Raw genomic sequence first — 230,686 nt, 5'->3', positions numbered from 1 at the left:
TCGGTCGGTACCCCCAGCACCAGGCCCGCCGGCATCGGAAACAGCTTTCTCTGATGCAAAATATATGTTTTTTTCGCTCCCGGATTTGTTGTTGTAAGCTCGTCCGCTAGGCCAAGCTCCTCCGCAAGGTCAATAATAGCAAGCTTGCGCGCCAAAAATGAATCCGGTCCTTTCTCGATGACGAACCCGTCACGCTGCAGCGTATTAATTTTTCCGCCTAAGGCAGGAGCCCCATCTACAATGGTCATTTCAAGCTCTCTGCCTTGCCGCTCCGCTTCCCGCTGCAAATAAAAAGCGGAGCTCAGTCCGCTGATCCCTCCGCCAATAATGACAATTCGATCAGGTTTTCCGATTCTCCGCATCTCATTCATTCCTTCCCTTGACTGTCCAAAGCCTCGATGACCGATTCTGCCAATGTTTCCATATATAAAGGATCACGATTCAGCATCGCAATTCTATCCAAAGTCATATTCAGTTCTTTCGCAGCAGCTTGTGCTTCGATATCAAGATCGTACAACACTTCCAAATGATCCGAGACGAAGCCAACTGGTGCAACAAGCACAGCTTTAACGCCCTCTTCTGCTAGTACAGGCAATGTTTCCAAAATATCAGGTCCGAGCCAAGGATCTCTCGTCCGGCCTGCGCTTTGCCAAGTAAACTGCCAATCCTTCACATTTGCTGCTTTCGCAACCGCTGCGGAAGTTTCAAGCAGCTGCTGCTCATATGGATCACCTAGCTCACGAATTTTTTCAGGCAAGCTATGTGCGCTAAATAGTACTTTCACATTTTCTTCGCCATCCGTAGCAGTGGCCAAGCGTTCTAATCCAGCGACAACCCGATCAGTAAGCGCTTTTAGCAGCTTCGGATGCATATGATATTGCTTTACGAAAGTCATCGCGATACCTAGCTCTTTCGCCTTTTCCTCCGCACGCTTAATATAGCTGCCTACACTCATCGTCGAGAAATGTGGCGCAAGCACGATTCCTACCGCTTGGGTAATGCCGTCCTTCGCCATTTGCTCAACACCGTCTTCAATATACGGCTTTGCGTGCTTCAAGCCCTGATAACATGTGAACGAATGAGGTGCGAGCTGCTCTAGTTTATCCTGCAAACCGGCTACCTGACCGTTAGTATTTTCCCGCAGCGGGAAAACACCGCCTACGATCGCTTCATAACGACCCTTCAGCTCGGCAAGCAGCTCAGGTGTTGGCGCATTGCCGCGGCGTATATGCGTATAATAAGTTTCGACATCATCCATCGACTCCGGCGTTCCGTAGGACATTACAAGAACGCCTATTTGTTTCGCTTTATGCTCAGACATGACTAGTCTCCTTATGGCTGCGTGCAGCGATCGCCTTTTTGGAATACGATTGTACGAATGCAGTTAACTGAGCCAGCTTCTCGAGAGATGCTTCAGGGAACAAACCGTGGCCAAGGTTGAAAATAAAGCCTGGCTCTTCTATTCCACTATCAATGATTTCTTTCGCATAGGACTCAATCACGCTAATTGGCGCTGTGAGAATTGTAGGATCTAGATTACCTTGCACCGCAAAACCTTGTTCCAGTCTACGACGACCTTCTGCAATCGAAATCCGCCAATCCAAACCGATGACATCTGTTTTTACATTTAACAGTTCCGGAAGCAGCTCCCCTGAGCTTACGCCTGGGAAATATATTTTCGGCTGCGGCAAGTCCGACAGCTCTGAGAAAATACGTTCGATAGTCGGCAATACGAATTTCCGGAAATCTGCTGGTGTCAACGCTCCTACCCAGCTGTCAAACAATTGAAAAGCTTTACCGCCTGCAGCGATATGCGCGCGCAAATAAGTAATGACCATGTCGCCAAGCTTGCGCATCAATTCATGCCATAGCTCCGGCTCACTGTACATCATTTCTTTCGTACGCAAATAGTTTTTGGAAGGTCTTCCTTCAATTAAATAGCTCGCGATAGTGAATGGTGCACCAGCGAACGTAATAAGCGGTACTTCTAGCTCGCGGTCTAGTATACGGATCGTTTCAATGACATGGCCTAGATCGCCTTCCACATCGATCGGCTTCAAGCGCTCAACGTCAGCCGCCGAACGGATCGGATTCGCGATTACAGGGCCAATGTTAGCAACGATATCAAAATCAATTCCGATAGATGCTACTGGATTCATAATGTCTGAATACAAAATAGCTGCATCAACACCCAGCTTGCGAATCGGCATCATTGTTACTTCAGCTGCAAGCTCTGGCTGTTTGCATATTTCAAGCAACGAATACTTCTCTTTTATTTTGCGATAATCAGGATCATATCTTCCCGCCTGTCGCATGTACCATACAGGTATTTGGTCTACTTGTTCCTTCAGGCAAGCCCGTATGAAACGGTCGTTATAAGACATTCCCGTTCCCCATTTCTATGTATTTTCCTATGCTTCCATTATGCCCTTTTTCCGCAAACCTAACAACCGCTGGCACTCCACTTCCTATGACAATAGTATGACAATCAGCTGCAGCTTGCATGAAGGACCTATGAAAAAAGATGGCTTCATTAATAAGAGCTGTAACACTCTAACTAAAAAGCCATCTTGTACTTATGACATTCTCTAGAATTAGGTTGATTGCTCCTGAGTTTTCTTCGTATCACTGACTTTACGGAAAACGTCTGCATATTGAGGGAATATGTACGTTTGAATATTCATTCGCAAGGAAAGAATCGCTTTATCTTTCGTAATAAAAGGATGCGAATATAAATCAGGATAATCCTTATTAATGGATTCTTTAGTTAATTCCGTCAAATTCCATTTTTGTAATGTAAACAACCGTTCATGCTTCTGCATATTGTCGATATAGAGCAATAAACTAGGAAGATGGCCAATGACAACCACTTCGAGGTTATTAGTAATGATATTTAGATTGGGCACAGCAGTCTCAGAGGTTTGTGGATTATTTTCATCCTCATTCGATTGCTTTACATAAGCTAGAGGTGCCATAGAGAGCAACGCTAACTCATTGAAAAAAATAAGGTTATCGGAATCAGCTCTCTTTACAGGTACACGGCTCGTTAATTGTTCTATTTCTTTTTTTGATATTTTCTCATCAGAGAATTCGTTTCTTACACTTTGCAGCATCAGTTTTTTCTGTTCTGACACTTGTTTAGTCTGACTCAAGTTCTCTAGCTCAGGTAATAGATAAACAAATAAAGATACTGCGTTCACCATTATTAATATAGCTATCCCAATTATAATATAGATCTGAAATTTAGTAAGCGACGGCTTGGCAACTTTTAATTTGATCTCCATGTTTATTGAGCTCCTTTATCCTTGTTTAGCTCAATGACTAACGTTAGCTTATACACTTCTTTTCTTTTCGTTTCTATGACCGTTTCGCCATTTGTACCAGAAGAAACAGCTTCAGCAGACGTTTGCTCGTCCGCTTTCTTATAGAAAGAAGATAATACAACGCCTTGAAGCTTATCATTATCTTCTAAGTCCTTCATATATTGAATTACCTCAGAAGCCTTCTCGAAATCGAGTTCCATACTTATTTTCAGATCATCACTAGCGGAAATCGTCACTATTTTTGTTGTTAACGGCAAATTCCCAATTATTGCTGCCAAATAAGACTTCCATTCCGTACGATTAAGCTCTAATTGGGCAATCATTTGCTCAGCTTGTTTATATCCATCCACCTTCACCTTCAAATCGCCATTATTACGAATATTGTCGGCTTCCTGCTCCGATCGTAAGCTATCCTGTTGATGTCCTCTAGCTTCCGCTTGCCAAGTCTTCGTATAGAAAAATTGAGCGCCTAACAAAATAATCATTAATAACAGCATCAGCGGCAGCAGCTTGGGGTTTTTGGAGTTTGATTTTTGCTTAGCAGGCAGTAAGTTTATAGATTTCATGTTTCCTTCCCCCTCAAAGCTAAACCAAGCGGCACGGCATACATTGGAACGCTCCAGCTGTTATCGTTTCCTGCTTCAGATATTAGATCCAAATTTAGCAACTCTACAGGCGGGGTTAGACTATCTTCCATTAAAGAAGCTAGCTTATCTAGTTGTAAAATATCACCTGAGACTAGTACTCGGCTGAATGTACGTTCACTCTTATTGATATTGTAGTAATAAAAATTCATTAACCGCTCCAGCTCTGATATTAAATCCTGTGCAGCATTCATGAAAAATTGCTCAGGGTTTGAGTAGTTATCCAGCCAAATATTTTGTTCAACATTGTTTTCTGTAACTAGTGATTTGAAGGATACCTCAACATTACGAGTAATTTTGAAATGTCCATCTTCAATAATAGTTATCTCACTGTTTAGCTCATTTACATTAACGATGATATTAATCCCTTCAGCTTCGATATGTCCCCATTCTACTAGCCGCAGTAGAGAGAATGACTTAATCTCAATGCTGCAAGGAATTAATTTCAGTTGCTCAAAGACATCCACGTAGTCCTGTAGTATGCTCGTTGGAGCAGCAACCACCAATACCTCGCACAAATTCGCTTCATCCGATGGAAGCTCTGCCTGAGAGTTAACTGCCTTCGGCAGCTTGATGAAATCGTAATAAGGATCGTCAAATGCCATACTCAAGTTATTTTTCACTTCGAACTGTATAAGCTTCTTAAGCTCAACATTTACGATATCAGGCAGCTTGAGACTTCTTACCATCACTCGTTGACTAGGAATGGCGAAATGAACGTATCGACTTCCAAAGCGTCTTGAGTCCAACACTATTTTCAATACAGCTTGCAGCTTTTCCTTATCAACGACCATTCCATCGTCTACAACACCCACTGGCAGCTCTCTTGAGGAGTAGTTCATTAATTGAACAGCCTTCTTGCCCTTTTGTTGAATCTCACAAACCTTAACATGGCTGTCTGTAATTTCAATACCAAGGGTTTGATGACCATTAGCTAGTTTTCTAAGTACAGACTGATTCATCTCTCATCCCCCTCGCAGCAGTGTAAAATGTAGTTACTTAATGCAAATACGTTCTTGTGTATATCCTTTATCAAGACCCTCTAGATATGAGGGGGTTGCATACTCCGTATTAAAATTCGTAGTACCACCTACGTAAAAACCTTTGGTTTGATTGCTATTCCAGTCCTTCTTCAAATTCTGGAAGGTAGCATTCTCAAATACTAAAAGCATACCACCAACATCAAGGCTCCCATTCAGTGTCCAATTACCGAAGGTTAAATCAGTTTTTGAAATTAGATTTTCACCAATCTTTATTACCGCATCAGATTGTATAGTATTTTTAAAAACTATATTTCCCTTTGATACTAATGAGCCTTTAATATTGAATGCTTTCTCGATAGTGCTATTAACAGTAAAATCTCCTTCCACAACCACGTTGCCAAGAACATTAAAATCAAAAACTGTATTTTCTAGTAGCAGATTCCCTTTTATATGAAAAGAGCCGCCCACTTGAAAATTTTTCTTAATGACATCATTAAAGATTAAGTTTTGATTTACAATTACATCTCCTGCGACGACAAAGCCATAAACTGTATTTTTGATTTGAAGGAGTCCTTTCACTTTCAAGGATCCCCCAAATAAGAACAATCCTGCCACACCATCTCTTGACTCTGCAACAGGATTGGTGAAGAGCATCCCGCCTTGAACAACAACATCCTTTTTCACATCAAAGCTCGTAATTCCGTTCGTTGCTTTTATACTTCCCTTTACAACCATACCACCGTTGACATGCCATCTTAGCACGGTGTTATTATATTCGACGTCCCCATTCACAATAATGTCTCCTGTGACAATGAGGTTGTTCAGTGAATTTTTTACAACTAAATTCCCGCCCACGATCAAGTCGCCATCGATAATGATCGTGTCATTCGTTCCTCCTTCTCCTATGACTACATTCCCTTTAACAAGAACATTTTTCTTGAAAGTAATCGAACTCAATTTATTGATTTGTTTAAATGTCAAATTCCCTCCGACACGAACGTCTCCGTCAAATTGAACTTTTGCATCAACGATATCCTTGAAATACAAATTTCCAGTTGCCTCAATAGAATTTCCGTCACTATTGGAATTAATGACAATATCATTTGTAATTGTAGAGTTTTTCACTTCGCCGATATTAATAGTTCCCGCATTAACAATCGCTGGTCCTGATTGTTTTTTATAAAGTTCACTTGATGTGACGTTATTGTCCAATGCTGCGACGTCACTGAATCGATTATCCGTGAATACATTCTGGAATGCGTCAGAAATGACATTTGAAGAATGATTGATATAATAATCTGCTGTTGGAGCAAACCAAGCTTGAAACTGAGCATCCGTATATTCATTTAAAATATGCGACGTCGGCAGCGCTTGTCCCGTTGCAGGTAATATGTAGCATGCTGCAAAAATTTTATTGTTTTTATTATCCTTATTATCTGTTGTATTGTTACTATTTTTCATAATCACCTTATTGCCAGTTGAAGGGACCGGCGGGGTTGGTGATGGTGTAGGACCTGGAGTTGGAGTTGGTACAACGACGATCGGAGGAGCGGTAGGTACATGAAGCGGAACTAAATTATACTTTAGTTTGCTTGCACGAACCTGATTTCCGTTTCCGTAATTTGCTTTAAAGACTACAGCAATCGGCTTATTATGGCTGTCATTCACAATTTCCGCTTGAACGTTTAATTGGTCCATTCCATTGACAATCTTAACCAAACGATTGATGTTTAGCAAAGTATTGTTCGTTTCATCAATCTGTTTCATATCCTCATACATTCTAGCGAACACGGTCATACCTGAATGAGCATCCGTGAAAGACTTCTCTGAATTTGCGTTTGTTTTGGCTTGCAGCAATCCGATACTCGTACTCATAGCAAGCGAAGCTATTACAATGGAAATCATAACTATGAATCCAAAAACAAGCATTAACGTTCCGCCTTTTTCAGACTGAAAAGATTTAATCATTGCCTTTTCCCCCTTGAACATATTATTCTATGAGTAAATCGATCCGACTACTTAACTATAAGGGAGCTGCCCGATGCGCAATCAAAAAGGACTAACATTAATAGAAGTTTTGGGCTCCATCGTCTTATTAGGCATCGCAGTTCTAGGCATCACATTCATTTTGCAGCAAACCACATTAGATACCAAGTCAAATGAAAAATCAGATGAAGCTGTTGTTGTTGCTAGAAATGTTATGGAAGAAATCAAAAACAAACTAAGAACGAACGTTGTACAAACTTCTGTGTATGGACAAGCGATTTCACTAGAAAATCTGCGCAATCTTTCATCAACCACCATTTATTATCCGGATGCTGCTGATCGGCGGTATGAACTGCAGATTCAATCATATACAGCATCGTTAGGAACGGTATCTCTTACAGATACAGCAATATCCGATTTAGACTCCATTTTCCGCCGAGTTACTGTCAATTGTATTGAGGTCTCTTCTTCCAAAAAATTCGAATTAGAAGCGTATGTTGAATACCAATAATATCGATTGAGGTGAACAGAATGAGATATTTTCTAAAAAATGAAAAAGGATTGACGCTTGTTGAAGTAACTGCCGTTCTTGTTCTTTCGGTCATTATTTTAGGCTTCTTAATCTACCTGCTAAACTATTCAAATATGAGTCTAAATCAGGTATCAGCTAGAGAGAAAACACTCCAACAGCAAAGGGATATCATGAGCCAGGTTGTGAAAACAGTCCGTAAAGGCTATTCGCCAGCGCCGCTTGAGAGTAAATCTAGCAATTTGCGACTTGTTAGTTCAGATAACGATGAGGCAGTCGATTACACTTATGATAGCTCTTCAAAAACACTTCATGTCTCTTATAAACCGATTGTTGAGAACGTTGTATCCGCAACCCCAACTTCAAGCTTCACATTCTCTGATCATGTAGAAAATATTCTATTTGATGCCAAAGACGGTCGAATAGAGATTACTCTTGAGATGAAGCTGCCAAACGATTCGATCAAAAAAACATCAACCGTTGTCTATACCACTCAGCGAATCAGCTAAAACTGCAGCAAAGATAAATACCATCCAATCAAGCCGTTCCCCCAATAATAAGCTGCTAACGCACCTGCAGCGATATAGGGTCCGAACGGTATCGTTTTGCCTCTGGACTGAGCCCCTGTTGCAATTAAAGTAAGCCCTCCGATTAATCCAAATAAACTGGCGAGAAACAAACTGAGCAAGGTGAGCTTAACTCCTAAGATCAAACCTATGAACACATAAAGCTTGACGTCTCCGCCACCCATCGTTTCTTTCTTCAACACCTTATTTCCAATGATGCCTATGATTAACAATGCCCCGCTGCCAACAAAAGCAGCGATGCCATAATTCAATATCGGAAGCGAATGAACGAATAGTCGAATGCATACTGCTCCGACCACACCAACCGCCACCACTTTATTTGGAATAATCATATCGGTAATATCTGTTTGTACGATGATAACTAAAATACTTATGAAGAACAGAGCAGCGAGCAGTTCAAGCTTCCAGCCTATGTAATAAGCAGCATGAGCAAACAGAACGGTCGTTATAAGATCGCCGACGGGGTATCGCCACACAATTAGATTTTTACTTACTGTGCTCTTGAACGTCGAGATTAGTACTGATAGCAATGGCACTGTAGCATACCATTTCGGATTTACTTGATTGTTTAGTTCGTATGTAGGTGGATAAACAGGAAGAAGCCGTTCATCCCAGCGGATAGCAACAGCGTTAAGGACACCGCTAAGAAGCAACCCAAAAAGCGCGAATGCGATAATAGCTGGTGTGGTCATTTTTATTACCCTTCTTTGCTTGAAAAAATTTATAGAAAGGCAACCTTGAGAGGTTGCCTTTCTATTGTGTATTCAATTATGGTGTATTATCTATAACAGTAATGGTCCACGTTCCGTTTGTAGCATGTGGAACTGCCTTCGCAGAATCAAATGTAGTAGCAGTGTTTTGCCAAACGACAGTTGAATTTAAGTAACCCGCTGATACTAGTTCTGCAATGGTTACAATTTTTTCTCCAGTTGTTTCTTCATCAATTACATACCTCAACATTGCTTCTTTAATCAAGTCTACAGAAGCCTCATCAGCTCTAGTTTTCGATTTTGAAATCGTCCCACCAATAGCCGGAATAGCAATCGCAGCAATAATTCCCACAATAACTAGTACCGCAAGCAACTCGATAAGCGTAAGACCCTTTTGATTCCGTTTCAATGCCATCAACATAAACATTCTCCTCTCAATTTTTAATTCATATTTAAAAAAAGTAAAACCAAGGAAGTGGTACGACGTATAACAGCTCTGAGCAAGGGGTACATCTATGCTCAGAAAGGATACCTCTAATTCCCCATAATGTAGAAACATCAATCTATAAATAGCTTTGCATCATCTTAAATGTTGGCATCATTACCGCCATAACGATGACACCTACTACTGCGGTTAGCAAAACAATCATAAGCGGCTCTAACAGCGCCTTGAGACGATCCGCCATCTGATCGACGTCTGACTCATAGAAATCTGCAACCTTATCCAGCATGTCCTCAGTTGAACCTGAACGCTCCCCGATAGCCATCATTTGAACAACCATTGGGGGAAAAAGATTGGATTGTTTAAGCGTTTCTGACATCGTTTCCCCACTTAGAACCTTTTCCCTAGTATCCAAAATCACCTTCCCCATTGCCTCATTTCCTACAACATTCGAGACGATAGACAAGCCTTGCATAAGCGGAATAGCAGCAGCTATAAGCGAACTAAACGTTCTTGAGAACCGGGCAATTGCTTGCTTATGCCATAATGTGCCGAATACTGGTATTTTGAGCAGCAAGTAGTCCACTTTTTGTCTGCCGGAAGCTGTACGCCTAAAAAGTTTCCATAATAAGCTAGGCACAAACATTGCCGCAATTACGATATACCAGAAGCTCTGCATAAATTCACTAACTGACATGACGATGCGCGTTGGCAATGGCAGCTTGATTCCCATTCCCGCAAAGCTGGTCACATACTGAGGAATAACAAAAAGCATCATGAAAATAACGACGAGAACCATCATTACGAGCATCACCGTTGGATAGACCATTGCTGACTTTACCTTTTCTCTTGTATTGCGCTCTTTCTCGAAGAAAACGGCCAACCGATGCAGCATCGTATCCAGATTTCCTGCCACTTCACCCGCCTGAACCATGCTGATAAATATAGGCGAGAATACGGTAGGGTATGCGGACACTGATTCAGAGAACTGCTTGCCGCCTCTCATCTCTTCAGCAATGGCTGCGAGAAGTTTGGATAAGGTTTTGCTATCAGTCTGTTCACTCAAAATTTGAACAGCCTCTACTAAACTAACACCAGCTTGATACAGAGTAGCCAGTTGCCTGCAAAAGACGTTAAATTGATCCATCTTGACTCGCGGCCCGCCAAACGTTATATCCTTATATAGCGTAGATTCGTTCGTATCTAATATATCCGTAACCCACAAGCCCTTCTCACTCAGTGCCTCGTGTGCGCGCTGCATCGTATTCGCCTCAAGAATTCCAATTGACTTCTTGCCACTGGAAGTAATCGCTTTGTACCGATATTTCGGCATTATACCCACTCCAATGAAACTCGAATGTTAAACTTATAGCTCACCGAATCCGAATAACGCTTCTCGGGCATCTTCTATTCTGACCTGACCCTGTTGCACAAGCTCGCGCAGCGCATACTCCATCGTCTGCATGCCAAGCGCCTTGCCTGTCTGCATAACTGAACGTATTTGGTAGATCTTCTCCGTTCGTATCAGATTGGAAACAGCGGGCGTATTAACGAGCACTTCAAAGGCAGCCGTCCTTCCTTGACCGTCTGACTTCGGCAATAGACGTTGCGAGATGACACCTAGTAAAACGGCTGCCAATTGAATTCGAATTTGCGCCTGCATCGCAGGCGGGAAAACATCAATAATACGATCAATCGTTTGCGGTGCGTCCGCAGTATGTAAGGTGCCAAATACGAGATGTCCGGTTTCCGCTGCACTAATTGCTGTACTTATCGTTTCTAAATCTCGCATCTCACCTACGAGTACAATATCAGGATCCTGTCGGAGCGCTGCTCGCAGGCCATCAGAGAAGGACGGCGTATCCAGACCAACTTCACGCTGATTGACCATCGATTTCTTATGATCATATATAAACTCTATTGGGTCCTCTAGTGTTATAATATGAGCATTTTCCGTTCGGTTCAGATGGTCGATGATGGATGCTAACGTGGTAGACTTCCCGCTTCCCGTAGGCCCAGTTACTAGTAGTAAACCTTGTGGTTTCTTCGCAAATTCAGACGCCATCCGCGGCAGCCGTAGCTCCTCCATAGAAGGAATTCGGCTGGGTACTATTCGAATAGCAAGTCCGACGCTGCCTCGCTGCTTATAGGCGTTTATTCTAAATCTAGCGAGTCCCGCAACCCCGTAAGAAAAGTCAACGTCACCATTTTGCTGAAGCGCAGTATACTGTTCTTCATTCATGAATTGCTTAGCGAGCTCAAGCGTATTAATCGGCTTTAACAACTCATCATTTATAGGTATTAATTCTCCGTGAATTCGGAATATGATGGGAGAATTAACTGTAATGTGAATATCAGATGCTTGTTTGGAATGAGCTAAGCGAAGCATTTCCTCTGCCTGCATGATCAGCCCTCCCCTTCTGGCAATAACTAACTAGCCTTTATTCTCCATGTCCTAGTACACGAAAAACTTCAGTAACCGTTGTAAGCCCTTCTGCTGCTTTCCGTAATCCATCCACCATGATCGGGATCATTCCTTGCTTGAGCGCATGTTCATAATACTCATTGTCAGATCGCTTAGAAATAATGAAGGAGCGAAGTTCATTATCTACAAACAGCACTTCATGAATTGCTAATCTGCCTTTATAGCCGGTACGACCACATTCTCCGCAGCCCGCACCTTTGTATAGATGATCCGTTCGGACGCCATAGTTTGTTATAAGTTCTAATTCCTTATCAATCGGCGTATATCTCTGCTTGCAATGCTTACAAATCCGTCTAACAAGCCGCTGTGCCACGATACAATTGACAGAAGACGAAATAAGAAAGGGCTCTACTCCCATATCTATTAATCTTGTAATTGAATTCACTGCGTTATTCGTATGTAATGTACTCAGAACCAGATGTCCAGTCATTGCGGCACGCACTGAAATTTCTGCTGTCTCTGTGTCTCGAATTTCCCCTAGCATTACGATGTTCGGGTCCTGCCGCAAAATAGCCCGTAATCCTCTCGCGAACGTCAAACCACTTGTAGGGTTAACCTGAACCTGATTTACACCTTCAAGCTGATATTCTACTGGGTCCTCTACAGTAATGATGTTCACATCTTCTTTGTTTAAATGGGCAAGAGCAGAATATAGCGTTGTAGACTTACCGCTTCCTGTCGGACCAGTTATAAGCACTACACCATAAGCCATTTCTATACTTTTGCGAAATACCTGCTCATTACGCTCAGATAATGCTAGTTTTGAGATATCCGCCAATGAATTTCCAAGATCCAATACTCGAATTACTACCTTCTCGCCATGAATCGTCGGCAATGTCGAAACCCGAACATCCACTTTTCGAAAATCGATATCCAGCTCTACTCGTCCATCTTGCGGAAGACGACGCTCTGCAACGTTCAAATTAGCCATAATCTTAATGCGGGCTACAATAATGCTATGCATATTTGGCGGGAGCGTTCGCTCCGTTCTCATCACACCGTCAACGCGGTAACGTATACGGAAGCTTCCGTCCTGTGGATCAAGATGAATATCACTCGCACCCAATTGTACAGCTTGTACAATAACTTGATTGACGGTTTTCACGACAGGAGAATTTTCATCCGAAATCGCGTGATCCTCGTCTATATCTTTTTGCTGCAAATTCTGACTGATCTGCTCGATTGTATCTTGAAGCCCATAATAACGGTTAATGGCACGTATAAGCTCATCTTTAGAAGCTATTACTGGCTCAATTCGAAGCCCAGTAGCAATTCGTATTTCATCAATTGCGAAGTAATCTAGCGGATCCGCCATAGCTAGAATCAGCTTATTGCCTTCCATGCGAAGTGGCATGACACAATGCTGGTCTGCCAGCTTCTGAGAGATAATTTGTATAATCTTAGGATCTATCTTCTGGCGATAGATTTGTACATGCGGTATGCCTAGCTGAAATTCCAACGCTTCAATAAATTGCTGTTGTGTTATGTAACCTTTTGAAATCAATACATCGCCAAGCCTAGTTTTTAGTTCCCTCTGCTGAATTAGAGCCTGTTGAAGCTGTTCTTCGTTGATCACGCCAGAGTCGACTAGCAAATCTCCTATTCGCTTACGGGAAACTGACATAATCCATCACCAACTATCAATAAATTTGATAAACTATTAAATCAACTGTAAATAATATGAAACTCATTTTATTAAAGCAAGTTTCATTAAGTATGTCAATGACTTTTGGCCTATAAAAAACATAATATATGAGTATAAATTCCTAATAAAAAAAACATTCGACACATTCGAGTAGGCTTAAAGATCCAAGATTTTATATTCTTGGTATAATCAAAGCAATTTTTGTTGATATCACTTTTTTCCAATACAATTCAAATGAAAATGTTTTGGAATTTTTAATATTCGAAATTAAATTTCATTAATTATAAGTAAAGTAATAAACAATTTACTTACCAGTGCTTTTTTTCTTCATTTACCTATGTTTGAGGAAATGATCATTACGGTTATGTTATAATTTTCTTATGGAACAATGGAAAAAAAATCTGATCGTGTTGTGGTTCGGACAGTTTCTCGTTATGGCTGGGATGACGATGATCATTCCGTTCCTGTCCCTCTATTTGCAATTTGATTTAGGTTTAACGGATAAGCATGAGATCGGTGTTTGGGCTGGGTTTATTTTTGCGGGGAACTTTGTGACGTCATTTATTTTTCAACCGATATGGGGTAAGATGGCGGACAAATACGGTCGCAAAATGATGCTGCTCCGCTCTGGTTTCGGCATGTCAATCGTTATGGTATTGATGGGTTTTGCCACAACCCCATGGCACTTGTTGCTGCTTCGAATGGTGAATGGGACAATATCTGGCTTCAACCCTGCCTCCATCGCCTTAATTTCCGCAACAACGCCAAAAAACCGGATGGGCTTCGCAATGGGAACGATCCAATCCGGAGGCATTGCCGGTACGATACTTGGACCATTCATTGGCGGCTTGCTCGCAGATTCGATTGGCTTCCGACCGATTTTCTATCTGACAGGAGCTTTGCTATTCGCAGCTTCGTTGCTTGCTTTATTCGTTGTAAAAGAACCCTTTGACCGGATGAAAGCTGCTGCTCGGATTCAAGCATCCGTCATCGAAGGCTTTCGGAAGCTAAGTGGGATTCCTCAGCTTACAGCGCTATTCGCCGTCACCTTCCTCATCCAATTCGCGATGATGAGTCCAATGACGCTTATTCCGCTTTATGTTCAGGAGCTGCATGGAACAACGGCTAACCTTGCTTTCTTTGCAGGTTTCGTCGGGTCAGTCACAGGCTTATCCAATCTCGTGTCATCTCCGCTGCTCGGTAAGCTTAGTGACCGAATTGGCGCGGAACGCGTACTAGGTGTAGCGCTTGTTGGTGCCTCGCTCGCCTTTATACCGCAAGCTTTGGCAGGCACTGTATGGCAATTGCTCATTGCTCGCTTTGTGCTTGGCATATTTCTCGGGGGGCTTATCCCAGCCGTAAACTCCCTTATTCGAAAATACACACCTGACGGCATGGAGAGCCGTTCCTACAGCTTTAACACCAGCACAATGAGTCTAGGCAACATGATTGGCCCGATCACGGGCGGTGCTCTCTCCGGTTGGATCGGCATTAAAGGTTTGTTTCTTGTATCAGCGGTCATGCTTATGATTAACGCTGGATGGGTATGGCAGTCGCTGCTCCGTAAGCGACCGCTGCCGAAACAGCAGGGCAAGGACGGCTGATCATGTTGCATTGAGACAGCAAAGGGTCATGAAGGAGAATGAGAATTCCTTCATGACCCTTTTATATTTAGTACTTTACTTTCATTGTGAGCACACATTACCACATGCAACTTCTAACTCTGGCGCTGGCTATTGCTTCCCTATATGCACACATATGCGCTTACAGCCTACTCGGAGCACTCCAAACACTCCAAATTCGCTCTGTAAGAACACATAGGTTCTTACAGCGCACAAATCAACGTTACTCATACCCTGTAAGCACTCATTTGCGCTTACAGCAGCAATCGTTCGATCCACACACGCCGACTTTACGCTGTAAGAACACATAGGTTCTTACAGCTTACAATTCTACTTTACTCAATCCCCATAAGCACACATTTGCGCTAACAGCAGCAATCATTCCCTCCACACACGCCAAATCCATTCTGAAAGAACACATCGCTACTTACAGCACACAAATCAACGTTACTCTCACCCTATAAGCACACATATGCGCTTACAGCACTCCAAATTCACTCTATAAGAACACATAAGTTCTTACAGCGTACAAATCAACGTTACTCCCACCCCGTAAGCACACATATGCGCTTACAGCCTACTCTGAGCACTCCAAACACTCCAAATTCACTCTGTAAGAACACATAGGTTCTTACAGCGTACAAATCAACGTTACTCACACCCTGTAAGCACACATATGCGCTTACAGCCTACTCGGAGCACTCCAAACACTCCAAATTCACTCTGTAAGAACACATAGGTTCCTACAGCATACAAATCAAAGTTACTCCTACCCTGTAAGCACACATTTGCGCTTACAGCAGCAATCGTTCGATCCACACACGCCGACTTTACGCTGTAAGAACACATAGGTTCTTACAGCGTACAAATCAACGTTACTCACACCCCATAAGCACACATTTGCGCTTACAGCCCACTCCGAGCACTTCCCACACTCCAAATTCACTCTGTAAGAAGATATAGCCTCTTACAGCACACAAATCTACGTTACTCACATCCCATAAGCACACATATGCGCTTATAGCCTCTTCCGAGCACTCCCAACCATCCTACCACCACTAAAAAACCAAGCCCTGATCCAATTTAGCATAATGCTGAATAGGATCAGGGCTTGGTCATAAAAATCTTACTTCACAATCGCTATCGCTAATCCATCGTATCCCGGCAGTATGGTGCTCTGCAAACGCTCGTCCGATGCGATGATTTCATTAAAGGAACGCACGGCACGAACCGCTGGGCCTTCCTTGGCCGGATCGATCGTTCTCCCGCGCAGCAAAATATTATCGCCTACAATAATCGCTCCAGGATTAGCTAGCGCAATCGCATAGTCCAGGTAGACGGGGTACCCTTCTTTATCTGCATCGATGAAAAAGAAATCTAATTTCCTGCCGGCAGATTTCAGCTCCGCAAGGCTTTGCTTCGCATCACCAACCATATATTCTACCTTATCTCCGAGTCCAGCAGCTTCCATATGTGCTTTGGCTAGATCAGCATAGTTTTGCAGCAGTTCAAGCGACACTAATTTACCGCCCTCTTGCAGGCCGCGTGCCAAGCAAATGCCGCTATAACCGCCTAGCGCTCCAATTTCAACGATACTTTGTGCTTTCGACAACGATACAAGCATCGTGAGCAGTCTGCCATAACCATCAGCAACAGATATATCCGGCATTCCGTTAGCCGCTATTCCTGCTTTTGTACGCTCAAGATCGGCATCTGCCCCGTAAAGCGAATCCACATATTGTTCATTTTGCAACGTCATTCTACTCTCTCCAATTTTACAATTTGTAAAAACAAGCTAGTTTGTCCTATACTTGATTGTATGTTTTTGTTCACGGGGTTACAAGCTTATGCTTTAGATATGAATCTAAGGTTACCAAGAATTAATGAAAAGAGAGTGTAAAATGGAAAAGTTACAGCTAATCGCAACTGCGCCGATGGGGCTTGAAGCGGTTGTTGCACGCGAATTGAAAGATCTAGGTTATACCGACCTTCAGGTAGAGAACGGACGCGTTAACTTCACAGGCGGTCCTATCGATATTTGCCGCACCAATCTTTGGCTGCGCACCGCAGGCAGAATCCTTATTAAAATGGGAGAATTCCCTGCTACAACATTCGATGAACTGTTTGAAGGCACAAAAGCACTCGATTGGCCGACATGGATACCAAATGACGGTGAATTCCCTGTAAATGGCCGCTCACAAAAATCACAGCTGACAAGTGTTCCTGCCTGCCAAAGTATCGTAAAAAAAGCTGTCGTTGATAAAATGTCTGATCGTTACGGTACCGAATGGTTTCCGGAAGACGGCGGACGTTATGTAATAGAAGTAACACTTATGAATGACCGCGCCATGCTGACGCTAGACACAACTGGCGATGGGTTGCATAAACGTGGATATCGCAAAGTAGCTACCGAGGCCCCAATTAGGGAGACTCTTGCCGCTGCTCTCGTTCAACTTAGCCGCTGGCGTCCTGAACGACCGTTGTATGACCCGTTTTGCGGTTCCGGTACGATATTAATTGAAGCAGCAATGATTGGCTGGAACATCGCACCTGGACTGCGCAGAAGCTTTAACAGCGAGGGCTGGCCGCTTATTCCGAATGAGCTGTGGGATGAAGCGCGCGATGAGGCATTCGATTTGGTAAAAGACGATATTCCGCTTCAAATTGCAGGCTCTGATATTGATCCAGGCGCAATTGAAATTGCAGAAGCTGCAATTAAGAAAGCTGGTTTCGGCAAAGAAATTAAGCTTACCGTTCAGCCTGTTGCAAAAGTAAAGCTTGAGGGAGATTACGGTGTAATTATTACAAACCCGCCATACGGTGAACGTCTTGGTGACGATGTACAAGCCGAAGCTGCACTGCGTCAGTTCGGATTGACTGCTCTCCATTATCCGACTTGGTCGTATTTCTCGATTAGCCCGTCAACAACAATTGAGCATTATTTCGGCCGTCCTGCGGATAAGAAGCGGAAGCTATTTAATGGACGCATCGAGTGTAATTACTTGCAATTTTTTGGCCCGCTTCCCCCTCGCGGAAATCGCTAGTAACGAAAGAGGAAGGATATTTTACAAATGTTAACTAATGAACAAACGCCTTTACGCCGCTTCATGAGCAAGATTCTGATAGGGCTCGAGCGGCTGAAGGCTGTTGACTTGCTTTTGTTTGTTGTTGTGATGATGGCGAAGGTTTATTTTTTCAATGTCATTCTTGATATAGCCAAAATGAAAATGACCGATAAAGATGCTCTAATCGAGCTCGGAGCCATTCTGTTATTCAGCTTTTGGACGATTTGGCTGCCTGCCCGTGGGCGGATCGTCGCACTAATCGTGCTGAACTTAATCGCATCTTTTGTTTTGTATGCCGATATTATTTATTATCGTTACTTTCAAGACTTGATTTCCGTCCCGATACTGCTTCAGTTCAGTCAAGTAGACTCCTTAGGCGAGAGTATTGGCACACTGCTTCGAGCGACGGATTTTATTTTGTTCCTTGATTGGATTGTAATCATTCCCTTTGCGATCTATGCGCTATGGCGTGGCCGTAGTGACCTTCGTCAAGCGAATGAATATCGTCATAAGCCTTCTGGCTTGCAAAAAGCGATCGTCCGCATCGTTCTAAGCGCTGTTATTTTTGTCATCGGCACATCGCTTGTTTTCACAAACGTAAATGAAGCGAAGCGTACGTGGGGACAAGGTATTTTGGTCGGCAACTGGTGGAATCTATCCATTTACAATATGACGGGAGCACTTGGCTTTCATGGCTATGATGTGTATCGGTATGTTAAACAACACTTGCTGGATGTTGAGACCGTTACTGCTGAGCAATTTTCGGATGCAAAAAACTGGATTCAAGAACGAGGCGACCAGCGGAAAGCGCTGGAGCAGGATGCTTTATTTGGCGCATATAAGGGCAGCAACGTTATTATGCTTCAACTCGAAGCGTTCCAAAATTTTATGGTCAATAAATCAATTGGCGGTCAAGAGATTACACCGAATTTGAACGATTTAATTGAGAAGAGCGCTTATTTCAGCCAGTTTTATCATCAAACCGCTCAAGGTAGAACCTCGGATGCTGATTTCACTGCAAACTGCTCGATGCAGCCAGTCACGAACGGCTCCGTTTTCATCCAATATGCACCAAACGAGTTCGATTGTATGCCCAGCACCTTAAAAGCAAACGATTACGGGACATCCGTCTTCCACTCTTATGAGGGTGGTTTTTGGAACCGAAATACGATGTATAAAAATATGCAATATGATCAGTTTTACAGCTTGAAACATTTTCAGCTTGATGAGAAAATCGGTTGGGCGCTCGGAGACAAGTCTTTCTTCCGACAATCGTTTGACGTTATTGCCGATCAAAAACGACCTTTTTACTCCTTTCTGATCACACTGTCCAGTCATTATCCGTTCACAATGCCGGAAGAGGAACATAAGCTTAGTCTAGGCGATCTGGATGGCACAATAATGGGGGATTACTTGCAATCGATTCATTATGTAGATGCCGCGCTCGGTGAACTGGTCGATCGAATGAAAGCAGAAGGTCTCTGGGATAATACGATTCTTGTCATGTACGGGGATCATGACAACTCGATCAATGACTGGTCATTATTCGAGACATTCCTTGGCAAGTCACTTAATGATTTAGAGCGTCAAATGATTGTGAAGCAGGTTCCTTTGCTCATCCATTTGCCGAAGAACGAGCATGCTGGAACGTATACGAATGTAGGTGGACAGCTCGATGTAACGCCAACCGTTATGCATCTGCTAGGCATCTCAACAGCCGATCAATATTTAATTGGAATGCCTCTGCTAACTGAGAAACCTCTCGCTTACAAAAAAGTCGTACAAAGAAATGGCGCCTTCACCGACGGCACCATCTACTATATGCCTTCGGCGGACGGTATTGCTGAGAATGGAAGCTGTTGGAGCATTCCGGAGAATTCATCCAAGCCTGTAAGCTCCTGCATAAGTGCCTTTGAAGACTCACGCACCGAGCTGAACATGTCGGATCAGATCATCATGAACGATCTAATTGCCGACTTCAAAGAGCAAGCCGCTACGGAAGCACGCAGAAGCAATGAGGTCGAAACGGTTGGACGTTAGACTTGGAATTTTGCAAAGGTGGTTTAAGGTGTTCATATTGAAATTCGAACGCTGCTAAACCAGCACTACCTCTCTTCAAGGCGCTGTTCCAAAAGTTATTCTCGGTAATTCCAACTCTACTTTGCAAGTTATAATGGATCAAAAAGAAGAACCTGCACTTCCACAATTTATAGTGGATTTGGAGGTTCTTTTGCGTGTTTAGGGGTTTAATTTACTTAGGCTTATTCTCTCTATACCACTCCCGATATTAAATGGAGAGTTGTTTGTCCACATCACTCAGCACACCAATAAAGGTATCTGCTGTAGTTTCTACAACAGATACCTTACATGACGACCATATTAACAGCCTACGCTGCAGTTTTGCGACAAAATTTATCATTTTCCTAAAGGATTGCTCAGGATCTAGCCAGTCTATTGCACAAACTGCAATCTGGAACCTCAAACCGCCTTTCCTATCTCATTCTATTGTACAAACTGCAATCTAGTCTCTAACTTAGCCCATTCTATTGCTGAGCTGAGAAGAGAGAAAGGTCCCTCTCTCGTATCTACTTTTTGTGCTCAGCCAGCCAGCTCAGCACATCGTCAATCGTTTTCACTGGTACAATGTTCAGATCAGGCGCCCCGCTTCGAGCATCTTCTTCCAGCTCTGCCGGCACAAAAAACACATCCGCATCTGTACGGCTGATGGCATAAGCCTTCTGCTTTATGCCGCCAATTAGGCCAATCGAGCCATCTGCTTCAATTGTGCCTGTACCCGCAACCTGATTGCCATACGTGACGCCGCCTGGTGTCAGCTGATCAATAATGGCTAACGTCAGCATCGCTCCATGAGACGGTCCGCCGATATGCGCCATGAAGCGCTTGTAATCGATGCTCAGAGGGATGTCGAGAAGCAGCTCCGTTTGCACCGATATGCCAAACACTGCTCGCTCAGGCGAGTCCGCTGATGCTTTTGTTGCGACCTCTACCTGAGTCTTAACGCCCGCCCTCCTCAGTGTAATCTGTACGGACTCGCCGGGCTTAACCGACTTCTCCATATAGGAAGTCATCTCACCAATGGATATAACGGCTTGCCCATTCATCTCATCGATAATATCACCTGCTTGCAGCTTCTGTTCTGCTGGACTGTCCTTTACGATTGCAATTATTCTAATTCCATCTGGCTTTATTCCGTCGCCAACGCCTGCTTTCTCCATGGCGACAGCTGCTGCAACACGATTAGCATCTGTTTTCATCAGAACGACTTGCGTATACGATTCCGTAAGCGGTGGCTCATTAGCTGGTATTTTCTCGAAGCTGTACATCGGCAGCAGCTTGGCATACAGCCAATCAGCCGGCACGGCTGGTCTCTCGAATACGAGAATCCCATTTATCGTTCCACCGCTATTTTCACTATTCTCTACATGCGCATAACGATTCATATTCAGCGTCATGCCCGGGTATGTAACACGGTAACCGGTAGGACAGAGCAAAACCAATAGAAGCACTATCGTAACCGTTAGAACGATCACCCCGCGCTTCGGCAGCCACAGAAGGCTTAGAAGCCTCATGAGAGCGTTTGAATGATTGCCTCCTACACTTGATGCCTTCGCCGCACGCGAACGCTCTAGCCCTTCACTGAGAAGCATATCCACAAATACAAGAGGTACAGCAGCAACTATGATGAGCAGCAGGTCATACAGTTTCTCTGGCGCAAATAGCACATAACCTGCTCCGATTACGCCTAGCCCAGCGATAAGAAGCCTTACTAGCTGTAGAACAAGCGTCCAGCCTCTTCTCTTTCGCTGCTGCCATACACTGAGCAAAGCACCTAGCGCCCAGCTAATCGGTACAATCGCCAGTATATTGAACAACCAATCAATCATTTCTATCCATTGCATTCCGCCTGATGTCTTAAGCGGAGCCGGCAGCCAAATAAGCTCTGCTGCAGCCAAACAGGCAAGCGCTAAGGCTAGTCCAAATATGTAATAACGTGCTGGCTTCAGCATTCTTTTCCCCCTAAGCTTTCTCTGACTAAGCATATGCACTTTCTCTTAGGATAAACAAAGGACCCGGGCGATCCACATCGCGGGGTCCTATTTCATTTGCAAATATTGACGTTCTTCCGAGTCGATGCCCCTGTCTCTCATCTCGCCCTTCTCCAAGCTTTGGATACGTTCAAGCCACTGCGCTGGAGGATGGTTCATACGGCGCGCGCGATCGAGCAGCTGTGCATATTGAGCACAATTGTCATAACCGCTGAGCTTACGTATAACCTGAATATATTCCACGACAAGCTCTCTCGCATCTGCTGTGGTGTAACCATATTCTGCAGCTAACGCCTCTGCAATTCCGCGCTCATATAAGCTTAATCTGACCTGTGTTCTCGCGTTCATGATACATCCACCTGCTTCCCGTATAAATATGGTAGCCGACAAGTTTCAAATGAGACTCCCACCGTTCCGAGCAAAAAACGACCTGATTGCCGAGCCGCAGCGAATCGAGCTTCCTGCCTTTGCGTGAAACTGTAATTTGTTCATAAAACCATTGCTCATCTTTCTTTAATTGTACTGCTTTATGTACGATTTTTCCAGTGTCATTGTCCGCCATAGGGCCGATGATGATGTCCGGATGAGCTTCGCATGGATCAGTTCCCTTAATTGCTGCCTTGCGGTGCGCAAAGATAAAGGACGCCCATGCATGCGAATCCGATAAAAACAATAGAGGCTCAACCTTCTCCGGTACCGAGGTCAGTTCTACGACAAGCACGCATGGACGACCGCCGTCCCATGACTCCTTTGCTGCCTTATGCGACCATTTGCGTGCTTGCTCAGCCGATATCGTCGTATAGAACCCTTCTCCAAAATCTTTCCCCGGTCGCCAATATGGCGAATTCAACAGTTTTTGCCCAAATGATTGTACCGTATCGCTTGTGGTTCCATGATATAACAGCTGAGGCGTCGTAATGTCCACGCTCGCACTCCTTTCGCTTGGCGCTTCGTATGTACAAAGACCCTACGAAATAAAGCTGTCGTAGGGTCTTGTCATGTGTGTCATCTTCTAAATGAAAATTTATTTCTTGATGTAAGGAAGGATCTTCTCGATGACCTCATCCTCTGAAGGTGCCTTAATGTACCGTCCATTAACAAATATGAATGCATAGCGGGCGCATGGCCCACAGTAAGACTTGCAGCCGACACGAACCTCTGTGTCTGGCGCCAGTTTTTGCAGCTTAGGCACAATCGATTTGATCTTCGTGTGCTTGCATTTATCACAAACCATTATATCGTTAGCCATTATTCATCGTCCTGTCTCAACCAAATACGGAAAAATACTAGTGATCACCGTGGTTGCCCTTGGTTGGATTCGTAATAGCAAAACCTTCTTCAGGCACGTAGAAATAGTCGATGCGAACGCCATCTAGAAAAGCATTGTCTTTCTCCAAAATAACGTCGATTCCTTTGTCTGTCGATACGACAACATCCTTCTCTGTTGGCTCATCGATACCCATGCCGTAATGGGCATGATCACCGTGCGAATGAGTCACGTAAATACGCAGTTTTTTACCTTCGTTTTCAGGCTTGTCCAGTTCTATTTGTAGAACCTTAGCGGCATTTTTTGAAATTCTGCAGTTCATCAATTATCCAGCTCCTTTTATCGTTAGGCTATGCGCCAATCATTGTTATTTTATATTATACTTGCTCTCCATTCTACGGGCAAACCATTCGGCAAGCAGCATGGTAACTGCGATATCGTCAATGGGCATGAACGGCAGCACGTCTGGCAAAACCCAGTAGAGAAAAACAGGCACGGAAAAAATCAGCTTGTCCAGCAGCGAAACATCCTTCGATCGAAGCAGCTGAAAAATGCGGACAAACGTGCGCTGCCAATGACGCAGCGACAGCAACTTACGCATGAAATCCCACCTTTGCTGACCTTTTCCGAATAGTATAGCATAAGCACGCCATAATTAACTACTAAGGGCCAGCGGCCGCTAAAGACGAAGCGCCTCTAGCAGCAGCGGCTGCAGCTCCACGTAAATATTGTCAAAATTGCTCATCGGCAGTGGATTTTCCCCATATCCCGCTTCCACTGTAAAACCCGGTCTGCGGAACTGATGAATAAACCAATCCTTATAGCCCGCATCGCTGCCCGTCAGCTTCACCGCTTCATATCCGCTCGCCTTGGCGAGCCTTTTGGCTAGCTGCTCTGCATTTGCCGGCTCATAATCCCGATAATTCCAATAAATTTCTCGCCCCTGCGTATGAAGCGCCAGAACCGCATCAAAGCTCAGCGTACTTGTGAAACGAGCCATTGCGTTCGCCTCTGGCTCACTTAGCGGATATGGTCCTGGATAGTCTCGTGGTCCAGGTCCCTCTATCCCTCTTCGCTTACATTCCTCTTCCCAAAACGCAGGAAATTGGTCATTTAAGTCAACGCCTCTAATATTGGCCTTCCAGCTGCTGAACTGATTGGAGCCACCATTCCATTCCATAAGCTGTCTATAATAAGGATGCGATGGCAATGCTCCATACTGCGCGAGCTCTACGCCGTCAGGATTTACCATCGGAACAGCCCATAAAGTCACCTCTCTGCACAGATCCGCTACTTGTTGTCCGCCGACCCGCTCGCCGCTGCAATAAGCTGCCGACAAATCGGCAACGAAACGCATAAGCAAAGCAGAGGTTATCCACTCATTTGCATGAAAAGAGCCGTTCATATGAATAAGACGCGGGCCGCTGCCGCACCGAAGTGCTAATAACGGCTTGCCCATCACGCTCTCCCCAATAACATGTACCGACAAAAATGAATATCTGCCTGATAGCTGTCGAACACCTTCCACTAAATCGAGATAACCATAAGTTTGTAAGGAATATATGATCATCGCCTCCAGCTGCATGAATTTGCTCCTATCATGCTATGCTTCGCCTTACCTGTCCTATGAAGCAATCGACAAAAAGAAGCCAGGCTTTGTTAAAGCCCAGCTTCAATTTAAATACTCCCTATCAATTAACTAATATTGGGTATTTGCCATACAACAGGCGCCAATTCAATTTGCTCGCCAAGCCATCGCTTAGCAATCGATTGAAACATCCGCGGATCGCCGCTGCAAAAAAACTGATGCACCAGTTCCTTCTCTCCACTAGCAAGCCGGTCATTGTCATTTAAAATCTTTCGAATCTCACGTGTCGTCTCACCCGCCGAGCTGATGAGATTAACGCTCTGACCCATCACCTCGGATATCGTTTCCGCTAGAAAAGGATAATGCGTGCAGCCAAGTATAAGCGTATCCATCGGAAAAAAACGCAAATGTCCGATCGAGCTCTTTACCGTTTCGAACGTTTCAAAGGAGTGGAAATTCCCCTTCTCCACTAACGGTACAAACCTCGGACACGCTTCGCTTATCACTTGCACCTGCGGAGACAGGTTCCTTAAGGCTTGCTCATATGCACCACTTTTTATTGTTCCCACTGTACCGATGACGCCAACATAGCCCGTAACTGTAATGGCGATTGCTGCTCTTGCACCGGGATCAATGACACCGACAACCGGGATATCGACTCTTGAGCGAATGTCTTCAAGTCCGGCGGCCGTTGCCGTGTTACATGCTATAACAATCATTTTCGGATTAAACTGAATTAAGTAATCGACAATTTCCCTTGTAAAACGAATAATCTCTTCTGAAGAACGCGGACCATAAGGGGTTCGAGCCGTGTCTCCAAAATAAAGGATTTTTTCTCGCGGCAGTTGGCGCATAACTTCCTTGGCAACGGTGAGGCCGCCAACGCCTGAGTCAAGTATTGCAATCGGTTGCTGCACAAACACACCGCTTTCCTAAACAAAGTGTAATGAATAGAGACAAAATAGCATATGAATACAGGCACAAAAACGTACCTACATCTTATCGACATTTCGGACAAGTCATATCAACACATCATGCCGAAAATCGGCTGCAGAATGCTTTTATATGTTGATTCTTTCAGAGCTGCAAGTCATCTATATTTTTTTATTGACAGTTTAAATGTACATCACTTAATATTTAAATACTTTAACTATTAATTACTAAAGGGATAAAGAAGGTGAAACGATATGCCCCCGCCAGATCAGGCCCCTGAACTCATCATTGAACGATTCCATCGTGCCATGACGACCACTCATCGCAGGCTTGGAGCACTCATTACGCAAAAGCTGGACAATGACTTGACTGCTCCCCAATGCTTTATTTTGGGCATCATCTCGAAGGATCAGAACATTACCGTAACCCGCTTAGCTGAGAAAATGGAAGTGAAGCCAAGCGCCATCACAGTCATGCTTGATCGGCTTGTAAACAATGGTTACGCTGAGCGCATCCATGACGTGAAAGATCGACGTGTTGTGCTCGTGCGCTGTACGGAAAAGGGAATTTCTGCTTTGCAGCGCATTAAGGGTGATATTGAAGCTTTGCTGAAGCATCATCTGCAAGAGATGGATACAACTGAGATGCTTCGATTCGTAGAAACATTTGAGAAAATAGCAGGTGAACTTTCGAAGGACGGTTCATAGGCCTTGGGCCGAGTCACCGACTCACTAACAGAATGACAGGAGACAGATTCACATGGAAAACACGAAACAAGCAGCAGCTCCGCTCGCTGCATCAGATTCCGGCAATAAGCGAGGCTTATTGATTATCGGATTGCTTATTGCGATGCTGTTCGCAGCTCTCGATGGAACCATTGTCGGCACCGCAATGCCAACTATCATTAGAGAAATGGGCGGCTTAGAGCTGATGGCATGGCTGACTACCGCATATATGCTCACATCAACAACCATCGTCCCGATTGCCGGCAAGCTGGCCGATTTACTCGGAAGAAAGCTCGTTTATGTTAGTGGTATTATTATTTTTATCATAGGTTCCGCTTTATGCGGCATGGCAGGAAACATTGAGCAGCTTATTATTTTCCGCGCGATTCAAGGTCTAGGCGGCGGTATTATGATGCCTATGGCCATGATCATTATCGGTGACCTTTTTACAGGTAAAGAGCGTGCCAAATGGCAGGGCGTTTTTGCTGCCGTATTCGGTCTTTCCTCGGTGCTTGGACCGCAAGTTGGCGGCTGGATCGTCGACGCTTGGAACTGGCGCTGGGTATTTTACATCAACCTGCCTGTCGGCGTGCTTGCAGCTATCTTTATTGCGATTGCCCTTAGCGGCAAAAAAGCAGAAGGTCCCGTCAAATTTGACTGGCCGGGTATTTTCACTATGGTTGTCGGCGTAGTCAGCTTATTGCTTGGCTTATCGCTTGGCGGCAGCGAATTTGATTGGCTTTCATGGCAAATCATCGGTTTGTTCGTGCTAGCAATTATCTCTCTCACGTTGTTTGTCCGCATCGAAGCAACGGCAGAAGAGCCTATTTTGCCAGTTAAGCTATTTAAAGATAGAACGTTCACGATGATTAACGGAATTGGTTTCTTTATGAGCCTTGGTATGTTCGGTGCCATTATGTTCGTCCCTCTCTTCATGCAATGGATCGTTGGCATTTCGGCTTCTGAATCAGGTACCGTCATGATGCCAATGATGATAACGATGATGATTTTCAGTGTGATCGGCGGACAAATCGTTTATAAGATCGGTGTACGCTTGCAGCTAGCGATTGGAATGATCATCGTAGCTGTATCCTTCTTCTTGCTTACAACACTGGATGTGACATCAACCAAACTTTCTGCATCTTCGTTCATGGTTATTTTGGGTATCGGGATTGGTCTTGTTATGCCGCTGCTCACGCTCGTCCTGCAGGAATCGTACCCCAAATCACAGCTTGGCGTTGTAACGTCTTCAAGTACGTTTTTCCGGCAAATCGGGGGCACGTTCGGCATGACCTTACTAGGTGCCATTATGAATATGCAATCAAGCAGCCATTTGAAGGAACGGTTAGTCCCGCTTCTCGGACAGCTGCCTGAGGATGCGAAGACATTCGCAGAACAAACCTCTGCAACGATCGCAACGAATCCGCAAGCGATTTACTCCACGCTGCTTGATCCGAAGATGATTGCACAATTTCCGAAAGAGCTAACCGATAAAATGGTGCCTGTCGTGAAGTCTACACTTATCGATTCCCTTCATATGGTGTTTTGGGTAGGGCTTGTGTTTATTTTGATCGGTACGGTACTTACTCTTCTGCTTAAGAATGTGAAGCTTATTCAACAGCCGAAGGATCAAAAAAAAGCCGCAGGTTCAGAAGCACAAATGAACCACATCTAACCGTTCTAAGAAGTAAACTAGTTTAATTTAAGCGCAAAAGGACCGTGAATGACTACGTTACGTAGCATTTCGGTCCTTTTTTTGTTGCTTCATCAAAAATACAACGCAAAGCGTGTGCCGCAACATTTTGCAAACGGTTTAGATCGTCTCGGATCGGGTACATACGTGTAGAAACCTATGCATCATCGTAATTCGACTGACAACCAAAAGGAGGACATTCAAATGACAAAAGTAAAATATCCGATCGGCCGTTTACAAGAAAAAGTCGCACTCATTACAGGGGCAGGCTCTGGAATCGGTAAAGCTGCCGCTATAAAATTTGCCAAGGAAGGCGCAAGCTTGGTCCTTCTTGATATTAAAGAAGCAGCAATGGAGCAAGTATGCCGCAGTGTCCGAGAATATAATGTGGATTGCTTGCCTATTGAAACCGATATATCCGACGAAATTCAGCTTGCAGACGCCTATCAACAGGCACGCGAACATTATGGACGACTCGACATTGTATTTGCCAATGCAGGCATTAACGGTGTACTCACACCGATAGAGCTGATGGACCTCGAAGATTGGAATACGACTCTTCAAGTCAATCTTACAGGCACATTCCTGACTGTAAAGCATGCTATCCCTTTACTAAAGGAAAAAGGAGGAAGCATCATCATCACCAGCTCTATTAACGGCAATCGGGTCTTCTCGAATATCGGCTTCAGCGCATACAGCAGCACGAAGGCTGGACAGGTCGCATTTGCCAAAATGGCTGCTCTGGAGCTTGCTCAGTTTAAAATTCGCGTTAACGCTATCTGCCCTGGCGCTATTGAAACGAACATCGAGGAAAATACCGAGCGTACGCCAGAACTGGAGAGCGTAATGATACCCGTCGAATATCCTGAGGGCAGTCAGCCGCTGGAAGATGGACCCGGCAGCCCAGCTCAAGTGGCCAAGCTGGCTTTGTTCCTCGCTTCTGATGACGCGAGCCATGTCTCAGGTACAACGGTATACATAGACGGAGCAGAATCCTTGCTGCGCGGATAGTAATTATAGAAGACCATATGATAAGGGGCGAACGCCATTGTTTAAAGAATGTTTGCATCATTCGTCAGATCTGAAATGGGCATATGCTTACGATCGTGATACTTTCCATCTGCGGCTCCGCACCAAAAGAGATGACGTTGAAGAGGCTGTTGCGGTAACGGGAGACAAATACGATTGGGATCAGCATCATCTTGATGTTCAGATGGAAAAGATTGCAGCCGACTCCCTATTCGATTATTGGGAGGCTGTTATTAAGCCGGAGTATCAGCGTTTTTCTTACGGCTTTCGCGTACGCAGCGGTGAAGAAACGTTATGGCTCATCGAGAAGGGCATCTTTGAGGAGCAGCCCACTCCAGCTGGCGGATATTTTGAAATCCCTTTTATTCATTCGGTTGATTTGTTTGATGCTCCCGAGTGGGCGAAGGAAGCTGTTTTCTATCAGATTATGCCCGATCGCTTCGCAAATGGCGATACGACCAATGACCCCGACAACTTGCAGCCGTGGGGTGAACCGCCAAGCGGCGAAAGTCATTTTGGCGGCGATCTGCAAGGAATAATGGATAATCTCAAGCATCTGACAGATTTGGGTGTTACAGCGATTTATTTGACGCCATTATTTACAGCTCCGTCAAATCACAAATATGATACGGTCGATTATATGCAAATTGATCCACAATTTGGAGATGCCGAGCAGCTTAAGAAGTTGGTTAAAGCTTGCCATGACCTTGAAATTCGTGTCGTATTAGATGCCGTATTCAATCATACGAGCGAGCAGTTCCCTCCTTTCCAAGACGTGCTGGCGAATGGAGAAAGCTCGAAATACAAAGATTGGTTTCATTTGAAGGGTTTTCCCGTAGAAGTCAAGGATGGCGCTGCGAACTATGCGACATTTGGCTTCTATGGCAATATGCCCAAGCTGAATACGGCAAACCCGGAGGTAAAGCAATTTTTACTTGATATTGCCGTGCATTGGATCAAGGAAGCTGATATCGACGGATGGAGACTTGATGTTGCGGGTGAAATCGATCACGCCTTCTGGCGGGATTTCCGAAGAGCCGTCAAGTCCGCGAAGTCTGATGTTTTTATTATCGGCGAGGTATGGAGCAACTCGCTTAACTGGCTGCATGGAGATCAGTTTGACTCGTCCATGAATTATCCATTTACGGAACGCATCTTGGATTTCTTCGCTTCCTCTGAAGGGCAGGCATCGGACTTTGCCGACCAAATAAACCGTTTGCTCATGCGTTATCCTCAGCAAACCAATGAGGCGTTGTTCAACCTCCTCTCCAGCCATGACACACCGCGTGCGTCCACCCGCTTGAATGGAGATACGCAGCGTTTAAAACAAGCTGTTGTATTTATGATGACTTCAATGGGCATCCCGTGCATATATTATGGCGACGAGGTTGGAATGGACGGCGGCGATGATCCGGACTGCCGCAAATGCATGGAATGGGATGAGGAAAAGCAAGATCGTGAGCTGTTTGATTTCTATCAACTCTTAATTTCCATTCGCAAGCAGCATACCGTTCTTCGTGACGGGAGATTCCGCTTCTTATATGCAGATAACGAGAACGGCGCCTTTATTTATGAGCGTTTAAACGGCAATCAGCATTTCACTATTTGGATTAACAACACGGAAGAAACCGTTACGCTTACGCATCCGATGAAGGCTGACGACTGGAAAGATGCGCTTTCGAAAGATGAGGTTCCCACGTTCGAAGAGCAGCTTCAGCTCGAGCTCGGACCACTCGACTTCCGAATTTTATTCAGAAACATCTAATCATTTAAGGGCTCTTGCACCACCATTTTGGCGGAGTAAGGGCCCTTTTTTTTCACCGTACCGGTTTCATAGTCACGATAGATGGTTAATGAATCCATATAACTAACAGAGCCATCAACCACATTTAATGGACAGGGGGACATTGAATTGAAGATTCATACTGAATGTATTGCCATGCTGTTAGCCGGAGGAGAAGGGCGCCGCCTAGCCCCACTTACAAGTCAGTTCGCCAAACCTGTCATACCTTTTGGTGATCGCTTCCGAATGATTGATTTTCCACTCAATAACTGTGCAAACTCTAATATTAAGACGATTGGCGTGCTTACGCAGTACTGCGCAGAAAGCGTACATACATATGTAATGAAATCCAGAAACGGTTCTCAAGCGGATCATGTTCTTGGCGGAGTATCCTTCCTTCCCTCCTCACGAAATTGCTTAGAAGGTTATGCCGGAACTGCCGATGCTATTTATCAGAACATCGACTATATCGATGAAAAAGCTCCGGAGCATGTGCTTATCCTCTCAGGCGACCACATCTACGAAATGGACTACAAACCCATGCTCGAATTTCACAAAAATCGCGGCGCAGCCGTTACGATCGCCGTTAAAAAAGTACCTTGGCACGAGGCAAGCCGCTTCGGCATTCTTGAAACAGACGATCAATTGCGGGTGAATTCTTTTCATGAGAAGCCTTCGGAGCCGCGCAGCAACTTAGCTTCAATGGGTATTTATTTGTTCCGCTGGGCAGACTTGAAAAAAATGCTCATCCAAGACGCCGCTTCGGCAGAGTCAAATCATGATTTTGGCAAAGATATTATTCCTGCTCTTCTTACCTCTAAAACCAATATGATTGCTTATCCATATAGCGGCTACTGGAGGGATGTCGGCACAATCAACAGCTTGTGGGAGGCAAATATGGATCTGCTGGATGGCGAGCTTAAACTCGGAGCAAATCAGTGGCCAGTTCAATCCAGCGCAAGCCTGACAAGCGAAAAACCTTATTTAAGCCCCGAAGCAACGATTACTGACTCCATTCTCCATCCAGCATGCGCTGTGGAAGCCGAAGTAACACGCTCCATCGTCTGCTCAGGCGTTACCATTGGCATTAACAGCGAGATTTACGAGAGCATCATCATGCCGGGAGCCAAAATTGGAAGAAATGTCACTCTTCATCGAGCGATTATCGGAGAAGGAGCTATTATTCATGACGGCGCATTCGTCGGTCGATTAGATGATGAAATATCCGTTGTAGGCCCGGGTGAAGTCATAACCGCGACTTCTCCATCGATGAACGACTATGAGATGGAACCACTCGCAAGCTTACTTCGTCCGGCATCCAAATACGTTCACAGCCATGTTCACGGTTAATCCATTCACACGAAGAAAAAAAGCAAACGGCAGGAGACTTCGCTCCCTGCCGTTTGCCTTTTTTGCACTGTGCTCTCGAACTATTTTACGTATGTCACGTCGTTCGTTTATCTTCTATAGTTCCTTTGTTGCAGCAGCTTCCGTTTCTCCGGCTTCAATCGCACTTGCCGCTTGCTCGCTGCCCTCTTCTGTAAAGGCTGCATTAGCAATGTCGTCAGTAATTGCTTCTGTTTCTTCTGTGCCTTTGTTGCGGCTTCTTACACTGCTTACAACGCTGCTTGCCGCTTGTTTAGTGCGATCAGCGATTTGGATCGCTTGACCACTGATTTGTTTGGCAATACGACCCGTCGTATCGCCCACTTGGCCAGCAACTTTAACTGTTGTTTCTCCAACCCTCTGCGCGCCTACTGAAATATCCTGACGCAATTCCTTGCCCGGCTTCGGTGCTAGCAACAATGCAGTAATCGATCCTACAACACCTCCAGCTAATGCGCCGAGAAAAAATCCCTTTGTTTGTTTACGAGTTGTCATTGTTTTTGCTCCTTTCGTGTTTAGCGTGCTCTTCGTCGATAGCGCCTTGATTTAAGATTCCGATTCGAATACAGGCTTATGCTCATCTTCGGCAGACGTTGCTGCCTTTCGGTTAGTTTGCCACAGCTGCCATGCAGCCATCCCTAGCTCCGCCCATTCAAGCGCATCACCGACCTGCCGCTTCGTCTCGTGCCGCTTCGCATGCTGCTCAGCCGACTCCGACAATATGGACGTAACGCGCTCAACGGTCGATGTCGTATGTGCAATTGCCCCACCAACCTGCCCTGCCGCTTCAAATAGCTTGCTCATTGCCTGCAGCTGACGATGTAAGGCGCGAATCGCCTCCTCGGTCGGCTGCACAAGCCCGCTAAGTTCTAAAGACAACTTACTGAGGTCCTGCCTCATCGCTTCCGCTTCAGCCTGCACTTGCCCCAGCCTGCCGAGCGCCGATCGCAAGGCAATGAGTATGCCGCCAACTAAAATGACAAATGCTCCTGCAGCTACCGCTGCGCTCCACATCATGACCATGCCCGTATCCCTCCTCTTCAATCAATTGCAGGAACATACGTATATGCTCCTAGACGAATGCCCACTTGCGTAATGACAGTATAAGCAGCATGGGCTTGTCATGACACAACCGAAATAAAAATGATCATGAGCCTGCAGCTTTCCCGTATTGGCAACAAAAAAAGGCCGCCTCAGCAAATCTTCTCCGATTTGCTAAGACAACCTATACATTTGTATCACTTATTACATTAACCGATATGGTAGCTGCACTTGCCGCCGCCCTTCGCCAAACATTCCGTTCGTTCTACTGGCACGTCAAGCAACGATTTAAACAAGGAAAGCTCGCAGTTGCAAGCTTGCAGGTATTTGCCGGCAACCTGAGCAATCGGACAATTATACTCATACAACATATAGCTGCCATCGCTTTGTGGTTCCACTTCAGCCATATACCCTCCTGCGTTCTGAATCGCAGCGAGTTCGCTAACCTTCTGCTCCAAGCTCTTGCCCGTCATTCGTGGCTCATAACGTTCAAGCAGCTTATTCTTGCGTCCATCAAACATCCGGTCAATAAGCGCTGCGGTATCCGGGTCATCAGCGAGCTCATCAAGCAAGTCGAGTGCGAGCATATGATAATTTTTCGGAAAAAGCTCATCCGCCGCAGCGGTTAGCTCATAAGCATGGAGCGGTCTGCCCATTGCCTGTCGCACAGATACGATATTCACGCTGCCTTCGCTCTCTAGTGCATACATATGACGCCTGATCGCCATTTCCGTTAATCCGAGCTCGCTTGACAAGGAACCAGCATTCAATCTGCCGCCTGTTTTCAGCAGCATCAATATGCGCTCGCGCGTGGAATGATCTCCCCGCGAAGCTGCCGTTATGTCAACAGTACTTGCCGTTTTCATCCGCTTCAACCCTTCACCACCTTTGCAGGCTTGATAGCGTCATTGTAACGTATTTTTAGTTTTTCGTAAATCAAGCGTAAAGCAATCGTAAAGGCATAAGCTATCCTTGTTCGGCAACCGTATGTTTTGCTTACTAATAGCTAAGAAGCCTATAATTCGCGTTCCAAATAATCATTTATCGCTTGCTTAAAGGCAGGCAACAGAGTAGAAAGCGTCCCGGTAAGTGGGTGAAGCTCCGTCCTCGGCCAAACATAATAGTCCTGCACTAACGGCTTGCGAAGCTTCACAAGCTCGGTCAGCGTGGCCTGCATGTGAAGCGGAAACGCGCCTGCCTCGCCAGTAATATCGATGATATCCTCATAGCTGCTCGCATCCCGCAAAATAAACCCATCGATCAGGAAGCTTCCAACATCCGTTACGGTTTCAATAGCCAGATGCAGCGCTCTTTCCTGCGCCAACCCCTCCAGCACCGTTCCCTGCCAATTAGCGGCAAGTGAATCCAGTGCCGAAGCGACTTCAGTAATCGAATCCAACCTTACGGCTATTTGTTCACGATTCACATAATACATCAATCAGTCGCCCGCTTTCAGCCTTGTTTCTTTTTTTTCGCTTTGCGTTTAAGCCATGCCACCATAATAATGCTGCTAAAAATGATGACCAGCAAATATGTCAATATTTCGTATACATCTCTCATGTCACTCATAAATTGTCAACCTGCCTCTCAGCTTTCAAAATCAACGCTGACGGAAGCTTCGCGAACTTGCATCATATGCTCAATAACTTTTTTATGTACAGGATGCACTTGGTAAACCTCCAGCGCTTCCAAAGATTCGAATTTCGTAATGAGGGCGATGTCGTAAGAACGCTCCGAATGCACAACGTCAACGCCAACTTCAATTGACTTCAGCACTTCAATCTTGCCTTCCATATCTCTAAGCACCTGTGCAGTGCGCGCTACGCTCTCTTCGCTGCCATCTTTTAATTTAAAAAATACGATATGAGTAAGCATTTTTCAGTTCCTCCTCTGATTTTAACGCATAAACTTTGTCTATTTGTCACATAATAACCTATGCAGTCGCATTACGGCAATCTTTAACACGAAGGGGATCGGTACGTTATGCGCTATCCGGTTACAATTGTTGCTACAATTATTGGACTTGCTATCTGCTTGTTTAACTCCACGGGTTATGACCCGCACAATCTTGTTTTCTTCATGTTTAGCATTCCCGCATGGGTCGTTGATTTATTTGTCGACGTGCATGAAGTAAGCGTCTTGCTCATGTATGCACTTACGGTAATTACGTGGGCGCTGCTCGGCTTCCTAGCCGACGTGCTTATCGTACGCAGTCGTGAGAATGAGCATCATCGGCGTTCGGCACGATAGCTTTATTTTAGGCAAAAAGGAGCCTTTCGGCTCCTTTCTCATTTTTACAGCAAACGAATCGATCAAGCTCTAGGCTGCTTCAACCACTAAAGTAGATTCCATCGTTGTATGTCCTTGACCGCATGGAATGGAACAATAGATTCTGTAAGTTCCTGGCTCTTTAAATTCCAAGTCTGTTTCCGGGTGATCGTTATCCAAAGCTACTTTAAGCTCGTCAATATGCATCCCGTGGATACCGCTTTTGTTCGAAAGCTTAAGTCTTACCTTGTCTCCAACCTTAACTTTGTACTCTTTTTGATCAAATACAAAATCGTTAGATGCTACAACCTTCAATAATGTCATGCCCTCTGGCAATGAGGCAGACTCATCAACCGGCTTAGCTGGCAGTGCGAATGTGAGCAAATATAAGCCCAGCAATGACGCAGCTGCAAATACAGTAAACATAATCCACTTATGCATTGCTATGTGCTCCCCTTTGCGATCATAATGTCTACCTCTTATATTACATAAGATCGTCCGAAGTTCTCAACCTTAAACTACGGAAAGCTGAAAAGTTTTTTTGTTATTTTGACAAAACCATGAACAATTTCAAAATTAGCTGGACAAATACTGTTTTAATACACGTTCAGACTCTGCTTTTACAAAGCCCCACAGCATAAAAAAACGATGATGGTAACCTCTGCACACATATTCGGCATGCAAACCATCCGCTTCGCGCTTCTCCTCATACACCTTTATCCCTGTTTCACGGAATTTCCTTCTAATTCCAGCGAGATCAAGCAGCACCCGATCTTGCATGCCGCGCATCATCGATTCATAAAACCGCGGCAGCTTAATTGCTGAAGTACCGATCACACGTATATCATGATCCAAAATACGCATGACAATGCCAAGCAGTACGTACTGCTTCACCAGCACAAGCTCTTCCTCGGTCTGTATCGGTGGATTAGCAGCCGTTCTGACTTTTCCGCGGGCTTCTTCCTCTTTAGCGGCCATTGCCACCCCTCCAATAAGAACATTTGTTCTTATTATAGCGAGAAGCGAGGATTTGATGCAAGTTAATTTACTTTTACCCAAAAGTTAACTTTTATCCCTAATCACCTCGATTATTTGCGAACCGTTGTTTCTCTTCCGCTGAGATATACAAGCCTAAAACAATTATTCCCAAATGAACTGTGTTTCCATGTATAATACAAAATGCATAAAAAGTGCGGCTCACTTCTTTCTATTAAAAAGAATCTTACATTCACCCAATTTCGTATTGGGGAATGCTAGGAGTGTTAGTTTGCTATAAAGTCAAATTTCGATTGAGGGTGACAGGCATGCAGATTTTTTTGAAACTTACAAATAAGCTGCTTCGTTTAAACAATTACTTTGTTGTTTTTCTTACGTTATTGCTTGTTTTCATCAGCTCCACGATCGCTTTCCTGCTTGAGCCAAACACCTTTGGCCATTGGTTTAATTCGTTTTGGTGGGTGATGACGACCGTCGCAACGGTCGGCTATGGCGATTTTTTTCCTAAAACGGTGCCAGGAAAAGTGCTTGCCATGCTGCTGTACGTATTCGGAATCGGCCTGCTCAGCTTATTAATTGGAAAAATTATCGATTCAATAGCTGTACTTCAGCGAAGGAGAGAGGGTGGCAAATTGAAGTATCAAGGTCATGAACATATCATCGTTATTAATTGGAGTAAAAAAGCACAGCTGGCCGTTGAAGATTTGCTAGACTCTGATGCTAAGATGTCCATTGTTGTAATTGATAATAGTGATAAACATCCGTTCGATCATCCGCAGGTGCATTTTGTAAGCGGTGATCCTACTTCGGCGGAAGTACTTGAGCAGGCTAACATTCATACAGCTCGTTCAGCAATTATTTTTGCTGACCCTTCTATTGAAGACACGTCGCTCATCGATGGCAAATCGCTGCTAATCGCATCAAGCATTGAGCAAGCAGCTCCTTCCGTTCATACAACCGTTGAAATCGTGCTGGAGAAGCATATTCTCAATTTCCGACACGTACAAGTAAATGATTTTATTTTATCCCATGATGCGGTTTCCAGACTGGCTGTACGATCTGCTTTGAAGGAAGGAAATGTCGATATCTTCATGCAGCTGCTCAGCCGAAAATATGGCGAAGACGTATTTGAGATCGCCGTAGACCCCGGCTGGTCAACCTATGGTGATGCTTTCCATGCACTACTGCGCCAAGGAGCTACCCTTATTGCAGACCGCACAGACATGGGCATCAATCGCAGGCTCGAAGAAGCTATTCCAGCCGCAGCCCGTTTATTCGTTATTTCGAATGACGAGACCATCACTAAGATTAAATCCGAAAGGCGGTAGTTATAATGAATAGCTCGCTGATCTACATGGAATGGTCTGAGCGAGATCAACGTGTAGAGCGAACCATTACCGAAGCAGCTGTAACTCGTGAAGATATATTTGTACGCAAGCTCGTTAACGCAACTATTTTCCGCAACGGTCTGTATGAGCATACAGCGAACGAGTGCGAGGACGGACAGCATCATCATATTTATGCGAAGCCCTATAATGAACATGATGATACCGTATACGGGCAAGCCATTCGAGCTGCGCTTTATGAATACGTCACCGTCTCCCCTTATATGGAAGTTGAATATTTGCTTTGGAACGGCTATCGTTTTAATCCGTGCACACTCGCTCAGCGAGCACCGGCCAGTCCTCTCGAATTTGCAGCTCTTCTGCTCGATCATTATATAGTAAGCGAGCAGAAAACCTATGAGACGGTTTATACGATATATGATATGGATCGCAGCAAGATCGTCGTTTTTTTGAAAGGAGTGAATCTGTAAATGTCTCAAGAGAAAGCATTTGCAGCCAGAAGCGATTCGAATGCGGGCCCTTCGACAGCTAGCGCCAAATTAAAAGCAAAAGGTCAGAAAGCAATCGCCTTTGCATTGATGTTAACCGTACCCGTCGCTCTAAGCGGCTGCAACACAACAAGCTCAAGAGATTGCGTAGATTACGACAATGACGGTTATTGCGACGATAACGGCTCGAGAAGCGGCGGAACTTATATTACAAATGGAAAATCGAATAAAAAATCATCGAGCTATAAATCCAGTTCCAGCGCTTCGAAAGGCTTCGGCAGCTCCGGCATTAGCAGCGGCAGCAGCGGAGGTTAACCTATGGAGCGTCAACGGCGTGTTATCCCGCTCCAAATGACTCACGATGAGCTGTTTCAGGGCGAGCTCGCACAGCGTATTCCCTACCATCGCATATATGGCAAACAATACTGCCTGCCTTCCATAATGGGATACACCGCGGCCCAATTCGAGGAGCTTCAAGCGGCCTCCGAGCAAGTGGATCAGCTTTATTGGAAATCGCTTCGGTTTGCACAGCAGTATTTATCTGATGATTTTATGAATAAGCAGTTAGGCATTCATCCTTCTCTTATCCAAGCAGCGCGTATCGCAACACCCTCTCATGGGGTGTCAAGACAAGACTGGATCGTGACGGAACATGGGATGAAATGTATCGAAAATAATACGGATACGCCCACCGGCATACCCGAGACGGCTTTTTTAGGCAACGCGATCATCAATCGCTACACGACTCATCGCTCCGCATCCGAGAATATGGATGATGCGCTCATGAAAGCTTTAGAGAAACTTATCGTCCACTATCAGAGCCAAGGCTTAACGGGAACGATTGCATGTACTTGCTACGATTGGCACACGGAGGATAAAGGCAATACGGAATATGTATTAAACATTATTCGCAAGCTTGGTTATTCCGTCATCCTCGTTCCACTGGACCAGCTTACGATTGTTGCAGGAGATGGCTTATACGGCGGCGGAGAGCGCATCGATATTTTGTATCGTCTCTATCCGCTTGAATATTTGATCCAGGATACAGAAGCTGATACTGGGCTCCCAGTCGGCGAAGCGCTCATCGAGCTTGCCCTGATTGGACGGCTTGCACTCATCAATCCGCCGCAGAGCATCATTACGCAAAGCAAAGGCTTTTTAGCGCTGATTTGGGCGCTATATGAACGGAATGATCAATCGTCAGATGTGCTTGGCCATCCACTCTTTGATGAAGCAGAGCTTGAAACTATTCGCAAGTACCTTCTCCCCACCTATTTTGAGAATACCGTGTTCGTTCAGCAGCAGATACCTTATGTCGCCAAAAGCTACTGGGGTCGCGAAGGCAAGGGGACTTCTCTCTATGCAGGTGATGGCACGCTAGAGACTGAGGAATGGGGTGTTCAAGAGGATGGAGAAGAAGAAGCAGAGGAAACAAAGCTGTACTACAGCTCGCAGCCAAAAATTTATCAGCAGCGCTTTACGATGGAAGAGGTTGAAGTACATACCGAATCAGGGCCCTTTCATGGCAGCTTATTAACCGGCGCTTATGTCATCGGAGGCAGCTTCGCTGGCCTTCTCCCACGCGTAGGCGCGAAAATCACAGGGGATATGGCTTACTACTGCCCCGCTGCGATTGTAGATTAGCTATAGCGTTCGTATAACAAAATTTTGAGCGTATGCTTTCGAAGCGAGTTTTGCTTCACAAAACTTTGAGGAGGATCAATAATGAATGAATTTTTGGATAATGCCGCTAATGTTGGAATTGGCCTCGTTCTCCTGCTGATCATTTTAGGTGTAGGCGCATTCATTTTCAGTAAATTAACTCGTTATAATGACGGTGAGGAAATAAGTAAAGGCAATCAGGCAGCAGGTATGTATATGGGCAGTAAGCTGCTGGGATTGTGTATTATCGTTGCAATGGTATCCTATAGCTCGCAATCGTGGGTATCGATGTTGATTTGGTCGGCGATTGGCATCGGCATTCTTTGCTTGGTCTACGTTGTTTTCGATTTTCTTACACCACGCTTTAAAGTATGTGAGCAAATTGAGCAAGGAAATCTAGCCGTTGCTCAGCTTCTGCGCTCCGTCATCATCGGCGTATCCATTGTAATTGGTACGTTTCTGATGTAACAGATTCTATTGCAAAAAAGGTGACCATCCAGCCGTGATCTAGGCTGAAAGGTCACCTTTTTTTGTTATTAGGAAACATCCCTCAACGTTTCGTCTCCCTACCACCCTAAAACCTTAGCCCACAATAGTCACGCTGCAAATACCTGTTGGTGCTTATGGGCAGCTAATTTGGGCTACTCTATCACTGTAAGCACATATATGTGCTTACAAGCATTCAATTTGGTTACTTTTATCGCTGTAAGAGCATATACGTGCTTACAGCTGCTTTTCCACCTTACACATACGCCGATTCCCACTCTGTAAGCACATATATGTGCTTACAAGCGTTCATCTTGGTTACTTTTATCGCTGTAAGAGCGTATACGTGCTTACAGCTGCTTTTCCACCCATCTCACACGCCGAGTCGCACTCAGTAAGCACATATATGTGCTTACAGTCGTTTATCTTGGTTACTTTTATCGCTGTAAGAGCGTATACGTGCTTACAGCTGCTTTTCCACCTAAACCAACGACGAGTTCCACTCTGTAAGCACATATATGTGCTTACAGGCGTTCATCTTGGTTACTTTTATCGCTGTAAGAGCGTATACGTGCTTACAGCTGCTTTTCCACACCCAACCCATACGACAAATAACCCCAATAAGCGCTACTGTGTGCTTACAGGGGTTCAATTTAGTTACTTTTATCGCTGTAAGAGCATATACGTGCTTACAGCTGCTTTTCCACCTAACTCACACGCCGAGTCGCACTCAGTAAGCACATATATGTGCTTACTGATCAAAAACTCAAGCTACCGAACCCGCTTCAGTGGAAAACTGGCTGTTGTACAGATCAGCATAGAAGCCGCCTTTTGCTAGAAGCTCGTCATGGCTGCCCTTCTCGATCACATCACCATGGTTCATTACGAGAATCATGTCGGCATCTTTAATTGTAGATAGACGGTGTGCAATAACGAAGCTTGTTCTACCTTCCATCAGCCTACCCATAGCCTTCTGAATTTGAGCTTCTGTTCGTGTATCCACACTGCTAGTCGCTTCATCGAGAATGAGGATAGCGGGATCGGCGAGAATCGCTCTTGCAATAGTAAGCAGCTGCTTCTGGCCCTGTGATATGTTGGAGGCTTCTTCATTAAGCACGGTATCATAGCCTTCAGGCAGCGTCCGAATGAAATGATCGGCATGTGCCGCTTGGGCTGCATCGACAATCTCTGCCTCTGTTGCTCCCTCGCGCCCATAGGCGATATTGTCACGAATGGAGCCGTTAAACAGCCATGTATCCTGCAGCACCATCCCAAACAGCATGCGCAAATCTCCCCGTCGCAGCTGTGTAATGTTCACGCCATCAACGGTAATGCTGCCTTCGTTTATTTCATAAAAACGCATCAGCAAATTAACTAATGTTGTTTTACCGGCACCCGTTGGTCCGACGATGGCAACCATTTGCCCTTGCTTCACATCGATGTTCATATCTCCAATAAGGACAACATCTTCCTTATAACCAAACTTCACATGCTCAAAACGAACATTCCCTTGCGGTGCAGCGATGACAGCTGCGTCTTTGCCGCTTGGTTCCGCGCTTTCTTCTTGTTCATCAAGCAGCTCAAACACCCGCTCCGCCGACGCAATCGTAGACTGGATGATGTTCGCAATATTCGCGGTCTGTGTCAGCGGCTGTGAGAACTGCCGTGCGTATTGAATGAAGGCCTGAATATCGCCGATTTTGATCGCTTGACGCGTTACCAGAATACCGCCAACGACACTAATCAGGACATAGCCAATATTATTTATAAATGACATCAAAGGCATCATCACGCCCGAAATAAATTGCGCTTTCCGACCAGAATGATAAAGCCGGTCATTAATGGCGTCAAACTCGGCTACTGACTTTCGCTCATGTCCAAAAGCCTTGATGATTTTATGTCCGGTGTACATTTCTTCCACATGACCGTTCAGTTGTCCTAGCTCTGCTTGCTGGGATTTGAAATACCCCTGAGAGCGGGACGCTATTGCCTTTATAACAAAAAAACTTAGCGGCAATGTAAGAAGCAAAATAACTGTCAATAGTGGACTAATCGTCAGCATCATAATGATAACGCCGATCAAAGTCACAATTGAAGTAATGAGCTGAGTCAAGCTCTGTTGCAGCGTATTGCTAATGTTATCGACATCATTGACGGTCCGGCTCAAAATCTCTCCATGCGTTCTTGAGTCAAAAAACGAAAGCGGCAGCCGCGCCAGCTTTGTGTTTACTTCATTGCGCAGATCATAAACCGTTTTTTGGGCAACCCCTGCCATGACGTACTGCTGCACGTAAGCAAAAAATGAGCTTAACAGGTACAGGCCCAGCAGAACGAGTACAATACGCATAATCGCGTCAAAATTAACGCCCCCGCCCGTAATGCCTTCGAATATTTCGGTAGTCGCATTCCCCATCAGCTTTGGACTGACGATAGAGAAAATGGTGCTCAGAACAGCCATTATAATGACCACAATGAGCTTCATCCGTTGCGGTCTTAAGTAAGTGAGCAATCTGCGAAGTGTACCTTTAAAATCCTTCGCCTTCTGCACCTGCATCCCCAGCCCGCCCATCGGACCGCCGCCGCCAGGACCCATGGGGCCTCTGCCAGGAGGACCAAATCCAGGCCCGCCGCCAGTGCCAGACGGTTTCTTGTCATGCCGACGATCACTCATGCTATTTCCTCCTCTGACAGCTGCGACGACACGATTTCGCGATACACGCTGCTTGTTTCCATTAACTCCTGATGATTGCCAATGCCTGCAATCGCTCCTTCATCAAGTACGATGATTTTATCGGCTTGAATGACGGTGCTTACACGCTGTGCCACGATTAGAACAGCGGCATGTAGTGTTTCTTCCTTCAGCGCTGCCCGCAGCAGCGAGTCTGTTTTGAAATCGAGCGCAGAGAAGCTATCGTCAAAAATATAAATGTCCGGCTTTCTGACGAGTGCTCTCGCAATTGAAAGCCGCTGCTTCTGACCGCCCGATACGTTCGTACCGCCTTGTGCAATGATGGAATCATAACCTTCCGGCATTTCTGCTATAAAAGAAGCAGCCTGCGCAACTAATGCCGCGTGCTTAACCTCATCGTCAGTCGCCTCTTCTTTGCCATATCTAATATTGTCGCTGATTGTTCCGGTGAACAACACAGCCTGCTGGGGTACGTATCCGATCTTTGCCCGCAAGCTCTGCTGCGAAAGGAGCCGCACATCATCACCATCGATAAGCACGCTGCCCGCTTCGATATCATAGAAACGTGGAATAAGATTGACGAGCGTAGACTTTCCTGAACCTGTACCTCCGATAATCGCAGTAGTCTCGCCTGACTTTGCGATAAAAGATATTTCTGATAATGCAGGTTTCTCTGCCCCTGGATAACTGAATGTAACATTACGGAATTCGACTTCGCCGCCCGTTCCTGTTCGCACACCATTTCCAGCATCATGTGCGTCTTGGATGTCCGGCTGCATACCCAGCACTTCATTAATCCGAACAGCAGATACCGAAGCACGAGGCACCATAATAAACATCATCGCCACCATGATCAGTGAGAACAGAATTTGCATCGCATATTGTAGGAATGCCATTAAATCTCCAATTTGCATATCATTATTGCTAATCCGAATACTGCCAAACCACAAAATAGCGACACTGGACAAGTTAAGAATAAGCATCATAACCGGCATCATAAATGCCATCACTTTGTTTACCTTGATGGCGGTATCGGTCAAATCTTTATTTGCCCGCACGAAACGCTGCTGCTCGAATGTCGTCCGATTGAAGGAGCGAATGACGCGTATGCCCGTCAAACCTTCGCGCAGCACCAGATTCAGCTTATCGATTTTTATTTGCATCGCTTTGAAGAGAACGACACCTTTGGAGCCAATAAAAATAATCGTTCCAGCAAGTATCGGAACGACAACGACAAACACAAGTGACAACGTGGCATCCTTCGAGACAGCCATAATAATACCGCCGATACACATCATCGGCGCCATAACCATCATACGAAGCATCATAATAAGCACTTGCTGCACTTGCGTAACATCATTTGTAGTGCGCGTGATGAGCGAGGCGGTTCCGATTTTGTCAAACTCGTGCAAAGAAAAATTTTCTACATGAGCAAACAGCTTGCTGCGCGTACGTTTGCCGAAACCTGCGGCGATGGTTGAAGAATAATAGCTTGCGGCGATAGAGAACACAACGCCTGCAGCAGTAATAAGTAGCATTAGACCACCAAGCTTTACAATATAACCCGTATCGCCTTTTAGAATACCCAAATTTACGATATCCGCCATCAATGTAGGCAAATAAAGCTCTGATAGCGATTGCAAAAATACGAGCAAGAACACGAATGCGATCATTAACCAATACGTTTTCAATTCACGAAATAATTTTAACAGGCAACATCATCTCCGCTCAGTATTTCATTATGTACTTCTTCATTTTACCATAGTAAAATCACGAAATTCAAAGGCAGCTAACATGCAGAGCCCAAACCCTGCAACCCCCTATAAATACAAAAGGAACCATCGCTGTAATTCGCGTGATTCCTTCGATGTTTCTTATTCAGCTTCGCTTGCTTCTCCTGTAATGTAGGTGTACGTTTGATCGTTGGATTGACGCCCTGCCAGCTGCCTCGTAGTATATCCGGTGTCATGAGTCCTTGCTGTGCCAGCTTTTGTCTTGCCTTTCTTGCCTTGCTAATTGACATCCTAAATGCCTCCCAAAAAAATAATGTGAATCAAACATTGCTTCGCAAGCTTAGCATACGCTTTGTTTCGTGCGGCTCGCTTCCTTCAATTATACGATGAAAACGTCATTTGTGAAAGCCGCTACGTTACCGCGTCTGCGATATAATAAACTCCTTGCGCAGCATGGAAAATACAAGGAGCTCAATGAAGTTCCCCTTTTCAATCTCGAACTCCCTTAGCTGGCTGTCTTGTTTGAAACCGAGCTTAGAGAGCAGGCTGATCGATGCAGCGTTTGACGGATCTACCTTCGCCTCGATACAATGCAGTTTCATGCTATTAAAACCAAAAGCTACAATTGGTGCGGCTACTTCACTCATAATGCCTTTGCGCCAGTAGCTTGGAGCCAGATCATAACCTAGATCGGTACGCGCGTGCTCCTTCAAATAATGCAAAAAACCGCAGGTTCCAATTACTTTTCCTGAGCTCTTCTCTTCGATTAACCATCTAATGCCGATTTGTTGAGCAAAAATCTCCAAATGCCAATTCATTTCCTGCCATGCCTCGTCCTCAGCAGAAAACGGCAGTAACGGAGTATATTTGACAACATCATCATCCGAATAAAGCTCGAACAAATCAAGCACATCCCGTACCTCTGTCTTGCGCAAAATAAACCGATCCGTTTCCATGCTAGGAAACGTCTGAAATGAGAATGACGTGCCCATCGATTCACCCCCAACCGCTAATCCTCTTGCTCGTTTAATTGACTCTTTTCGTAAACCGTTGTTCGGTTTCTTCCCGCTGCTTTCGATCGATAAAGAGCTTGGTCCGCCATCTCAATAATTTCCTTAACATCAGTCGTCTTCCCATTCGACATCGAAATGCCGATGGACACGAAGATCGGACTGCCGGTTGGGCTTGCACCAGAAGTGATCCCTTCTCTAAGCCGCTCAGCTATTTGTGTTGCTGTAGGAATACTTCCTCGCTTAACCAGTATGCCAAATTCTTCTCCGCCATAGCGGAAGCTAAGATCATGGCTTCTAGAGAATGCTTTTATTTGCGATGCTGTATAGATTAATACCTCATCTCCGATAAGATGCCCGTGCTCATCATTGATTTTTTTGAAATGGTCAACATCCAGCATAATAAGCGCAAACGGAATTTCCTCGGTAATCCATTCCTGAATGGTCAAGTCAAACGTCTTCCTATTGGCAAGTCCTGTCAGCCCATCCAATCGAATTTCCTTATTCAGCAAATTAAAATGGTTGTTTATGCTCTGATTAAGCTGTCTCACTTCATATATATAAGAGTTCGTTTTCGGCATTTTGGAACGTATCGCCTTCGTTGATAATATGGCTTCCTCCGAGAAAGCAGCTAGTTCAAATAAAGGCTTGGAGATCACATAAGAAACATACCATGCGAGTAACAATATGACGATAAAGAGCGGGAAAAGTTTCAGCAATATACGCCATATCAATTCATTTAATGGCTTATCAATTATAGAAGTAGGCGTTTGCGCTACGATTGCCCACCCAGTTATAGATTCGTAAGCATAGCCGGCAAAATACCGCTCTTTTTGTGAATTGACGATCACCTGCGATCCACTGCGTCCAGCTAATGCTTTATTAATAACCTCATTAGTCGTAACTCTTTCGTTAATTCGTTCGTGATTTGGATGAAAAATAAGGCTGCCTTGCTTATCCGCTACATAGACGTAAGAGCCGTTCCCGTAAAAATGTTCGTTTAGCAATTTGTTTAACGCGTTGCTCTCGTCCAAATAAATAGTTCCGGCTACAAAACCTACGTATTCGTTATCTTCATTGAAAATGGGTGAAGAAATGAGCAAGAGGAGCTGATTCGTCGCAGACCCTATGTAGGGCTCTGAAATAAGCGGACGCTTCTGCTCAACCGCCTGCTGGGATGCATATGAGGTTAGTACAGTCCCTATCTTAACACCGCCGCTAGAAAAACTCGATGCTGTCACTTTACGATCTGAATCCACAATAAGAATCGAATTAAAATATTGTTCATTCGCATCGTACCAGCTATTCAATTCTTTTTGCGACAAATTCTGTTTACCTGCTCTTGCAGCAATCGTATCAATATTGTTGCTAATTATATGCAATAATTCATTCGTATTGGAAGACAGCTTCTTGGCGTATTGATAATTGCTTTCTAGATAACCAGAAGTTAGTGAGGTCTTATTTGTCGTCCATGCAAAATAACCGCCAATAATGGCGGTTAAGATAACAGAACCGATTACGAACAGCCCCAATACGAATCGAAGTTTTAAGCCTTTGCGTGTACCCACAGTTGTTCCTTCTCTCGTTGCCAAAGTACAGACTTATTTTAGCGTAAATGGACGAGAAAAGAAATAGTCTCTACATATGTCTATAAAGTTGCTGGTTGAATAATGGCCGCTAGCAGTCCCGGAAAGCGAAGATTCAGATCTTCATCTCGCAGCGTCAATAAATGCTGGGTGCCTTGCTTTCTCACATTCAATACGCCCGCTTCACGCAAGGTGCGAAAATGATGAGTCATTGTAGACTTCACGACGGGAAACTCAAAGTGGCCACAGGCTCGCTCGCCATGCTTAACGATAGCGACAACAATACTGAGCCGGATTGGATCACTTAATGCATATAACACAGAAGTAAGCTCAATATCCTCACGATTGGGATGGAATAAAATTTTCAAATGCATTCGCACCTCTCACATTAAGTACTTATTGCATTATACCATAGCTCATGCTATATTTTCATTGTACGATAATATTCGTACAATGAAAATATAAAGAGACAACTTGGAGGTTTTATGAGAAACAGTGCCGCTATTACTGCCACACCCATACTCAATGAGGAGCGGCCCGCCTTTAGAGACGGTCTCGTTATCCCGCTGCTAGGATTAACCGTTATTCTTGTTATTATGAATACGATGATGTTTAATCTGGCACTGCCGCAAGTGACGGCACAGTTTATGCTATCTCCATCAGCAGCTTCGTGGATCATCACGGGTTATTCCATCATCTTTGCCATTTCATCCATCACCTACAGCAGGCTATCTGACTTTGTACCTATACGTCTATTGCTGACGATTGGCCTAATTGCCATGGGCGGCGCATCTGTACTTGGTTTTTTTAGTCATCATTATATACTGCTGCTTGTCGCTCGCCTTATTCAAGCAACTGGAGCAGGTTCCGTGCTTAGTTTAACGATCGTACTCATTACAAGATTCATCCCACTTGCCCGCCGCGGCAAATCCATGGCACTCATTACATCAGCTGCATCGCTTGGCCTTGGTCTCGGCCCTGTAATCGGCGGCGCTATCACACAGTATTGGGGCTGGAACGATCTGTTTATCGTAACTGGCATCTCTCTTCTGCTTATTCCTGTGTTCTATCGACTGCTGCCAGTTGAAGAATCTAACAAAGGTTCCTTTGACGTTATAGGTGCAGCGCTTGTAGGAATAGGCTCAACAGGTGTTCTGCTGTATATCACCAATCATTTTCTGATTGCTCTTATTGGCGGAATCACTGCACTACTCTTATTCTGGATACGAATTAATCGTGCTGTGAATCCATTTGTCCAGCCTTCTCTGTTTCGCAACAAAAGATATATTCGTCTGATCACGCTTGGCGTGGTATCTTACATTAATAATTTTTCCACACTATTTTTGCTGCCACAGGTGCTTATTCACCTGTTCAAGCTTACGCCAGGTCAAGCCGGCCTCATTATTTTTCCAGGAGCCTTCGTTGCCATGCTTGCCTCCAATCGTATTGGAAAAATCATCGACAAATACGGCAACAGCGTGCTGCTTCGGTTAACTCCGTGGTTACTGCTCCTTGCCGCCATTTCATTCGCCTTATTCGCGGGTCTTTCCATCTACATGATCATGAGCATATATATCCTGATGAGCGTTGGATTCTCCGCTTTAAATTCCAGCGTTTCTAATGAGCTGTCCAGAATTTTGCCAAGTGAGCATGTAGGTGCTGGTATGGGCTTGTTCCAGCTATCGCAATTCATTAGCGGTGCTTTCAGCGTCGCGATTAGCGGTATTCTGCTAGCGGCGCAAAGCAATCTTCCCCTCAGCCGTGCATTCTCAAATATATTTTGGGGGATGGGCTTCATAGCCGCAATTGCGATTGCAGCCTCTTGGCTGTACTACTCATCGTCAAAACAGCAGCTCGGTGAGCTCAAGCGGCGTTAAGCTACACTATATGCTTTAATGCCTCCTTCTTGCTAAGTGGTGAGAGCGGCGTTTCTTCTACAAACCGATGCACACATGCTGCATCGGTTTTTGCATATTCTCTTAGCGCCCAGCCAATAGCTTTGCGTATAAAAAACTCGCTTTCATCCTTCGTGCGGCGTATGTAGTCAAATAACCGATCTGTATCCGTATCATGCTTGTACCTAAGCTGGAATAATAATGCGGTTCTACGGAGCCACATATGATCCGAAACGATCCAGCGCTCTGTATATTCTGCTGTTAATTCTGGATATTTCGAGAGCTGGCAGCCAACTAAGTGTGCCGCTACAAAATCTACTGTATCCCACCATGAATGAGTGGTTACCCACCGCTCCAGCCTATCGATATGCGAAGGCATTGCCTCCTTGCTGTATCTTTCCATCAAACCCATCGCCACATAATGGAATTCTCGCTCGTTCAGCTGCCACAGCTGTTCTGCTGTTTGCAGCAACTCCTCGCCTTTTGGCTTTTCGTTGTGCTTCCAAAACTCGCGCAACAGCTGTGTTCGTTCTGGTGTCTTAATGCCAAGAAATACAAATTGGCCGCGCATGTAAGCTTCCATAGGCCCAGCCGTCTCCGGATTTGCGTGCTCCCTGAACATTGCTTCTAACGCTTTTGCAATTACAGTCATAACATAAGCAGCTCCTTTTCTTTGAAAGATAACACAAAGCAGCCCCAGCCATCAATGATGGTCAGGGCTGCTATAGAAAACTATTTTGCTAAATCATTCACTTAAACCGCTTCGTCATGCAAATATCTGAAGAAAGGCTTATCCACCCAAAATTGAGTTGGTGTAACGATTACATTTGGATCTATCGCTTTAAAACCTGCAATAACCTTCGCGGAGTTTTCGTTTAGCGAAAACGGATTTACAGTATAAGGGCTATCTGGATCCGTAATAAAGTTGTTCGTAATGATTTCATAATCCTTCAGTTCTGTTTGTGAATAGTAAAGCGGCTGCCACCATGATTCAATGATAAGGCCTGCTTGACCATCTTCATTTTTCTTTGCATAAGCTAGGATAACATCTTGGAAAGCAGCTTTATCTGCTGCATTTGCAAATTCGAATTCAAGATCGTACTCTTTTGCATAATTAATATAGTTTCCATTTGCAATTTGAACAACATTTGGTCCTGGAGTCCCCCATTCAGCTAGAAAAATAAATGCTGATGTTTTAGGCTCGAATTGCACTTTCGCATTCAGACCTTCACTCCGAAGCAAGCCAATAAGCTGAATCGCATGATTAAAATCGGAATGACCGTAAATCAGAGACAATGAATCGATGAAATTTGCATTGAAACGGGAATCTTTGATGTTGTAGCCCGTGATCAATTTTTGCTCCAAAGCAGTATTTACCAGCTTTTGCAGTTTAGGCGCATCGATAATATCGGAAGTTTCGTAAGCGCTGCTTAGCTTCGCATAAATATCATTATCGTTAACATAACCGATATACTTTTTGTAAAGACCTTTTGTAATAAGCACTTTGCCAAGCAGCGTGTGAATCAGTTGATCGCTTGCTGCATTTTTTGGTTTGAAGTTGGCATAAAACTCAGCAGGAAGCAAACCTGTATCTACTGCAGCGGCTACTTCTTGAGCACCTTTTGTGCCAAGCGAGCTGCTTTTAACATTCAGCTTCGTCAATACCTTGTTTACTTTAACTTCCGGGTATGTATAAGCAAGCTCCTTCAAGTCTGCTGCTCTTACCGCAATGGAAATCGCTACGGAGCTTGTAAGCAATTGATCGCCTTGAATGGCAGGACCAGACAAAATTCCTTTCTCATACAAAGCAGCTGCTGAGGCATACAGCTCGCTCTCAGGCTTTACATCAGTGAAATTTACAGCTTTGCCTGATGGCTCGTAACCAAGAATATCTGCTACCGCTTCAATGAATTCACCTTTTGTTACTTTGCTCGAGAGGCTGACATCAAATTTTTCTTTCAAAAACTGCTTATACTGCGCTACGCCATCTTCCTTCGAAACCGCTGCTTCAGACGGAGCCGCAAAGGCTGCTGATTGTGTAAAAATGATTGAAAAGGATAATAGGAGTGCTACTAGCAATTTTGTGTATGATGCTTGAGTGTTTTTCATGAACATTGCCTCCATGTCTTTAATTCCGATGTTTTTAATCGGGAATGAGTAATGTTCCATAGTATACCAGTTGAAAATTGCAAGTGTCAATAAATATATTTTATTGATTAAGTATTTTTTTGCCCTGATGTAGGGATTAACTTGTCATTCGATACTTCACTAGGTCTTACCCACTGGCAGAGATAGCCTTGCACCATTCAAGAACCTCTTTATCGACTTCATCCATATAACCAATGTCATCGATTAAATCCCAAAGCAATATTTTTTCTGTCTCTTCGTTTGCTTCGAATGGGATTATTTCACCTACATTAGCATAATAAATCGGATTATATTTTATTTCTCCGTTTGGCCTCTTCACTTTTATCAACCCGATGAACTCTAAGTCATTAACGATTTGTGATGTTTCTTCGAATAACTCCCTCATTGCACATTCTTTCGGTGTTTCCCCTTCTTCTCTTCCCCCTGCCGGTACTTCCCATTGTTTCCTCCACTTGTTAAAACAAATAAGATATCTTTCTCCACATTTGATTACAGCATATGATCCAGCTAATGGCTCATCCATTCTGAGCTCATCCTCTTTCATAGCTATACATGCTAATAGCTCGAAACCATCTTTATTAGACGTAATACTCATGGTTATGCTCACCTTCCCCAATCGAGGCACTAATTCTTCTATTTATTCAGTAACATCTATTTTCTTATGTAAGATAAAGAACAAATGCACTATAAATCTTCAAATCCTGCTACTAGAAAAATCAGAGTACTAACGACTGCAATATGAAAAACACAAAATACAATATGTACTGAAACAACGTTCAAATCTTTCCTTGTCAGCTGGGGGCTGGTCCTTAATTTATATATGGAGAATCCAATTATGCCAGTAACGAGTAGTGACTGAGCCAACCATTTTGAAACGGTGAGAAACGCTGGAGTATTATTAACAATCGGGTTTAAAAACCAACTAAACGGGTCAAATATCCATGCCACAAGAATCATAACCCATGCCAACAAATGAATCGGCAAAGCACTTAAAATATGGTTGCGAATAGCTGCTCTCCTCCTATCTTGCTATCAGATATCATCCAGACGAGACTATTTGGAACAATGTTGCTTAGTTAACGGACACCAGAGACTCTATTTGCCTCATTTTTACACTCCTTTTCACATCAATAACGTATCCTATGTCCGTTAGAAACCTGTTTGCACGTTAACCTCATAAATAGCGTCCTCTATGTCCTTTACTGTCACTTCTGAAATTTTGAACTGCTCAACCATAACTCATGACGTAGAGCCTCTCATTCTCAAAAAAAACCACAAAAGGCTGCCTCACGGGCGAACTTTTGCGGCTTTAAGCTGTCGTGCCTCGTTAGTTAAAATGGCTTATTTCTTATTTTTGCTCCATAGACTCAAACTGTTTGATTAAGCTTTCGATATTAACACCATTTATAGTTAAACCAGAAATATCGCAGTTTTCCAATTTAACATTCGATAAATTGCAATTATTAAATACTCCTTGCTGAAGATTACAATCGGTGAATTTTACAGGGGTTCTATTGAATTCAACATCTGGCTGACTTGGATTGCCGAATCCAATGTGTTGAAAATGAGCTCCGCCCCACTGTGCACCATCAATGACGAGCTCGCTCAAATTTGCATCGGAAATATGCAGTCCTGTCAAATTCACATCATTCATATTCATTCCACTAAGGTTGCAACAGTTTAGCGTGAACTGCTCCGCCCGAACATTTTTGAAGCTGGAAGCTGTAACATCTGCATTAATGACTGTTAGGACATCTTTTTCATTTTCTAATTTCATTCTTTAATCACTCCAATTAGTAGATGATTGCATTCTATTCCAGTTTAAATTACTATAATACGGCGGATTCTTCAATCGAAAAAAGTACTCCCTGTTGCTCAGAGGCATGCAAGCAAGCTTTAACACCATTTGGAAGTACAATCATTGGGTCAGTATGACCAAAGTCCGCATCATAAACGATTGGGAAATCGTATCCTCTCGTTGCAATCTGCAGCAGCTCCTGCAATGAATCTTCTTGATTAAATCCTATACGCGAATGAAATCTTCCTATAATTAGCGCAGAAATGCGATCATAAATACCCATCTGACGAAACTGTGTAAGATATCTATCAATTGTGCTTAGCTGTTCACTCTCGTCGTCTTCTAGACACAAAATTCTACCATCAAAGTTCGGGAAATATGGTGTGCCAGCTAGCAGAAGAAGAGTGCCCATATTCGCAGCTAGGATAGGACCTTTCGCTTGTCCAGGTTTCAAAATCTTCATTCCAGTATTAGGGATGACGGCTCTTGGGCGCGAATCTTCAACCTCCCAGCTCAAATGCTCCTCCATCCATTGATCACTAGAATCAATAACACCTATTGGCTTATCATTCATTACGGTTCTTACAAAGGAATGGTATGTATAATCAATCAGTCCGCCAAATTCTCCAAACTGCGGCATAATAGCGGGTCCCATAAATGTAATGAGATTTGTTTTCGCATGTATGCCTGCTAGAAGTGCCGTTATATCACTATACCCCATTATAATTTTTGGATTATTGCTAATAAGCGAATAGTCTAATTCTTCAAGCAGTTGGTGTGAGTTGTATCCCCCTATTGTAGCGATAATTGCTTTTACCTCAGGGTCTCGAATCATATGATGAAAATCATCCAAACGATTATTTATGCTGCCAGCCGTGTGTCCCGTCTTCTTGCTAACATGCTGTCCTAAGATTACTTTAAACCCCATATTCTCTAAAGCTTTTATTCCACGCTTCAATCTGTTAGGGCAAAAAAAAGCAACAGGCGAGGAAGGTGAAACAATTCCAATCGTATCTCCCTTATTTAATTTATCGGGTTTCAATAGTGAGGGTGTCAATGATTAACCCTCCTTATAATTTTTACTTGAATATATACAAATATTAGTAAACTCTCAATCACTTATTATTGCTCAAACCTCTCCCTTACATAAAAAAAGACTACCATTATGGCAGCCAATATACATTCGAACTCAATATTTATTCACACTATGATTGAATTGTCCTCATGCGATTATTTCTTGGATTGTGTTCTACTTCAGCAAGTCCTAACTTCTCCATCAACGGCGGAATATACATTCCGAATCTACCGCGCAAGCCTTTTTTCATGCCATACCAACCACCAAACGGATTTTCAGGTGAACGGCCCCACGCTTCAACCGTACCCTCTTTTACAGGCTTCTGCTCATCGGCACTGCCAAGTTCGATCCAGTCACCATGTTCTTTGAGCATCGCGCTTAAGTCATAAATACAACGGTAATCATAATGCAAAACCGTTTTGCCTACCGTGCATACTAATATTGGTTTGCCATCCTTTTCGCCTTGATACATTTCATATTCCGATGTTTGAGGAGGCGTTTTTAGTTTCCATGGGTTTTCTTTGGTTCCTTCTACCATCGACATATATTATCTCTCCTTTTGTTTTCCAATCTTATTATGTACTTTGTTGATTTTCATAAAACAACTCAAGTGTAACCAATCTTCTCACGAACAGCATACTGAGTTCATACCTATATCGCAATCTCCATTTTAATGGATGGATGGTATACATAATTTTTCAATTCAAAATCATGAATCGTAAAATCATCGAAATTTTTGATTTCTGGATTTATCCACAGATCAGGAGCAGGATAAGGCTCACGTAACATTTGTTCTTTCAAAGGTTGCTCATGTCTTTCATAGATATGAGCATCATTAATATTAAACGTAAGTGTTCCTAATTTGTATCCTGTCACTTGAGCGATCATTCGTTGTAAGACGTAATATTGAAAAACATTGAATGGGTGTCCTAAGCCGATATCGTTTGATCTTGCATTAACGATTAAATGAAGAACACCTTGCTTGATGAGCCATTGGTTATTCCAAACACAAGGATATAGCTCCATTTGATCAAGGTCATCAATATTCCAAAGCGATATGACATGCCGTCTGGATGAAGGATTATGAATGAGCTGATCAATCAAATGATGCACTTGGTTTGTCATTTTGCCCTTCAGCATAATGGGTTTCCCAAGCTGATATCCGTATGCTTTGCCTATATTATGATTAGAATTGGTCCATTCTTTCCATATCCTCACATTATTTTCATCCAAATATGCGCAGTCACTTGTCCGTTTTACATAAAACCACAACATTTCATGTATGGCAGATTTCCATGGTACTCTTTTTGTTGTAAGTATAGGAACCTCAGTATTTTCAAATGTTAACTGCTTGGAAATTATGCTTTTTGTGTAGGCAGGCGTACCATCAGACCATGTTGTTCTAACCGCTTGGTCTTTGTCCCAATCACCGTGTTCAAAAATATCCGTTACCAATTGATTGTAAATCCCATCAGCCTTCCCCATCTTCCGAGCCCCCAAATCCTTCTTATGTCCATTGAGTATTATTTTTAAAATTCGATAGAAAAATTAGTTTTCCTTTATGGCTCAATGACAAAGTCACCGCTCGACAAGTTCAGGTTTAATTCTATAACGGACACAGAAGCCGCTATATAGCTGATATGGTGCTCAATCATTCATATTGGAGCTAAATAAGGGCCTCTATGTCCGCAACCACGACTAAATGAAGGGAAATGAAGCAAATAAGGTCTCTGATGTCCGCCTATTTAAAAGGAACAACTCTCGTTTACGAAAGTGTCTCCCACTTCGCCCACATTTCTTGCGGATTCAATTCGTAAATGTCATTTTCCCTAAACATCAATTGATGCATAATGAACTCTCTGCGAATGGTCGCGAAGTCATCATGATAACCTTTAATAAACGCGTTGATTTCCTTCTCTGTATACTTTTGTCCCCTCGTCAATTGAGAAACCATATGCTGAAGCACAATCAGTTTTTTCTTAAGCTGAGCCGGCATATGCGTGAGCTTACCCTCTTTTGTGAAAAAGTTACGGATGACTGAATCCTGCAGTTTCTTCTGGCTATCCTCCATGTTTTCCACTCCTTTCTCTGCACCAGCATTCCGATAAATGAGCTCCTCCGTTGCATTAGCATTGCTTTTAATAAAATAATGGTTCAGTGAAAAATAAATCGTGTTCTTCTCTCTGCGTTCATTAATTAAGCTAGCCTCTCTTAACTTCGTGGCATGATGCGTAATCGTAGCAGGCGTAACGCCTAATTTCTCTGCCAGCACCTGGCCATTAAGCTCACCTTCAGCCAGCATAATCAGTAGTTTAATCCTCGTTGCATCGGATAACGCTTTATGATAAGCCACAACCTTATCTAACTGCACAGTTCGCCACCTCTTCCACCACTAAACTAATTTAACGGGTATCTAATTAGAAGTTTGTCTAATCAGATAATAATACACCGCCTATTATTTGTCAAACATGACGCCTCTCGACAGGATACATAAATAGTTTTGTCCATAAAAAAATGCTGACAAGTCGTTACCTGCCAGCATGAATCATGGATGAACTGTCTTATATTCCTTATACGAATACAGTGCATTATTAATTTTCCGAATACAAATTGTCATCATCAGCAATGCTCTGAATGTCCTCCGAACTTATGCTGAAATAACCATAGCCCTCTGCCTGCTGCTTCTTTAACGCTTTTTCTTTAAAAAACTTTGGACTGCCCTCGCCCGCATCCTCATCGTACACGAGCAGAATGCCGTCTGTTTTGCGAAACAGCAGCTCGTCCCTCGCCGTAAATTGCCAAATCCCATTATACGGCTGGTTGCTGACCGATGCGTAATAATCGACCCCTTTTAAAACCTGCTGATAAAATTCCTTCTTATCATCCTTCCATTTCTCTTCCGGATTGCTGTAAGCCGAAATAATAGAAAGCCTCAAATGAGGATAAATATCCTTCAGCGCAATGACGACCTCGCATGCCCACAAATCCACGCCGTACTGACCTGGGGTAATTACCCACTCAAGCCCATCTTCTATAAGCGGAACCAGCTTGCCTGTCAGCGCTTTTTTAATATAAACAATGCCCTCATGCTTCTGGCTAAAAATATTAAGCTCATGAGCTCGATAGCCCGTTACGAGTAAATTTTTCATTTGTCCAACGCCTTTTCGGATAATTATGGTTTACATCTATCCAGTGTATGCTATAGTAGAAAAAATACAAATTGCATATAAACCTATTTATTTCACTAGGGGAGCCTTACGGCTGAGATGGAGCTTCTGCTCCGGACCCTTGGAACCTGATCTGGATCATTCCAGCGGAGGGAAGTGGAGCAGCAGCATTCATTCATGCGCGCAAGCCTTGTTTGATCGTTAGACCCGCTCATTTCCCCTCGGAAATGGGTGGGTCTTTATTTGTTTACGGAGGGATGCGTATTACAGCCATAATATCACTTCACCATGTAAGCTACACTTTCGACAGGCATGCTGAAACATCTATTTTGTCCAATCTTTCGCTGGAAGCCCATCCTGGAGAGTTCGTCTCGATCATCGGTGCTAGCGGCTCGGGCAAAAGCACACTCTTTAAGCTCATGGCCGGATTGCTTCAGCCGAGCCAAGGCGAAATCAGGCTGCATGGCAAGCCTGCACCGAATCGGCTTGGCAAGGTTGCTTATATGCCGCAAAAGGACCTTCTTCTCCCATGGAGAACCGTACTGGGTAATTGCCTGCTTCCGCTTGAGCTGACACGCAGCAATAATCATTATAACACTGTCCAAATAAAGGAGCTGCTTAAACGCTTCGGACTTGCAGGACATGAACAGGCCTACCCCGACGAGTTATCGGGAGGCATGCGGCAGCGAGTCGCTTTTCTGCGCACGCTCGTAACCGGTCAAGAGCTTCTGCTGCTGGACGAACCATTCGGCGCACTTGACGCAATGACCAAACGCGGCATGCATAAGTGGCTGCTTGAATTGTGGGGCGACCTTGAGAAAACGGTACTCTTCATCACACATGATCTTGAAGAAGCCATATTGCTAAGTGATCGCATTTATGTATTGCCAGCTAACGATGCGCAGGGGGTACAAGAAATTGTCGTCCACATGCCGAGGCCAAGACACTATGAGCAGAATTATGAACCCGCCTTTGTGAAGCTGCGACAAGATTTGGAGCGAAGACTGCATGCGCAAACCTCTAATTAAGCAGTGGCTGAGCCATTACGGCCTCTTTATCCTGCTGCTCATCAGTATGCTGCTTATTTGGCAATGGATCGTACATCTCGGCTTAGTTCCACCATACATACTGCCGTCCCCCAGTTCAATAGGTCGAGCATTACTTGAAGACAGCCAACTGCTGCTTGGCAAGCATCTGCTGGCTACGCTTAAAGAAGTCGCGGTCGGATTCCTATTGTCGATTACCTTTGGGATTGCTCTCGCAGCAGGCATGCACGCTTTCCGAATACTGGAGAAGGCGTTGTACCCGTTTGTCGTCATTAGTCAGACAATACCGCTTATTGCCTTGTCTCCAATTTTCATCATGTGGTTCGGCTATACGATTTGGAGCAAAGTCGCTGTCGTTTTTTTGACTTCCTTCTTCCCTATCGTTGTCAATACGTATGACGGGCTTAGAAAGAGTGATCACGAATATAACGAGCTGCTGCTTACGATGGGAGCGACACGCTGGGGTGTTTTTCGAAAAATACAAATACCGATCGCCCTGCCTGCCTTCTTCTCAGGTCTAAAGTTATCGATCGTTTATTGTGTCGTCGGCGCCACCATCGGCGAATGGCTTGGAGGCAGTGAAGGTCTCGGCTATTACAGCCGCCGAATGTCCAGCAATTTGAACGCAGATTCCATGTTTGCATCTGTTTTTCTGTTATCCCTAATCGGCATCTTGTTATTTGCTGCCATCGTGCTTTTGGAGAAAAAGATACTAAAGAAAAGAGGAAGAAAAAATGATCATTAACGCAAAAATCAAATGGATGATTCCGATGCTGGCAGCACTACTACTCGCAATAAGCGGATGCAGCAGCAACGCTGCTGTGAATGAAAAGAAACCCAAGGACTCTTCGCCCGAACAAAATCCTCAGTCGATTAGCATCATGCTCGACTGGTATCCGAATGCCGTGCATTCCTTCCTCTATGCGGCTCAAAAAAACGGTTATTTCGCGAAGCAAGGTTTGGAGGTTAACATTCAAATGCCTGCTGATACGAATGACGCGTTGAAGCTCGTGGCAGCAGGTAAAGTTGATTTAGCACTCAGCTACCAACCGCAGGTTCTGATGGCTCGCGGCGAGGATATTCCTGTTACATCAATTGCTGCTATCGTCAGACATCCGCTTAATCATCTGATGGTTCCAGAAGGCGGAAGCGCCAAGTCCCCCAAAGATCTCGTAGGCAAAAAGGTTGGTTATTCGTCCATTCCCCTTTATGAAGCTATGATGCGCACAATGATTAAGCACGACGGCGGTGACCCGCAAAATGTGGATATGATTGACGTTGGTTTTTCCTTTATTCCAGCCATTTCGACCAATAAGGTAGATGCAATCATCGGCGGATTTATTAACCATGAACAATTGCTGCTTGCCAAGGAAGGGCATCCAATGACAGCCATTAACCCTACTGATTTTGGCGTGCCGGATTATTACGAGCTTGTGCTCGTAGCAAGTGAACAAGGACTAACCGAGAAGCAAGCGTTACTCAAAAAATTCATCACAGCCATTACGGAAGGTCAACAATTTGTTGCTGAAAATAAACAAAACTCGCTGTCGATCTTATTCGAGCACGAGGATCAAACCTCCCCACTCGATAAAGAAATCGAAACGAAAAGCCTGGACATCCTACTGCCCCTTATGGATGCAGGAGAGCAAGTATTCGGTTACCAAGACCCCGCTTCATGGTCCAATGTAAGAGATTGGTTAGTCGATAACAATCTGCTGCCAGAGGATATAAAGGCTGAGGACGCTTTTTCAAACTTGTAAATAAATCCTACTCTTTCGAAGGAGATGCATTGATGAGAAGATATCAGGCACTAACGATTGCAGGCTCGGACTCCGGCGGTGGCGCAGGCATTCAAGCTGATCTCAAAACATTTCAAGAGCTCGGCACTTATGGCATGTCTGTTATCACCGCAGTTACTGCCCAGAATACACTTGGCGTTCAAGGCATCTACCCGCTGGATGCTGAAGCGATTAGAAACCAGCTGGATTCAATAGGTGAGGATCTGGAACCGTCTGCAATTAAGACAGGCATGTTATTTAGCGCAGAAATTATTAAGATCGTTGCAGAAAAAATAAAACAATATAACTGGCACAATCTCATCATTGATCCGGTCATGGTAGCTAAGGGAGGCTCGCCTCTGCTTCAGCAAGAAGCTATTCAGACACTTATCAAGCATCTGCTGCCGCTCGCGCTTATAACGACTCCAAACATTCCGGAAGCCGAGCTTATCGCAAGAATGCCGATTCGGACGCTAAGTGATCGTGAGGAAGCTGCCCGCATTTTGAATCAGATGGGCTCCCGCTTTGTTGTCATTAAGGGCGGCCACGAAACAGGCGAACGGCTTGTCGATCTCATATTTGATGGAGAGAAATTTGTCTACTTGGAAAGCAAACGTATCGATACATTGCATACTCATGGTACGGGATGCACTTTCTCCGCTGCCATTGCAGCGGAAATTGCCCAAGGGAAACCTGTACTTGATGCGATTAGTACAGCCAAAGCCTTCATTCAAGCCGCTATTGAAGACCAGCTAGGTTTCGGGAGCGGACATGGTCCAACCAATCATTTTGCGTATAGACAACGACAGCGCTTGAGTTGACAGCATCGTAATCCTATTAGAAATAGCAAACGCCGCTTCCGTATAGGCAGCGGCGTTTGCTATTTACTAAATCTATTCCTTGTCTTTCATTCCAGCTTAGGCATCAATTAGAACAGCCTTCAAGCTTTATCATCCTGCTTCATCTGCAGCAAGAATGGCCCAACCATATTATTCATACTGATATATTCAGCTTTTGACGCGCTTGGAGCTGCAATCGCTCGTACTGGAGATACTCCGAAGTTCGTTAACGCAGACGCTATCGTGCAAAGCAGTACAGACATACATATCGCATTTTTAATCATCGTTTGTCCACCTATTCTCTAGTAACTCTAACTTAAGTATAGACATTAATAGAATAATTGAAATGGACTTCAGGCATGATTTTTACCTAGACCTTAGACGGGCAACCTAGAAATATTTATCATAAATGTCCTCTATTACTAAACTCAGCTAGAAACATATACTAACGATTATCCACTTTCTCTGGATACAAATCATGATTCATGAGGCGATGCTCCGCCATTTGCTCGTATTTGGTGCCCGGCTGGCCCCAGTTGCAATAAGGATCGATGGAAATACCGCCTCGCGGTGTAAACTTGCCCCATACTTCAATATACCTCGGATCCATTAGCGCAATTAGATCGTTCATAATGATATTCATGCAATCTTCGTGGAAATCACCATGGTTGCGGAAGCTGAACAAGTACAGCTTAAGCGACTTGCTCTCTACCATTTTTTGCCCCGGAATATAAGAAATATAGATCGTTGCAAAATCCGGCTGTCCTGTCATTGGACAAAGACTTGTGAACTCCGGACAATTAAATTTCACAAAATAGTCCCGATTGGGATGCTTATTATCAAATGCCTCCAAAATTTCCGGTGAGTAGTTGAACAAATATTGTGTTCCTTGATTGCCAAGCAGCGTTACGCCGTTCAGCTCCTCCTTGCTTCTTCCATCCATACTCATTTCCGCCTTTCTAAGCTCATTTGAATCAGACGCCTTTCTTATTGCCCCATACCCATGTATGAAGCTGCGGGAGGACGTGCACCCGCTTTAAATCAGCATTTGGCATAACCTTCTCGATCAGCCACTCATAACGTTCCAACAAATAGGGAAGCATGAGCTGCGGCTCCGTTTCCTGCAAGTTGCCATTGCCCGCCTGCAAATAAAACGGTACCATTGGATACCGCATGTGGACATAGGTCGCATACTCCAGATCCTCATCATCAAAAACGACTGTTTTCAAGCAAAAGCTAGTTGAACGCATATTCAGATTAGATACGATTTCATCGAGCTTCGACCAGTCTGTCTTCATGCCAGAGCTCGGCGGCTTAGGCGATAAAGTGAGCTCATCAATCGACCAAAACCAGTCCTGCCAACGACTTCCTTGTGTCTCCAGAGCAACACTGATCCTTTGCTTATGCAGCTCATCAACAAATTCACCTAGCTGCGGAAGCAGTGCGGGATTTCCGCCAGAAATCGTCACATGCTCAAAGGTATTTCCACCAATTTCTTTTAATTGCTCTATCATTTCAAATGCTGTCAGCATACGAATATCTTCTTTGCCGCTGCCGTCCCAAGTAAATGCCGAATCGCACCAAGAGCAGCTATAATCGCAGCCAGCTGTACGAACGAACATCGTTTTCCGGCCAATAACCATGCCTTCTCCCTGAACGGTCGGGCCGAATATTTCCATGACGGGGATTCGTTTGTTAGATGGCATCGTTATACCACCTCCCGCTTAGGACGATAAATACAATAGCTCGTCGGTGTTTCACGCAGATATACTTGAACGCACTGCGGACGATTTACAGTACCATCCAAATGGCGCTGAACGATGTCGCTAATTGTTCGGGCTACCACTTCAGTCGTAGGAAAACGGTCTGGCAGCACATTACTGAAGCTCTCTTTGTCGTCATTAAGCAAAGAATGATCAAAACGATCATGAATCAACCGCTTAATGATTGCGAAATTGACAAGAAAACCTGCCTCGTCAAGTTCATCTCCTGCTACCGTCACATTCGCATAATACGTATGCCCATGAAGCTCTTGGCATTTTCCAGCTTTCTCCGTAGGTACGAAGTGAGCTGCCGCAAAGTGAAAATCCTTATTCAGCTCATAGCAATAGCTATGCTGTGCGGTCGGATACATCTGCTGCATCATCATCGCTTCACCTTATATGCGCTGGACCAAATAATCGTCCAGCCCCTTCCTCCGAAGCTGACAAGCCGGACAATGGCCACAGCCATCCGCCATGATGCCGTTATAACAGGTCAATGTGCGTTCACGGACAAAGTCGAATGCGCCAAGCTCATCCGCAAGTTTCCATGTCTCCGCTTTATTCAGCCACATGAGCGGCGTATCGATCACAAACGGATAGTCCATGGATAAGTTCAGCGTCACATTTAACGACTTTACGAATATATCTCGGCAATCCGGGTATCCGCTAAAGTCCGTTTCGCATACACCTGTTACGATATGCTTCGCGCCCAGCTGCTTTGCAAGCACCGCTGCGAAGGTAAGAAATAAGAGATTTCGTCCATCAACAAAAGTTGTAGGCAGCTCTCCTTCTTTTTGCTCGATCGCAATATCGTCTCTTGTGAGCGCATTGGGTGCCAATTGATTAAGAAGCGACATATCAAGAATATGATGCTTAATATTCAGCTCCTTGGCGATATCCGCCGCGCAATCCAGCTCAAGCTTATGCCGCTGCCCATAGTTGAACGTAACGGCCTCTACCTCCGCGAATCGTTCCATTGCCCAAAATAAACAGGTCGTGCTATCCTGACCACCGCTAAACACAACGACCGCTTTTTCTGTTTTCATGCTGTATCTCCCTCTCTGGTGTGAGAAGATCGAGATCGCTTGACTTCCTTCGTATGAAGATAAAAAACCAAAGAAACGGCGCGAAGCGTTAAAAAACCCGCTTCGCGCCGAACGCGAAAACGACGATGTCACCTGACGGGACAATCGTTTCGCATAGTTTTTTATAGAGGGAGTTCGCGAACCTCTCCCGATAGCTGTTAATGTCCTAAGACAATAGCTTCGGAGTTTCTTCTTCAGTTGTTCATTCTCAAGTACTATAGCATAGCTTCTTCATTAAAGAAACAGACAGTATTTCACTGTAAATATTAGGTGTTTTAACGTTTAGGTTGAAGAAATCGCCTATATCGCAACCTCTCTCAGCTTCGTTAACGTCTTAAGAACATGATCAATCAGCTCTGGTATATCATCCATTTGCTCTTCGCCAATTTTACGGCTAAAGCTTAGCGCAATGACATTCGAATAAATAGGAAATTCCGTACCAAAAAGGTAACTAATCGTTTGTATTGGCTCTATATCCGGCTCCCAAATTTGCTGCATCACTTTCTTAATTTGGTTGCATTGTTTCGCTACATCTGTGACCTCCATGAAGAAACGAATCTGAAGCGAGCATGCTGGTGTCTCGCCTGTCAGCTCCAGTATCTCCGCAGCTAAATCCTTCAGCGAGGCAGTGAGCTGAATTTCCGCTGATACTTCTGCGTATTCAGCCAGCTTAAATTCGAGCGTGAACTCTCGCGACATAACCGCAAGCTCCAAACGATCAACCCGATTGATAATATCAATCTTCCGATCCAGCGTATCCAAATCATAAAGCTGATTCTCAAAGGCTACTTTCAAGTTTTCATAAACAGTTGGATCAAACATCGATTTCCCTCACTTATACTACAATATCGTCTTAGCTATTGTAGTCGATCAGAGCAATAGAATCGAGCCATTGCACTATTTTTTTTAGCTTTTAATCTATACTGGAGTTTTTATTTGTAATATTATTACAATAAAGAAACGAGGTGCTGAATCGATGAAAATTGCTTTTATTTTATTTGATGGCGTTACCTTTTTAGATTTCATTGGATTCTATGATGTTATTACTCGCTTAAAGTATTACGAATCAACGAAAGACTTCTCCTGGGATATCTGTGCCATGCAGGAAGAGGTTACGGATGAGCTTGGCTTGACGATTAAAGTAAATCAAGTCAAACCTGATCTAACGCAATATGACCTAATTTTTGTTCCGGGAGGACTGGGTACAAGAGCGCTGAGGTTTGATGAATCATTCACTTCTTGGATTAAGGAAGCTGAGCATGCAGCGTTCATCGTCTCGGTTTGCACAGGCTCGCTGCTGCTTGGTGCCGCTGGCTATTTGGCAAATAAAAACGCGACCACCCATCCGTACGCCTATGATTTATTAGAGCCCTACTGCAAAGAGGTCATCCGCTCACGCATTGTGCGAGACGGCAATGTCATTACGGCTGGAGGAGTCGCCACTTCGATTGATTTGGGCCTATACATCATCGGGCTCTTCTTAGATGAGCACGAGGTGAAAAGCATAAAAAATCAAATGGACTACCCCTATGAAATGGAACACATAGCGATCTATTAAATCACGCCCAAGTTCGCTTCTGCGGCTTCGAGTTCGATTAGACGGAGATGAACAGTTGAGTAAAATTGATACGGTTATCTTTGACCTAGACCAGACATTGCTTGATAAAGAGCAATCATTAATTAACTTCGCAAAGTATCAGTATGAACGTTTTTCATTACATGCTTTCATTGTAGACAAACATGAATTTATAGAGAAGTTTACCCAGTTAAATAACATACTCATGCCCAAAGAAGATGTTTACAATGAATTAATCGATTTTTTTAAGATTGAGAATGCTCTATTTACTCCGCTGCTTGATGATTTAAACCATAACTTTCATAAATACAGCATCGGATTTCCTGGTCTTCATGAAATGCTTCTTTCCTTAAAGCAAAGTGGATATAAATTAGGCATGATTACGAATGGCAGGGAGTTTTATCAGAGGAACAAAGTGATTGCTCTCGGTATTATGGAGCTCTTTGATGATATTGTTATTTCAGGAGCCGTCAATTTGAGAAAGCCCGATCATGCTATTTTTCAATTGTCGCTTTGTAATTTGAGTTCCTCTGCTGCAAAGTCCGTTTTTGTGGGTGATAATCTCAAGGCTGATATTATTCCTGCTAATGAAATGGGAATGCGTACGATTTTGAAAAGCAATGACAGTACGTTCAGCTATCCCGATGCCATCTGCAATGATTTACTAGAAATACATGCTATAATCGATCGTTTCTCCGAATGGGAGTAGATTGACGAACGAAACGCTAAAAGTGGCTGTATCCAAGCAGGTTTCCCCACTTTTGATACAGCCACTAGTCTTCTCATTCCGCTTCTAAAGCCTCTTTAAATATAAAAACAGAGGCGATAACGCAAGCTCACGCACGCCTTCTGCGACTAATCCAGCGATTTGGATGCCGCCCAGCTCTTGAAAATGTGTATCATCCTGAGCGCCATCTGGAAAATGAATAAATTCTCCAGGGTAAGCCCACATGAACAGCGTCTTAGACGGCTCGTCACCCAAGCGCTCGTACAGGTCCTTACTCTTAGCTGCCAAATCGATCATTGGAACATCAAGCTCAGCAGCAAGCTGCTTCATACCGAGCAAATAATCACCATGCGTATCGATAATCCGACCTCGTTCGTCAAATTTACAGCGATGCATCGGTGTAATAAGTACGGGTATTGCACCGCGTGACCGCGCCTCCTCCACATAAACGGCCAACATTTCCTTAAAGCTGCCAAATGATTCTGTTGCCCGCTCTTCATCCGGCTTCTCGTCATTATGACCGAATTGAATCCATAAATAGTCGTTCGGTTTTATTTGCTCAATGATCGCTGCAAGTCGACCTTCATTAATGAAGCTTCTTGAGCTTCTTCTAGGCATCGCATGATTATCAATCGCCACATCCGTCTTAAAATACAGCGGCAGCATTTGCCCCCATCCGGCATATGGAATCGTATCCTGATCGGTTACTGTGGAGTCCCCCGCCAAATAAATCGTCGTCGCTTGCTTCGCCTCATCGATCTGAAGCGCATTAATGCGCGGTGCTACCCCTGAGAATGCGAGGCGCAGTCGTCCATCCGTTACTTTGACGGTGAAGCTATGTACAGCATATTGTCCTGCTGAGGTAATTGCCTTGTGCAGAACCAGGCGTCCTACGCCATATTTTAACGATGTTGAAGTCGGAGCAATCGCATCTCCTATCGTAACTGTTATCGTGTAACAGCCATTTGGCAGATCAACAAGAAACGCTGCTTCGAGTGGTATACAAAATGCACCGCGGAGTCGATCAGCCTCATCTCGGTTGCGCGAGCTTATCCGCTCATTTGATTCAAAACCGTAGCCTGTATCTCCGTTATAGATCGTATTCGGCAGTACTTGTATGTAAGGAGTAGCGGGAGCGCTTCCTATTCCAAAATCAAACTTAAACGAAATAGTCATGAAGACACCATCCTAATGGTTTATTTACCTAATCTTAGAATATCAAATTGCGGAAAGATAGGAAGTTAATAAGTCGTCTTTTTTGTTCAAAATTCAGTCCCTCTGAGTTTGGTTACCTTTAAGAATGAGTGCTGTACTTTATCTTTATCCGCTCGAGGGCTTCTACTATCCCTGCATGTAATAGAGCTTCCATACCATTAATTTCGTCAAAATTTGCGTTACCCGCGGAATTCCGTATACTAATAGATAGGAATCATATAGGAGCTATTTACTAATTGAGGTGACACAAGTGGACGAATTAAAACAAGCCTATGAAACGATGGGGCTGCCAGAACTTGCGGCCAAAGAGGAAGTGGAGAAGCGCTACACGATACTTATGCGTCAATCACGCTCCAGAACGCAGCAACAGAACGAAGGCGCAGAGGATTCGAACGAATCTTTTGCAACGATTACGCGAGCATATCGACTGATTCTAGAGTACGAGGATCGCAAGCTAACGGATGCCTTCAACGAGCAAGAGTACGGTAAATACAAGAAGATGGCTGGACAAGCTCAGAAAATGGATCATTTCTGGCGTTATTACAAGTTTCACACGCTCGGAGCAATCGCAGCGGTAGCACTCATTATTTATGGGATTGTCAGCTTTATGAACTATCGTGAAGAGCAAGAGCGGCTTGCTAATTTGCCACCCGTCGATTTGAACGTTTCATTTATGGGCAATTACCTGCTTAAGGATGATGCACCTAAGGAAGAGCCGCTTGAAACCGCTCTTTTGACAGCGTTTCCCGAATGGAAAAGATTTGTTTCTACCCTTACTTTTGTCCCTAAAGACCAGCAATCGCAATATGCCTATATGCAAAAAGCAGTGCTCGTCTTAGCAACCGAGCATCCGGATGTATATATTATGGACGAGAGCACCTTCGAATGGATCGGCGTACAGGGAATGCTTATGAAGCTCGACGACGATGTCAACGGTGTGTTTAAGCCGCTAATGCAGGACGGGCTTGCTAAGAAGCTGAAGACCGATGAAGATACACAAGAGCATGTATACGGAATTGACCTAAGCAAGAGTGCGCTAGTCGATCAGCTTCCGCTATACAAAGAAAACATGGTTATCGGCATCAGACTCGATAGCAAAAACCCAGACAAAGCCAAAGCTTTCATTAATAAATACTTAGCTACCATAAAGTAGTTAAATAACAAAAAAGCCCGATTCCGCCAGCCATTTTGATGGCATACGCGGAACTCGGGCTTTTCTGATATGGAAACGGCTTTGCATCTTAAGCCATAAGCTTTCCACAGCTCTTCCATTGAACTAACTCTCTCCCAGATGCTTCAGCACGATGCTCTCAATATGCTTCAAATGCTGCTTCATTCGCTCGGCTGCAAGCTCAGCATCCTTCTTCGCTATTGCCTCGACTATCGCAGAATGCTCCCTATAAAGTCGTTCCGCTACAGCCGTGCTCGAATAAAGCTCTACTCGTCTAATGTCGTGGATTGCCGTTTCGATATGATTCATAATCGATTCGAACAAACGTACCATAATCGAGTTATGTGTCGCATTCGCAAGCGTTAAATGGAATCGAAGATCCAGCCTTTCACCTTCGGCCTCATCGCCGGAGGCACGCTCCATCTCTTCGATGATTAGGCTTAGCTGTTTAAGATCCTCATCCGTATGCTTCACAGCTGCTATCGCGGCGTTGGAAACCTCAAGTGATTCACGAGCTTCCAATAATTCCAGCACCGTCTTGCGATTCATACGAAGAGACGCAAGCTCTGGAAGCTCCATCTCAATCGGTACGCTACGGATGACGCGACAGCCGCCGCCTTGCCGAATTTCAATCAAGCCCATTGCTTTAAGTGCGCTCAGTGCTTCGCGGGTAGTCGAACGTCCTACACCAAATTGCTCGGACATTTGCTTCGTAGAGGGAAGCTTATCTCCTACCTTTAATTTGCCATCTATAATGAGACGCTTCACTTGCTCGGTAATTTCCTCGTAATGATTGCGCTTCGAAAGCTTCTCTACCTCTAATGATGGAATAACCACTCACCTCCAAGCTTAAACGGCATGCACTGTCTTCTAACGGCGCAATACCGTTTTTATTACCTATATTTGCAGTTACCCGACTAACAGCGCATACACGATGCCTGGTCCGTGAACACCAATAGTCAGATCATTCTCAATATCGGATGAGCGGCTTGGACCCGTAATAAAATGAATACCGGCCGGCAGCTGCTCGCGTCCCGCTTCATCAAACGTCACAAGCACTTCACCTAGTCTTGTTTTCAAACGTTCGATCGGGATTATAATAATAAGCACGGTTGGCAGTAGACTAACGGACCTTCCTTTGTTCGGAGCTGATAGTACCGTAACCGAGCCCGTATATGCGACAGCATGATCCGCGATTACGATGCCAAAATCCGCTTCGGCCGCACGTGCACGCCAATGCTGCTCTGCATCCGTATTCCACACCGATACCTGCGAACACTGCAAAGAACCTTCAAGATCGAGCTCATCCAGCTCCGGCTGATTTTGACGAATGACATATTTCGCACTCATTTCCTCAGCTTTGCCAACGATAAAGGATTTTACATCATCCATTGATTGAAGTCGAGCCACGTGACCGCCAACCGAGAGGAAATTGTCTGTAAACTGTTTAATTCGTTCCTCTTCCGACCATTCAAATGCGTTCCAGAAATCAGGAGCTCCGCGAAAAGGATGCTGCGGCTTCTGTGTCATTCGTGGATGTCTCAGCTTGGCAGCAATATCATTCATAAAAAGCTCCTGTTTCGCCTTTGATTCTGCTTCTAGCTTTTCCAGCCACTGTTTATGAGTATTAGCCATGACCATGTCCTCCCTTACCCTGCTTCTCTTCAAGATTACGACTGCGCACAAGCTCCTCCATACGATTTTGCATCGATGGTTCCATTTGTTTTAAGCCCTGCTTAAGCTCCTGATCAAGCGTATCCCACCGATCACGGAATGACTCCTTCGGCAGGCTCGGCGTAACACGGTATGTGTTCCAGCCTTTTAACGGACCGAGCTTCGTCTTGATGACGCCGCTTCGTACGACGAGCTTCTGACCCAGCTTCCCGAGTCGCAATACGCCGCCAAGGCGTGAGGAATTCCCCATGATGGTTGCGAAGCCTTGCATGCCGATAGACTCCATTTTGCTGCCATTTCCACTTTCCACCTTGCGTCTGCGCAAATAGACAAGCATATCGTGAAGCGGTATTTTGACCGGACAAGCCTCATAACAAGCGCCGCATAAGCTGGAAGCATTGGCGACATCATCCCATTCAGCAATATTTTTGTTCAAAGAAGGCGTAAGCACAGCCCCAATTGGACCGCTATACGTGCTTCCATAAGCATGACCGCCAATGTGGCGATAGACCGGACAAGCGTTCAGACAAGCACCGCAGCGTATGCAATTCAGCAGCTCTTGGAACTCAGGATCGCCTAGCTGTAGGGAACGGCCATTATCTATAATAATGATATGCATTTCGTCTGGACCGTCCGCATCCTCGGAGCGGCGCGGGCCTGTAATGCCATTCATATACATCGTCAGCTTTTGTCCCGTTGCCGAGCGCGGCAGCAGCGTCGCCATAACCTCAAGGTCGGACCACGATGGAATGATTCGTTCCATACCCATCAACGTAATTTGCGTTTTAGGAACAGTACTCACCATTCGCGCATTGCCTTCATTTTCAAAAAGCACCATCGAACCTGTTTCTGCAATCGCGAAGTTACAGCCGGTCATACCGATTTCAGCTTCCAAAAACTTCTCTCGAAGCTTTTTGCGAACGAAACCTGCAAGCGCCGTCGTATCAGGCGGCAGCGTATAACCCGCCTCCTTGGAAAGCAATTCGGCGATCTGATAACGGTTTTTGTGAATGGCTGGGATGACAATGTGGGATGGCATTTCGCCTGCAAGCTGAATAATGTATTCGCCTAAATCGGTTTCTACCGCTTCTACTCCGATGGATTCAAGTGCATGATTAAGATGCAGCTCCTCTGAAACCATGGACTTGGATTTTACGACCGACTTCGCATTCGCGTGCTCTGCAATATCTAAAGTAAGCTTGACTGCTTCCTCAGCCGTACCCGCAAAATGCACATGAACGCCGTTTGCACGGGCATTGTTCACAAACAAGTTTAAATAATAATCCAAATGCGCGATCGTATGAAGACGAATTTGCCTGCCTCGCTCTCGCCATTCTTCCCAATTCCCATGCTCGTCAGTCGCTTTTTTCTTCCCATTGCGCAGTCTCTCCGTTGTGAATCGCACTGCTTTACGCAGAAATTCGTCGTTGAGAGCAAGATCCGCTCTTGCTTTTACAGTTGCTTCCTTTTTGACGCCAGCCATGCTTATTTCACCCCTTCATATAACAGCTCTGCCAAATGCATAACACGGACGGGTTCGTTACGATAGCGCAGATTTCCAGCAATGTTGAGCAAACAAGCCATATCAAGTCCGACTAACACTTCCGCTTCCGTCTCCAGTACATGATCGACCTTCTCCGTAACCATTGCCCCTGAAATATCAGCCATTTTGACAGCGAACGTACCGCCAAAGCCGCAGCAATCCTCAGCGAATGGGAGCGGAACCAACTCAAGTCCCTTTACATTCTGAATAAGCGCGAGCGGTTCGTCCTTAACACCAAGAATTCGGCTGCCATGACAGGAAGGATGATACGTCACCTTATGAGGAAATGCAGCACCAACATCTGTAACGCCGAGCACCTGCACGAGAAACTGCGTGAACTCGAAAGATTTGTTTTGAAGCTTTTGAGCACGTTTCAGCATCACCGGATCATCTTCGAACAGCTTCGGATAATGATGAATCATTCCCGTACAGGAGCCTGATGGCGAAATAACAAAGTCGCTGTCTTCAAAAGCATCCAATATCGTTTTCGCTGACTCTCTCGCTTCCTTCCAATAGCCACTGTTGTAAGCCGGCTGCCCGCAGCAGGTTTGTACCGTAGGAAACTCCAATGATACACCGTACTTCGCCAGCAAGCGCACCATCGCTTCTCCTACCCTTGGATATAACGCATCGCTTAAGCAAGTAATAAATAATGAGACTTTCATACCTGCACCCCTTTCGTTACTTATACTTCTATATTATCAGGTTGTCAGACAAGTTTGGTAAAAAATTTTCATGTAAAGCAGTTTAAATATAATCGATCGCTGTAAGAACACCTATGCGCTTACAGCATTCTTTCGCAGGTAACTAAGCTGCCACTGTGCTCTGTAAGCACCTATTGGTGCTTACAGGCGCCTAGAAACGTTACTTTTATCGCTGTAAGAACACCTATGCGCTTACAACACCCTTTCGCCGGTAACTAAGCCGTCACTGTGCTCTGTAAGCACGTATAGGTGCTTACAGCCGCCCACGAACGTTACTTCTAACGCTGTAAGAACACCTATGCGCTTACAGCACCCTTTCGCAGGTAACTAAGCTGCCACTGCGCTCTGTAAGCACGTATAAGTTCTTACAGGCACTCAGAAACGTTATTTCTATCGCTCTAGGAACACATATGCGCTTACAGCACCCTTTCGCAGGTAACTAACTGCCACTGCGCTCTGTAAGCACGTATAGGTGCTTACAGCCGCCCACGAACGTTACTTTTAACGCTGTAAGAACACCTATGCGCTTACAGCACTCTTTCGCAGGCAACTAAGCTGCCACTGTGCTCTGTAAGCACCTATTGGTGCTTACAGGCGCCCACGAAGGTTACTTTTAACGCTGTAAGAACACCTAAGCGCTTACAGCACTCTTTCGCAGGTAACTAAGCTGCCACTGTGCTCTGTAAGCACCTATTGGTGCTTACAGCCGCCCACGAACGTTACTTTTAACGCTGTAAGAACACCTATGCGCTTACAGCACTCTTTCGCAGGTAACTAAGCTGCCACTGTGCTCTGTAAGCACCTATAGGTGCTTACAGCCGCCCACGAACGTTACTTTTAACGCTGTAAGAACACATATGCGCTTACAGCACCCTTTCACAGGTAACTAAGCTGCCACTGTGCTCTGTAAGCACCTATTGGTGCTACCACAAAATCCAAGCAACTCACAACTACGAACAAAAACGGCGCTGCTCTTCTACTGAAGCCAGCGCCAACTATGCTCTATACCGTTGTTACGGATATCTGTTTCTCCTGAAGCTGCGATAAGATCGCAGCAGGCAAACGCTCATCGGTAATGATCGTATCAACTTCATTCAAATCCGCCACATGCGTAAAGGCTTGAACACCGAATTTACTGGAGTCGGCGACCAGAATAACTTGATCCGCCATACCTACCATTTTGTGCTTAATGCGTGCTTGCAGCTCATTCGACTCACTTACACCGCGCTCCAAATGGACGCCCTTGCACGAGAGAAATGCTTTATCAACATGATACGCATCAAGAGAACGCTCTGCTAACGGGCCAACATAAGACAATGAACGCGAGGCCAAAATGCCGCCCGTCGAGATCACCTCAATCTTCTCCTTGCTGCTCAGTTCCATCGCTACTTTAATAGAGTTGGTGAGCACCGTTAGAGGAATATCCGGCATGTTTGCAGCCATATACCAAGCAGTTGAGCTTGCATCAAGTAAAATACGATCGTTCGGCTGAATCAGCGTAATCGCCGCTTCCGCAATTCGTTTTTTCTCCTCCGCATGTGTAATCTCCCGCTCGAAATACGGAATTTCCGGCTGCTGATCCTTTACGCTAACCGCACCGCCATGGGAGCGGCGCAAACGTCCGGCTTGCTCTAAGCGGTCAAGGTCACGCCGAATCGTTTCTTCGGTCACCTGACATAGCTCGCTCAGTTCCGTTACCCGAATGCTGCCTCTCTCATTAACCAGCTGTACAATTTTATCGTATCGTTCATGGACCAGCATAATGTACCTCTTTCTTACTTATATTTGTGTTCGCTGCTTAAGCGATTCCTGTTATTTTTTTAAAAGTATCATATGCGCTCGACCAGGCTTCATGCTGCTCTGGCTCATACACATCAACCGGGAATGACTCGCGTATAACTTTGCGCGCTTCCCAGATGTCCGCAAGCTGACCGCTGGCAATCCACTGCACGATCATGTTGCCAATTGCGCTGCCTTCCACGGGTCCTGCCCATACCGGCTTGCCAATTGCATTCGCAGTCCATTTGCAGAGCAGCGTATTCTGTATGCCGCCGCCAACCATATGCAAACCGCTGAAAGATTGACCAGACAACTGTTCTGTTAGCTCTAGCACATTTCGGTACTTCAAGGCTAAGCTCTCCAAAATACAACGAACAATCGCTCCTGTATTTGTAGGTGCCGTCTGTTCCGTCCGCAAACAATATTCCGTTATTCTAGCTGGCATATCCCCTGGGTGTAAAAACAACACATCATCCGGATCAATGAATGCAGCGAATGGCGTCGCTTCATCGGCAAGCTTAACTAATTCGGGGAAAGTGTAGGAAATTCCTGCCCGTTCCCACGACCGTCTGCATTCCTGCAAAATCCACAGCCCCATAATGTTCTTCAGCAAACGATACGTGCCATATACGCCACCTTCGTTCGTAAAGTTCAACTGCTGCGCCAGCTCATTAATGACAGGTTCGTCGACCTCTGTTCCCATAAGCGACCAAGTGCCGCAGCTTAAGTAAGCAAAAGACCGTTCAAGTGCAGGCACCGCCGCAACCGCTGAGCCCGTATCATGCTCCGCTACTGCATAAACAGGAACGGTCTCTATACCGAGCTCCTCACAAAGGGAAGCACGCAAGCTGCCTACCTCCGTCCCTGGCTGAACAACCTCACCGAACAAATCTGGCGAAATACCGATCGAGCGAATCAGTTCCTCATCCCAGTTGCCTGTTACAGGATTATACAGCTGCGTTGTCGTTGCGTTAGAAAATTCATTATACATCTCGCCAGTTAAAAAATAACGGAGCAAATCCGGAATCATCAAAAAATGTTTGGCATCCCTAAGCAACGGAGAATCCGCCTTTTTTAAGGCAGCCAGCTGGTAAATGGTATTAAACGGCAAAAACTGAATACCCGTCTTCGCAAATATCCCCGATGCCGTCAATTGTTCCACAACCTGCTCCATCACGCCATCCGTATGATGATCGCGATAATGATACGGATTGCCTAACAACTCACCATTACTGCCGATCAACCCAAAGTCAACGGCCCAAGAATCAATCGCGATACTGTCCAACTTAATGTCCCGATGCTTAACCAAAAGCAACCCTTGCTTTAACTCATGAAGCAGCCGCAAAATATCCCATTGCAGCCGCTCGCCGATCTGCACCGGATCATTCGAGAACCGATGCAGCTCCTCAACCTCGATCTTGCCGTTATTCAATCTGCCAAGCAGCGCTCTTCCGCTGCTTGCCCCGAGATCGTAAGCAAGGATGGTCACCAGCTGGCACCGCCCTTGCCTCTCGCCAAAATGTCTTTGCTATAGCTGCTGCTAAGGTATGCTTTCATTGGATCATGCGGCAAGTCCTGCTCTTCGCGGATCGCGTGCAACAGAGGCGTAACATCGAATTCGAATGCGCGACGCACAGCATCTTCAGCGCCTAGAACATCATTGCGTTCAGCAGCTTCATTTACTTCATCATGGTTAATGAGCAGCGCCTTTGCTAGCTGTGTTTGTACGTTCAGTACGGAGCGCAGCATGGCTGGGATTTTTTGCTCGATATTGTGTGACTGGTCAATCATATAAGTAATACTCTCTGCATTGCCGCGAACAGCTGCATCCGAGTCACCTGCTGCGCTTAAGATTTGATAGAAAATCAAGAACAGCTCGTAAGGATTCACGGAGCCTACAATAAGATCATCATCCGCATATTTACGGCTGTTGAAGTGGAAGCCTCCAAGACGCTTCTCGTCTAGCAAATAAGCAACGATGTGCTCGATGTTTGCACCAGGCAGATGGTGACCCGTATCAACAAGCACTTCCGCTTGCGGTCCTAGCTTTTGCGCTAGATTGTAAGCCATTCCCCAATCGGCAAGATCCGTATGATAGAACGCCGGCTCGAAACATTTGTATTCAATCAGCATACGCATGTCAGGCGACATAGCACTGTACATTTCGGCCAATGATTCCTGCATCCAAGCTTTACGTTTGCGAATATGTCCTTGACCTGGATAATTTGTACCATCAGCGAACCATAAGCTGAATTCACGCGAGCCCGTTTCCTTGGCAATATCCACGCATTCGAGCAAATGATCGGTCGCTTTCCGGCGAACAGCAGCATCGGAATTTGTTACGCTTCCTAACATGTAATCCTCATCTTGGAATAGATTTGGATTGACCGCTCCGATTGAAAGTCCGAGCCCTTCCGCATGGCTTCTTAGCTTGCCGTAATCCTCAACCTTGTCCCAAGGGATGTGGATAGCTATTGCCGGCGCAATTCCTGTCAAACGATGCACCTGTGCTGCATCCTCGAATTTCTCGAATGGATTGCGAGGCACGCCTTCCTTCTGAAACACCTTAAAACGAGTACCGGAATCACCGTAGCCCCATGAAGGCGTTTCGATTTTTAGCGCTTTCAATTTAGCTTTTACCTCATCTATATTAATGCCTCTTGCTTTCTGCTGTTCCTCAAAAAACGTATAAGCGCGGTCGGACATATGAAACACCCTTTCTTATTAGAGGTTATTTTTTATTGGAAAAGCCATCGTAGACATCAGCGTGTTCTCTGCTTGTGTAGAGTCTAATCTGCTATATTGTACGATGATCGGAATATTGCTCTGCACCTCAATGGCGTAAGGAACGCCGATCGGAATCGACGCCCCTTCCTTCAATAAAGAGCTCGTGCGTATATGTTTTGTTCGTCTACCCTGGACGATTTCCATAATATCGTCCATAGGCTCGCGATCCTCAAAATAAATCGTAATATGAATAATTGCCTCTTCGGATGAGCAATTCAGCACGCATATCGATTCATGGCTGGTAAGCGCTCCCGTGCTATCTGGCGGTATAAAGCCGTCTGGAATATACCAATACTTCTCGCCTCTCGCTTGGAACATATCGCAAATACCTCCTATCGTGTGAATGCGGCAGGTACACCGCCATCAATCGTCAACATACAGCCAGTCGTTTTGTCTGCTTTGGATGATGCAAAAAATGCGATACCTTCAGCAATGTCGCGCGGATAAATGTTAACGAGCAGCGTCGTCCGTTTGCGGTAGTATTCTTCCAGCTGATCTGGCTCAATTCCATATGCCGCTGCGCGTTCATTACGCCAGCTGCCGTTCCAAATCGCCGATCCCTGCAAAATCGCATCTGGCAAAATCGTGTTCACACGGATGCCGAACTCGCCGCCTTCAGCTGCAATACAGCGTGCTAAGTGTGCTTCAAGAGCTTTAGCCGAGCTGTATGCGGAAGCGTTCTTACCTGCGTACACTGAGTTTTTCGAACCGATGAATACCATATTTCCGCCAATGCTTTGCTGTTTCATCAATTTGAATGCTTCGCGCGCTACTAAGAAATAACCTGTGCCTAGCACATTCATGTTGAGATTCCATTCCTTGAGCGATGTTTCATCGAATGGGCTTGAAGTCGCTAAACCCGCATTATTGACGATGATGTCCACGCCTCCGTAATTAATCGCCGTTTCAGCATAGGCAGCAACAACCTGCTCTTCGCTCGTCACATCCATTTTCACAGCTGTTGCGCGGTGTTCGCCGAATTTCTCGTTAATTTCAGCGGCAACCTTTTGCGCGCCTTCCAGATTAAGGTCAGCAAGCACCACATGCGCGCCCTCTGATACTAAGCGGCGTGCTGTTTCGCTTCCGATGCCGCCTGCGCCACCCGTAATAAAAGCAACCTTGCGTGAAAATTCTGTTTCAGCTGGAGCGAGCGATAATTTGTAAAGTTCGAGCGGCCAGTATTCCACGTTATATGATTCGTTCTCGCTAAGCGAAACGAAATCACCTAATGCCGTAGCCCCGCGCATAACTGCAATCGCACGGTGATAAAGCGCGCCGCTCACTTGTGCCATCGCCCAGCTCTTGCCTGTGTTGATCATCCCGATGCCCGGAATTAGAATAACGCGAGGAGCTGCTTCGAACATTACATCGCCTTCGTTTTTGTTACGTTCAAAGTAAGCTTTATATTGTTCCTTATAAGATGCGATTCCTTCTGATAGTTTCGCTTTCAAACCGTCGATATCCTCTGCATTAGGCGTCCAGTCAATAAACAAAGGAACAACCTTCGTATGCACCAAATGATCCGGACAAGCTGCACCGACCTGCGATAAAGTCGGAGAATTATTCCCGCTTACGAATGCAAGCACATCCGCTTCATCGTCAAATGTCAAAATCATTTTCTTCGCATCGCTTACTGCACCGCGAATCGTTGGCATAACTTGTGCAGCTACGCTTCTGCGAACATCAGCATCCAGCACCTCATACTTCACGCCGCCGAATAGCGAAGCCTCATCGAAACGGGATTCAATGAACGCCTCCGCCTCAGAAATGATTTTGATCGTTTGCGCGTAACATTCCTCGCTCGTCTCGCCCCAAGTAACAAGGCCGTGCTTCTCCATAAGCACAAGCTCTGCATTCGGATTGGCAAGGACACCTTCTGCAATCATTTTGGAAAGATTAAAGCCTGGACGAACATAAGGAACCCAGACGAAACGGTCGCCGAAAATTTCCTTCGCGAGCGCTTTGCCGTTATCCGCACAACACAGGCTAATAATAGAATCGGGATGCGTATGATCTACATGTTTAAAAGGAAGAAAAGCATGCAAAAGCGTTTCAATCGACGCACGCGGGTGCTTCGAATCGATCATGCAGTTGACGAGATAAGCAACCATCTTTTCGTCAGGCATTTCAGCACGTTCAAATAATGGACGGATATCATCCATGCGCAGTCCAGTAAAGTTGCCTGCTTTCATAGAAGCAAGGTCCGAACCGCTCCCCTTCACATACATCACTTCAACGTCACGACCGCGGAAGTCCTTTACAATGGTTTTGCTAGACGTATTGCCGCCGCCGAAATTGCAAACTCTGCGATCTGTACCAATGATGTTGGAGCGATAAACGAGTTCGGCTAGTCCGCCTTCCAACTGCGATGCTTTTTCGTTTTCCCACAAACTTTGTACCATGAATTTACCTCCGAATGATGTTTTGTATTTGTTTGAATCGATCATATCATATTTGTTTGTGTTTGAATACGATTATTTCAAACACAAACGGAAACAATCGCAAACGATTTTCTTTACATTCATTTGACTGCATCTATCTTTATGGTTTGAACAAAAAAATGCCCATTAAGGTCAAATTCGACCTTAACAGGCATCTTATCTATTGAAAAAAAGTCATTCCTTACTGGCAGCGCAGCGTCACTTCAATATCATGATTATAGTTCCCAAATCCTTTGCCAAACAGCGTTACGCCACCACAGTTTCTCGCTGTTGTGCAAGATGAGATACGGAACAATATTTCTTTGTCGTAGGCAAGCATGAGCTCGCTTATCGTAACATCAGATACTTGGATGCCGTCAATGAATGATCCTTGCTGATTAACACGGATCGTTTTCATAAATCCATACTGAATATTTTTGTGCCACCATTCAGGAGTATACAATCCTCTTGAGCTTCCAAAATCCCCTGGATACGTCCACGTACCAACACCAACGCCGTTAATCGCAAAAGCAATATCAGATGGCAGGTGGTTGACACTGCAAGGGGTGTCCGAACAAATCTCCATCGAAATTTCGAGCGATTCCGGTAATTCATTATTGACCATATAATTAGGAATCCGGTATTCAACGAATCCTGAGCCGAACCATAAAACTTTGGCATGGACATGCTCGGGATCGGCAAAATAACGCGGATCATCACACATCCCAATCATTTGAGAGTCAGATGCCAGTCCGCAAGTGGGCTTGATTTGGTACGATGAGTAGTGCCCTACTGGAATTGAGACCGAGTAACGCTTCGTTTCGTCCGTAACTGGTTCACTCTTGAAAACCAGCATCGCCTGCGACAGCTGGAGATGACAAATCTTTTGCATGCCGCGCTTGCCCGCCACGCTTTCGCTGCGCACAATGCCAGCTTCCTCCAGCATATGTATATGTCTCGTTACGATAGGAGACTTTATGTCTAGCGCCTCGGATAGGCTTTTTATATTCATAGGCTGTATGCCTAGCAATTCAATTATTTTGACCCGTGTATGTGATGAGAAGCATTCGAGAAACTTCATATTGCGGCTGCTTACTTCAATTTCCATTGCTGCTTCCCCTGTCTCTGTCTAATTTCAAATCATTATATAACTAAAAAGTTATCCTTTCAACACTCCACCCGTATCACCTTGACTTATTGATCGGAATTCACTAAAATAAACGGCGTATACATAACTCAAAAGATATTTAGTTACCTTTTTAGTTATCTAAATATACCTAGGAGGAATTTTGATGAACTCATTTCAATTCGTTAATCCAACTCATATTGTGTTTGGTGAAGGCACAGCTAAACAAGTTGGCCAACTAGCCTCAAAATACGGCAAAACCATCCTGCTCGTTTACGGATCAGGCAGCGTCAAAAAAACGGGCCTGTACGATCAAACCGTAAACCTTCTTCAAGAAGCTGGCATCAAGGTGTACGAGCTTCCTAATATTGAACCAAACCCGCGTTTATCTACTGTCAAAAAAGGGATCGACATTTGTCGTTCTGAAGGCGTTGATTTCATTCTAGCCGTTGGCGGAGGCAGCGTTATTGATGCAGCTAAAGCTATTGCCGCAGGTGTTCCTTATGAAGGCGATGTGTGGGATTTCTTCACGGGCAAAGCAGTCATTCAAAAAGCGCTTCCGCTCGGTACGATTTTGACACTTGCTGCAACGGGTTCGGAAATGAACGGCAATTCCGTCGTGACGAACTGGGAGGAAAACTTAAAGCGTGCTTTTGGCAGCCCGCATACTTATCCTGCCTTCTCTATTCTCGATCCGACGCTTACCTACACCGTGCCTCGCAACCATACGGTTAACGGCGCTGTCGACATCATGTCGCATGTGTTCGAGCAATATTTCAGCTTAACGGAAAATACGCCGCTGCAGGAACGCTTCTGCGAATCCATTTTGCAAACGGTTATTGAGAATGTTGAGCTTGCGCTTGAAAATCCGGAGGATGCAGCTGCTCGTGCAAACCTGATGTGGTGCGGAACGATGGCTTTGAACGGTGGTCTTATCAGCGTTGGTATGAGCAATGATTGGGCTTCGCATGGCATTGAGCATGAAGTGAGCGCGATCTACGATATCCCGCATGGCGCTGGCTTATCCGTTATTTTCCCAAATTGGATGAAATACGTTTATGAAGAGCGGGTCGATCGTTTCGTTCAGTATGCGACTCGTGTATGGAACGTGAATCCTGAGGGCAAAACTGACAAAGAAATCGCTCTTGAAGGCATCCAAGCAACACGTGATTTCTTCACTAAAATTGGCGCTGAGTCACGTCTAGCCGACTACGAGATCGGAAGTGACAAGCTGGATCGTATGGCTGAGGAAGCTGTTCGATATGGTGCGATCGGTTCATTCAAGCGTTTAGAAAAACAAGATGTTAAAGCTATTTTAGAATTATCACTTTAACTGGAGGTTAGGATAAATGACTCATGCACTTACTGCGCATACCACATTAAGCAACGGAGTAAAAATGCCTTGGCTTGGTCTTGGCGTATGGAAAGTTAAAGATGACGGCGAAGCGGAAAGAACGGTCGCCTCTGCCATTGAAGCAGGTTATAGAAGCATCGATACGGCAGCAGCTTATAATAATGAAGAAGGCGTCGGCGCTGGTATTCGAAACAGCGGGATCGCTCGCGACGAGATTTTTGTTACGACAAAAATTTGGAATGCTCATCAAGGCTACGATTCCACACTAACAGCTTTTGAGGATAGCAGACGGAAACTTGGCATTGAGTCTGTTGATCTATTGCTCATCCACTGGCCTGTCAAGGACAAGTACTTGGAAACCTGGCGCGCGCTTGAAAAGCTATACCGTGATGGTTATGTACGCTCCATCGGCGTCAGCAACTTCCAAATTCACCATCTACAGGATATCATTACTGCAGGCGAATTTGTTCCAATGGTCAATCAAGTGGAATATCACCCGCTTCTTACACAAACGGAGCTTCATGCTTTTTCCAAGAGCCGCAGCATTCAACTTATGGCTTGGAGCCCGCTTATGCAAGGAAACTTAGATCACAACGTGCTTACTGAGATTGCTGCCAAATACGGCAAGTCTCCTGCTCAAGTAGTGCTTCGTTGGGACCTTCAAAACGAGGTTGTTACCATTCCAAAATCAATTACTCCAGCTCGAATTGTGGAAAATGGGAATATTTTCGATTTCACATTAACGTCTGAGGAAATGTCTCAAATCAACGCACTCAACCAAGATCATCGTTTTGGTCCAGATCCAGATAATTTCAACTTCTAATCAAATCTCTCCAAAATAAAGACGGCTCCATCCTAGTATAATAGGATGGAGCCGTTTTTTTGCTTAAATGGCGTTATAAGCGCTTAGTAAAGTATATCTGTTCGGCCTAACCAGATGAGCTTCTTGCAAACTTATCATGAGCAGCTCCTCATCAACGCCAAGTTCCTCAGTCGTAGTCGGCCCGCCAACCTGCTTCAGCCACGTTCTAATCTGGACTTCATCCGGAAGTGCGGCAATCGCCGCTCTTACCTTCTCAGGATTAACAGTAAAGGCTAGTCCTGCTTCTTCAGCGGCAAGTCGATGATAAAGCTTAGAAATTTCCGCACAAGCTACACCGACCTTTGCACCATGCAGCAGTTGTCTTTTACCAAGACGAATATATTCCATTTCCCAGAAATGCGATAGATGATGCTCTGCGCCGGACGCCGAGTGCGACTGACCGAATAAGAGCATTGCGAGGCCGGATTCAATAAGTGCTTCTATAAGTATGCGTATACCTTGCTGGTCACGGCTAGCGATTAATGAGGCATTCTCTACGCATTTGTTAAGCGCGATACGCGTAATCTCTGCAACCTCTTCCGAATAAGGCTCACCGCCCTCCGATGCGCCAAAACTCCAATCAAACAGCGATGTATATTTGCCAATCATATCGCCAAAACCAGCCGCTACCATGGCAGCGGGTGCTTTTGCGAGTATTTCCAAATCAGCAAATATCGCATCGGGACCAATTGCAGCGATCGTCTTCTTCTCGCCACGAATAATAATCGGCGCTCCTTTGGAATTGAAGCCGTCAACGGATGGCGCAGTCGGTACAGATACAAAGGGAATACCCGCTGTATAAGCGGCATACCTAGATATATCATGTATCGTTCCCGAACCTGCCGCAATGACTACCTGTGCTTTACGCTGTTGAATATCTAGCAAGAGCTGTACGATCGATGCTTCATCGGCAATTACATCGCCTTGACGGTCTGCCTTTATGACCGTCACATGAACAGAAATACCTTGCGCAGCGATAGCTTCCTCTAGTGTTTTCCCAGCAATGTCATACGTAATTGCGTCCGCAGCGATAATAACCCGACTATACTGCTTTTCCTTCATGTAAGGAGCAACCTCTTGAAGGGCGCCCGCTTCAACAAGCAAAGGGTTTATTTCAATCGCTCGCAGCGTCTCTTCATCAAAACCTGCGGCCAGCTGTTTGACTCTATCGATAAGGGTTGACATGAGCCATGCCTCATTTCCTAGTGTATTGTCTTTATTCTGCTCTTGCATGGCATAACTTGTCAACTTTAACGACATGCACCAGCCCTCTTATTCAAACCAAATTCACTTGCTTGTCGCTGCTGCCATAAAGTCGGCAATCTGTACCTTTTGACCGGTTTTAGCACTCTCAAGCGAAGCTAGAACCATCGCCATACTATAAATATTGTCGCTGCAATCTGTTTCCGGCTTGTCGCCTTCCTCAAGCGAAGCAAACATATTATCCAAACAACCTTTATGATGCGTATTTTCCATTTCCGGAAGCTGGGTCTCTACTCGTTCATAGTCACGTATGAATTTACCAGTCTGATCGCCTGCAACTACGATCTCCGCGTACGGATTATTATCCCCTTCCCAAATCGCTGTACCATGCTCACCTGTTACTCTCCAAGAAGCCTCCCATGTGGTAGACGCACCCTCCGCGCACCATGATCCGCGATAATTAAATACGGAGCCGTCGGACATTTCAAAGATGCAGATCGCATTTGCATTCCCTGCATACCAAGAACCTGGAGGATTAAACTCATGACAATAGACGGAAACGGGATTAGCATTGATGATAAATCTCGCTTGATCGAATGTATGAATCGCCATATCCAGCAGCAGCGGACTGTCCATCGCATCACGAAAGCCGCCAAAATGCGCGCCCAAGAAAAAATCAGCTCCTACAAATCCTGGTTTGCCAATCGTGCCATCATCCAGCAACTGACGAAAAGCACGAATACGAGGGTCAAACCTGCGATTTTGCATAACAGCATGCGTTCTGTTCGACTCGCGAGCAATCCGGACGATTGCATTGCAATCACTCATCGATTCTGCAAGCGGCTTTTCTCCAAAGACGTGACAGCCCAGCTCTAAAGCTGCCGTACTGATTGTATAGTGGCTCGCAGGAATGGTCACATCAAAAACGATCGTAGCACCTGTCTCTGCAATGGCTTGTTTAATGTCAGTGAAGGTTGGACAATTCAGTCCCTTGCGTTCAGCCATCGCTTGTGCAAACTCTTCCTTAATGTCAACAAGTCCAACAATTTCTGTGTCTTCCCGTTCTTTGGCGTAATCTACCCAAGTATTCGCCATGCCTCCGCAGCCGGCGACCACTACACGATGCTTAATCGTCATTCTATTCTCTCCTTTTTTTGAGCTCTATTGTTCTACACTGGATTAGGGACAAAATCGCCGCCGCGGCAGTGTTTCAAATAATTTAATGCATGTACTTGTCCAGTCATTTCCAGCTCATCTTTATAAACAGGATCATGCCAGCCCTCAATATCAATCGTGCCTTTATAGCCGTTCTGTCTCAAAATCGTAATAATATCTTTCCAGTTGCTATCGCCGAAACCAGGTGTCCGATGCCATACATACTGCTGCTTGCTGTGTACACCGTGTTCCTTCACAATATCCCAAGCAATCGTAGCGTCTTTGCCGTGTACATGGAACACCTTATTTGCCCATTTGCGCAGCTGCGGAATCGGATCGATCAAGCTGACCATTTGGTGGCACGGCTCCCATTCCAATCCGATGTTGTCTAGTGGCACCGCGTCAAACATAAGCTCCCAAGCTGCTGGGTTATGGGCAATATTCCAATCGCCTGTTGCCCATGTTCCGCCCATATCACAGTTTTCAAAAGCAATCCGCACACCTTTATCCGCTGCTCTGCGCGTGAGCTCACCGAAAACTTCCTTGAATTTCGGAATGGATTCGTCAATCGGTTGATTCGTCAATCGACCTGTGAATCCGGATACGATATCTGCTCCAAACAGATGCGCATGATCAATCACACGCTCCCAGCTGGCAAGCGTATCTGCGTTGTTGCCTTCGCCAGTTAGTGGGTTTCCGAAAACGCTTACAGCAGGAACTACAAAATCATGTTCATCTGCGAGCGCTCTTACCCGTTTAGCCATTTCCACAAGATCCGTGTCGCCAGTCGTTTGCCAAAAAGTTAAGTTAAACGATTCAAATCCATGCTTTACGATTTGTGGAATGATCTGATCTGCATTCCCTCCGCCGACTAGCGTTCCAATTCTCAATTTATTATCCATCCTTGTATATCACTCCAATATTGGCTTATAGTATTCTCAACAACTCCATTATAGCTAGGAGTTTTGCATATTTCTCTATACAATCTTGCGCAATACTAGTCGAATCTTGTGTTGGAGGTGCTGCAAATGAGCTATCCGAAAGAGCTATGGGAAAATACGCGTCTAGAGCAAAAAGCATATCCATTTCAGCTATTTCAAAACCGAGCCTATGATGTAACACCAAATGAATGTTTCCTCTATTTGCATTGGCATGAGCATTTCGAGATCATCGTCATGAGAGAAGGCAGTGCTCTCTTCCATATCGATAGCCGTCCTTATATCGCCAATGCAGGTGAAGTACTTCTCATTCCAGGCGGCGGGCTTCATGTCGGCTATGCGCTTCGTTACGAGAATATTTATTATGATTGTATCGTCTTCAATGCATCCCTCTTCAATGATTGGGTACATGATCCCCTGCACGCACAGTTTGTTGCGCCTTACTTGGAAGGGCGGCTTCGCTATCCTGTCAAGCCAGCCGAGCAGGATGAATCTTGTATTCCATATTACTCTTTGCTGGAAGAGGCAATTACCGAGCTGGCTGCCAAGCCTCCAGCCTATCAACTAATCGTCAAGTCGAAGCTGTATGCTCTATTTACGCTTCTTTCCCGCACTTTCATCGAGCGGCAGCTGGTAGGCATGCCTGCGGAACCATACTTTGCCAATCGTGACCGGTTCAAGCTGCTCATTCAGCGTATCGAATCTGATTTTCGTGAAAAAATGTCGATTGAGCAGGCCGCCAAACAAGTCAGTCTTAATCCCTACCATTTTTGCAAGCTGTTCAAAAAGCTGACTGGACGCACCTTCGTGGAATATGTAAATGTCAACCGCATGAACGAAGCCGAGCGACTGCTGCGTGAAAGCAATGATACGATTACTGAAATCGCAGCGAAGGTCGGGTGTGAGAATCCGAACTATTTTACGAAGCTATACAAGCAGTACAAGGGGATGACCCCGTCACAGGCACGTAAGCCATAAATGAAGTAGTTGGGCTTGGGGCAACCTTTTGACCTTTGCCTGCGTCTTAATTATAACGATGATTTAAGGAGATAATGGGATGTTCATGCTTAAAACGAGATACTTCTCCGTCATAACCATAGTTATTCTCATAACGGTCATTTCAGCTGGCTGCAGCAATGCCGGCAAACAAACGAATAAAGGAGAGAGCAGCACTTCGGTATCAGGTGGAGTCAATGCAACGGACAAGCCTATCGAAACAACGCCTCCTGCTGAGGATATAACGACTGAAGAACCTACTGCCACCTCATCTCCAACGGATGCTGCGGCGACGGTCACACCTGCACCAACTAAAGTACCAGCAAAGAATGATGAAGCTGCTGCGACTGCGGAACCAACGAAGAAACCTGCAGCATCAGCTAAACCTTTGCCAACCGTACAACCGACCAAGAAACCAGTCACTGACACACCGACCGAGAAACCAATCATTAAACCGACAGCAACACCGAAGCCATCCTCCTTGCCGATTGCTACAGCGTCTCCTTCTCCGAAGCCGACGTCGAAGCCAAATCCAGGCAATCCGTCCACTGAGGTCACCGTCGCTGATATAGCAGCCAAATTAACAGCAGATGCGGGGTTAGGGCCGCTTACGGCTGTTGAAGGCGAACAAATTCAAGACAGCTATGGCATAGACCCGGAAACGATGCTGGTTGACGGCATTTTCTATCAGCCGACGATTATGATTCAAGCCGGAGAGTTTTCCGTCGTTCAACTCAAATCAGAGAAAGATTTTTCAGACATTGAAGCTCTTTTCAAGAAGCGTGCCGAGGCCATACAAAAAGCATTTGAAACCTATGTACAAGATCAATATGAGCAGGCTCTGAACTATCAGATTATACAAAATGGACCATTTGTTCTCTTCTCGATAACGCCGGACCAGCAAAAAACAGCAGAAATTTTTAATGCGTTTTTTAAGAAAAAATCGTGAAGCATGTCAATTGGTCTAGAAAATAGACTTCTTAGCATGAAAATGGCGGTGCAGGAATAACTCCTTGCACCGCCATTTTTTGTTTCATATCGAGTGATCTCTCTACGCTTATCTCCGTATAATCGGCTTCCGATTGCCGAGAAGAGGGAATTCTCCGATTCGCAGCTTAGCGCTTCCATACGGCACCAGCTCCAGTTCAGTTACCGGCTGACCCTCTGTACCCGGATTGAGAGGAGGAGTACCCGCATTATTGCCTTCCATCCTCCAATCTGCAACAAGTTTTCCTCTTGCTCTCAAACGGATGGGTGCAACAGCTGCATCAAACGGCTGATATGGAATCGCATCATCACTCACCAAAACCTCGAAGTTCGTGTCCGCAAGCAGGCCGTACTTCCAAGGAGAACCCGGGTATATTTCCCAGTCATGAAACAGCTCGCGTTTTCTGAGCAGCTGCCAATTCTCCACCAGCGGCAGTGCGTAGACGAGCGGTCCACGTTCTACGCTTACTGCGAACAGATTGCGAGAAACGGTGCGAACCTCCATAGGCAGCTTCAGCAGCAGCATATCACCGCTTTGCCATTCACGTTCGATTCGCGCATAACCTTTAACTGGCGTCAAACCAATCGTTTCACCGTTCACAAGCAAGCTTGGATTCACGGACCATTCCGGCACGCGCAGCGAAATGGCAAAAACAGCCGTGCGATCAAGCGTAAGCTCTATCGTCACTTCATCATGAAACGGATATTGTCCGCTTACTCGCACCTCAGCTGCTACTCCGTCTGCAACAGATGTTTGGACATGGCAAGGAGCATACGATACAGCTGCCAAGCCACCGCTTACATCGGTCATCCATAGATGAGAAGCAAACTTCGGCCATCCTTGATGCATATTTGACGTACAGCAGCCAAAATTAGGTTCTAAGCCAAACAAATTGGCATCCGGACCATTGCTCCAATTTCTAGGCGCTACATTACAAACAATTTGATTCACCTGCTGATCATATTGATGCGAGCTCCAATCCTTTGAGATCGTAGCCGGAAGCGCATTGAATGCCACCTTTTCCAAAATGTCGCCGAAGCGCCCTTCCCCAAATATACGAGTGAGCTGCTCCATAGAATACATATATTCTACGACTGCGCAGAGCTCGACACCTTGACTTGGATGCGTGCCCGACAGCCATTCGTCGCCGGAGAACATGCCGTGCGCCTGCCCATGATGGGTCATCAGACTGTCGATGCCGCGATGAACCGCATCGCGCTGAACAGCCTCACCGTACAGCTCATATAAAATACCTGGCATCTTAATGCCCATCGCCACATTTACGACATGTGTTCGAAAATCCCATTGCTCTACCTTTCGCCAAAACGGGAAGTCATGGAAAATATCCGTCCATTCCAACGTCTGGCTCGCAACGATGTCAGCTAGCTTGAGCAGATCGGTGTCTTCCGTCTTCTTATATAACCACAGGATGCATAACAGCATTTCGGAGCCGCGCGACTTCGCCCATCCTCGCAGCGGCTGCTCCTCTATCACAGAACTTACATACCCAAAAAACTTAGTTAAAAAAGGAACGATACGCTCGTCATTCGTTGCTTCCTCATATTGCATCATAACCTTCAGCATGATCATGAAATGCCACCAGTCCTGCTGCTTGTCTATGTCATTATTAACCGTTTCAATTCGTGCCGGGCCAAAGAAGCCGTTCTCCTGCTGGCTGGCGAGCGACCATTCTACCCACCGATTCGCTTTCGAGATTAGCTTCTCGTCACCCAGTATGTAAGCGAGCGGCAGCAGCCCGTCCAAATAATAAGGACCACGTTCCCAGCTCTCGCCTTCTCCGCCAATCCATCCATTGTTCGGGCCTACATCCGCCCAATGCTCCTCCAGATGTCCCGTAAGTCCGTCCGCTTGTATCCGAAGCTGATTGTATAGCCAGCCTTCAGCCTTAATGCTGCCAAGCGGCAGCGCTCCAAATGCTTCATTTAAATGTCCCATGCTGCAGTACCACTCCTTCATGCGATATTGAATGCATCCTGAATATACCATGCAAGGCAGGCTCGTTTGGATAGCTGATCTCAACTACTTTTTATCCAATCACAACCTATATGATTTTTAATATCTTTACTCAAACTGCAATAATCGCATATGATTATCCCGTAATGACATAGCAAGGAGTGAACCTTGAATGTTCCAATTCATTTGTCCCCCCATGCCTCATTTCATTCATGGCGGTGAAGACACTTATCCGATACTTGGCAGACATGCTGATCGTTCAAACATCGGAGTATTCGATCTGATATTCGTTACACGCGGCTGTTTATATATGGAAGAGGAAGGACATGCGTTCAATATTTCGGCAGGTCATTATGTTATTTTTCGACCTGACCGTTCTCATCGAACGACCATGCCTTGCAGCGAGGAAACCCATTTTTATTGGCTTCACTTTCAAACGGTCGGTGATTGGAGCGAATCACATGAACGGCTGCCTTTCTCTATTTCGCATGAGGGCCAGCCCTTTGCTCCGATCGAGTATTTTCCTTTTCACCTTCCAAAACAGAAGAAAGTGCTTTTACCTCAAGTGGTTGAAGACAAAATACACGAGCTGCTTCAGCTGCAGGAACAGCCCTCCGCTCATTCTCGCTGGGAGCAGCAGCAGCTTTTTCACGTTCTCCTGCAGCTTCTTCAAGATCAAAACCAATCAGCTGCTGAAAGTCCTTATTTGCAAATTGCCGAAACAACCGCACTCTTCCTCAGGCGAAACTATCAAGACCCGCTCAGCTATAAGAAAATGGCAGAGGAGCTGCATTTCCACCCCAATTATATTGCGATTTGTATGAAAAAAACGTTCGGGTGCACCCCGCTCGAATATGTCACTCGCCACCGCATTGATCAAGCGAAACGGCTGCTCATCCATACGAATGAAGCCATTGGCAAAATAGCCGAAGAAACGGGCTTCGGCTCCTTTCCGTATTTTGTTCGCTGCTTCACGAAACACACGAGTACGAAACCAAAGGCATTTCGAATGCTCTATCGGTCTAAATAATCGATAAAAAAACTTCTTGCAACTTCCATATTTTTCTTTATACTTAATTGAAATTCACTTGTGGAGGTGTTTGCAATGTTTGTATTTCATACAGAAAGACTGATTCTCAGACAACTGGAGCCAGGAGATGCCGAGGCGTTGGAACTATTGATTAACGATTATGACATTGCCAGCACCACCTTAAATATTCCTTACCCTTACCCAGAGGGCGGAGCTGAAGCTTTTATTATTCGAAAGGCTGAGGCTGCTAAGCGAGGGGATGATTACTCATTTGCCATTATTAACAAAGAAAACAATGTGTTTATGGGATGCATCGGCATACTAATTAACAATAATCATAAAAGAGCTGAGCTTGGTTATTGGATAGGCAAGCGTTACTGGAATCAGGGGTATGTTACGGAAGGCGTCAAGCGAATTACGCAGTTTGGTTTCGAGGAGCTCGCGCTTAATAAAATTCATGCAGCTGCAATGACAAAAAACCCTGCATCATCGAACGTTATGAAAAAAGTAGGTATGCAGTACGAAGGCACCTTCCGCCAGCATTTTCTAAAGTGGGATGCTTATGAGGACATTGCTTATTACAGCCTTTTGCGCGATGATTATTTCAAATGATAGACTAGCAGCCATATTAGATGGTTGACTCGCTGTCTAGCCGTAGGAATAGAAAGAGGCTGCCCCCGGTTTTTAACCGTGAAGGCAGCCTCCAAATATGAAGACGTAATTATAGCCAGCTATCCTTAAATGACGCCTTTCTTCAAAATCAGATTAGCGTAAAGCGCGCTTTCCCCTGTAGCGATTACCGCATAAGCCTGCTTCGCTCGCTCATAAAAAGCAAAACGCTCAACCTGCTCGAATGGCTCCGATAAACCCGTACGCTGTTCGATAATAAAGCGGTATTTTTCCCAAATTGGGGTTTCCACCGTATCACCCGGAACAACCTGCATAAGTGCCGCCGGCTTCTCAACGTATTGATCTAAAGGGAACAGCTGCAAAATCGCGTCAAGCAGGGCAGGCACATCATGCCCGTCAGCACGAATGAGCCGCTCAGCATGGCTTGCAGCTGGGAAGTTGCCATCGGCTATCACGATTTCGTCGCTATGCCCCATTTCACTGAGCACCTTAAGAAGCTCTGGGGAAATCAGTTTCGATATACCAATCAGCATGCTAGCCTCTTCCTCTCGCTATAGATGTATAAATACGAGTTACTTCATGATCACAAGACGCTCATAAGCCTCAAACGCAATATCCCACTCATTAGGCTGCTCAGGAGCAAATTCCTCAATTGGAAACGATGCAGCTACGAGCTGCCTCGCTTCTTGAAGATTTGCACATTCGCCTAGTGCGACAAGCTGCATGAGCATATTGCCAATCGCGCTTGCTTCTACGGGTCCCGTCCAAACCGGCCTAGCGATCGCATTAGCTGTTAAGCGGCACAGCAGCCTATTCTGAATGCCTCCGCCAACCATATGCAAGCCATTGAAACTTTGCTTCGTCAAATCTTCCATTTGAGCTAGCGCCTGCCGATACCTTAATGCCAAGCTCTCCAAAATGCAGCGTGTAATTTCACCTATTGACTGAGGAACCGGCTGCGACGTTTGCTCGCAATAAGCTTGAATGCGTCCGATCATGCCAGATGGCGCAAAAAACTTCGGATCGTCGGGATGGATGAAGCTGCGGAATGGCTGCGCCTCTTCGGCTTGTTCGACGATTTCAGCGAACGACCACGCATGCCCCTGTTCCTCCCATTCCCGCTTGCACTCTTGCAATATCCATAGTCCCATAATGTTTTTGAGCAATTGATAGGTCCCACCAACTCCACCTTCGTTGGAGAAATCAAGTGCTTGTGCCTCTGGTGAAACATTTGGACTTGCGAGCTCGGTACCAAGCAGCGACCAAGTCCCGCATACGAGATAAGCAAAGGTAGAGTTGCCGATCGCAGGAACTGCCGCAACCGCGGATTCCGTATCATGCGTTCCAACTGCAACGGCTATAATCGGTGGAACGTCAAGCTCGGCGCACACTTCGGCCGTTAACGGTCCAATCTTCGTTCCAGGATGAATGGGATCAATAAATAACTTACTCGGAATGCCCAGCTCATCCATTAGCTCCTGATTCCATTGCTGTTCCTTCGGTCGATAGAGCTGTGTTGTCGTCGCCATCGTAAACTCGCACACTTTCTCGCCTGTCAGGAAATAGGCTAGCAGATCCGGCGTAAGCAGCAGCGTGCTTGCTGCCGTAAGCTTAGGCGATGCTGCTTTCTTCATCGCATACAGCTGGTTTATCGTATTAAAAGGCATAAACTGCAAGCCGCCTTGCTCATACAAACGGTCTTTGCCGATCCGTTCATTCAGCTCTTCTATGATCCCATCTGTTTGCGAATCACGGTAATGATATGGATTTCCGAGCAGCTCGCCATTTGCATCGAGCAGCCCAAAATCCACGCCCCATGTATCAATGCCGAACGTCTGCGGAGCAAAGCCTTCTTGGAAGGCTTTGCGAATGGCAATCTTCAGCTCCTGCAGCAGGCGCAAAATATCCCAGTGCAAATGTCCGTTAGCGGCAATCGGCTGATTCGGAAAACGATGAATTTCCGTCACCTTCAGCGTATTTTGACCGCCAGCTTCATTAGGCAGCAGCTCTCCGATTAACGCCCTGCCGCTGCTTGCGCCTAGATCAAACGCTAGCATAGTCGCAAGCTTTGTCATGCTTAAAGCCTCCTTTCTCTAAAAGCTAGCGCCTCGCGAAATGGCCGCCGATCATTTCATCTTTTGCAGCAATTCGATGCGGTACGCTTCACTCTCTAGCGATGCGATCTCTTCAAACTCTTCTTTCGTCAGTACCTTCGGCTCGCGAATCGCCTTGGCAATCAAATAAATCTTCGTGCTCTCCTCCACAACCTCAGTACGGTAATAGGCCTCACGCAAATTGCGTCCAGATGTAACTAGTCCATGGTTGCCGAGCAGCACCGAGCTTGCTTCATTCACCTTCGCCACATAAGCATCGGCAAGCTTATCCGTCGTCGGAAGCACATAAGGAACGTACACCGTCTTGCCAACGAGTGCAGCTTGATCTGGAAACATGATCGGAAGCTCCTGCTCAACTAAAGTGAAAGCAATGCAATAAGGCGGATGCGTATGGACAATTGCCCCAATATCCGGATTAGCGCGATAAGCATATAAATGCATTAGCACCTCAGAGGAAGGACGAAGACCGATATCCGTTATTTCCCCGGACTCAATATCTACCTCGACCCATTGATGAGGCTCAACCTCATCAAGAGCGAAGCCGCTTGGAGAAAGATACATTTTTCCTTCAAACCTAGCGCTTATATTACCGCCTGGCCCTACAACCAGCTTGTTCGTTACTGTTTTGCGAGCATATTTGCATAGCTCGTTGCGAATGTCCGTGCTGCTCATTGTAAAACCTCCGATTTATTTGTAGATAGGTCCGAAATTTTGACAAGCTAAGTAATCAGCGTTCTCTGGACTCGCCGTACCGAACAGTCCCCATGCTCTTGGACGGAATACGCGCTCTTTCGAAACGTTGTGCATATTAACCGGAATCCGCAGCATCGATGCGAGCGTAATTAAATCAGCACCAATATGTCCGTAGCTTATAGAGCCGTGATTTGCCCCCCAATTATCCATAACCTCATAAACGGAGCTGAAAGCACCCTCGCCCGTCAGCGTTGGAGCAAACCAAGTTGTAGGCCATGTCGAATCCGTACGTTTATCGAGCGTGTCATGTACATCCTGCGGCAATTCAACCGAATACCCTTCCGCGATTTGGAGTACAGGACCAATTCCTTTCACCAAGTTAATGCGTGACATCGTCATTGGCATGCCTCCGCGCGTTAAGAAATCAGAGGAGTAACCGCCTCCGCGGAAATACTCGACAGAAGCTGGCCGCCATGAAGTAGCATCCAAACATTTTTGGGCTTCTTCCTCCGATATTTCCCAGAACGGCTTCATGACCGGCTCGCCATCCTTCGTCTGCTCTCCTGTTCCGTCCAGCGTAGCCGGACCGGAGTTAATCAAATGGAGCAAACCGTTCTCAGCTGCACCCTCCAGCTTATGTCCTGTAACTCGCTCAACTGATTCTGGGCTCCAATACGTGCGGACATCGGCAAAAATTTGAGCCGTATTCGTAAGCAAATATCCGAAGAGCATAACCACGCCATTCAAGCTGTCATTTTCTGTAGCTACCATATAAGGCGCCCTTATGCCGTTCCAATCAAACGATGAATTAAGTATGGATTCCATAAAATCTCCGTTTGGAAAATGATCCGTCCACTGCCGCTGCCCTTGGAAACCAGCTACGATCGCATTATGGCCGCCAGCTTCCTCGCCGAAACCAAGCTTAGCAAGCTCTGGATTGCCAATCATCAGATCACGGGCGATTTGCGTCATTTTTACAACCGTTTCCCAGTCTGCATCTTTACGCTCTCTTGAGGTTTGGATATCAACAGGATTATTATCCGGTCCTTCAACGCAGTTCTCCTTTACCCAAGAAAGCGCTTTCTCGAATTCCACAGTATCATAAATATTCTCTTCCATGCGGCGTACAAATTCAGACATATCGATATACTCCGTCCGCATGCCAAGATATTCTTGGAAGAATGCGTCATTTACGATTGAACCGGCGATACCCATGGATACAGAGCCCATCGACAAATACGATTTACCGCGCATATAAGCGACTGCAAGCCCTGCTTTCGCAAACCCGATCAGCTTGTCTTTCACATCAAACGGAATGGAAGTGTCACCTGCATCTTGAACATGCTCGCCATATATACCGAAGGCTGGAAGCCCTTTTTGCGCGTATCCCGATAATACAGCTGCTAGATACACTGCGCCCGGACGCTCTGTCCCATTAAAGCCCCATACCGCTTTCGGAATGCTTGCATCCATATCCATCGTTTCTGTACCATAGCACCAGCAAGGTGTTACCGTTATCGATACCCCTACCCCAGATGTTGCAAATTTTTGTGCGCATGCAGCCGCTTCAGCAACTCCGCCGATACAGCTGTCAGCGATAACACATTCAACGGGTTCGCCATTTGGATAACGCAAATTTTCCGATAACAGCTTAGCTGTAGCGATTGCCATGTTCATCGTTTGCTCTTCTAACGATTCACGAACGCCTTTCCGTCTGCCGTCAATGGTTGGACGAATACCGATCTTTGGAAACCCTGATTGAAAACGAAAACTTGTATCTACCATAATAAAACCTCCATTATTTTAAAATAATGTTACCGATAACATTAAAATAACAACAATAAGGCTTGCTGTCAATGACTACTTTTTTGTATGATAGAATCTACGATTTATCTATAAGGGGACTACGAAATGGTAACAATATATGATGTAGCGGCTAAGGCAGGCGTATCCGCTATGACCGTCTCCAGAGTTATCAATAACACTGGCAAAATAAGCGAAAAAACGAGAACGAAAGTAACTCGTGTCATGGAAGAGCTAGGTTATGTGCCGAATCAAACGGCACGAAGCCTCGTGCTCCAGCAAACGAAGCTGCTATTCCTGCTCATAACTGATATTATGAACCCCTTCTATACGACGCTTGCTCGCGGCGCAGAGGATGCTGCCAAACGTTCAGGCTATCGTCTGCTGTTTGGGAACAGCGATGAAAATTTGGACAAGGAAGCCGATTATGTGACGACCATCTTGACGACTCGCGTTGACGGAGTTCTTGTTGCACCTGCAGGAGATCCTTCGCTTCCTCATTTGAATTCTCTGCGCAAACATAATGTGCCATTCGTGCTGCTTGACCGTGAGGTGCCAGGCATTGATTGCGATATTGTGCTCGGCGACAGCAGGGACGGCGCAAGAAGACTCGTTGAGCATCTTGCATCACAAGGTCATCGCACGATTGCTATGGTGAATGGATCTTCATCCATATCAAGTGCGAGACTGCGGCTGCAAGGCTATCAAGACGGCATGAAGCTTAACGATTTGGCTTATAACGAGCATTATGTATTTGAGACCAGCTTTGGTCCTTTAAACGATTTGACAGAAATGGGTCAGTGGCTCGATCAGCTCTCCCCTCCTCCAACCGCCATAGTTGCGGGCAACAACGTGCTTGCTGTAGAAATTTTACGACTGTTTCGTGAACGGGGAATGAGTGTTCCTGAGAATATGTCCATCGTTTGCTTTGACGACCTGGGGCCTTATTCAGAAGTAGAGCCTTTTCTAACGGTTGCCGCTCAGCAAGCGTACCAATTCGGCTACATGGGCATGCAAATGCTCGTCGACCGTATTCATGAGCGTGAAACAGAGCTGCCATGGAAAAAAATCGTTTTGCCGGCAGAGCTGATTATCCGTAGATCGGTAAAGAAGATTCCTTCGCTTTAAATGATACTGCTTCTTATAAAAAATGCCTTGAGGAGACCCTCTAGGCACTATTTTTAATTCTCTAGCTTATTCTTGCTCCTTCAAAACGGGTAGCTATTCCACTCTGAATTTCGACGTTTTTATCAAAAACCGTCGCAAATACTTCAACTCTATCACGAGCTTGTAATTGTACAATACCACCGGCATCAATCAAGCCGCTTACATTCGTAAAATCTTCTTGGTCTGAAATTCTTGGCACACCATTTACTCTTATCTCTAAATCAAACGTAAATGTTGTTACTATAACCGTTTGAAAAAAGACACTTGCAAATAATTTGGAGAGAATGCCCCCTATCTAAGCATTTTGCTAGAATTTGCTCCTCGTTTTTTACAATCATGCATAAACTAATCGTTATCATTGCGTTGCACCCCCATAATATGTTCTCTATGCAGTATATCGAGCCAAAACTTGCAGTGTTTGGACAGATTAACAGCCAAAAAAGGCCGGAACTCCTCCTACAAGGAGAAATCCGGCCTTAGGGCTTGATTGCATTTGAGACTAGTCGCTAGTATTGTTTTGGCGGAATCTCGGGAGGGATGTCCGGCTTGATCTCAGGTACAACCTCTGGTTTAATCTCTGGGATAGTCTGAGGCTCGATTTCTGGAATGGGCTGATCAGGCTTGATCACCGGCGATTTCGGAGGTGTAATTTCTGGCTCATGTCCTGGATTCGTCTCAGGAACTTCCAGCGGCTTGTTTTCGTTATCTGACATGCTTTATCAGCTCCTTTTCGCGTATAAGTAGGTTTACCCCGAAATCGTCTAAAAATAACACGCTACCGCAAAAATCCAAATATTAACCGTTCCTTACCTTAACGTTTGATTGCAATGATTTCTTACACGAATGAGCTAACTATTCAAAAGTGCATGACGCAAAAAAAGCAGAGCAATGGAGATATTGACTCTCCATGCTCTGCTTTTAAAAATAAATCTACGGCTATGAACGTCACTCGCTCCAGCCGTTGACATAATCGCGCCATGCATGCCTCGGCATCCAGTTGAGAAGCCGTTTGGCCTTCTCATTGCTGAGGAGTGTTTCGTGCCCCTCCAACGGCTTGCGGAAATCATTGACCTCGGGAAAACGTGCTGCCATAAGCGCCCGGCTTGGCAGCGCCATGCTGGAATCATCCGCGGCAAGATTGATCGCCACGCTTCCTAGTCCCTCTGCTTCAATAGCTAGCTGACAAGCCTCAGCTGCATCTCTAGTATCGATGTAGCTCCATAAAATACGTTCGCGCTGCTCGGGATCATGAATAAATGACTCGAATCTCTCATACGCTTCAGGCGCAATGACATTGCCAAGACGGAATGACACCACCTGCATACCTGTTCGCCGATTGATCATATCCGCCGTTTGTTCGTTAACGATTTTGGACAATCCATAGCTGTCCTCCGGAAGCTGCGGATGTTCTTCATCGACAGGTACATATTGTGGGCCGAATTTCTCTTTGGCAAACACCAGACCGTAGGAAGATTCGCTTGAAGCGATGACTGCCTTGCGGATACCAAGACCCGCCGCAGCCTCCAATATATTGTAGGTAGACATCACATTGTTGTGAAACGTAACCTCATTCGGATGCGAGTAAGCAACTGGAATCGCTGCCAAATGTACGACTGCATCAGCACCAGCCAAGACGCCGTATACTTCGCCCAAATTGTTCAAATCAACGATTACGGTACGGCACAATGGCTCTGCCGGATGTTTTACGTCCGCATTTATGACCTCGTATCCCTGATCGACAAAATGCTTGACCACCCATTTGCCCAGCATACCGCTACCGCCTGTAACCACTACTTTCGGCACTTCATTCACTCCTTATTATGAGCCTACGATTTGTTCAATACGTTCTAAAACATCTGCACTTAGCACGATGCCTGCCGCCTTCACGTTCTCTTCCACCTGTACAGGGGAACTTGCTCCAACTAGTGCACTAGAAACATTCGGCTGCCGCAAAATCCAAGAAAGAGCGAGCTGCCCCACTGTTAGCTCCAGCTCACTTGCCACAACACTGAGCTCGCGCACTTTGTTGATTTTCTCCTCGGTAACACCCTTGCGCATGCCATCGAGCTTCGCAGCACGACTGTCCGCGGGTACTTCATTCACGGAACTGTACTTGCCAGTCAACAGTCCTTGAGCTAGCGGCGAAAACACGACTTGTCCAATTCCGCCGCGCTCTCCATAAGGGATGACTTCCTTCTCAATATAACGGTTGAACATATTATAAATCGGTTGGTTAACCACGATTCGATCTAATAAGTAACGATCGGCTATGGCATGCGCTTCCACCATTTGAGCTGTTGTCCATTCGCTGACGCCAACGTACAACACTTTCCCTTGACGAACCAAATCGTCGAGTGCACGCAGAGTCTCTTCCATCGGAGTACTCGGATCATGACGGTGACAGTAATACAAATCTACATAATCAGCTCCAAGCCGTTTCAGGCTGGCGTTACATTGCTCCATAATATGTTTGCGCGATAATCCCCGATCATTTGGACCGTCGCCCATCTGGCCAAATACTTTGGTTGCAAGCACATAGGATTCCCGAGGAAAAGCACGAAGCGACTCGCCCATCAACTTCTCTGCTTCTCCCCTCTCATAAACATTTGCTGTATCAAAAAAATTAATGCCAAGCCCATAGGCGGTTTGAATTGCATTCACCGCGTTCTCGCGTTCTACGTATCCTCCGTATGTCAACCAGCTTCCCAGGCTGATCTCGCTAACCTTTAATCCACTTTTCCCTAATTGACGAAATTGCATCTCTACTCATCTCCTCTTGAATTGTAAAATAGCAATCGAAATGTTTTCTTTAGCTTGCATCTCTATTCTAGTGAAGTTTGTTTCAAAATGTAAGTAGTGAAAAAAAGATCACTATATTATATGAAATATACATACTATACAAAAAGTAACTATTGTATTTTCCTTATATTTAATAAAATTATCCAGCAGGGCTAGTCGAATTACTTTCCACTTCTGCCAGCCATTGCAACACTTTGCCATCCATCTCTTTTTGCAAGTCCTCTATATTTCCACTATCTTGATGTAACCTATTTAAATATTTTTCTGGGAACATTTTTTTCAAAGAAGACTGATAGAGATTACCGTCTTTCGGTTCTGTATATTCGATTACAACATATCCTGTTGCTTTTTTCTTTAAACGAATAACTGCAGGCAATGAATGTCCCACTTGATTTTCTATGCCAGTAGATTTTTTAAACCCGCCAAAATAGGAATGCATATATGCAGTAATGATCCCAGATAATTCGCTCGTGCCATAAACGTGATGTACCTCAAATTGCTTCTCCGTTTGAGTAGATACCGTTGAGTATTTCTGTATAATGTGATTTGAAATGACCTCGTCCATTTCTTCGGTTAACTGATTCTCACTATTTGCAGATTGTATCTCTTCTGACTCACTTGACACCATTTTCCCACTGCTACTCTCTGCGCCATTATTCTCTTCCATCTCACAGGCACTAAGTAGGCAAACGACTGAAATCATGACAAACCATATTTTGAACTTCACTTAAAATCCTCCTATTAACGCTATTTTAATGGATAGGTTTCATTTCAAAGCGGATCATATGCTCACAATGAATTAGACTCCTACGTGGTCATTAAGGTTGCATTTATGGATATTTTATCCACAAACCTTTGTTCAGTTGATCCACTCTTCTGCCCGTGAACAGGTAAAAGGCAGTCGCAAGTATTGCGCTGCCTCCTCCAGATAATCGTGCTGTCATTTGTGAATCTATTCCTTAATCAAGTTTTTCCGGAATTCCGTAGGTGATTGTCCGCTCCATTTATGAAATTGCTTGGTGAAAAAGAGCGGATCATTGAAGCCGACAGAGGTCGCAATTTGGGCAATAGTAAGCTCCCCTTCTAACAGCTCCTCCGCCTTCTTCATTCGTACCTTTAGCAAATATTGCATAGGCGGCAAGCCAGTTGCATCCTTGAATAATCTCGTTAAATGCGCGCGATGATAGCCGAGTGTTCGTGCGATTTCCTCTATCGAGAGCTGTTGTCCATATTGCAAGGAGATTAGGCGGATAGCCTGATCGATTTGTCGATAAGAACGAGACTCTGGTACGATCTCGTCGGCTATTCTCGTAAGATTCATACGTCCAAGCTCATGCAATATTAATCTCAGCCAGCCAGAAGCCTCCATATTGCCAAGCGCCGGGGCATTCGTTTTCTCCATACCTTTGCGCATTTTCCTGAACATCCTATCGACCGCAGGCAGCGAGAATCCGCGAATAACAGCAAGATCTGGTGTAATACCAATGGAACTAAGAGAAGACTCTACAATATCTCCTGAGAAGCCCACCCAAGTATATTTCCAAGGATTATTCATGCTTGCCACGTATTTCACCAAAATGTCTGGGAAAATGACGAATGCATCACCCGCGCTGCAGTGATAAGTCTTACCCAGCGTTTCGAATACGCCCTCTCCATCCAGCACAATGTGAATCAAATAATAATCATGAACGGCCGGTCCAATAAAATGGCCTCCTACTGGTTCGCCGCTTCCGCTAAACAATACCGACATTTCGCCTTTAAGCGGGGCTGTATTAATACTCATGGAAAAACGATGATGCGTTGCCACCTTTACACCTCCAACAAGCTCATTCCTATAAGCATACTAAAAGATGCAACATTTCTCCATATAATGCTTCGTTCCTTCCATATTCATTTACAGTTGTTCTCCTTATACTAGAGGAGTCAGCAATCATCCAATAGGAGGCTATTGTCTAATGCCTAAAATTACTTTTATCGGCGCAGGAAGCAGCGTTTTTGCCAAAAATATTCTTGGAGATGTCATGCAAACGCCTGCACTGCAAGGTTTTGAAATTGCTTTATTTGACATTGATGCTGAGCGTCTTCTCGATTCCGAGCAAATGCTCCTTAACATTAAAAAAACAAGTGAAAGCACCTGTCAAATTAAGGCTTATACAGACCGAAAAGAAGCGCTCCGCGGAGCCAAATACATCGTAAACGCCATTCAAGTCGGCGGCTATGACCCTTGCACTATTACCGATTTTGAGATTCCAAAAAAATATGGCTTACGCCAAACCATTGCCGATACAGTAGGTATTGGCGGCATATTCCGTAATCTGCGCACCATTCCTGTTATGCTTGATTTCGCTCGCGATATTAACGAGGTTTGTCCAGATGCTTTGTTCCTTAACTACACGAATCCGATGGCAGTGCTAACTAATGTCATGAACACATACGGCGGCGTCAAAACAGTTGGCTTATGCCACAGTGTACAAGTATGCGTACCGCATCTATTTGATCATTTGGGTATGGACACAACGGGTGTTAAATACAAAATTGCAGGCATTAACCATATGGCGTGGCTGCTTGAAGCGAGCAAAGACGGTGTTGATCTCTACCCAGAAATCAAACGCCGTGCAGCCGAGAAGCAATTGGAGAAGCATAATGATATGGTTCGCTACGAGCTGATGTTGAAATTCGGCTACTACATTACCGAATCTTCTGAACATAATGCTGAATATCATCCATACTTCATCAAACGCAATTATCCAGAGTTAATCGAGCGTTTCAACATTCCTCTCGATGAGTATCCTCGCCGCTGTGTAAATCAAATTGAAGGCTGGAAATCGATGCGCGAATCGCTTATCAATGACAGCAACCTTGAGCACTGCCGCAGCCATGAATATGCTTCATACATTCTTGAAGCCATAGAATCCAACAATCCGTTCAAAATTGGCGGCAACGTGATGAACACTGGGCTAATTACAAATCTGCCTAAAGAAGCTTGCGTTGAAGTACCGTGTCTGGTTGATGCGAATGGCGTTACACCTACATACGTCGGTGATCTGCCGCCACAGCTTGCAGCGTTAAACCGCACGAACATCAACACGCAACTATTGACAATCGAAGCTGCGATTACTGGCAAGCGCGATCATATTTATCACGCTGCCATGCTTGATCCGCATACATCTGCAGAGCTGTCAATGGATGACATCGTTTCGCTATGTGATGAGCTTATCGAAGCGCATGGCAACTGGCTTCCAAGCTACAAATAAATATTACAAGCGCAAGCAAAATAAAAACAAGGCCGATGACTGCATCGTTATTCAAGCAGTCGTCAGCCTTGTTTTTTTGAAAAACTATCACAAGGGCATAGGCAAACACATATCCTAACCCAGTAAACATTCAACCAGTATATGGAAGAGGGGCAGGATTTTCAAATGACTTCGTATATGGATTATACGTCTCCACAGACGGAATTTGCCTATGATATGAACAACAATTCTTTTTTCAAAAAAGATCCTTATAACTACATCAATTTGCTGTCAGTCAAGCAATTGAATACGTTAACTAATCTATCTCTTCTAGATATCTACCTTAGCAAAAGCAACGTCGTTGAGCCTCATTACCATCAGAATGCCGCTGAGCTCGTTTATTGTATTTCGGGTGCAGCTGAAATCGCGCTAATGAATCCTTTTACGAATGAATTCCTTCATTACCTTGTGCATCCAGCCCAAGTCGTTAACATCCCTCAAGGGTGGTGGCACTATGAAATGGCGACTGTCGATAACACGCATCTGCTTGCAATCTTTGATGCGCCAACCCCTCAAGTCATTTTTGGCTCCGATATTTTAAGGTTAACTCCAACTAACATACTTGCGTATACCTACTGCTTGGATCAAGAAAAACTAGAAAACACGTTAGCTCCTTTAACAGATACCGTTATTCTTGGCCCTCCGAGCAATTGCAGCTATAATCCGGTAAAAGGTCAAAGCAAAAATATGCAAAAGCATAGCCAAGCTCCTATCCAGCAACAAGCCCAATTTCAACCTAATCAAACTTTGCCATCCAATCAAGCTTATCAACCTAATCAAGCCATTCAATCGACCCAAGCTAAACCAAACCAAGGTTACTACCATCAAATGTATGGTCAGCAGTATTATCAGCATCCATATTAATAAGTTTAACGCAAGCTTCGCAGCTTGAAATAGGCAGGTAAATAAAGAGCCGAATGGATCGTTCTCATCCACTCGGCTCTTAGTGTTATTTTACAATAATTTGTATAACATCACTTACCGTTACTCCACTACCATTCACAAACTCGCCGCGATATTGATAACTGCCAGGAGCTTTTCCTGAAATTTGTGTAATTGCCGATTGGGCACTTGGTGTGTGTGAAGATAAAGATTGCGTTTCAATAAGTTCGCCATTTTCATATAATCGATACTGTGCTGCGTTCGTGCCCCACCACATATTAGCAGTAATGATATAGTTCCCATCTTGATCCCAGTTGTCACTGGACAACACAGGTTTGCCGGGATTCGCCTCAGCCACGGTGACGGTGTGTGGATCACATGAAGTCGTTCCATACCCATTCGATAACTCACATGTATACACATAGGTTCCATTTGGCTTACCTTGAATAGGAATAATGGAAGTCTGGGCAGCTGGCGATACATCGGCCAGTGACTTCGTTTGGATCAATTGGCCATTCTCGTACAACTTATACAGTGAGCCATTATTTCCCCACCACATATTCATCGTAACCTCATAATTTCCATCATGTAAGCCTGTCGCAACACCGCTATTATTCGAAAGAGTCGGTTTACCTGGCACCCCATTTGCAAGCTGCTCCGGACTAACGGAATGCCGTTCGAACTTGACTGCATCAACCCTCGTATAGATCATATCGGCAGGTAGAGTTGGCGGATCTACCGTTGTCGGAGTAACCCTGGTTAAACGAACATACTCGCTGCCGTCTCCAGTGAAGTCGAACGTTCCAAGATTAACCCAACCCGACGAGCCGACTGTCGCATCGATATACGTGACCTCGGTAACGGACTTATGCTTCACTTCCACTTTGACATAATTATCGTTTGCCGTCGTATGGACGATCTTGTAGATGGAGACCGTATATTTCCCCTCTGGAAACTGGCCTTTCCACGTCGCTGATGATCCTTGAACTGTAGAGTATCGGGACTTAACACCAATTTTGTATCCTGCTAAATTGCTTTGGCTCCAAGACCCTGCTGTCGTGTATAACCCAGTCGTATTTGTGCTGTCGACAATAACCGTTAGGTCTCTGATCGTTATGGTCAAAGGAGGTGTTGTTAAGGTTACTCCGTCAATCGTTACAGTGGCCCATACCTCAATGTGATCCGTTTCCCCATCGAGACTTTGAAGGGTCAACAAACCGCTATTGTCCACTTCAGCCAGATCGGTTCGATCAACGAAATACTGCACATTTGCCTGTGTCAGATCACCAATCAGACCGTTTTCCAAATAGCCGGTTACGCTCAGTTGTGCGGTTTGAGTCATCTGCAGTTCGTCCCGATCCGATAGGATCACCGCAGACTCCAATTGCGGCATCCTGTTTGGGTCCACCCACATGATCGCATCGGCAACAACCCGTGACTTGTTGGCCTTATTGGTTAATTCCACATACCCACTATCGCCTGCTGCAAAAGGATAAGCTCCCAGGTGCACCCAAGTCCCATTGGCCGTTGTCTCATCAACGGTAACCGTTTCGGATCCCCCGCTATAATAAACGGTAAAAGAGGCATTCGTTGCCCAATTTTCACTGGCAGTGGTTATTTGCGGAAGCTTGTAATACACGCTGTAAGTAACACTTTCCGGCAGCTCAGGCCGCCATACTATTCTGCTTGTCGCTGTGCCGGCCGTCGATTTGGCATACACATAGTTATCATAGTAATAGTCGTTAGCCGTTGTATCCCGTATCCAGACGCCTTCTGTCTCCGCCTCCGTATTATCCACAATGATAGATGAACCATCCTGCCAATCCGGTTGAACTGGAGTTGTCGTTACCTGATCAGGCAGATAGAGTATCCGCTTGCGGGTCTGTTTCCCGTCCGATTCCACATAATAAGTGAAGGTTTGGGATAAATCGTTTACCCGTATCGACCATTCCATCGGATATATCGCATCTGGAATGGTGGTATACGTAGCCCCGCCATCTAAGGAATAATGGATTGTCGCTGGTTTCGTCGTTTTTGCCTGCACATAAGCATCATAAACCGTTTCGTCGGGCTTAACGATCAGCATGCCTTTAACCGCATCGATTGGACTGTGGATATCGAAGAAATAGCTTGCATCCGATGTATCAGCCGTTCTAACCTGATGCAGCGGCACGTCAATGTTGAGTCCTTCTACAATGATAGCAGTTATTCCCTTGCTTGATACCGTAGTTTGAATGCTTCCGCCGCTCATAACCGCTTGCTCTGGTGTGCCATTATCGCGGATGATGGTTACGGTATAATCCTGTGCCGGGTTGAACCCAATGATTTCCGCATTCAATTCAATCGAAGTCTGAACTTCATCGGACGATGAGTTGCTTAGCCCGATGTAGAATTTATCCCCGCTCTCTCCCGTTATCCAGTTCAATTGAGGATCGTTAGTCTGGATAATCCCCTTGGGCATCCAGAGCCAAACGTCGGAATTACCGTAGAATTGACCTGGTTTATTCCCATAAAGGTGATATTTGAACCATAAAAAATTCGTTTCGAATACGGAAGGAAATGTAATGCTCCCGTTCGATTTCAATGATTGTTCGCTGATCAAATAATCCATCGTTTGCCCGAGCTGCCCCGGAATATGGTGATAATAGATGGATGTAGCCCCGCTTGGGCCTTCTAGAGGAAATTCCGGTTCAAGTTGACTAACGGCGAAACCCTTATAGTAATAACCTGGATAGCTGGAATATCGTCCGATGACCGCATTATGAGCGATATCCTGCAGCAGTTTATCACCTGTATAGAGCGACAATCTCAGCATGAACGGCGCTTCCTGAGCGTTCATCCGATAATAGCCGGTTGTGCTTCCCGCCTCAAACGTCAATCCGCTCGGTGAAACCAGCCAACTATCCGCTTGTACGCCTCCGGCTACGTCCTCTGGGAGCTTGCCCCTCGGATATTGGTATTTCCCGCTTTCCGGCCAATGGAACGACTCCGCGTAATTATACGTCTCGGGCTGTGGAATCGTAACGGTACCTTCAGGAACTGGACGGGCAACGAACATGGTGGCGTACCTTTTGGCTTCCTTATATGCGGCATTCAAGTATTTAGGATCCTGAGTTTCCTCATAAAGCTCCAAAATCTCCATCCACAGCTTGCTATAATAATAAATGAACTCATTTTTGCTCACATCGACGGATTCAGGAGTATCGATATGCTGCAGGATATAGCTGTCGGCTGCATCCTTGGCAGCCTGTAAATACTGCGCATCTCCCGTCATACGATACATCATCAGCGGCTGAATGACAGGGCCCCGGTCTTTCTGGTCAGGATCACGCACGAGGTACTCTTCCTGAGCCAGCGCCCCAATTCCTGCCGAAGTGCCCATCATCTGATTAACAGCGGCTACGCTTGAGACATCGAACGGCAGGGTGGCCATTTTCCATAACGAAGGCACGCCGTATACTTTCTTCTGCGTCGGCGACCAGCCGATACCATTTCGCGATACGCCATACTGGACGGACGGCAATGCTCTCGTATCGTAAAGCTGGTCATCCCCGGTCAAATAGTAAGCCCCCAAAAGAACTGCATTCGAGCTTGTTCGTACGCTATCCTCGTTTTCGATATCAATAAAGCCCTTGGCACGGCTCCACCACCCGCTGGGTGACGGAACAAACTGAACAGAGTCGTCTCCTTGCGGCTCTATCTTGAGCAGATCGATCATATTGAACATCGCGTCAGTAAGCGACTGATCGGCAACATTTTCCCGGTATGCCGAATAACCGTATTCACTGCGGAGAATATCCTCGTAGGCCTCATACAAACTGCTGTTTTGAGCGATTAGCCCCATATGGAACTGATACGTGTTTTCTGCGGTCATTTGCGAATAAGTCCCCAGCTGAGGAGCATAAATGATCGGCTGCACGCTGCCTTCGTTGTTGACAAGACTCATCCCAAGCCGTTGTTTCGTAACGCCTCCCGTCATTTCAAATTCAACCGGAAGCTCTTCCGACGGTACAAATACGCCATACGTCAAAGCGTTCCCCACTCCGTCATTCTTCTCAACCAGACTCATCGGAGCGGTCAACTCTCTCAAGCTTGTTGATTCCACTGTACCTACCATTTTTGCATGTGACCTGAAACCATTTAACACTTCATTAACGCCAGAGATTAGCTCTGTTGTGAAAGACTGATAGCCGATCACATAATTGCCATCCCGGCGAGGTGTAAAGGCGACGGAAACATCAGGTTTGTCCCCTGACATGGACCAGTTCACTTGAAAATCGTAATCGCTTCCATGCATAGAATCGGTTAATACCGCCGTGTGGCTGTCGGGAAAACTAATCCCGTCGAATGTAATCCAGCGTTTGTTCATCGTATCGTAGTAATTGGTTCGGCTTCCCGCATTCCCATCCAATAAAACCCATTGCTCCTCAAGCCTTTCCGCCACATTGTTGATTGGCATCCAGTTCCCCGTGTCCGTGTTTTTGTAGAACATGTCACGAACGATGGATTTGCCTCCATCCCATGCTGCCTCATAGAAGGTCGCCTTATAGTTTGCATTTTCGATGCTGCCTTTTTCCGTGTAACTGAGATTCGTTAACGTGCGGCTCCGCAGCGGGGGCAACGGTGGTGCTTGCTGCCGAATATTTCCTTCGAACTTGACCGCATCGGCCCGGGTAATAATCGTGCCCGTCGTAGGTTGCGTCCGGGTGAGCCTTACAAATTCGGTATCGTCGCCACTAAAATAATACTCCCCCAAATCCACCCATCCGACCGATGGGCCCGACGAAGGTCTAAGATCCATAAACAAAACATCCGTAATCCCGTTGTGAACAATCTCAATCTTTACATTACTATCTGCTTTATCCGCCCAATCAAGCTTATAAAACGATATTCTCGCAGTCCCTGCTTCCAAGCGCGGGTTCCATGTGATACTTCTGCCTACGGCATCCGTATATTTGGAACTGGAATTATTGTATCCCTTCACTCCAGCGCTTGTGGTCCAATAAGGAGCGGAGAACCCGTTACTCGCGTTACCTGCATCAACGGTGACCACATTGTCAATCGTGAGGCTTCCATCATCAATGATGATCGTCTTATGCGGCTCTTTCTGCTGAATATTCCCTTCGAACTTGACCGCATCAGCACGCGTAAGGATCGTGCTCGTAGTGCTGGTTGACCGGGTCAATTTAACGAATTCTTCACCAACCCCGGAAAAATAGTACTCTCCCAAATCAACCCATCCCGCAGGTGCGCCAAATGAGGGTCTCAGATCCATAAAGAGTACATCCGTCGTTCCATTATGAACGATTTCAATTTTCACATTGCTATCTGCCTTATCCTCCCAGTTAAGCTTGTATAACGATATTTTCGCCGTTCCCGCTTCCAATCTTGGATTCCATGTTATCGATCTGCCTGCCGTACTCGTATATTGGGAGCTGGAATTATCATACCCCTTCACCCCTGTGCTTGTGGTCCAATTTGGATCCGAATATCCGTTGTTCTCGTTACCCACATCAGGTGTCACAACATCATTAATCGTGATGCTCCCGTCATCGATGATAATCGTCTGATACGGTAAGGTCTCCGCATAAGTGGTCCTTATTCCGACTAGGCTGAAAGGAACTACTATCGTCACGAGGAAAACGATTAAGAAAAACAGTTTCCTTTTGACCAAACCACTCACAGCCTCTCCTTCTAATGATAACGCTTCCAAAATAATAATGCCCCCTTTGCTCGAATGGTCGTAAAGAAGCAACTAGCCTTATCCTTCTGGCTAATCCCGCTCTGTCGTTTTTATCATAGCATGTCACATCACCGTGAAATTTCTTTCATTTCATGAATTTCTTATAAGATATTAAGCAAGAAGAAACGGCTTCGCCGTCCTCTGCAAGAGGAGGGGATCCGTTTCTCGTAGAAATAGAAGAATACTTTATCGCGTGAAACATATAAAGAGTCTTATATCAAGCAAAAACGCCTTTAGCGTCCTTTAGACGCTGAAGTAGCTTTGACGGTGAAATATAAGCCCTTTATAAGCTAACAAACTTATAAACTCTTATATTTAAAAAAAGAAACCTACATCCTAATTGACCGCTCAATTGCAGTCAGATAGGATGTAAGTCTCCCAAGTGGACAAAGCCTAATGATTAATTATAATGGCGGCTGTACCAATAACAACTTCCCAAGCTGAATTACCGTTTGATCATACCAAGCTGGATGCTGCCGAACATGCTCCGTACTTCGTTCATTGCCGCATGCCTCAAACACAGCCGCTTTGTCTGTTTTCTCGATATCGACTTCGAAGCGAACCGTATGTTTCCCATTCGGGAGCTCCGGTAAGAAAACATACTGATTTCGATTATGATCGTTGTGTGGTGTGAATCGATCGATAAGAAAGGGTTCCCCTCCATCCACCGACACCTTCAATCTGCCGGAATCTGGCCCCCCGATATCGAATAACCCGATATGGGTTCCCTCGAATTGCACCGTGGTAGCCTCTCCAGGATCGACTGCTCGCCATAGGCCGGGGAACAACCAATTGTACTCGCGCGCTAAAGCAAAATCATCGGGGGTCATGTAAGACCATCCTGCCGAAAAATGAGTAAGACTATCCAGTGGCAGCATGGCCGCATACTCCCAAGGATTAGCCGGGACCAACGGATTCTGAGGCAAGTGATGTTCCAACCTTCCCAGGTGATCTCGAAGTTCGCTAATTTTCTCAAATGACCGGGTGATCGTATCCGTGTAAATCTGATGCCCTTCGGGAATTGTCGGATGGATCGAATCATGTGTAAAAATAACGGCTCCGGGATTGGACTGCTCTGCCCTTGAGGTGAAAATGAGCTTTCCCTCGGACACCAATTGACTGACCGCTACGCCCAGATGAATCGAAGGTATACCGTAATAATCGGCCACTTCCTCCTGCATAAGGGCCCCCTTCTGGTATTCGCCAGATTGAAATAGGGCCACATCCCGCTCCTTCAGCGTATAAACGAACAAGATATCGGTAAACCGGCTCCGCTTGCGGATCTGACGGACAATTCCTTCGATCCGGGCCTTGGATTCGGGAACTCCGCCATCGTTACCAACAAATTCAACAAACACAAGATCAGGCTGATGAAGCAGCACATCCGTCTCCAAGCGGGCGCAGCCCAGGTCCGATCCTGTCCCATCAATGCCTGCGTTCACAGAGCGGATTTCCGCATTGGGATATTTACCTCGAAGCCAATCCGCCGTCATGACCCTGTATCCTTCAGAACGTGTATTACTGCCGCCAAAATAGACGATTGTTACTGTTTCCCCATTTTCCAACTTTGGAATGACATTAGGCAGCCCTCTTCGAGGGAATAATTCCTTCATCGCGACTTCACCTGTCCTCACTTATCGTTTTAGGAGCATACCATTTTACAGCAAACACTTCATAATAAGGAGAACCATAAGTTGCGCAGAAATTAATCCGGACTCGTGTTACACGTTTCGCATCCACCTTATGTTTATTCAACGTGAGATAATTTCCACGGATGATGATTTCACTCTCGGTTCCGTCTTCTAAGGTCAAGATCACATCATAATCTTGGACAAGGAGCTGGATAGGATCATCGAAATGCTCCAAATCCAACTGTGAATTGAAAACAAGATGGATTTCGTCCACATTTTTGGGGCTTGCAAAACAGAATTCCAACCATTCCTGTCCTTCCGTACGTTCAGAAATCCAGCCGTTCGGTAGACCATAAGGTCTGGAGAAGCCATTGACGACATTCTCGGGATTATACATATTTTGGGCTGGTAACAGGTCCTTGAAGCATATGCTCTTATTAAATTTCTTCAGCCTGGACGGCTCTTCCGGCCTATAATGGAAGCTGACCGCTCCTGTCAATTTCTCTTCATTAGCGTATACGGCAAGGCTCGCCGTACCTTCCAATACGATATAGATTTTGTCGTCAGCCGGCTTCTTGCAGCTGAGGTCCAGCGTAATCCAGTCGTCATGACCGGCTGCAATAACCAAGCGGTAGTCTTTCAACTCGCTGGAGGGGATGTAGTTTTCCTTCCGTTCCCCGCCAAACAGCTTCACGTGCAGAGTTTCCGAATGCTCGGACATATTTTTAATTTTGATCCGTACGCTTTCAGCCAAGGATGTCTGAATCGGTAAGACCAAACATAACGCTTTCTCCAAGGAAATCTCTTCGGTTGGATGAAGATTGTCATAGCTGCGCTGAGACGAGGCACGAATAGTTAATCCGTCAGCGAAGTAAGGATCCAATTCCTCTTGAAGCCCTACAATCGTTTGACCGTCTCTAAGCAGCAGCGCCTGCAGCTCCCCCATATGAGCTTCGACTATGGCCGCGGGGTCTGCCTCATATTTCAAGCATAACGAAGCAGCCGTTCCAACCGCCTGCCCCATACAACCGCAGGTTGCCATGACCCTTGTAGATCCGAAAGCCACATGGGTAGCACTTATATTGCGACCAGCGAACATGAGATTAGGAATATTTCGTGAAAATAAACTGCGGAAAGGGATATTGTACAATCCAGGCACGAAATTCCATGCTGTAGCCGGCCCCTCATCGTAGATGCCCTTATTCGCATGTAAATCCATATACCATCCTCCGACGGATACAGCATCTTCGAAATGCGGCTTTGCTGTAAGATCGTTCTGAGACAACATATGATCCCCTATAAACCGCCTCGACTCCCGCTTTCCCGGAATCGGGCATACGTAATCCAAGATGAGATTGTCGACATCATCAAATTCGCCGCTATTTTTGATATAATCCCATATCCCGTACACCAATTTCCGCAGTTCCAATGCGATGTCTTCATTATTCTTGATAATATCCATATGTCCGCCATATTCCAACCACCACAGCCCGCCAAGCCCGTTGATTTTTCTTGGAAAAGCCCGATGGTTTAAGCCTTTTCTGATACTATCGAAAAAGGCCAACTTCGTAATATCATACGCAAAGCCAGGCCTTTTGTATGGAACGGAATAGTCTACGTCACGGGCTTGAAACAGGATCGTATCACCCATGGTGTAATGGTCCGCCACTTCAGGAGCCAATTCTTCCTTGTATTCATGTTTCGCTTCTCTCCCCCATCGGAAGTGAGCACCTGCTTGATATCCGACAACTCCATCTCCGGAGCAATCGATGTAAGTTCGGCTTTCAAAACGAAATTTTCTTTCGGAAGCGAGTTGAAGGCCCTCCACCCATTTAATTCTGCCGTTCTCCATGCCCGTTTCATGCACGCAGGTATTCAGGAATAGAGAAATGTTAGGCTCATCATAAACCATGTCGAGCAAGACCGTATCCGAAAGCGAAAGCATAAGCTTCTTGTTGTATAACGGATTATAGTGAAAAATCTTCAACTTGAGTTCTTCCACGAGCCCGCCCTCGCGTGCATAATAGGATGGACTGTTTCCGAGATATGCCGACCCGTTGATATGAACCCTGACCTCGCTGCTCGCATTTCCCCCAAGAACCGGTCGATCATTAATAAGTGAAACTTGCAGCCCTTGGCGTGCGGCAGCAATGGCAGCACATATCCCAGCAATACCTCCGCCTACAACGGTTACATCTGCTTTAATAAGCTCCATTTTGATAACCTCCATGATTAGATCCTTCTATCATGGTAATCCTTTTGATCCCTTTTTTTTTACATGATTTCGCGAAAAAATCATACATTTTTTTGTAACCTTATTTGGATTCATACCGTGTCATTTTTATCCGATATTGCTTAGGCGTATCACCCGTATATTCTTTAAATAGTTTGCAAAAATAACCTTCATTGACGATTCCTACTTCCTCGCACAATTCCAATAAAGAATAATCCCGAACATTTAACAGCTCGAGAGCTAATTGGATTTTTTTACGGTTGATGTAGCTGATAACGCCTTCGTTCATTGTTTTTTTGAATAAGCTGCTAAAATACGATGGAGCTAAATTCACATCCTCGGCAATAGCCTCCAACGTTAAACGCTGTTTCAGGTTTTTCTCTATAAACTGCATAGCACTCATAATTTCTGCACGATGTAAAAGTTGACCAGCGTGTACATATTCGAATGTGAAGTCGCCAATATAGGCAAGCTGCTCCCGAAACGCCATAAATTCTATGGGGAACTCTGCTACTTCCGTGGCCAGCTTGTTCCCCGATTTAAACTTCACAGTAATGTCTCTATACAAGTCTCGCAGCATAGGCGCCATGATGGATTTATGGATTTTATGGTCCGTAACAAATTGGTTCAAATCAGCAAAAGCTTTCTCCAGCTCTTCCTTGGAAACCTTTCTTTTCACCCATGCAAGAAAATCAGCCAGTTTCTGCTGAAATTCCTCTTTTCTGTCATTATGGTAATGGAACCGATGCACGGGTGTTTTTACTACTTTCTCTGTATGATAATAGAAATCCTCACTCACATTTTTAGCTTCCGTGTATGCTTGTTTGATAGATTCCCAGCCTCGGTGCGGACCTCCAAAAGCAACGGATACCCTTTGATTCAAATATTGATGCAAATGAGAGACGATCTGCCCTCCCAATGACTGGCAAGCATATTCCGTTTCCATATCACTGCGATTATTTTCCCAGGAAAGAAAGCCAATGAAACGATTATCGGATAGATCCGCAGCTACACCTCTGCCACCATTCATCACCGTTTCTTCGATTATATTCGTAATCGCATATTTCAAGATGTTTTGGTCAGCGGCAGAGTACTCGTTTCGGAAACTTTCATACAGATTCATTTCAACAATGAAGCAGCAATAGTTGGCTTGAAAGAAATGGAACTGCATGCGATTGGCAAAATCTGATGCCCGATGAGAAGGAATTTCGCCTCTAATAAGCTCGTTAAAAAATTGCTTGCGGACTCTATATTTATTTTCAAGCACGGATACGTTTAACGATTGAAATTCCGCTTCTTTTTTCTTAACCTCATTTAAAATCCCGGCTGCCTTATCTAGAGCTCGATCCAAATCCGCTTCCCTGAGCGGAACCTTAACAATGTACTCCAGAACGTTGGCCTGAATAGCGCGCTGGGCGTATTCAAAGGATGAATAGGCGGTCAAAAGTATGTATTGAGTATGGGGGAGCTCCGGCTTTAGCTGCTCAATCATGGAAATTCCATCCATTCGCGGCATAACGATATCAGATATCACGATATCCGGTTTAAGCTTTAAAATCTCCTCTATCCCCTCCAGCCCATTATTCGCTTTTCCCACTAAATGAAATCTCCTATCCCTATGGGAGAGCTCGTTAAAAAACAATTCCAATCTTTGAATGATTAGATCTTCGTCGTCAACAATGAAGCAGGTGTAGTCTCTCACCATCATGCATCTCCTTTAAACAAGCCTGCTGGGAATAAAGCGCGAACACGGGTTATTTCCTTAGGTATGCTTATGATTTGGAGCCCGAACTGTTCTCCGTAATGAAGTCTTATTCGGCCATGAATATTATTTAATCCGATTCTTTTCCTTTTTACTTCCACATCACTCGGTTCTGAAATTAAAATATGCTTTATTTTATCAGCTGGAATTCCCTCGCCTTGATCAACTACTTCTATGATGACGATGCCGCCCTCCCTGTACGCATGAATCGTAATCGAACCCTCGATCCCCCCTCCGTTATAACCATGGAAGATACTATTCTCCACAAGGGGCTGCAGCAGCATTCGAAAAACCGAAAAATCTATTAACCCTGCTTCGATATTCTCAATCAATTGGAAATTCCTGTTATAACGGATGTTCTGGATCTCGATATAGTCCGATACATTTCGCAATTCCTGACGTAGTGAAACCTTCTCCGAAGCGTCATCTATCCCGTATTCCAACAATGAAATGAGAGACCCGATCACCACATCTACTTTCTCTATTTGTCCTAGGCGTATAACATTGCTGATAGAACCAAGCGTGTTATACAGAAAATGAGGATTTATTTGCGACTGCAGCACTTGGATTTCCAGCTTCCGCTCAAGTTCATTATGAAGCTCCGCTCGCCGAATCAGTTCCACAATTTGCCGCAGCATACGATCGAAGGCTCGGGAAAGATCTCCAAACTCATCGTTTCGGTTAATCGTTATTGTAGTTGTCAGGTCGCCTTGCTCCACCCGCTTCATTTTTGTTTTGAGCGCATAGAGCGGATTCCTTATATATTTGGCAATAAAAAAGGAAATGATCAAACTTAAGAGAAAACCCGCGGCTAGAAGCCCGATATAATAGGTTTCTAGTCTGGACAAAGCAGCTTTCAAGCGTGATTCATCGTTGATCGAGATGATTGTCCAATTGAATTTCTCCGTCGGTTTTTTCAGAAGGGAGACCGGCAAACCATCCTTGGTATGCAGTTGAAGGCTTGTTTCAGCAGTATCAAGAATTTGTTCCGCTGACGTTTCCCCGATTGTAAAAGTGTGATCTTGAATATTCAGTGGTCCTATATTTTCCGAAAATCCGGCAATGATTTTACCCGATGCGGTGATCAGAGCTAGATTCATTTGTTCTTTTTTATTAATCTTGAACAAGGTTTCTTCAATGGCATTTAGATCCAAATCTACTGCAATGGCCATAGGAAACGGAGCGCCGTTTAGATATCGAACCATCGTAACTGTCCAGCCTGAATACTTGGATTTGTAAGGAGCACTGACAAAGGTAGTCCTTCTGTTCTTGTCAGCCGCATCAAACAAAGGTTCTCTTTCAGCTAAAGGTTCATCGAATATTCGGGTAGGTGTACTTCCGCCTAGAATAGATAAATCGCTTTTAATTAGGTAAATATTACTGACGTAATTACTGTTGAGTTCATATAGCTCTCTTAATTGCTTTTTGATCACTTCCGTATTGTCAATGTTGGCTTTCACCGATGTTTCGACCGAGAACAGGATCGTCTGGAAGGAGGAAAAATTAACGGTGAAATACTGATCGACCTTATCAAGTATTTGGTTGGTGTAATAAATATCATTGGTTCTTATTTCCTTTTGGACATAGCGATAAGACAATTGGCTTATCAAGATTATGCAGCTTAATACAAACGCAAACACGATAAAAAATAGTTTTAAAGGCAAGCTGATTCTTCTTCGCATCGATCATCTTCCTTTTAATTCCGTATTAAACTAAGAATAGCACATGACAATAAAGAGAGGGGCTACTAATAGCCACTCTCTTCGTTTATTTTACTTGATTAATCCTGCTTCTTTAAATTGCTTGATTGCTGTTTCCTTATATTTCTGCATGTCAAACTTGGTATCCAACGTTTGGAGGAAATTGTCCCAGTTGGAAAGAGGGTCTTTGCCCGTCATAAATTTGACTAAGCTTTCATTAATGAAACGTGAGCGGTCAGTTGCCAAGGAATCGCTAGGGTCTGCAGTCAATAAATTTCCGGGCAACGTTGGCCCCACGTATTTCTGATTGTTCACGAAAGCTTCTGTCGTCTTAGGATTCTGGAAACTGAAATACTCAGCATCATCACCACGGCGCGGCATTCTATAATGATCGACCCATAGGTACTTTTCTTTCATTTCCTTCGATAATTCAGAGGTTTTATTTTTGATCTTGCCGTCCACCAAATCCCAATGAATCCCTTTAATTCCGTATGCAAAATTCGGATATGCTTCTTTGTCCGTAAAGAGATAATTCAGCATGGACAAGATACGAATGATTTTGTCCTTATCCGCTTTCTTGGATATGGCCCATGAATTGCCTTGGAACGATTTTCTCTCTACAATTTGATCACCGTAAGGACCTTTCATTGGAGGAATAACGATCCATTCCGGCACCTCACCGCTGATTTCTTTCATTTTCTGCTGATAATCCGGTTCCAGCCTGCGGGCATCTCTTATCATGAAGCCAACTTTACCCTTAAATAACTTTTGGTCCAACAAATCTGGCGAATTCATCGTCACCCAGTCTGGGTCTACTACATTGGCTGCCATCATTTTATTAATGTAAGCGAGCGCCTCTTTCATTTTGGGATCGATAAATAGGAATACCGGTTTATTATCTATCACTTCAATGGCCGAAGGAGGATTGACGCCAAACATCCACATCAGGCTATCGAAACCGTAGGTTTGCAGATTGCCTTCTTTATTCATACCGCCGATGAAACCGTACGTATCGTTTTTGCCATTACCGTCCGGGTCTTTCTCTGTAAAGGCTTTCATTACTTCAAACAGCTCGTCAGGTGTCGTTGGCACTTCCATATTCAGCTTTTTCAACCAATCGTTACGGATGAAGAAGCTTCGACTGATACCGTTTACATTATCATAACCTGGAACTCCAATCGTTTTTCCTTGATAGGACACCGCCTCCCAAGAGTCGTTGCTAAAACGTTTCTGCAATTCAGGAAATTGATCCAGATAAGGAGTCAAATCCGCAAGAACGCCTTGGTCATAATATTGCGCGAGATCAGACCGACTCTTCAAGAAAAGTAAATCTGGAATATCTCCGCCTGCAATAAGCGTATTTAATTTGGTTGTTGCTTGCCCAGCTTGAGGAATCGTCATATCCAAGTCGATGTTCATTGCCTTTTCCAGCATTTGCCGTTGAATATCTTCATCACGTGGAGGTATCGGAGCGGCAGCGTTGAAAGTACCTTGGTTAAACATCGTGATTTTCATTTTGTTCGCAAACTTGTTATCCGCGGATGGCGAGCTGCTCGAAGCTGTCGGCTTAACTTCTTCTTGTTCCCCGCATCCTGACAATAGCGTTCCCACCCCTACTATAGCAGCCAGAATGGTAAGTGAAATCTTTGTACGTTGCATATTGACCTCTCCTTTGCTTGTATATTATCACGGTTTCCCCGTAACAACCTAGATAAGAATTGCCTTTTAACCTTTTATCGATCCCATGAGCATACCCTTAGTAAAATGTTTTTGCATAAATGGATAAACGATCAGAATCGGGATCGTAGTCACGACCACAGCAGCCATTTGCACAGCGAACTGGCTAACCGTTCCGGAACTGGCAATGGACTCAGCGCTTTGATTTGCGATGTTAAGCAGAATGTTGCGCAAGACAACTTGAAGCGGCATTAAGTTCGAATCATTGATATAAACAATGGCATCGAAATAACTGTTCCAATGCCCCACTGCGTAAAATAAAGAAATCGTGGCAAGGACAGGCATGGACAGGGGTAAAATGATTTTCCATAACGATTGAAGTTCGCTTGCGCCGTCTACTCTCGCCGATTCCTCGATTTCAGCAGGCAATTGCTCGAAAAAGCCTTTAATAATCACCAGATTAAATGCACTAATGAGATGCGGAATAATCAATACCCATGGACTATTTAGCAACCCCAAAGAGCGGACTAACAAATAAGTCGGAATTAGCCCCCCGCTAAACATCATGGTAAACACAATGAATATTAAAAACGGACTGCGTCCCGGCAAATATTTTTTGGATAACGGGTACGCCGCGATTACCGTAAAAAACACATTTAACGCAGTGCCTACAATGGTTCGAAACAACGTAATTTTATACGCCTGACCTATACCATTAGAAATGAATACTTCTTTATAAGCTACAAAGGTAAAGGATTCTGGTATAATAACAATCCCTCTTCTTACCACTTCTGATTCTGGTGTTACCGAAACAGCAACCACATATAAAAAGGGAAGTAAGCAAAGTAGTGATAGCAAAATAAGAATAATATAAACGGTTGCTTGCCATGCCTTTTCCCCGATTGTCAGCTTAATCATATCCCATACCACCTCACCAAATTTGCCCATCGAATTTTTTGGCGAGCTTGTTCGCAGCCAAAACTAAAACAAATCCGATGACAGCTTTAAACAGTCCCACAGCAGTAGCCAAACCAATCTTAAGACGCTCCAGCCCTTCACGGTATACCCATGTGTCGATAATATCGATCTTCTCCTGGTTAAAACTGTTGGCAAACATGAAGATTTGGTCAAAACCAGCGTCCAGGATATGGCTTAATTTGAGGATTAGCATCAGAATAATGACTCCTCGAATGCCGGGTAATGTTACATGCCATAGCTGTCTCCATTTGGAAGCGCCATCCATTCGAGCCGCTTCATATAAGCTTGGATCAATACCTGCTAATGCGGCAAGGTACAGTATCGCTCCCCATCCAATGTCCTTCCATATTTCAGATGAAATGACCAGCAGTCTTCCCCATTCAGGTTCTGTTAGAAAGGAGATGGGTTGAACGCCATTTTCCTTCAAAATCATATTAAAAAGGCCATCTCCCGGGGCTAATAATGCTACCATCAAACCATAAACAATGACCCAAGACAGAAAATGGGGTAAATAAGTGATGGTTTGTACGATTTTCTTAAACCATTGGGTGTGAACTTCATTAAGAAGCAAAGCAAGTACGATGGGAGCCGAGAAACCGAACAAAAGCTTATACAGCGAAATAATAATCGTATTTCTCATGATGTCCCAGAAATAAACGCCGTTAATAAAATCTTTGAAATTTTTCAATCCCACCCATGGGCTATCCCATAGGCCCAAAGCCAGGTTGTAGTTTTTAAAAGCAATAATGATTCCCGCCAAAGGAATGTATTTGAATACGGCAAAATAAATCAATGCCGGGAATAAAAGAGCATACATCACCTTATACTTTTTTATTGACCTTATCCATGAATCCCGCTTTTTGGAGAGGGGAATGGCGTCCGCTGCCAATTTCGCTTGCATATCATCACCTCGTCTTTGTTTATATTTGTATAATAGCATCCTCCTATCTGATAAATTTCTGTGATTTCAAGAATTTCTTATAAGATATTAAGTAAGTGGGGTCTTGGAAAATTCCAATACAATAGGCATGAAAAAACGGACAGAGTGATCGTCGCCGTTTCTAGGCGCTTCACCTTGTCCGTAAATTCAGGTTATAGGAGGAAGAATTCCCGCAGTCCATGTAAAATAAATAGAGCCGCTCTCCATCTAGACAGAGAGCAGCTCTAACAACCCTATTCACATCTATTCAAGCATATTTCGTCCAGCGGCTATTCCCCGGATTCGGACAAGCACGATCTTTATATTTGGCAGCTATACGAACGAAGCAGCCGCAAACGACACATGTCGTGCCATACTGAAATTTCGGACAATCTCTGCATTGCTGCAAACGTTGTTCGTATACATCGTCTGGCACACTGATATCCGTTTGAAACATTGGAGCCGCCAAAATACGATCGATCTGCTCATCAGTAACCCGATAATCATCGCGGCAGCCTTTGCATTGATTTTTGCTGCTCATGGCTAAGGTATCCTATTCCGAAATCAGCTCAAGCATCGTTACAGACATCGGCGAAAGCTTCGCGCTAATCTTCGATCCGGCCACAGTGAATGCTTGATATGCGGTTGGCGCAACAGCTTCTGGGTTTTCGAAAGTGTTGTGAGCATCCTTAATGGCAGCCGTAAGCTCCGTACCAGATACCTTTAGCCCTTCACCTGCCAACCCGCGAAGATCAATCTCCACGTCCGCGCCGGACTGATTGTCCAAATTACACAAGCTTACATGTATGCGGCCATTCGCGTCCTTCGATGCCGATACGGATACTTGCGGGATCTTTTGATCGTTATGCGCATAATCCTGACTATCGATCGATGTTGTAAGAAGCGTTGCATCCTGATGCACCTTGTACATATCAAAAACGTGATACGTTGGTGTCAGCACCATTTTCTCTCCCTCAGTCAAAATGACAGATTGCAGCACATTGATCACCTGAGCAATATTAGCCATTTGTACCCGATCACAATGATCGTGGAAAATATGAAGGGTAATGCCTGCTACAAGAGCATCACGAATCGTGTTCTGCTGATACAGGAATCCTGGGTTTGTTCCAGGCTCTACATCGTACCAAGTACCCCATTCATCAACGATGAGACCAATGCGCTTGCTTGGATCATAACGATCCATAATAGCAGAATGACGTGTAATCAACTCGTCCATAAAGAACGTTTTCTTCAGCGTACTATACCATACATCCTCAGAGAAGCCCGTTGCCGCACCTTTTTCTGTCCAAAACTCACCTGGAATCGTGTAATAGTGCAAGGATATCGCATCCATCATTCTATGTGCTTCCCGCATGACAACGTCCATCCAGCGGTAATCATCTACGTTTGGTCCACAAGCGATTTTATGAATTTTATTCTCGCCATAATTGCGTACATAGGTTTGATATCTACGATATAGATCCGCATAATATTCAGGGCGCATGTTGCCGCCGCAGCCCCAGTTCTCGTTGCCGACGCCAAAATATTTCACGTTCCACGGCTTTTCTCTACCGTTTTCCGTGCGTAATTCTGCCATTGGCGATACACCGTCAAATGTCATGTATTCTACCCACTCAGACATTTCCTGCACGGTGCCGCTGCCCACGTTGCCTGAGATGTAAGGCTCGCATTCAAGCATTTCACACAGCATTAAAAACTCATGCGTGCCAAAATGATTGTTCTCCACAACGCCGCCCCAGTGTGTGTTGATCATTCGCTTGCGTGACTCGCGCGGACCAATGCCATCCTTCCAATGATATTCGTCAGCGAAACAACCGCCCGGCCAACGAAGAACAGGAATTTTCAGCTGTTTAAGCGCCGCGACTATATCATTGCGAATGCCGTTCGTGTTCGGAATAGGAGAATCCTCACCTACCCATATGCCTTCATAAATACAACGTCCCAAATGCTCAGAGAAATGTCCATAAATATTACGATTAATCGTGCCTGCCGCCAAATCGGCGTTAATGGTTATGCGGTTTGCCAAATGAATCGACCTCGCTTCAATATAATAGAATGAATAGACTTGACCGAAGAGTTGGATTAATATATTTATTCATCCATAAACTTATGTATTAATCCTAATCAAATCATAATGGCAGCGGATACATTTTGCAACCCTTCTTATAAAAAAAAAAGCTACCAGCCTTTCGGCTCGGTAGCTTCCTTCTTACTCATTCTCTTTTGGCAGCCATTCTAAAAAATGCTGTATATGCGTGTCCCAATAGCTCCATTCATGACTGCCTGGGCCTTCAACATAAGTTAAAGGATAACTCGCTTGCTCGCACGCATCACGGAAGGCGATATTATCATTGTATAGAAAATCCTCCGTGCCGCAGCATTGATAGAGTAATGGCTTTGCGGAACCCTGCTTAGCACGTTCAGCCACAAGATGCAGCAAATCTTCATTGGTGCCTTTAATATCTTTATCACCATAGATAAGATGGAAAAGCCGCTTCATTTCAGACATATCTGTCCTTTTCACCATATCAACCATATCTAACGCACCAGACAAGCTGCCAGCTGCTGCAAAGCGATCGGGATGCCTTAACGCCCATTTAAATGCGCCATAGCCGCCCATTGATAGACCAGCGACAAAATTATCCTCACGGGCATCCGATAGAGGGAAGAAGGAGCGTGCAACGGCCGGAAGTTCTTCGGTTAGAAACGTCCAATATTTATTACCATATTCCATATCCGTATAAAAGCTTTGATGCACATTTGGCATTACAACCGCAAAACCTTGTTCGGCTACATAACGTTCGATAGAAGTTCTGCGCATCCAAATCGTATCGTCATCGGACAATCCATGCAGTAAATATAACGTTTTATGCAGCTTCTGACTGCTGCGATTATTCATCCCGATTTGCGAGGAAGTCTGCTGCGGCAAAATAACGGTCATCGATGTGCTGAGGCCTAATGCCTCAGAAAAAAAGTTGCAAGTAATGAGTGCCAATCTGCATTCCTCCTATTAATAGCTATGTTTTTATATCGCTTATTCTAGTTATACCTGACATTAGTAATGTAGCATCAATATGAAGCGCTTGCAATCGAAGTTATTCAAATAAGTTATTCTAGCGACCTATACGTTCTAAGGTTAGTTAGTGAACTTTTTTTCAGTCCTTATATGTATAGCGATAGAAAGGTATAATAGAAATCGTCTCGGGATAAAAACAATTTATGGAGGTTGATTACGAATGAAAATGATGCCATTAGAACGTCGTGGAATATCAGACAGTCGTCTAGTGTTAGGCTGCATGGGTTTTGGCGGAAGCTGGGATCTAGCAGATCCGATAACAACCGATCACATCAAGCAGGCAGAAGAAGCGGTAGAAGCCGCACTGTCAATCGGTATAACGATGTATGATCATGCGGACATTTATTCAAGAGGCAAAGCAGAGTCCGTATTCGGACAAGTTCTTAAACAGCAGCCCAAGCTTCGTGAGCAGCTCGTCATTCAATCCAAAGTAGGCATTCAGCTCTCCGATGGGATTTTGCCGGGTCGCTTTAACTTTTCGAAAGAGCATATTTTATCGTCTGTGGATGGCATATTGGAACGGCTTGGCACAGAGTACTTAGATGTTTTGCTGCTTCATCGTCCTGATCCGCTCATGGAGCCTGATGAAATTGCAGAAGCCTTCACGAAGCTGAAGCTGTCTGGTAAAGTTCGCAACTTTGGCGTCTCCAATATGAGCCCTGGGCAAATTCGTTTCTTGCAAAGCGCCCTTCCTGACCCCATTGTCGTTAACCAGCTTGAGCTAAGTCTGCTTCGTCATGACTTTATCGACCAAGGCGTCCATGTCAACCAAAAAGCAGGCTTAAAGGATAATTTTGCTGAAGGTCTTATGGAATTTATGCAAATGGAAAATATTCAAATTCAAGCATGGGGACCGCTGGCGCAGGGGAAATTTTCTGGCAGAGTTTCCGATAACGCAACGGAATCTGAATTGAAAACAGCTGCTCTCGTTAAACAAATAGCTGATGAGAATGGCACCACGCCGGAAGCGATCGTGCTCGCTTGGTTAATGAAGCATCCTGCTCGTATTCAGCCTGTAATTGGCACCATTAATCCTAAGCGTATCGTAGCTTGCAAGGATGCGGCGAAGCAATCGGAACTTATGACCAGGGAGCAATGGTACACGCTTCTAGTAAGCGCAAGAGGCATAAATATGCCTTAATACGCGGGAATACGCGAATTATTAATATTTTTTCATTTAATTCTCATAATTGCCCATAAGCCTTATAAAGCCTAACTTTTCGTTCTCATGAGCGAAAATAGCCGTTTCGCGGATGTGTTATAGTCATAATACATAAAACGAAACGCGGAGGGACAACCTGACAGCATGAGAAAATTAAATCTAATGAAATCGATTGTTAAAGCAGGCATTTGCAGCGCGATCGTCATATCAGCATTCACAATCGGATCTTTTGCACAAAAGGCACATGCAGCGACACCTGAGACCATCGGTCTTATCTCTGTAGGAAAAGAATATATCGGCACTCCTTATAAATTCGGTGCACCTGCTGGCGTTACATACGCTTTTGACTGTTCATCTTTTACTCAATTTTTGTTTAAAGGACTGGACGTTTCCCTTCCTCGCACCTCTGTAGCACAAGCTTCGGTAGGTGAGAAAGTTCCGAAGGGCTCACTTAGCATGGGCGATCTTGTCTTCTTCAAGACAAATGGCAAATCGATTAGCCATGTCGCTATTTACGCAGGCAGTAACAAAATAATTCACAGCGCTACAAGTACAGGCGTTACCGTATCAAACATGAACTCCAGCTATTGGTCCAAGAGCTATGTTACGGCAAGACGCGTCACAAATTAATTTTTATAAATATAGGATTAAGCTGTTATCGCCTCTTGCGATAGCAGCTTTTTTTCTATTTATCGTGATACAATGGGTAGGTTCTAATATATTCTTACCCTTATAGACGGGGTATGAAACATTAAAGTTTCAGCTTGTTCCATCTCTTCCATTCCCCCTATAAGGGCAAGAATTTATTAATAATAGCTTCATTTAGCGAGGCAGGTGTCTTTTCCAGCAGCAGTCGATGGCAATGATCCATATTCCTCATTCATCACTTTCAGCCAGCTCTTCTGGCGGCCCTCTGAGTAAGTGCTATCCTTGCGCTTGCAGGCAATACCCTCCAAATCTGATCTTCTCACAAGATCAAAAATAGCAGCGCCCTCTTTCTCCACGTACAGCATCTTTTTGAAATACGCATTATCCTCCAAAACATATTCCAGCAGCCGCTTGCGCTCAAGCAGCGGTTTTTCCCTTAAATCAAGCCCATTATAATAAAGAATATCAAACACAAAAAATTGGACTGGCTTCGTCCTTTTAGCTTCACGAATACTCGGCTCCTTCTTCAGCCTGTATCGTTCCTGCAATGATTCGTATTCAATAGCCCCCGTATATGGATTTACGTAGGTTACCTCTCCATCTAATAGAATGTCCGCGGGCTCCCTCAACGGAACATTATGTAATTCGGGATATTGCCGCGTAACATCATTAAAATGTCGAGTATATAAAGTCGCCTTGCTTCCCACGAAAGAAAGCTGAAGCCTATGCCCATCTAAAAGAGGTTCAAAAATAAAATTTTCGTCATCAAAAGGTTTATCGTACTCTGTAAAAAGCATGGGTTTCACAAACATTACGGTGCCCCCTTTCCGTTTAACCATCTTAACATGAATTCACTCCAAAAATCGGCGGTAAATTTAGGTGATACTATGAATAAACAGTCACTCGTATTGACATAATAGGGTCAAGAAGGAGGCTGAGAAAAGATGGCAAATCGAACGAATCAACTTCTTATACCCCAAGCTCGTGCAGCACTAGAGCAGCTTAAATATGAAGTAGCACAAGAGCTAGGCATTCAACTTCCGCAAGACGGATATTATGGCAATATGACTACACGCGATATGGGCTCAATCGGCGGCTCAATTACTCGCAGGCTTGTACAAATGGCTGAACAGCAGCTAGCAGGTCGTCGTTAATTTCTACATAAATAAGCGCCAAGAATGCAGAAATGCTTTCTTGGCGCTTATTTATTTGAACGATTATACGATAATGTGTAAATAAATGCTTTTGTCACGAGTGAGAACTTCCCTTCTGCATCAAAAATCGGTAAAATGGGATAGAGGTCGTCCTGTACATAACGCATACAAACAAATTCCATTATGGAAAGGAATATTCTAATATGATTATTCAACCGAAAACACGTGGTTTCATTTGTACGACAGCACATCCAGAAGGCTGCGCACAGCAAGTGCAACGTCAGATTGATTACGTAAACGCACAACCAAGCATTGAAGGCCCACGCAATGTGCTCGTCATCGGCGCTTCAACAGGCTATGGTCTTGCTTCCCGGATCGTTTCTTCTTTTGCAGCAGGCGCTAATACCATTGGTGTTTACTTTGACAAAGCTGCCGAAGGCGCACGCACAGCATCCGCTGGCTGGTATAATTCCGCTGCTTTCGAAGAGGCCGCTGCTGCTGCTGGACGTAAATCCTTCAGCATCGTCGGAGATGCATTCTCCGATGAGATTAAAGCGAAAACAATCGACCTGATTCGTACAGAACTTGGTCAAATTGATCTTGTTGTATACAGCGTCGCATCGCCTCGTCGTACTCATCCAAAAACAGGCGAAACTTTTTCCTCCGTTATTAAGCCGCTTGGCGGCACGTATTCGAACAAAACCGTTAACTTTCATAATGGCGATGTAACGCAAGCTACAATCGATCCGGCAACAGAAGACGAGCTGCGTCAGACGATTGCAGTCATGGGTGGCGAGGACTGGCAGATGTGGATTGATGAGCTTAGTGAGGCAGGTGCACTCGCTGAAGGCGCAACAACCGTTGCTTACTCGTATATCGGACCTGAAATTACACATGCGGTCTATCGTGAAGGTACGATTGGTGCTGCAAAAAACGATCTGGAAGCTACAGCTCATCGTCTAAATGAGCAGCTCAGCACAAATGGCGGCCGTGCATTCGTATCCGTTAATAAAGCGCTGGTAACCCAATCAAGCTCCGCTATTCCCGTTGTGCCGCTATATATTTCCGCCCTATATAAAGTAATGAAGGAAAAAGGCATTCATGAGGGCTGCATTGAGCAAATGTATCGTCTATTCTCTGAGCGTCTATACGGCAAGAATGAAACGCTTGTTGATGAGAAGGGCCTTATCCGCGTCGATGATTGGGAGATGAGACCTGAAATTCAAGCAGAAGTTGCAGACGTATGGGCTAAGTTGTCTACAGAAAATGTATATGACCTTTCGGATCTTGAAGGTTATCGTCGAGAGTTTTTCCAACTGTTCGGCTTCGAGACTGACGGTATTGATTATGAAGCAGACGTTAATCCGGAAGTAAACATTCCTAATCTACGTTAATATTTCCACAAAAAAACCCAATTCGAGCGCTAATCCACTCGAATTGGGTTTTTCATGTTTTGCTGTCTGATGTAGCAATAAAAAAACCCCTTAACCGAGGTTAAGGGGTTTTGATTTAATACTACAGTTTTACAACGTTTTCTGCTTGTGGTCCACGGTTGCCTTGAGTTACGTTGAACTCAACGCGTTGACCTTCGTCAAGCGATTTGAAGCCGTCGCCTTGAATTGCGGAGAAATGTACGAATACGTCATTGCCGCCTTCTACTTCGATAAAGCCGAAGCCTTTCTCTGCGTTAAACCATTTTACTGTACCTTGTTCCATAATTGATTACCTCCAAAAGTATATTAACATGTTTTTTCCAGAAAAACTAAAAATCACACATTGAAAAAGATATCATCATACAAATGACAACCTTTTCAACAAGTGAATTCAAGGTTAAATTTGTTGTTTGTATTGATAATATACCATAGGCGTTTGTAATAAGCAAGTCCACTTTTAAAAAAGATCAAATTCCTTTATTACCCGGGATAACAACAGCTCGGACAGGAAATTATATATCGGGAAGCAACCACTAGCACTCTATTCTAACATTGAGGGGTATGTACATGAGAAGATTTTTCGTTTTAGCCTTACTAATTTTAGCTGTAGGCTGTTCTGCCAATCCAAGGATGGAAAGGATGGAAACCAATAAGCACTCTGCTCTTGGTTATACATCAACGAAAACACCTATTATTACGTCAACTCCACACACAACCCAGACGTCAACTCAACACACAACTCAGGCTTCTTCAATCTCTACACCGTCAGCGAAGTCGCCTACCCTTTCGATGAAGGGCTCACAGTATAATATCCCAGATTGGTTATTTGGCGATGGGGCTAATGGACAGGTTACTCAATATCCATTTCCGACACAGTTTCCTATTCAAAACCCGGCTCAAAGACCAATAACTCAGAATCCTAACACTCAGAATCCAACTAATCCGACTAATCAAAATCCGACTAATCAGAAACCGGTTCAGAATCCAGCTGAGAAAGCTCCATCTTCCTCTGGTCAATTTGAAGAGCAGGTGCTGAAAATCGTCAATTCTGAACGAGCAAAATCAGGTTTGCAGGCTCTCAGCATGAATGAACCTTTATCCAAAATGGCCTTGGTCAAAGCGCAGGATATGATTAACAACAACTACTTTGATCACAATTCACCAACCTATGGTTCTCCCTTCGACATGATGAAACAATACAATATCACTTATAGTTATGCTGGCGAAAACATTGCTAAAGGACAACCGACTCCTCAGCAGGTTATGAATGACTGGATGAACAGTCCAGGGCACCGGGCAAATATTATGAAAAGCAATTTCACTAAAATTGGTATTGGGTATTACAAAGGTGCATGGGTTCAAGAATTTACAGGATAACAGTTACTCCTTTCTAGATTGAAATTGTAACGCTCCTATATAATCAAAAACGAGCAGCCTAACGAAGTTTTCTCGTTGGCTGCTCGCTTTATTATCACCACATGATCCTTATATCATTAAACCGACTCCAGGATCTCGGCTAAAGCGGCAATAAACTGATCATTCTCTTCTGGCATGCCAATCGAAATACGTAAGTGTAGCGGCAAGCCCCATGTTTTACCATGGCGAACGATGATTCCTTTAGCCATCAAACGCATATAGATGGATTCTGATTCCGGCCCAAGCTCGGCTAGCACGAAGTTGGTCATACTCTTTGTGTATTTAATCCCTAGCTCCCGAAATGATGCATACAGCCGTTCTCGCTCTTTGGCGACAAGCGCTTGCGAGCTTGAAACATGCTCCTCATCCCCGATAGCAGCTGCCGCCGCTGTCTGAGCAAGAGCATTTACATTAAACGGCTCTTTCACTTGAAGAATGCTTTGAATAATTTGCTGCGGGGCAGCACCAAATCCTACCCGGATGCCGGCTAGCCCATAAATTTTCGAAAATGTTTTTAACACGATCAGCGGATAACCCGCTCTTACAAATTCCATACCATCTGAATATGGCTCCTCCGAAACGTAGTGGCTGTAAGCAGTATCAAGCATAACTAGAATACGTTTTGGAATCGAATCGATGATATACTTCAAATCTTTTCGAGATACATAAGTTCCTGTTGGATTATTGGGCGAACATAAATAGATGATTTTGGTACGATCAGTCACTGCTGCAACAATAGCTTCTGCATCATATTGAAACGCCTCATTGAGTGGTACAACGACTGTTTTCGCTCCCATCAATTGAGCCCCAAACTCATATTCGCTGAAGGTGGGTCCTGGCACAATAATTTCATCACCCACGTCCAGGAAAGCTTCCGCCACAAGAGTGATGAGCTCATCTCCGCCATTTGTAACGATCACCTGCTCGGTGGGCAGATTATAGTAACTGGCAATGGTTTTCTTCAAAAGTTGAGACTGGTTGTCAGGATATCGATGAAGATCTGCCAATCCCAGTTGAATAGCTTCTATCGCTTTTGGAGATGGTCCAAGCGGATTTTCATTAGAAGCCAGCTTAATTACATGCTGCAGGCCAAATTCACTTTGTACCTCCCATATCGGCTTACCAGGTGAATAGGGCTTCATTACTTCCAAAGCTTTTCGTGCTTGAACTTCAATTTTCTCACTCATAAATGAAATCCATCCTTAGTCTATTTAGTCGCAAACCTTTATTACGATAATACATTAATCCTTTGTCGCAGTAAAGAGTTAATGTGTGATAAGTTTGTGAAAATGCAGAGAGTGAATTCCCACTTCAGCATCGTCCCGAACAAAAAGAAAAGGAGGCACCAGAAATAGGCACCTCCCTCATTTTACATTATGCATAGCTTAATATGTTTGCTGGAATCTCGCTTTGTTCTACTTGTTCTCAGCTAAAAAATCAATCATCGAACGAGCTTGCACCTTGCCTGCTGCAACTGGTTTACTTATCGCTTCCCCGCTCTCGCGCAAGCGGAATTGTACGATCTTGGCGACACCTGGTATCAAATCAAAGAAGTTGTCATTGAACATGCCTTCTCGCTCCGCGGTAATCCATACTTGCTTAGCAAGCACATCCGTCTCCAGTGCGAATGCCGTACCGTTACTGCCTTCAACCTCAGTTATTTGAATAACTGCTGAAGATAGCTTCAGCTCTTTAGCTTTGACGAAATAATACTCCTTGCTGTCAATCAGTTGACCTTCTTGCATCAGCTCTGCATACAATACAACGCTGCTCGCCTCGTAACCAGCCAGCCATTCCTGCTCGTTTATTGAGCTAACAATAGCAGCACTATTTCCTGCTAAGGCAATATGGCTTGTTTCTTGCTTGATAAGAACACCGGCAAAATCATATAGTGAAACCCGAAGCTCACCCTTCAGCGATTCAAGCAAATCCGTTACCGCATGAATATTTACTACTCCATCATCCTTCTTGTCAAAGGACAGCATCGTATCAGCGAAACTTCTCTTCGCATAATACTGCATAGCTTTCCAATTTCCGTAATAATCCATGCCTGCCCAAGAAGCTACCGGCCAACAATCATTCATTTGCCAGTATAGCGTTCCCATGCAATATGGCATGCTGCGTCGATGTGCCTCAATAGCCATCTTCATCGCTTCTGCTTGCAGCACTTGGCTCATATAGAGAAAAGCGGGGAAGTCCTTAGGCTCGCTCATATAAATATCCATGTATTCCTTAATGAGACGATTGCCGTCGCCATTCTTCTGATGCGCACGCATCACTTTTGAATCCAGAGCCAAATCCTGCTCCGTAGCGAATTTCATTACCGTATCGTACTCAGGGAATGACTGGAAGCCGTATTCGCTCATAAAACGGCCGATTTTCAAGTTATAATTCTCGAATGGCTCGACCGCATGCCATACACCCCAGTAATGAACATCGCCCTCAGTAGATAGCGGATGCGCATGCTGGTTAATGTCTCCGGTCAACGAAATAAGCGGTGAGGATGGCCAATATTGTGTTCCTGGCGCATAAGCTGCAACCGCATCAGGTAAAATATCATGGAAAACAGCCTCATAGTCTGCCCAAATGACAGCGCGCTGTTCCGAAGTATATTCTTTTTTCCAGCCCCAGCCGCCCTTCTCGTCATATTGCGCCCAAGCTGAGTCAATCTCGTTATTTCCGCACCATAGGACGATGGAAGGGTGATTGCGCAGACGCTTCACGTTCTCTTCTGCTTCCAGACGTACATTTTCTAGAAATGCCTCATCGCCGGGATACATGCTGCACGCGAACATAAAGTCCTGCCATACCAAGATGCCATACTCATCGCACAGCTCATAAAACACCGACTGCTCGTATATGCCACCGCCCCATACACGAAGCATGTTCATGTTTGATTCAGCTGCCGCAACAATTTCATGTCTGTAGCGCTCATCCGTTACTTCTGTAATGAAGCTGTCATTTGGAATATGGTTCGCACCTTTCGCAAATACAGGAACGCCGTTAAGTTCAAAGTAAAACGATGCGCCTACCTCATCCTTGTCACGCACCAACCGAATGGAACGCAGGCCAGTACGAACAGATTTGGCAGCAATCAGCTCTTCATCCTTGCATAGCTCTGCTGTAAATGTATATAGATGAGCATCGCCGAGCCCTCTGCTCCACCAAAGCTTCGGATTCTCGATGGCAATAGGCACTTGAATCACATGGATGCCTTGCTTCAAGTGAGCAGCCTGCTCCCAAGTCTGGCCGCCTGCACTTAGCTTCACTAAGCCGCTCCATTCATGCTCGGACTCTATCTCAACATCTATGGTTAAGCTGGCTTTCGAAGCATTTACCTGATCCTGCTTCACATACACGTCGGTAATTTTACTGTCTGACCAGCCTTCTAGTCTAGCCTCGCGCCATATCCCGCTTGTAACGAATCGCGGACCCCAATCCCATCCATAATGATAAGGCGCTTTTCGTGCAAAAATACTAATCTTCTGAGCACCTAGTCCACCAAGCTCTGATTGATCATTGCTAGCAGGCAGATTATAGCCAAGCTTCTCGATCTTCGGCAAATCCTCTTGGACTGGAGAGCGGAATTTGATCAACAATACATTATCCTTAGCATTCACCATAGGCTTTACATTAGCTTTCCACGTTCTAAACATATTGTCAGCTGACAATACATGATTACCATTCACATAAACATCAGCGTACGTATCTAAGCCGTCAAATACCAGTTCTAAGGAAGATGTTTGGAACAATTGATCGTCTACGTCAAAATGCGTTTCATATTCCCAATCTATTTTGTCAATCCATTGCAAATCATGCTCATTCGTTTTGTAGAAAGGATCTTGAATGATGCCATTCCGCAGCAAATCCGTATGAACGCAGCCTGGAACGTTGGCTTCCATCCACTCTGTCTCCTGACAAGCTTTGAATTTCCAATTACTTAGCACTAGTTGTGTTTCTCTCATTTTGTCCTCCTAAGAATATGTGTCTTCCTTCAGCATAAGTACCTTTTGTTATTTATTATCCGTTATTTGTTATCCATTTTTGCATAACGAATATAACACCAAAAACAAATCGGGTCAATTATTTCTTATTTGTTATTTTATCGATCCAGTATCCGCATGTAGTTTAGTCTTTATTGCTTGTATCCCCTTGAAAAAACAGTTATATTTATCTACATAACAAAATAACAAATAGATATTACTTCTTTAAATATAGATGGCTTGGCAAACTAACTAATTAAGGTAGGATGAAATTTATGCGTCGTAAGGTAACTATTCAATCAATTGCCGATTATACAGGGCTGTCAAAATTCGCAGTATCACGGGGGTTGTCTGGTAAATCGGGAGTCAGTCCACAAACAAGAGAAGTGATATTAAGAGCTGCAGGGCAGCTTGGTTATTTCAAGGACTCTCAGATGGCTCCTGCTTCAACTGAACTGATCGATACTGAATCACGAAGCTGGTCTGGAACCGTTCTTGTGCTTTTCCCAAATGTTCGTTACCAAAATACTGATTCCTTATATTGGGGTCCAATATTTAACGGCATATCTACAAGGCTAAACCAAAAGGGCATCAACATCCTAACTTTAACGGAGCCTAACGATGACTCCATGTTTTCACTTTTAAACCCAGAGGCTATCATGGGCATTATTACAGTAGGCACGATTTCAACCTCTGTATTACTTGATATTAAACGGCTCGGCATTCCCGTTGTGATGGTCGATCATTACGATCAAAACTTCCACTGCGACTCTATTTTCACAGATAACTTATCCAGCATGAGAGAGATAATGAACTCACTCATTACAAAAGGGTACAAAAGCTATCAATTTTTAGGCAATATTAGAGATGCACATAGCTTCTACGAACGTTTCCTTGGCTTCCGCTCTGCCCTTGAGGACAACGATATCGAATTAAAACAAGTCCCTTCCTTAATAGGACCGGAAATAGAAAACTTTCATGAAACATTCAAAGCTGCGATTGAGGAGCATGGCTTACCTGAAGTATTTGTTTGCGCCAATGATATATTTGCCTATTTTGCTCTGGATACATTGAGGAAAATGGGCATGTATATTCCAGAAACCCTTGTTTTTACCGGCTTCGACAACACGCATCCACAAATTCCTTTTTTGGCTACCGTTAATGTGGATAAGGAGCTGCTAGGCAAACGTGCTGTTGATCAGATGCTTTGGAGAATTCTCAATGCAACGACGAGCTACGAAAAAACACTTATTCAAGCTGAGATTATTTTCAGTACTTAATGAATAACACAAAAAGGAGGATGGCCATAGCGGTCATCCTCCTTTTTGTATTACTTCGTATAAGAATCCGTTCGAAACGGCGATGTGGGAAACCCTGCTTTATTTTACAAACTAATCGTCGGAGAATCGCTCCATCCATTCGACTAAAGTCTAGGTAAACAATTAGACCAATGACTGATTTGATACAATGCGGATTCCATTAAAGTGAAGAGGAAATAAATTACATATTACTTGAAAGGATGGAAATCATTTATGTTGGTGCATCAACCAAGAATGAAAAGAAGAAAAGCATGGGCTCCTGCTCTGCTAGCAACTGTGGTCGCCCTTTCCTTGATCTCGTTTCCTGAACGAAGAGCTGAAGCAGCAGACACAACAGGACCAAAGGACGCCAAAGAAGTCGAGGCTTTTGTCGATGAGTTTTTTAAACGTCCGGATATAAAGAACTCGCTCGCTGGCAGCGCAGTTGTTGTAGTAGGCGGTGACAAGGTGCTGCTGAACAAAGGATATGGTTATGCCGATGTTGAGAGCAAGCAGCCCGTTGAACCTGACAAAACAATGTTTCGAATGGCATCGATCTCGAAAGTATTTACAGCAACTGCAGTCATGCAGCTCGTTGAAGAAGGCAAGATCGATTTGGACCAGGATGTAAGCAGCTATTTGGGAGGTCTGACGATACCCAATGAAATTGGCAGCAAACTGACGATGCGGCATTTGTTGACTCACACAACTGGTTTCGACAAAACAGATGTCCTGACTGCTCCAGATGCGACCCGAACAGACTATCCGCTTGAGCAATACTTAAAAGATAATTTGCCTACCATCGTGCGTAAGCCGGGAGCGGCTTACCGCTATGACAATTTAGCTTCCAATTTTCAAGGTTTAATCGTGCAAAATGTGACTGGTAAGCCTTTCGAGGAAGTGATAGATGAGCGGATATTACAACCGCTGCAGATGACAAATAGTGATTTCCGTATGACGGATAAAGTGTTGCAGCAGCTAGCGACCGGATATAAACAATTAAATGAGCCATACCCAGATTACCAGATCACGCCTACAATAGCGCCTGACGGAGGCATGTTCGCAACGAGCACAGATATGAGTAAATTTATGCTCGCTCAATTGAATGGCGGCAAGCTTGGCGAAAAACGTATTTTGCAGGCAGATACAGTCAAGGAGATGCAGCGGGTACAGGTTGGCATTCATCCGGAGCTGCCAAATATGACACTCGGTTTTGAAATGTTTTTTCAAGACAAATTCAATGGGGAGTTTGTCATTGGTAAAGGCGGCGATCTCGAGGGTTACCATTCTTGGATGTGGCTGCTGCCTGAGCATAAGGTAGGTGGATTTGTAGTAACCAACAGCGATGCTAGCAATATACGTGAACAATTATTTGCCGCATTTATGGATCATTATTACCCTAAACAAGCGAATGAACGACCTGCAATAACGCTTACTCAATCGCAATTGGCAAAATTTGAGGGCAGCTTCCGATATTTGCGTGCTCCGCTTGTTTATTTCAAAGTGAAGGCGGAAGATGGTTATTTGTCCATTGTCGGGCCCAATAGCACTCGAAAACTAAAGCCGGTTGGCGAGCTGCTCTTCCAAGATGAAGATGGAAAGCTTGGAGCATTCAAAGTGAATGACGCCGGTGTCATCTCTTACTTTTATTATTTGATGCCTGATGCTTGGACAGAACGGATACCCCCACTACCCGATTATTCAGATATACAACGTAATCATCCTTATGCAGATGACATCTATACTTTACGAGACTTAGGCGGCGTACTGGATCAGATATCTTCCCAGTTCTCGCCGGAGCGTACGACTACCCGTGCTGAATTCGCAGCGCAGCTTATACGTTTAGCTGGCATCTCAAAATCAAAACGTCCTTCAAATTTCATCGACGTCAAAGCTCATTCATACGAATCTGAGATTCAGACATTGGTAGAGATTCAAGTCCTTAACGGTACTTCAGCTCACAACTTCGAACCGGATCGGACCATTACAAGGGAAGAAGCTGCTGTCATTGTATACCGCTTATCACAATATCTTGGCTTCCCTCCAATTCCCGCGAAACTGAGCGGTCAAACCTCACCTTGGGCTGATGAGGCCGTTCAATTCATCGTTGGAGCAAGCCTGCATGGCCCTGAAGTGAAAACGACCGAAGCCGGGGCTGATTTCCGTTCAAGAGATCCGCTGCTTCATAAAGAAGCTGCCCCGATTTTAGTTAAATTCGCCAAGTTGTTTACGTTAGGATCAGGTATTTAATTGAGAAAGAGACTGTCCGAGCCGTCTTCATGAAGACGGCGAGACAGTCTCTTTTTTAAAAAACCTTATTATAGATGGATTCGTGAGTATGTTTTTATGGGGCAAGCTCGTCGCTGTTCATAAACGTTTGCAGATCTTGATCTGCCTTCGATTGGTTGCAGGCATTGCAAGCACAGACACAATTATCTGGCGTCGTATGCCCGCCCTTAGCACGTGGAAGCATATGATCGATCGTATCTCCAAATTCACCGCAAAAATAACAAATGTGATTGTCCCGCTCCAAAATGAAGCGCCGAAATTCCTTATTACTGAACAATCGGCGTATCGTATAACGATTGACGATAACCGCAGCATGCTCCTTCACCAGCGTTATCGCCAGCTCCGGCTCAATTTCTTGATACCAGCGCCGTCCCTTATCGGTCTTGCCCCTCATCCAAATCGTTCCTTGGCGAGTAGGTTTTAGAACTGCAGGATCATTTGGCAATGAAATCGAAGACATCGGTGGAACTGGTATCGGCTTAATGGGGTGAGCTTTTCTTCGTGTTGCTTTATAGTCATTAGCTGGAACAGCAGGCAGTGAATCTGAAGCCTCTTTCGTTAGCCTGCAAGCTCGGCAAGCACCCCGCCGCGCTCCAGCGCCAGCTCGTTTGCCTGTGCGTCGCAGAAATTGGGAGAGCGGTTTCGTTTCCTTGCAACTGGCGCATTGTTTGGTAGCAAGAGGTTCTGTATCATCCATCATTTTTTCCGGAGCATATCCTTATCCATGCAGCCGAATTCGTCCCCTCATTTTTTTATACTATTGTAGCATTAATATGTGTCCGAGGGGAAAATGGATCATAAGCCTATGATTCCAACAAGCCGTATTTCCTCTTGAAGCGTTGCAAAATAGCTATCCAGCTGCTGCCAAACACAGCGAGAAAAAACACATTGGACAGCGCATGCGCAAGATCAAAATAAAAGCTTTGTATATACGCAATAAAGATCAAATTCCAGCTCATCGCGTCCGGCAGTCCGATTAGAAACCAAATATTCATGATCCAGCCGAATAAGAATCCCCATACAAAACCAAATATTAGTAAGCCGGTCTTCGTTTTGATAAGCCATGTATGTCGCAGCCATCCAGCACTAGCCCCGATCATCCCCCAGCAAAACATTTGCCACGGCGTCCATGGGCCTTGCCCAAGAAAAATATTCGATACGACAGCAGCTATCGCTCCGATAATGAAACCCGATTCTGCTCCAAACACAATTGCAGCAATAATGATGACGAAGGATGTGGGCTGAACACTCGGTAGTGGCGCAAACGGCACGCGGCTAACCGCAGCAATTGCGGCAAGCACCGCAAGGATAACGATCTCGCGTGCTTCGATCTTCCGTCTCTCGAACCGGGCAAAAAAAGGAATCATCGTTACAAAGAGCAGCACGATGCTCAGCATCAAATAATGCTCATCGGTAATCGCAGAGGATAATGCCATAGCTGCGATAAAAAGTCCAATGCTGGCTATAAACCAGAGCTTTATTTTGCCCATTGTTCAATCACATCCTCTGTCGTCAACGCTTCTGGCAGCCATTCCCGCACCGTACGATTGATTGCTGTTGTGTAAAAATAATTGGTACCAAAAAATTGAGCCGGAGCCGCTTCAGCGGATATCGCTCCATCAAACAGCATGGCGCAGCGCGTTGCATGCTCAGCAGCAAATTCAATATCGTGTGTGACCATCACAATTGTTTTGCCTGCACGGCATAACTGCTGCAGCAGCTCCGCTGTTCGCTGCTTGGCTATGGGATCAAGCCCCTTTGTCGGCTCATCCAAGCATAGAACGTCCGGATCGCCGAGCAGTACTAACGCAAGCGCTGCTCTCTGCTGCTCGCCCCCACTCAAATCATAAGGGTGCTTCGGCAAAATAGAGGAAATCTGCAGTGAATCCACGACTTGGGCTATTTTCCGTTCCCGATCTTCGAGTTTGGCGTAATCTGCCATTCGCTGAAGCTCCTCTTCAACCGTATCATAGCTAAAATAAAGCAGTGGATTTTGCGCCAAGTAACCTACTTTAATATGTTTATCCCGCTTCAGCCTGCCGCGCTGCGGCTTTAATAATCCGGCCATCATTTGCAGCATCGTCGTTTTTCCAGCTCCGTTGCCGCCAAGCACAGCCAAAAATTCATGTTTATACACGTTAAGCGACAGCTTCTTCAACACTTCTGAACTCGCTTTTTCGTATTTGAACGTCAATTCATCACAGGCTAACAGCCATTCCTTCTTTTCAAGTTGACTGCTTTCGCTGCTGCCTGATTGATTTGAGCGTTTCGCATGTATGCCGAAGGTACCTGTGAGCCACTGTTTCCCTTCACGTACGGTAAGCGGAATTTGATTTGCTTCTGGCATAATCCCTGCCATCTGGGCAGATAGAAACAGCTTCGTAACGGAAGGCAGGTAAGGCAAGTCTTTTTGCGCTGCATCAGATCCAACCAATCGGCATAGCTCTCTCGGCGGCGCGTCGTATTTCACTTTGCCTTCCTCCAACATGACGATTCGGTCTGCAAGTGGAATAACATCCTCTAGCCGATGCTCGCTTATGATGACCGTCATAGACATCTCTTGATTCAGACGATAGATGAATTGCAAAAAATCCCGCGCCGCAACCGGATCGAGCTGAGAGGTCGGCTCATCGAGTAGGAGCAGCTTTGGCTGCAGCAGCAGCACTGACGCAAGATTAATCAGCTGTTTTTGGCCTCCCGATATTTCATGAACGGACTTGTTAATCAGCTCATCCAGCCCAAAAAAATGGCTCATCTCGGCTAGTCGTTTACGCATTACAGCTTGCCCATAACCGACATTTTCCATGGAAAAAGCCAGTTCATGCCATACCTGATCCATCACGATTTGATTTTCAGGGTTTTGAAATACCATGCCGATTTGCTCCGCAGCCTCAACTGCAGGCAATTCCTCGAGTGGTATGCCATTGTACTTAATGGTGCCTAAGCGTTTACCGGTTGGCTGCGTTTCTTTTTTTAAGTGCCGAAGAAGCGTCGTTTTCCCGCAGCCAGATGCTCCACATAGGACGACGAAATCTCCTTGCTTGACGTTTAATGTAATGTTATCGAGTGCTGCAACCGTTGATTCCGGATAATGGAACGTCAATTGATCAGCCTGAATTACTTCCATGACCTTCTCTCCATTTCTTCAAGTGCGACTGGTGTTAGTAGAAAGGCGCAATAACCGGCGAATGCAATGCCTTCTCCCGGGTGAAACTGCAACGTTTCCAGACGCGGATAAATAACAAGCACACCAAACCCCTGCATCCAGCCCCAGATGCAGACAAGCGCCATTGCTCCCAAGAACATAAGAACGTACCAATCTCTTCGATCCATGCGATAAATAACATAAGAGCTTCGTTTAGCTGCGCCATATCCTCTTGCCTTCATCGAATCTGCGGTCTGAAGTGCCTCCTCCAAGGACCAGGTCAACAGCACTCGAACGAGCAGCATGCCGTCCCTACTCCGCTTCCTCAAACTGCCCTCACGTATCGAAACCCCTTTTGTCCGTTGAATCGTAGTAATTTGATCCAGTCTCCGCAAAAAAAGCGGTACGAAGCGGATCGACATCGAGGTCAATAGTGCTGTCCGCGGCGCGACTCGTGAAAATAAATACATCCATTTCTCCGTTGTTACAATCTGCTGAAACGATACAAAGGCAAGTAAAATACACAATAAAGAGAGCATCATCGTAACACCATATAGAATCGCTTCCAGCGTTATCGGCTGGTCCATGAAATAAAATAAAATATGACGCCCACGGTGAGAAAATAGCGGATTAAGAATAGCGACTAAACCGCCCATTAGAATATAATAAGGAAGCAGCTTAAGCAGCCGCTTCCCTTCGCCATGAATGACAATAATAACCGTAATCGCAACAAGCGAAGTCACTAAGAAAGCAGGATGAAATAATAACATGCTGAATGAAATGACACCTGCATAATAGCTAAAGCTAGTCACGGGATGTACAGAACCGAACGCACTATTCATCGTATTTTGCCCCTATATCCTCGCCAAGATCAGTTGTATACAGCCATTCAATGACATCGCCTTCATTGACCTTGAAAGACCCGGCACCTTTGTTAGGAAACTCGCCGTTCACTCGGTACATCCAGCCGCTCTTCGCGCCAAAATCGAATTCATAAATATTATCGATGCCTTCGATATAAGCACCGCCTTTAACGCCTCTGTATTCCATTTGTATTTTGTTTTTTCTAGTAATTTTCTTCAATACTTCAAGAACGGTATCGTCCTTCTTGATCTCAACAGTTGTTGGAGCGAGAACCGTTCCCGTCTCTTCGTCTGCGACAATTGAAATAGTAACCGTCTGCGCAGGCTGCGGCGTAGCAACAGGCGTGACAGGCTTCGTATTGACCGTCTCGTCCGTTTTGTTAGGCTTTGCTGTAGGCTTCGTTTTCTGCTCATCCAATTTCGGCACATTTGTCTGCTTCGGCTTCGGAGAAGGGGTTGCTTGTTTATCACCAGCGTTGTCCGTTGGCTTGTCTTTATCCTGATCTTTATCTTTGCTTGGTGACTGCGTTGCCTCTGGCGTCTCCGATGGAGCTGCACTAGAGGGCTGCTCGTCACCGACATTATCCGTTTCTTGTCCCTCTTGTCCTTCGTTGCTGGCTTGCACTTGATTGCTGTCTTCCACATGATTTGCCTTAGAATTAACGCTTTGTTCCGAATTGGCACAGCCGGCTAATAAACCAATAACCAACAATAGGATTAAAAAGCTAGGTAACCATCTCTTGCAACTCTTTGCCATCGTCTCTTTTCTACTCCTTTTTTTCTCATTCACAAAAATCTTTACAATAAAAAAAGACCCCCTTCTATTAGGGGATCTGCATGTCGAATGAAAGAATAGCAACCGTATATAACTAAAATATATGATGCGTCCTGCAAAACGATTACGCCTCCACATTCTTACCCCCGAAGAATGAGAAACAAAACAAAAAAGGCAGGTTTCCTGGCTCGTGCGTCAACGCGTTTCTCAAACCTTCCCATCCTATGAACAGACAGTGGCATTTTGCAGAGAAACACTCTTCACATACAGTGGCGGGACCGCGCCGGCATTGTACCGGACTTCCCTATTAAGCAAACAAAAGCATGCTTTTGTTTGCACCTTCTTTATTCAATTATGCGATTATTTAATCAATCATATCGGGATTACAGGGGTTTGTCTATATGGGATTTGAATGATTCGATCACAAATAGCAGCTGCATCGTCTTGATCATGAGTGACAAACATGCAGGTAATTTGGGCTTTGTGGAGCAATCGCTTTAGCTCCTCCCTGATACTTTGCTTTAAGTGAGAATCCAAACTGCTAAATGGCTCATCCATCAGCAATAATAAGGGAGACGGGGCAAGTGCACGAGCAAAAGCAACACGCTGCTGCTGCCCGCCGCTTAGCTCATGGGGATAACGCTTGATGAAATCTTTTAACTGTATCAACTCCAGCATTTCATCTAAGCGCTTTAGTCTATCTTTTCTCGATAATCGATGCAAACCAAATAATATATTTTGACCGACTGTCAGATGTGGAAACAACGCATAATCCTGAAACACCATGCCAATGCCGCGCTGCTCAGGCTGAATAAATTGCTCGTCATCCACTAAGACTTTACCGCCCGCGACGATACGTCCCGAGGCAGGAATCTCGAGTCCGGCTATAATTCGCAGCAGCGTGCTTTTCCCACACCCGCTTTGACCTAGCACTCCTACAACTTCACCCTTTTGCATTTGCATGGAGTAGCCCTCTAGTACGCTCTTTTTCCCATTTGCATAGCTAAAAGAAACATTAGTAAGCTCAAAAAAATTCATCTTGATTTCTTCTCTCCCAACCAATGATAAAAAAAGACAGTTACCATACCAATCGCGATAATGAATAAAGACGGTACCGATGCTTGATGAATTTGTTCATCGCTTGCGTATTGATAAGCTTTTGTCGCGAGCGTCTCGAAATTAAACGGGCGCAGCAGCAGCGTCAGAGGAAGCTCCTTCATAATTTCCATAAACGTTAATAGAAAGCCTGCTAATATTGACCCTTTTATTAAAGGGAGATCTACTTTGAAGAAGGTAGCTGTCATTCCCATGCCTAACGTTCTGGATGCTTCTGTATAACGATTGCCTATTTTATCGAAACCCGCTTCCACTGCATTAAACCCTACGCCTAGAAAACGAACCACATAAGCAAAAACAAGCATGACGAGCGACATGCTTAGCACAAGCTTGCTCGATCCCCAGCCTAACCAAGCATATAGTCCACTCAGTCGATGGTCGAGAGAAATAAACAAAGCAAGCACGCCAATAGACAAAACAGCACCTGGGATCGAATATCCCATTAAGATCAGCTTTGTTGCTGCAAGCGAGAAAACCGAACGATTCAGGCTGCGGCTTACATTTGCAACGATAACGGCAAGCAGCATTAGCACTGAAATAGCTACAAAGGAAACCAATAATGTATTCCAAACGAGCTGAGCAAATTTACTATTAAATACATCTTGATACGTCCATGTCGCCCAAACGATGAGCTGAACAACTGGAATAGCGAACGAAAGAGCAAAAATGACCGTACTAATAAAAATAGCGGCAGATGCCCCTAAAAATGATAGTTTCCTACGCTTAAGTGGATTTATCTTACTAGTGGCCGAATGATATATTCTGCGCCTGCGCAGCAGCCTCTCAATAATAAATAAGCCAATTATACCGCTCATTAACAGCGCAGCTAGTCTCAGGGCGGAATCCACATCATACATGCCAAACCAAGTTTTAAAAATTGTAGCAGTAAACGATGAAATGCCATAATGCTTCGTTACTCCAAAATCATTCAATACCTCAAAGGCTACTAGACTAGCTCCGCCAATTATGGCTCCCTGCGACAATGGCAATACGATTCGAAAAAATATATGAAGCTGTCCTTTGCCGAGCAGCCTTGCATTTTCTATAAAAGCTGCGCTTTGCTTCTCCAAAAAGGTTTTGGTCATCAAATAAATGTAAGGATATAAAAACATCGTAAAAACAAAAATAGCACCCTTCATGGACAAAATATCAAAATAAGCTTGGTTTGGGTTTACACCAAGCGTATTTCGCATAAAGACTTGTATGCTTCCCGTATAGCTGAGCATAGCCCCATAAGTATAAGCTGCTATATAAGGAGGAATTGCCAGCGGAAGCAGAAATACAAAGTGAAAAAACTTCCGCATTGGGAAGTCATAGGCTGCAACAAGCCAGGCAAGGGTCACACCGACGATAACGGAGAAAAATACCGTGCCGAGCACTAGATACAACGATTGAACGACTGAATCAAATAACATATAATCTTTGATTTGCTGCCAGTTTTCATTTGGTTTGCCGAACAAACCAAATAAAATATAAAGAGACGGAATAAGGGCCGCAATGGCCCCTATTACGCTCAATAACACCCAGCCGTTCAGCTTTCTCTTTAAGTTTCGCAGAGATGCGGAAGGAATCATTTTTATTTCCAGCCTACCTTAGCCAGAAGCTCGACTGCTTTTTTGTTATGCTCGCCCAGCTTTGTGAAGTCAAGCTTTTGAGTTTTAAAGTCACCCCAGCCCTTCAGCAGCTCTGGTTTGTCTGCAGATGCATTCACCGGAAATTCAAAGCTTCCTTGCGTGAGCAGTGTTTGTCCATCCTTGCCCGTCATGTATTCAATTAATTTAACGGCGTTATCTTTGTTCTTAGCATGCTTGGTAAGACCAACGCCACTAATGTTAAGATGTGCGCCTGTTGTGTCTTGATTCGGGAAAAACACACCGATTTGTTCAGCAACCTTAACTTCTTCCGCATCCTTGGAATTTAACATTTGCCCAACGTAGTACGTATTCATAATTGCAACGTCCCCTAATCCTGCAACGATCGCTTTCGCTTGGTCGCGGTCTCCGCCTTCTGGATCACGAGCAAAGTTCGCAACAAGCCCCTTCGCCCACTCCTCAGCCTTTTGTTCTCCATTTAGTTCAATAAATGAAGCAAGCAGCGACTGATTGTAAAGACTGGAAGAAGAACGTACCAATACTTTACCTTTCCATTTATCACCTGCAAGATCTTCATATGTTGATAGCTGCTCCGGCTTCACGCGATCTTTGGCATAAACGATAACGCGTGCACGGGTTGCAATGCCGACCCAATTGTTATCGTTATCCCGCCACTCTGCGGGTACATTGCTATCAACCGTCGTAGATTGAATCGACTGAAGTACATCGTTTTGCTTCGCATAATTCAGAACGCCGCCATCTACCGTAATGAATAGATCAGCTTCAGAGCTCTCTCCTTCACGCTTCAAACGTTCAACAAGCTCCTCCGCTGTACCTTTAATTTCATTTACTTTAATTCCCGTTTCTTTAGTAAATGCATCGAACAATTGACTGTCTATATCGTAATGCCTTGCTGTAAATACATTTACAACCTGATCCTTGTTATTATCTTTAGCCGCATTATTACTTTCACCAGCTGCGTCCGTCGTTGCCGGGCTCGCCTCTGGCGATGGCGATGAACCATTGGTCTTATCGTTTCCTGCATTAGTCGCTCCGCAGCCTGCTAATACGAGCACTGTCAGCATCGTCAACAATACGACACTTACGATGTAATTCTTCTTCATCTTGGTCATACCTCTCATTCTCTCTTATGATTTGATAATGAATATCATTACCACCAACTCAACAGTTCCTATTGTAACCGACTAAAATGAGAAAATGCTGTGAAAATAAAAAAAAAGCTACCCGACATTCAATTTCGGGTAACCATCTTAAATACGGCTGATACGGATGTACCTTGATGCAGTTTACTTTCGATAAGCAAACTTCCGTCATATCGCTTCACCAAACGGTTCGCAATCGCAAGACCAAGCCCATGGCCGCCGCTTGCGCTGCTTCTCGAACGGTCTGCTCGGTAAAAGCGATTCATAACGAGCGGCAAATCATGATCAGATATGCCTACGCCAAAGTCTGTCACTTGAATGACAACATCTGTTTCCCCTAGCAAGCAGCAAAGCTCTATTTTGCGGCTTTCTCCCGAATAGTTAACTGCATTATCGAGTAAAATGAGAATGATTTGCTCCAGGTGCTGCTCGGATATAAAAATTTCTACACGCGACAAAAGGTTCAAATCAGCATGGAAATAAAAATCCGGGTGAAGCACCTCTATATTTTTAATAAGCTGTTCAATCGTTTGCTTCGCATACGGCCACTGATCATTTCCATAAGCAGGCTCTTTCTCCGCACGAGACAAAGCGAGCAATTCCTGTACGAGTCCCTTCAGACGAGCGAGCTCCTGCGAAGAAGCATGCAAGGACTCCTCCAAAACAGCAGGGTCATCCTTTCCCCAGCGCTGCAACAGCGCCAAATGTCCTTCAATGATAGCGATTGGCGTTCTTAACTCATGAGAAGCATCCTCTACAAATTGTTTCTGTTGTCCGAACGAGCGCTCAAGCTGATCCATCATTTCATTAAACAGCTTCATGAGCGTCGCAATTTCATCATTTTTATTTTCGTTTAGCTGAACCCGTTCTTGTATGCCCTTTTGCTTTACACCAATCATAGCATCATTCATTGTTTGAAGCGGTTTAAGCAGCTGCCTCGCCAGTAATCCCCCGCCGATAACGCTAATGATAATAGCTCCAACGCAGCAAATTAACATTATGCGAAAAAAAGCTGAACTAAGCTTCTCAAAATCCTCGATGTTTCTCACAATTTCTATCGTGCCGTTAAACGAGAAGATCGTTAACGGACTACGCATAAGCAGCAGATTTTGATCAAGAAACCATGACCCTGTTGCAGCCAAGCTCGAAGCCGGATAAGCATTTACCCACTCCTCTGATAGATCATCAGAAACGACAATGATAGGTGCTCCATCCTCATCAAGCACGCGTATGAGCTGGTTTTTTCCATTTACTTTTTCAAGAAAGCTTCTTATTGCGGTCAGTTCTGACTGATCGAAAGTGAACTCCTTTTCCAATAAATAATTCAATATTTCCCGCATGTCTTCCTGTGTGTTCGTCTCTGCTTGTTTATTCATCCATTTCTCTACGAACATATATTGGACTGCGTTATAAGCAGCAAATAGCAGAAATAGCAGCAGCGCTGACCATAACGTCAGCTTCCACTTGATCGGAATGCGGGAAAAGCCTAAACGTAGTTTGTTCATTTCTTCATCACATATCCAATACCGCGCAGCGTTTGGATGCAGCTTGTCCCACCGGGGGCATCAATCTTATTGCGCAAATACCTCACATATACATCAACAACATTAGTATCGACTGCCGCGTCATAACCCCATACCGTATCGAGCAGCGTTTCGCGTGAGAGCACCCGATTCGGATTTTGCATGAAAGCGAGCAGCAAGCCATACTCCCGCTTCGTCAACTCGATTATATGTTCGCCTTTGCTAACGATTCTAGCGTCTAAATCAACACTCAACTCGCCAAAAGATAAAATGGATCGATGTTCCACAGCCATCTTCTCCTGTCGCCTAAAAACAACACGAAGCCGCGCAAGCAGCTCTTCGATTGCAAACGGCTTCGGAATATAATCATCCGCCCCGCTATCAAGGCCTGATACACGATCCGTTATGCTGTCTCTAGCGGTAAGCATAAGGATAGGCGTTTCTTTTGATTCACGAATGCGGCGGCAAACCTCAATTCCGTCCATACCAGGAAGCATAAGATCCAATAAAATAACATCCCATTCTTCTCGCAAAGCAAGCTCCAGGCCACTATTGCCGTCAAATGCAACGACAGCCTCAAACGATTCATGTCGTAGTTCGAGCTCGATAAACCGTGCTAAATTTCTTTCATCCTCAATAAGTAAAACCTTTTTCATTGATTGACCCGCCTTTAGTATCGCTATGCTTGCCTACAGCATATTTTCAATCATTGTAATTGATAATTGTTCTCATCGTCAATCGTTATATTTAAGAGGGAAACGCTCCCTCCATGTATATTCATTTAAATAAATCTTGAATAATGGTTAGATTAAGCTCATTTGTAATTTTAAATGATTTTAACGCATTTTTAGTTGCATTGTTATTATATATCTCTAAATATTCGTCATCGTACAGTGTTAGTCCGAACCGTCTAGTCCCGTTATTCTTTATCGTTATCCAGTACGACTCCGTATGATTAATATTTAATATACGATCCTTTCTCAGTTTTGTCGTAGAAAAAGCATTCATTATTAATTCAATTTGCTTTGGATCTGTTACCGTTATTGTCTCCTCATTAGATGTAGATGTTTTAATAATTTCAATTGAGCTTACATCCTTCACGTTAAAATGGTTCGTTACTTCTTCTGAAAATGTTGAGTTTCTAGAATACATGTAAACAACTACTAAACCAATTACCATAATTAAAACAACAATCTTATTACGTTTTTTCATGGAAGCCTCCATTTAATCTTATTAGCACGTTTATCGTTATTTATATTTATTAGATCATGGACAGTGTTTGTCCTCTTTTTTTAATGACGTATGACTATATAGAACCCGAAGAAAACGAAAAAAAACGACCTAATCGCAATAGATGCGAAATGAGGTCGTTTTTTTGATCATCGTAAAAATATTATCAGTGCTGTTTGCTTACAATAACCCGTTTAATGAAGAAAGCAACGATCAGTCCGATAATGGCAACAACCATGGCGAAAATAAATGCGTTCTGAATGCCCGCCGTCAAGGCAAGCGGTGCATTAGCCGGATCTGTAGGATCTGCTACATCCTTCATAAAGCCGGTCATCCCTGCTGTCATGATGCTTACTGCAACAGCTGTTCCGATAGCGCCAGCAACCTGCTGCAGTGTATTCATAATTGCAGTGCCATCCGGGTACAGCTCGCGTGGCAATTGATTAAGACCATTGGTCTGTGCCGGCATCCATACCATCGAGATACCGATCATCAAGCACGAATGGAGTACAATAATTAACGTAATGGTCGATGCTGTTGTTATGCCTGAGAAGAACCATAACGTAGCTGCAACGATGACAAGCCCTGGAATAACGAGCCACTTCGGACCGAACTTATCAAACAGGCTTCCCATAATTGGAGACATGATACCGTTAATTAGTCCTCCTGGCAGCATAATGAGGCCTGCTGTGAGTGCGCTAAGACCAAGTCCGCTGATCAGATACATAGGCAATACGAGCATGGAGGATAAAATGACCATCATACAAATAAACACCATTAGCGTACCGACTACAAACATCGGATGCTTAAATGCCCGTAAATTCATCATTGGTTGTTTCATCGTCAATTGACGAACAGCGAAAATAGCAAGCGACAATACACCGACGATCATCGTCGCAATTACTTTCGTACTGCCCCAGCCGCCTTCGCCTTCACCTGCGCTGCTAAAGGCAAACACGATACCGCCAAAGCCAAGCGTTGAGAATAAAAGTGAAAAAATATCAATTTTCGGTTTTGTTATTGTTGAAACATTTTGCATATACATGATTCCAAACAATAGAGCGATCACAAGGAACGGAAGCGATAGCCAGAAAATCCAGTGCCAGCTCAAATTCTCAATCAAGAGACCGGCAATTGTTGGGCCTACCGCAGGTGCAACCATAATAACGAGACCAATAACACCCATTGCCGCTCCCCGTTTCTCAGCAGGGAAAATAATGAGAATCGTATTAAACATAAGCGGAAGCAAAAGCGCTGTTCCTACAGCTTGAATAACACGTGCGGTCATTAGCACTTCAAAGCTCGGTGCGAGCGCTGCTACCAATGTTCCTAATACAGAGAAGCTAAGCGCAGCTATGAATAGCTGCCTCGTCGAGAACCATTGGAGCAGCAGCCCCGAAACGGGAACCAATATGCCCAGCGTCAGCAAGTATCCTGTTGTCAACCACTGTACAGTTGGCGCCGTGATGTCAAAGACGCGAATTAAATCACTAAGCGCTACATTTAAAGCCGTTTCACTAAACATACCGATAAAGCCGCTTAATAATAATGAAATCATAATGGGGATTACTTTATATTTTTGCCCCGTATTTTGTTGCGATTCTGTCATTGTTGCTTGCAAGCATTCCACTCTCCTATTATCTATCTAGCATTTATTCATGACTTCTCATAGAGAAGGACATTTATTAATGATATACGGTATACATTTGGCTGCTGTTAACAACGGCTGCTTGTCCCGATTCGTTAGCGTTAGAATAAGCGCACCTTCCAATAAGGAAACGGTGACGACTCCAACCTCTACTGCTCTAGACTCATCCATTCCGAATTCAACCAGCCTCTTTGAAATAAGGCTCTGCCATGCTGCAAATACATCTTGACCTGCTGCTCTTAGCTTCTCACTAATCGAAGAGGTTTCGACAGCCATCCAGAAGCTAAACGGCATATAGCCCTCATAATCAAACTTCTCGGCATCCTCAGCCATATCTAGAACGAAAGCCTGAACGGCTTCAGAAGGCTCCTCATATTCAGAAAATTTCTTTCTCCACTTCTCAATAACAAGCTCCTTCGTGCAGTTAATGCATTCCAGTGCAAGCTCTTCCTTGCCGTTTGGGAAATAATAATAAAGTGATCCCTTCGGACAATTGCTTTCTTTAATAATTTGGCTTAATCCTGTCGCATGATACCCTTTTGTAAAAAAAAGTCTAGCTGCTGTTTCAAGTATGGCATGCCGTGTATTTTGTTTTTCCGACATTCATTCACTCCTCGATTATAACGATCGGTCTATATAATAAAAACATTGATTCGCCGATCAAGTCAACCTTTTTTTATATCCAGTAATCTTGTACCCACAAAAAAAGACAACCGAACGAATGTCCGGCTGCCTTCGCTTTTATACGGTTGGTTTAGAAACGAACAGCTGATGCTGTTGCTTCCTCAAGACCTTTTGCTACAATAGCTTCTGCTTGGTCAGGAAGTTGGTTGTGACCTTCAATAATGATGCTTTCTAGGTTGGTAACACCGTAGAAGCCCATTACCGTACGGATAAAGTTGTGTGCCATTTCAATTGAAGCTGCAGGTCCTTCGGAATAAATGCCGCCGCGTGCAGTAAGCAATACGACTTTTTTATCCGTGATAAGACCAACTGGGCCTTCAGCAGTATATTTGAACGTTTTGCCTGCTTGTGATAGGTAGTCGATATAAGTGTGCAATACAGCAGGAACCGTGAAGTTCCAAAGCGGGAATGCGAAAACCACTTTATCAGCCGCAAGAAATTGATCCATATATTTGCTTGATACGGTTACAGCTGCTTGCTCTTCTGGAGTAAGGTCATAGCCGCGAGCTGCTTTAAAGTTACCATTAATCATATCAGCGTTCATGTAAGGCAAGTTTTCATTGAACAAATCAAGTTCTACCACAGTGTCTTCTGGATGGCTAGCTGTGTAGCTGTCTAGAAAAGATTGATATAGCTTAACGCTAACTGCCTGTTCAATTCCGCGGTCATTTGCTTTAATAAATAATACTGTACTCATTGTATGTTTCCCTCCAAGGTGTTTGTTTACTTTTTGTAAGTACCTTAATTGTATATAGTTTTCAAGGAACATTCATCGGTAAATAGACCGAAAAATAGACATAAAAAAACCGCCAAAGGCGGAGAGCTAGTCTTACGACTATAGTCTTAAGTACGTAGGTCATTCAGGTTCTCTCATTAATTGCACGGCATACAGAGCAGCTTGCGTTCGGTCCGTTAAATCTAATTTACTTAAAATGCTGCTCACATGTGTTTTGACGGTTTTCTCAGCCACAGTAAGTGTATGAGCGATATCTTTGTTGCTCATTCCTTTGGTGAGCAGCTGCAGAACCTCAAGCTCCCTCGGAGTCAATATTTCACTTAATTCACGAATCGGAAGCCCTTTTAACGAATTCATCTCTGGCGATACTTGAGCAAGTAACGCATTGGAGATGTCCGGATGCAGTTGAATATTACCTTTATAGGCACTGCGGATTGCTTCTGCAAGCTGATCAGGTTCTACATCCTTCAGCATATAACCAGCAGCCCCCGATTGCAGAGCAGGAACGATATGACTGCGATCCGAGAAACTTGTGAGCACGAGTACTTTAATATCAGGATTTTGCCTAGCTATTAGATTGCTCGCCTCGATACCGTCCATAACCGGCATATTCAAATCCATCAGTATAATATCAGGCTTTAATTCAGCAGCTTTTTCTACCGCTTCCTTGCCATTATTTGCTTCACCTACCAGCTCAAAATCAGGCTGCATACTTAGAAAAAAAGAGATTCCCTTCAATACAATTTGATGATCATCCACCAGCAAAATTTTTATAGTCAAAACGTTTCCTCATTCCTCTTCCCACATTTCCATTTCAGTCGCGATCGGTATAACAGCTGTCACGATTGTTGGTTGTCCTTTACCGCTCTTTATCGTTAAGTCACCGCCAAGCGTTTCTGCTCGTTCCCTCATTGTTAGCATTCCCATGGTCAGTTTACCTTTACGTTTCTCTTGCGAAAAACCACGGCCCCTATCCATAATCTCCAAGCTAGCGCGGCACTCTGACTTGATGAGCCGAACATACACCGTGTTCGTATCCGCATGTTTCCTTACATTATTCAGTGCCTCCTGCCCTATTCTCCATAGGGCTTCTTCAATCGCACGCGGAAGCTCGCGAACGCCCTCTACCTTCTCATACACGGTCAAGTCCATACTTTTGCCGTATTGCTTTAGCGCCGTAAGCAAACCATGCTCGAGTCCTGCCGGACGCAGCTGCCAAATCAATGTTCTCATTTCCTTCAGAGCTTCCTGTGATAACTGTCTAATTTCTTGCAATGATCGTTCTACGACAGGCTCTTTGCCAGCTAGCACCGTCTCGGCTCCCTTCGCAAGAAAGGACATTGAGAACACCTTTTGAATGACCGAATCATGCAGATCTCTTGCCATTCGATTCCGCTCTTCCATGCGGGCCAGCTCGCGCCGCTGCTCATACACCCGCAAATTTTCTACGCATAATGTGAAATGATCACCAAGTGAATACATGAAGTCCTCTAGGTAATCATCAAATTGTTTGCCAAACTGGCTGCTTACAAACAGTACGCCAATCGGACGGCTGCGAATGCGGAGCGGTATCGCTACTGCCGACGAGAACGGAGGAATGCCGATAGACGACAATGACGAGCAAGACTCGCTATCGCAAGTGGATTGTTTGATTAGCCGATTTTCGTGAAATGCTTTACTAACCATCCCTCCTTTATCGATTGCTAGCGACAGCCACTCTTTTCGGACTTGATTGTCTGTATAATGTGCACGCAGCGATAATTGCTCCTGTTCGTACATAAATAATGAAACATGCTGCCAAGAGAATGTATCACCTATATGACTAACCGCTTGAAGCGGTAGACGGTTTATATCTTGTATGGCGTTTATTTTCTGAATAACATCACCAAGCTTTGCATAATGAATCGCATGCTGCTCCTGTACTTGATATAGGCGGATTCGTTTAATCGCCGTTCCAATCTGATAAGCAACAGCTTGAAGTAGCGCAAGCTCCTCCTCGGAGAACCGATTTTTTCCAGCCTCAGCAACATTTAATAATCCGAATAGATCCGTCCCTGCTTTTAGCGGTACCGTCGCATGATGAGTAACATCCTCAGTATCACCAAGATTATTCGTTATGGCATATGTAATTCTCGAGCATTCAATAATATTTACCGCATGATCCAGCTTGTTTTGCTTAAATCTTTCCACGCACCAGCAAGCTTCACCGCACATGACCGCTTGATTGTTCGCTGCTAATCCTTTAGGTAAATTATGGCTAGCCACGCATAGATTATCGGATTTATTGTCCATCATAAATATCCATCCCGTAGTAAATCCTGTTACATGAAGCAGCTTGGCAAGCACATCATTCAGCATTTGATCCATATCGTTTGTGCTATTAAGCGTCTCTGCAATTTCCTTCAACGCGACCAGCTCATAAGCTCTTTTTTCTCTGGACATGCTTCCACTTCCTTCTAAGCACACATTATACACCTACGCGTACAGCAAAAAAAAGAGCCGATCCAAAGTAGCTTACGCTACTTATTCAGGATGGCTACCTCTTCCGACTAGGACTTAAGGAACGGCTTTTTAATTAAAATAATATAACAAGCCACAGCACCAAGTTCTGCAACGGCTATCCAGATTCCCATAGGGAGCGCATTCGCGCTTCCGCCAAGACCAACAAGCGGTGATATAATGCCGCCAAAGGTAAAGGATAACAGACCAAGCAATGCAGACGCGCTGCCCGCTGCATGTCCATGCTTTTGCATCGCTAAGGAGAACCCAGTCGTCGTAATAACACCAACGCTAGATACAACAAAAAACAAGGGTACAAGAATCGCAATTAGCGGTGCTCCAATTAATATCATGATAAGCAATATTCCACCCGCCGTCACCGCCATAGCAAGACCAATTGAAAACAGTCTGCTCTCTCCGACTTTTACCGCCAAGCGTCCCGTGAGCTGTCCAAATAAAATGATGCCTAAACCATTAAGGGCAAATAACAGACTGAAGCCTTGCGGCGTTACGCCGTAAACATTTTGCAGCACGAAAGGCGAACCCGCAATGTATGCGAACATGGCCGCCATAACAAGTCCCTGTGCCAGCGCGTAGCCCATAAACGATCGATCGCGCAGCAGGATGCCAAAAGTCGAAATCGTCTGCCGATAGCCGCCCACCATACGTTTCTCAGGAGGATGTGTTTCCGGCATACCAAATAATACAGCAGCAAAAATCAGAACGCCCCAAACGCCAAGTACGATAAATACGCCTTCCCATGACGTTACTTTAAGCAGCTGCCCGCCTGCAATGGGTGCAAATATAGGCGCCGCGCCGTTGACTAACATTAACATGGCAAAAAAACGAGTAAGCTCTGGCCCTTCATACATATCTCGCACGATAGCGCGGGAGATTACGATTCCTGCCGAGCCGGAAAAACCTTGAATAAATCGGAGCACAATAAGGATGCCGATTGATGGGGCAAACGCGCACAAAACGGACGAGATCCCATATACAGCAAGAAAAATAAGCAGTGGGAATCTCCGCCCGCGGATGTCGCTCCATGTCCCAGAGAACAGCTGACCAACGGATAGTCCAATCATACATGCAGTTAAGCTCAACTGTACAAGGGACGAACTTGTTACAAAGTCATTCGTCAACTGGGGTAGTGCTGGCAAATACATATCTAAAGACAGCGGCCCGAATGCCGATAATGATCCGAGCAATAGGATAAGCCATATTCGTTTTACGCCCGTTGAATGATTTTTGAATTGCATTTTGTTCTGATCAAGCACGTAAGGCAACTCCTTCTTTGGTACTTTTTCCTTGATCTACTTTATCATCATTCATTATTTGTTCCAATAGTAAAGACGTTTCATCAAATATTTGTCCTCTTTTGTTTTGTTTGTTATGATTGAGCAAACAATGTCGTTTATCGTAGCATCATACTGCTTACGAAGATGGTTTGCTGCGCAAACCTAAGTTTATGCTTACGAAGATGGTTTGCTACGCAAACCTTTAGGAGGATCACATGCAAAAGGTTAAAATTTTTTCCGGCACTTCCAACCCAAAGCTTGCCGAGGAGTTATGTAAGGAACTTGAGCTTCCGCTAGGCAATGTCGCTATATCCAGGCATCAAAGTGGCGAGATTCATGTATCATACGGGGAACCGATTCGTACCTGTGACGTTTTCATCGTCCAATCGTTATCCCATCCCGTCAACGAGCATTTAATCGAGACGCTCGTCATGATTGACGCTGCCAAGCGCGCATCCGCCAAAACCATCAATATCGTTATGCCATACTATGGTTATGCACGTCAGGAAAGGAAATCGGCGCCGCGTGAGCCAATCTCTGCTAAGATGGTAGCAGATGTATTAACTACCGTTGGAGCTAATCGAATCATTACCGTCGATTTGCACGCAGATCCCATTCAAGGATTTTTCGATATTCCAGTCGATCATTTAACAGCGCTTGATTTAATCATTGAATACTTGCGAAGCAAAAAAATCAAAAACCCTGTCGTCGTATCACCTGATGCGGGACGAGCTACGACTGCTGAGAAGCTAGCCGGATTATTAGACTGTCCGTTTGCGATTATGATCAAGAATCGACCAGCTCATAATCAGTCTGAAATTACGCATATCATCGGTGATGTTGAAGGAATGACGCCGATTATTATTGAAGACTTGATCGATACGGGCAGCACAATCGTAAACGTCGTAGAGGCGCTTAAGAAAAAAGGTGCGCATGATTCTTACATATGTGCAACACATGGGCTTTTCTCAGCTAATGCACTTGAGAAGCTAGACCATCCGAACATCCGCGAGGTCGTCATAACGGATACGATCGACATCGGTGAAGCGCATTCGAATAAATTTGTCGTATTGCCGATGTCCCCGCTGCTTGCAACAGCAATCAAGATCATTACCGAAGGCGGCTCTATCGCCACGTTGTTTAAATCAGGCTCGTAGGACGTTAGCAAAAGCTGAAAAACCAAATAACATCTATTTTTACCCTCTTGCACTTCTGCAAGGGGGTATTTATTTTGCATGCGTATAGCTATGGTAAACCGTGGCAAAATAGGTGTATCAATCAAGATGGCAAAGAGGTTAGGAGGACGTAAACAATGGAACAATCTGAACCTATTAGCTCAGATCTGACCGTAAATATGGAACGCATAAAAGAAATATTTTGCGATACAAACGATTTAGTTATGCGACAACTAACTATCAGGCAAACAACTGAGCAAGCCGCCCTAATCTACATAGATGGGCTGACTGATGGAACGGCGATTAATAGTGACGTCCTCCGCCCCTTGCAGCTTGAACCTGGCGGGGGAAAACCCGGCGATGAGTTAATGATGACAGTTGGACAAATCATAGAAGAATCGGATTGGTACAAAATTGAAATTGCAATACTGCATGGTAAATCCATATTATTTGTTAACGGTAGAGACACGGCATATGTGCTGGGCACAAGCGGCTGGCCCCAGCGTGCAATCGAGGATCCACAAATGGAGACCTCCTTAAAGGGCGCCCATCAAGGCTTCCTCGAAACCAGCGGACAAAATATTGCTATGATTAGACGTTATATTCCTAATCGCGAATTGAAAATGAAAAGGCTGATTGTCGGTCAGCGCGGGCAGACCAGCGTAACGATCATGTACTTAGAGGACGTGATGAATCCACGTTTGTTAAACGCGCTTAAGGAGCGGATCGAGAAGATCGACGTGGATGTCATTTTAAATACGGGAGAGCTCGCTGAGCTGATTGAGGATAATCCGTACTCGCTTTTCCCGCAATTCGTCCTTACAGAGCGACCAGATTCCGCTGCATCGCAAATTTTACAAGGAAGATGCGTCGTTGTCGTAGACCGTTCGCCAAGCGTGCTTGTTGCTCCAGTCAGCTTCTTCTCTTATTTCCAAAGCATAGACGACTATAGCACACGTTGGTCCATTGCAACCTTCTTGAGACTGCTGCGAATGTTTGCATTCATTACAGCTGCGTTTCTGCCTGCCTTTTATATTGCAGTAGTTTCCTTTCACATTGAGATCATTCCGATGAAGCTGCTGCTCACCCTAGGGGAATCGCGCGGGCAAGTACCCTTTCCTCCATTTGTAGAGGCTATTCTGATGGAAATTACATTAGAAATGCTTCGTGAAGCAGGTGTCCGTCTTCCTGCTCCTGTTGGTCAGACCGTCGGCATCGTTGGTGGTATCGTACTCGGGCAGGCTGTCGTTCAAGCAGGCTTAATAAGCAACGTTATGGTCATCGTTGTGGCATTTACGGCCATTTCTTCTTTTATTTTGCCAAACTACGATATGGTTGCGGCCGTTCGCTTAATTCGTTTCTTGTTAATGATTCTATCCTCATTGTTCGGGTTTGTCGGGATCATTATTGGCTTGATGACGATGATCGCTCATTTATTGACGCTTAAATCACTTGGAATGCCTTACGGAAGTCCACTGGCACCGGTTCGGTTCTCGGATTGGAAGGATACCCTAATACGCGCACCGTTATGGCTGATGGAAAAGAGACCTAAGAACTCGCTCCCGCTTCAAGAAAAACGTCAAACAAACAACCGGAAGGAGGATTGATCCCCTTGACTAATACCGAAGGAAATACGATTACTTCGATGCAATTTATTTTTATTATTTCCGGTATTCAGATAAGTGTCGCCGTCCTGAATTTACCGAGAAATCTAGCAGAATTAGCTGGAACAGATGGCTGGATATCTATTCTGATCGGTTATGCCCTCAGTGTCTTATGCGGCTATATCATTATTATGGTTATGAGACACTGTTCTGGTAAGACTTTAGTTGATGCGCTGCCTACGATGATGGGTAAATGGATCGCCAAAGGAGTCGCCATATTGCTGGCCTTGTTTTTCCTTACCCTTATGTATGACGGTCTCGTACGCACCATTCTTATAATAAAAATTTGGCTGATGCCGAACACACAGTCTTACATATTGATGGTTTTGCTGTTAGTTCCCGCTTATAAAATTGCAATAAACGGCCCTCGCATCTTAGGTCGATATGCCGAACTAGTAGCTGTCATTTCATGTTGGTTGCCTTTTGTCTATCTATTTACCCTTAAATATGCCCATTGGCTCAATTTACTGCCGATATTAAAAGAAGGTTGGCTGCCCGTCCTAGCTGCGGTGAAAGCAACTATTTATCCGAACCTCGGCTTAGCTGCCGTATTTATTTTTTATCCCTATTTAGTAAAGAAAGAAAAAGCTGCTTCTTCCGTTTTTATATCCAGTACGATTACCCTTTCTGTACATCTATTTATTACAATTATATGCTTCATCTACTTCAGTCCCCATGAAATTACTCTTTATAATGAACCGATCATCAGTATTCTAAAAACGATCGAATTTCGTTTTATTGAACGGATTGAGGTGCCTTTCATCGCTTTTTATTTGTTCGTCTTCTCACTAGTTTGGATACCGTCTATGTATATAGTCACTTACTGCATAAGCAAGGTTTTTGGACTAAGCAACCATCATGCACCTTTGCGCATCCTGTGCATTATTCTAGCGATAGCCACTTTTATTTATATTCCCTCTTTCAAGCAAAGCGATGAAATTGAAGTATGGCTTACTTGGTTTGGTTTTGGGATGGAATATATACTACCTAGTCTATTGCTCGTTTATATGGTCATTTACAAACGAATACACCGGAGGGCTGGTCTATGAAGCAGCAGTTCTTTTTCGTTAGTTGCTTAATCATTACCATTTGCCTCACCACGTCTGGTTGCGGGGATCAGCTGTACTTAGAAAATGCGGCAACACCACTTGCACTTGGACTTGACTTGGATAAAAATGAAAAACTTCATTTTTACTCCTCCGCTCCTGTTTTCAGCAAAAATATTAAGAAAAAGAGTCAAGAAACATCGGGAAGAGTTGAATCGCTTCGACAATCCAAAGGGGTTCAAGATGCCCAGTCAAGCGGCTCCCTTCAAGGACGAAATTATCAGGTTATCCTCCTAGGCAGACATTTTTTGAGTTATGAGGATTGGATTCCTTTGCTCGATGTACTGTTTCGTGATGCAAGAAACACGGTTACCGACCGTGTTATTGCCGTTGACGGGTCTGTGGAGGATGTTTTTTTATTAAATCCGCCAGATCAGCCGCTGCTTCCTATTCTACTCCGGGGCATGGTCGACACCAAAGCCGTAAAATCGGAAACGTATGCGACGACCGCCCAAGAATTTCACAGGCAATTTTATGATATGGGCATAACCCCTTACATTGCTGAAGTGAAGATCGTCAACAAGCAGGTTAGGCTGAAAGGCTCTGCTTTGCTGAATCAGCGAGGCAAGTATGTCCTTTCCTTGGGCTCACAGGAAACGATTTTGCTGAGTATTTTGCAGGAGCAAGCTGCACCGGGCTTCAGTTTAACCTATCAAATTCCTGATGAGCCCGTTCATGGGCCATTCCAAACTAATATTCTGAGCCTGACTGGCGCCAAAGTAAAAACAAAAATCAAGACTGCATATAAAAACAATAAATTCAAGTTTGATATTCACATTAAAACAAGGGTTGGTCTCTCTGAGCATCTATTCCCATTCAACGTAGAGAAGAATGATAAAGAGCTTGAAAAACAAGTTGAGATCCTCATAAAGGATCAAATTTTGGCCATTATAGGGAAACTGCAAAAAAATAAAATCGATCCAATAGGGCTTGGTGTTTATGCAAGAGCACATGAATACGAGGAATTTTGCAAGGTTGAGGATCAATGGGGTGAAGCATTTTCGAATGCTGAAGTGAATGTTAAAGTGGATATAGAAATAAATTCGATGGGGCCCATTAAGTAAGTATGGGTATTGGAAAAAGGATACCGTCCATTGGACAGTATCCTAACTTCAAGCGATTCCTAATCCTTCGGCGCTTGTTGAAAGCGAATCTTATGCTTAAGCAGCTTAGCTCGCTGGTAAGCTTCGGCTATGCCGTAAACGGATATATCGTCCTTGCTTACCTCTTTATAGGACAACGTAGTCTCCACCTCATGATTGAAAGGGAACGGATTCAATTGAATGGTCGTTTCATCCTTCCACTCTGCTATCAATGAAGTTTGACCCGTACGATCGAACCAATAAGGGAACCCGTTAGAAAACCATTCATATTGGTGCCGCGGTGTGCCCGGCTGCTCCATGCATACAAACAGCGACAGTTCATCACAAAGCAGCAGTGCCTTCGCATGAAGCTGAAGCAGCTTTACGTCCAGCTGCAGCCGCTCAATGATGGCGCTTTGCCTAGCAAATTCACGTTCCACAAACGTAATCGTGTCATCATTTCGGAACCTTTCGGCAAGCGTCGTATAGAGGATGCTTCCAAGTAGAGCTGCATATTCACTCGTTTTCTGAACATGATCCAAACCTTTGGAGTAGAAGAAAAAGCGGATGTTGCCTGGAAAATCACGGAACGAAAAAGGCATATTCGCTGCGTCATTCCACAGTGGGATACGATCTAGATCAATCCAACTGCTGTCATGCTCGTAAGCAGCGTAAGCTAATTCATCTTTTCGCTCATCACTATGAAATAACTGGCTTTGCCAGGCAGAAACAAGATCTCCAGATATCCTCGCATGATCATGCTGTGCGATTAATATGAATGCGTCTTCCTTCTCATATAAAATCATCGTTTCCATCCCTTCCTTCGTTACAAAATGGTTTATTAATATTCTATATCAGCTAAATCCGATTGTTCTGAACATACCTTTGCTCGATTTCCTTATGTCGCGAGATAACTACGTCCATCAAGCATCTATATATAGAGGCTGCATATTCCGGGTTTAACTCTTGACTGCTTGCAAGCGTCTTTATTTTGTCAAATTGATTAGCTTCACGACTCGGATCTTGTGCGGATAGTTGATTTACTGCCTTGTACATACCCACTTCTTCTGTTAATTGAAACCGCTTCGCAAGCAAGGAAATCATTTCGCGATCGATTTGATCGATGGCTTGTCTTAATTCATCTAGTCTATGAACCTCCATATGTCTCTCCCTTAAATTAGCTTTTCCTATAATTGTACCATCTCCTTCACCCCATCGGCTATGAGCATTCATAATAATCGTATGGTAGTCCCATTGCGAAAAAAAGAAGAGTCCTCCCTATTTCTAAGAAGAAACTCCCCTTTATTCATCGCTTAGGTTTTTGCTCTCATTGCAATATTCCAGTTGTAAGAGAGATAATACATGTATAAACATTTTTGCTTACGAAGGAGCTATGATGAGCGGTCTTATCCCTGCGCTTAACCAATCGTTTCCCAATTATAAAGAACAGCTTTTCTTATACGGAATGCGTACGTTCCAATTCGGTCCTGGTCCCGTATGCGATTTACATCTGCATCATCGCATGCTCGAAATCAATATCGTTCTAAGCGGCGAACAAACAGCGCGTATTGGAAATGAAAGCTTCTCACAGCATGAAGGCGATATTATTCTAATTCCACCCATGAAGCTGCATGACTTTCATGTTCCACAGCAGCAGCCGATGAGCGGTTTTGTCATTCATTTACAAAATGTAGACAGCAAGCTGCTCTACGCGTTTCGATCAAGCGGTGAGTATTTATTTGCAAGAGAGCACCCGCTCAATCAACATCTTAACCCTTTGCTAAAAGCACTAATTTCTTGCTTGCAGCAGGATACATCTACTCACCGCGTCTTTATGCTTTGTAACGAAATGCTCGTGCATTTGGAGGAGTATGTGTACAAATCAGCCGTACGCTCCACCAAAAAACCAAATGAGCAGCCGATTTCTGATCAGATCGCCAGGGAAATAGAGGCACTGCTCAGCACATTTAATGAGTTAGGAACGGATTCAACAACGAGCAACTGGCTTGAAACCATCGCAGATAAGATAGGCATTAGCCGCAGACATGCCGGTCGCTTGTTTCAACAAGCTTACGGGATGTCGCCTCGTCAATATTTATCGATCATTAGACAGCAGGAAGCGATGCATATGCTTGTCATGCGAAACGTACCCCTTGAAGAGATCGCTTTCCGAATTGGATTCGAGAATGTGCAAAGCTTTATTAGGCAGTTCGCCAAGTGGACTGGACTAACGCCAGGCGCATATCGGAGACAGCATAAATCAACGATAAGCTATTTAACACCGCTTGAGGTGGAGCCTCATTCCGTTCATTTACCCAGCTCCGACCCTACTGCTCCCTTAGAATAACTTCAGGACGCTCATTCAGCTGTACGCCGCGCTCAGCATACCAATCGAAATGCCGTTCCTCTCCGGCTAGCTTCCATCGGGACGGACAGCGGTCATCAAGCCAGTCCAGCGGTTCAGCCGGCGGCAGCGGTTTAGATGCTCGCTCGAACGCTTTGCGAATGGCTGCTTCCTGCTCCGTGCCAACCGCCTTTGGATCTGCAGAAATGAACAGCGGTGTGCCGCTTTCGGACAATAGCTCCAGCCATTGCTTGTTCAAATTCCAAGGCACGTCGCTCGTCAAGCCAACACAATCGGCATCAGCCGCAAAGAAGGTGTCATGCTGCGGCATGCGGAACGCAAGCGTGTTGACGCCCATTTTGCGAGTACGCTCCCATTCTTTACCGCTCGTATCGTCACCAGTCCGCTGAATTTCAACCAAGCCCGCTGCCAAGTGTCCTACTGTGTTACATCCAATTATCAAGCTATCAGCGGATGCTTCTGCAATCTTCTTATACAAAGCGACAATAATTTCCGCTGTTGTCTTCGTACGATCAGCAAAGGCTAGACCATGATTACTCATGGATGTGCCCATTTCAAAGCCCCATTTGGAAAAAATATCAAAAGTGGAGAAATCATGCTTGATTAGATCGTAGCCCCAATCATGCAGCTTGCGAATTTCATTGCCTACATAATCAAGCACATCGGGCACACTTGGGTCCAAATAAATACCATCGGTTTGATGACCACCATACCTTCTCCAATGATAAGGCACACTGTTTGCGACTAATAGCGGTCTGCACCATATGCCAGGTCGAACCCCAATCCCTTTCATATCGCCAGCTAATTTCTGCATATCAGAAAACTGATAGTTAGGCTGCCAAGGTCCACCGTTACAGCTGCCCCCTCCGCTGCAAAGCTGCCAACCGTCATCAATGACCATAAACGGTCGGTTATCCATCGAAGAAGACCAATTCGATATGCGCTCTGAATCAGCAATTATCGCTGCCGTCGAGCTATTCCCATAGGCATAGTACCAGTTATTTCCACCATAAACCGGCTGTGCAGGAAGGATCGGCTGCTTGCACATCATTCGGCAAAAAGCTGTAGCTGCACTGAATGCCGATTCACCCTCTGCGCCTTCTCTCGTTACAATTACTGCAGCTTCGAGCGTTCTATCGCCCAGCAGTACTCCCGCTTCACCGCAGCGGACATCAAGCGTAAGGCTAATCCCACCTGCATCAGCTTGCCAATAACAAAAGGAACTTGTGCCGGTTTCTACGCCGTAGCCATGTGTCCGACCTCCTCCTGATAAAAGAAAATACCATGGCATTTCACGTTCAGCAACAAGACCTCTCCACTCCAAATCCCCGTAACCGCGTTCCCATTGATCACCCAGTAAGCGAATACCGCTATCGAGCTTGCGTTTCCATCTCAAATGAAGCCGCCTTACTGGTGTCTGACCTCCACTTAATCGAACCGCCATACGATTAGTCTTTGATTCAAATGAAATGACAGTTTCACCTGCATACCATTCCCTTGAACGAAACGAGGCGCGAACCCATCCCTCTTCCCATTCGATTTCAACATTGTCCGGATTGGTTAATAAATCTACAAATTCCAACATAATCGACCTCCCATTAATAAGCATCGCTCTAATAAACCGAGTATAGTATTCACAGGCGCCAATTTGAATAACGAAATGAGTCGTTCCGCGAATAAATAATGAACCATTTGGGACATATGATGGCAAAAAAATAGACTGCCGCCGCCATAAGATGGCATTGAACAGTCTTCTAGTTATTGTTGTTATCGCTACTATTAATCGGCTTTAATGACAGTTCCTTTGCTCAGCTCTCTGCGAACAACTGGCGCAACCTTCGTCGCAAGCAGCTCAATCGAAGCGGCTACCTTTGAGAATGGAATGCCCCCAATATCAAACTGAGCCATGAAGCGATGATGTCCAAAGAGCTCGTGCTGCGCTAATATTTTCTCAACAAGCATTTCCGGGCTGCCAACAGCCAGTGCATTTATCGGACTTGCTAATTGTTCGAATTGTTCGCGTGCCATCTTCTCGCCTCTCTGCTTGCCGCCCATGAACTGGCTCACATAATTCGCATAATAAGGATAATATTCATCTTTCGCTTGCGTAGTCGAGTCAGCAATATAACCATGGCTTGTTATAGCTACTTTAAGAGCTTCTTTCTTATGACCTGCACGAATGCCCGCAGCCCGGTATACTTCAACAAGCGATTTGAACCGAGCGGGGTCACCGCCCAGAATCGCAAGGGTCATTCCTAGACCAAGACTTCCTGCCAACTCAGCGCTTTGAGGCGTACCGCCGACACCGACCCAAACCGGTAGATGCGTCTGGTCTGGACGAGGAGCAATTTCAGCATTTTGCAGCGGGGTTCTATATTTCCCATTCCATGTTATATGTTCTGCTTTATTCAATTCTAGAAGCAGATTCAGCTTCTCATGGAAGAGTTCCTTATAGTTCTCAAGCTCAAAACCGAACAACGGAAAGGATTCTACGTAAGCCCCGCGTCCCGCAATAATTTCAGCACGTCCATCAGACAGCAAATCAAGCGTAGCGAAATCCTCGAATACTCTAACAGGATCAGAGGTTCCAAGCACCGTTGTTGCGCTCGTTAAGCGAATGCGCTTCGTAGCTTGAGCGATTGCTGCAAGTAGGACTGGCGGAGAAGTTACAGCGAAATCCAAACGATGATGCTCACCCACTCCAAACACATCAATGCCTGCCTCATCAGCAAGCTTTGCGGCTGCCACGATTTCCTTCAAACGATCTCTCGCATTAGGCGACTTTCCGCTAATAGGATCAGTACTGATGTCTCCTAATGTATAAATGCCAAATTCGAACACTTCTGCTCGTTCCTTCGAAGGCTGAGCATCTTGTTGTATTTTCTCGTTGATGTCAAACACCGCTTTCCTATAATTATATAAAAAAACATATTCTATTTTAGGTGAAACTCAGTTACTTTACGTAAGTAATGATACATAAGTTATTAAGTGACGTCAAGTTATTAGCTCGCTTGCAACTGTAGTATGCACATGCATACGTCTATTAAATTAATGGGTTGTCCCAAATGGATATAAACCTCAGAACAGCCTCGAATAGAATAGCTATTAAAATCACCCTGTTTAGCTATGCGAACATGCTATAGGATATGACGCAAATTGCATTTTTGATACCTGTCTGCTCCATATTAGGTTGATCAGCGCTACCACTAATGAAATTGAAGAAACATCATGAAGCCTCTTACTAATAACGTGGAACATTATTTTGATTTTCACCGTTATTAAGTGAGACCTTACTTTCCATGAGGAGGAGATCCGATTGATTAGAATGTCCCTATTATTGTTAATCCTCCTATTTGCTTCTGGCTGCGCGGAGACTAACAATGAATCCCAATCATTAAGTGATTTTTATTCAGGAGACATTTTGTTCGTAGATTATCTGGAAATTACGAATGGGTCTACAGAAGATAAACGAGCTTATCACGATGTGAAGCAAATCCAAGATTGGCTGACATCTATACAAGATATATCATTTATACCAGCTTCGGATCAAAGCAAAAGAGATGGTTTTCGTTATTCCGTCGCCTTGTTTGAAGGTGATCAACAAAAGCTATCCTTTACAACGAATTCCGTTGGTCATAAATATTTTGTAACTGATCCACGGCTCGTTGAAGCTATAAATGTTCTTTTTGAAAAATAGTAATCCCATCACAAAGTTGATAAATGAAATGCCATACGAAGAAACCCCGACTTGAACCATCTTGGTCCAAGTCGGGGTTTCCTTTATTCTATCTCTTTTTGCCAGAGCTGCCGCACAAGTTGCTTCAAGTAAAGCGACTGCGACCAGCGGTCACTAATCTCCGTTTGCCTAGAACCAGCCTCATCTGACGTAATCGCGTACGAAGCAGGCCCCAGCTCAATGACGACAGGGAATGTATCATTCTCCTGTCTCGGCCGTTTAACCCAATGCCTCATTGCATGGCTCCACCACCTCGAGAAATGAGGCAGCATCGGATGATTGCCCGCTTCTCCTGGGTCGATCTGTATTTGCTCGCCATTCGAAATTCGGGTGTGAATACTATGCGTGTTTGGCAGCAAGCTTTGCAGCATTTGCTCAGCCTCATCCGATATCGTATGAAGCTCGCCCGCTACGACATAATGAGAATAATCGATCGTAAGCTTAAGCTCCGGCAGTGACTGCAAATATTGCTGCGTTCGAATCAGATCCTGTGTAATCGTACCCCGATGTGTCTCAACATAAACGGGGATGCCCGCTTGTCTCGAGAGCGCGTCAATCCCAGAGAGCAGCTCTAACGCCGAGTCGCCAATTAGGAATGGCTTCATCACTTGCGCATTAATGTAGCGAATGTTATCAAAAGCAGCCGCTTTATCCAAAAACTCAGACATGTCGTTCAGAGAAGTAGGATAAGCATTTACGCTAAATGACAAATTGTATTGATGGAGCAGCTCCTTCCATAAACCACTTTCCTCAGGAGCTGGCACAAATGCGTTAATGCCATCGAATCCGCTCTCCGCTATGATCTTAAATTTCCCTTCAATATCAGGCGCATATCCCGCCGTTCCTTGCAATCCATTCATACCCCACCAAGACATCTCAACCTGCAATTTATCTGCTATTTTCATTATCGATTAGTGCGGATATGCCGTATCAAATTCAACTCCGCATGGGCCTCCGTCCGTGTTGATCTCCAAATCGACAACTGTACCGTCCTGTCTAAACAAAGGGCGATAGTGATCACTAATATGAGTTGCAGACGCATTCGCATAATGGCAAATGAAGGCTCTGCGGAATTGATCCTTTGTCTTGTTTCTATAAGACCCATGAATCAAATTTCCGTTGAAAAATAGAACGTCGCCTTTGTCCATAATAACCGGCATTGCTTTATGATCCTTCGGCGGCTTTACGTAATGGGAAGTGAATGATTCCGCTACGTCTGCCAGTTCAGGACAACTAATTTCATGCTCACTCGTCTTCGGAACAACAAGCAAGCTGCCGTTCTCCTCATTTGCCGCATCGATTGCAGTCCACGCCGCAATGCAATTGCCAGGCTCCACCTGCAAATAAAAATTGTCCTGATGCAGAGCCTGACCTCTTGAGCCAGGAGGCTTGTAATAAAACATGCTTTGAGCTGCAAGTGCCTCTTCACCATAAAGATCGGCTAATACTTCCATGACTGGCTGATGGAGCAGATATTTTTTGGATGTCTCGTTAAAGCGATGCGGATGCATTACCCGTGGATACCGCTTTAACGGATCATCTGTCGTCCCTGACAAATCTGGCTCGAAATAACCTGGCACCGCTTTATGACTCATTTCCTCAAAAGTGTCTTCGATCGTACGAATGTCTTCTTGTGAAAAAAGGTTTTTTATTATGATATAGCCCTCTGTACGAAATTGATTAACCTGCTCCTCCGTTAATGCCTGCAAAACTTTTGTCATCGCATAACGCTCCTTTACTGAAACAATCATTCTTCTTGACATAATCATAGAGCTTTCGTTATTTTTAAGGAAGAATGATTACTGCTGAAAACTACTGGTATTATGCTATTCCAACTATTCTGGAGGAGATAGATATGCTTCCACATCACAGGAAAGAAGCTGAAATCGAAACACACGGCGGCGTGTTTCTAAGCGGTCTTAATGATGAATCCGATTCCTATCGTTGTCGTAGGCCAAACGGAATAAGTGATTGGCTCATCTTTTACACCTTAGAGGGCGAAGGCTATTTGCGTACACCCGCTGGAGAGAAACGTTGCCGCAGTGGTCAAATCGGGTTGCTGCGCGCTGGCATTCCCCACGAGTATGGGACGGTGCCGGGAAACCGCTGGCATTTTTATTGGGCACATTTTCAAAAACTACCTGAAATCGACTATCTGCCCAAAGAGGATAGCATCGTCATCACGATTCCAGACGGCAATATGCGAAGCAGAGTGCATCTAACCTTCGATCATATTTTGAGTGACTCGAGAGAACGAGCAAGCTTTTGGCAAATGTTATGTGAGAACGCGCTGCGCCAAGTTATTTTGCTCACAGCTCAGCAGTTCGATAAACGACTCGATCCCCGTATCGAGCTAGCCCTGCAATATTTATCGCGGCATATGGATCAACCGATCCGTCTTGAACAATTGGCATCATCGGTTGGATTATCCCTCTCGCGACTATCCCATCTCTTTAAACAGGAAACAGGCACAAGCGTGGTGGAGCATCTGAATCATCTGCGGCTCCAGCAAGCGGCTCTCTTAATCGAGCATATGGGCCGATCGGCAACTGAAGCTGCGCTTGATGTTGGCTTTAATAATTACAATCATTTTGCCGCATTGTTCCGTAAAACGTATGGAATGAGTCCAAGAATGTACAAAAAGGACAAAGCAACTCACATCGAGTAGCTTTGTCCTCTAATCCTTACTATTCAATAGCTAATTTTCATTAAACCTTCTGCACAGCCAGATCAAGCCAGTCCATTTCTTCCTTGGTCAACGTAATGAGTGAGCCTGCATCACAGGAATGAAGCTCCTCTGCTGATTGCGCTCCGATCAAAGCACAGGTTGGGAACGGTTGGTTAAGCACGTATGCAAGCGCAATCTGGATAGCACTAACGTTTTTCTCAGCTGCCAGCTGCTTAGCGCGTGCAAGCCGCTCCCAATTCTCATCGCTATAGAATACGCGTACGAGATCCTCATTATCTCTAACCTCTGGAGAAAATCTTCCCGTAAAGAAACCTCTTGCCTGCGATGACCAAGATAGCAGCGGAAACTGCTCTTCTTCATGCCAAGCGCAAGTTTCCTCATCAGCGGAGACGCAGCCATACCAGAATGGTTCATTCGCTTTCGCAAGGCTAAGATTCGGACTGCTGAATGAAAAGCCAACAAGCCCATTTGCTGCGGCGTATTCGTTTGCTTCCTTAATTCGCTGCCACGTCCAGTTTGATACGCCAATTGCTCTAACGGTGCCTGCTTTCACATGTTCATTGAGAATATCGATAACATCTCCCGCTGGAACAGCAGGATCATCCCGATGCAGCGCATAAAGGTCGATATAGTCGGTTTGCAGACGCTTCAGGCTTTCCTCCAAATCTTGTGCAATGGCCTCCTTGTTCACACGCGGACCAGTATGATCATGATGAGCGCCTTTGGTCAAAATAACCATTTGCTCGCGATTGCCGCGTTCCTGCATATAACGGCCAATAACTTCCTCGCTTTGTCCGCCGCAATAAATATGTGCAGTATCGACTGAATTGCCTCCAATCGCTAGAAAAGCATCTAGGTTTGCTGCTGCTTTCTCGTAGGAATCGTGAAAAAAATAATCTGAGCCCTTCATTAAGCGTGATACCTGCTTGGGTGAACCTTCTATTTGAATAAATTCCATCGTTGTTTTCCTCCTAAATTGTGGTTTAGTTATATTTTAATACGTATACGCTCATGAGCAGAAAGCAGACAAGCATCGATGACTTTCATGTTATTTACAGCATCGGTACCGCCGAACTGCAGCTCTGATATGCCGTTAATGGCATTTGCCATATGATCGGCCTGTAGAGTGTAGGCGTTAAGATGCGGAACCTCCACTTCTCGGCGCTCTCCTTTTGCATTTACGAAGAAATTACCGCTTCCCGGTGTGCCAGTCACAAATGCAGATGGAACTTCGATAATGCCATCCGTACCTAGCACCTCAAGCGGGTTGCGGAATGCTGCCCACATGCCGCAATCAAACGTCAGTGAAACCGCGCCTTCAAACTCTATTAGTCCAGATGCCATCATATCGACATGATCATGCTCTGGTGAGAACAAAGCTTGAACCGTAACGGCCTCGGGTTCCTTCCCAAGCAGCAAGCGAGCGGCATTAATCGGATAACAGCCCACATCGTAAATCGAGCCGCCTCCCCATTCCTTGCGGTATCTCACGTTTTCTTTATGTCCTGCATTGTTGAAGGTAAACGCGCTGCGAATGCCGCGAACGTCTCCTATTTCTCCATCTTCAATCACTTTTTTGATCATGTCATATCTAGGGTGATATCGATACATAAAAGCTTCGGACAACAACACGCCTGCTTTCGCAGCGGCTTCTGCCATCTCAGCTGCTTCTTTTGCAGTCAAAGCAAGCGGCTTCTCGCACAAAATATGTTTGCCAGCCTCAGCAGCCCGGATTGTCCACTCTCTATGCAAATGATTTGGGAGCGGAATGTATATGACGTCAATAGAAGCATCCGCAAGCAGTTCTTCATAGCTGCCGTAAGCAACCGGTATATTTAGCTCTTCTGCCGTCTTCTTTGCCTTGTCTACGTCACGGCTTGCAATAGCCGCTACCTCATTTAATTCCGAAAGATGAAGGCCTGGTATGACCGCCCCTTTGGCGATTCCTGCGCAGCCCATAATGCCCCATTTTAGCTTTTTCGTTGTCACTCCATCGTCACCTCAACCATTATTTTATTATTATATTGTGATTACGAGCTGAAACAAGCTATTCGATAAGTTCTCATTGCAGCTCCATAATCGTCCGATACAAATTAGTATCAAACGATTACATTGTGCTTGCCTCTAGTTTAAAGTAGATAACTGAAAAATAAAATGATATTATTTTGTTGTAGATTAAAACAATATTGTCATTGAGGTGAGCATCATACAAAGGCAAATCCATCTGCTTACGCTGCCAAACAGCCCGTTTTTTTGTTTGCCTGAATCTGTCGGAAACTACTGGAATGAACCTGAGCATTACACGATGCGTCTGGCTGGAGCACTGAACAACTTCAATATTCATTACGTCGTATCCGGGAAAGGTTATGTGGAGTGGGATGGCGAGGTGCATACGCTTGAAGCTGGAGAAGCCGTTCTTTATTTCCCGTTGCAGCGGCAGCATTACTACAGCAGCAAGGATGATCCATGGGATATACGGTGGGTTCATTTCTATGGAAGCGGACTTCAGGATTATATGATTGAAAGAGGTTTTCACAAAAGCCAGCTTTGGACGATCCGGCAGCCGACCGCTTGGGAACAGGTACACGAGGAGCTGCTGGTCGAGGCTGAAACGTTTCGCATGCTGCACCCAACAAAACTTTCTGCACTAACCTATGCCATACTCGCAGTGTTTATCGAGCAGGCTGTGCCTATTTCCGGCAGCAAAGCAAGTACAGCAGGCAACCGCATCTTAAAGCTGCTCCCTCTGATGCAGCAGGAAGCGGCTGAGCCGTTCATACTTGAGCAATGGGCTGAGAAAGCTGGAGTGAGTCCTTACTACTTCTGCAAATTGTTCCGAAATGTCATGGAAATGACGCCAATGGACTTTATTACACGTTGCCGCCTACAGATGGCGAAGCAATGGCTTCTGGAACGCAAGGATGTTAATATCGGACAAATTGCCAGTGATGCCGGTTATCCGAGCGTCAGTTACTTCAACAAAAGATTTATGGCGCATGAGGGGATGACACCTACTTCATATCGACAACTTTACGGGGTCTAACTCGAATGTTACTTTTGGCGCTGTAAGAACACATTGCGCTTATTGCCCTCTTTCGCAGGTAATCAAACTACACTTGGGCTCTGAAAGAACCTATTGGTTCTTACAGCCACTTGAAATTGTTTCTTTTGGCACTGTAAGAACACATATGCGCTTAATGCCCTCTTTTGCGAGTAACCAGACTGCACTTTGGCCATGTAAGAACCTATGGGTTCTTACAGCCACTTGAGTATGGTACTTTTGGCGCTGTAAGAACAGATATGCGCTTAATGCCCTCTTGCGCGAATAACCACCCTGTACTTGGGCTTTGTAAGAACAAATATGCGCTTAATGCTCTCTTTCATGAGAAACCAGACTGCACTTTGGCCCTGTAAGAACCTATTGGTTCTTACAGCCACTTGAGTATGTTACTTTTGGCGCTGTAAAAACAGATATCCGCATAATGCTCTCTTTCGCGAGTAACCAAGCTGCACTTGGACCCTGTAAGAACCTATGGGTTCTTACAGCCACTTGTGTATGTTTCTTTTGACGCTGTAAGAACACATATGCGCCTAATCATCTCTTTCGCAAGTAACCAAACTGCACTTGGGCGCTGTAAGAACCTATGGGTTCTTACAGCCACTTGAGTATGTTACTTTTGCGCTGTAAGAACACATATGCGCCTAATCATCTCTTTCGCAAGTAACCAAGCTGCACTTGGGCCCTGTAAGAACCTATTGGTTCTTACAGCCACTTGGAAGTGTTCCTTTTCGTGTTGTAAGAACACATATGCGCTTAATGCACTCTTCCATAAGTAACCCGAATGCACAATGGCGCTGTAAGAACACATATGCGCTTAATGTCCTCTTCCGTAAGTAACCCGAATGCACAATGGCTCTATAAAAACCTATTGGTTCTTACAGCCACTTGAGAATGTTACTTTTGACTCTGTAAGAACACATATGCGCTTAATGCCCTCTTTCGTGAGTAACCAGACTGTTCTTGGGTTCTATAAGAACCTTACCGAAATTCTTCTATTAGATGAGCCGACTACCTTTTTGGACATGTGTCATCAGCTCGAAGTGCTGGAGACACTCGCAAAAATAAACCGAGAATACGGAACGACGATCGTAATGGTCCTGCATGATCTACAGCAGGCAGCTGCTTATTGCCATCATATGATTGCGATGAAAGACGGTGAGCTTGCTGACTCTGGAGAACCACGAACCATGATTACGCCACGTTTCATGCGCTCCATATTTGATTTGGATGCGAGAATCAGCTTTGCTGAGCGTTATCCGATTATCATTCCCATACCCAAAACCGACGAGGAGGAAGAAACGATGATTATTGTGACGAATGTATCGCAAATTACGAAGGGTGAAGGAGAAAAGCTTGTTGAGCGTTTTGATCGGGTTGGCAAGGTCGAGGAAATGGAAGGTTTTCTTGGTCTTGAGGTGCTTCTCACGCAAAACCTAAAGGACTATGATGAAGTTTCCATTGTAACAAGGTGGCAATCAAGAGATGATTTCAACAACTGGACCAAAAGCGAGGCATTCCGTGAATCTCATTCCCACCGTAAAACACCAGAATACATTTTGTCCAACAAAATTATGTTTCAGGAAGTCAAAGTAAAGCGCACCCCACTCCCTGCTGCCGAGCGCAGCGACGAACTGCTTGCCCAGTAGTAATGCCTCTTCCGTAAACAAACTTGCAAGACAGCAATCTCTACTTTACATTAGGCGATTGCTGTCTTGCATTCATTTATTCAAATAGACGAGCTGTTCGGCTGCTATATGAATGCTCAACCTTTTACAAAGACACCAGCGTTCCGCCTTCATTGGCAGAGCGCAGTTCCGCTTCGATGATTTCAAGCGTGCCAACAGCGCTCTCAGGTGCACAGATCGATACCGGCTTACCATTATGAATGGATTCAATGAAATATTTGAGTTCGCGATAATAACCCATATCATCAGACAATTCGGCGATAAAGCTTGGCGCATCATTTGGATTGACCTTCACTTGACCATTTTCAAAAACGAGATTTCCGCCTTCAAAATTAACGCGATACGTCATGGAGAAACCGTAGTCTCCCTCCAGCGTCCAGTCTGCCTGCGCATTCAGTACCTTCCCATCCGGATAAATATAATGTGTAGACACTACATCGTAGCCGCTGCCCGGAATGACATTGCGGGCAATCGTCGACACCTTCTCAGGTTTGCCAAACAGCCAGTGAACCATATCCGCATCATGAATGTGCATGTCCACTAAGCAGCCTCCGCTTTTGCTGCCATCGAGGAACCAACCCTTTGGCGCGCCTGACCCCCTGAAGAAATAACCGCCCGTAACTGCTCCATAACGCCCATCCTCAACACAAGCCTTCAAGTATTCATAAGCTGGCCAGAAGCGCAAGCATTGACCGATCATCAACGTTTTTCCGGTGCGCTCTGCTGTATTTGCCATGCGCCAGCCATCCTCTGAACTGCCAGCCACAGGTTTCTCGCACATTACATGTATTCCTCTCTCTAGCAGCATACACGTTAAGTCTGCATGCAGATTAGTAGGCAATGTAATATCAACGATATCTAGTTCTTCATTCTCCAGCATCGCCGCAATATTATCGTACAAACGGTAAGGCGCAAGATCATATACATCTTGTTCTGTCGCGATATTGCCAGACGCCTTGCCTTCCTTCAACTCCTCGATCAGCAGATCGCAGATCGCTACGAGCTGCACAGGAGCCCCTTCCGCAGCAAGACGTACATAATTGTCAAAATGCATCCGACCCATAAAACCAAAACCGATTAAACCAACCTTTAACATATTAAAAACCTCCTTGTCATTTTTAGAAAAATATGAATTCTAGCGGCCTAATATTGCATCCATCGCTTTTGAAGTGTTGAAAATGATTTGTTCGGAATGATGATTGTACGGCGGGATCATTTCTCCAGTTACATAATTGTCATAGCCAATCGCATTAAGCGCCTGCATGACAGCTGGGTAATCAACATCACCTGCTAACAGATCAACAAAGCCATGCAATCCACCTGCTTGGCGGCGATAATCCTTAAAGTGTACTTTCTTGATGCGATGACCCAAAATACGAATCCATTGCTCAGGATAACCGTTATGCAGCGCATTGCCGACGTCGAAATACGAGCCTACATAACTTGAGCCATGTGCATCAATAAAGGAACGCATCTCAAGCGGTGATAATAAAAACTTGTTCCAAACGTTCTCAATGCCAATGGAGACACCTGCACTCTCTGCAAATGGGACGAGTTTCCCGATCGCTTCCAGCGCTCGGTCATATGCATACTCGTAGTCAGCAACTTCACTGCCTGGTATAAAGTCAACACCTACAGCGCCTGGAATGACCAAAATAGTGTCTACGCCTAGAGCGGCCGCAAGCTCCAGCTGCTTCTTGCATACATCGATTGCTTTCTCACGCGTTGCCGCGTTTTCACTCGTCATTGGATATGACCAATACAAGCCAGTTGCTAAACCTGCTATTTCCAGTTCATTTTCTTGTAATCGATTTTTGATTTCTTGAATCTCTTTGTCAGACGCTGCAAGGCTAAGCTCGCCCGTCTCATTCAAAGACAGCTCGATTCCATCAAATCCTGCTTTCTTTGCTGTACGAATGTTGTCTGCAATCGTTGTATCACCTTTAAAAGACCAAATATTAATCCCTTTTTTCATAAAAAAGCCTCCTATATTTATGTTTTAAATAAACAATAACCTGCCAAATTTACGGGGAAGATGAAAGTTTACGGCTTTAGTAGCCTGCCAAGCCTGGTACTCACGGTTGCCAAGCCTGTCCTCATCAATTCGGTAAAAATTCACTCTCCAGCTTAATCCCTGTTCGAAGGGCCGCTTGAAATTTCCAACCGGAATATGCACGAAATAAACCCGTCTAGCTTCGCCATCCGCTAGAGCAGCAGTCTGAAGACCCTCAAACCTCCAAGCTAAGTCCGTCGCTGTTATCGTGGCCTCGCCGTCACTTGCAATCAGCGCATCAAAAACAATATTATTCGGGCTTACTTCAAGCTCTAGATAACGATTTCCAGTACCATCCTCATCGATAAACAGCTCAACGACATCCTGCTCATAAAGTGGCTCATCCCGCAAAGTAAAATCAGAAACAACATGTGAATCCTCGCATAAATATCGAATGTGCAAATATTTCGGACTCCAGCATGCTCGCACTTCCGTACGCTCCTTAGGTTGATTGCCAGTGACTGTGTCTACCAGTTCAATCGCATCAAAGCTATCCCAATGGATAGTACCAAAGTCGGCGTCTTCTAGACTGCTCGGCAGTTGTCTGCAAAGGTAGGTTTTACTCTCTTGAAACGCAGCAGCCTCCATTTGTTCAAACTCCTTTTTAGATTATTACGTTATATTGAATTTACAGCTGCAACATGTGATAATACCTTTATAATAAACGATTCATCCTTAAATTTATTTAGCTAGAAAAGCGATTTTTTGGACAATTCCGTTCTTTTTTATTCTTTCTATTGGAAGGAGCCTGCCGCTTGGAAAAGTCTGAATCCCTCTTTCCACGCATTCGTTCAACACCGTTCCGTGAATGGTCGCCCAGCGTACATTACGCGCAGTTTCAGCGCTTGCCAACCGGTGTTCTGCCAAGGCGTAGATTATATGATTACGAGCTGCTTTACGTGTGCCAAGGCGAAGCAGCTACAACGATGCATGGGCAACGCTACAAGCTTGAAGCTGGTCAGCTTATCTTTTTGTCTTCTGGCGTCTATCACCAAAATGAAGTCGTTTCGAGCCCTAACGCTCGATTTCTCGGCATTCATTTCGATTTTTTTGATGAGCTTGATATCCAGACAGAAGCTGACATGGTCGTGAACGAAGCAGCCGTTTTGCCACATAAATTCACTTATGAGCCTTATATGGAAGGTTTGGCTCCATTGTCCGATCATCCCGTCTATACTCCGCCGCTCGTATGCGTTCAATTGATGGAGCAGCTAGTCCATGAATTCACAATGCGCCCGCTCGGATATGAGCTAGTCTGCAAATCTCTAATGCTTCATATATTTGCTCATTTGCTACGATCACCAACGTCTCAATCCGCCGGACAAACCTCTCTTCATGGCGGCAAAATTGCCGAATTAATGGAGGAAATTGAGGCTTCACCGTCTACCAATTGGACAAACAAAGCGATTGCAGAGAAACTAAATTTAAGCATCGACCATACAGCGAAGCTGTTTAAGCAAATCGCCGGCATACCTCCTAGCGAATATGTTCAGTCTATACGTCACCGAGAAGCAAGAAGGCTGCTTCGGGAATCCGAACTGTCAATAGAGAACGTTGGGAGCGTCGTCGGCTATTCCGATATCCATTACTTCAGCCGTATATTCCGCCGTCATGAAGGAATATCCCCCCGCGAATACCGGAAATTATCAAATATTTTATAATGGGCTGGATAACAACAAAAGCCGGATACCTTCACTGGTATCCGGTTTTCGTTATTCATTCACGTCCTTACTGCTGCATTTGGACAAACTTAAAGACCTTTCTTAAATTTGTCCATTGAGTAAGGCTTATGTATTTATTATGATTATATTAACCGATAATGATTATCATTATCTTATACCATCATTTGGGGGAGAACTAACATGTATCGAGGAACAAAATCAGCCGCTCTTTTGGCTACGTTCGCACTAATGGGAAGCATATTGCTAGCCTGTGGCAGCAATTCAGCAAATTCGGGTAATACAGCAAGTCCAACTGCTGAAGCAACAAAAGCACCTGCAGCTACGGAACAAGCAGCAGAAACGACCCGCTCCTTCACCGACTGGTCGAAGCATGTGGTAGAGGTACCGGTTACTCCGCAGCGTGTTATCTTTCACGGAGAAACCACAGGAGATTTGCTTGCGCTTGGTGTCAAGCCGGTCGGCGTCATGCAGGATATCATTAAAGGCACGGTATTTGAGCAGCAGCTCACAGATGTCGAGGACGTAGGTTTTCCGTTAAGCGTTGAGAAATCATTGACACTGCAGCCTGATCTTATCATTTTTTCGAATTCGGACGAACAGCAATACGAGGTTATTTCTAAAGTTGCTCCAACCGTAACGTTTAACTCCTTCGCCACGCTGGAGGAGAGAATGCGTACATTAGGGGATTTGTTGAATAAGAAGCAAGAAGCTGAGGATTGGCTTGCGGAGCACGCGGTCAAAACAGCAGAAATGTGGAAACAAATTCATGATAGCGGCATTAAAGAAGGCGAGACCGCATCTGTTTTCACAATGTATCCAGGCAACCGGCTATTTATTATGGCAGGTACAGGGCTCCCGCAATTTCTATATGAGAAAGGCGGCTTCAAGCCAACGCCTATCATCCAAGATATCATCGATAAGGAGCAAGGTTTTGTAGAAATTTCCTCTGAGCTGCTGCCAGAATATGCAGCTGATCGCATCTTCATTTTAAATCCGGTTGCTCCTGATGCGCAGCAATCAACGAACGAGCTAATGAAAAGCGATATATGGCTCAAGCTCCCTGCCGTGAAAAATGGACAAGTGTACAATTTGGATTTACTCAAAGCGTCCAGTGACGCACTTTCTAGAGAATGGCTGATTGAAGAGCTGCCAAAAGCGCTTATAAAAAAATAAATGCTGCTTATCGTTTGTTAAACAAGAAGAAGCTCTTCAACTACTGTTGATTAGCTTCTTCTATTTGATTATAATGAAATCAATTGATAACGATTATCAGTATCGAAATGAGGTTACAGCCATGCCTGACTTTACACATCCGACTTTACCCCTACGATCGTTAAGCTTTCATTTTGTGGATATGAAGCTGCACAGCCATTCGGAGGTCGAAGTATTAGCGGAGGAAGTGACTTCCTGTTACACGATGCTTATTTCCAAGAGCGGCTGCGGTAGATTGTTTACTGATAATCGCAGCTTCCTTTTCTCGTCATACAGTTCTTTCCTTCTCTCACCGAATACCGTTTACCAATTCGAAAATATAGACGATAGCAAATTGGAATACTACCTTATCTCCTTCCATATCTTTCATTTAAAAAATAGTATTCCTGAGCACTATAGCGAGCAGCTATTCCCAAATCGTCAAGAGCTGCGTGTTTATCCGCTTGCACAATGGATTGATTTGCTGAGCCAGTTGTATACCGGAATCACGAGCTGCGATAACATTGAAGCGCATCGACAGCAAACGCATTTTCAGAAGCTCATCGGATTTGTTCTTGATCTCAACTTACAATTCGACCGCATGACCGGCTCCACGCAAACCGTTGAACAAACGATTCAATATATGCAAAATCATTTTCAGAACACGATAACCGTCAAACAGCTAGTCGATATGGCCAACGTTCCAGCTTGGCAGTTCACTTCCATTTTCAAAGAGCTCACCGGCAAGAAGCCGTTAGATTATTTGAATGAACTTCGGATCAATCGGTCCAAAGATTGGCTTATACATACCGATAACACACTACGCGATATAGCAGAACGTGTCGGTTTCACCGATGAGTATTATTTCAGCCGCCGCTTCCGGCTTATGACCGGTTTCTCGCCAAGGCAATATGCGATTTCGATGCGCCAAAACATACTCGTTAAGGATTGGGACGGGCACGAGGTCAGCATTCCTGCCAAGCCAAATCGAATCTTTTATTGTGGAGAAAGTACCGGAGATATGAAGACGCTTGGCATTCAGCTAGTAGGAAGCCATATGATCAGTAAAGGTGAGCCCTTCCGCTGGGAACAGGCTTCTGCTCTAACGCCTGACATCATTATTTTTGACCATTCCGATGAAAGACTATATGCGCAAGTGTCTGAGCTTGCCCCTACGCTCACCTATAATTCACGAGGCACTCTTGAAGAGAGGCTGCTCATGCTTGGAGAGTGGTTTGGCAAAAAAAAAGAAGCCCAGCAATGGCTTCTTCATTATAATAGCAATACATTGTTAATGTGGCAGCAGCTTCAAACACTCATTCGGCCTAATGAGACAGCTTCCGTATTTATCTATCATCGGGGGGAGCGTTTATTTGTAATGGGCAATATCGGTTTATCCTCAATACTGTACCATCCAGACGGATTCCTCCCTACAAGAAAGGTTCAGGACGTTTTAAAGTCAGGAAGACCGTATAAGGAAATCACAGAAAAAACCATTCAACAATATGCAGGCGATCGTGTGTTCATGATGCTGCCCGAAAGCCCCGAATCAAGAGCAGCCATGGAGAAATTGGTGCGCAGCCCAATATGGAGAAACCTTCCTGCCGTCAAAAATGGCTTCAGTTACGTGCTCGATGAACGCGACTGGAATCAGGAGGATGCTTCAACAAGGGACAAGCTGCTCTCGCTTCTCCCCGTGCTGCTGAGCCAATCCTCATAAATCCCATTATGCGCCGAATTGAGCTTGGTGAAGCCTGCTGTAAGCGCCGCGTGCATGCAGCAATTCATCATGCTTGCCTTGCTCGGCAATCCCTTGCTCCGCTACAACAACGATTCGGTCAGCATTTTTGATAGTGGCAAGACGATGTGCGATAACAAGCGTCGTTCGACCGCGGGACAGCTCGGCAAGAGCTAGCTGAATTGCCGCTTCCGTCTCGGTATCAAGCGCAGAGGTCGCCTCATCCAAAATGAGAATCGGCGGGTTCTTCAGAAACATTCGGGCAATGGAGAGCCGCTGCTTCTGCCCCCCAGAGAGCTTAACGCCTCTCTCGCCTATAAGTGTATCCAATCCTTCAGGCTGCGATAATACAAGCTCCTCCAGCTGTGCCTGACGAGCTGCGTGCATGATCTCTTCCTCCGAAGCTCCGAGTTTGCCGTAAGCAATATTTTCTCGAATGGATCCATCGAAGAGGAACACATCCTGCTGGACGATCCCAATGTTGGAGCGCAGCGATTCAAGGGTCATCTCGCGCAAATCAATGTTGTCGATCGTAATCGACCCTTCATCCACATCATAGAAGCGTGGGAGTAAGCTGCATAACGTTGTTTTCCCAGCTCCCGATGGCCCAACGAGTGCTACCGTCTCTCCTGCACGTATTGATAAGCTGAGTCCCTGTAGAACTTTCTCTTTATTCTCATAGCCAAACGTTACTTTATTAAACTGAATATTACCTTTGAGATTGCTGATAGCTTTCGCATTCGGCGCATCGTCGATATCAGGTGCTGTCTCAAGTAATTCCAAATATCGTTTAAACCCGGCTATTCCTTTTGGATACGTCTCAATGACAGAATTAATCTGTTTAATCGGACCTAAAAATACGTTCGAAAGCATGACGAACGCGATGAACTCGCCATAGCTCATGTCGCCTTGAATAACAAACCAAGTACCGCATACGAGTACGAATAAAGAAATTAGCTTCATTAGAATAAAGCTGATCGATGAATTCCATGCCATCACGCGATAGGCAATCAGCTTCGTCAAACGGAATCGGCCGTTATTTTCGGCAAAACGAGCCATTTCATGTTTTTCATTCGCAAACGCTTGAACGACACGAATGCCGCTTACATTATTTTCAACGCGTGCATTGTAGTCGGCAATATCAGAGAACATCCGATTAAAGGCGGCTGACATTTTGCGGCTGAAGTACAGCGACAAATAAATCATAAGCGGAATAATGACAAAGGTCATTAAAGCTAGTTGATAATTAATGCTCAGCATTATACCGAACGCTCCAGTGAGCGTCATTATGGCAATGAACAAATCTTCCGGCCCATGATGGGCGATCTCACCAATATCCATCAAATCATTTGTCATGCGTGACACCAGATGGCCCGTCTTGTTATTGTCGAAGAAACGGAAGCTCAGCTTCTGTACACGATCAAACAGCTGTTTGCGCATATCAGACTCGATGTTGATTCCCAGCTTGTGGCCCCAATATGTAACGACATAATGTAATGCAGAGCTGAACACATAGATGACTAAAAGCCCAACACACGCATACAAAATCCATTTCCAATTGCCGCTCGGCAGCAAATCATCCACAACCCGGTTAACGGCAAGCGGAAAAGCAAGTTCAAGCAACGCAGCCAGAATGGCACATGAAAAATCTAAAATAAACAGTTTCTTGTAAGGCTTGTAATAAGCAAAAAAACGACGCAGCATATCCAGCTTCCTTCCTAACCTATTCTTATTATGCAATAAATGATAACCATTATCATTTGTAGCTAGTTTATCGTAGAACAAAACCCTTATTATCGGCAATGGACAAATGCGAGCATTTTATTGTACAAAATGAAACTAGCATCAATTAAGGGCTAATGTCATGATTTTGTAGATGTCATGTCCTTTTCTCACCATTTCATGCCTAATAGAGCTGTGCTAAAGTAGAATCACTACGATGAAAAGAGGGGTACTAAAATGACTAGAACGATCCGAATCGGAATTATAGGAAGCGGCGGTATTGCAAGAGCGCATGCTTCAGCTTATAAAAAGATGCCTCTTCAAGTGGAGATTGTTGCTGTGGCAGACAGCATAGCAGGAAAAGCGCAAGCTTTTATCGAACAAGAGGGCCTTGTTAACGCCGTTGCTTTTGATGATCATAAGAAGTTGCTGGAGCTTGATCTCGACGGTGTCAGCATCTGCACACCAAACTTTGCTCATTCAGAGACTTCTATAAACGCTTTAAATGCCGGCAAGCATGTGCTCGTTGAAAAACCGATGTCCGTTACACTCCAGCAGTCCATCGATATGGTTGAAGCCGCTGAGCGTAGTGGAAAAATATTGACCGTAGGCTTTCAGCCAAGATACGACCCGAATATGACGTTGATTCAAGAGATTGTCCAATCGGGAAAACTTGGTAACGTTTACTTTGTCGAGACGGGCGGCGGCAGACGGCGCGGCATGCCTGGCGGCACGTTTATTTCCAAGGAGCTTGCAGGCGCAGGCGCGATGGCTGATATCGGCTGCTATTCACTCGATATGGCGCTTAATGCGCTCGGTTACCCTAAGCCTCTTACCGTATCAGCTTATACATCGAATCATTTTGGAACCAATCCGAAATACCACCGTGAAGCTGCGAATTTTGAAGTAGAGGATTTTGGCGTGGCGATGATTCGTCTTGAGGGCGATATTGTTCTTAATTACAAAATAAGCTGGGCTATGCATATGGATTCGCTAGGTGCAACGATGTTCCTTGGAACAGACGGCGGACTTAAAGTTACACCAGCGGGAACTGGGCCTTGGAGCGGCGTTTGGGATGGAAGCGTCGGCAGTATGACGCTTTATCACGATGTGGTAGATCAGCATATCCATTCTACGATTCCAGTGATCCAGCATGGACTGAACTTATTCGACGAGAAGGTTAGAGACTTTGTCGCAGCCATCGCGGAAGATCGCCCAGCTCCTATTCCTGGAGCGGAAATTTTGTACAACCAAGCAATTATCGACGGTGTTCTCCGTTCCGCAGCAAGCAAGCGCGAAGTTACAATAGAGCTGCCTTAAAGCTCGTCTAAAAAAATGGCGGTGCAAGATTTACTCTTGCCCGCCATTTTTGTATACTTTTTCAGGCAATCGTCCGCAAATAGAGAATCATAAGCAATCATTTCCGAGGTTATCCTTCCATACATTAATCTATACCCTGTAAGTTGGAAAGGAGCCCACGATGTACGGTAATCAAATCTATTATGCGGCTATCCCCATTCCCTGCAAAAGCGTGTCCACCATTGAAGTTTTAGGCGAAGGAACCGTTGCAGCTGCTCCAGATAGAGCGTTGGTCATCCTTGGAGCCATAACCGAAGGCAAGGAATTGCAATCGGTCCAGTCCGAAAATACACAAATCACAACGGACATCATTCAAGCTCTTCTCGATCTAGGCATCCCTCGCGAACATATCCAAACGAACGATTATCGAATCGAAATGGTGTATGATTACCCAGACGGCAAACAAGTTTTTCAAGGCTACAAATTGACCCACCTCTTACAAATCACCATCGATCAAGTTGATCAAACTGGATATGTAGTAGATACCGCTGTTTCTCACGGCGCCAACACCGTCTCTTCCATTCAGTTCTCGATTAAGGAAAGAAAACGATTTGAAATCGAGGCCTTGTCGCTTGCTGTCCAGAACGCCCGCCTGAAAGCTACAGCAATCTCGAATTCATTAGGAACATCCATCTCCAGAGTTCCCATCAAAGTCCAGGAACTTTCCCGCTCATCCGAACCTATCCCCGTCCAGAGAACCTTCCAATCGGATGCTTTAGTTACACCGATTGAGCCTGGACAACTGACGATCTATGCGGCAGTTCGTGTGTGGTACTCACAAATCACATAAAACAAATAAGCCGCTCCTTCAAGGAGCGGCTTCAACAGGTTTTGTTTACAATTAAACAGATGATATAATGCCGCGGTTACTGTTTTTTGCAAAGTTAATAATGGACTCATATTGCGTCTTAGCAATGCGACGGTCAGACATGGGAAGCTGAGGATTTTTGACTATCTCGGCTAACTTCTTGAGCTCATGCATTTCCTCAGTTGTCACTTTGACCGTTATTTTCCCCACACGCGCCACCCTCCTTTGATAGTTTGCGAAAAATCGATGCGTAAGCAAATTGTTTATCGGCTATGGTCATTATACGCAAAACTTAAGTAAACTTGCATATTATTTCGGAGGCGTTCGCGGATTTGGATCATCCATTTCTTCGGGAAACAAATCAGCAAACTCTTTATTCTGCTTACTCTTCAAGTAGGATAAGCCTGCATAGCCCGCAAGCAATGAACTGCTCACGACAGCAAAATTGTCCGATGTATTCGCCATAGCTAATGCTGTTTTTGCTAATATACCCGTTCCGATTGCAATCAACAAATCGCCTAGAAAGCCGAGATCAAAAAAAATCTTTTTCTTCGCATTGCTGTGATCTCTAAAACCAATCACAAATATAACAAAATAATAAATGCGTTGAATCCACTTTACTAACCAATTTGAAGAAAGGGATAATCCTTCTTCATCATATTCTATGACGAGTTTCGGTAATTCGATAATCCCATTTTTCACAAAATGTCCGATTAGGCCGCCTACTAAGCTCATGGAGATTGATAAGCCGAACACTTGAATAAAGGCTTGAAAGCTTGAAATAACCATCGCCGTATGACCACCTTTCAACAACACTCGTTTGGCAGCACTTTTTGGCACTACTTTCACTTTATGTTGCTGATACAGGGTTCACGACTATTATTTTTTTTGTCCATCCTCAAAAAGCTCTAACAACATGTTTGGAATTGAGCCACTCTGATTATTCATGATCAGTCGAAGCATCTCATCACCCAGGTCATCCTCTCGCTCTTCTTTAATGGCTGCTATCTCATTATGCAGTCGCTCCATCTTCTGATCCAGCGCGGACGCAGAATCCGCTGCCTCTTTTAGTTCATTCAGTAGATGAGGAGGTATCGCCTGCTTATATTTATAATAGATTTTGTGCTCCAGACTCGCCCAGAAATCCATCGCTATTGTCCTAATTTGAACCTCTACACAAACATTTTCAACTCGATCCGATATGAATACCGGCACTTCAATGAGAAGATGCAAACTTTGATAGCCGTTTGGCTTCGGGTTTTTTATATAGTCTTTAACCTCCAATAAGGTCAAATCACTCTGATTACTCAGCATATCGCTAATCCGGTAAATATCAGAAATAAAGGAACAGGTTATTCTCAAACCCGCAATATCTTTAATGTGATTCCGAATACCGTTAAAAGAAAGCTCGCTTTGCTTCCGAAATAACTTTTCTACAATGCTCTTTGGAGACTTTAAACGCGAGCTCGTATGCTCAATCGGATTATATTCATGCAATAAATGAAATTCTTCCTTTAATATTTCTACCTTTGTCTCCAGCTCTTGAATTGCAAATTTGTACATCATTAGAAAACGAGTAATTTGCTGCTTCATGTCTTTCATTTTTTGCATTTGATCCATAACCATACTTCCGTATTCCCCTTCCAATTCATGCTGCTAAAATGTTTCGATTAGATTAGTTTCAACTAATCATCAAGCAATGTAAATATTCGTCTCAAATGTTCCAAATCCTCTTGTGAGATCCGCTCACTCATATATCGGATAATTGCATCATCATTTTCATTAGCAGACTCAACAAATTGTTTGCCTTCTTCTGTGATTTCCAGATAAACGACACGTCTGTCTTCATCACTGCGATTTCTGCGAATAAGCCCTCTTTCCATGAGCTTGTCTCCTATGAGTGTAACTCCACCCGCTGTAATCAATAACAAGTCAGCTATATCTGTCGATTTCATAGGACTTTGTTTATCAAGATGCTGGAGCATTCTCGTTTGATTAATGGAGAAGCTGCAATCTATTCCTTTATACCATTCGGTTTTTAGTTTTTTATAAACAACCTTTAATAGCGGAAACAGTTCTTTCCATTCCTCATAGTTTTTCATGTTCAACCTCATTTCTACCGTATTGTTGACTTCTTGTCACTATAATAACTATAATTGCGTTGGTAACCTAATTAATTTATAAAATAAGTTCACCGAGGTGAATCCAATGTGCGCGGATAAATATGAAAATGTTACAGACCTAATCGATGTTTTCCAGAAATTCGCTAAAGCAGACTGGCGAAAAAAAACGATGTGGGGCGGTCTTAAAGCTAGCGAAGTTAGAATGCTCGTTTGTGTAAAAAAAAGCAATGATAAAGGTTCAACAGGGACGACTGTTACAGAAATAAGTAAAATGCTGCAAGTCACCTCACCAACCGTTACACAGATGCTTAATAGCTTAATTGCTGCCGGTTATGTCGTTCGTACGACCGATAATACAGATCGAAGAATAACCGAAATAAAATTAACGGATATCGGTGATGAGCTTGCCCAAAAAGCAATTGAGCGTTTTCGCGCTATGTTCAATGGATTGATTGATCACTTAGGCAAGGAAAAAAGTGATCAGCTTGTCGTCATGTTAAATCAAGTTTTCAAATATCTAGAGTCTGCCAAAAGAAATGAAGACCTTTAATAAACAAAGGGGATTTCACTTCCTGCAAAAGCTGCTGGAAGCGAAATCCCTCCTATAGGAGCCGCTCTTATTACCTTTGAAGAGCAGGCTCTTTTTTCAATAAATCTGATGTCTCTACGATAGCTTCTTCCTTCTTGTCAGATGAGCGAAGCGGAATTTCTTTCAAGAAAAACACGAGTACGAATGCGACGATCAATAAGGACATACCGAACAAGAATACAACCGTCAACGAGTCGCTGAGTACCGAACGAACCATCTCGATGATGTGTGTGAATAAAGGTTGAATTTGTTCCGGCAGTGTCGCATGAAGCTCCTTGAGCTTCGGTTGATCTAGCAGCATTTGCGGATTAAGGAAGCTGGACAATTTCTCAGCTGTAGCCGCATCTACTTTCGTTAAATCAGGTCCTTCGCCTGCTGCCACAGCAGCCTCCAGCTTGCTTGTCAATGTGGAGTTCATAACGGTACCCATGACTGCAATACCAATCGTACCGCCTAGGTTACGGAACAAGGTAGCTGTTGCTGTAGCCACGCCAAGCTGTGAAGGCGCCACTGCATTTTGAACCGTAAGTGTAAATACTGGCATTGAAATACCAAGACCAATACCGAATACGATCATCGCAGCAACCGCAACGCCAACATTATTCATGAATGCCATCATAAGCATTCCTGCGACCATAAAAGGCATACCTATAAGAGCAAATCGTTTGTATTTCCCGGATTTGGAAATCCAGCGACCAGACATTGCACTTAGGAAAATCATCGCAATCGACATCGGCATATTTACGAAACCCGAGTTCGTTGGTGAAATACCAAGCACACCCTGCACGAAGAAAGGAAGATACATCATAGCGCCCATCATGCCGGCATTCATGAGGAAACCGACAGAGTTTGAGATCGTTACAATGCTGTTCTTAAACATAGACAAAGGCAATACAGGGCTTTTTGCTTGACGTTCTACAAGAATCAATAGAACTAATAACACAGCTGCTGTTGAAAACATGCCAATAATTTGAGGCGAGCCCCAGTCATATTTCGTGCCTGCCCAAGAGAAGCCGAGCAGCAATGAAATAAGCATGAGTGAAAGCAATATAGAACCCAAGTAATCAATTGATTCCGTTGTTTTACGCGCTGTTTTGGGAAACATAGACCAGATCATCCCAAATGCGATAATTCCAAGCGGAAGGAAAATCCAGAAGATCCACTTCCATGCGATATGATCGACCATAAAGCCGCCTAATGTTGGTCCAATTACACTTGAAAAACCGAATATGGCCATCATTAAACCGGTCCATTTCGCCCGTTCCCTAGGTGCGAACAAATCTCCAACCGCCGTAACGGTTGCTGACATAAGAATACCGCCGCCTACACCTTGAATTCCTCGATAAGTAATGAGCTGGAATACCGTGGTTGAAGTACCGCATAAAAAAGCACCGATAATAAATAATACTATACCGACTAACAAAAACGGTTTCCTTCCGTAAATATCAGAAAGCTTACCTACAAGTACAGTAGCAATCGTTGATGTGAGCATATAGATGGTAATTACCCATGTGTAATACTCAATGCCACCCAAAATGGCAATAATGCGCGGCATTGCCGTACTTACGATCGTCTGATTGATAGCTGCGAAAAACATGGCTGCCATCAGAGCAATCATGATTGTTAACTTTTTTTTCTGACTCAATTGCTCCATATGCTCTGCACTCCTAAACATTTTTATTTATTATGGCCCATTGGCTGCCAAACTACTTCGCGAAATAGTTAGGTTGCCTACCTATTAGACAATGATACAATAACTTTAGTACTAAAACAACTGCCAATTCATTGTCATGCTGGATACACTTTAAAAACCTTAAATCGAATACTAACGCAAAAAAACAGGTCAGGGATATCCCTGACCTGTTTCTAAAATCATCTATATTAATCGCCTAGCGGAAACCAGCCTGGCGTATGGACAATAGCCTGCCAAAGCGGGGTTGGAACAACCAAACGATCTTGATCGTCCTTGCTTAGCGTTGTTTTAATTTCTGATTCGCGACCGTCTTGCACTTTCTCGACCCAATCGGGCTCGACAATGATTTCACGGCCAATAGCAACAAGCGGAATTCCGATATCTAGAGCCTTCACAGCATCTTCTGGCGTATGAATGGAGCCGACGCCGATAATCGGTATTAAATGACCTACACGATCATTTATCCACTGCATACGCGTTTTCGCTTCATCGGCGCCTCGTTTAGGCAATGACCAGAAATCCATCAGCGACACATGTAGATAATCGAGTTCTTTGCTTGTTAGTTCATCAAGAAGTTTAAATGTATCCGACATCGTAATTCCTGGTGTCGTTGCTTCCTCAGGAGAGAATCGGTATCCAACCAAAAAAGGCTTTTTCGCAAAGGCTGCAACAACTCGCTTCACTTCATCAACGACTGCTAATGGGAAGCGCAATCTGTTCTCAATACTTCCACCCCAGCGATCCTCACGTAAATTAGAATGAGCGGAGAAAAACTGCTGGACAAGGTAACCGTTCGCGCCATGAATTTCAACGCCATCAAATCCCGCTTCAATAGCTCTTCTAGTCGTTTCTCCAAAATCACGAATAATGGCTTCAATTTCCGCATCTAATAATGCTCTAGGCACAACCCCAGCGTTCTGCTCTGAAGGCACAGCACTCGCACTTACCACATCACCATTTGGAACGAGGTTAATTGGACATTCTCTGCCGCCATGGAAGATTTGAAGCACCGCTTTAGCGCCCTTTTCTTTAATCGTTGTTGCCAGGCGCTGCAGACTTGGAATCATGTCATCGCTATCGCTTGCAAACTCTCCGTGAAATCCTTTTCCGCTTGGTGAAACGTAAACACAAGCTGTAACGACTAGGCCAACGCCACCCGATCTTCGGCTATAATAGGCTAACTCAGAATCAGACACTGTTCCATCTTCATTCGATGAAAAATTCGTCATCGGCGCCATAACGATCCGATTTTTTAATTGAATACCATTTTTAAAGTTCATTTTTTCAAACATTGGCAAATAGGTTGATTTCATTTATTTCATCTCTCCCGTTGTCCTGTCTTTATCCCTCAAACTGTAACTTTTTTGTGTACTGTAATCTTATTTCATACAGTTCGCGTTGTCAAGCAGCAAAAAAGCACTCTGAACCCCAAGGCTCAAAATGCTTATTTATCCTTCCCTATTACGTTTGCTTATATAAATACTCTATTTCGCTTTTATTGTTATACAAGATCCAAAATTGATTCGCAATTGCATCCGGATCATAGAAGCTTCCTTTGGCCACAAATCCGGCAATCGTTACCGTGCCGACATATATGCCATGCGGCTGAAGCTCCTGTGAAAGTGTAAATGCGAGAGATCGAATGCCTGCTTTACCGATCGACAAGGAGGACAAAGCTGCCGCAGGTTCAAGCGCTAATCCACCTCCAGTAAACAATATTGCACCTTTCTTTTGCTCAATCATAGCAGGAATCACTTGGTTCGCACTTGTTAATGCGCCGACAACATTAACTTTAAACTCGTCAATAAGCTGCGTTTCCGTTAAAGCTGTTGGTTTAACCTGAGAAATGACTGCCGCATTATAAACGAGAACTTCCGGAGATCCATAATGCTGCTCAATATAAGCAAATGCCGACGTTAAGGATGAAGAATCAGCTGCATCAGCCACAATGCTATACGCTTCAATACCTAGATCATTAAGTTCCTTCGTATATGTATCCAGAGATTCCGTCTTCCTCGCGGCGAGCACGATCCGAAAACCTTCTTTACCGAATTTCCTTGCAACACCCGCGCTTACACCCGGTCCTGCGCCGACAATTACTACTAGCGGTTTGCTCATCTTGATCTCTCCTTTTTGTTCAATCAATAAAAATTACCAAGTAATTAACTTATGGATAGGTTCAAATTTTATCATTTTTAGCATCCATCTTCTAATTCAATTTTTCTATATCCTAATAGTGAAATTACGCTGCTCGAATAAAAATAGCCCCCTATAATCAAATACATAACAGCAGTTCCTGTATGTGCTTGATTATTGAGAGCCTAGTCCTTTTGGCTATTGGCTTTTACGCTGTTGTTGAGGATGATTGAGTTTTCTCCAGGTTTGCCTGCAAACCTGCTTTATCACGTGATGGTCTAAATAATAAATAATAAAGGCCAACAATAATTGCAGCCAGAATAGCTAAAGCAAAGAAAATATTACTATACAGGTACGCCCCGTTATGAATAGCAAATGGGTTAAAATGAACCTTTGTTTCCTTCAAATCCAACATCTTGCCGATTATGCTCGTTGTCATAGCTCCTGATATAAAATTAAGCAAGGACATGAGCCCCATCCCTACGCCAATTTGCTCCTTTGCAAGTGTTCTTGAGATCGTGTTGGACATCGCAATTTGCATAAAGGTTTGACCAATATTGCCGAATATCAACAAAAATACAATGAGGTAAGGTGATAATCCAACAAACACAGATAGCAAAATAAAACAAATAAAGCTAAGTGAAATAGCAAGATATACTAAAAATGAATTGCCTTTCTCATCTGCAAGTCTGCCCCCGCGACGGCCCATCATGGCAGAAGTAATCGCTGCTGGAAACATGACAAAGCCGATAATTGCAGGCGATAACTGATTTAGCCCCGCCAAAAACTGCGGCGTGACAAAGGGCATGCTGAAGCTTAACGCAGTTGCGAGAAAGGTCATTAATAAACCAAACGAATATTTCTTGTTTTTAAACAACTTTGGCTGAATAAACGGCTCGGAAGCTGTCCGGATACGAACAATAAATAAAACGAGCGTTACTACACCACCCAAAGCAATAAACCCATTTCCAAGTGAGATGGACATCAGCAATAATGCGACGGAACCACCGAGCAGTATACCGCCTAAATAGTCTATTTTCTGTGCTTTCCCTCTGTCGTTGTCTAAATACTTTCTAAAAAACGGAAGTGCAACAAGCGGAATCACCGAAATTAAGAAAAGAAATCTCCAGTTGATTACGCTTGTTACTAATCCAGCCACGATTGGTGCGAGTGCCGTACCTAACGCAAGCCCTGCAGCAACCGTACCTAATGCTCTGCCGCGCTTCTCTGGAGAGAAATAACGGACAGGAACGATCATGGCTGTAGCCGGAATGACTGCTGCCCCGCTAGCTTGCAACACTCTCCCGAGCACGATCATCCAATATTCAGAAGCAAGCAAGCCTACAATCGAACCAAGCGCGAAGAAGATTAAACCGAAGGTCAATAAATCCTTTAACCGATATTTGTCTGCCAGCTTTCCGTATGTAACGGAGCCTACTGCAAAAACGATCATATATCCAGTAATCAGCCAGCTCACCTGTGAGGCGGTAATGCCAAACTCCTTGCTAATGACCGGCATAACCACATTAAACATTGAAGCATTCATAATTGAGAAGACTAATGTAAAAGCTAATATAGGCATCAGCTTCTCGCCGATTTTTTGTTTATCCGCAACTTCCATTTTCTTTAGCACCCTTTCCTGTTTATGTTCTATATGGTTTGAATTCAAACTATATGTTCAAAAAAACAATTTCCTTGCTTACTCATAAGCTTTAATAATTTTCCTGAGTAAAACATGAAGATGTGCTGTTTCTTCCTTTGTTAACAAATGGTTCGATTTTTCCTTCGCCTGTTCAACGGCACTTGATGCTTTCTGGGCCATTTCTATCCCTTGTTCTGTTAAATAAATCCTTTTCATTCTGGCGTCAGTGTCATGAGCACGACGAACAACCCAGCCCCGTTTCACCATCCCATTAATTAAGCTGGTTACGCTCGATTTGTCTATAAAAAGCAGCTTCTCTAAATCCGCATTCATCACGCCGGGCTTCATGGCCAGCAGCTGAAGAGACTGTGACTGCTGCGGGGTCAAGCCGAGCGGACGAAGCGAGGTTTCAATCTCTCGGCGAATATTAGTAAACGCCAGCTTTATGAGCAATGTATTGCTATCCTCTTGCTCCCAAGGAAAACGAGTGATGTGATTGTCTTTTCCCATTCGGAGCACCGCCTTAACTAGTTTGAATTCAAACTAATAATAGGGTTGTATCCTTGTTTTGTCAATATGAAATGATAAACAGGAAAGCCTTGTCACTCTCACAAATTTGCTCTTACTAGTCTATGTCTTCAATCCTCTTGTTTCATTTCATATAAAAGAGGTTATAAACAATAGAATGATATGCATATAATCAAATAGCTTTGCTTTTCACTATAAGGAGGATTCAAACATGGAATATATAATTAACAAAACATTTAATAACGTGGATGTATACTTTGACGACTCACATTATATCGGCTGCTCGTTTACAAACTGCACGATTCATATATCATCACTACGATTTAATTATGATCGCTGCACGTTCTCAGGTTCAAAATTTAAGCTTAGTTCTAAAGTACTTATGCTGCAAAATGTTTATTCACTACTACCATCATCCATAACTGGATAATCGTTTGTACAAGCCTAAATCTATTGCCCAGCCTCAGGGAAACTAAAGTTTAAAAACTTTAAAGCCTCTGAGCTGGGCATTTTCTATTTACCCTCGAGAGACAAATTTCCATTTTAATATAATCAACAATTTAAGGAAACATTACTGAGTAAGTAGGCTATACTTTATGTGTCCCACATGGCAAAATATTGAATAGTAAGGGACAAGCCATACATAAGGGGAATATTGATGAATTGGATTCGCGAAATAGCTTATAAGCTGCATCTTATTAAGCTTTTATCCATCCTTTACCGTACAAGATTGCTGCGTTTTCTAATACCAGTTGCCATTATCGTCTTTGTTTACTTGGAAGGGCAGAAACAATTCCGTGAAATCAATTGGGGAAGCATGATACATGAATTTCACCATATGCGCCCCTTTACAATTATTCTTTTACTGAGCTTCTCCTTTCTCGCTGTATCCGTCATGAGTACATACGATTTGTTGATTCGCAGGCATTTCAACTTATCCATTGGTTTTTGGGATACGATCCGTTATGGTTGGATTGCAAACACCTCCAATAACTTGATTGGTTTTGCGGGTCTTACAGGCGCTGGATTACGAACTATCCTATATCGAAATCGTAATGTTCCGATTGGAAGCATTGCCGCTTCCGTCGCCTTTCTTTCGACGATTACCTTTACTGGATTATCGCTACTAGCATGGCTTTGTATTATTGGCATTTTCCCCGTTCAAGCATTATTGCAAGCTCATCCATGGCTGGCCTATGCAATGTGGGCGATCGCTCTGTATTTACCGCTATTCGTGCTGTTTCAGAGAACCTCACTCTTCTCCAAATGGTTCAATCGCAATCAAGGACAACTGAATTGGCGCATCATGACCGCTTCGGTTGGTGCTTCATTTCTGGAATGGTTTTTTGCAGGAATGACTTTTTGGCTTATTGGAGCAACCTTTCTTCCTGAAATTACGTTTGCGAATGCGCTTGGCATCTATACGATAGCAGCAATAGCCGGCATTATAAGCATGGCGCCAGGCGGTATCGGAGGTTTTGATTTAACCGCTATTTTAGGCTTGCAACTATTAGGCTTTCCTCCCGATAAATGTGCGGTTATTCTGGTGTTGTTCAGAATCTTGTATTATATTGTGCCTTGGTTGATTGGACTCATGATGGCAGCATTCGAGTTTCCAATTAACCGTAAACGAACTGAGCAATCCGATGGAAGTATTATGGAACGAGCGTTAAATTTCTGGCAAAGCGTTTGGGGTTGGCCGGGACAATTCGGGTTTATCGGTGAAGTTGGTGCGTGGTCACTCGGCAAACTTGTTTTTGCGAGCGGAGTTATTCTGCTGTTATCCGCAGCAACGCCTGGTTTGCTATATCGAATTCATTACACGGAACAATTATTATCGTTTCCTATTATGAGGCTGTCTCATCAATTAACTATCATTATAGGTATCATGCTTATCATGTTATCTCGCGGCATATCACTTCGAGTAAAACGAGCCTATTATTGGACACTCTTCCTGCTTTGCGCTGGCTCCTTCTTCACTCTTGCCAAAGCGTTTGATTACGAGGAAGCTATATTTCTACTCATTGTGGCCGTACTGTTATGGATATCAAGGCATAGATTTTATCGTTTGGCTATACCTGTTGGGCTATACAATGTCCTCGGTTGGGGGCTTATTACACTCTTAATCGTTTATGGCTATTATCTGATCGGCTCACAATCGCATCCGGCATTTCTCAATCACCTGCCAAAGAGAGCTCACAGCGCTTGGCTGTTAGATCCAAGCCAGCATATGATAGCTGCGATATTTGGTCTTTTGGTTGCTTGGCTCATTCTTTCACTGCTTTATCTGTTTCGTCCTAAGCCCTTGGCAATTGGCGAGACCGCAGCGGATGAACAATCGAAATTAAAGGGCTTTCTAGAAAAGGAACAAGGAAATCTATTGACCCATATGCTCTTTACCGGTGACAAAAGCTTTTTCTGGGCGATGGATGATCAAATATTAATCCCCTATGCCAAAATTAGAAATAAACTTGTTGTACTTGGTGATCCTTTAGGTCCCAAAAGTATGATTAATGCGGCAATTCAACAGTTTCAGCAATTTGCGGATCAGTTTGCGGTAGAGGTCGTATTTTATCAAACGACACCTGACTATTTACCGTTTTATCATGAAAACGGCTATCGCTTTTTTAAGCTGGGTGAGGAAGCATTGGTTCATCTGGATAACTTCACGCTTGTCGGGAAACAAAATGCTAGCCTCAGAGCAGTTAAAAACCGTTTTGAGCGCGAAGGCTTTCAATTTGAAATCGTACAGCCTCCTCATGACACCCTATTGCTAAAGAAACTATCAATTATCTCAGACCAATGGCTGGATGGAAAACATGAGAAGGGTTATTCACTCGGATGGTTTGATAAAGACTACTTGCAAATGGCGCCAATTGCGCTATTGAAGAGCTCAGGCGATCATATCGTTGCTTTCGCTTCATTGGCGCCTGGTTATGATGGTAGTACTACCCTATCCGTTGATCTAATGCGCTACTTAAAAGGCACCCCTAATGGAACGATGGATCAGCTCTTTATCTCTTTGTTGGAGTGGGCTAAATCACAAGGATATGCTCAATTTAATTTAGGGATGGCTCCTCTCTCTAGCGTTGGCCAAAGCCGAACCGCAATAAAAGAAGAAAAGCTCGCACGTATTTTATTCCAATATGGTGGAAGCTGGTATGGCTTTGTTGGGCTCCGCCGATATAAAGAAAAGTTCTCTCCGGCGTGGGAGCCGCGTTATTTGGCATATCCTTCATCAGTATCACTACCGTTATTGTTAGTTGAGTTGGTACGGTTAATTTCACGACATCCGAATAAAAACAAATAAAAGCAAAGCCCATGAGATTCCATGGGCTTTGCTTTTATTCATTGTACGGATTCATTAATTAATGCTGCCTACAAGCTTCATAACCGCATCTCGCGTCAACTTATTACCGCCAACAGCAATCAGGTTAATAGTAGCATGTGCCAGTGTAAGCGGAATTTTGCAAAACTCTAGAGCAGGACCACCCTTTAAATCAGATATATAAGAATCCGCCAACTTAAGATTGCGTCGTGTGTATTTAATCATTTCTTTCTGTCCCCATCCCTCAGGGAAAAAGTCTACGCCTCGTTCAAGATCTTCTTTACGATTGCGAAGAATGTTTACAGCTTGTAAACCTCTACCGAAAGCAACTGCTTTTATTCGGTCTGATTTCGTGCCATCATGCCAAAACCATATGTCAGACAACATTTCCCCTACCATACCGGCAACGCTATAAGTATAATTATCCAGATCCTCTTCCGTTCGAATACTCCAACCTTCATGAACCCAATCCGACATCTGTTTTGCCATTGTCGCCGTATGGTTGTAAACGACATTCGTGACGGTCGGTGGACAAAGACGAGCCCACTCATGAATCTTCAGTGTAACTTCTGGCAGTATATCTGTATAAGGAGAAAGAAGTTTTTGCGATTCGTTAATAACATCATTGGTTTGAAACGCATCATGAATTCCAAGCAATAACTCCACTTTCAATTCATCTGTTAGCGTTTCATGATCCTCAATTTCATCAATTGCTCTCATACACAAATAAGCGGAAGCGACTGCTTCTTTTAAACCTGACTTCAACCTACTGATAGGGATATAAAAAGTACGACTTGTTTGCTTTAACATGATCATCGCATCATTCAAAATAAAAACTCCTTCATTATGGCAGCTTTACTTTTAACTTGTTTTTATCGTTAATATTATAATACCATACATGGATTTAGATGTGCACCGCAACTGTGATTTACTGCATTTATCCTTCTCGATTTAGGCAGAACCTGTAATCTCAACCTTAATATCGGAGGCTTTTAGCATAATTATTCATTTATTATGATGAAGATCCCTTCCTTTTCATTTAAACGCAGCATCTCTCCCTGAAACGAAAGCGTCAAGATTTTCAAGAAATAATATACAAAGACCCGAAAAGCAAACAATCTAATCAGAGTGTTTATCTTTCGGGCCGCTAATTAAAATAACATTTTCAGCCGATAACCTGTTAGGAAGAACGTTTCTCTTATTAGGAAAGGCAGCTTAGTACCAAAACTTTTGTAAGCAGATGTCTGAGTAGGCGATGAAAAGGCATCCATCCCTAAGTGTCGAGCCATCGTAAGAGCACGCTTCATATGCAAGGGGTCGCTAACGATTGTAAACGTATCGATTTGTTGTTGTTGTGCTATTGCATAAGCATTTGCTAAATTTTGCTCCGTAATCTTTGATTTTTGTTCAAGAATAATATCGTCTTCAAGCACCTCTCGCTGCATAGCATAGCGTTTTGAGACCTCCGCCTCCGACAAGGAGTCTCCTTCCCCTAAGCCTCCGGTGACGATGATTTTCTCCACGTATCCATTGTCATAGAGCCATATGGCATGGTTCAACCTGTCCTTTAGAACGGTCGACGGTTTATCATCCCAGACGGCTGCACCAAGCACAATCGCGGTGTCAGTTCGAGTGAATTCGTTTACTTTTGCAAATGAAATAATGCTCCATGCAACATAGAATATATATATAAAACATAAGAGCACAGCAATCGCTGTGCCTTGTACAAGTCTTCTGCGCACTGCTATACCCTCCTGAAAATCGCAAACCTTTATGACCGAATATATTTTCTCCTAAACTCACGAGGCGACTTCTCGTACTTCTTCTTAAACGCTCGTTCAAAGTTAGGCAATGTATTAAAGCCTGCGGCATAACACACTTCCGTTATTGGCAATATTGAACTGCTGAGCAATGCAGAGGCGAACTGAAGCCTTTTTCCTTGAAGATGCTCTTGAAATGATGTACCCGTATGTTTTCTGAAGCATTCGCTAAAATAATTGGCTGAAATTCCAGCATATCCCGCTATTTCATCTAATGAAAGCGGTTCTCGAAAATGATGCTGGATATAGATGATCGATTTTCTAATGGAAGAAGGAATCGTACCAATCGTTGCATATTCGTCAAGTAATCGCTGATGACCCGTATTTCTATAAAGATGGATAAGTATTCTCTCAAAACTGCCCTGAACGAGCATGCTGCTGCCTAGCTGCCACATCTGTGATTCGTTCCAAATACGACTAAATTCTATTTCAATTTCACTAGCACTTTCACCATGGAAAGTATGCAAATGGAGCGATACATGTTCAAATAACATTTCTGTCAGCTCTGGACGGATGAATGATTCCTCGAAAATAAGATTAAACAAATGAATCGTTTGGCCTTCATCTGGAACGATCTCATGGAAATCTGCGGTTGTCAGCAGAAAAGTCATTCCTTTCTCTAAAGGAAAAGACTCTCCGTTTATAATATGGGTTCCTGTTCCGGATACAACAAAGCCCATTTCAAAAAAATCATGCCAATGGACAGTAATCTTGCTATCTATCACATGTTTGTAAATCTTATAGGGGGATGACAAGGCCAAATAGTTTTTGCCTAGCAACCTCTCAGGTGTTAATTCATATTTCAAGCCTGTTTCCCCCTATCCAAATTTTTATTGGTTAAACCAGTCTTTATATTTTGCAGCAATATAGTCGGTCATCCATTGATTCACTTCTATTAAATCAACAATAGGCTTATTGGTAAAGGGTACAGTCGGCATATAATTCGGTGGACCGAATTCCGCTGTGAATGTTGTCCAAGCCCTTTCATTCTCAGCTTGCTTCATAAAAATCCGCTGCCACCAACCTGTGAATAATGCGAGCTCAGCTGAATATTCGGGTGCGCCAGGATGTGGAACTTGAGGCCCCTGCGGAAATCCGACACGCCCATGAACATGTATGCTTCGATCTATTGCAAGAGCTAGCTCATCCACATGATTATCCAGATGCGACTCACATACGTTCACCCAATGGCTGAAATCTGCGGTAATACGCAGGTCAGGAAACCGCTTCAACAATCTTGCAGTCGTCCAAGGCGTAAACATCGCACGGCTGCGATGAGTTTCATGTCCGATCTGTTGACCTGACTTTTGTTCGATTGCAAGTGCACCCTCAAAAAAGCGGTCCTGCTCTGCTTCTGACATACTATCTCTAGCGCTTTGTGAGTTAATAAACAGCGGATTAAATTCCGTTGCTCGCATAACTTGTTTCTCGAAGCTAACGAGATGATCGTCATGGGTACTAACTTGCGCAATGAAAGCCAGTTTATTCGTTTCCAAAGCAGCTTTAAAGGACTTCTCTTCAGCTGCAGGCGGCAGCGGAGTCTCAATGCCAAAGTATCCCGCTTCTGCCGCATGCGATAAAAGCTCCTCATAGCTTCCTTGCATTCCCCATAAAGCTTTTATTCGTCTCAATTCCAAAACCTGCACCCCCTCATTATAAATCTATTATACATTGACGAAAGGATTGCCGGCTAAATCTTTCCCACGGGCTAGCCAAACTTTATGATTTTGATTCTTTTCAGTATTTACTTGTGCCTCCGTTGAGAAGTAACGCATCGTATACCCGCAGCGACGGAATTCGCTTTTGTTCGGAGCCGCACCATGAATAATACGAGAATCATGAACAGAGCTTTCACCTGGCTCAAGCTCGAAATAAACAGCCTGTGACTCATCCTTATTGCGAATTTCCGTATCAAAAATATTATCATTGCCATCTACCTGCTCATATTCTGAGAAACCATTGTTATGTGTTCCTGGAATGACGCGCATACAGCCATTTTCTTTAGAGCTGCGATCAATAGCCAGCCATACGGTAACAATGTTATCAAATCGGCTAAGTCGCCCTTTCCAATAGGCTGAGTCTTCATGCCATGGCGTCTGCTTGCCAACAAGCGGCTCTTTGCAGATGAAATGGCTGGACCATAGACCAATATTAGGACCAATTAAAGGTTCTACCAGATCAAGTACTTCATCGCTTAATAGAAACTTGAGTAGTCGCTCATCACGGAAATGCGGAGTATCCAGTTCGCTGTTCAGCTTCCTGCCGACAAGCTCCCATTGCTCCTCAAAAATATTAGTCAGTTCACTCATCTTCTCTGGGCTAAACAACTGTTTCTTATGAAGCGCGTAACCGTTTTTCTTATAAAATTGTACCTCTTGCTCCGACAATGTAGATACTGACATCTAAATCCCCTCCAATATAAGTGGTTTGTTGCTATGAAATGATCATAACGGAGCTGAGGCAAACTTACTTCTTATCCTATCGGAAAAAGTATGCATATCTTCAGATTCAACTGCTCCATATTAAAGAAAAGGCGTTCTCTGAGCCGATACTCTGAGAATGCCTTTTCTTTGTTTATCCTGCTATGTTTGGAACACACTCTTGATTGATAAGTTTCCTTTTCCTTGCAGGTATCCTTATGTGAACAGTTGTTCCGATACCGATACGGCTTAATATTGAAACCCCATACTCTGAACCATAATGAAGCTTAATTCGCTGATCAATATTCCGAATACCATAACCAATGTTACCTTTATCTAGCCCACTGAATATTTCATCAATTCGTTCCTGCGACATGCCGAATCCGTCATCGATTATGAAATAATGAACCGTGTTATCTTCCATATAGGTAACAATCCGAATATGAATGCGATCTCCGCTCCATGCATGCTTAAGCGTATTTTCAATAAAGGGCTGCAATATAAGCTTCACCGTCTCATACGGCCATATATTCGTATTCATCTCGAATAATACATCCAGACGCTTGCCGTACTTAACTTTCTGTATACTTACATATGCATTTGCTTGCTCCATCTCAGCCGCTATTGGAATCATCGTGCGGCCTGAATTAAGGGTAAGTCTATAAAACTTGGCCAGCTCCAATACCATTTTCTGCAGCTTTTCATTTTCACCGAATTTCGCCAGCTGATTGATAGAGGAAAGGGTATTATATAGAAAATGCGGATTGATCTGAAGCTGAAGCATTTCCAGCTCCGCCTCCTTTTTCTGAAGCTGCGTCAAATATACTTTGTTAATTAACGACTCTACATCCTCCCCCATTCCGTTTAGCGCCGTTGCGATTTGAGAGAATTCATCCTTCCCTTTATAGGCAATTCGCTTATGCAAATCCCCCTCACGGAAAGCATTCAACACCGATACAAATTTCAAGATTCGTTTGGAGAAATACCGTGAAATAAATACACCTGCAAACGTTAATAAAACAAAACTTATCACACAGATGAAAATGATAAATGCACGTACCTTTGCGGCTTCCTGCTCTATTATCGTAAGAGGAACTTGCGCCACCAATGTCCAATTTTGGTTAAGTAGTTTTTCTTCTATTGTCAAATATTCTTGCTTGTCGCTATTATCTTTCGTGGATACATTTTTATTTATCTTTGAAGCAGCTTTGCTTGAGCCTTCTGGAAGCTTCCCTGATAAAAAAATAACATTACCCGTTGAATCGATGACGGACAGCATGCTGCCGTCGCCAAGCTTCAAGTAATCAACACTATTAAACAGCTCATTCATGCGCACGCTAAACCTCATGATCGCCAATTCTTCTACCTCTAACGGATTATCTGTGTCGACGATTCGGCGAATCATCGAAATACGATGATCTCGTACATCCTCTTCAACCTGTTTCCACACCATGGTGACGCCATACTCTTCTTTGGGAATGGTTTTATACCATAATTGGTCCTGAATACGGCTCATATGATAAATGTCATAGGTTTGCTCTTTGGATTCATCGTTATCGTTCACGTTTTCTTTCTTCAACCAATTCTCAAAAATTTGGTTTACCGTCGTATTATGAAAGTAGACTGACAATCTTAAATTCATTCCTATGGATTTTGATGCGCTATCGAGCTTCGGTTTGATGATCTGATTCATTCGATTTAATTTTGGAATGCCTACCTCATTGACTCGAATGCTCTGTGCCAAATTATAGTCTTCATAGAGCGTAGATGATATTCGGACAATATCATCTAATTTATACTTCACGTTGTCGCGCATCTGCTCCATCGTTCCTTGAATATTCATGCGCGTCTGCTTGCGCATCGAAGAGTCATACATGGAATGTGATACGTAGAAATTGACAACAACCAAAATAATGATAAATATCATATAGGACAGCATAAGCTTATATCCGATCGGTATATATCCGAGTCTTTTTCCGTTCTCCCGGATTAATTTCATCTAAAGCTCCCCCATTAATGATCAATTCTCTCTCTTCCGATATTCCATAGGTGTCATTCCGAACTTCTCCTTAAATTGTCGGCTGAAATAGGGAAGATATCGATAACCAACCTGATCGGCAACTTCATAAATTTTTATCCCGGGTTGATTGAGCAGTTCACATGCTTTCTCCATACGCAAATGCACGAGCAGCTCATTAAAGGTGTGACCCGACTTTTCTTTTATTAAAAATCCCATATAGCTCGGCGAGAAAGAGAACTGCAGCGCCATATCTTTAAGCGTAATATTCTCACTCATTCTCTCCTTAATCGATTTCGTTACGCTGCGTATAAACTTGCTGTCCTTCATAATGTTTTTCTTCTGCAGGCGCTCAGATATTTCATAAAGGAGCTTAACGAGCCATGAACGTATATCACCAATCGTTTCAAATTGCATTAGAACCTCAAGATGGTGAATGTCGATGCCCAGCAGCTCAAATAAATCTTCGTTCATTTCACTCAAATATTGATCTAGCTTCCAAATAATATAGCTGGTCATATGATGGACAGTGAATCTGGAGCGAAGGCTTGAAACCGATTCAAATAGATTCTCGAACTCGTCATAAATCCGAACAAGCTCATACCCTTCCATCGCTTTCAAAAGTGCTTTCATCCGTGTATCAAGAATTCTAGCATCCAGCATGCCAGGTTCAGCTCTTACCTCTTCATAATTGATGATATTCCCTTTTCCAAGAAACATCTTGCCTTCAACCGCTTCTATTGCTTGACGGTAGGATACATGCAGCTGTTCAGTAGATTTAACCGCTTCACCCACTCCGGTAGTGATGGATACCGTCATATGCTGCTGCAGCGCAGCGCATAACACCTTTACCGTTTGACCAATATCTTTGTCTTCCAGCAATATGGCTATGCGTTGAGAGGATAACTTGCAATAAGGCAGCATACCCATCCCCTGAATCGTTTCATGCACAATTTGAAGTGAAGTACGCGACCATTCTCGCTGTGAAGACGAGTTTTCTGTTTGCCTTAAGGATTGATTATCCAGCTCCATAATAGCGACTCGAACAGGCCAGCTTAATTGATCGAATCCATAGTATAAAATGTGCTTGGGCATGGAGGCGCCTTCTGTCGTTTCTACGCCTTCCAGCAAATGAATCAGAAAGTCGCTTTTGGCAATCGGAATCATTTGTTGATAAGCCTCTTCCACCTCGCGGTGTTTGTTCTCCTCATCGAGATCCTGCTTGACCTTAAGCAAAGACGATATCAATTCGCTGTCATCCATTGGTTTTAATACATAATTATATGCCTTTAATGATAACGCCTGCTGTACATAACTGAACTCCTGATAGCCGCTGACGAATATGATTCGCATATTCGGCTTGCGTTCGAGAGCAATTCGGGCCAGCTCAAGTCCTGACATATAAGGCATATTAACATCGCTGACTAATATATCGATAGGCTGCTCATCTATAATCTCGCATGCTGATAATGCATTATTTACGCTGCCCTTCACTTCCATACCAAGCTCGGACCAAGGTATAAATCGCTTCATGCCTTCCAGATCAAGTTCTTCGTCATCGACTAACAATACCTTATACATATGGGCATCTCCTTCAAGTCAACAGATTGGCGTTATTCTTGATTTAAAACTTTTAAGTTTGCTTGCCACTTCGACGTAATAAAATCCAGATACTCTTGAAATCCAGATTCCATTGAGTCCTTATGCGCAATATCCAAAATCGCCAATACTTCCTCATCCGTCTGGGCAAACATCGCATAAGAGCGAGCATTTAACCAAATTTCTTTTATCCTTGTAAAGATCCTGCCTTCGTCAGAATTTGGAGTCGGCTGTAAATTAATAAACGGTGTTGCATCCCCTTGTGATTTCCAAGTTACTTTTTGCTGCCAATAAGTAGACCAGTTGCGTTTGTCCTCTGGCAATGTTTTTTCGTAATCACTTTTGGTTTGATCCAGATAGACTGTATTACCAACCCATATCAAATTCCCAGATACTGCTTGTATTTCACTCAACCCATCCGGGTCAGAAGTATATTTGCTCGTAAAATTCGGTGTAATTCCATCATCCTGGAAGCCATTCCAATATCCATCCGGACCTGGAGGACCCCACATCTGAACAGCAGAACCCTCTGGTCCTGTCATCCAATCCAGCATGGCGAATATGGCTTCCGGATTTTTTGAGCTTTTTGTTATCGCAGCCACATTCCAGCCAAGCAGATTGTATGTCCCTGGATAAATCTTTTTTGGATCCAATCCTTCTTTATATATAGGATCAATAAAGATATATCCGTCCTCCTTATTTTTCCTTCCGAGCTCTGCATTTGCGAGCATAACTTGAGGCATCGGATCAGCACTGGCGAAAACAGCCACTTTGCCGTTCATAAGCTTCTCGCTTACTTGATCACCCGTCTGTGTCCACGCATCGGAGCTAATGAGCCCTTCCCGCACCAGCTTAGCAACAAATAAGGCCGACTCGCGGAATCCTTCATCTTGGTAGATAGAGGTCATTTTATCTCCGCTCGTCACAGCGTAGTACCGAGTAAAGCTATAATTGTTTTCCTTGAATGCGGAAAATAACTGATCGATTCCGTGCCCCTCACTAGCAATTCCCGTTTCAAAGGGAACAACATCAGGGTACTTTGCTTTGACTTTATTAAGATAATCATAAAGTTCATCTGTAGTGGCTAGCTTAGGCGACCCTAACTCACGATATATTCGTTTATTTACGACATAACCCGCATTGCCATTCGGTTTATTAGTGTAATAATTTGGAAAATAATATATTTTCCCATCTGCTGCCCGAAGCAAATCTAACACATTCATGCCTGCCCATTTTTTTAGATTAGGATATTTATCTATATATTTATCAAGCGGCACAAGTAAGCCTGCTTCACGCAAACGTTCGAGATCATAACCGCGATCACCCCAAATTAAATCAGGCAGCTGCTTGCTGGCAATCATCTTCAGAAGCTTCTGCTTTCCGTTTCCTTCCACATCGATTCCTTTTACGTGAATGTTAAGATTATCCATAATCCATTTAGAAGAGGGATCGGCGCCCCACTGCGGCATTGAATAGGTACTGTAATGACCATAGAAGGATATATCTAGCCGTTCTTTGCCAAGCTCATAGAGCAGATCAGGAGGTAGCGTTATTTGAACATCTTCCGTAGCTGCAACTTCTTCTGTTGGAACCGGTTTATTGTTTACTCCACTGCAGGCGACAAGCATGCTTACAATAAAATAAACCAACGTAAACCGAAGGAACATTTCTCTTTTCGCGTACACTGATAAAGCACCCCTTACATGAGCAGCATTTTTGAAAAATCTCCCTTTAATAATATCAAAATAATTAAAAGTCATATATATAAAAGTTAAGTTTAACCAAAAATACAGAGATATCCCAAGTGATCCAAACGGATCCCTTGGGATGATCTCTTTCCTTATTTAAGCCTATTACTCTCCAAGAATGGCTTTGTTAGATTGCCATTTCTCAGTACGCCATGCAAGCAGCTCTTCGTATTTGTAGCTTTGAGCTTTCTTCTCAGCAGCATCTAAAATTTTGTCTACTTCCTCATCACTCTTAGCTGTAGTTGATGCAGCAAAGGTTTCAAGGCTAAGATCCAAAATTTGCTGTCTAGTGTCGCCTAGCGGAGAGTCTGGTGACATTGGCAGATTGTTAATTGCCGTAATGTCGTTGGAGGATGGCCAAGTAATATCTCTCTGCCAACGCGCTTGCCAGTTTTGTTTCTCAAGCGGCAAGGAATTTACGAATTTCAATTTTGCTGGATCGATATACGATGTATTGCCTACGATTTGAACAGGATCGTTATCCGCTTGAATTTTTGTTACTTCCGCTTCGTTGTACGTATCCGTGAAGATCGGTTGTTCATTTTCGTCGAATCCTTTCCAGTTGCCGCCCTCTGGTCCGAAGAATTGGATAGTCATACCTTCTGGTCCTGTCATCCAATCCAAGAATGCGAAGATTTTTTCTGGATCTTTTGCATGTTTAGTGATGGACGTAACGTTCCAACCCAGACGATCCCAACCACCTGCATAGATTTTGTTTTTATCAAGTCCTGCTTTGTGAACTGGCCAAATCATGAAGTAACCATCATTTGGATCTTTTTCCCTAAGTGCCATATCTGCACGAGATGCAAAGGTAGTAACACCCGAACCTGCATATACAGCCACACGGCCAGTCATTAATTTCTCCGAAACCACGTCTCTGACTTGCGTCCACCAATCTTGTGAGATTAGTTTCTCGCGGTACAGCTTCGCAAGATATTTTTGAGACTCACGGAAAGAAGGATCTGTAAAAATAGAAACGAGTTTATCGTCTTTAATTACGCCTTGCAGCTCGCTGCTTAAGGATTTGTAAAGATTTCCTTCTCCAAATCCTGTGTAAATAACGCCCATACCTTGAATCTCTGAACCTCGGTCTAGATCCATTGGAACAACTTTGTCACCGTATTTCTCTTTTACCGCTTTGAGATATGCGTACAAATCATCCGTTGTTTCTAGTGCAGGAGATCCTAGTTCTGCATAGATTTTTTTGTTGACGACGTAACCGCCAGTATTAGTCGGTTTCTCTGTGTACCAGTTAGGGAATTTGTAAAGCTTGCCGTCCGCTGAACGAAGAAGATCCATAAGCTTCGGATCAAGCCATTTCTTCAGGTTCGGATATTTGTCCAGGTAAGGATCAAGTGCTACCATCTGGCCGCCTTCAATAAGTCTTTCAAGCGCTGGATTGTAGCGATCGCCATAAAGAAGGTCTGGAAGCTGGCTTGTATCAGCCATCATCGTCTGCAAAAGAGCGTCATGATTGCCTTTTGCATGAATCGGTGTAATCGTAACTTGTTTATTTTCCTTCAGATATTTCCAAAATGGGTTTGCGTCCATGTTATCAGGGAAATCTTGCCAACCATAATGTGTATAAGCTGAGAACGCCAATGGGCTTGAACCAAATACCCAAGGTGCATCTGCTGGTGTTTCTGTAGCTTCACTGCCTTGTTCTTTGTTATTAGAGGCAGTTGTTGTTGGTTTGGGATCCTTCCCCCCCGAATTGCTGCAGCCTGCAAGTACAGTTACCAGTAGAAACACCGCAGAGACAACCATTAGCAGCGGCTTTTTCATCTTCTTCATGCTGATTTTACCCCTCTCATGATTAATATATATGTCCAAAGCGAGACTCGCCTCAAACCGAAGTGAAATAACTATTCCTTTAACGATCCAACCATAACTCCCTTAACGAAAAATCTTTGAACAAAGGGATATACCATCATAATCGGAAGTGTAACAACCATTATCATTGCAGCAATGAGTGATTTGGACGTAAGAGCCTTCTTGGACATTTTCTCTACGGAAATAGAGTCCATTCCCTGCGCATCTGTTAAGACGTTTGCGTTCAATAACTTCCGCAATATCGTTTGAACAGGCAGTAAATCGGGATTGGAAATGTAGATAGAAGGCGCGAACCAATCGTTCCAGTGAGCGATAGCCGTAAACAATCCAAGTGTTGCGATTACTGGCATCGAAAGCGGAATAACTATTTTGAAGAATACTCCCCAATTGCTGCAGCCATCGATTTGTGCTGACTCCTCCAGACCTGCAGGCAAGCTTTTGAAAAAGGTTCGGAAAACAATCATATTCCAAACGCTTATAAGGCCAGGAATGATGAAAACAAGGAAGTTATTTAATAAACCCAATGATTTAATCAATAGAAACGTCGGGATTAATCCTCCGCCAAAGTACATTGTAAAGATGAAGAAAAAGGAATAATAACCGCGACCCATTAAGTAATTTTTAGACATGCCATAAGCGAGCATTGCCGTCATAAAAGTTGCAGCAATGGTCCCTACTACGGTTCTACTTATGGAAATATAAAATCCATGCAGAAGACCTTTGTCTTGAAAAACGATTTCATAATTTGCCCATGAAAATTCCCTTGGCCAAAATGTGATGCCGCCCTTTGCCGTATCTGTACCTTCATTTAACGAAACGACGAGAGTATTCCAGAATGGATATAATGCCGAGAAAGATAAAAGTATAAGAAGCACATATATGCTAATAACCATCAATCGATCGTTAACGCCCAAACGCTTGAAACTCAATGGATTTCGACCCCCAGTCTGAAGTAATGTTCTACCATAATCCGTTACCGGACCTTCGGGCTAAGTAGTTAGCTCCCGTCAAGAGCAAAACGCTAATGACTGCCTTGAACAAGCCAACTGCAACACCGTAAGAAAATTTCCCATTCTGCAGGCCGACCCGATATACATAGGTATCAATAACATCCGATACCGGTCTTAGAATCGGATTCTGGGCAAGGATCAAAATATCTTCAAAACCAGCACTTAATAAATTACCCATTGCGAGAATCATAAAAATGATAATTACCGGTAGGATAGATGGAATAGTAATGAGATAAATTTGTTTGAATTTACTCGCTCCATCAATATCTGCCGCTTCATACATATGTGGATCGACACCCGCAATTGCGGCAAGGTATATGATTGATCCAAAACCAATATCCTTCCACACATTGGAGGAGACTAGTATGCCCCAGAAGTATTCTTTGAGAGAAAGGAAATTAATAGGCTCATTTATCGCCCCGACACCCCTCAGCAGCATGTTAACACTACCGTTCTCAGTCGAGAGCATCGCCATTACCATGCCCCCTACAATGACCCATGACATAAAGTACGGTAAATATGTGATGGTTTGTACTACACGTTTAAACATCATATGACGTATTTCATTTAGCATTAACGCCAGTATAATAGGTGCAGGAAAACCTATTACTAGCTTTAAAAGACTGATTACAAGCGTATTCCGTATGACCGTTGCGATATCCGGAGCAGTAAAGAACGCTTCGAAATGCTTAAAACCAACCCAAGGATTTTCGAATATTTTTGACCCCGTAAAAATGTTGTAGTCCATAAAACCTGTTAACACGCCGTACATCGGAATGTATGCGAATACAAAGATTAGCAAAATACCCGGCCATACCATTAATTGCACATCCAGCTGCTTGCCTAGACGGTTGAAAAAGGTTTTTTTTCTTACTTGGTTTTTCTCCGGCGGAATCGCTGCTAACTGTTTGTTGGTCGTTGCTTGCGACATGCTCATCCTCCCATAATTGTTGATATATATCTTGCAAATTATCTCTGAAGCTTCCTGCATCTTCAGCAGCAAATGCCGTTCATTAGGCTCATTTACATTCTAACTCTGTAAAAATGTTGAAACTATATAATAAAAACCCGATTTTTTATACTTTCACAGGCTTTTATGATAAATTCGATCATTTTATTGATTTTTACAAACAAAATCTACTCAAGCTCATTTCAAAACTGTGCTGAAAATGGCAAAAAAAAGACACGCCCTATTAGGCATGCCTTTTTGTGAGTTTCCTATATGTTCAATCCGCCCAAGCTGGCGCCTTTAACAAATAATCGTTCGATGTTCTTCAGGACCGAAGGATCAGGAATTAGAGGAGGTGCTTGATGCGGTTTAATACGAGCATCAATGATCAAGTTGTCACATGCCCAGTGCTTGTTCTCATAATGACTATTTACGCCATACATATCGTGTGATGGATTGCTGCGCGTAAAGGTAACCCATAGGAAGTTTTTGATCGTTTCACTAATGAACTGACTATCATCGCCAATAATAATCATTGGACATGATGGAATAGGTCCTTTTTCTTGTATAGCATCACGTAAGTCTTGTAGTTCCTGTTTGGCCCCTGCATAATCCTTGAATTTTGGCCCTTGGATGACCACAATTCCCGGCATGACCAAACGCGCATTTTCAAATCCGCGCAATGATTTCAAAACATCGGGTACTTCTGTACATAATTCTCTTTTCTTATCACCATATGCTGCAATAACTACTTTACTGCCCGTATTTAATCCCGTACCCGAATAATCAAGCGTATCAATTGTCGTATTTGTATAAAAATGTATGTCGCGATGAAGATCGATACGTTCAAGTATATAAGTTAAAAAATCCACTTCATCGTGTGTATCTAACGGTCGTTTATCTTCTGCTGTAATAAATAGATATTTGGCCAAGCTCAGTTGTCCTGTACCCAGAATACGATTAGCAATAGTAAGCAGCTCTGCCGGCTGTTTGACTTGTTGATAAGGCGTGTATCGTTCGCTGCCTATCGCAAAAAGCAGCGGATGCACACCCGCAGCATCTACAGCATGAACTTCCTTTACACCAGGAATTTCTTGTTTAATGGCATCACCTGTCAGCTCATGAATGAGCTCACCAAATGCAGTATCCTCTTGCGGCGGACGGCCTACAACGGTAAACGGCCATATCGCACCCGGCTTAGCATACACTTTATGAACTCTCATGACAGGAAAAGGATGGGTAAGGCTGTAATACCCCAAGTGATCACCAAAAGGTCCCTCTGGCTTGGTTTCTCCCTGATGAATTTCTCCAGTAATGACAAAATCAGCATCGTTGCTAATACAAAATCCGTCCAAGTAACTGTATTGGAAACGGCGTCCTGATAGAAGTCCCGCAACCGTCATCTCTGTCAATCCTTCAGGTAACGGCATAACTGCTGCCAAAGTATGTGCGGGAGGGCCGCCTACAAAACAGCTTACTTTTAATGGGATACCTTTTTTGTTCGTTTTGTCTTGATGTACGCCGATACCGCGATGAATCTGATAATGCACACCAATTTCTTTGTTCATCTCATAATCATTGCCGCTGAGCTGCACACGATACATGCCCAAATTGGAATTCATAATTCCCGGCTTGTCCGGATCTTCTGTATAGACTTGAGGAAGAGTGACAAAAGCACCGCCATCCATGGGCCAGCTTTGAATGAGCGGAAGATCCGAGATTTGAATTTCCTGCGCGGTAACCGGTAGACTGCCTGATTTCTTTTGCGGAAGAGCTTTATATGCCGCCAAGCCGTTTCCGATATTTTTGAATGGATTTTTCAATGCCTTCATGGGATCATTGCGCAGTTCCATTACGTTTTGCACCGATTCCCAAGTATTGCGAAAAATAAACTTGCTGCGCTCTACCGTGCCGAATAAATTAGAGGCTGCCCGAAATTTAGAGCCTTTCACATTCTCGAATAACAATGCAGGGCCGCCAGCCTCATAAACCTTCATATGGATCGCAGCCATCTCAAGATAGGGGTCAACTTCTTCTTTTATACGAACCAAATGTCCATTTCTCTCTAGATCAATAACACACTCTTCTAAATTGCGATACATTTGAATTTCTCCAATCTCAGCCTGATAGGGTGCACAAAACTCACGCTTTTATTATAATTAAATCACTTTACTACCTAATGTCAAACGCCAACCAAAACTTAAATTTATATACCGCTAAGCTTTCGTAAAAAATAAAAATACGCCAAAAATGGCGTATTTTGATCATCTCAATAACGAAGTTTATAGTATTGATTATATACTTACTCTACTCTAAAAGTATAGGCAGGCATCTGTTAATAAGCTCCTCCCTCACCTGTGCAAACAACCTTGTCAGCCCTCTTCACCAATACGTTACAATTCGCTTTTTGCAGTATACAGAACTGGCCAAGCTTCACCCTCGTATTTCTCTCCCTCTTTGCCGTTCATCATCTGTGCATTAAAATGATTATTGCCCTTTGCATCATATTTATATCGAGTATCGCCAGTCATAAGGTGAACCGCCATAGAGCGGCGTGCTTGATCTGACGTATTTGGCCCGCTTCCATGAATGGTCAGTGCGTGGTGGAAGCTTACTTGTCCGGCTTTCATAATAACAGGTACGGTTGAAAACTTTTCGTTTTCCGGGATGTCCATTGCTTGCTGCTGTTTTTCTAAATTCTGCTCGAAGAAATCATTCACATTCAACAAGCCCCATTGGTGACTGCGCGGCACCATCTGCATACAGCCATTCGATAGATCCACATCCGTAAAGGCAACCCAAGCCGTAATTAGCGTTGGTCCTGCGCAGCATTGCCAGTAGGCGTAATCTTGATGCCAACCCACATTTGCCGTTTCCTTGCCTGTACCTCTTCCCGGTTTATACAACAGCTGATCATGAAACAACTTAATTGTATCCGTCTCCATTAGAGTTGCGGCAATGCCTCCGATCGTAGCGTTTACGGCCACTTTACGCAGCGTCAGATCTGACCAATGGGAATTATCCGTTTTTCGCAGAGACCGCGGATTATCTTGTCCTTCCAACCAATTGCATACTGGTTCTTTACCTGTTTCATATTCACCTTGGTATAGACGATCCTGATGGGCGATTATTTGCGATAGCTCATCTTCAGAGAAGATAATAGGAGAAATCCAATAACCATTTTCAGAAAAAAATGTAACATCTTCTTGTGTTGGGAGACAGTGTTCTTGCGGTAGACCATTAATAGACATATTGAGCACCTCTTACATTTATATTTTAAACATATGATCATTATAGACCCGTTAAAATACGATGTATTTTTCATTTTCGTGCATAGATTTAAATATTTTGATCATCTTTGCCTGTTGAGATTTATAATTAGAAAGGTATAATCGAAAGTAATCGTATTAAAGATGAGAAGAGGTAAGCGAATGAAGGAAAATCAATCATTAAAGAATGAGGTACCCAAACAGCATCTTGTTATAGATAACGATGAGGAGTTTCGTATCGAACTGCCCTTCGATTCGGAAGCGAGCCATATTTATTATCTCGGCGTTAACTATTATGAAAACTGGAGTACGTCGATCCATTATCATGATCATTTTGAATTGTGCTACGTGGATGAAGGACACAGTCAATACAAAATCGATAAAACACTTTACGAAGTCCAGAAAGGCCAGCTCCTGCTTACAAAACCCGAAGAAATCCACTTTGGTTTAGCAGGAAAACAAATGCCATTCAAGCTGTATTACATCGGGTTCAGGCTGGAGAGGCTTCATCATCTGTATCCTGAATTTTATCGTATCGGGCTTCAACGAATCGCAATGGATCAAGATAGCAGAGTGAAAGCAATATTTGAGCATATGATAACGGAAATTAAAAATAAAGCTTATTTAAGCTTGCCCATGGTCGAAGGGTTGTTTCAACAGCTGCTGGTAACAACACTGCGAAATTTTCTTGATCCGACGTTATTAGCAGAAGCCCCTCCACGTCCGCTTAACAACGCGATTATCGAAGTAATGAATCAGCTGCATCGTGAAGTTCGCTATGACTATGATCCAGAACAGCTTGCGAAGTCTATTCACATTAGCCGCTCACATCTTGCTAGAGAATTCAAAAATTCCGTCGGCATTCCGCTCGGAGAGTATGTGCGTCACTTGTGTTTGGATAAAGCGAAATCCGAGCTTCGAAATACTTCGAAAACAATCTCTCAAATCGCCGAAGAACTGCAATTCTCATCCATTCATACGTTTAGTATTTTTTTCAAACGATTTACAGGGCAAACGCCAAGCCTCTATCGTCAATCAACAACATCTCATCTGTAAAATAAATGCATGACTTATGATCTGATGGTCAGCATGCAAGCCTATTTCAGCCTTACACTATAGAACCTCATCGCACGAGGCACTCCCTTGATCTCTAATTTGCCCGTGTAGACAAGGATGCGCAGTCTATATTCGAAATAGCTGTCTCCAATACATTGCTCGTAATAGCCCATTGCTTGTCCAACTACTCTGGCTGCCTTTATAAATTCATCTTTGGGTTTATGCTGAAGCAGCTTCTCTACCGTTTCAAATAAATAAGCATCCAAATAATCCTCAGCTGCATGGACAATTTTATTCTCCTTCCAAATGCGCAGCACCTCATCATGCTCTGCAAGCGATAACCATTCTTTCTCCAGCTGCTGCCTTATGTCGCCAGCTGTATGCCCATTTTCCTCGGCTTCACCAATAACAGCCTTCAGCTTTTCTACCGGAACCTCTCCTAATTGCAAATAGGTAATAAATGTATCTGATGTATTGTACCTTCTGCTGCAGGTCTCTTCTGCATTAAACACGTAAATACTATTTAAATGATTTCTAAGCAAATAAAGTGCATAGCGCAAACCAACCTGCTCATGAGCATTGTTGCCACACCAGATGACAATCGAGGCTTGCTCCGGCATTTGTGCTAATAAGCTTTGATGAGAGGAGGCTTCCTCTTCCATATCAAAATATGATTCGTCATAACCCACATTAATATTATTTCTAAACCACTCCTTCCTTTTAAGCCATCCCTCTTCCGTATGTAGCTGCCATATTGGGCCTATTGAGAAGCTTTCATTAAGAGTAATGACCTTATTGGAATCCGCTAACCCCAGCTGCTTTATAGCCAATTTCAAACTACCTGCAACAGAGTCTCCAAACACAATATGAATCTTCGTAACAGCGGAATCCAGCTCTCTTTTATTATTGTTTTGGGTATTCAGCAGTGAATCGTAAAGCTCTTTCAAGTTATTAAAGAGATCCTCTCTAGCCTCTAAACTCTGATCAGCTATATCAATTTGAAGCATAACTAGCTTTAGAGCCTGCCTCACATCATCTGTGGATAGCTCATCGACTGCCCTGCGTATTTCTAACATTTTAATCATAAGATATCCCTTCCTCTCTTTTTCACTTGGGTGATACACATGGATAAGAATAAGCAAGAAGGTCAAATCCTCTTTTCCTAAGAATAGGAAGGCTCATTGGACTAGCATCTACCGTTAGCAATCGGAATCCATTCTCCCACGCCGCTTGCGCTCTTACTGCTAATAAGGAAGTATACAACCCTTTATTTCTGTATTGAGATAAGGTAGAACCGCCCCATAAGCTCCCAAAAGAAGTGCCTTTGTGCAAATACATCCAAGCCGCACTGACCGCTATTCCATCTACATAAGCAGCATATATAAATAGACTGTCCGGATCATTTTCTAAATTTCGTATTAACTCCTCACCCAGCTCGCGATGTGATTCACCCCATATGTCTTCTTCCAGTAAGACGATGTCATTTATTCCTGCTTCATCTGTAATTCGTATGATATGGGCAGGAATTTCACAGGATAACATAAAATCTCCTTCTGTTAGCTGCATAACCATTAATCCCTCAGGCTCCCCAATGGTAAAGCCATGTTCAAGAAGTTTATCCTTTAGATTTGCCGGCTGGTCATAGTCGTATAGCTTCCATTCAAATCGCTGATCTAGCTGCTCAAAATATGATAGTTGTTCTCTAATCGCTTCCTGAACCGTTTCAGCTGATAACGCTGAGTAAATGACAAAACCTTCACCGCCTGTAATCGAAACTTGCCTGATGACCTGTCCCGCTTCTTCGCGTCGATAACCTGCGATTATAGTATCTATCCGTTGCTCCCTATTAAACAATGCTATAAGTTGTTCTTTATTCATCGAATGCCTCCATAGTCAAAATAAATCGATCTGTCTCTTGCTTAGGTACTTTTCTGCCCTCAAAAGGATTCATGTCTCTCTTTAATACTATGACATACGGATAGATCAACAAGCAAAACAAAACGAGCCTTTAGAATAGCTTCTAAGGCTCGTTTTGACATTATATTCGCTTACGACTAGCAGCGACGGCTTTATTCTTGCTGCTTCATAAATCCGCCTTCGAATGCAGTGAAGCGAGCATAGTCCTGTCTCAGCGCTTCGCCAACTGGCTTCATTGTCTTTCTATCCATATGATAAATACCGAACGTATCGATCCAATTGTTATGGTTCACGTACCAGTCATACATAATCCAGAAATCGATTCCGACCAGAAAACCATCACTTTTCAGCTCAGCCTCACCGTCGTCAGATATGACCGCACGCTCCATTAATGCCTGCAGCGTTTCCTTATAGGTTTTTAACTGCTCTGCCGCCATCGCATCCTGATCGGAGGACCAATGTCCGAACTCGGTATTCCATATCGGCTTGTCCGGCCAAAGCTCATGCGCCTTCTGCAGAAAATCCCGCGTACCGTCATAATACGTACTGCCGTGGAATATGCCGAAGTACATCGTCCAGCCCGCCACATCAAGCGGCTCCATTGAAGCGTCATGCGCACCCGGCTGATCTGCTGCCGCACTCTGCGTGGTGAGACGACCATCCGCATAATTTTCCTTCAAGTCCTTCACAAGACGTTTGTTATATACCGTTCGCAGCTCCACCTCGATGGATTCATTTTGCGTGCTCCACATCAGAACGGATGGTGAATTGTATTGGGAAAATATCATTTCTCTCCACATCTGATCGGCAAGCCGCTTCTGCTCTTGTGCCTCAAAATGCTCACGAGTAAATTGCCACAATGGAATTTCACTCACGGTTGCAAGTCCGAGCCGATCCGTCAATAAGGTCGTATATACATGATTCGGATAATGTGCCGTTCTAACGAAATTGACATGCATCGCCTTCCTCATTTGAACCAAATCATCACGAATTCGATTCCAAGTTGCTGATCGCCCCGTATCTGGCCATTCTTCATGGCGTGCGACACCAGCTAGAAACGCTGGGCGCCCATTCAACAGCAGCTTAGTCCCTTCCGTCGTCACTGTACGTATACCGAATTGCGAAGCGTAACGATCCAACTGGGCTGTACGGTCCCCATAAACAACTGCAAATTCCGCTACGTACAGCTCTGGCTGCCAAAACGCCCATAAGCGAGGCTCTTGAATTTGGACAATCGTTTCCATCACCTTCGTCTCAAAAGGAGCCAGTGCTTCCGTCCAATTTAAATCGCCCGTCCATATCGTTTGTTTGCCCTTAATATCGGCCGCGAGAGGAGAGTTCAAGAATGCGTCTGCTCCATGATCCGCATCAAAAATTTGCCCGCTAACGCTGACCTCTACAGCATCAGCCCCGCGGTTTTCCAGAACTACGCTAAACTTCACACGTCCTTCAATGTCGAGCGGTACGATGTTTACTCTCGGTATATGGCATTTCGTAGCTCCGCTAATATATAAGTCATGTATCACACCGGTATAGTTAAAGAAGTCTGTTCCTGGTGCCGCCGGTATCATATCCGCTCGGCTTCCCCAAGGCGGATTATCAATTCGTAGCGCAATCGTGTTCGGCTCACCAATCTTGACATAGGGAGTCAGATCGAGCGCGAAAGGCGTGAATCCTCCCTCGTGATAGCCCACCCACTGCCCATTGACCCAAACATCAGCCACATAGCTAATCGCAAGCGCATGCAGAGTAACCGATTTATCTACCCATTCTGATCCGAGCAAAAACGATCGACGATACCATACACCATCCTGATACGTTTCGCTAGAGTTTGCTTCTTCTTTCCCGCGAATCTCATTTTCTGGGAAAGGCAGCTGACGTTCAGCCCATGCAGAATCATCAAAATCGACATCGGTACGGCCGCCAGATTCAAGAAGGGCGTGCTCGAACCATCGTTCATTACGCTCCGACAACGAGAAATCATGGTCCGCAGCAAACCTTTCCTTTTTCCATACACCCTTCAAGTCAAACTTAAAACGCTGCTGCGCATCAAATGACGGGACAGGAATGCCATTTTGAAACGGGACTGACACTCCGTTTACATGACGCAGTTCCATCGTCGTTTGAATCATGTTCATCTTTACCTGCTGTACCAAACGAAGTTCCATCGGTAATTCCTCCAATTAACCTATATAATTGCTATTTCGCATTATCGTTTTTCAACTCATAATTTCCGTCTTCCGGCTGATACACTCGAACGTACTCAAGCTCAAACGTTTGCGGGAAAACAGTCGTTTCATCCGGATACCCCGGCCAGTTGCCGCCAACTGCCAAGTTCAGCTGCAAGAAAAAAGCACGGTCGAAAGGCGCGGGGAATGGCTCGTTATCCGCAGCCTCATCCTTTCGAGTAAACCATGTCGTCGTCTGATAAAACTCCTTGTCGTCGACATACCATTTCATCCCGTTTGGCGTCCATTCCAGAGCAAAATCATGGAACGCTTCTGCGAAAGATCCTTCTTCCAAACTTACTTTTCCGCCTCTATAAATGTGGGGATTACCCATATGCAAGGTGCCATGCACCTGATCAGGCTCGTGTCCAAGATACTCCATAATGTCAATCTCGCCGCTGCTCGGCCATCCGCCGTATTTCTGCATGTCAGTCGGCATCATCCAGATTGCCGGCCACATTCCTTTTCCAAGCGGCATCTTTGCTCGGAATTCAAACCGGCCATAGGTCCAATCCGCATGGCCCTCCGTAATTAATTTCGCTGATGTATACGGTTTGCCGTCATGCTCTTGCTTCAACGCTTTGATGACTAACTTGCCATCCTCAATATAGGAGTTGGCAGCATCCTCCGTATAAAATTGATCCTCATTATTCCCAAAGCCTGATCCTCCGGTTACATGCTTCCACTTGGACAGATCGATTTCTTTGCCATTAAACTCATCGTTCCACACGAGCTTCCAGCCATTTTTTTGCTGTGGAGCTTCTTTTTTATTTTCCATGCTGCACCCCATTATGAATAATATAATTGCCATAACCGTACACATTATCTTGCAGAGTCTCTTCATTCGAGCTCCTCCTCTTACTCCCCGGTAATACCAGCCCGGTCAACGCCTTCCACAAACCAGCGCTGAAGCACAAAGTAGATGATGAGCAGCGGTGCGATCGTCAGGAGCGTTCCTGCCAGCTTAATCGCTTCATTCAACTGGCTTCCAGGAGTTCCCGGCGGGTACACCTTATTGTAGCTGTCGGTGAATTGTTGCAGCTCCAGCGGTAATATTGTCAGATCGTTCCCAAAATAAAGACCCGCTAAATACGTTTCATTCCAGTACCATACGAACGAGAACAAAAATACGATAATAATGGCAGGCAACGCCATTGGAACAGCAACGCGGTAAAATATTTTTAAGCTTCCCGCGCCATCTATTTCAGCAGCCTCCTCCAGTACATCCGGTATGCTTCTAAAAAACTGATAAAAGATAAGAATAAACAACGCGCTCTTTAAACCTTGCCCCAGAATAGCCGGATAAATAAACGTCTCCAATGAGCCGAGCAGCCCATATTGTTTAAATAAAAGATACGTCGGCATCATCGTAATTTGCGGCGGGATAACAAAGGTTACCAGCATCAATACGAACAATATTTTCTTGAATGGAAACTCGAACCTAGCAAAACCATAGCCTATAATGCCGGCCGATATTGTTTGCAATAATGCTGGAAGACCTGCAACCATAATCGTTTGCAATAACGTTTTTTGATAATCCAGCACGGTTAGTGCCTTCGAATAGTTTTCGATGTACAGTGTCGAAGGAATCCATTTGATCATGGAGTTAACCAAATCATCCAAACTCATGAAGCTGTTTACGAGCATGAATAACATCGGGTACAAATAGACAAAGCCGATCGCGATCAGAAGGAGATATACTACAGCCTTGAACACAAATCCGTCGTTTTCTCCCATTCCGAACAACAGCTTCCGGACTTTGTTCGCAGCAACTAACGTCTGTTTTTTCCTCATGCAGCTCTCCTCCTTATCGTTTCTTCATTCTGAGAAGTCCAGTCCAAATCGCTAGCACAATCATGATAATAATGAAATATACCCATGCTATCGCGGTAGCGTAACCGAATCCGGTAATGGTGCTGAACATATTATTTTTAATGAGGATGATAATTTCATTAAGCGCGAACGTCGATACGTAAACGATCGTATAGATCACATTTACGATAACGAGTGGCATGAGTACAGGCAGTGTCACCTTCCAGAATGACTCCCATGCTGACGCCCCATCGATGCGAGCTGCCTCATACATGGACCGGTCTACCTTTTGCAGCCCTGCCAAGAAAATTAGAATCTGAACGCCGGAGAACCATAGAACCATAATGATTTGCTTAAACAAATACAGAATGGGCTCAGCAATAATCGGACTCAAGCTGTTCTCAATCATCGTAAACATGCCATATTGTTCAATATTCGGAATAGAGGACGCACCTTGGCTAAGCAGCTCGTTAATGACCGGTCCGCTCGTTATAATAACAGGTAGGAAAAATATCGTCCGAAACATCCCGCGAAATTTGATCTTCTGATTAATAAGAAGTGCGATGATTAATGAAAAAACGATAATGATCGGTACATTAAGCATCATTTCCATAAGATAATTCAATATCTTCTCTACAAATACCGGGTCGGAGAAAAATGCGTAATTAAAATTATCAAACCCAATATACTTCGTCTTCACTCCGACAGGCGTTATTTTTACTTGATGGAAGCTGAGGAACAAAGAATAAAGCATCGGATATAATGTGAAAACGAAAAATCCAACGATCCATGGTGACACAAACGCAAGACCCATCATAGCTTTTCTGCGCTTATTGGTCATTACGATTTTGGCCATCAGCGGTTCACCTCGATTACTTGAAAGCCTTTTGCCGGAACGCTAACGCCTTCCCATTGATAATCACGACTCGTGTAATTGACGAGCACTTCGATTCCGTTGTTATACGTTACCTTTACAATGCCGTCGCTTAGACGCTCATGGTTTTGCATCGTCGCCCCCATTGTCGGCTGCAGCGCTTCATTCAAAATACGATAAGTCTCGCTCATCGATTCACGCCAATCCGCATAAGAAGACGTGTAAACATCATTCGAATTCGTATGTTTCAGCTTATACGAAGTATCGTGCGTCAAATAGTATGACGGATACGATCCGGTTTCGATCATACGAAGCAGGCTTGTCTGCGGATTGGCGAAGAAATTGCTGTAAGGTGCAAAATAATCCTTGTAGCCTTTCAGCACCATTTGTACGAACGGCACCGTTTCACTAATGTAAATATATTGCGATGACTCCATGGGTACGTCCAGCACTTGATCGGCATACGGAAGCATATAATCATTTGGCGCATACATGAGCAATGATGGAATGTTTTCCGACAGTCCTTGCATAGCTGCTTTATACGTTTCTGCCGTATGGCTGCGGCTCGAACGGCCTTTGCTTTCCATTTCGGAGAATAGCACCGAGCCCGTCTTATCCACCGCAATCCCACTCACATTTTGATCCGCATACTGCTTCGTATTTTGTTTAATAAGTCTGCTCGTCGCTTCAGCAGATAAGTAATAGATCTTCTCGTATACTTCCTCATAAGTCGGTATCGTCAATATAGACTTATCGATTTTTTTGGCTGCATCCGTTTGAGCAGAAAACCGTTTGGACGATTCATTGCCAGTCGTAAAATCAGTGTATAAATGAAGCGGATTACCTCTTTCTAGAAGCGATGCAGCAAGTCGCCCGAAATCCTTTTTCGAGCCAAGCTCTGCCTCGTATTCTACTTGCGATGGGCTTGTTCCTGAATAACCGCCTTTATTCCAGCCCTTATACACCACATTCACATTCTCGATTCCATTTTTTTTCATGTCTCCAAGCATCTCTTCCAGCTGTGAAACAGTGGTCATCGGAATAAGGCGTTTCGAGAACATTCCATTTTCCGTTTCGGCGCCAAGAACATCCATTTGCAGAGGAATCGCAGCGTCTACGGTTTCCTTAGCCTTCGTAAGAATAGATTTTTCTTCCAAATACGCTTGATAGGTCTTAGCCATTCCAACATAGCTTGCGTCCTTGCCGCTTAGAAATGTATAGCGAATTTGTATGTCCTCTGGGTTTCGAGCCTTTTCATAAACGATGACACCGCCTAGTGATCGGCTCGTTGGCTGCAGATACGATTCTCTGGAGAGAAACTGTGCTGTCGTCCAGTTGTACGGCGTGTTCACTCCATTCGGATACGCAACGATTTTCGCATTGTATTGACCGTTCTCGACAATGCCGAATAGGCCGTTTCCTCCTTCATCGTGCACCATTCCGAATACGGGATATTGCACAGTGAGCGGTGGGTTTGTGAAAATATCACGATTAACCGTCTCGATGCCTTCGTTGGTACCATAGATCTTCGCTTCATAAGGAATTTTGAATTTCCCCTTATTATCCGCAAGCCGGATTAATGCCCCCGAGCCGTCTGGAATGAACATATAACCTTCCACTTCGCCAGCCTTGGTTGCACCAAGAAACGGGTAAACATAAACGGACCCAAGCTTCGTCTTATTCCCCTCGAGAATGCTTTGCTGCGGAATTTGAACAACCAATTGGTCATCCTCCAGCGAAACATGAAGCTCCATCCCAATCTTAAGATCATTTAAGCGAATAATAGCTTTAAATCCTTTTTCTAGCGACTCGAACGTAATCGATTTGTTCGTTTGAGAGACGAGATCCGTTCGCGTGGCATTTGGCTTGTTCTCTTCGAAATATTCAAGAGACAATCCAGATGCCATAAAGTTTTTCCACGATTCATTAGATTCTGTGTCTATTATTTCGGATGACCACACATAACCCGAGCTCTTATCCTTCACTTGAATGGACAAGCTTTGTTCCTTGAGCCACAGCTCTAGCCTGCTATTCTCCGCCACCTTGCGATAATCGGATGATAGCTTCGCTCCTGTCGCTCCCTGATCAGGAAATACGGATTGCAGCTCCGAATCTGGAAGCGCACCCGTACCCTTACTTGAGCGGCCGTTACCGATAAACACGACATACAGTATGGCAATGGCTGCTATTATGATGACGGCGGTTACGACAGGCCTTATCCATTTAGAGTTCCGCACGTATCATCAGCTCCCGTATGACAGAATAAACAAAATCGAACACCTGATCGAGCAGCACATAAATAATAAATGCAACCAGGCTCAGAATCAGCATGCCAAATAATGTAATCAAAATGTTACGAATCGTTTCGCGAACGGTGTAATCATGGACTTCCTTCACCATAATAAATAGGAGAACCGCACACCACACGACGATGATATTGCTCGAGAAGCTGTACAGGAAAGCGTCATTGTTCGTTAGTACATTCGATACGATGACGATAATTGGGCTAAACAATAAGTAGGGAGCCATAGCATATATGGTACCTTTGTACACCTCTGAAAATTTGCCCTCGCCTTCATTGATCGTACTAACCAAGTAATTCGCAATAATCCAAAGCGCAATCGGTGCAAATACTTTTGATATCTCCTTTAACAAAATCAAGCTGGAAGGCTCAACGTTGTTGAAGATAAAGCCCGTATAATATAGCGCAAACACGTATTCTGCGAAAAATAGTACATAGAAAAAGGTCGCGGACCAAAGAGATACCTTCCGTTCCTCCTTAATGCCATAAAAACCTTCAAACGGATTTTTAATAAATTTGGAAATAAACAAAACATGTCTAATAAACGCTACTGATAAAACCTGGTTCTTCAAGCGAATAAGAAAATTGAAAATGCCGGTTTTACGCTGCAGCCAGCGCAGCACTATCCGAAGCAGAAACAAAACGATTCCGACATACAACACATAAATCAAGTTAATTTGCAGCCAGCGGTTGCGAATTTCCCAGAAGGCGTTTGAATAACCTTCCTTATCGTTCGCAATGACGTATTCCTCGATCGCTTCTGAATATAATTGCTGCTTGTAGTAAGCATCTGCCAGTCCTTTATGTGCCAAGTCGAACAAATTATTTTTGTTCAGTACCTGACTCCACGGCTCTCTGCTCTTGACGTAATGCCCTTCCTTATAAAGCTCAAGCGCATGGTGAACCATGCTTGTAAATTCAGTCGGCTTGAATATTTGAATATTATTTCTTTCTTTGTCGACCACATAAATATTTTCATTTGCATCTACAGCGATACCAGCCGCATTAATGAACATGCCGATCCGGGACTTCCCATCATCGGGGGCACCGAAAGAGAACAGCAAATTGCCTTCCGTGTCATATTCAAAAATAATACCGGTCTGACTAATCGTATAAATGTTTCCGCTCTTTGAAATAAACAAATCGGTATAAAGCGGATGAAAAGTCATATCTGCAGGCAATAGATTAAATCCGGAAATGTTAAACCGTTTGACAGACCTTCCCTTATCGCCTTGAGTAATGGTATAAATTAAACCCTTCTGGTCAATGTCGATGCTTGTGGGGGAAGGTGGAATATTTTTAAAAAGCTTCGCTCTCTGTGCATCGGTGAACAAGAATCGCTCCAGCATAATACGCAAGTTCGCTTGTGATTCATTGCTGCCAAAATAACCGAGAAAATCGCCATTCGAGCTCATCTGCACAACGCCATTCGTCGATCCTTCGCTTATGATATATACGTTTCCGCGCTTATCAACCGTTACCTTCATTGGCTTAAATGGATTGTTCTTGCCAAAAAGCGGAGAATCCGGCCTCGCAAACGTTTGTTTTACTGTATTGTCAGCGCCAAATTTAACGACTTGACTGAGCCCGCTATCCGCTGCATACACTTCGCCTTTATGGTCAACGAATACGCCGACCGGCACTTGCAACACATCTTCACCGATAATCCGAACCAATTGTCCTTCCTCATCGATTACAACGATGCGATGGTTGTTCGTATCTGCAACATAGATGCGATTAAGCGCATCAATATAAATATCGGAAGGCCCGGAAAATTCAAGATCCCCCACCTTCTCGATTGAACCTGCAGGATGATAAGCATCCTGCGTTCGAACAAATTGCCTGTTATGGTCTTCCGTATATGTCTTGTAAGGCGCCTCAGCGAGCACCATGGATGAGGAATCAAGCCATAGAAAGACGACGAGAACAAGCAACAAAACCTTGCCGTTAATGTTCTTCATGGGAGTCTCCTCTATTTAAGTCCTGAATGCGCCATCGTGTTCATCACTTTGCTTTGCAGCAATACAAAAATGACGAGGTTCGGTACGAACATCAGCAGCGATGCAGCTGCCGACATGCCTTGACCCGCAACCGTGTTGCCGGATCCCGATGCGACCGAGCTCATGAAGAAAGATAATGTCTTCAAGCTCTCATCGTTGACATAATAATTCGAAGTCTCGACATTGTTCCATACCGCCTGGAAAGCAAGAATCGCAACCGTTGCAAGTGCCGGCATAATAACAGGTACAATGACCTTCCTGAACACGGTGAATTCACTCGCCCCGTCGATAATGGCCGCTTCCTTTAGCTCCTCAGGCACCTGATCAATAAATTGCTTAAGCAAGAACAGCCCTATCGGCATCGCTAGCAGCGGCAAAATATGAGCAAAATACGTATCCAGCATGCCTGTCTGATCTACGACCAAGTACCGCGGTATTTGTACCGCGATGGGCACGAACATGAGGGCAAGCGTGTTGACCTCAAACAGTACCTTGCGCAGCTTAAACTTCATCTTGGCCATCGCATAGGCAGCCAAAGCGCTAATAAATACAGATAGGAACATGACAGAGATCGTAACAAGCAAGCTGTTGAATATAAACCGGCTGAACGGAATACCTGATGTCGATGTCGTAAAAAAGAGATCTCTAAAGTTATCAAACGTCGGCTTCTGCACGAGAAAGCGCGGCGGGAATGCAAACAGCTCATCAATCGGCTTGAATGCATGCGATATGATAAATAGGATTGGCAGCATCATAAAAAATGCCAAAGGAATAAGAATGGCATAAAATTTCAGCTGACTCCGGTGGAACTTGGTCGGATTAACTTTAGTACCTTGATAAGACAAAACTTGCACCCCCTACTCTTTCTCACCGAATAATTTCCATGAAAGCTTAGACAGCATATATACACCGATGAGCAAAACAACAGAAATAGCGCTCGCATAACCCATCTCATATCGAATGAGGCCATAATCAGCAATATGGTTGACGATCAACTGTCCAGAGTTTTGCGGAGTTGGATTGCCGCCTGAAAGCTGAACGCCGATTTCGCCGGCTTGGAAGGTCGTTACAACGGCCATAACCGCGCCGAACAGCATCTGCGGCCTCATCGATGGAATCGTAATGTAGATAATTTCCTGAAACCGATTCTGGATTCCATCGATGTAACCTGCCTCATATATTGTCTGATCAATGTTCAGAACACCAGCAAGCATAGCAAGGAATCCTACTCCCATGCTGCTCCACAACGACACGATAATCATAATCGTCATCAAATATTCCGGTGACTGCAGCCACTGGATAGGTGCGTTAATCAGTCCTAAATTAAGCAGCAAGGAGTTTATGTATCCCGCTTGGTCGCCGCTGAAAATAATCGTCCACACGACCGACATCGCTACGCCCATCGTCATCGAAGGAGAATAAATAATGAGTGCAAGAATGGTCCGCGGCTTGCTCGGGATTTGCGCCAGCATCCAAGCGAGCAGGAATGAAATGACGTAACCGCCCGGACCAACGATCAAAGCAAACTTTATCGTGTTGGGCAGAACATTTTGCATAAAGATCTCATCATGGGTAAGCAAATCGATGTAGTTTTTGAATCCGATCCACTCTGGCGCCTCTACCGTATTGAAATAAGTAAGGGAGAGACCTGCCGCTACCAATACTGGGATAATAATAAACGTGCCGAACATTAAAATATAAGGCGTCAGAAATAGGTAAGCCTCATTCCATCTGCGTGTCTTCATTTTCGCTCAACCCACTTGTCTATCGATGATATGGTCGGAACCGGATACGGCCTGATCATTTTGCCATCCGCATAATAGCCGAACTCTTCCATCTTCCGCAATATTTCACGATTTGTCCGTACTACAGCATCATCAATGGCCGTTCGCGGATTATCCCCGTTGAATACAACTCTGTTCCAAACATTACTGATTTCCCGCTCAACCATATAGGCACCTGGAACGCGCGAAGGTTCTCTCACCCATTCGAATTGTTCGGAAATGATTTTTTTATCTTCCTCCGGCCAAGGCACCTGCTCGAGCGCTTCAAGATTCGCCGTATTCCACATGAAGGTCATGCCATAGGTAGTCTGCATGAGATTTGCAAATTCGACCTGAACCGGTGTAGACAACCACCAATCGAGGAACTTCCAAGATTCCTCTGCATATTTGGTCCCTTCAAAAATCATCCCTGTCTGACCGCCTGTCGGCGCCCACCTTGCTACCGTCCCATCGGGCTTCTCCACGCCTGGATGCAGCGCGATCTTCCACGTATTGGCGATTTCCGGTGCCGCTGCCTTCAATTGAATGTATGTATTAAAATCAGATATCCCTACTGGCATCGTGCCGTAACGGAAATGATGATAGAAATTCGGTACGTCCTGCGGCAAGTTATAGATCGTAAACAAGTCGGTCATAAACTTCATGCCCTCAAGCGCTTGCTCACTGTCGATTGCGGTGTTCATCCCGCTCTCATCAAACAACTCTCCATCGAACTGATAAATAAACGGCGTCGTCGCATTAAATGGCTTGAAGCCCTTGTACTGAGCGAGTGGCTCGTAAAAGTTCATGCCAAGCCGCTGCAGCTCAGGCAGCATCTCAACAACGTCCTGCCACGTATCCGGTGGAGACAGCTTGAGAGAATCCAAAATATCTTGACGGTAAAACAGCACCCAGAAGTTTTGCGTTTCTGGCAATGCATATACGCCTTCCTCGAAGGAAAATGGAATAATGGCACCTTTGGAGAAACGTTTGATGCTCTCCTCGTATCCATCGAATTGCCGCAAATCCATGGCCGCATTCCGAATAGCTAGTTCATAAGGAATCCAGTTGCTCACCCCTAAGGCAACATCGGGCTGTCGATTGGATGCGTTGGCTAGCACTAGCTTATTCTCATCCGGCATAATGGACAGCTTAACTGCTATACCGGATTCCGGCGTAAACTGCTCATCAATCATCTTCTGCATGAGCTCTACGAATGGTCTGGGGCGGTTTACCCAAACCTCCAGTTCGCCATTTATTTTGTTAGTGCTCGAATAGGATTGTTTCGTAAAAGATAAGAAAAATCGTTTGACCGTTTCCCCTGACTTTTTGAAAAAACCTGCATTTGGAGATGGCAGCTTGCCATCCTGAGAAACATAAATCCGATCTAGTGCCAGCGGCGATTCTGAAATGCTCTGCAAAAGTGTACCTAACAATTGGGAGGCAGACGCCGACCCTTCGGAAAACAGATTTAGGCGATTAGGCAATTCATCGGGGTCCTTTGCAAGTGAACGCAATTGCTTGGATGCCAGCTTCAGGTTGACAATTTCACCGATTTCTTTAACCTTCGGATTAAGTAGGCTGATTTCTTCGAATCGCTGATCCAGATCATCCGCCCAGCCAGCAAGCAGCTTATCTAAATCCGGCATGTATTCAAGAAGGTTCCAATCTCGGTACAAATCCAGTTTATTTCCAGTCAGCTTCTTAATTTCGAGTGTCATTCGGCTGATCTCTCTCATTTTGGTGAAGATGTCCTCTGCTAGAGGACGCATATTTGATAGATTCACCGTCATGCTGAGCGTATGTTTGCCCTTGGTCATATAAAATTGATATGGCTTGCCCTCGCTGCCAAGCGTTTCATTACGCCATTTTTTCGTATAGTGAAATGCATAATTGTCCACCTCGCGGAAAGGAACTACGCCATCGAGCTCAATTCTGCGAAATACCGGCAAATCATATTGTGTATTTTGCAAATATTTTAAGGAAATATGATAATATCCATCCTGCGGTACTTCCAGCTCCCAAGTCAGCGATTGACCGCCCTCTTCATAGGATCCCGCATCTATCATATTGAGCAACAGCTTGTTCGTTTCGTAAGGTGTCACCTTGCTTTCACGCGACGAGGCGGTTCTGATCGAGGAATCGTTCTTATACAGCATTTGCTCCGCTTCTGTTATAAGCAGCGTGTCGCTGAGCTTTGTCCCCTCTTCTAGCGCCGGGAAGCTCTTTAAATAGTTTTCATACATTTCTATTTGGGCAGGGGCTTCTACTCTAACATTGCCAAGCAACATCTCTCCCCTGGTATTGACTAACGTAACGGTATTCAAGCCTTTTTCTAAGTGAAACTTTAAAGGCTCCATATGAAAATAACTAGAATCCATAGCATATACAGTTTGCCATTGCTTCACTTTCTGTGATCGCGGCAGCAGCTCGTTGCCGTATCGATCCCATTTTTCTGCAAGAGGCTTGTTCTCCCATTTGCTTGGAAACAATATATGACGGCTTTCATAAAACTGATATTGTCC

209 protein-coding genes and 3 riboswitches (2 of these 212 only partly in view) are annotated in these 230,686 nt (G+C 44.4%); of the genes, 58 read left to right on the top strand and 151 right to left on the bottom strand.

From position 1 onward, the window contains the following. The 7 genes from hemG to AC787_RS07110 all read right to left on the bottom strand — a co-directional run. Nucleotides 1–362, bottom strand: partial view of a protoporphyrinogen oxidase gene (hemG, locus tag AC787_RS07140; RefSeq protein WP_054026950.1) — the beginning only. The gene continues 1,105 nt to the left of window position 1, outside the view; only the first 362 of its 1,467 coding nucleotides appear in the window; it begins with the start codon at nt 360–362; the stop codon falls past the left edge of the window. 5 nt (nt 363–367) lie between these two features. Then, complete coding sequence (gene hemH / locus AC787_RS07135) at nt 368–1,321, bottom strand: ferrochelatase (RefSeq protein WP_054024144.1); 954 nt, start codon at nt 1,319–1,321, stop codon at nt 368–370. After that, on the bottom strand, nt 1,314–2,384 hold the full coding sequence (hemE, locus tag AC787_RS07130) for a uroporphyrinogen decarboxylase (protein ID WP_054024143.1): 1,071 nt from the start codon (nt 2,382–2,384) through the stop codon (nt 1,314–1,316). The genes hemH and hemE overlap by 8 nt, the downstream gene beginning before the upstream one ends. Nucleotides 2,385–2,594: 210 nt before the next feature. Further along, nucleotides 2,595–3,284: a hypothetical protein gene (locus tag AC787_RS07125; RefSeq protein WP_054024142.1), complete on the bottom strand. Its 690-nt coding sequence runs from the start codon at nt 3,282–3,284 to the stop codon at nt 2,595–2,597. 2 nt (nt 3,285–3,286) lie between these two features. Continuing rightward, on the bottom strand, nt 3,287–3,889 hold the full coding sequence (locus tag AC787_RS07120) for a hypothetical protein (protein ID WP_054024141.1): 603 nt from the start codon (nt 3,887–3,889) through the stop codon (nt 3,287–3,289). After that, the gene (gene pilM / locus AC787_RS07115) at nt 3,886–4,929 is read right to left on the bottom strand and encodes a type IV pilus biogenesis protein PilM (protein ID WP_054024140.1); all 1,044 of its coding nucleotides are present in this window, start codon (nt 4,927–4,929) and stop codon (nt 3,886–3,888) included. Before pilM ends, AC787_RS07120 begins: the two co-directional genes overlap by 4 nt. A 33-nt stretch (nt 4,930–4,962) precedes the next feature. Further along, nucleotides 4,963–6,918 (bottom strand): hypothetical protein, encoded by a 1,956-nt coding sequence (locus AC787_RS07110; RefSeq protein ID WP_054024139.1) that lies wholly within the window; start codon nt 6,916–6,918, stop codon nt 4,963–4,965. Between the two features lie 73 nt (nt 6,919–6,991). Between AC787_RS07110 and AC787_RS07105 the strand changes: the two genes are divergently transcribed. Further along, nucleotides 6,992–7,447, top strand: a complete 456-nt coding sequence (locus AC787_RS07105) for a prepilin-type N-terminal cleavage/methylation domain-containing protein (protein WP_054024138.1) — start codon at nt 6,992–6,994, stop codon at nt 7,445–7,447. 20 nt (nt 7,448–7,467) lie between these two features. Beyond that, entirely contained in the window at nt 7,468–7,974 is a 507-nt protein-coding gene (locus AC787_RS07100) for a type II secretion system protein J (RefSeq protein ID WP_054024137.1), read from the top strand. On the opposite strand, the gene AC787_RS07095 is transcribed toward AC787_RS07100, so the two are convergent. The 5 genes from AC787_RS07095 to AC787_RS07075 all read right to left on the bottom strand — a co-directional run bounded on the left by AC787_RS07095 (nt 7,971) and on the right by AC787_RS07075 (nt 13,313). Beyond that, complete coding sequence (locus AC787_RS07095; RefSeq protein ID WP_054024136.1) at nt 7,971–8,744, bottom strand: prepilin peptidase; 774 nt, start codon at nt 8,742–8,744, stop codon at nt 7,971–7,973. The two genes, AC787_RS07100 and AC787_RS07095, sit on opposite strands and share 4 nt — an antisense overlap. A gap of 76 nt (nt 8,745–8,820) precedes the next feature. After that, the gene (locus AC787_RS35180) at nt 8,821–9,183 is read right to left on the bottom strand and encodes a prepilin-type N-terminal cleavage/methylation domain-containing protein (RefSeq protein WP_054024135.1); all 363 of its coding nucleotides are present in this window, start codon (nt 9,181–9,183) and stop codon (nt 8,821–8,823) included. Between the two features lie 142 nt (nt 9,184–9,325). Further along, nucleotides 9,326–10,537, bottom strand: coding sequence for a type II secretion system F family protein (locus tag AC787_RS07085; protein ID WP_054024134.1), 1,212 nt, complete (start codon nt 10,535–10,537; stop codon nt 9,326–9,328). Between the two features lie 33 nt (nt 10,538–10,570). Next, nucleotides 10,571–11,608 (bottom strand): type IV pilus twitching motility protein PilT, encoded by a 1,038-nt coding sequence (locus AC787_RS07080; protein WP_054024133.1) that lies wholly within the window; start codon nt 11,606–11,608, stop codon nt 10,571–10,573. 37 nt (nt 11,609–11,645) lie between these two features. Beyond that, entirely contained in the window at nt 11,646–13,313 is a 1,668-nt protein-coding gene (locus AC787_RS07075; protein ID WP_054024132.1) for a GspE/PulE family protein, read from the bottom strand. A gap of 401 nt (nt 13,314–13,714) precedes the next feature. Here AC787_RS07075 and AC787_RS07070 point away from each other — a divergent pair, with 401 nt between their 5' ends. Further along, nucleotides 13,715–14,938 (top strand): MFS transporter, encoded by a 1,224-nt coding sequence (locus AC787_RS07070; RefSeq protein ID WP_054024131.1) that lies wholly within the window; start codon nt 13,715–13,717, stop codon nt 14,936–14,938. A 1,144-nt stretch (nt 14,939–16,082) separates the two neighbouring features. Here the strand turns inward: AC787_RS07070 and AC787_RS07065 are convergent. Further along, complete coding sequence (locus tag AC787_RS07065; protein ID WP_054024130.1) at nt 16,083–16,715, bottom strand: O-methyltransferase; 633 nt, start codon at nt 16,713–16,715, stop codon at nt 16,083–16,085. A gap of 142 nt (nt 16,716–16,857) precedes the next feature. On the opposite strand from AC787_RS07065, the gene AC787_RS07060 reads away from it, so the two are divergent. Together AC787_RS07060 and AC787_RS07055 are read left to right on the top strand one after the other, a co-directional pair. Continuing rightward, nucleotides 16,858–18,000, top strand: coding sequence for a THUMP domain-containing class I SAM-dependent RNA methyltransferase (locus AC787_RS07060; RefSeq protein ID WP_054024129.1), 1,143 nt, complete (start codon nt 16,858–16,860; stop codon nt 17,998–18,000). Nucleotides 18,001–18,027: 27 nt separating this feature from the next. Further along, nucleotides 18,028–20,061: an LTA synthase family protein gene (locus AC787_RS07055; protein ID WP_054024128.1), complete on the top strand. Its 2,034-nt coding sequence runs from the start codon at nt 18,028–18,030 to the stop codon at nt 20,059–20,061. A 545-nt stretch (nt 20,062–20,606) separates the two neighbouring features. On the opposite strand, the gene AC787_RS07050 is transcribed toward AC787_RS07055, so the two are convergent. From AC787_RS07050 to racE, 8 genes are all read right to left on the bottom strand, one after another. Continuing rightward, nucleotides 20,607–22,049 carry a PDZ domain-containing protein gene (locus AC787_RS07050; protein WP_054024127.1) on the bottom strand — a complete coding sequence of 481 codons (1,443 nt, stop codon included), beginning with the start codon at nt 22,047–22,049 and terminating at the stop codon, nt 20,607–20,609. Nucleotides 22,050–22,136: 87 nt separating this feature from the next. Continuing rightward, complete coding sequence (locus AC787_RS07045; RefSeq protein WP_054024126.1) at nt 22,137–22,436, bottom strand: hypothetical protein; 300 nt, start codon at nt 22,434–22,436, stop codon at nt 22,137–22,139. After that, nucleotides 22,399–23,013, bottom strand: coding sequence for a DUF3990 domain-containing protein (locus tag AC787_RS07040; protein ID WP_054024125.1), 615 nt, complete (start codon nt 23,011–23,013; stop codon nt 22,399–22,401). The genes AC787_RS07045 and AC787_RS07040 overlap by 38 nt, the downstream gene beginning before the upstream one ends. Nucleotides 23,014–23,112: 99 nt before the next feature. Next, nucleotides 23,113–23,337, bottom strand: a complete 225-nt coding sequence (locus AC787_RS07035; RefSeq protein ID WP_054024124.1) for a DUF1450 domain-containing protein — start codon at nt 23,335–23,337, stop codon at nt 23,113–23,115. Between the two features lie 37 nt (nt 23,338–23,374). After that, nucleotides 23,375–23,677 carry a heme biosynthesis protein HemY gene (locus tag AC787_RS07030; protein WP_054024123.1) on the bottom strand — a complete coding sequence of 101 codons (303 nt, stop codon included), beginning with the start codon at nt 23,675–23,677 and terminating at the stop codon, nt 23,375–23,377. 45 nt (nt 23,678–23,722) lie between these two features. Then, nucleotides 23,723–23,956, bottom strand: coding sequence for a hypothetical protein (locus tag AC787_RS07025; protein ID WP_054024122.1), 234 nt, complete (start codon nt 23,954–23,956; stop codon nt 23,723–23,725). 78 nt (nt 23,957–24,034) lie between these two features. Then, entirely contained in the window at nt 24,035–24,940 is a 906-nt protein-coding gene (locus tag AC787_RS07020) for a M14 family metallocarboxypeptidase (RefSeq protein WP_082360658.1), read from the bottom strand. Nucleotides 24,941–25,050: 110 nt separating this feature from the next. Beyond that, nucleotides 25,051–25,860, bottom strand: a complete 810-nt coding sequence (gene racE / locus AC787_RS07015; RefSeq protein WP_054024121.1) for a glutamate racemase — start codon at nt 25,858–25,860, stop codon at nt 25,051–25,053. A gap of 270 nt (nt 25,861–26,130) precedes the next feature. Between racE and AC787_RS07010 the strand changes: the two genes are divergently transcribed. From AC787_RS07010 to AC787_RS06990, 5 genes are all read left to right on the top strand, one after another. After that, the gene (locus AC787_RS07010; protein ID WP_054024120.1) at nt 26,131–26,583 is read left to right on the top strand and encodes a MarR family winged helix-turn-helix transcriptional regulator; all 453 of its coding nucleotides are present in this window, start codon (nt 26,131–26,133) and stop codon (nt 26,581–26,583) included. A 52-nt stretch (nt 26,584–26,635) separates the two neighbouring features. Beyond that, nucleotides 26,636–28,276: an MDR family MFS transporter gene (locus AC787_RS07005; protein WP_054024119.1), complete on the top strand. Its 1,641-nt coding sequence runs from the start codon at nt 26,636–26,638 to the stop codon at nt 28,274–28,276. Nucleotides 28,277–28,498: 222 nt separating this feature from the next. Then, nucleotides 28,499–29,305 (top strand): SDR family oxidoreductase, encoded by an 807-nt coding sequence (locus tag AC787_RS07000; protein WP_054024118.1) that lies wholly within the window; start codon nt 28,499–28,501, stop codon nt 29,303–29,305. A 37-nt stretch (nt 29,306–29,342) separates the two neighbouring features. Continuing rightward, the gene (locus tag AC787_RS06995; RefSeq protein WP_054024117.1) at nt 29,343–31,088 is read left to right on the top strand and encodes an alpha-glycosidase; all 1,746 of its coding nucleotides are present in this window, start codon (nt 29,343–29,345) and stop codon (nt 31,086–31,088) included. Between the two features lie 147 nt (nt 31,089–31,235). Then, on the top strand, nt 31,236–32,456 hold the full coding sequence (locus AC787_RS06990; protein ID WP_235560923.1) for a sugar phosphate nucleotidyltransferase: 1,221 nt from the start codon (nt 31,236–31,238) through the stop codon (nt 32,454–32,456). 114 nt (nt 32,457–32,570) lie between these two features. Here the strand turns inward: AC787_RS06990 and AC787_RS06985 are convergent, their stop codons facing one another. The 5 genes from AC787_RS06985 to AC787_RS06965 form a co-directional block, all read right to left on the bottom strand. Then, nucleotides 32,571–32,987 (bottom strand): YtxH domain-containing protein, encoded by a 417-nt coding sequence (locus AC787_RS06985; RefSeq protein WP_063847497.1) that lies wholly within the window; start codon nt 32,985–32,987, stop codon nt 32,571–32,573. 51 nt (nt 32,988–33,038) lie between these two features. Next, nucleotides 33,039–33,515: a DUF948 domain-containing protein gene (locus AC787_RS06980; protein ID WP_054024116.1), complete on the bottom strand. Its 477-nt coding sequence runs from the start codon at nt 33,513–33,515 to the stop codon at nt 33,039–33,041. A 227-nt stretch (nt 33,516–33,742) separates the two neighbouring features. Next, complete coding sequence (locus tag AC787_RS06975; protein WP_054026947.1) at nt 33,743–34,399, bottom strand: helix-turn-helix transcriptional regulator; 657 nt, start codon at nt 34,397–34,399, stop codon at nt 33,743–33,745. 149 nt (nt 34,400–34,548) lie between these two features. Next, on the bottom strand, nt 34,549–34,968 hold the full coding sequence (locus tag AC787_RS06970) for a DUF86 domain-containing protein (protein ID WP_054024115.1): 420 nt from the start codon (nt 34,966–34,968) through the stop codon (nt 34,549–34,551). Between the two features lie 152 nt (nt 34,969–35,120). Then, the gene (locus AC787_RS06965; protein ID WP_054024114.1) at nt 35,121–35,408 is read right to left on the bottom strand and encodes a Dabb family protein; all 288 of its coding nucleotides are present in this window, start codon (nt 35,406–35,408) and stop codon (nt 35,121–35,123) included. Nucleotides 35,409–35,516: 108 nt separating this feature from the next. Here AC787_RS06965 and AC787_RS06960 point away from each other — a divergent pair, with 108 nt between their 5' ends. Next, a complete protein-coding gene (locus AC787_RS06960) occupies nt 35,517–35,783 on the top strand; it encodes a hypothetical protein (protein WP_054024113.1) in 267 nt (88 codons plus the stop codon). A gap of 69 nt (nt 35,784–35,852) precedes the next feature. On the opposite strand, the gene AC787_RS06955 is transcribed toward AC787_RS06960, so the two are convergent. Then, nucleotides 35,853–36,242 (bottom strand): cytochrome c oxidase subunit II, encoded by a 390-nt coding sequence (locus AC787_RS06955; RefSeq protein ID WP_054024112.1) that lies wholly within the window; start codon nt 36,240–36,242, stop codon nt 35,853–35,855. A gap of 135 nt (nt 36,243–36,377) precedes the next feature. Further along, nucleotides 36,378–36,779: a hypothetical protein gene (locus tag AC787_RS06950; RefSeq protein WP_054024111.1), complete on the bottom strand. Its 402-nt coding sequence runs from the start codon at nt 36,777–36,779 to the stop codon at nt 36,378–36,380. Between the two features lie 272 nt (nt 36,780–37,051). Here AC787_RS06950 and AC787_RS06945 point away from each other — a divergent pair, with 272 nt between their 5' ends. The 5 genes from AC787_RS06945 to AC787_RS06925 all read left to right on the top strand — a co-directional run bounded on the left by AC787_RS06945 (nt 37,052) and on the right by AC787_RS06925 (nt 40,761). Continuing rightward, a complete protein-coding gene (locus AC787_RS06945; protein WP_268760161.1) occupies nt 37,052–38,125 on the top strand; it encodes a potassium channel protein in 1,074 nt (357 codons plus the stop codon). Between the two features lie 5 nt (nt 38,126–38,130). Next, the gene (locus AC787_RS06940) at nt 38,131–38,613 is read left to right on the top strand and encodes a hypothetical protein (protein WP_054024109.1); all 483 of its coding nucleotides are present in this window, start codon (nt 38,131–38,133) and stop codon (nt 38,611–38,613) included. Beyond that, nucleotides 38,614–38,946 carry a hypothetical protein gene (locus tag AC787_RS06935; RefSeq protein WP_235560922.1) on the top strand — a complete coding sequence of 111 codons (333 nt, stop codon included), beginning with the start codon at nt 38,614–38,616 and terminating at the stop codon, nt 38,944–38,946. It abuts the gene before it with no gap. A gap of 3 nt (nt 38,947–38,949) precedes the next feature. Continuing rightward, nucleotides 38,950–40,275, top strand: a complete 1,326-nt coding sequence (locus tag AC787_RS06930) for a glutathionylspermidine synthase family protein (protein ID WP_063847496.1) — start codon at nt 38,950–38,952, stop codon at nt 40,273–40,275. Nucleotides 40,276–40,356: 81 nt separating this feature from the next. Then, on the top strand, nt 40,357–40,761 hold the full coding sequence (locus tag AC787_RS06925) for a DUF350 domain-containing protein (RefSeq protein ID WP_054024108.1): 405 nt from the start codon (nt 40,357–40,359) through the stop codon (nt 40,759–40,761). 784 nt (nt 40,762–41,545) lie between these two features. Here AC787_RS06925 and AC787_RS06920 read toward each other — a convergent pair. From AC787_RS06920 to AC787_RS06895, 6 genes are all read right to left on the bottom strand, one after another. Beyond that, nucleotides 41,546–43,450 carry an ABC transporter ATP-binding protein gene (locus AC787_RS06920; protein WP_054024107.1) on the bottom strand — a complete coding sequence of 635 codons (1,905 nt, stop codon included), beginning with the start codon at nt 43,448–43,450 and terminating at the stop codon, nt 41,546–41,548. Further along, on the bottom strand, nt 43,447–45,180 hold the full coding sequence (locus AC787_RS06915) for an ABC transporter ATP-binding protein (protein WP_054024106.1): 1,734 nt from the start codon (nt 45,178–45,180) through the stop codon (nt 43,447–43,449). Before AC787_RS06915 ends, AC787_RS06920 begins: the two co-directional genes overlap by 4 nt. Nucleotides 45,181–45,257: 77 nt before the next feature. Beyond that, nucleotides 45,258–45,491, bottom strand: coding sequence for a hypothetical protein (locus AC787_RS06910; RefSeq protein ID WP_054024105.1), 234 nt, complete (start codon nt 45,489–45,491; stop codon nt 45,258–45,260). A gap of 126 nt (nt 45,492–45,617) precedes the next feature. After that, nucleotides 45,618–46,193, bottom strand: coding sequence for a GNAT family N-acetyltransferase (locus AC787_RS06905; protein ID WP_054024104.1), 576 nt, complete (start codon nt 46,191–46,193; stop codon nt 45,618–45,620). A 17-nt stretch (nt 46,194–46,210) separates the two neighbouring features. After that, nucleotides 46,211–47,779, bottom strand: coding sequence for a sensor domain-containing diguanylate cyclase (locus AC787_RS06900; protein WP_054024103.1), 1,569 nt, complete (start codon nt 47,777–47,779; stop codon nt 46,211–46,213). An 80-nt stretch (nt 47,780–47,859) separates the two neighbouring features. After that, entirely contained in the window at nt 47,860–48,165 is a 306-nt protein-coding gene (locus AC787_RS06895; RefSeq protein ID WP_054026944.1) for an ArsR/SmtB family transcription factor, read from the bottom strand. A 117-nt stretch (nt 48,166–48,282) separates the two neighbouring features. Between AC787_RS06895 and AC787_RS06890 the strand changes: the two genes are divergently transcribed. Continuing rightward, entirely contained in the window at nt 48,283–49,674 is a 1,392-nt protein-coding gene (locus AC787_RS06890) for an MFS transporter (protein ID WP_054024102.1), read from the top strand. Nucleotide 49,675: 1 nt separating this feature from the next. Here AC787_RS06890 and AC787_RS06885 read toward each other — a convergent pair whose 3' ends face one another. The 9 genes from AC787_RS06885 to AC787_RS06840 all read right to left on the bottom strand — a co-directional run bounded on the left by AC787_RS06885 (nt 49,676) and on the right by AC787_RS06840 (nt 57,862). After that, nucleotides 49,676–50,344, bottom strand: a complete 669-nt coding sequence (locus tag AC787_RS06885; RefSeq protein ID WP_054024101.1) for a DNA alkylation repair protein — start codon at nt 50,342–50,344, stop codon at nt 49,676–49,678. Between the two features lie 101 nt (nt 50,345–50,445). Then, a complete protein-coding gene (locus tag AC787_RS06880) occupies nt 50,446–51,801 on the bottom strand; it encodes a hypothetical protein (RefSeq protein ID WP_054024100.1) in 1,356 nt (451 codons plus the stop codon). A 166-nt stretch (nt 51,802–51,967) separates the two neighbouring features. Beyond that, nucleotides 51,968–52,435, bottom strand: a complete 468-nt coding sequence (locus AC787_RS06875; RefSeq protein ID WP_054024099.1) for an NUDIX domain-containing protein — start codon at nt 52,433–52,435, stop codon at nt 51,968–51,970. A gap of 753 nt (nt 52,436–53,188) precedes the next feature. Then, entirely contained in the window at nt 53,189–53,617 is a 429-nt protein-coding gene (locus AC787_RS06865) for a pentapeptide repeat-containing protein (protein WP_054024097.1), read from the bottom strand. Nucleotides 53,618–53,669: 52 nt separating this feature from the next. Further along, entirely contained in the window at nt 53,670–54,695 is a 1,026-nt protein-coding gene (locus AC787_RS06860; protein ID WP_235560921.1) for a S66 peptidase family protein, read from the bottom strand. Nucleotides 54,696–54,843: 148 nt separating this feature from the next. After that, nucleotides 54,844–55,257 carry a DUF6855 family protein gene (locus AC787_RS06855; protein WP_054024096.1) on the bottom strand — a complete coding sequence of 138 codons (414 nt, stop codon included), beginning with the start codon at nt 55,255–55,257 and terminating at the stop codon, nt 54,844–54,846. Nucleotides 55,258–55,364: 107 nt separating this feature from the next. Then, entirely contained in the window at nt 55,365–56,198 is an 834-nt protein-coding gene (thyA, locus tag AC787_RS06850) for a thymidylate synthase (protein ID WP_054024095.1), read from the bottom strand. Between the two features lie 280 nt (nt 56,199–56,478). Continuing rightward, on the bottom strand, nt 56,479–57,084 hold the full coding sequence (locus tag AC787_RS06845) for a metalloregulator ArsR/SmtB family transcription factor (protein WP_054024094.1): 606 nt from the start codon (nt 57,082–57,084) through the stop codon (nt 56,479–56,481). A 220-nt stretch (nt 57,085–57,304) separates the two neighbouring features. Continuing rightward, entirely contained in the window at nt 57,305–57,862 is a 558-nt protein-coding gene (locus AC787_RS06840) for a DUF1273 domain-containing protein (RefSeq protein WP_054024093.1), read from the bottom strand. Between the two features lie 87 nt (nt 57,863–57,949). Then, nucleotides 57,950–58,052, top strand: a riboswitch (TPP riboswitch). Between the two features lie 85 nt (nt 58,053–58,137). Between AC787_RS06840 and AC787_RS06835 the strand changes: the two genes are divergently transcribed. Genes AC787_RS06835 through thiD form a run of 4 tightly spaced genes read left to right on the top strand, consistent with a single transcriptional unit; the run spans nt 58,138 to nt 61,525 of the window. Further along, nucleotides 58,138–58,908, top strand: a complete 771-nt coding sequence (locus tag AC787_RS06835; RefSeq protein WP_054024092.1) for an ABC transporter ATP-binding protein — start codon at nt 58,138–58,140, stop codon at nt 58,906–58,908. After that, nucleotides 58,889–59,671, top strand: coding sequence for an ABC transporter permease (locus AC787_RS06830; RefSeq protein ID WP_054024091.1), 783 nt, complete (start codon nt 58,889–58,891; stop codon nt 59,669–59,671). The genes AC787_RS06835 and AC787_RS06830 overlap by 20 nt, the downstream gene beginning before the upstream one ends. After that, nucleotides 59,661–60,686 (top strand): ABC transporter substrate-binding protein, encoded by a 1,026-nt coding sequence (locus tag AC787_RS06825; protein WP_054024090.1) that lies wholly within the window; start codon nt 59,661–59,663, stop codon nt 60,684–60,686. Before AC787_RS06830 ends, AC787_RS06825 begins: the two co-directional genes overlap by 11 nt. A gap of 32 nt (nt 60,687–60,718) precedes the next feature. After that, complete coding sequence (thiD, locus tag AC787_RS06820) at nt 60,719–61,525, top strand: bifunctional hydroxymethylpyrimidine kinase/phosphomethylpyrimidine kinase (RefSeq protein ID WP_054024089.1); 807 nt, start codon at nt 60,719–60,721, stop codon at nt 61,523–61,525. A gap of 119 nt (nt 61,526–61,644) precedes the next feature. Here the strand turns inward: thiD and AC787_RS06815 are convergent, their stop codons facing one another. From AC787_RS06815 to AC787_RS06790, 6 genes are all read right to left on the bottom strand, one after another. After that, a complete protein-coding gene (locus tag AC787_RS06815; protein WP_054024088.1) occupies nt 61,645–61,827 on the bottom strand; it encodes a hypothetical protein in 183 nt (60 codons plus the stop codon). A 161-nt stretch (nt 61,828–61,988) separates the two neighbouring features. Continuing rightward, complete coding sequence (queF, locus tag AC787_RS06810; RefSeq protein ID WP_054024087.1) at nt 61,989–62,486, bottom strand: preQ(1) synthase; 498 nt, start codon at nt 62,484–62,486, stop codon at nt 61,989–61,991. Nucleotides 62,487–62,517: 31 nt separating this feature from the next. After that, a complete protein-coding gene (gene queE / locus AC787_RS06805) occupies nt 62,518–63,249 on the bottom strand; it encodes a 7-carboxy-7-deazaguanine synthase QueE (RefSeq protein WP_054024086.1) in 732 nt (243 codons plus the stop codon). A gap of 2 nt (nt 63,250–63,251) precedes the next feature. Then, nucleotides 63,252–63,689, bottom strand: coding sequence for a 6-carboxytetrahydropterin synthase QueD (gene queD, locus AC787_RS06800; RefSeq protein ID WP_054024085.1), 438 nt, complete (start codon nt 63,687–63,689; stop codon nt 63,252–63,254). 12 nt (nt 63,690–63,701) lie between these two features. Then, on the bottom strand, nt 63,702–64,352 hold the full coding sequence (gene queC / locus AC787_RS06795; RefSeq protein WP_054024084.1) for a 7-cyano-7-deazaguanine synthase QueC: 651 nt from the start codon (nt 64,350–64,352) through the stop codon (nt 63,702–63,704). A 147-nt stretch (nt 64,353–64,499) separates the two neighbouring features. Beyond that, nucleotides 64,500–64,543, bottom strand: a riboswitch (PreQ1 riboswitch). Nucleotides 64,544–64,691: 148 nt separating this feature from the next. After that, complete coding sequence (locus AC787_RS06790; protein WP_054024083.1) at nt 64,692–65,213, bottom strand: hypothetical protein; 522 nt, start codon at nt 65,211–65,213, stop codon at nt 64,692–64,694. A 154-nt stretch (nt 65,214–65,367) separates the two neighbouring features. Between AC787_RS06790 and AC787_RS06785 the strand changes: the two genes are divergently transcribed. Together AC787_RS06785 and AC787_RS06780 are read left to right on the top strand one after the other, a co-directional pair. Beyond that, entirely contained in the window at nt 65,368–65,949 is a 582-nt protein-coding gene (locus AC787_RS06785) for a DJ-1/PfpI family protein (protein WP_054024082.1), read from the top strand. Between the two features lie 55 nt (nt 65,950–66,004). After that, on the top strand, nt 66,005–66,676 hold the full coding sequence (locus AC787_RS06780; RefSeq protein WP_054024081.1) for an HAD family hydrolase: 672 nt from the start codon (nt 66,005–66,007) through the stop codon (nt 66,674–66,676). 84 nt (nt 66,677–66,760) lie between these two features. Here the strand turns inward: AC787_RS06780 and AC787_RS06775 are convergent, their stop codons facing one another. Further along, nucleotides 66,761–67,870, bottom strand: coding sequence for a rhamnogalacturonan acetylesterase (locus AC787_RS06775; RefSeq protein WP_054024080.1), 1,110 nt, complete (start codon nt 67,868–67,870; stop codon nt 66,761–66,763). A gap of 289 nt (nt 67,871–68,159) precedes the next feature. On the opposite strand from AC787_RS06775, the gene AC787_RS06770 reads away from it, so the two are divergent. Further along, nucleotides 68,160–69,062: a hypothetical protein gene (locus tag AC787_RS06770; protein WP_054024079.1), complete on the top strand. Its 903-nt coding sequence runs from the start codon at nt 68,160–68,162 to the stop codon at nt 69,060–69,062. A 123-nt stretch (nt 69,063–69,185) separates the two neighbouring features. Here the strand turns inward: AC787_RS06770 and AC787_RS06765 are convergent, their stop codons facing one another. The 10 genes from AC787_RS06765 to AC787_RS06720 form a co-directional block, all read right to left on the bottom strand. Next, nucleotides 69,186–69,917, bottom strand: a complete 732-nt coding sequence (locus AC787_RS06765) for a FadR/GntR family transcriptional regulator (protein ID WP_235560920.1) — start codon at nt 69,915–69,917, stop codon at nt 69,186–69,188. Between the two features lie 72 nt (nt 69,918–69,989). Beyond that, on the bottom strand, nt 69,990–70,715 hold the full coding sequence (locus AC787_RS06760; RefSeq protein ID WP_054024078.1) for a LutC/YkgG family protein: 726 nt from the start codon (nt 70,713–70,715) through the stop codon (nt 69,990–69,992). Then, nucleotides 70,708–72,237, bottom strand: coding sequence for a LutB/LldF family L-lactate oxidation iron-sulfur protein (locus AC787_RS06755; RefSeq protein WP_054024077.1), 1,530 nt, complete (start codon nt 72,235–72,237; stop codon nt 70,708–70,710). Before AC787_RS06755 ends, AC787_RS06760 begins: the two co-directional genes overlap by 8 nt. A gap of 2 nt (nt 72,238–72,239) precedes the next feature. Next, complete coding sequence (locus AC787_RS06750) at nt 72,240–72,962, bottom strand: (Fe-S)-binding protein (RefSeq protein WP_054024076.1); 723 nt, start codon at nt 72,960–72,962, stop codon at nt 72,240–72,242. Nucleotides 72,963–74,003: 1,041 nt separating this feature from the next. After that, nucleotides 74,004–74,762 carry a DeoR/GlpR family DNA-binding transcription regulator gene (locus AC787_RS06745; protein ID WP_054024075.1) on the bottom strand — a complete coding sequence of 253 codons (759 nt, stop codon included), beginning with the start codon at nt 74,760–74,762 and terminating at the stop codon, nt 74,004–74,006. A 37-nt stretch (nt 74,763–74,799) separates the two neighbouring features. Further along, entirely contained in the window at nt 74,800–76,269 is a 1,470-nt protein-coding gene (locus AC787_RS06740; RefSeq protein ID WP_054024074.1) for a rhamnulokinase, read from the bottom strand. Next, complete coding sequence (gene rhaI / locus AC787_RS06735; RefSeq protein WP_054024073.1) at nt 76,266–77,486, bottom strand: L-rhamnose isomerase; 1,221 nt, start codon at nt 77,484–77,486, stop codon at nt 76,266–76,268. The genes AC787_RS06740 and rhaI overlap by 4 nt, the downstream gene beginning before the upstream one ends. Before the next feature lie 18 nt (nt 77,487–77,504). Next, nucleotides 77,505–77,885, bottom strand: coding sequence for a sensory rhodopsin transducer (locus tag AC787_RS06730; protein WP_054024072.1), 381 nt, complete (start codon nt 77,883–77,885; stop codon nt 77,505–77,507). Nucleotides 77,886–77,899: 14 nt separating this feature from the next. Then, nucleotides 77,900–79,969 carry a bifunctional rhamnulose-1-phosphate aldolase/short-chain dehydrogenase gene (locus AC787_RS06725; RefSeq protein WP_054024071.1) on the bottom strand — a complete coding sequence of 690 codons (2,070 nt, stop codon included), beginning with the start codon at nt 79,967–79,969 and terminating at the stop codon, nt 77,900–77,902. 220 nt (nt 79,970–80,189) lie between these two features. Beyond that, on the bottom strand, nt 80,190–81,095 hold the full coding sequence (locus tag AC787_RS06720) for an ArsR/SmtB family transcription factor (RefSeq protein WP_054024070.1): 906 nt from the start codon (nt 81,093–81,095) through the stop codon (nt 80,190–80,192). A gap of 184 nt (nt 81,096–81,279) precedes the next feature. On the opposite strand from AC787_RS06720, the gene AC787_RS06715 reads away from it, so the two are divergent. Both AC787_RS06715 and AC787_RS06710 read left to right on the top strand, forming a co-directional pair. Further along, a complete protein-coding gene (locus AC787_RS06715) occupies nt 81,280–82,446 on the top strand; it encodes an iron-containing alcohol dehydrogenase (protein WP_054024069.1) in 1,167 nt (388 codons plus the stop codon). A 16-nt stretch (nt 82,447–82,462) separates the two neighbouring features. After that, complete coding sequence (locus AC787_RS06710) at nt 82,463–83,290, top strand: aldo/keto reductase (protein WP_054024068.1); 828 nt, start codon at nt 82,463–82,465, stop codon at nt 83,288–83,290. A gap of 63 nt (nt 83,291–83,353) precedes the next feature. On the opposite strand, the gene AC787_RS06705 is transcribed toward AC787_RS06710, so the two are convergent. From AC787_RS06705 to AC787_RS06695, 3 genes are all read right to left on the bottom strand, one after another. Then, the gene (locus AC787_RS06705; RefSeq protein ID WP_054026941.1) at nt 83,354–84,514 is read right to left on the bottom strand and encodes a sn-glycerol-1-phosphate dehydrogenase; all 1,161 of its coding nucleotides are present in this window, start codon (nt 84,512–84,514) and stop codon (nt 83,354–83,356) included. Between the two features lie 102 nt (nt 84,515–84,616). Then, nucleotides 84,617–85,669 carry a Gfo/Idh/MocA family protein gene (locus AC787_RS06700; protein ID WP_054024067.1) on the bottom strand — a complete coding sequence of 351 codons (1,053 nt, stop codon included), beginning with the start codon at nt 85,667–85,669 and terminating at the stop codon, nt 84,617–84,619. A 32-nt stretch (nt 85,670–85,701) separates the two neighbouring features. Beyond that, a complete protein-coding gene (locus AC787_RS06695) occupies nt 85,702–86,589 on the bottom strand; it encodes a sugar phosphate isomerase/epimerase family protein (RefSeq protein WP_054024066.1) in 888 nt (295 codons plus the stop codon). Nucleotides 86,590–86,715: 126 nt separating this feature from the next. On the opposite strand from AC787_RS06695, the gene AC787_RS06690 reads away from it, so the two are divergent. Then, the gene (locus AC787_RS06690) at nt 86,716–87,603 is read left to right on the top strand and encodes a helix-turn-helix transcriptional regulator (protein WP_054024065.1); all 888 of its coding nucleotides are present in this window, start codon (nt 86,716–86,718) and stop codon (nt 87,601–87,603) included. A 79-nt stretch (nt 87,604–87,682) separates the two neighbouring features. After that, nucleotides 87,683–88,570 (top strand): DUF4358 domain-containing protein, encoded by an 888-nt coding sequence (locus tag AC787_RS06685; protein ID WP_054024064.1) that lies wholly within the window; start codon nt 87,683–87,685, stop codon nt 88,568–88,570. Nucleotides 88,571–88,678: 108 nt separating this feature from the next. Here AC787_RS06685 and AC787_RS06680 read toward each other — a convergent pair whose 3' ends face one another. Beyond that, entirely contained in the window at nt 88,679–90,565 is a 1,887-nt protein-coding gene (locus AC787_RS06680; protein WP_054024063.1) for a beta-L-arabinofuranosidase domain-containing protein, read from the bottom strand. 190 nt (nt 90,566–90,755) lie between these two features. Between AC787_RS06680 and AC787_RS06675 the strand changes: the two genes are divergently transcribed. After that, entirely contained in the window at nt 90,756–91,613 is an 858-nt protein-coding gene (locus AC787_RS06675) for a helix-turn-helix transcriptional regulator (protein WP_054024062.1), read from the top strand. A gap of 75 nt (nt 91,614–91,688) precedes the next feature. Continuing rightward, entirely contained in the window at nt 91,689–92,225 is a 537-nt protein-coding gene (locus AC787_RS06670; protein ID WP_054024061.1) for a GNAT family N-acetyltransferase, read from the top strand. A gap of 125 nt (nt 92,226–92,350) precedes the next feature. On the opposite strand, the gene fucU is transcribed toward AC787_RS06670, so the two are convergent. The 4 genes from fucU to AC787_RS06650 are packed head-to-tail and all read right to left on the bottom strand — an operon-like array spanning nt 92,351 to nt 96,835. After that, complete coding sequence (gene fucU, locus AC787_RS06665) at nt 92,351–92,776, bottom strand: L-fucose mutarotase (RefSeq protein WP_054024060.1); 426 nt, start codon at nt 92,774–92,776, stop codon at nt 92,351–92,353. A gap of 39 nt (nt 92,777–92,815) precedes the next feature. Continuing rightward, nucleotides 92,816–94,318 (bottom strand): rhamnulokinase, encoded by a 1,503-nt coding sequence (locus AC787_RS06660; RefSeq protein ID WP_054024059.1) that lies wholly within the window; start codon nt 94,316–94,318, stop codon nt 92,816–92,818. A 51-nt stretch (nt 94,319–94,369) separates the two neighbouring features. Next, entirely contained in the window at nt 94,370–95,029 is a 660-nt protein-coding gene (locus tag AC787_RS06655) for a class II aldolase/adducin family protein (protein WP_054024058.1), read from the bottom strand. 15 nt (nt 95,030–95,044) lie between these two features. Further along, nucleotides 95,045–96,835, bottom strand: a complete 1,791-nt coding sequence (locus AC787_RS06650) for an L-fucose isomerase (protein WP_200930701.1) — start codon at nt 96,833–96,835, stop codon at nt 95,045–95,047. 126 nt (nt 96,836–96,961) lie between these two features. Here AC787_RS06650 and AC787_RS06645 point away from each other — a divergent pair, with 126 nt between their 5' ends. After that, nucleotides 96,962–97,981: a LacI family DNA-binding transcriptional regulator gene (locus AC787_RS06645; protein ID WP_054024056.1), complete on the top strand. Its 1,020-nt coding sequence runs from the start codon at nt 96,962–96,964 to the stop codon at nt 97,979–97,981. A 61-nt stretch (nt 97,982–98,042) separates the two neighbouring features. Here the strand turns inward: AC787_RS06645 and AC787_RS34060 are convergent, their stop codons facing one another. The 6 genes from AC787_RS34060 to AC787_RS06620 all read right to left on the bottom strand — a co-directional run bounded on the left by AC787_RS34060 (nt 98,043) and on the right by AC787_RS06620 (nt 102,626). Beyond that, nucleotides 98,043–98,219, bottom strand: coding sequence for a hypothetical protein (locus AC787_RS34060; RefSeq protein WP_161807521.1), 177 nt, complete (start codon nt 98,217–98,219; stop codon nt 98,043–98,045). A 307-nt stretch (nt 98,220–98,526) separates the two neighbouring features. Next, nucleotides 98,527–98,733: a hypothetical protein gene (locus tag AC787_RS06640; protein ID WP_054024055.1), complete on the bottom strand. Its 207-nt coding sequence runs from the start codon at nt 98,731–98,733 to the stop codon at nt 98,527–98,529. Nucleotides 98,734–98,965: 232 nt separating this feature from the next. Then, entirely contained in the window at nt 98,966–99,823 is an 858-nt protein-coding gene (locus AC787_RS06635; protein WP_054024054.1) for an NAD-dependent epimerase/dehydratase family protein, read from the bottom strand. A 15-nt stretch (nt 99,824–99,838) separates the two neighbouring features. After that, nucleotides 99,839–100,780: an aldo/keto reductase family protein gene (locus AC787_RS06630; protein WP_054024053.1), complete on the bottom strand. Its 942-nt coding sequence runs from the start codon at nt 100,778–100,780 to the stop codon at nt 99,839–99,841. A gap of 178 nt (nt 100,781–100,958) precedes the next feature. Beyond that, complete coding sequence (locus AC787_RS06625; RefSeq protein ID WP_054024052.1) at nt 100,959–101,546, bottom strand: hypothetical protein; 588 nt, start codon at nt 101,544–101,546, stop codon at nt 100,959–100,961. A 225-nt stretch (nt 101,547–101,771) separates the two neighbouring features. Beyond that, on the bottom strand, nt 101,772–102,626 hold the full coding sequence (locus AC787_RS06620; RefSeq protein ID WP_235560919.1) for an AraC family transcriptional regulator: 855 nt from the start codon (nt 102,624–102,626) through the stop codon (nt 101,772–101,774). Between the two features lie 148 nt (nt 102,627–102,774). Here AC787_RS06620 and AC787_RS06615 point away from each other — a divergent pair, with 148 nt between their 5' ends. Together AC787_RS06615 and AC787_RS06610 are read left to right on the top strand one after the other, a co-directional pair. Then, entirely contained in the window at nt 102,775–104,073 is a 1,299-nt protein-coding gene (locus tag AC787_RS06615; RefSeq protein WP_054024051.1) for an alpha-glucosidase/alpha-galactosidase, read from the top strand. 165 nt (nt 104,074–104,238) lie between these two features. Beyond that, on the top strand, nt 104,239–104,976 hold the full coding sequence (locus AC787_RS06610) for a cupin domain-containing protein (RefSeq protein WP_063847494.1): 738 nt from the start codon (nt 104,239–104,241) through the stop codon (nt 104,974–104,976). A gap of 85 nt (nt 104,977–105,061) precedes the next feature. Here the strand turns inward: AC787_RS06610 and AC787_RS06605 are convergent, their stop codons facing one another. From AC787_RS06605 to AC787_RS06555, 11 genes are all read right to left on the bottom strand, one after another. After that, complete coding sequence (locus tag AC787_RS06605) at nt 105,062–110,707, bottom strand: hypothetical protein (RefSeq protein WP_152970595.1); 5,646 nt, start codon at nt 110,705–110,707, stop codon at nt 105,062–105,064. Nucleotides 110,708–111,141: 434 nt separating this feature from the next. Beyond that, nucleotides 111,142–112,350 carry an SGNH/GDSL hydrolase family protein gene (locus AC787_RS06600; protein ID WP_054024049.1) on the bottom strand — a complete coding sequence of 403 codons (1,209 nt, stop codon included), beginning with the start codon at nt 112,348–112,350 and terminating at the stop codon, nt 111,142–111,144. 7 nt (nt 112,351–112,357) lie between these two features. Next, nucleotides 112,358–114,598 (bottom strand): FAD-dependent oxidoreductase, encoded by a 2,241-nt coding sequence (locus AC787_RS06595; protein WP_054024048.1) that lies wholly within the window; start codon nt 114,596–114,598, stop codon nt 112,358–112,360. A gap of 85 nt (nt 114,599–114,683) precedes the next feature. Beyond that, nucleotides 114,684–116,306, bottom strand: a complete 1,623-nt coding sequence (locus tag AC787_RS06590; protein WP_054024047.1) for a response regulator — start codon at nt 116,304–116,306, stop codon at nt 114,684–114,686. Then, on the bottom strand, nt 116,306–118,045 hold the full coding sequence (locus tag AC787_RS06585) for a histidine kinase (RefSeq protein WP_054024046.1): 1,740 nt from the start codon (nt 118,043–118,045) through the stop codon (nt 116,306–116,308). Before AC787_RS06585 ends, AC787_RS06590 begins: the two co-directional genes overlap by 1 nt. Nucleotides 118,046–118,135: 90 nt before the next feature. Further along, the gene (locus AC787_RS06580) at nt 118,136–119,722 is read right to left on the bottom strand and encodes an extracellular solute-binding protein (RefSeq protein WP_054024045.1); all 1,587 of its coding nucleotides are present in this window, start codon (nt 119,720–119,722) and stop codon (nt 118,136–118,138) included. A gap of 66 nt (nt 119,723–119,788) precedes the next feature. Further along, nucleotides 119,789–120,658 carry a carbohydrate ABC transporter permease gene (locus AC787_RS06575; protein ID WP_054024044.1) on the bottom strand — a complete coding sequence of 290 codons (870 nt, stop codon included), beginning with the start codon at nt 120,656–120,658 and terminating at the stop codon, nt 119,789–119,791. A 13-nt stretch (nt 120,659–120,671) separates the two neighbouring features. Further along, nucleotides 120,672–121,619, bottom strand: coding sequence for an ABC transporter permease (locus AC787_RS06570; RefSeq protein WP_054026939.1), 948 nt, complete (start codon nt 121,617–121,619; stop codon nt 120,672–120,674). A 286-nt stretch (nt 121,620–121,905) separates the two neighbouring features. Continuing rightward, entirely contained in the window at nt 121,906–122,178 is a 273-nt protein-coding gene (locus tag AC787_RS06565; RefSeq protein WP_054024043.1) for a DUF6171 family protein, read from the bottom strand. A gap of 12 nt (nt 122,179–122,190) precedes the next feature. Further along, the gene (locus AC787_RS06560; protein WP_054024042.1) at nt 122,191–123,684 is read right to left on the bottom strand and encodes an alpha-N-arabinofuranosidase; all 1,494 of its coding nucleotides are present in this window, start codon (nt 123,682–123,684) and stop codon (nt 122,191–122,193) included. Nucleotides 123,685–123,867: 183 nt separating this feature from the next. Then, nucleotides 123,868–124,653, bottom strand: a complete 786-nt coding sequence (locus AC787_RS06555) for an alpha/beta hydrolase (protein WP_054024041.1) — start codon at nt 124,651–124,653, stop codon at nt 123,868–123,870. Nucleotides 124,654–124,894: 241 nt separating this feature from the next. Between AC787_RS06555 and AC787_RS06550 the strand changes: the two genes are divergently transcribed. Continuing rightward, a complete protein-coding gene (locus AC787_RS06550) occupies nt 124,895–125,875 on the top strand; it encodes an aldo/keto reductase (protein WP_054024040.1) in 981 nt (326 codons plus the stop codon). A gap of 165 nt (nt 125,876–126,040) precedes the next feature. Continuing rightward, nucleotides 126,041–126,526, top strand: coding sequence for a C40 family peptidase (locus tag AC787_RS06545; RefSeq protein ID WP_054024039.1), 486 nt, complete (start codon nt 126,041–126,043; stop codon nt 126,524–126,526). 188 nt (nt 126,527–126,714) lie between these two features. On the opposite strand, the gene AC787_RS06540 is transcribed toward AC787_RS06545, so the two are convergent. Beyond that, complete coding sequence (locus AC787_RS06540; protein ID WP_054024038.1) at nt 126,715–127,356, bottom strand: hypothetical protein; 642 nt, start codon at nt 127,354–127,356, stop codon at nt 126,715–126,717. Nucleotides 127,357–127,488: 132 nt separating this feature from the next. On the opposite strand from AC787_RS06540, the gene AC787_RS06535 reads away from it, so the two are divergent. Then, nucleotides 127,489–127,698: an alpha/beta-type small acid-soluble spore protein gene (locus tag AC787_RS06535; RefSeq protein ID WP_054024037.1), complete on the top strand. Its 210-nt coding sequence runs from the start codon at nt 127,489–127,491 to the stop codon at nt 127,696–127,698. A 203-nt stretch (nt 127,699–127,901) separates the two neighbouring features. Next, nucleotides 127,902–129,092 (top strand): enoyl-ACP reductase FabV, encoded by a 1,191-nt coding sequence (fabV, locus tag AC787_RS06530; protein ID WP_054024036.1) that lies wholly within the window; start codon nt 127,902–127,904, stop codon nt 129,090–129,092. 121 nt (nt 129,093–129,213) lie between these two features. Here fabV and AC787_RS06525 read toward each other — a convergent pair whose 3' ends face one another. Then, complete coding sequence (locus tag AC787_RS06525) at nt 129,214–129,414, bottom strand: cold-shock protein (protein ID WP_054024035.1); 201 nt, start codon at nt 129,412–129,414, stop codon at nt 129,214–129,216. A 356-nt stretch (nt 129,415–129,770) separates the two neighbouring features. Between AC787_RS06525 and AC787_RS06520 the strand changes: the two genes are divergently transcribed. Beyond that, nucleotides 129,771–130,508, top strand: coding sequence for a CAP domain-containing protein (locus AC787_RS06520; RefSeq protein WP_235560918.1), 738 nt, complete (start codon nt 129,771–129,773; stop codon nt 130,506–130,508). Between the two features lie 116 nt (nt 130,509–130,624). Here the strand turns inward: AC787_RS06520 and hisC are convergent, their stop codons facing one another. Both hisC and AC787_RS06510 read right to left on the bottom strand, forming a co-directional pair. Further along, nucleotides 130,625–131,734: a histidinol-phosphate transaminase gene (hisC, locus tag AC787_RS06515; protein ID WP_054024033.1), complete on the bottom strand. Its 1,110-nt coding sequence runs from the start codon at nt 131,732–131,734 to the stop codon at nt 130,625–130,627. Between the two features lie 228 nt (nt 131,735–131,962). Continuing rightward, nucleotides 131,963–134,512 (bottom strand): beta-mannosidase, encoded by a 2,550-nt coding sequence (locus tag AC787_RS06510; RefSeq protein ID WP_054024032.1) that lies wholly within the window; start codon nt 134,510–134,512, stop codon nt 131,963–131,965. Nucleotides 134,513–134,805: 293 nt separating this feature from the next. Between AC787_RS06510 and AC787_RS06505 the strand changes: the two genes are divergently transcribed. Then, a complete protein-coding gene (locus tag AC787_RS06505) occupies nt 134,806–135,810 on the top strand; it encodes a LacI family DNA-binding transcriptional regulator (RefSeq protein WP_054024031.1) in 1,005 nt (334 codons plus the stop codon). Nucleotides 135,811–136,062: 252 nt separating this feature from the next. Continuing rightward, entirely contained in the window at nt 136,063–138,078 is a 2,016-nt protein-coding gene (locus AC787_RS06500; protein WP_054024030.1) for a serine hydrolase, read from the top strand. Nucleotides 138,079–138,172: 94 nt separating this feature from the next. Here the strand turns inward: AC787_RS06500 and AC787_RS06495 are convergent, their stop codons facing one another. From AC787_RS06495 to AC787_RS06415, 17 genes are all read right to left on the bottom strand, one after another. Beyond that, complete coding sequence (locus AC787_RS06495; RefSeq protein WP_054024029.1) at nt 138,173–138,817, bottom strand: HNH endonuclease; 645 nt, start codon at nt 138,815–138,817, stop codon at nt 138,173–138,175. 103 nt (nt 138,818–138,920) lie between these two features. After that, nucleotides 138,921–139,607 (bottom strand): ECF transporter S component, encoded by a 687-nt coding sequence (locus AC787_RS06490; protein ID WP_054024028.1) that lies wholly within the window; start codon nt 139,605–139,607, stop codon nt 138,921–138,923. Next, nucleotides 139,595–141,244, bottom strand: a complete 1,650-nt coding sequence (locus AC787_RS06485) for an ABC transporter ATP-binding protein (protein WP_054024027.1) — start codon at nt 141,242–141,244, stop codon at nt 139,595–139,597. The genes AC787_RS06490 and AC787_RS06485 overlap by 13 nt, the downstream gene beginning before the upstream one ends. Then, nucleotides 141,235–142,104 (bottom strand): energy-coupling factor transporter transmembrane component T, encoded by an 870-nt coding sequence (locus AC787_RS06480; protein WP_054024026.1) that lies wholly within the window; start codon nt 142,102–142,104, stop codon nt 141,235–141,237. The genes AC787_RS06485 and AC787_RS06480 overlap by 10 nt, the downstream gene beginning before the upstream one ends. Beyond that, nucleotides 142,097–142,882, bottom strand: coding sequence for a DUF4430 domain-containing protein (locus AC787_RS06475; protein WP_054024025.1), 786 nt, complete (start codon nt 142,880–142,882; stop codon nt 142,097–142,099). The genes AC787_RS06480 and AC787_RS06475 overlap by 8 nt, the downstream gene beginning before the upstream one ends. Before the next feature lie 173 nt (nt 142,883–143,055). Then, a riboswitch (cobalamin riboswitch) is annotated at nt 143,056–143,258 on the bottom strand. A 14-nt stretch (nt 143,259–143,272) separates the two neighbouring features. Next, a complete protein-coding gene (locus tag AC787_RS06470; protein WP_054024024.1) occupies nt 143,273–143,938 on the bottom strand; it encodes an ABC transporter ATP-binding protein in 666 nt (221 codons plus the stop codon). Next, nucleotides 143,935–145,590 (bottom strand): ABC transporter permease, encoded by a 1,656-nt coding sequence (locus AC787_RS06465; protein ID WP_054024023.1) that lies wholly within the window; start codon nt 145,588–145,590, stop codon nt 143,935–143,937. The genes AC787_RS06470 and AC787_RS06465 overlap by 4 nt, the downstream gene beginning before the upstream one ends. A 2-nt stretch (nt 145,591–145,592) precedes the next feature. Continuing rightward, nucleotides 145,593–146,732, bottom strand: a complete 1,140-nt coding sequence (locus tag AC787_RS06460) for a Fe(3+) ABC transporter substrate-binding protein (protein ID WP_054024022.1) — start codon at nt 146,730–146,732, stop codon at nt 145,593–145,595. A 128-nt stretch (nt 146,733–146,860) separates the two neighbouring features. Next, nucleotides 146,861–148,276 (bottom strand): ATP-binding protein, encoded by a 1,416-nt coding sequence (locus AC787_RS06455; RefSeq protein ID WP_054024021.1) that lies wholly within the window; start codon nt 148,274–148,276, stop codon nt 146,861–146,863. Further along, a complete protein-coding gene (locus tag AC787_RS06450; protein ID WP_054024020.1) occupies nt 148,273–148,950 on the bottom strand; it encodes a response regulator transcription factor in 678 nt (225 codons plus the stop codon). Before AC787_RS06450 ends, AC787_RS06455 begins: the two co-directional genes overlap by 4 nt. A gap of 121 nt (nt 148,951–149,071) precedes the next feature. Beyond that, nucleotides 149,072–149,506, bottom strand: a complete 435-nt coding sequence (locus tag AC787_RS06445; RefSeq protein ID WP_054024019.1) for a hypothetical protein — start codon at nt 149,504–149,506, stop codon at nt 149,072–149,074. A gap of 184 nt (nt 149,507–149,690) precedes the next feature. After that, nucleotides 149,691–151,133, bottom strand: coding sequence for a DHA2 family efflux MFS transporter permease subunit (locus AC787_RS06440; protein WP_054026938.1), 1,443 nt, complete (start codon nt 151,131–151,133; stop codon nt 149,691–149,693). Nucleotides 151,134–151,190: 57 nt separating this feature from the next. Beyond that, complete coding sequence (locus AC787_RS06435; RefSeq protein ID WP_054024018.1) at nt 151,191–151,775, bottom strand: TetR/AcrR family transcriptional regulator; 585 nt, start codon at nt 151,773–151,775, stop codon at nt 151,191–151,193. A gap of 151 nt (nt 151,776–151,926) precedes the next feature. Further along, on the bottom strand, nt 151,927–152,553 hold the full coding sequence (locus tag AC787_RS06430; RefSeq protein WP_054024017.1) for an FMN-dependent NADH-azoreductase: 627 nt from the start codon (nt 152,551–152,553) through the stop codon (nt 151,927–151,929). Nucleotides 152,554–152,712: 159 nt separating this feature from the next. Next, entirely contained in the window at nt 152,713–153,372 is a 660-nt protein-coding gene (locus AC787_RS06425) for a response regulator (RefSeq protein ID WP_054024016.1), read from the bottom strand. A gap of 9 nt (nt 153,373–153,381) precedes the next feature. Beyond that, the gene (locus AC787_RS06420; RefSeq protein ID WP_054024015.1) at nt 153,382–155,034 is read right to left on the bottom strand and encodes a GAF domain-containing sensor histidine kinase; all 1,653 of its coding nucleotides are present in this window, start codon (nt 155,032–155,034) and stop codon (nt 153,382–153,384) included. A gap of 107 nt (nt 155,035–155,141) precedes the next feature. Continuing rightward, the gene (locus tag AC787_RS06415) at nt 155,142–156,350 is read right to left on the bottom strand and encodes a multidrug effflux MFS transporter (protein WP_054026937.1); all 1,209 of its coding nucleotides are present in this window, start codon (nt 156,348–156,350) and stop codon (nt 155,142–155,144) included. 254 nt (nt 156,351–156,604) lie between these two features. Here AC787_RS06415 and AC787_RS06410 point away from each other — a divergent pair, with 254 nt between their 5' ends. From AC787_RS06410 to AC787_RS06395, 4 genes are all read left to right on the top strand, one after another. Next, a complete protein-coding gene (locus AC787_RS06410; RefSeq protein ID WP_054024014.1) occupies nt 156,605–157,546 on the top strand; it encodes a ribose-phosphate diphosphokinase in 942 nt (313 codons plus the stop codon). 155 nt (nt 157,547–157,701) lie between these two features. Beyond that, nucleotides 157,702–159,171 carry a spore germination protein gene (locus tag AC787_RS06405; protein WP_054024013.1) on the top strand — a complete coding sequence of 490 codons (1,470 nt, stop codon included), beginning with the start codon at nt 157,702–157,704 and terminating at the stop codon, nt 159,169–159,171. Between the two features lie 5 nt (nt 159,172–159,176). Then, on the top strand, nt 159,177–160,277 hold the full coding sequence (locus AC787_RS06400; protein ID WP_235560917.1) for a GerAB/ArcD/ProY family transporter: 1,101 nt from the start codon (nt 159,177–159,179) through the stop codon (nt 160,275–160,277). Continuing rightward, a complete protein-coding gene (locus AC787_RS06395) occupies nt 160,274–161,398 on the top strand; it encodes a Ger(x)C family spore germination protein (RefSeq protein WP_054024012.1) in 1,125 nt (374 codons plus the stop codon). The genes AC787_RS06400 and AC787_RS06395 overlap by 4 nt, the downstream gene beginning before the upstream one ends. Before the next feature lie 59 nt (nt 161,399–161,457). Here the strand turns inward: AC787_RS06395 and AC787_RS06390 are convergent, their stop codons facing one another. Further along, nucleotides 161,458–162,231 carry a DUF3891 family protein gene (locus tag AC787_RS06390; RefSeq protein WP_082360654.1) on the bottom strand — a complete coding sequence of 258 codons (774 nt, stop codon included), beginning with the start codon at nt 162,229–162,231 and terminating at the stop codon, nt 161,458–161,460. Between the two features lie 43 nt (nt 162,232–162,274). Continuing rightward, on the bottom strand, nt 162,275–162,577 hold the full coding sequence (locus AC787_RS06385) for a chorismate mutase (RefSeq protein ID WP_054024010.1): 303 nt from the start codon (nt 162,575–162,577) through the stop codon (nt 162,275–162,277). A gap of 235 nt (nt 162,578–162,812) precedes the next feature. On the opposite strand from AC787_RS06385, the gene AC787_RS06380 reads away from it, so the two are divergent. After that, nucleotides 162,813–163,763 carry a helix-turn-helix domain-containing protein gene (locus AC787_RS06380; protein ID WP_054024009.1) on the top strand — a complete coding sequence of 317 codons (951 nt, stop codon included), beginning with the start codon at nt 162,813–162,815 and terminating at the stop codon, nt 163,761–163,763. Here AC787_RS06380 and AC787_RS06375 read toward each other — a convergent pair. Next, nucleotides 163,744–165,366, bottom strand: coding sequence for a hypothetical protein (locus AC787_RS06375; protein ID WP_235560916.1), 1,623 nt, complete (start codon nt 165,364–165,366; stop codon nt 163,744–163,746). The two genes, AC787_RS06380 and AC787_RS06375, sit on opposite strands and share 20 nt — an antisense overlap. Nucleotides 165,367–165,560: 194 nt before the next feature. Then, on the bottom strand, nt 165,561–166,673 hold the full coding sequence (locus AC787_RS06370; protein ID WP_235561053.1) for an LLM class flavin-dependent oxidoreductase: 1,113 nt from the start codon (nt 166,671–166,673) through the stop codon (nt 165,561–165,563). 424 nt (nt 166,674–167,097) lie between these two features. Between AC787_RS06370 and AC787_RS06365 the strand changes: the two genes are divergently transcribed. Continuing rightward, nucleotides 167,098–167,478 (top strand): hypothetical protein, encoded by a 381-nt coding sequence (locus AC787_RS06365; protein ID WP_054024008.1) that lies wholly within the window; start codon nt 167,098–167,100, stop codon nt 167,476–167,478. Nucleotides 167,479–167,561: 83 nt separating this feature from the next. Here AC787_RS06365 and AC787_RS06360 read toward each other — a convergent pair whose 3' ends face one another. Further along, the gene (locus AC787_RS06360) at nt 167,562–168,392 is read right to left on the bottom strand and encodes a sugar phosphate isomerase/epimerase family protein (protein ID WP_054026933.1); all 831 of its coding nucleotides are present in this window, start codon (nt 168,390–168,392) and stop codon (nt 167,562–167,564) included. 36 nt (nt 168,393–168,428) lie between these two features. Further along, nucleotides 168,429–169,238, bottom strand: a complete 810-nt coding sequence (locus AC787_RS06355) for a phytanoyl-CoA dioxygenase family protein (RefSeq protein ID WP_054024007.1) — start codon at nt 169,236–169,238, stop codon at nt 168,429–168,431. A gap of 134 nt (nt 169,239–169,372) precedes the next feature. Between AC787_RS06355 and AC787_RS06350 the strand changes: the two genes are divergently transcribed. Next, the gene (locus AC787_RS06350; RefSeq protein WP_054024006.1) at nt 169,373–170,185 is read left to right on the top strand and encodes a helix-turn-helix domain-containing protein; all 813 of its coding nucleotides are present in this window, start codon (nt 169,373–169,375) and stop codon (nt 170,183–170,185) included. Between the two features lie 40 nt (nt 170,186–170,225). On the opposite strand, the gene AC787_RS06345 is transcribed toward AC787_RS06350, so the two are convergent. Next, nucleotides 170,226–171,164: an aldo/keto reductase gene (locus AC787_RS06345; RefSeq protein ID WP_054024005.1), complete on the bottom strand. Its 939-nt coding sequence runs from the start codon at nt 171,162–171,164 to the stop codon at nt 170,226–170,228. A 29-nt stretch (nt 171,165–171,193) separates the two neighbouring features. Further along, nucleotides 171,194–172,165 carry a Gfo/Idh/MocA family protein gene (locus tag AC787_RS06340; protein WP_200930735.1) on the bottom strand — a complete coding sequence of 324 codons (972 nt, stop codon included), beginning with the start codon at nt 172,163–172,165 and terminating at the stop codon, nt 171,194–171,196. Nucleotides 172,166–172,412: 247 nt separating this feature from the next. Here AC787_RS06340 and AC787_RS06335 point away from each other — a divergent pair, with 247 nt between their 5' ends. Continuing rightward, nucleotides 172,413–173,249 (top strand): helix-turn-helix transcriptional regulator, encoded by an 837-nt coding sequence (locus AC787_RS06335; protein WP_054026932.1) that lies wholly within the window; start codon nt 172,413–172,415, stop codon nt 173,247–173,249. A 959-nt stretch (nt 173,250–174,208) separates the two neighbouring features. Continuing rightward, nucleotides 174,209–174,913, top strand: coding sequence for a heme oxygenase (gene isdG, locus AC787_RS35175; RefSeq protein ID WP_321166104.1), 705 nt, complete (start codon nt 174,209–174,211; stop codon nt 174,911–174,913). Between the two features lie 124 nt (nt 174,914–175,037). Here the strand turns inward: isdG and AC787_RS06325 are convergent, their stop codons facing one another. From AC787_RS06325 to AC787_RS06315, 3 genes are read right to left on the bottom strand one after another with little or no spacing between them, the layout of a single operon-like run. Then, nucleotides 175,038–176,048 (bottom strand): Gfo/Idh/MocA family protein, encoded by a 1,011-nt coding sequence (locus AC787_RS06325; RefSeq protein WP_054024003.1) that lies wholly within the window; start codon nt 176,046–176,048, stop codon nt 175,038–175,040. A gap of 39 nt (nt 176,049–176,087) precedes the next feature. Continuing rightward, nucleotides 176,088–176,927, bottom strand: coding sequence for a sugar phosphate isomerase/epimerase family protein (locus AC787_RS06320; RefSeq protein ID WP_054024002.1), 840 nt, complete (start codon nt 176,925–176,927; stop codon nt 176,088–176,090). A gap of 24 nt (nt 176,928–176,951) precedes the next feature. Then, complete coding sequence (locus AC787_RS06315) at nt 176,952–177,593, bottom strand: carbohydrate-binding family 9-like protein (protein WP_082360651.1); 642 nt, start codon at nt 177,591–177,593, stop codon at nt 176,952–176,954. Between the two features lie 167 nt (nt 177,594–177,760). Here AC787_RS06315 and AC787_RS06310 point away from each other — a divergent pair, with 167 nt between their 5' ends. The 3 genes from AC787_RS06310 to AC787_RS06300 all read left to right on the top strand — a co-directional run bounded on the left by AC787_RS06310 (nt 177,761) and on the right by AC787_RS06300 (nt 181,598). Further along, nucleotides 177,761–178,666: a helix-turn-helix transcriptional regulator gene (locus tag AC787_RS06310; protein WP_054024001.1), complete on the top strand. Its 906-nt coding sequence runs from the start codon at nt 177,761–177,763 to the stop codon at nt 178,664–178,666. A gap of 201 nt (nt 178,667–178,867) precedes the next feature. Beyond that, complete coding sequence (locus tag AC787_RS06305) at nt 178,868–179,860, top strand: ABC transporter substrate-binding protein (protein ID WP_054024000.1); 993 nt, start codon at nt 178,868–178,870, stop codon at nt 179,858–179,860. A gap of 121 nt (nt 179,861–179,981) precedes the next feature. After that, the gene (locus AC787_RS06300) at nt 179,982–181,598 is read left to right on the top strand and encodes a helix-turn-helix domain-containing protein (protein WP_054023999.1); all 1,617 of its coding nucleotides are present in this window, start codon (nt 179,982–179,984) and stop codon (nt 181,596–181,598) included. Between the two features lie 6 nt (nt 181,599–181,604). On the opposite strand, the gene AC787_RS06295 is transcribed toward AC787_RS06300, so the two are convergent. After that, nucleotides 181,605–183,320, bottom strand: coding sequence for an ABC transporter ATP-binding protein (locus AC787_RS06295; RefSeq protein ID WP_054023998.1), 1,716 nt, complete (start codon nt 183,318–183,320; stop codon nt 181,605–181,607). Nucleotides 183,321–183,575: 255 nt separating this feature from the next. Between AC787_RS06295 and AC787_RS06290 the strand changes: the two genes are divergently transcribed. Together AC787_RS06290 and AC787_RS06285 are read left to right on the top strand one after the other, a co-directional pair. Next, nucleotides 183,576–184,658: a Gfo/Idh/MocA family protein gene (locus AC787_RS06290; RefSeq protein WP_054023997.1), complete on the top strand. Its 1,083-nt coding sequence runs from the start codon at nt 183,576–183,578 to the stop codon at nt 184,656–184,658. Between the two features lie 160 nt (nt 184,659–184,818). Beyond that, nucleotides 184,819–185,487 (top strand): SIMPL domain-containing protein, encoded by a 669-nt coding sequence (locus tag AC787_RS06285; RefSeq protein WP_054023996.1) that lies wholly within the window; start codon nt 184,819–184,821, stop codon nt 185,485–185,487. Between the two features lie 51 nt (nt 185,488–185,538). Here the strand turns inward: AC787_RS06285 and AC787_RS34055 are convergent, their stop codons facing one another. The 4 genes from AC787_RS34055 to AC787_RS06270 all read right to left on the bottom strand — a co-directional run bounded on the left by AC787_RS34055 (nt 185,539) and on the right by AC787_RS06270 (nt 187,607). Further along, complete coding sequence (locus tag AC787_RS34055) at nt 185,539–185,715, bottom strand: hypothetical protein (protein WP_161807520.1); 177 nt, start codon at nt 185,713–185,715, stop codon at nt 185,539–185,541. 99 nt (nt 185,716–185,814) lie between these two features. Beyond that, nucleotides 185,815–186,294, bottom strand: a complete 480-nt coding sequence (locus AC787_RS06280; protein WP_054023995.1) for a hypothetical protein — start codon at nt 186,292–186,294, stop codon at nt 185,815–185,817. A 90-nt stretch (nt 186,295–186,384) separates the two neighbouring features. Then, nucleotides 186,385–187,131, bottom strand: coding sequence for a GTP pyrophosphokinase family protein (locus AC787_RS06275; protein ID WP_054023994.1), 747 nt, complete (start codon nt 187,129–187,131; stop codon nt 186,385–186,387). 59 nt (nt 187,132–187,190) lie between these two features. After that, the gene (locus AC787_RS06270) at nt 187,191–187,607 is read right to left on the bottom strand and encodes a MarR family winged helix-turn-helix transcriptional regulator (RefSeq protein ID WP_054023993.1); all 417 of its coding nucleotides are present in this window, start codon (nt 187,605–187,607) and stop codon (nt 187,191–187,193) included. A 106-nt stretch (nt 187,608–187,713) separates the two neighbouring features. On the opposite strand from AC787_RS06270, the gene AC787_RS06265 reads away from it, so the two are divergent. After that, on the top strand, nt 187,714–188,178 hold the full coding sequence (locus AC787_RS06265) for a MarR family winged helix-turn-helix transcriptional regulator (protein ID WP_054023992.1): 465 nt from the start codon (nt 187,714–187,716) through the stop codon (nt 188,176–188,178). 70 nt (nt 188,179–188,248) lie between these two features. Here the strand turns inward: AC787_RS06265 and AC787_RS06260 are convergent, their stop codons facing one another. The 5 genes from AC787_RS06260 to AC787_RS06240 all read right to left on the bottom strand — a co-directional run bounded on the left by AC787_RS06260 (nt 188,249) and on the right by AC787_RS06240 (nt 194,198). Then, nucleotides 188,249–189,871, bottom strand: coding sequence for an MDR family MFS transporter (locus AC787_RS06260; RefSeq protein ID WP_054023991.1), 1,623 nt, complete (start codon nt 189,869–189,871; stop codon nt 188,249–188,251). Between the two features lie 227 nt (nt 189,872–190,098). Then, a complete protein-coding gene (locus AC787_RS06255) occupies nt 190,099–191,223 on the bottom strand; it encodes an NADH-dependent flavin oxidoreductase (RefSeq protein WP_054023990.1) in 1,125 nt (374 codons plus the stop codon). Nucleotides 191,224–191,371: 148 nt separating this feature from the next. After that, nucleotides 191,372–192,028, bottom strand: coding sequence for an SDR family NAD(P)-dependent oxidoreductase (locus AC787_RS06250; protein WP_054023989.1), 657 nt, complete (start codon nt 192,026–192,028; stop codon nt 191,372–191,374). Nucleotides 192,029–192,254: 226 nt separating this feature from the next. Then, a complete protein-coding gene (locus AC787_RS06245; protein ID WP_054023988.1) occupies nt 192,255–193,667 on the bottom strand; it encodes an MFS transporter in 1,413 nt (470 codons plus the stop codon). 78 nt (nt 193,668–193,745) lie between these two features. Continuing rightward, the gene (locus tag AC787_RS06240; protein ID WP_054023987.1) at nt 193,746–194,198 is read right to left on the bottom strand and encodes a MarR family winged helix-turn-helix transcriptional regulator; all 453 of its coding nucleotides are present in this window, start codon (nt 194,196–194,198) and stop codon (nt 193,746–193,748) included. 229 nt (nt 194,199–194,427) lie between these two features. On the opposite strand from AC787_RS06240, the gene AC787_RS33690 reads away from it, so the two are divergent. Together AC787_RS33690 and mprF are read left to right on the top strand one after the other, a co-directional pair. Further along, nucleotides 194,428–194,646 carry a hypothetical protein gene (locus AC787_RS33690; protein ID WP_152970593.1) on the top strand — a complete coding sequence of 73 codons (219 nt, stop codon included), beginning with the start codon at nt 194,428–194,430 and terminating at the stop codon, nt 194,644–194,646. A 228-nt stretch (nt 194,647–194,874) separates the two neighbouring features. Next, on the top strand, nt 194,875–197,526 hold the full coding sequence (gene mprF, locus AC787_RS06235; RefSeq protein WP_054023986.1) for a bifunctional lysylphosphatidylglycerol flippase/synthetase MprF: 2,652 nt from the start codon (nt 194,875–194,877) through the stop codon (nt 197,524–197,526). A gap of 54 nt (nt 197,527–197,580) precedes the next feature. On the opposite strand, the gene AC787_RS06230 is transcribed toward mprF, so the two are convergent. The 13 genes from AC787_RS06230 to AC787_RS06170 all read right to left on the bottom strand — a co-directional run bounded on the left by AC787_RS06230 (nt 197,581) and on the right by AC787_RS06170 (nt 214,191). After that, complete coding sequence (locus tag AC787_RS06230) at nt 197,581–198,360, bottom strand: squalene/phytoene synthase family protein (RefSeq protein ID WP_054026929.1); 780 nt, start codon at nt 198,358–198,360, stop codon at nt 197,581–197,583. A gap of 335 nt (nt 198,361–198,695) precedes the next feature. After that, nucleotides 198,696–199,286 carry a YdcF family protein gene (locus AC787_RS06225; RefSeq protein WP_235560915.1) on the bottom strand — a complete coding sequence of 197 codons (591 nt, stop codon included), beginning with the start codon at nt 199,284–199,286 and terminating at the stop codon, nt 198,696–198,698. Nucleotides 199,287–199,315: 29 nt separating this feature from the next. Then, nucleotides 199,316–200,170 (bottom strand): helix-turn-helix transcriptional regulator, encoded by an 855-nt coding sequence (locus AC787_RS06220; RefSeq protein ID WP_054023984.1) that lies wholly within the window; start codon nt 200,168–200,170, stop codon nt 199,316–199,318. A 24-nt stretch (nt 200,171–200,194) separates the two neighbouring features. Continuing rightward, nucleotides 200,195–201,010 carry a sugar phosphate isomerase/epimerase family protein gene (locus tag AC787_RS06215; RefSeq protein WP_235560914.1) on the bottom strand — a complete coding sequence of 272 codons (816 nt, stop codon included), beginning with the start codon at nt 201,008–201,010 and terminating at the stop codon, nt 200,195–200,197. Nucleotides 201,011–201,028: 18 nt separating this feature from the next. Then, a complete protein-coding gene (locus AC787_RS06210) occupies nt 201,029–201,766 on the bottom strand; it encodes a phytanoyl-CoA dioxygenase family protein (RefSeq protein WP_054023982.1) in 738 nt (245 codons plus the stop codon). A 172-nt stretch (nt 201,767–201,938) separates the two neighbouring features. Continuing rightward, nucleotides 201,939–203,783, bottom strand: coding sequence for a sensor histidine kinase (locus AC787_RS06205; RefSeq protein ID WP_054023981.1), 1,845 nt, complete (start codon nt 203,781–203,783; stop codon nt 201,939–201,941). Nucleotides 203,784–203,804: 21 nt separating this feature from the next. Then, complete coding sequence (locus AC787_RS06200; protein ID WP_054023980.1) at nt 203,805–205,382, bottom strand: response regulator; 1,578 nt, start codon at nt 205,380–205,382, stop codon at nt 203,805–203,807. A gap of 32 nt (nt 205,383–205,414) precedes the next feature. Continuing rightward, nucleotides 205,415–207,085, bottom strand: coding sequence for an extracellular solute-binding protein (locus tag AC787_RS06195; protein WP_235560913.1), 1,671 nt, complete (start codon nt 207,083–207,085; stop codon nt 205,415–205,417). Nucleotides 207,086–207,253: 168 nt separating this feature from the next. Next, a complete protein-coding gene (locus AC787_RS06190) occupies nt 207,254–208,942 on the bottom strand; it encodes an extracellular solute-binding protein (protein ID WP_054023979.1) in 1,689 nt (562 codons plus the stop codon). Nucleotides 208,943–209,013: 71 nt separating this feature from the next. Beyond that, nucleotides 209,014–209,874 carry a carbohydrate ABC transporter permease gene (locus tag AC787_RS06185; RefSeq protein WP_054026927.1) on the bottom strand — a complete coding sequence of 287 codons (861 nt, stop codon included), beginning with the start codon at nt 209,872–209,874 and terminating at the stop codon, nt 209,014–209,016. 67 nt (nt 209,875–209,941) lie between these two features. After that, nucleotides 209,942–210,922 (bottom strand): ABC transporter permease, encoded by a 981-nt coding sequence (locus AC787_RS06180; RefSeq protein WP_054023978.1) that lies wholly within the window; start codon nt 210,920–210,922, stop codon nt 209,942–209,944. 287 nt (nt 210,923–211,209) lie between these two features. Further along, complete coding sequence (locus AC787_RS06175) at nt 211,210–213,042, bottom strand: UbiD family decarboxylase (RefSeq protein WP_054023977.1); 1,833 nt, start codon at nt 213,040–213,042, stop codon at nt 211,210–211,212. A gap of 291 nt (nt 213,043–213,333) precedes the next feature. Next, nucleotides 213,334–214,191, bottom strand: coding sequence for a phytanoyl-CoA dioxygenase family protein (locus AC787_RS06170; protein ID WP_054023976.1), 858 nt, complete (start codon nt 214,189–214,191; stop codon nt 213,334–213,336). A gap of 180 nt (nt 214,192–214,371) precedes the next feature. Here AC787_RS06170 and AC787_RS06165 point away from each other — a divergent pair, with 180 nt between their 5' ends. Further along, nucleotides 214,372–215,265, top strand: coding sequence for an AraC family transcriptional regulator (locus AC787_RS06165; protein ID WP_054023975.1), 894 nt, complete (start codon nt 214,372–214,374; stop codon nt 215,263–215,265). 41 nt (nt 215,266–215,306) lie between these two features. Here the strand turns inward: AC787_RS06165 and AC787_RS06160 are convergent, their stop codons facing one another. The 11 genes from AC787_RS06160 to AC787_RS06110 form a co-directional block, all read right to left on the bottom strand. Then, nucleotides 215,307–216,350: a DUF1835 domain-containing protein gene (locus AC787_RS06160; RefSeq protein WP_054023974.1), complete on the bottom strand. Its 1,044-nt coding sequence runs from the start codon at nt 216,348–216,350 to the stop codon at nt 215,307–215,309. 22 nt (nt 216,351–216,372) lie between these two features. Continuing rightward, nucleotides 216,373–217,143, bottom strand: a complete 771-nt coding sequence (locus tag AC787_RS06155; protein ID WP_054023973.1) for an N-acetyltransferase — start codon at nt 217,141–217,143, stop codon at nt 216,373–216,375. A gap of 191 nt (nt 217,144–217,334) precedes the next feature. Next, entirely contained in the window at nt 217,335–219,350 is a 2,016-nt protein-coding gene (locus tag AC787_RS06150; protein WP_054023972.1) for a glycoside hydrolase family 2, read from the bottom strand. A gap of 31 nt (nt 219,351–219,381) precedes the next feature. After that, nucleotides 219,382–220,188 carry a family 16 glycosylhydrolase gene (locus tag AC787_RS06145; protein WP_200930700.1) on the bottom strand — a complete coding sequence of 269 codons (807 nt, stop codon included), beginning with the start codon at nt 220,186–220,188 and terminating at the stop codon, nt 219,382–219,384. 80 nt (nt 220,189–220,268) lie between these two features. Beyond that, nucleotides 220,269–221,204 carry a carbohydrate ABC transporter permease gene (locus AC787_RS06140; protein ID WP_054023970.1) on the bottom strand — a complete coding sequence of 312 codons (936 nt, stop codon included), beginning with the start codon at nt 221,202–221,204 and terminating at the stop codon, nt 220,269–220,271. Between the two features lie 13 nt (nt 221,205–221,217). Further along, nucleotides 221,218–222,078: a carbohydrate ABC transporter permease gene (locus AC787_RS06135; RefSeq protein ID WP_054023969.1), complete on the bottom strand. Its 861-nt coding sequence runs from the start codon at nt 222,076–222,078 to the stop codon at nt 221,218–221,220. Then, nucleotides 222,078–224,333, bottom strand: a complete 2,256-nt coding sequence (locus AC787_RS06130; RefSeq protein WP_054023968.1) for a DUF5696 domain-containing protein — start codon at nt 224,331–224,333, stop codon at nt 222,078–222,080. The genes AC787_RS06135 and AC787_RS06130 overlap by 1 nt, the downstream gene beginning before the upstream one ends. After that, the gene (locus AC787_RS06125) at nt 224,320–226,359 is read right to left on the bottom strand and encodes a YIP1 family protein (RefSeq protein ID WP_054023967.1); all 2,040 of its coding nucleotides are present in this window, start codon (nt 226,357–226,359) and stop codon (nt 224,320–224,322) included. Before AC787_RS06125 ends, AC787_RS06130 begins: the two co-directional genes overlap by 14 nt. 11 nt (nt 226,360–226,370) lie before the next feature. Then, nucleotides 226,371–227,252 carry a carbohydrate ABC transporter permease gene (locus tag AC787_RS06120; protein ID WP_054023966.1) on the bottom strand — a complete coding sequence of 294 codons (882 nt, stop codon included), beginning with the start codon at nt 227,250–227,252 and terminating at the stop codon, nt 226,371–226,373. Nucleotides 227,253–227,255: 3 nt separating this feature from the next. Continuing rightward, entirely contained in the window at nt 227,256–228,143 is an 888-nt protein-coding gene (locus tag AC787_RS06115; RefSeq protein ID WP_054023965.1) for a carbohydrate ABC transporter permease, read from the bottom strand. Next, nucleotides 228,140–230,686: the 3' portion of an extracellular solute-binding protein gene (locus AC787_RS06110; RefSeq protein WP_054023964.1), read on the bottom strand. Its footprint extends 426 nt past the window's final position; 2,547 of the gene's 2,973 nt are visible here — the last part of the coding sequence; its start codon lies off the right edge, out of view; it ends in the stop codon at nt 228,140–228,142. The genes AC787_RS06115 and AC787_RS06110 overlap by 4 nt, the downstream gene beginning before the upstream one ends.

This window comes from Bacillus sp. FJAT-28004, assembly GCF_001280845.1.
In the GTDB taxonomy this organism is placed as follows: Bacteria; Bacillota; Bacilli; order Paenibacillales; family Paenibacillaceae; genus Pristimantibacillus.
Note: the sequence above shows the minus strand (reverse complement) of the source record. Positions and strands in the feature narration are given on the sequence as shown.

Excerpts from the sequence above, each read along its gene's own strand:
- hisC (WP_054024033.1), bottom strand. The coding sequence starts at position 131,734 with ATGAGTGAGAAAATTGAAGTTCAAGCACGAAAAGCTTTGGAAGTAATG.
- AC787_RS06720 (WP_054024070.1), bottom strand. The coding sequence starts at position 81,095 with ATGGAAATTGAAGTAAGCAGCCGCAATATGAAGTTTCTCGAATGCTTC.
- AC787_RS07030 (WP_054024123.1), bottom strand. The coding sequence starts at position 23,677 with ATGAACTGCAGAATTTCAAAAAATGCCGCTAAGGTTCTACAAATAGAA.
- AC787_RS07065 (WP_054024130.1), bottom strand. The coding sequence starts at position 16,715 with ATGACGTTGCAAAATGAACAATATGTGGATTCGCTTTACGGGGCAGAT.
- AC787_RS06985 (WP_063847497.1), bottom strand. The coding sequence starts at position 32,987 with ATGACAACTCGTAAACAAACAAAGGGATTTTTTCTCGGCGCATTAGCT.
- AC787_RS06950 (WP_054024111.1), bottom strand. The coding sequence starts at position 36,779 with ATGGCCGCTAAAGAGGAAGAAGCCCGCGGAAAAGTCAGAACGGCTGCT.
- AC787_RS06585 (WP_054024046.1), bottom strand. The coding sequence starts at position 118,045 with ATGCGAAGAAGAATCAGCTTGCCTTTAAAACTATTTTTTATCGTGTTT.
- AC787_RS06580 (WP_054024045.1), bottom strand. The coding sequence starts at position 119,722 with ATGCAACGTACAAAGATTTCACTTACCATTCTGGCTGCTATAGTAGGG.
- AC787_RS06160 (WP_054023974.1), bottom strand. The coding sequence starts at position 216,350 with ATGATTAAAATGTTAGAAATACGCAGGGCAGTCGATGAGCTATCCACA.
- AC787_RS06825 (WP_054024090.1), top strand. The coding sequence starts at position 59,661 with ATGATCATTAACGCAAAAATCAAATGGATGATTCCGATGCTGGCAGCA.
- AC787_RS06680 (WP_054024063.1), bottom strand. The coding sequence starts at position 90,565 with ATGGGACATTTAAATGAAGCATTTGGAGCGCTGCCGCTTGGCAGCATT.
- AC787_RS06540 (WP_054024038.1), bottom strand. The coding sequence starts at position 127,356 with ATGTTTGTGAAACCCATGCTTTTTACAGAGTACGATAAACCTTTTGAT.
- AC787_RS07045 (WP_054024126.1), bottom strand. The coding sequence starts at position 22,436 with ATGAACGCGAGAACACAGGTCAGATTAAGCTTATATGAGCGCGGAATT.
- AC787_RS06705 (WP_054026941.1), bottom strand. The coding sequence starts at position 84,514 with ATGTCAACCCTTATCGATAGAGTCAAACAGCTGGCCGCAGGTTTTGAT.
- AC787_RS06835 (WP_054024092.1), top strand. The coding sequence starts at position 58,138 with ATGCGTATTACAGCCATAATATCACTTCACCATGTAAGCTACACTTTC.
- AC787_RS06510 (WP_054024032.1), bottom strand. The coding sequence starts at position 134,512 with ATGAGAGAAACACAACTAGTGCTAAGTAATTGGAAATTCAAAGCTTGT.
- AC787_RS06265 (WP_054023992.1), top strand. The coding sequence starts at position 187,714 with ATGTGCGCGGATAAATATGAAAATGTTACAGACCTAATCGATGTTTTC.
- AC787_RS07010 (WP_054024120.1), top strand. The coding sequence starts at position 26,131 with ATGCCCCCGCCAGATCAGGCCCCTGAACTCATCATTGAACGATTCCAT.
- AC787_RS06415 (WP_054026937.1), bottom strand. The coding sequence starts at position 156,350 with ATGCAATTCAAAAATCATTCAACGGGCGTAAAACGAATATGGCTTATC.
- AC787_RS06755 (WP_054024077.1), bottom strand. The coding sequence starts at position 72,237 with ATGGCTGGCGTCAAAAAGGAAGCAACTGTAAAAGCAAGAGCGGATCTT.
- AC787_RS07000 (WP_054024118.1), top strand. The coding sequence starts at position 28,499 with ATGACAAAAGTAAAATATCCGATCGGCCGTTTACAAGAAAAAGTCGCA.
- AC787_RS06675 (WP_054024062.1), top strand. The coding sequence starts at position 90,756 with ATGTTCCAATTCATTTGTCCCCCCATGCCTCATTTCATTCATGGCGGT.
- AC787_RS06170 (WP_054023976.1), bottom strand. The coding sequence starts at position 214,191 with ATGTCTATTAATGGTCTACCGCAAGAACACTGTCTCCCAACACAAGAA.
- AC787_RS06655 (WP_054024058.1), bottom strand. The coding sequence starts at position 95,029 with ATGAGCAGCACGGACATTCGCAACGAGCTATGCAAATATGCTCGCAAA.
- AC787_RS06280 (WP_054023995.1), bottom strand. The coding sequence starts at position 186,294 with ATGGTTATTTCAAGCTTTCAAGCCTTTATTCAAGTGTTCGGCTTATCA.
- AC787_RS07100 (WP_054024137.1), top strand. The coding sequence starts at position 7,468 with ATGAGATATTTTCTAAAAAATGAAAAAGGATTGACGCTTGTTGAAGTA.
- AC787_RS06725 (WP_054024071.1), bottom strand. The coding sequence starts at position 79,969 with ATGGTACAAAGTTTGTGGGAAAACGAAAAAGCATCGCAGTTGGAAGGC.
- AC787_RS07120 (WP_054024141.1), bottom strand. The coding sequence starts at position 3,889 with ATGAAATCTATAAACTTACTGCCTGCTAAGCAAAAATCAAACTCCAAA.
- hemE (WP_054024143.1), bottom strand. The coding sequence starts at position 2,384 with ATGTCTTATAACGACCGTTTCATACGGGCTTGCCTGAAGGAACAAGTA.
- AC787_RS06710 (WP_054024068.1), top strand. The coding sequence starts at position 82,463 with ATGACTCATGCACTTACTGCGCATACCACATTAAGCAACGGAGTAAAA.
- AC787_RS33690 (WP_152970593.1), top strand. The coding sequence starts at position 194,428 with ATGGAATATATAATTAACAAAACATTTAATAACGTGGATGTATACTTT.
- AC787_RS06500 (WP_054024030.1), top strand. The coding sequence starts at position 136,063 with ATGTTGGTGCATCAACCAAGAATGAAAAGAAGAAAAGCATGGGCTCCT.
- AC787_RS06595 (WP_054024048.1), bottom strand. The coding sequence starts at position 114,598 with ATGGAGGTTATCAAAATGGAGCTTATTAAAGCAGATGTAACCGTTGTA.
- AC787_RS06380 (WP_054024009.1), top strand. The coding sequence starts at position 162,813 with ATGAGCGGTCTTATCCCTGCGCTTAACCAATCGTTTCCCAATTATAAA.
- AC787_RS06175 (WP_054023977.1), bottom strand. The coding sequence starts at position 213,042 with ATGTATCGCAATTTAGAAGAGTGTGTTATTGATCTAGAGAGAAATGGA.
- AC787_RS06420 (WP_054024015.1), bottom strand. The coding sequence starts at position 155,034 with ATGTCCAGAGAAAAAAGAGCTTATGAGCTGGTCGCGTTGAAGGAAATT.
- AC787_RS07055 (WP_054024128.1), top strand. The coding sequence starts at position 18,028 with ATGTTAACTAATGAACAAACGCCTTTACGCCGCTTCATGAGCAAGATT.
- AC787_RS35180 (WP_054024135.1), bottom strand. The coding sequence starts at position 9,183 with ATGTTGATGGCATTGAAACGGAATCAAAAGGGTCTTACGCTTATCGAG.
- AC787_RS06685 (WP_054024064.1), top strand. The coding sequence starts at position 87,683 with ATGTTCATGCTTAAAACGAGATACTTCTCCGTCATAACCATAGTTATT.
- AC787_RS06350 (WP_054024006.1), top strand. The coding sequence starts at position 169,373 with ATGCTTCCACATCACAGGAAAGAAGCTGAAATCGAAACACACGGCGGC.
- AC787_RS06945 (WP_268760161.1), top strand. The coding sequence starts at position 37,052 with ATGCTAGGAGTGTTAGTTTGCTATAAAGTCAAATTTCGATTGAGGGTG.
- AC787_RS06525 (WP_054024035.1), bottom strand. The coding sequence starts at position 129,414 with ATGGAACAAGGTACAGTAAAATGGTTTAACGCAGAGAAAGGCTTCGGC.
- fucU (WP_054024060.1), bottom strand. The coding sequence starts at position 92,776 with ATGCTGATTGGTATATCGAAACTGATTTCCCCAGAGCTTCTTAAGGTG.
- AC787_RS06695 (WP_054024066.1), bottom strand. The coding sequence starts at position 86,589 with ATGGATAATAAATTGAGAATTGGAACGCTAGTCGGCGGAGGGAATGCA.
- AC787_RS06700 (WP_054024067.1), bottom strand. The coding sequence starts at position 85,669 with ATGACGATTAAGCATCGTGTAGTGGTCGCCGGCTGCGGAGGCATGGCG.
- AC787_RS06270 (WP_054023993.1), bottom strand. The coding sequence starts at position 187,607 with ATGAAAAACTATGAGGAATGGAAAGAACTGTTTCCGCTATTAAAGGTT.
- AC787_RS06190 (WP_054023979.1), bottom strand. The coding sequence starts at position 208,942 with ATGAAGAAGATGAAAAAGCCGCTGCTAATGGTTGTCTCTGCGGTGTTT.
- AC787_RS06340 (WP_200930735.1), bottom strand. The coding sequence starts at position 172,165 with ATGGGCTGCGCAGGAATCGCCAAAGGGGCGGTCATACCAGGCCTTCAT.
- AC787_RS06960 (WP_054024113.1), top strand. The coding sequence starts at position 35,517 with ATGCGCTATCCGGTTACAATTGTTGCTACAATTATTGGACTTGCTATC.
- AC787_RS06315 (WP_082360651.1), bottom strand. The coding sequence starts at position 177,593 with ATGGAGGCTGCTGCGTTTCAAGAGAGTAAAACCTACCTTTGCAGACAA.
- AC787_RS06460 (WP_054024022.1), bottom strand. The coding sequence starts at position 146,732 with ATGAAGAAGAATTACATCGTAAGTGTCGTATTGTTGACGATGCTGACA.
- AC787_RS06920 (WP_054024107.1), bottom strand. The coding sequence starts at position 43,450 with ATGAGTGATCGTCGGCATGACAAGAAACCGTCTGGCACTGGCGGCGGG.
- AC787_RS06575 (WP_054024044.1), bottom strand. The coding sequence starts at position 120,658 with ATGATTAAGCTGACAATCGGGGAAAAGGCATGGCAAGCAACCGTTTAT.
- AC787_RS06185 (WP_054026927.1), bottom strand. The coding sequence starts at position 209,874 with ATGGTTATTAGCATATATGTGCTTCTTATACTTTTATCTTTCTCGGCA.
- AC787_RS07075 (WP_054024132.1), bottom strand. The coding sequence starts at position 13,313 with ATGTCAGTTTCCCGTAAGCGAATAGGAGATTTGCTAGTCGACTCTGGC.
- AC787_RS06925 (WP_054024108.1), top strand. The coding sequence starts at position 40,357 with ATGAATGAATTTTTGGATAATGCCGCTAATGTTGGAATTGGCCTCGTT.
- AC787_RS06535 (WP_054024037.1), top strand. The coding sequence starts at position 127,489 with ATGGCAAATCGAACGAATCAACTTCTTATACCCCAAGCTCGTGCAGCA.
- AC787_RS07005 (WP_054024119.1), top strand. The coding sequence starts at position 26,636 with ATGGAAAACACGAAACAAGCAGCAGCTCCGCTCGCTGCATCAGATTCC.
- AC787_RS06230 (WP_054026929.1), bottom strand. The coding sequence starts at position 198,360 with ATGATCATGTTAAAGCAAACAAGTCGTACTTTTTATATCCCTATCAGT.
- AC787_RS06450 (WP_054024020.1), bottom strand. The coding sequence starts at position 148,950 with ATGAAAAAGGTTTTACTTATTGAGGATGAAAGAAATTTAGCACGGTTT.
- AC787_RS06980 (WP_054024116.1), bottom strand. The coding sequence starts at position 33,515 with ATGGTCATGATGTGGAGCGCAGCGGTAGCTGCAGGAGCATTTGTCATT.
- AC787_RS06660 (WP_054024059.1), bottom strand. The coding sequence starts at position 94,318 with ATGACAAAGCTTGCGACTATGCTAGCGTTTGATCTAGGCGCAAGCAGC.
- AC787_RS06275 (WP_054023994.1), bottom strand. The coding sequence starts at position 187,131 with ATGGTTATGGATCAAATGCAAAAAATGAAAGACATGAAGCAGCAAATT.
- queF (WP_054024087.1), bottom strand. The coding sequence starts at position 62,486 with ATGGATGGAAGAAGCAAGGAGGAGCTGAACGGCGTAACGCTGCTTGGC.
- AC787_RS07105 (WP_054024138.1), top strand. The coding sequence starts at position 6,992 with ATGCGCAATCAAAAAGGACTAACATTAATAGAAGTTTTGGGCTCCATC.
- AC787_RS06155 (WP_054023973.1), bottom strand. The coding sequence starts at position 217,143 with ATGAATAAAGAACAACTTATAGCATTGTTTAATAGGGAGCAACGGATA.
- AC787_RS06445 (WP_054024019.1), bottom strand. The coding sequence starts at position 149,506 with ATGAAAAAACGTAATAAGATTGTTGTTTTAATTATGGTAATTGGTTTA.
- AC787_RS06905 (WP_054024104.1), bottom strand. The coding sequence starts at position 46,193 with ATGGGCACGTCATTCTCATTTCAGACGTTTCCTAGCATGGAAACGGAT.
- AC787_RS06855 (WP_054024096.1), bottom strand. The coding sequence starts at position 55,257 with ATGTCGATGGTAGAAGGAACCAAAGAAAACCCATGGAAACTAAAAACG.
- queD (WP_054024085.1), bottom strand. The coding sequence starts at position 63,689 with ATGATGCAGCAGATGTATCCGACCGCACAGCATAGCTATTGCTATGAG.
- AC787_RS06875 (WP_054024099.1), bottom strand. The coding sequence starts at position 52,435 with ATGAGTATTACGTCTAATAAAGATGGTTTCGAGCTATTAGCATGTATA.
- AC787_RS06385 (WP_054024010.1), bottom strand. The coding sequence starts at position 162,577 with ATGGAGGTTCATAGACTAGATGAATTAAGACAAGCCATCGATCAAATC.
- AC787_RS07125 (WP_054024142.1), bottom strand. The coding sequence starts at position 3,284 with ATGGAGATCAAATTAAAAGTTGCCAAGCCGTCGCTTACTAAATTTCAG.
- AC787_RS06300 (WP_054023999.1), top strand. The coding sequence starts at position 179,982 with ATGCCTGACTTTACACATCCGACTTTACCCCTACGATCGTTAAGCTTT.
- AC787_RS06200 (WP_054023980.1), bottom strand. The coding sequence starts at position 205,382 with ATGTATAAGGTATTGTTAGTCGATGACGAAGAACTTGATCTGGAAGGC.
- AC787_RS06405 (WP_054024013.1), top strand. The coding sequence starts at position 157,702 with ATGGAACAATCTGAACCTATTAGCTCAGATCTGACCGTAAATATGGAA.
- AC787_RS06890 (WP_054024102.1), top strand. The coding sequence starts at position 48,283 with ATGAGAAACAGTGCCGCTATTACTGCCACACCCATACTCAATGAGGAG.
- AC787_RS06435 (WP_054024018.1), bottom strand. The coding sequence starts at position 151,775 with ATGTCGGAAAAACAAAATACACGGCATGCCATACTTGAAACAGCAGCT.
- AC787_RS06210 (WP_054023982.1), bottom strand. The coding sequence starts at position 201,766 with ATGTCAGTATCTACATTGTCGGAGCAAGAGGTACAATTTTATAAGAAA.
- AC787_RS06520 (WP_235560918.1), top strand. The coding sequence starts at position 129,771 with ATGGAAACCAATAAGCACTCTGCTCTTGGTTATACATCAACGAAAACA.
- AC787_RS07080 (WP_054024133.1), bottom strand. The coding sequence starts at position 11,608 with ATGCAGGCAGAGGAAATGCTTCGCTTAGCTCATTCCAAACAAGCATCT.
- AC787_RS06115 (WP_054023965.1), bottom strand. The coding sequence starts at position 228,143 with ATGAAGACACGCAGATGGAATGAGGCTTACCTATTTCTGACGCCTTAT.
- AC787_RS06375 (WP_235560916.1), bottom strand. The coding sequence starts at position 165,366 with ATGTTGGAATTTGTAGATTTATTAACCAATCCGGACAATGTTGAAATC.
- AC787_RS06715 (WP_054024069.1), top strand. The coding sequence starts at position 81,280 with ATGAACTCATTTCAATTCGTTAATCCAACTCATATTGTGTTTGGTGAA.
- AC787_RS06745 (WP_054024075.1), bottom strand. The coding sequence starts at position 74,762 with ATGCTGGTCCATGAACGATACGATAAAATTGTACAGCTGGTTAATGAG.
- AC787_RS06125 (WP_054023967.1), bottom strand. The coding sequence starts at position 226,359 with ATGAAGAACATTAACGGCAAGGTTTTGTTGCTTGTTCTCGTCGTCTTT.
- AC787_RS06790 (WP_054024083.1), bottom strand. The coding sequence starts at position 65,213 with ATGTTTGATCCAACTGTTTATGAAAACTTGAAAGTAGCCTTTGAGAAT.
- AC787_RS07035 (WP_054024124.1), bottom strand. The coding sequence starts at position 23,337 with ATGGCTAACGATATAATGGTTTGTGATAAATGCAAGCACACGAAGATC.
- AC787_RS06645 (WP_054024056.1), top strand. The coding sequence starts at position 96,962 with ATGGTAACAATATATGATGTAGCGGCTAAGGCAGGCGTATCCGCTATG.
- AC787_RS07025 (WP_054024122.1), bottom strand. The coding sequence starts at position 23,956 with ATGCGTAAGTTGCTGTCGCTGCGTCATTGGCAGCGCACGTTTGTCCGC.
- AC787_RS06455 (WP_054024021.1), bottom strand. The coding sequence starts at position 148,276 with ATGAACAAACTACGTTTAGGCTTTTCCCGCATTCCGATCAAGTGGAAG.
- AC787_RS06630 (WP_054024053.1), bottom strand. The coding sequence starts at position 100,780 with ATGCAATTTCGTCAATTAGGGAAAAGTGGATTAAAGGTTAGCGAGATC.
- AC787_RS06730 (WP_054024072.1), bottom strand. The coding sequence starts at position 77,885 with ATGTTCCAAGCGAGAGGCGAGAAGTATTGGTATATTCCAGACGGCTTT.
- queE (WP_054024086.1), bottom strand. The coding sequence starts at position 63,249 with ATGCCATCTAACAAACGAATCCCCGTCATGGAAATATTCGGCCCGACC.
- AC787_RS07085 (WP_054024134.1), bottom strand. The coding sequence starts at position 10,537 with ATGCCGAAATATCGGTACAAAGCGATTACTTCCAGTGGCAAGAAGTCA.
- AC787_RS07050 (WP_054024127.1), bottom strand. The coding sequence starts at position 22,049 with ATGCTGAAGCCAGCACGTTATTACATATTTGGACTAGCCTTAGCGCTT.
- AC787_RS07095 (WP_054024136.1), bottom strand. The coding sequence starts at position 8,744 with ATGACCACACCAGCTATTATCGCATTCGCGCTTTTTGGGTTGCTTCTT.
- AC787_RS06570 (WP_054026939.1), bottom strand. The coding sequence starts at position 121,619 with ATGCAAGCGAAATTGGCAGCGGACGCCATTCCCCTCTCCAAAAAGCGG.
- AC787_RS06750 (WP_054024076.1), bottom strand. The coding sequence starts at position 72,962 with ATGAAAGTCTCATTATTTATTACTTGCTTAAGCGATGCGTTATATCCA.
- AC787_RS06885 (WP_054024101.1), bottom strand. The coding sequence starts at position 50,344 with ATGACTGTAATTGCAAAAGCGTTAGAAGCAATGTTCAGGGAGCACGCA.
- AC787_RS06940 (WP_054024109.1), top strand. The coding sequence starts at position 38,131 with ATGAATAGCTCGCTGATCTACATGGAATGGTCTGAGCGAGATCAACGT.
- AC787_RS06260 (WP_054023991.1), bottom strand. The coding sequence starts at position 189,871 with ATGGAGCAATTGAGTCAGAAAAAAAAGTTAACAATCATGATTGCTCTG.
- AC787_RS06785 (WP_054024082.1), top strand. The coding sequence starts at position 65,368 with ATGAAAATTGCTTTTATTTTATTTGATGGCGTTACCTTTTTAGATTTC.
- AC787_RS06495 (WP_054024029.1), bottom strand. The coding sequence starts at position 138,817 with ATGATGGATGATACAGAACCTCTTGCTACCAAACAATGCGCCAGTTGC.
- queC (WP_054024084.1), bottom strand. The coding sequence starts at position 64,352 with ATGAAAACAGAAAAAGCGGTCGTTGTGTTTAGCGGTGGTCAGGATAGC.
- AC787_RS06465 (WP_054024023.1), bottom strand. The coding sequence starts at position 145,590 with ATGATTCCTTCCGCATCTCTGCGAAACTTAAAGAGAAAGCTGAACGGC.
- AC787_RS06590 (WP_054024047.1), bottom strand. The coding sequence starts at position 116,306 with ATGGTGAGAGACTACACCTGCTTCATTGTTGACGACGAAGATCTAATC.
- AC787_RS06245 (WP_054023988.1), bottom strand. The coding sequence starts at position 193,667 with ATGGAAGTTGCGGATAAACAAAAAATCGGCGAGAAGCTGATGCCTATA.
- AC787_RS06140 (WP_054023970.1), bottom strand. The coding sequence starts at position 221,204 with ATGAGGAAAAAACAGACGTTAGTTGCTGCGAACAAAGTCCGGAAGCTG.
- AC787_RS06255 (WP_054023990.1), bottom strand. The coding sequence starts at position 191,223 with ATGAAATCAACCTATTTGCCAATGTTTGAAAAAATGAACTTTAAAAAT.
- AC787_RS06240 (WP_054023987.1), bottom strand. The coding sequence starts at position 194,198 with ATGGGAAAAGACAATCACATCACTCGTTTTCCTTGGGAGCAAGAGGAT.
- AC787_RS06390 (WP_082360654.1), bottom strand. The coding sequence starts at position 162,231 with ATGGAAACGATGATTTTATATGAGAAGGAAGACGCATTCATATTAATC.
- AC787_RS06955 (WP_054024112.1), bottom strand. The coding sequence starts at position 36,242 with ATGCATAAGTGGATTATGTTTACTGTATTTGCAGCTGCGTCATTGCTG.
- AC787_RS06250 (WP_054023989.1), bottom strand. The coding sequence starts at position 192,028 with ATGAGCAAACCGCTAGTAGTAATTGTCGGCGCAGGACCGGGTGTAAGC.
- AC787_RS06430 (WP_054024017.1), bottom strand. The coding sequence starts at position 152,553 with ATGAGTACAGTATTATTTATTAAAGCAAATGACCGCGGAATTGAACAG.
- AC787_RS06650 (WP_200930701.1), bottom strand. The coding sequence starts at position 96,835 with ATGGTAGATACAAGTTTTCGTTTTCAATCAGGGTTTCCAAAGATCGGT.
- AC787_RS06325 (WP_054024003.1), bottom strand. The coding sequence starts at position 176,048 with ATGTTAAAGGTTGGTTTAATCGGTTTTGGTTTTATGGGTCGGATGCAT.
- AC787_RS06640 (WP_054024055.1), bottom strand. The coding sequence starts at position 98,733 with ATGTCAGATAACGAAAACAAGCCGCTGGAAGTTCCTGAGACGAATCCA.
- AC787_RS06690 (WP_054024065.1), top strand. The coding sequence starts at position 86,716 with ATGAGCTATCCGAAAGAGCTATGGGAAAATACGCGTCTAGAGCAAAAA.
- AC787_RS06475 (WP_054024025.1), bottom strand. The coding sequence starts at position 142,882 with ATGGCAAAGAGTTGCAAGAGATGGTTACCTAGCTTTTTAATCCTATTG.
- AC787_RS07110 (WP_054024139.1), bottom strand. The coding sequence starts at position 6,918 with ATGATTAAATCTTTTCAGTCTGAAAAAGGCGGAACGTTAATGCTTGTT.
- AC787_RS06970 (WP_054024115.1), bottom strand. The coding sequence starts at position 34,968 with ATGTATTATGTGAATCGTGAACAAATAGCCGTAAGGTTGGATTCGATT.
- AC787_RS06670 (WP_054024061.1), top strand. The coding sequence starts at position 91,689 with ATGTTTGTATTTCATACAGAAAGACTGATTCTCAGACAACTGGAGCCA.
- thyA (WP_054024095.1), bottom strand. The coding sequence starts at position 56,198 with ATGGGGAAGGCTGATGGGATTTACAATCAATTGGTAACGGATATTTTT.
- AC787_RS06135 (WP_054023969.1), bottom strand. The coding sequence starts at position 222,078 with ATGGCCAAAATCGTAATGACCAATAAGCGCAGAAAAGCTATGATGGGT.
- pilM (WP_054024140.1), bottom strand. The coding sequence starts at position 4,929 with ATGAATCAGTCTGTACTTAGAAAACTAGCTAATGGTCATCAAACCCTT.
- AC787_RS06320 (WP_054024002.1), bottom strand. The coding sequence starts at position 176,927 with ATGAAAAAAGGGATTAATATTTGGTCTTTTAAAGGTGATACAACGATT.
- AC787_RS06865 (WP_054024097.1), bottom strand. The coding sequence starts at position 53,617 with ATGAAATTAGAAAATGAAAAAGATGTCCTAACAGTCATTAATGCAGAT.
- AC787_RS06930 (WP_063847496.1), top strand. The coding sequence starts at position 38,950 with ATGGAGCGTCAACGGCGTGTTATCCCGCTCCAAATGACTCACGATGAG.
- AC787_RS06505 (WP_054024031.1), top strand. The coding sequence starts at position 134,806 with ATGCGTCGTAAGGTAACTATTCAATCAATTGCCGATTATACAGGGCTG.
- AC787_RS06830 (WP_054024091.1), top strand. The coding sequence starts at position 58,889 with ATGCGCAAACCTCTAATTAAGCAGTGGCTGAGCCATTACGGCCTCTTT.
- AC787_RS06935 (WP_235560922.1), top strand. The coding sequence starts at position 38,614 with ATGTCTCAAGAGAAAGCATTTGCAGCCAGAAGCGATTCGAATGCGGGC.
- hemH (WP_054024144.1), bottom strand. The coding sequence starts at position 1,321 with ATGTCTGAGCATAAAGCGAAACAAATAGGCGTTCTTGTAATGTCCTAC.
- AC787_RS06760 (WP_054024078.1), bottom strand. The coding sequence starts at position 70,715 with ATGGCTAATACTCATAAACAGTGGCTGGAAAAGCTAGAAGCAGAATCA.
- AC787_RS06165 (WP_054023975.1), top strand. The coding sequence starts at position 214,372 with ATGAAGGAAAATCAATCATTAAAGAATGAGGTACCCAAACAGCATCTT.
- AC787_RS06355 (WP_054024007.1), bottom strand. The coding sequence starts at position 169,238 with ATGACAAAAGTTTTGCAGGCATTAACGGAGGAGCAGGTTAATCAATTT.
- AC787_RS06550 (WP_054024040.1), top strand. The coding sequence starts at position 124,895 with ATGAAAATGATGCCATTAGAACGTCGTGGAATATCAGACAGTCGTCTA.
- AC787_RS06965 (WP_054024114.1), bottom strand. The coding sequence starts at position 35,408 with ATGCTTACTCATATCGTATTTTTTAAATTAAAAGATGGCAGCGAAGAG.
- AC787_RS06295 (WP_054023998.1), bottom strand. The coding sequence starts at position 183,320 with ATGCTGCGTCGTTTTTTTGCTTATTACAAGCCTTACAAGAAACTGTTT.
- thiD (WP_054024089.1), top strand. The coding sequence starts at position 60,719 with ATGAGAAGATATCAGGCACTAACGATTGCAGGCTCGGACTCCGGCGGT.
- AC787_RS06600 (WP_054024049.1), bottom strand. The coding sequence starts at position 112,350 with ATGAAGGAATTATTCCCTCGAAGAGGGCTGCCTAATGTCATTCCAAAG.
- AC787_RS06145 (WP_200930700.1), bottom strand. The coding sequence starts at position 220,188 with ATGGAAAATAAAAAAGAAGCTCCACAGCAAAAAAATGGCTGGAAGCTC.
- mprF (WP_054023986.1), top strand. The coding sequence starts at position 194,875 with ATGAATTGGATTCGCGAAATAGCTTATAAGCTGCATCTTATTAAGCTT.
- AC787_RS06610 (WP_063847494.1), top strand. The coding sequence starts at position 104,239 with ATGACTTCGTATATGGATTATACGTCTCCACAGACGGAATTTGCCTAT.
- AC787_RS06775 (WP_054024080.1), bottom strand. The coding sequence starts at position 67,870 with ATGACTATTTCGTTTAAGTTTGATTTTGGAATAGGAAGCGCTCCCGCT.
- AC787_RS06470 (WP_054024024.1), bottom strand. The coding sequence starts at position 143,938 with ATGAATTTTTTTGAGCTTACTAATGTTTCTTTTAGCTATGCAAATGGG.
- AC787_RS06305 (WP_054024000.1), top strand. The coding sequence starts at position 178,868 with ATGTATCGAGGAACAAAATCAGCCGCTCTTTTGGCTACGTTCGCACTA.
- AC787_RS06440 (WP_054026938.1), bottom strand. The coding sequence starts at position 151,133 with ATGACAGAATCGCAACAAAATACGGGGCAAAAATATAAAGTAATCCCC.
- AC787_RS06615 (WP_054024051.1), top strand. The coding sequence starts at position 102,775 with ATGCCTAAAATTACTTTTATCGGCGCAGGAAGCAGCGTTTTTGCCAAA.
- AC787_RS06880 (WP_054024100.1), bottom strand. The coding sequence starts at position 51,801 with ATGAAAAACACTCAAGCATCATACACAAAATTGCTAGTAGCACTCCTA.
- AC787_RS06485 (WP_054024027.1), bottom strand. The coding sequence starts at position 141,244 with ATGGAAGTAATTCAGGCTGATCAATTGACGTTCCATTATCCGGAATCA.
- AC787_RS06360 (WP_054026933.1), bottom strand. The coding sequence starts at position 168,392 with ATGTCTTGGTGGGGTATGAATGGATTGCAAGGAACGGCGGGATATGCG.
- AC787_RS06180 (WP_054023978.1), bottom strand. The coding sequence starts at position 210,922 with ATGTCGCAAGCAACGACCAACAAACAGTTAGCAGCGATTCCGCCGGAG.
- AC787_RS06480 (WP_054024026.1), bottom strand. The coding sequence starts at position 142,104 with ATGAATAGTGCGTTCGGTTCTGTACATCCCGTGACTAGCTTTAGCTAT.
- AC787_RS06345 (WP_054024005.1), bottom strand. The coding sequence starts at position 171,164 with ATGGAATTTATTCAAATAGAAGGTTCACCCAAGCAGGTATCACGCTTA.
- AC787_RS07060 (WP_054024129.1), top strand. The coding sequence starts at position 16,858 with ATGGAAAAGTTACAGCTAATCGCAACTGCGCCGATGGGGCTTGAAGCG.
- AC787_RS06285 (WP_054023996.1), top strand. The coding sequence starts at position 184,819 with ATGTACGGTAATCAAATCTATTATGCGGCTATCCCCATTCCCTGCAAA.
- AC787_RS06815 (WP_054024088.1), bottom strand. The coding sequence starts at position 61,827 with ATGATTAAAAATGCGATATGTATGTCTGTACTGCTTTGCACGATAGCG.
- AC787_RS07020 (WP_082360658.1), bottom strand. The coding sequence starts at position 24,940 with ATGCAGCTGGAGGCGATGATCATATATTCCTTACAAACTTATGGTTAT.
- AC787_RS06410 (WP_054024014.1), top strand. The coding sequence starts at position 156,605 with ATGCAAAAGGTTAAAATTTTTTCCGGCACTTCCAACCCAAAGCTTGCC.
- AC787_RS06490 (WP_054024028.1), bottom strand. The coding sequence starts at position 139,607 with ATGGGCAAAATAAAGCTCTGGTTTATAGCCAGCATTGGACTTTTTATC.
- AC787_RS06840 (WP_054024093.1), bottom strand. The coding sequence starts at position 57,862 with ATGAAAAATTTACTCGTAACGGGCTATCGAGCTCATGAGCTTAATATT.
- AC787_RS07070 (WP_054024131.1), top strand. The coding sequence starts at position 13,715 with ATGGAACAATGGAAAAAAAATCTGATCGTGTTGTGGTTCGGACAGTTT.
- rhaI (WP_054024073.1), bottom strand. The coding sequence starts at position 77,486 with ATGTCCGACCGCGCTTATACGTTTTTTGAGGAACAGCAGAAAGCAAGA.
- AC787_RS06975 (WP_054026947.1), bottom strand. The coding sequence starts at position 34,399 with ATGAAAACGGCAAGTACTGTTGACATAACGGCAGCTTCGCGGGGAGAT.
- AC787_RS06910 (WP_054024105.1), bottom strand. The coding sequence starts at position 45,491 with ATGTCAATTAGCAAGGCAAGAAAGGCAAGACAAAAGCTGGCACAGCAA.
- fabV (WP_054024036.1), top strand. The coding sequence starts at position 127,902 with ATGATTATTCAACCGAAAACACGTGGTTTCATTTGTACGACAGCACAT.
- AC787_RS06205 (WP_054023981.1), bottom strand. The coding sequence starts at position 203,783 with ATGAAATTAATCCGGGAGAACGGAAAAAGACTCGGATATATACCGATC.
- AC787_RS06150 (WP_054023972.1), bottom strand. The coding sequence starts at position 219,350 with ATGGAACTTCGTTTGGTACAGCAGGTAAAGATGAACATGATTCAAACG.
- AC787_RS06545 (WP_054024039.1), top strand. The coding sequence starts at position 126,041 with ATGAGAAAATTAAATCTAATGAAATCGATTGTTAAAGCAGGCATTTGC.
- AC787_RS06290 (WP_054023997.1), top strand. The coding sequence starts at position 183,576 with ATGACTAGAACGATCCGAATCGGAATTATAGGAAGCGGCGGTATTGCA.
- AC787_RS06565 (WP_054024043.1), bottom strand. The coding sequence starts at position 122,178 with ATGAGCAGCAAAAATCAATGCAAAGGCTGCCGCGATGATTATCGGGTT.
- AC787_RS06395 (WP_054024012.1), top strand. The coding sequence starts at position 160,274 with ATGAAGCAGCAGTTCTTTTTCGTTAGTTGCTTAATCATTACCATTTGC.